This is a genomic window from Arsukibacterium perlucidum DSM 18276, from assembly GCF_000382165.1.
In the GTDB taxonomy this organism is placed as follows: Bacteria; Pseudomonadota; Gammaproteobacteria; order Enterobacterales; family Alteromonadaceae; genus Alishewanella; species Alishewanella perlucidum.
The window spans coordinates 115,343-305,534 of sequence record NZ_KB907701.1; the positions used below are offsets into that span (position 1 = coordinate 115,343).

176 protein-coding genes and 8 tRNA genes (1 of these 184 only partly in view) are annotated in these 190,192 nt (G+C 47.3%); 67 read left to right on the forward strand and 117 right to left on the reverse strand.

All coding sequences use genetic code 11. The features are described from left to right. Together H141_RS0100505 and H141_RS0100510 are read right to left on the reverse strand one after the other, a co-directional pair. On the reverse strand, window positions 1–984 hold the start of the coding sequence (locus H141_RS0100505; protein ID WP_019674283.1) for an efflux RND transporter permease subunit. It extends 2,106 nt beyond the left edge of the window; only the first 984 of its 3,090 coding nucleotides appear in the window; the start codon lies at window positions 982–984; its stop codon lies off the left edge, out of view. After that, a complete protein-coding gene (locus H141_RS0100510) occupies window positions 981–2,030 on the reverse strand; it encodes an efflux RND transporter periplasmic adaptor subunit (protein WP_019674284.1) in 1,050 nt (349 codons plus the stop codon). The genes H141_RS0100505 and H141_RS0100510 overlap by 4 nt, the downstream gene beginning before the upstream one ends. A gap of 353 nt (window positions 2,031–2,383) precedes the next feature. On the opposite strand from H141_RS0100510, the gene H141_RS0100515 reads away from it, so the two are divergent. Further along, a complete protein-coding gene (locus H141_RS0100515) occupies window positions 2,384–3,562 on the forward strand; it encodes a hypothetical protein (RefSeq protein ID WP_205620317.1) in 1,179 nt (392 codons plus the stop codon). 33 nt (window positions 3,563–3,595) lie between these two features. Next, window positions 3,596–4,087: a DUF1543 domain-containing protein gene (locus H141_RS0100520; protein WP_019674286.1), complete on the forward strand. Its 492-nt coding sequence runs from the start codon at window positions 3,596–3,598 to the stop codon at window positions 4,085–4,087. Window positions 4,088–4,123: 36 nt separating this feature from the next. Here the strand turns inward: H141_RS0100520 and H141_RS0100525 are convergent, their stop codons facing one another. From H141_RS0100525 to zwf, 10 genes are all read right to left on the reverse strand, one after another. Then, window positions 4,124–6,007, reverse strand: coding sequence for a DUF885 domain-containing protein (locus tag H141_RS0100525; RefSeq protein ID WP_019674287.1), 1,884 nt, complete (start codon window positions 6,005–6,007; stop codon window positions 4,124–4,126). Between the two features lie 112 nt (window positions 6,008–6,119). After that, window positions 6,120–7,814: an NAD-dependent malic enzyme gene (locus H141_RS0100530; protein ID WP_019674288.1), complete on the reverse strand. Its 1,695-nt coding sequence runs from the start codon at window positions 7,812–7,814 to the stop codon at window positions 6,120–6,122. A gap of 56 nt (window positions 7,815–7,870) precedes the next feature. Further along, window positions 7,871–8,716 carry an HDOD domain-containing protein gene (locus H141_RS0100535; protein ID WP_026349131.1) on the reverse strand — a complete coding sequence of 282 codons (846 nt, stop codon included), beginning with the start codon at window positions 8,714–8,716 and terminating at the stop codon, window positions 7,871–7,873. 203 nt (window positions 8,717–8,919) lie between these two features. Then, on the reverse strand, window positions 8,920–9,387 hold the full coding sequence (locus tag H141_RS0100545; protein ID WP_019674291.1) for a Dps family protein: 468 nt from the start codon (window positions 9,385–9,387) through the stop codon (window positions 8,920–8,922). 202 nt (window positions 9,388–9,589) lie between these two features. Beyond that, window positions 9,590–11,179 (reverse strand): ABC-F family ATPase, encoded by a 1,590-nt coding sequence (locus tag H141_RS0100550; RefSeq protein WP_026349132.1) that lies wholly within the window; start codon window positions 11,177–11,179, stop codon window positions 9,590–9,592. Between the two features lie 131 nt (window positions 11,180–11,310). Further along, complete coding sequence (locus H141_RS0100555) at window positions 11,311–11,964, reverse strand: bifunctional 4-hydroxy-2-oxoglutarate aldolase/2-dehydro-3-deoxy-phosphogluconate aldolase (RefSeq protein WP_019674293.1); 654 nt, start codon at window positions 11,962–11,964, stop codon at window positions 11,311–11,313. 3 nt (window positions 11,965–11,967) lie between these two features. Continuing rightward, window positions 11,968–12,939, reverse strand: coding sequence for a glucokinase (glk, locus tag H141_RS0100560; protein WP_019674294.1), 972 nt, complete (start codon window positions 12,937–12,939; stop codon window positions 11,968–11,970). After that, window positions 12,932–14,764 (reverse strand): phosphogluconate dehydratase, encoded by a 1,833-nt coding sequence (gene edd, locus H141_RS0100565; protein ID WP_019674295.1) that lies wholly within the window; start codon window positions 14,762–14,764, stop codon window positions 12,932–12,934. Before edd ends, glk begins: the two co-directional genes overlap by 8 nt. 10 nt (window positions 14,765–14,774) lie before the next feature. Then, a complete protein-coding gene (gene pgl / locus H141_RS0100570; RefSeq protein WP_019674296.1) occupies window positions 14,775–15,464 on the reverse strand; it encodes a 6-phosphogluconolactonase in 690 nt (229 codons plus the stop codon). A gap of 20 nt (window positions 15,465–15,484) precedes the next feature. Beyond that, window positions 15,485–16,966: a glucose-6-phosphate dehydrogenase gene (zwf, locus tag H141_RS0100575; RefSeq protein ID WP_019674297.1), complete on the reverse strand. Its 1,482-nt coding sequence runs from the start codon at window positions 16,964–16,966 to the stop codon at window positions 15,485–15,487. A 264-nt stretch (window positions 16,967–17,230) separates the two neighbouring features. Here zwf and H141_RS0100585 point away from each other — a divergent pair, with 264 nt between their 5' ends. Together H141_RS0100585 and pyk are read left to right on the forward strand one after the other, a co-directional pair. Next, complete coding sequence (locus tag H141_RS0100585) at window positions 17,231–18,088, forward strand: MurR/RpiR family transcriptional regulator (RefSeq protein WP_019674299.1); 858 nt, start codon at window positions 17,231–17,233, stop codon at window positions 18,086–18,088. Between the two features lie 137 nt (window positions 18,089–18,225). Next, window positions 18,226–19,662: a pyruvate kinase gene (gene pyk, locus H141_RS0100590; protein WP_019674300.1), complete on the forward strand. Its 1,437-nt coding sequence runs from the start codon at window positions 18,226–18,228 to the stop codon at window positions 19,660–19,662. A 91-nt stretch (window positions 19,663–19,753) separates the two neighbouring features. On the opposite strand, the gene H141_RS0100595 is transcribed toward pyk, so the two are convergent. Then, window positions 19,754–20,725 (reverse strand): DMT family transporter, encoded by a 972-nt coding sequence (locus tag H141_RS0100595; RefSeq protein ID WP_019674301.1) that lies wholly within the window; start codon window positions 20,723–20,725, stop codon window positions 19,754–19,756. A 200-nt stretch (window positions 20,726–20,925) separates the two neighbouring features. Here H141_RS0100595 and H141_RS0100600 point away from each other — a divergent pair, with 200 nt between their 5' ends. Then, complete coding sequence (locus tag H141_RS0100600) at window positions 20,926–21,921, forward strand: 6-phosphofructokinase (RefSeq protein ID WP_019674302.1); 996 nt, start codon at window positions 20,926–20,928, stop codon at window positions 21,919–21,921. A gap of 32 nt (window positions 21,922–21,953) precedes the next feature. On the opposite strand, the gene H141_RS0100605 is transcribed toward H141_RS0100600, so the two are convergent. From H141_RS0100605 to H141_RS0100615, 3 genes are all read right to left on the reverse strand, one after another. Beyond that, window positions 21,954–22,772, reverse strand: coding sequence for a LytR/AlgR family response regulator transcription factor (locus H141_RS0100605; RefSeq protein ID WP_019674303.1), 819 nt, complete (start codon window positions 22,770–22,772; stop codon window positions 21,954–21,956). Continuing rightward, a complete protein-coding gene (locus H141_RS0100610; RefSeq protein ID WP_240473077.1) occupies window positions 22,747–23,838 on the reverse strand; it encodes a sensor histidine kinase in 1,092 nt (363 codons plus the stop codon). The genes H141_RS0100605 and H141_RS0100610 overlap by 26 nt, the downstream gene beginning before the upstream one ends. 130 nt (window positions 23,839–23,968) lie before the next feature. Then, window positions 23,969–24,403, reverse strand: a complete 435-nt coding sequence (locus tag H141_RS0100615) for an acyl-CoA thioesterase (RefSeq protein ID WP_019674305.1) — start codon at window positions 24,401–24,403, stop codon at window positions 23,969–23,971. Window positions 24,404–24,606: 203 nt separating this feature from the next. Here H141_RS0100615 and H141_RS0100620 point away from each other — a divergent pair, with 203 nt between their 5' ends. Continuing rightward, window positions 24,607–26,439 carry a M61 family metallopeptidase gene (locus H141_RS0100620; RefSeq protein WP_019674306.1) on the forward strand — a complete coding sequence of 611 codons (1,833 nt, stop codon included), beginning with the start codon at window positions 24,607–24,609 and terminating at the stop codon, window positions 26,437–26,439. Here H141_RS0100620 and H141_RS0100625 read toward each other — a convergent pair. From H141_RS0100625 to H141_RS0100635, 3 genes are all read right to left on the reverse strand, one after another. Next, window positions 26,390–27,247: a M23 family metallopeptidase gene (locus tag H141_RS0100625; RefSeq protein ID WP_019674307.1), complete on the reverse strand. Its 858-nt coding sequence runs from the start codon at window positions 27,245–27,247 to the stop codon at window positions 26,390–26,392. The two genes, H141_RS0100620 and H141_RS0100625, sit on opposite strands and share 50 nt — an antisense overlap. Beyond that, a complete protein-coding gene (locus tag H141_RS0100630; RefSeq protein WP_019674308.1) occupies window positions 27,210–28,067 on the reverse strand; it encodes a 6-pyruvoyl trahydropterin synthase family protein in 858 nt (285 codons plus the stop codon). The genes H141_RS0100625 and H141_RS0100630 overlap by 38 nt, the downstream gene beginning before the upstream one ends. An 83-nt stretch (window positions 28,068–28,150) precedes the next feature. Continuing rightward, a complete protein-coding gene (locus H141_RS0100635) occupies window positions 28,151–28,408 on the reverse strand; it encodes a hypothetical protein (protein ID WP_026349133.1) in 258 nt (85 codons plus the stop codon). Between the two features lie 153 nt (window positions 28,409–28,561). On the opposite strand from H141_RS0100635, the gene fabA reads away from it, so the two are divergent. After that, window positions 28,562–29,074, forward strand: a complete 513-nt coding sequence (gene fabA, locus H141_RS0100640; protein ID WP_019674310.1) for a bifunctional 3-hydroxydecanoyl-ACP dehydratase/trans-2-decenoyl-ACP isomerase — start codon at window positions 28,562–28,564, stop codon at window positions 29,072–29,074. A 103-nt stretch (window positions 29,075–29,177) separates the two neighbouring features. Here fabA and rmf read toward each other — a convergent pair whose 3' ends face one another. From rmf to rlmKL, 5 genes are all read right to left on the reverse strand, one after another. Further along, a complete protein-coding gene (gene rmf, locus H141_RS0100645) occupies window positions 29,178–29,360 on the reverse strand; it encodes a ribosome modulation factor (RefSeq protein WP_019674311.1) in 183 nt (60 codons plus the stop codon). Window positions 29,361–29,688: 328 nt separating this feature from the next. Next, a complete protein-coding gene (locus H141_RS0100650) occupies window positions 29,689–31,533 on the reverse strand; it encodes a DUF3466 family protein (protein WP_019674312.1) in 1,845 nt (614 codons plus the stop codon). Between the two features lie 49 nt (window positions 31,534–31,582). After that, window positions 31,583–33,514, reverse strand: a complete 1,932-nt coding sequence (uup, locus tag H141_RS0100655; RefSeq protein ID WP_019674313.1) for an ATP-binding cassette ATPase Uup — start codon at window positions 33,512–33,514, stop codon at window positions 31,583–31,585. 29 nt (window positions 33,515–33,543) lie between these two features. Then, complete coding sequence (locus H141_RS0100660) at window positions 33,544–33,774, reverse strand: glutaredoxin family protein (protein ID WP_019674314.1); 231 nt, start codon at window positions 33,772–33,774, stop codon at window positions 33,544–33,546. Next, window positions 33,774–35,903, reverse strand: coding sequence for a bifunctional 23S rRNA (guanine(2069)-N(7))-methyltransferase RlmK/23S rRNA (guanine(2445)-N(2))-methyltransferase RlmL (gene rlmKL, locus H141_RS0100665; protein ID WP_019674315.1), 2,130 nt, complete (start codon window positions 35,901–35,903; stop codon window positions 33,774–33,776). The genes H141_RS0100660 and rlmKL overlap by 1 nt, the downstream gene beginning before the upstream one ends. 206 nt (window positions 35,904–36,109) lie before the next feature. On the opposite strand from rlmKL, the gene H141_RS0100675 reads away from it, so the two are divergent. Continuing rightward, window positions 36,110–36,186, forward strand: a tRNA-Met gene (locus H141_RS0100675). Between the two features lie 163 nt (window positions 36,187–36,349). Further along, window positions 36,350–36,426: transfer RNA gene (locus H141_RS0100680), tRNA-Met, on the forward strand. Window positions 36,427–36,911: 485 nt separating this feature from the next. Here the strand turns inward: H141_RS0100680 and H141_RS0100690 are convergent. Then, window positions 36,912–37,223, reverse strand: coding sequence for a helix-turn-helix domain-containing protein (locus H141_RS0100690; protein WP_019674318.1), 312 nt, complete (start codon window positions 37,221–37,223; stop codon window positions 36,912–36,914). Window positions 37,224–37,488: 265 nt separating this feature from the next. Between H141_RS0100690 and H141_RS0100700 the strand changes: the two genes are divergently transcribed. The 3 genes from H141_RS0100700 (at window position 37,489) to H141_RS0100710 (ending at window position 40,252) form a co-directional block, all read left to right on the forward strand. After that, the gene (locus H141_RS0100700) at window positions 37,489–37,983 is read left to right on the forward strand and encodes a helix-hairpin-helix domain-containing protein (protein WP_019674319.1); all 495 of its coding nucleotides are present in this window, start codon (window positions 37,489–37,491) and stop codon (window positions 37,981–37,983) included. Between the two features lie 137 nt (window positions 37,984–38,120). Then, the gene (locus H141_RS0100705; protein ID WP_019674320.1) at window positions 38,121–38,717 is read left to right on the forward strand and encodes a class I SAM-dependent methyltransferase; all 597 of its coding nucleotides are present in this window, start codon (window positions 38,121–38,123) and stop codon (window positions 38,715–38,717) included. 2 nt (window positions 38,718–38,719) lie between these two features. After that, a complete protein-coding gene (locus H141_RS0100710) occupies window positions 38,720–40,252 on the forward strand; it encodes a S24 family peptidase (RefSeq protein WP_157610651.1) in 1,533 nt (510 codons plus the stop codon). Window positions 40,253–40,512: 260 nt separating this feature from the next. On the opposite strand, the gene H141_RS0100715 is transcribed toward H141_RS0100710, so the two are convergent. The 3 genes from H141_RS0100715 to H141_RS0100730 all read right to left on the reverse strand — a co-directional run bounded on the left by H141_RS0100715 (window position 40,513) and on the right by H141_RS0100730 (window position 42,668). Beyond that, a complete protein-coding gene (locus H141_RS0100715) occupies window positions 40,513–41,223 on the reverse strand; it encodes a hypothetical protein (RefSeq protein ID WP_019674322.1) in 711 nt (236 codons plus the stop codon). A gap of 113 nt (window positions 41,224–41,336) precedes the next feature. Beyond that, a complete protein-coding gene (locus H141_RS0100720) occupies window positions 41,337–42,164 on the reverse strand; it encodes a restriction endonuclease (RefSeq protein ID WP_019674323.1) in 828 nt (275 codons plus the stop codon). 189 nt (window positions 42,165–42,353) lie between these two features. Continuing rightward, on the reverse strand, window positions 42,354–42,668 hold the full coding sequence (locus H141_RS0100730; RefSeq protein WP_019674325.1) for a hypothetical protein: 315 nt from the start codon (window positions 42,666–42,668) through the stop codon (window positions 42,354–42,356). Between the two features lie 319 nt (window positions 42,669–42,987). Here H141_RS0100730 and H141_RS0100735 point away from each other — a divergent pair, with 319 nt between their 5' ends. Together H141_RS0100735 and H141_RS0100740 are read left to right on the forward strand one after the other, a co-directional pair. Next, the gene (locus H141_RS0100735; protein ID WP_019674326.1) at window positions 42,988–43,878 is read left to right on the forward strand and encodes a helix-turn-helix transcriptional regulator; all 891 of its coding nucleotides are present in this window, start codon (window positions 42,988–42,990) and stop codon (window positions 43,876–43,878) included. Window positions 43,879–44,035: 157 nt separating this feature from the next. Continuing rightward, window positions 44,036–44,314 (forward strand): hypothetical protein, encoded by a 279-nt coding sequence (locus tag H141_RS0100740; RefSeq protein WP_019674327.1) that lies wholly within the window; start codon window positions 44,036–44,038, stop codon window positions 44,312–44,314. 89 nt (window positions 44,315–44,403) lie between these two features. Here the strand turns inward: H141_RS0100740 and H141_RS0100745 are convergent, their stop codons facing one another. From H141_RS0100745 to H141_RS0100770, 6 genes are all read right to left on the reverse strand, one after another. Continuing rightward, window positions 44,404–45,510, reverse strand: coding sequence for a hypothetical protein (locus H141_RS0100745; RefSeq protein ID WP_019674328.1), 1,107 nt, complete (start codon window positions 45,508–45,510; stop codon window positions 44,404–44,406). A 10-nt stretch (window positions 45,511–45,520) separates the two neighbouring features. Further along, window positions 45,521–46,084 carry a YqiA/YcfP family alpha/beta fold hydrolase gene (locus tag H141_RS0100750; protein WP_019674329.1) on the reverse strand — a complete coding sequence of 188 codons (564 nt, stop codon included), beginning with the start codon at window positions 46,082–46,084 and terminating at the stop codon, window positions 45,521–45,523. A 42-nt stretch (window positions 46,085–46,126) separates the two neighbouring features. Continuing rightward, window positions 46,127–46,435 carry a hypothetical protein gene (locus tag H141_RS0100755; protein WP_019674330.1) on the reverse strand — a complete coding sequence of 103 codons (309 nt, stop codon included), beginning with the start codon at window positions 46,433–46,435 and terminating at the stop codon, window positions 46,127–46,129. Beyond that, entirely contained in the window at window positions 46,432–46,884 is a 453-nt protein-coding gene (locus H141_RS0100760) for a hypothetical protein (RefSeq protein ID WP_019674331.1), read from the reverse strand. Before H141_RS0100760 ends, H141_RS0100755 begins: the two co-directional genes overlap by 4 nt. A 101-nt stretch (window positions 46,885–46,985) precedes the next feature. Next, a complete protein-coding gene (locus H141_RS0100765) occupies window positions 46,986–47,978 on the reverse strand; it encodes a helix-turn-helix transcriptional regulator (protein ID WP_019674332.1) in 993 nt (330 codons plus the stop codon). A 61-nt stretch (window positions 47,979–48,039) separates the two neighbouring features. Then, window positions 48,040–50,091, reverse strand: coding sequence for an AAA family ATPase (locus H141_RS0100770; protein WP_019674333.1), 2,052 nt, complete (start codon window positions 50,089–50,091; stop codon window positions 48,040–48,042). Between the two features lie 192 nt (window positions 50,092–50,283). On the opposite strand from H141_RS0100770, the gene H141_RS0100775 reads away from it, so the two are divergent. The 4 genes from H141_RS0100775 to H141_RS0100795 all read left to right on the forward strand — a co-directional run bounded on the left by H141_RS0100775 (window position 50,284) and on the right by H141_RS0100795 (window position 54,338). Further along, the gene (locus tag H141_RS0100775; protein WP_169337156.1) at window positions 50,284–51,051 is read left to right on the forward strand and encodes a substrate-binding periplasmic protein; all 768 of its coding nucleotides are present in this window, start codon (window positions 50,284–50,286) and stop codon (window positions 51,049–51,051) included. 75 nt (window positions 51,052–51,126) lie between these two features. Beyond that, the gene (locus H141_RS0100780) at window positions 51,127–52,611 is read left to right on the forward strand and encodes a protein adenylyltransferase SelO (protein ID WP_019674335.1); all 1,485 of its coding nucleotides are present in this window, start codon (window positions 51,127–51,129) and stop codon (window positions 52,609–52,611) included. Window positions 52,612–52,747: 136 nt separating this feature from the next. After that, complete coding sequence (locus tag H141_RS0100790; protein WP_019674336.1) at window positions 52,748–53,284, forward strand: phosphatase PAP2 family protein; 537 nt, start codon at window positions 52,748–52,750, stop codon at window positions 53,282–53,284. 16 nt (window positions 53,285–53,300) lie between these two features. Then, on the forward strand, window positions 53,301–54,338 hold the full coding sequence (locus tag H141_RS0100795) for a glycosyltransferase family protein (protein WP_019674337.1): 1,038 nt from the start codon (window positions 53,301–53,303) through the stop codon (window positions 54,336–54,338). A gap of 24 nt (window positions 54,339–54,362) precedes the next feature. Here the strand turns inward: H141_RS0100795 and H141_RS0100800 are convergent, their stop codons facing one another. From H141_RS0100800 to H141_RS0100810, 3 genes are all read right to left on the reverse strand, one after another. After that, window positions 54,363–55,709: a DNA recombination protein RmuC gene (locus H141_RS0100800; protein ID WP_019674338.1), complete on the reverse strand. Its 1,347-nt coding sequence runs from the start codon at window positions 55,707–55,709 to the stop codon at window positions 54,363–54,365. A gap of 60 nt (window positions 55,710–55,769) precedes the next feature. Then, window positions 55,770–56,825: a GGDEF domain-containing protein gene (locus H141_RS20835; RefSeq protein ID WP_019674339.1), complete on the reverse strand. Its 1,056-nt coding sequence runs from the start codon at window positions 56,823–56,825 to the stop codon at window positions 55,770–55,772. Window positions 56,826–56,924: 99 nt separating this feature from the next. Next, the gene (locus H141_RS0100810) at window positions 56,925–58,169 is read right to left on the reverse strand and encodes an Nramp family divalent metal transporter (protein ID WP_019674340.1); all 1,245 of its coding nucleotides are present in this window, start codon (window positions 58,167–58,169) and stop codon (window positions 56,925–56,927) included. Between the two features lie 273 nt (window positions 58,170–58,442). On the opposite strand from H141_RS0100810, the gene H141_RS0100815 reads away from it, so the two are divergent. Further along, window positions 58,443–59,216 (forward strand): substrate-binding periplasmic protein, encoded by a 774-nt coding sequence (locus tag H141_RS0100815; RefSeq protein WP_157610653.1) that lies wholly within the window; start codon window positions 58,443–58,445, stop codon window positions 59,214–59,216. 44 nt (window positions 59,217–59,260) lie between these two features. Next, on the forward strand, window positions 59,261–60,544 hold the full coding sequence (locus tag H141_RS0100820; protein ID WP_240473070.1) for an alkaline phosphatase family protein: 1,284 nt from the start codon (window positions 59,261–59,263) through the stop codon (window positions 60,542–60,544). Window positions 60,545–60,567: 23 nt separating this feature from the next. Here H141_RS0100820 and H141_RS0100825 read toward each other — a convergent pair whose 3' ends face one another. From H141_RS0100825 to seqA, 26 genes are all read right to left on the reverse strand, one after another. Beyond that, the gene (locus tag H141_RS0100825; protein ID WP_019674343.1) at window positions 60,568–61,761 is read right to left on the reverse strand and encodes a class I SAM-dependent methyltransferase; all 1,194 of its coding nucleotides are present in this window, start codon (window positions 61,759–61,761) and stop codon (window positions 60,568–60,570) included. 22 nt (window positions 61,762–61,783) lie between these two features. Continuing rightward, window positions 61,784–63,289 (reverse strand): cardiolipin synthase, encoded by a 1,506-nt coding sequence (gene cls, locus H141_RS0100830; RefSeq protein WP_019674344.1) that lies wholly within the window; start codon window positions 63,287–63,289, stop codon window positions 61,784–61,786. Window positions 63,290–63,363: 74 nt separating this feature from the next. Beyond that, window positions 63,364–63,885, reverse strand: a complete 522-nt coding sequence (locus H141_RS0100835) for a cell division protein ZapC domain-containing protein (protein WP_019674345.1) — start codon at window positions 63,883–63,885, stop codon at window positions 63,364–63,366. Window positions 63,886–64,002: 117 nt separating this feature from the next. Further along, complete coding sequence (gene pyrD, locus H141_RS0100840; RefSeq protein WP_019674346.1) at window positions 64,003–65,013, reverse strand: quinone-dependent dihydroorotate dehydrogenase; 1,011 nt, start codon at window positions 65,011–65,013, stop codon at window positions 64,003–64,005. A 75-nt stretch (window positions 65,014–65,088) separates the two neighbouring features. Then, complete coding sequence (locus H141_RS0100845) at window positions 65,089–69,915, reverse strand: NAD-glutamate dehydrogenase (protein WP_019674347.1); 4,827 nt, start codon at window positions 69,913–69,915, stop codon at window positions 65,089–65,091. Between the two features lie 234 nt (window positions 69,916–70,149). After that, the gene (locus H141_RS0100855) at window positions 70,150–72,468 is read right to left on the reverse strand and encodes an efflux RND transporter permease subunit (RefSeq protein ID WP_019674349.1); all 2,319 of its coding nucleotides are present in this window, start codon (window positions 72,466–72,468) and stop codon (window positions 70,150–70,152) included. Window position 72,469: 1 nt separating this feature from the next. After that, window positions 72,470–73,477, reverse strand: a complete 1,008-nt coding sequence (locus H141_RS0100860; RefSeq protein WP_240473071.1) for a WD40/YVTN/BNR-like repeat-containing protein — start codon at window positions 73,475–73,477, stop codon at window positions 72,470–72,472. Window positions 73,478–73,640: 163 nt separating this feature from the next. Continuing rightward, complete coding sequence (locus H141_RS0100870; protein ID WP_019674352.1) at window positions 73,641–75,002, reverse strand: DUF1329 domain-containing protein; 1,362 nt, start codon at window positions 75,000–75,002, stop codon at window positions 73,641–73,643. 16 nt (window positions 75,003–75,018) lie between these two features. Beyond that, window positions 75,019–77,100 (reverse strand): DUF1302 domain-containing protein, encoded by a 2,082-nt coding sequence (locus H141_RS0100875; RefSeq protein ID WP_019674353.1) that lies wholly within the window; start codon window positions 77,098–77,100, stop codon window positions 75,019–75,021. 319 nt (window positions 77,101–77,419) lie between these two features. Continuing rightward, a complete protein-coding gene (locus tag H141_RS0100880) occupies window positions 77,420–77,644 on the reverse strand; it encodes a DUF2835 family protein (protein WP_019674354.1) in 225 nt (74 codons plus the stop codon). Next, a complete protein-coding gene (pepN, locus tag H141_RS0100885) occupies window positions 77,641–80,223 on the reverse strand; it encodes an aminopeptidase N (protein WP_019674355.1) in 2,583 nt (860 codons plus the stop codon). Before pepN ends, H141_RS0100880 begins: the two co-directional genes overlap by 4 nt. Before the next feature lie 77 nt (window positions 80,224–80,300). After that, entirely contained in the window at window positions 80,301–81,770 is a 1,470-nt protein-coding gene (gene nhaC, locus H141_RS0100890) for a Na+/H+ antiporter NhaC (RefSeq protein ID WP_019674356.1), read from the reverse strand. 78 nt (window positions 81,771–81,848) lie between these two features. Beyond that, window positions 81,849–83,180: a sodium-dependent transporter gene (locus tag H141_RS0100895; protein WP_019674357.1), complete on the reverse strand. Its 1,332-nt coding sequence runs from the start codon at window positions 83,178–83,180 to the stop codon at window positions 81,849–81,851. A gap of 91 nt (window positions 83,181–83,271) precedes the next feature. Next, entirely contained in the window at window positions 83,272–85,296 is a 2,025-nt protein-coding gene (gene prc / locus H141_RS0100900; RefSeq protein ID WP_026349140.1) for a carboxy terminal-processing peptidase, read from the reverse strand. Between the two features lie 17 nt (window positions 85,297–85,313). Continuing rightward, window positions 85,314–86,066 carry an RNA chaperone ProQ gene (proQ, locus tag H141_RS0100905; protein WP_033425313.1) on the reverse strand — a complete coding sequence of 251 codons (753 nt, stop codon included), beginning with the start codon at window positions 86,064–86,066 and terminating at the stop codon, window positions 85,314–85,316. A gap of 7 nt (window positions 86,067–86,073) precedes the next feature. Continuing rightward, window positions 86,074–86,412 carry a hypothetical protein gene (locus H141_RS0100910; RefSeq protein ID WP_019674360.1) on the reverse strand — a complete coding sequence of 113 codons (339 nt, stop codon included), beginning with the start codon at window positions 86,410–86,412 and terminating at the stop codon, window positions 86,074–86,076. Then, a complete protein-coding gene (locus tag H141_RS0100915; protein WP_019674361.1) occupies window positions 86,409–86,882 on the reverse strand; it encodes a GAF domain-containing protein in 474 nt (157 codons plus the stop codon). Before H141_RS0100915 ends, H141_RS0100910 begins: the two co-directional genes overlap by 4 nt. Before the next feature lie 153 nt (window positions 86,883–87,035). After that, window positions 87,036–88,874, reverse strand: a complete 1,839-nt coding sequence (locus tag H141_RS0100920) for a protein kinase domain-containing protein (RefSeq protein WP_019674362.1) — start codon at window positions 88,872–88,874, stop codon at window positions 87,036–87,038. A gap of 36 nt (window positions 88,875–88,910) precedes the next feature. After that, a complete protein-coding gene (locus H141_RS0100925; RefSeq protein WP_019674363.1) occupies window positions 88,911–90,371 on the reverse strand; it encodes an AAA family ATPase in 1,461 nt (486 codons plus the stop codon). Between the two features lie 91 nt (window positions 90,372–90,462). Further along, window positions 90,463–92,049 (reverse strand): dihydrolipoyllysine-residue acetyltransferase, encoded by a 1,587-nt coding sequence (locus H141_RS0100930; protein WP_019674364.1) that lies wholly within the window; start codon window positions 92,047–92,049, stop codon window positions 90,463–90,465. Between the two features lie 9 nt (window positions 92,050–92,058). Next, window positions 92,059–93,036, reverse strand: a complete 978-nt coding sequence (locus tag H141_RS0100935; RefSeq protein ID WP_019674365.1) for an alpha-ketoacid dehydrogenase subunit beta — start codon at window positions 93,034–93,036, stop codon at window positions 92,059–92,061. Then, entirely contained in the window at window positions 93,036–94,220 is a 1,185-nt protein-coding gene (locus H141_RS0100940) for a thiamine pyrophosphate-dependent dehydrogenase E1 component subunit alpha (protein WP_026349142.1), read from the reverse strand. The genes H141_RS0100935 and H141_RS0100940 overlap by 1 nt, the downstream gene beginning before the upstream one ends. Before the next feature lie 173 nt (window positions 94,221–94,393). After that, window positions 94,394–95,440: a succinylglutamate desuccinylase gene (gene astE / locus H141_RS0100950; RefSeq protein ID WP_019674368.1), complete on the reverse strand. Its 1,047-nt coding sequence runs from the start codon at window positions 95,438–95,440 to the stop codon at window positions 94,394–94,396. A gap of 273 nt (window positions 95,441–95,713) precedes the next feature. Continuing rightward, window positions 95,714–98,194, reverse strand: a complete 2,481-nt coding sequence (locus tag H141_RS0100960; protein WP_019674370.1) for a glycogen/starch/alpha-glucan phosphorylase — start codon at window positions 98,192–98,194, stop codon at window positions 95,714–95,716. Between the two features lie 176 nt (window positions 98,195–98,370). Further along, window positions 98,371–100,020 carry a phosphoglucomutase (alpha-D-glucose-1,6-bisphosphate-dependent) gene (gene pgm, locus H141_RS0100965; RefSeq protein ID WP_019674371.1) on the reverse strand — a complete coding sequence of 550 codons (1,650 nt, stop codon included), beginning with the start codon at window positions 100,018–100,020 and terminating at the stop codon, window positions 98,371–98,373. A 9-nt stretch (window positions 100,021–100,029) separates the two neighbouring features. Then, window positions 100,030–100,569: a replication initiation negative regulator SeqA gene (gene seqA / locus H141_RS0100970; protein ID WP_019674372.1), complete on the reverse strand. Its 540-nt coding sequence runs from the start codon at window positions 100,567–100,569 to the stop codon at window positions 100,030–100,032. Window positions 100,570–100,676: 107 nt separating this feature from the next. Between seqA and H141_RS0100975 the strand changes: the two genes are divergently transcribed. The 4 genes from H141_RS0100975 to fldA are packed head-to-tail and all read left to right on the forward strand — an operon-like array spanning window position 100,677 to window position 102,532. Continuing rightward, on the forward strand, window positions 100,677–101,453 hold the full coding sequence (locus H141_RS0100975) for an alpha/beta fold hydrolase (protein WP_026349143.1): 777 nt from the start codon (window positions 100,677–100,679) through the stop codon (window positions 101,451–101,453). 49 nt (window positions 101,454–101,502) lie between these two features. Then, window positions 101,503–101,700, forward strand: coding sequence for a DUF2788 domain-containing protein (locus H141_RS0100980; protein WP_019674374.1), 198 nt, complete (start codon window positions 101,503–101,505; stop codon window positions 101,698–101,700). Between the two features lie 14 nt (window positions 101,701–101,714). Further along, complete coding sequence (gene ybfE, locus H141_RS0100985; RefSeq protein ID WP_019674375.1) at window positions 101,715–101,987, forward strand: LexA regulated protein; 273 nt, start codon at window positions 101,715–101,717, stop codon at window positions 101,985–101,987. Window positions 101,988–102,001: 14 nt separating this feature from the next. Next, window positions 102,002–102,532 carry a flavodoxin FldA gene (gene fldA, locus H141_RS0100990; RefSeq protein ID WP_019674376.1) on the forward strand — a complete coding sequence of 177 codons (531 nt, stop codon included), beginning with the start codon at window positions 102,002–102,004 and terminating at the stop codon, window positions 102,530–102,532. Window positions 102,533–102,638: 106 nt separating this feature from the next. Here fldA and H141_RS0100995 read toward each other — a convergent pair whose 3' ends face one another. Beyond that, a complete protein-coding gene (locus tag H141_RS0100995; RefSeq protein WP_019674377.1) occupies window positions 102,639–103,103 on the reverse strand; it encodes a DUF4442 domain-containing protein in 465 nt (154 codons plus the stop codon). 154 nt (window positions 103,104–103,257) lie between these two features. Here H141_RS0100995 and fur point away from each other — a divergent pair, with 154 nt between their 5' ends. Next, the gene (gene fur, locus H141_RS0101000; protein WP_019674378.1) at window positions 103,258–103,698 is read left to right on the forward strand and encodes a ferric iron uptake transcriptional regulator; all 441 of its coding nucleotides are present in this window, start codon (window positions 103,258–103,260) and stop codon (window positions 103,696–103,698) included. Window positions 103,699–103,778: 80 nt separating this feature from the next. Here fur and H141_RS0101005 read toward each other — a convergent pair whose 3' ends face one another. From H141_RS0101005 to H141_RS0101015, 3 genes are all read right to left on the reverse strand, one after another. After that, entirely contained in the window at window positions 103,779–104,276 is a 498-nt protein-coding gene (locus H141_RS0101005) for a GNAT family N-acetyltransferase (protein ID WP_019674379.1), read from the reverse strand. Window positions 104,277–104,393: 117 nt separating this feature from the next. Further along, complete coding sequence (locus H141_RS0101010; RefSeq protein WP_019674380.1) at window positions 104,394–105,320, reverse strand: electron transfer flavoprotein subunit alpha/FixB family protein; 927 nt, start codon at window positions 105,318–105,320, stop codon at window positions 104,394–104,396. Beyond that, entirely contained in the window at window positions 105,320–106,069 is a 750-nt protein-coding gene (locus H141_RS0101015; protein ID WP_019674381.1) for an electron transfer flavoprotein subunit beta/FixA family protein, read from the reverse strand. The genes H141_RS0101010 and H141_RS0101015 overlap by 1 nt, the downstream gene beginning before the upstream one ends. Window positions 106,070–106,266: 197 nt before the next feature. Between H141_RS0101015 and H141_RS0101020 the strand changes: the two genes are divergently transcribed. The 4 genes from H141_RS0101020 to H141_RS0101040 all read left to right on the forward strand — a co-directional run bounded on the left by H141_RS0101020 (window position 106,267) and on the right by H141_RS0101040 (window position 112,501). Continuing rightward, the gene (locus H141_RS0101020) at window positions 106,267–107,901 is read left to right on the forward strand and encodes an electron transfer flavoprotein-ubiquinone oxidoreductase (protein ID WP_019674382.1); all 1,635 of its coding nucleotides are present in this window, start codon (window positions 106,267–106,269) and stop codon (window positions 107,899–107,901) included. A gap of 153 nt (window positions 107,902–108,054) precedes the next feature. Further along, window positions 108,055–110,232 carry a hypothetical protein gene (locus H141_RS0101030; protein WP_019674384.1) on the forward strand — a complete coding sequence of 726 codons (2,178 nt, stop codon included), beginning with the start codon at window positions 108,055–108,057 and terminating at the stop codon, window positions 110,230–110,232. Between the two features lie 68 nt (window positions 110,233–110,300). After that, complete coding sequence (locus H141_RS0101035) at window positions 110,301–111,062, forward strand: pseudouridine synthase (RefSeq protein WP_019674385.1); 762 nt, start codon at window positions 110,301–110,303, stop codon at window positions 111,060–111,062. Window positions 111,063–111,070: 8 nt separating this feature from the next. Then, the gene (locus H141_RS0101040) at window positions 111,071–112,501 is read left to right on the forward strand and encodes an SLC13 family permease (RefSeq protein ID WP_019674386.1); all 1,431 of its coding nucleotides are present in this window, start codon (window positions 111,071–111,073) and stop codon (window positions 112,499–112,501) included. Between the two features lie 84 nt (window positions 112,502–112,585). Here the strand turns inward: H141_RS0101040 and H141_RS0101045 are convergent. The 9 genes from H141_RS0101045 to H141_RS0101085 form a co-directional block, all read right to left on the reverse strand. Continuing rightward, window positions 112,586–112,661, reverse strand: a tRNA-Gly gene (locus H141_RS0101045). Window positions 112,662–112,699: 38 nt separating this feature from the next. Next, window positions 112,700–112,786: transfer RNA gene (locus H141_RS0101050), tRNA-Leu, on the reverse strand. Between the two features lie 54 nt (window positions 112,787–112,840). Continuing rightward, a tRNA-Cys gene (locus H141_RS0101055) sits at window positions 112,841–112,914 on the reverse strand. A 31-nt stretch (window positions 112,915–112,945) separates the two neighbouring features. Continuing rightward, a tRNA-Gly gene (locus tag H141_RS0101060) sits at window positions 112,946–113,021 on the reverse strand. Between the two features lie 132 nt (window positions 113,022–113,153). Continuing rightward, a complete protein-coding gene (pgsA, locus tag H141_RS0101065) occupies window positions 113,154–113,711 on the reverse strand; it encodes a CDP-diacylglycerol--glycerol-3-phosphate 3-phosphatidyltransferase (protein WP_019674387.1) in 558 nt (185 codons plus the stop codon). Between the two features lie 32 nt (window positions 113,712–113,743). Continuing rightward, the gene (gene uvrC / locus H141_RS0101070) at window positions 113,744–115,561 is read right to left on the reverse strand and encodes an excinuclease ABC subunit UvrC (RefSeq protein ID WP_019674388.1); all 1,818 of its coding nucleotides are present in this window, start codon (window positions 115,559–115,561) and stop codon (window positions 113,744–113,746) included. 4 nt (window positions 115,562–115,565) lie between these two features. Next, window positions 115,566–116,207 (reverse strand): UvrY/SirA/GacA family response regulator transcription factor, encoded by a 642-nt coding sequence (gene uvrY, locus H141_RS0101075; RefSeq protein WP_276202881.1) that lies wholly within the window; start codon window positions 116,205–116,207, stop codon window positions 115,566–115,568. A gap of 237 nt (window positions 116,208–116,444) precedes the next feature. Beyond that, a tRNA-Ser gene (locus H141_RS0101080) sits at window positions 116,445–116,535 on the reverse strand. Window positions 116,536–116,737: 202 nt separating this feature from the next. Continuing rightward, a tRNA-Ser gene (locus H141_RS0101085) sits at window positions 116,738–116,828 on the reverse strand. Window positions 116,829–116,990: 162 nt separating this feature from the next. On the opposite strand from H141_RS0101085, the gene H141_RS0101090 reads away from it, so the two are divergent. From H141_RS0101090 to H141_RS0101110, 5 genes are all read left to right on the forward strand, one after another. Continuing rightward, entirely contained in the window at window positions 116,991–117,656 is a 666-nt protein-coding gene (locus tag H141_RS0101090) for a Bax inhibitor-1/YccA family protein (protein WP_019674390.1), read from the forward strand. Between the two features lie 87 nt (window positions 117,657–117,743). Beyond that, a complete protein-coding gene (locus H141_RS0101095) occupies window positions 117,744–118,091 on the forward strand; it encodes a DsrE/DsrF/TusD sulfur relay family protein (RefSeq protein ID WP_019674391.1) in 348 nt (115 codons plus the stop codon). Further along, window positions 118,091–118,447, forward strand: coding sequence for a sulfurtransferase complex subunit TusC (gene tusC / locus H141_RS0101100; protein WP_019674392.1), 357 nt, complete (start codon window positions 118,091–118,093; stop codon window positions 118,445–118,447). Before H141_RS0101095 ends, tusC begins: the two co-directional genes overlap by 1 nt. Continuing rightward, window positions 118,448–118,714, forward strand: a complete 267-nt coding sequence (locus H141_RS0101105) for a DsrH/TusB family sulfur metabolism protein (protein WP_019674393.1) — start codon at window positions 118,448–118,450, stop codon at window positions 118,712–118,714. After that, window positions 118,705–119,046: a TusE/DsrC/DsvC family sulfur relay protein gene (locus H141_RS0101110; RefSeq protein WP_019674394.1), complete on the forward strand. Its 342-nt coding sequence runs from the start codon at window positions 118,705–118,707 to the stop codon at window positions 119,044–119,046. The genes H141_RS0101105 and H141_RS0101110 overlap by 10 nt, the downstream gene beginning before the upstream one ends. Window positions 119,047–119,103: 57 nt before the next feature. On the opposite strand, the gene serS is transcribed toward H141_RS0101110, so the two are convergent. The 5 genes from serS to lrp all read right to left on the reverse strand — a co-directional run bounded on the left by serS (window position 119,104) and on the right by lrp (window position 125,677). Then, on the reverse strand, window positions 119,104–120,393 hold the full coding sequence (serS, locus tag H141_RS0101115; RefSeq protein WP_026349145.1) for a serine--tRNA ligase: 1,290 nt from the start codon (window positions 120,391–120,393) through the stop codon (window positions 119,104–119,106). Between the two features lie 112 nt (window positions 120,394–120,505). Then, a complete protein-coding gene (locus H141_RS0101120; RefSeq protein ID WP_019674396.1) occupies window positions 120,506–121,858 on the reverse strand; it encodes a replication-associated recombination protein A in 1,353 nt (450 codons plus the stop codon). A gap of 5 nt (window positions 121,859–121,863) precedes the next feature. After that, window positions 121,864–122,535: an outer membrane lipoprotein periplasmic chaperone LolA gene (lolA, locus tag H141_RS0101125; protein WP_019674397.1), complete on the reverse strand. Its 672-nt coding sequence runs from the start codon at window positions 122,533–122,535 to the stop codon at window positions 121,864–121,866. Further along, on the reverse strand, window positions 122,536–125,022 hold the full coding sequence (locus H141_RS0101130) for a DNA translocase FtsK (protein WP_019674398.1): 2,487 nt from the start codon (window positions 125,020–125,022) through the stop codon (window positions 122,536–122,538). It lies immediately after the preceding gene. Between the two features lie 166 nt (window positions 125,023–125,188). After that, entirely contained in the window at window positions 125,189–125,677 is a 489-nt protein-coding gene (gene lrp / locus H141_RS0101135; RefSeq protein WP_019674399.1) for a leucine-responsive transcriptional regulator Lrp, read from the reverse strand. Window positions 125,678–125,812: 135 nt separating this feature from the next. Here lrp and ald point away from each other — a divergent pair, with 135 nt between their 5' ends. The 3 genes from ald to cspE (H141_RS0101150) all read left to right on the forward strand — a co-directional run bounded on the left by ald (window position 125,813) and on the right by cspE (H141_RS0101150) (window position 127,947). After that, entirely contained in the window at window positions 125,813–126,934 is a 1,122-nt protein-coding gene (ald, locus tag H141_RS0101140; RefSeq protein ID WP_019674400.1) for an alanine dehydrogenase, read from the forward strand. Between the two features lie 304 nt (window positions 126,935–127,238). Continuing rightward, window positions 127,239–127,448: a transcription antiterminator/RNA stability regulator CspE gene (cspE, locus tag H141_RS0101145; RefSeq protein WP_019674401.1), complete on the forward strand. Its 210-nt coding sequence runs from the start codon at window positions 127,239–127,241 to the stop codon at window positions 127,446–127,448. 289 nt (window positions 127,449–127,737) lie between these two features. Further along, a complete protein-coding gene (cspE, locus tag H141_RS0101150) occupies window positions 127,738–127,947 on the forward strand; it encodes a transcription antiterminator/RNA stability regulator CspE (protein WP_019674402.1) in 210 nt (69 codons plus the stop codon). Between the two features lie 142 nt (window positions 127,948–128,089). On the opposite strand, the gene H141_RS0101155 is transcribed toward cspE (H141_RS0101150), so the two are convergent. Next, entirely contained in the window at window positions 128,090–129,544 is a 1,455-nt protein-coding gene (locus H141_RS0101155) for a glyceraldehyde-3-phosphate dehydrogenase (protein WP_019674403.1), read from the reverse strand. A 131-nt stretch (window positions 129,545–129,675) separates the two neighbouring features. Then, entirely contained in the window at window positions 129,676–130,065 is a 390-nt protein-coding gene (gene msrB, locus H141_RS0101160) for a peptide-methionine (R)-S-oxide reductase MsrB (RefSeq protein WP_019674404.1), read from the reverse strand. Window positions 130,066–130,247: 182 nt separating this feature from the next. Here msrB and H141_RS0101165 point away from each other — a divergent pair, with 182 nt between their 5' ends. The 5 genes from H141_RS0101165 (at window position 130,248) to H141_RS0101190 (ending at window position 134,398) form a co-directional block, all read left to right on the forward strand. Further along, complete coding sequence (locus tag H141_RS0101165) at window positions 130,248–130,913, forward strand: hypothetical protein (protein ID WP_019674405.1); 666 nt, start codon at window positions 130,248–130,250, stop codon at window positions 130,911–130,913. 8 nt (window positions 130,914–130,921) lie between these two features. Then, window positions 130,922–131,947: a serine hydrolase domain-containing protein gene (locus tag H141_RS0101170; RefSeq protein WP_019674406.1), complete on the forward strand. Its 1,026-nt coding sequence runs from the start codon at window positions 130,922–130,924 to the stop codon at window positions 131,945–131,947. Window positions 131,948–131,949: 2 nt separating this feature from the next. Further along, the gene (locus H141_RS0101175; RefSeq protein WP_019674407.1) at window positions 131,950–133,011 is read left to right on the forward strand and encodes a sensor histidine kinase; all 1,062 of its coding nucleotides are present in this window, start codon (window positions 131,950–131,952) and stop codon (window positions 133,009–133,011) included. Between the two features lies 1 nt (window position 133,012). Continuing rightward, on the forward strand, window positions 133,013–133,711 hold the full coding sequence (locus H141_RS0101180) for a LytR/AlgR family response regulator transcription factor (RefSeq protein WP_019674408.1): 699 nt from the start codon (window positions 133,013–133,015) through the stop codon (window positions 133,709–133,711). A 213-nt stretch (window positions 133,712–133,924) separates the two neighbouring features. Next, complete coding sequence (locus H141_RS0101190; RefSeq protein ID WP_026349147.1) at window positions 133,925–134,398, forward strand: YaeQ family protein; 474 nt, start codon at window positions 133,925–133,927, stop codon at window positions 134,396–134,398. A 68-nt stretch (window positions 134,399–134,466) separates the two neighbouring features. Here the strand turns inward: H141_RS0101190 and H141_RS0101195 are convergent, their stop codons facing one another. Next, complete coding sequence (locus H141_RS0101195) at window positions 134,467–134,991, reverse strand: hypothetical protein (RefSeq protein ID WP_019674410.1); 525 nt, start codon at window positions 134,989–134,991, stop codon at window positions 134,467–134,469. 438 nt (window positions 134,992–135,429) lie between these two features. Between H141_RS0101195 and H141_RS0101200 the strand changes: the two genes are divergently transcribed. From H141_RS0101200 to H141_RS0101210, 3 genes are all read left to right on the forward strand, one after another. After that, the gene (locus tag H141_RS0101200) at window positions 135,430–135,849 is read left to right on the forward strand and encodes a hypothetical protein (protein WP_019674411.1); all 420 of its coding nucleotides are present in this window, start codon (window positions 135,430–135,432) and stop codon (window positions 135,847–135,849) included. A 24-nt stretch (window positions 135,850–135,873) separates the two neighbouring features. Next, complete coding sequence (locus tag H141_RS0101205) at window positions 135,874–137,151, forward strand: acetyl-CoA hydrolase/transferase family protein (RefSeq protein ID WP_019674412.1); 1,278 nt, start codon at window positions 135,874–135,876, stop codon at window positions 137,149–137,151. Between the two features lie 100 nt (window positions 137,152–137,251). After that, window positions 137,252–139,360 carry a TonB-dependent receptor family protein gene (locus H141_RS0101210; RefSeq protein ID WP_019674413.1) on the forward strand — a complete coding sequence of 703 codons (2,109 nt, stop codon included), beginning with the start codon at window positions 137,252–137,254 and terminating at the stop codon, window positions 139,358–139,360. A gap of 267 nt (window positions 139,361–139,627) precedes the next feature. Here the strand turns inward: H141_RS0101210 and H141_RS0101215 are convergent, their stop codons facing one another. The 6 genes from H141_RS0101215 to H141_RS0101240 all read right to left on the reverse strand — a co-directional run bounded on the left by H141_RS0101215 (window position 139,628) and on the right by H141_RS0101240 (window position 143,563). Continuing rightward, the gene (locus tag H141_RS0101215) at window positions 139,628–140,296 is read right to left on the reverse strand and encodes a LiaF domain-containing protein (protein ID WP_019674414.1); all 669 of its coding nucleotides are present in this window, start codon (window positions 140,294–140,296) and stop codon (window positions 139,628–139,630) included. Between the two features lie 196 nt (window positions 140,297–140,492). Next, window positions 140,493–140,900, reverse strand: a complete 408-nt coding sequence (locus tag H141_RS0101220) for a GFA family protein (protein ID WP_019674415.1) — start codon at window positions 140,898–140,900, stop codon at window positions 140,493–140,495. 2 nt (window positions 140,901–140,902) lie between these two features. Beyond that, window positions 140,903–141,976 carry a serine hydrolase domain-containing protein gene (locus tag H141_RS0101225; protein ID WP_240473073.1) on the reverse strand — a complete coding sequence of 358 codons (1,074 nt, stop codon included), beginning with the start codon at window positions 141,974–141,976 and terminating at the stop codon, window positions 140,903–140,905. A gap of 95 nt (window positions 141,977–142,071) precedes the next feature. Beyond that, window positions 142,072–142,890 carry an alpha/beta fold hydrolase gene (locus H141_RS0101230; RefSeq protein WP_019674417.1) on the reverse strand — a complete coding sequence of 273 codons (819 nt, stop codon included), beginning with the start codon at window positions 142,888–142,890 and terminating at the stop codon, window positions 142,072–142,074. Between the two features lie 65 nt (window positions 142,891–142,955). Then, complete coding sequence (locus tag H141_RS0101235) at window positions 142,956–143,267, reverse strand: hypothetical protein (RefSeq protein WP_019674418.1); 312 nt, start codon at window positions 143,265–143,267, stop codon at window positions 142,956–142,958. 32 nt (window positions 143,268–143,299) lie between these two features. After that, window positions 143,300–143,563, reverse strand: a complete 264-nt coding sequence (locus tag H141_RS0101240; RefSeq protein ID WP_019674419.1) for a hypothetical protein — start codon at window positions 143,561–143,563, stop codon at window positions 143,300–143,302. Between the two features lie 136 nt (window positions 143,564–143,699). Between H141_RS0101240 and H141_RS19660 the strand changes: the two genes are divergently transcribed. Beyond that, entirely contained in the window at window positions 143,700–144,491 is a 792-nt protein-coding gene (locus tag H141_RS19660) for a glycerophosphodiester phosphodiesterase (RefSeq protein WP_019674420.1), read from the forward strand. Between the two features lies 1 nt (window position 144,492). Here H141_RS19660 and H141_RS0101250 read toward each other — a convergent pair whose 3' ends face one another. The 6 genes from H141_RS0101250 to malQ form a co-directional block, all read right to left on the reverse strand. After that, window positions 144,493–145,827: an MFS transporter gene (locus H141_RS0101250; protein ID WP_019674421.1), complete on the reverse strand. Its 1,335-nt coding sequence runs from the start codon at window positions 145,825–145,827 to the stop codon at window positions 144,493–144,495. 131 nt (window positions 145,828–145,958) lie between these two features. Further along, complete coding sequence (gene purT / locus H141_RS0101255) at window positions 145,959–147,161, reverse strand: formate-dependent phosphoribosylglycinamide formyltransferase (protein WP_019674422.1); 1,203 nt, start codon at window positions 147,159–147,161, stop codon at window positions 145,959–145,961. Further along, complete coding sequence (gene gndA, locus H141_RS0101260; protein ID WP_019674423.1) at window positions 147,158–148,687, reverse strand: NADP-dependent phosphogluconate dehydrogenase; 1,530 nt, start codon at window positions 148,685–148,687, stop codon at window positions 147,158–147,160. The genes purT and gndA overlap by 4 nt, the downstream gene beginning before the upstream one ends. Window positions 148,688–148,816: 129 nt before the next feature. Then, window positions 148,817–150,910 carry a glycogen debranching protein GlgX gene (gene glgX / locus H141_RS0101265; RefSeq protein WP_019674424.1) on the reverse strand — a complete coding sequence of 698 codons (2,094 nt, stop codon included), beginning with the start codon at window positions 150,908–150,910 and terminating at the stop codon, window positions 148,817–148,819. Further along, a complete protein-coding gene (gene glgB, locus H141_RS0101270) occupies window positions 150,910–153,102 on the reverse strand; it encodes a 1,4-alpha-glucan branching protein GlgB (protein ID WP_019674425.1) in 2,193 nt (730 codons plus the stop codon). Before glgB ends, glgX begins: the two co-directional genes overlap by 1 nt. 42 nt (window positions 153,103–153,144) lie before the next feature. Beyond that, window positions 153,145–155,334, reverse strand: coding sequence for a 4-alpha-glucanotransferase (gene malQ / locus H141_RS0101275; protein ID WP_019674426.1), 2,190 nt, complete (start codon window positions 155,332–155,334; stop codon window positions 153,145–153,147). Window positions 155,335–155,559: 225 nt separating this feature from the next. Here malQ and gap point away from each other — a divergent pair, with 225 nt between their 5' ends. Both gap and H141_RS0101285 read left to right on the forward strand, forming a co-directional pair. Next, complete coding sequence (gene gap, locus H141_RS0101280) at window positions 155,560–156,564, forward strand: type I glyceraldehyde-3-phosphate dehydrogenase (RefSeq protein WP_019674427.1); 1,005 nt, start codon at window positions 155,560–155,562, stop codon at window positions 156,562–156,564. A 47-nt stretch (window positions 156,565–156,611) separates the two neighbouring features. Then, window positions 156,612–157,481, forward strand: coding sequence for a D-hexose-6-phosphate mutarotase (locus tag H141_RS0101285; RefSeq protein ID WP_019674428.1), 870 nt, complete (start codon window positions 156,612–156,614; stop codon window positions 157,479–157,481). A gap of 27 nt (window positions 157,482–157,508) precedes the next feature. On the opposite strand, the gene H141_RS0101290 is transcribed toward H141_RS0101285, so the two are convergent. Together H141_RS0101290 and H141_RS0101295 are read right to left on the reverse strand one after the other, a co-directional pair. Beyond that, window positions 157,509–157,700 (reverse strand): hypothetical protein, encoded by a 192-nt coding sequence (locus tag H141_RS0101290; RefSeq protein WP_026349151.1) that lies wholly within the window; start codon window positions 157,698–157,700, stop codon window positions 157,509–157,511. A gap of 101 nt (window positions 157,701–157,801) precedes the next feature. Continuing rightward, complete coding sequence (locus H141_RS0101295) at window positions 157,802–158,188, reverse strand: hypothetical protein (RefSeq protein ID WP_051090352.1); 387 nt, start codon at window positions 158,186–158,188, stop codon at window positions 157,802–157,804. A 296-nt stretch (window positions 158,189–158,484) separates the two neighbouring features. On the opposite strand from H141_RS0101295, the gene ccoN reads away from it, so the two are divergent. The 11 genes from ccoN (at window position 158,485) to ttcA (ending at window position 168,446) form a co-directional block, all read left to right on the forward strand. Beyond that, a complete protein-coding gene (gene ccoN, locus H141_RS0101300) occupies window positions 158,485–159,912 on the forward strand; it encodes a cytochrome-c oxidase, cbb3-type subunit I (RefSeq protein WP_019674431.1) in 1,428 nt (475 codons plus the stop codon). A gap of 10 nt (window positions 159,913–159,922) precedes the next feature. Next, window positions 159,923–160,531, forward strand: coding sequence for a cytochrome-c oxidase, cbb3-type subunit II (gene ccoO / locus H141_RS0101305; RefSeq protein WP_019674432.1), 609 nt, complete (start codon window positions 159,923–159,925; stop codon window positions 160,529–160,531). Between the two features lie 5 nt (window positions 160,532–160,536). Next, window positions 160,537–160,719 carry a cbb3-type cytochrome oxidase subunit 3 gene (locus H141_RS0101310; protein WP_019674433.1) on the forward strand — a complete coding sequence of 61 codons (183 nt, stop codon included), beginning with the start codon at window positions 160,537–160,539 and terminating at the stop codon, window positions 160,717–160,719. Further along, window positions 160,712–161,686, forward strand: coding sequence for a cytochrome-c oxidase, cbb3-type subunit III (gene ccoP, locus H141_RS0101315; protein ID WP_019674434.1), 975 nt, complete (start codon window positions 160,712–160,714; stop codon window positions 161,684–161,686). Before H141_RS0101310 ends, ccoP begins: the two co-directional genes overlap by 8 nt. A gap of 93 nt (window positions 161,687–161,779) precedes the next feature. Beyond that, window positions 161,780–162,265, forward strand: a complete 486-nt coding sequence (locus H141_RS0101320) for a FixH family protein (protein WP_019674435.1) — start codon at window positions 161,780–161,782, stop codon at window positions 162,263–162,265. Window positions 162,266–162,287: 22 nt separating this feature from the next. Next, on the forward strand, window positions 162,288–164,696 hold the full coding sequence (locus H141_RS0101325) for a heavy metal translocating P-type ATPase (protein WP_019674436.1): 2,409 nt from the start codon (window positions 162,288–162,290) through the stop codon (window positions 164,694–164,696). A 27-nt stretch (window positions 164,697–164,723) separates the two neighbouring features. Beyond that, a complete protein-coding gene (gene ccoS, locus H141_RS19665) occupies window positions 164,724–164,951 on the forward strand; it encodes a cbb3-type cytochrome oxidase assembly protein CcoS (RefSeq protein WP_019674437.1) in 228 nt (75 codons plus the stop codon). After that, window positions 164,948–165,622 (forward strand): sulfite exporter TauE/SafE family protein, encoded by a 675-nt coding sequence (locus tag H141_RS0101335; RefSeq protein ID WP_019674438.1) that lies wholly within the window; start codon window positions 164,948–164,950, stop codon window positions 165,620–165,622. The genes ccoS and H141_RS0101335 overlap by 4 nt, the downstream gene beginning before the upstream one ends. A gap of 40 nt (window positions 165,623–165,662) precedes the next feature. Continuing rightward, entirely contained in the window at window positions 165,663–166,367 is a 705-nt protein-coding gene (gene fnr / locus H141_RS0101340; protein ID WP_019674439.1) for a fumarate/nitrate reduction transcriptional regulator Fnr, read from the forward strand. Between the two features lie 116 nt (window positions 166,368–166,483). Continuing rightward, window positions 166,484–167,416, forward strand: coding sequence for a universal stress protein UspE (gene uspE, locus H141_RS0101345; RefSeq protein WP_019674440.1), 933 nt, complete (start codon window positions 166,484–166,486; stop codon window positions 167,414–167,416). A gap of 70 nt (window positions 167,417–167,486) precedes the next feature. Continuing rightward, complete coding sequence (ttcA, locus tag H141_RS19670; protein WP_019674441.1) at window positions 167,487–168,446, forward strand: tRNA 2-thiocytidine(32) synthetase TtcA; 960 nt, start codon at window positions 167,487–167,489, stop codon at window positions 168,444–168,446. Between the two features lie 52 nt (window positions 168,447–168,498). Here the strand turns inward: ttcA and H141_RS0101355 are convergent, their stop codons facing one another. Next, entirely contained in the window at window positions 168,499–169,359 is an 861-nt protein-coding gene (locus H141_RS0101355; protein WP_019674442.1) for a glucosaminidase domain-containing protein, read from the reverse strand. A gap of 257 nt (window positions 169,360–169,616) precedes the next feature. On the opposite strand from H141_RS0101355, the gene H141_RS0101360 reads away from it, so the two are divergent. After that, window positions 169,617–170,831, forward strand: a complete 1,215-nt coding sequence (locus H141_RS0101360; protein ID WP_026349153.1) for a pyridoxal phosphate-dependent aminotransferase — start codon at window positions 169,617–169,619, stop codon at window positions 170,829–170,831. A gap of 179 nt (window positions 170,832–171,010) precedes the next feature. Beyond that, entirely contained in the window at window positions 171,011–172,402 is a 1,392-nt protein-coding gene (locus H141_RS0101365) for an alanine/glycine:cation symporter family protein (protein ID WP_019674445.1), read from the forward strand. 24 nt (window positions 172,403–172,426) lie between these two features. Here H141_RS0101365 and H141_RS0101370 read toward each other — a convergent pair whose 3' ends face one another. Then, entirely contained in the window at window positions 172,427–172,753 is a 327-nt protein-coding gene (locus H141_RS0101370) for a YebG family protein (RefSeq protein ID WP_019674446.1), read from the reverse strand. A 135-nt stretch (window positions 172,754–172,888) separates the two neighbouring features. Here H141_RS0101370 and H141_RS0101375 point away from each other — a divergent pair, with 135 nt between their 5' ends. Next, window positions 172,889–174,139, forward strand: coding sequence for an anti-phage deoxyguanosine triphosphatase (locus H141_RS0101375; RefSeq protein WP_019674447.1), 1,251 nt, complete (start codon window positions 172,889–172,891; stop codon window positions 174,137–174,139). Window positions 174,140–174,187: 48 nt separating this feature from the next. After that, window positions 174,188–175,225, forward strand: coding sequence for a patatin-like phospholipase family protein (locus H141_RS0101380; protein WP_240473074.1), 1,038 nt, complete (start codon window positions 174,188–174,190; stop codon window positions 175,223–175,225). Window positions 175,226–175,234: 9 nt separating this feature from the next. Here H141_RS0101380 and H141_RS0101385 read toward each other — a convergent pair whose 3' ends face one another. Next, window positions 175,235–176,584: a cyanophycinase gene (locus H141_RS0101385; RefSeq protein WP_019674449.1), complete on the reverse strand. Its 1,350-nt coding sequence runs from the start codon at window positions 176,582–176,584 to the stop codon at window positions 175,235–175,237. Window positions 176,585–176,776: 192 nt separating this feature from the next. Between H141_RS0101385 and H141_RS0101395 the strand changes: the two genes are divergently transcribed. Continuing rightward, complete coding sequence (locus H141_RS0101395) at window positions 176,777–177,175, forward strand: MAPEG family protein (protein ID WP_019674451.1); 399 nt, start codon at window positions 176,777–176,779, stop codon at window positions 177,173–177,175. A 14-nt stretch (window positions 177,176–177,189) separates the two neighbouring features. Beyond that, entirely contained in the window at window positions 177,190–177,363 is a 174-nt protein-coding gene (locus H141_RS21375) for a hypothetical protein (protein WP_019674452.1), read from the forward strand. Window positions 177,364–177,371: 8 nt separating this feature from the next. On the opposite strand, the gene H141_RS0101405 is transcribed toward H141_RS21375, so the two are convergent. From H141_RS0101405 to H141_RS0101430, 6 genes are all read right to left on the reverse strand, one after another. After that, window positions 177,372–178,241 (reverse strand): cobalamin-binding protein, encoded by an 870-nt coding sequence (locus tag H141_RS0101405; protein ID WP_019674453.1) that lies wholly within the window; start codon window positions 178,239–178,241, stop codon window positions 177,372–177,374. Next, a complete protein-coding gene (gene cobO, locus H141_RS0101410; protein ID WP_019674454.1) occupies window positions 178,238–178,873 on the reverse strand; it encodes a cob(I)yrinic acid a,c-diamide adenosyltransferase in 636 nt (211 codons plus the stop codon). The genes H141_RS0101405 and cobO overlap by 4 nt, the downstream gene beginning before the upstream one ends. 2 nt (window positions 178,874–178,875) lie before the next feature. Next, entirely contained in the window at window positions 178,876–179,862 is a 987-nt protein-coding gene (locus tag H141_RS0101415) for a FecCD family ABC transporter permease (RefSeq protein ID WP_019674455.1), read from the reverse strand. Then, a complete protein-coding gene (locus H141_RS0101420; RefSeq protein ID WP_019674456.1) occupies window positions 179,859–180,644 on the reverse strand; it encodes an ABC transporter ATP-binding protein in 786 nt (261 codons plus the stop codon). The genes H141_RS0101415 and H141_RS0101420 overlap by 4 nt, the downstream gene beginning before the upstream one ends. Before the next feature lie 105 nt (window positions 180,645–180,749). Beyond that, the gene (locus H141_RS0101425; RefSeq protein WP_019674457.1) at window positions 180,750–181,127 is read right to left on the reverse strand and encodes a hypothetical protein; all 378 of its coding nucleotides are present in this window, start codon (window positions 181,125–181,127) and stop codon (window positions 180,750–180,752) included. Window positions 181,128–181,241: 114 nt separating this feature from the next. Continuing rightward, complete coding sequence (locus H141_RS0101430; RefSeq protein WP_083923012.1) at window positions 181,242–181,550, reverse strand: YkgJ family cysteine cluster protein; 309 nt, start codon at window positions 181,548–181,550, stop codon at window positions 181,242–181,244. Between the two features lie 117 nt (window positions 181,551–181,667). Here H141_RS0101430 and H141_RS0101440 point away from each other — a divergent pair, with 117 nt between their 5' ends. Beyond that, window positions 181,668–182,411, forward strand: coding sequence for a MauE/DoxX family redox-associated membrane protein (locus H141_RS0101440; RefSeq protein ID WP_019674460.1), 744 nt, complete (start codon window positions 181,668–181,670; stop codon window positions 182,409–182,411). Window positions 182,412–182,440: 29 nt separating this feature from the next. Here H141_RS0101440 and H141_RS0101445 read toward each other — a convergent pair whose 3' ends face one another. From H141_RS0101445 to H141_RS0101490, 9 genes are all read right to left on the reverse strand, one after another. Next, window positions 182,441–182,845, reverse strand: coding sequence for a thiol-disulfide oxidoreductase DCC family protein (locus H141_RS0101445; protein ID WP_019674461.1), 405 nt, complete (start codon window positions 182,843–182,845; stop codon window positions 182,441–182,443). Window positions 182,846–183,040: 195 nt separating this feature from the next. Further along, a complete protein-coding gene (locus H141_RS0101455) occupies window positions 183,041–184,360 on the reverse strand; it encodes a ferredoxin reductase family protein (RefSeq protein WP_019674463.1) in 1,320 nt (439 codons plus the stop codon). Between the two features lie 270 nt (window positions 184,361–184,630). Beyond that, window positions 184,631–184,948, reverse strand: a complete 318-nt coding sequence (locus H141_RS0101460; RefSeq protein ID WP_019674464.1) for a hypothetical protein — start codon at window positions 184,946–184,948, stop codon at window positions 184,631–184,633. Window positions 184,949–185,138: 190 nt separating this feature from the next. Beyond that, a complete protein-coding gene (locus tag H141_RS0101465; protein WP_019674465.1) occupies window positions 185,139–186,518 on the reverse strand; it encodes a flavin monoamine oxidase family protein in 1,380 nt (459 codons plus the stop codon). A gap of 41 nt (window positions 186,519–186,559) precedes the next feature. Further along, window positions 186,560–187,465 (reverse strand): hypothetical protein, encoded by a 906-nt coding sequence (locus H141_RS0101470; protein ID WP_019674466.1) that lies wholly within the window; start codon window positions 187,463–187,465, stop codon window positions 186,560–186,562. Window positions 187,466–187,581: 116 nt separating this feature from the next. After that, window positions 187,582–187,839 carry a GNAT family N-acetyltransferase gene (locus H141_RS21830; RefSeq protein WP_019674467.1) on the reverse strand — a complete coding sequence of 86 codons (258 nt, stop codon included), beginning with the start codon at window positions 187,837–187,839 and terminating at the stop codon, window positions 187,582–187,584. Window positions 187,840–188,034: 195 nt separating this feature from the next. Further along, window positions 188,035–188,529, reverse strand: coding sequence for a GNAT family N-acetyltransferase (locus H141_RS0101480; protein ID WP_019674468.1), 495 nt, complete (start codon window positions 188,527–188,529; stop codon window positions 188,035–188,037). A gap of 16 nt (window positions 188,530–188,545) precedes the next feature. Beyond that, window positions 188,546–188,953, reverse strand: coding sequence for a hypothetical protein (locus H141_RS0101485; protein WP_157610655.1), 408 nt, complete (start codon window positions 188,951–188,953; stop codon window positions 188,546–188,548). 104 nt (window positions 188,954–189,057) lie between these two features. Continuing rightward, a complete protein-coding gene (locus H141_RS0101490) occupies window positions 189,058–189,513 on the reverse strand; it encodes a DUF6194 family protein (protein ID WP_019674470.1) in 456 nt (151 codons plus the stop codon). Window positions 189,514–189,630: 117 nt separating this feature from the next. Between H141_RS0101490 and H141_RS0101495 the strand changes: the two genes are divergently transcribed. Continuing rightward, a complete protein-coding gene (locus tag H141_RS0101495; RefSeq protein ID WP_019674471.1) occupies window positions 189,631–189,873 on the forward strand; it encodes a type II toxin-antitoxin system ParD family antitoxin in 243 nt (80 codons plus the stop codon). A 54-nt stretch (window positions 189,874–189,927) separates the two neighbouring features. Here H141_RS0101495 and H141_RS0101500 read toward each other — a convergent pair. Next, window positions 189,928–190,192 (reverse strand): transposase (locus tag H141_RS0101500; RefSeq protein WP_019674472.1); only part of this gene is annotated, 265 nt, incomplete at its 5' end.

Genomic DNA, 190,192 nt, shown 5'->3' on the forward strand with positions numbered 1-190,192 from the left:
GATAAATTCAGCATCATCAGAGGTTACCTGCAGTTGCAGTTCAGGAAAACGGTTTTCGACTTGCTTCACCAACGCCAAAACTTCATCAGAAATTTCGATAGTATTAGAACGTGCCTGCCGAATAATACCCAGGCCAATAACCGGCCTGCCATCCAGTCTTACCATGCTGTTAGCATCTGCCGGACCAAAATATACGGTGGCAACATCACCAATCCGGGTATCACCACTAATAATAATGTCTGCAACCTGTTCGGCACTGACTGAGGTAGCATCAGCTCTGACAATAAGTTGTTGATCGGTTGAGCGTAAACTCCCCGCTGGCACATCAAAGGGGGCCTGTCGAAGCGCGGCTGCTACATCGGTAACCGCCAGGTTAAAACTGGTCAGGCGCAGCGGATCAAGAATAACCCGCAATACCCGCTGCCTGTCGCCATTTAATCTGACATCAGCAACACCTGGGATGGTTAAAAAAAGTGGCGCTAAGTCTGTTTCTATTCTTTCAGTCAGTGTTTCCAAATCAAGGGTAGAACTTGATACCGCGATACTAACTACCGACTCTGCATCGTTATCGGCTTTTATAATGGCCAGTCTTTCGACCCCGTTTGGCAACTCTCGTTGTACCCTGCTGACGGCCTCACGGGTTTCATTGGCGGCATCATCTAAGTTAACGCCCGGCCGAAACTCAACCCTAATCCGCGAACTGCCCTCTTCACTTGAGGCATTAATAGACTTTACGCCTGACACCCGGGCTACTGCTCCCTCAAGCTTACTGGTTACTTCGGTATCGACAGTTTCAGGGGAGCCACCGGGAAAACTGGCGGTAACAGAGACAATTGGCCGGTCAACATCGGGCAGTTCCCGCACTTCCAGGCCATTTATTGCGGCAAAGCCGGCAATAATGATCAAAAGATTGAGCACAACAATCAGTACGGGCCGGCGAATAGACAGCGATGGCAGATCGTTATGAATTGGTTCAGAATTCATAGGCCCGCCCTTTGCTCATTTGCAGCCTGCACCGTTTGTCCGGCCCGCAGGCTTTGCACGCCCTCAGTGATTAACATATCACCTTCATTTAATTCGGCCGACACCAGCAGCCTGCCGCTCAGACGCTGCTTTATCTGTACGTCGATTCTTTTCGCCTTGTTATCCTGCTCAATCCAGACATAAGCGCCGGTCGCGCCCCATAATAGCGCTGCTTCCGGTACCACTGCATATGACTGACCAAGCACTTCAAGTTTCACTCTGAAACTCATGCCAGGCCGGTATAAATCTGCAGCGTTATCCAGTAAGGCCCGCACCCGGATTGTCCGGTTAGTATTGTCGATTCTGGAATCTAGCTGGCTTATTTCAGCATTGAGGCTAATGTTGTCACCCTGCCAGGGTTGCAGGGTAAGCCGGGGTTGTTGCTGCAGCATGGCCAGGGCGGTTTCCGGCGCACTGAAGTTAATCAATAGCTGGTTCCGGTTGTCCAGGGTTGTTATTGCTGTTTGCTGGCTAATTCTGTCACCAATTTCCACGTCAGTTAAGCCAACAACACCAGCAAAGGGCGCCCGTACGGTGCGATCTGCCAATTCAGTTTCTGCTTCGGTCAGCGACACTTTTAGCAAATCACGGGCAGTCATAGCATCATCTAACTCGCTTTGCGCAATCGCTCCCTGCCGCCTGCTGGCAATTAGCCGCTCCAGAGTACGTTCCGCATCAGCTAACTGAATACGGGCCCGGTCTACAGCCACTGTCTGCCGTCTGGCGTCTAACTCCAGCAAAACTTCACCACGCTGAACTTTCTGGCCCGGCACAAAATGAATCGCTGTGACTTTATCCGCTACTGCCGGATATATTATTACAGATTGCACTGCCTCCGCCGAACCAACTGCCTCAATCCGGCTGCTTTGCTGTTCAAACTCTACGGGGATAGTAATAACCTGCGCTGTCCGGCCCGCGCCGCGGCTTTGCGCCCACGAGCTGAAGCTGGTGCTGCTGAATAAAATAAATACGGCCAGCCATATCGCTTTTTGCCATGCTGTTATCATTAACTTTCCTTTTACCGATCTTGTGTCGCCATTGTTTCGGTTAACGCCTGCGCTGAACTGGCAACTGCAGACGCCATACCAGAATTACTTATCCGGATGTTGTAGTTCGCAATATACGACTTTTATTCGCAGATGATCACTAAACTCGGTTAATTGGCGACAGGCTGCGGTAATTTGAGTTAAGCGACTTATGCTCATCGACAGTATAGCAACTGGCTGCTAGCATCATTTTAATGTTCTTTACCAGCGGCAGAGGCTAAGCAATGTCAGAAGTAACGCTTAAAAGTAAGCATCGCGACTATTCCGGCCGAGATTATTCCAATCGAGACTATTCAAGTAAAGTGCGCTGGTTTATGTTTAGTCTTATTGTGCTAAGTGTGGTGCTGTCGTGGAGTGGCATTATTGATCACTATACAACAGCATACATTGACCAGGCGTTGGTCCAGGCCAGCTCTGCTTTTTTAGTCGCCAGAGGGATGAATGCCCTTATTTCTTTCTTACAATCCGTTACCTTTGAATTTAGCTTTGGTATAGGCGGTTCGGTCGGCGCCGGTCAGGTACTTGACCCGCTGAATGATCTGGTAGAGCAGTACTCGTCGGCGATGAAATTAGCTATCGGTTCATTGGCTATTCAAAAAGTACTATTGGAAATTGTCAGCGATACCTTTTTTAAGGCTGTCCTGACGCTTTCTGCAGTGTCTGTCGTGCTCAGTTCATTGTTGTCAGGGCAGTCTGCTGCAGCCTATTTCAGGCTGCTGTTGCTGCGGGTGTTTTTAGCTTTATTATTTTTACGTTTTGCGCTGGTATTAGTCGTGGCCGCGAATGGCCTGGTAGATAAGGCCTTTTTGCATGACCGGACCCAGGATCAAATGCAAATCCTCGAAACTATTGAAGGCGTTGCAGAGCAAAGCGGGCAACTTAGTAACCCGGCACTAAGCCGGGAGCTTACTGCTAACATTGCCGGGTTACAGCGGCAGGCGTCCGGCATCAGCCAGAACCTCGATGCCTTGCAGCAACGCCAGCAACAAGGGCAGCAGGAACTCGCCACGCTACAACAGCAGTTAGAAAATCTGGTGCGGGAACTGGGAGCCTTGCAACGGTTAAATTACCTTAATCCCGATCCGCGTGTGCAGCAATTAAATGAAAAGATTAAACAACGTCGTGATGCCTTACAAAGCTGGCAAACCGAGCAACAGCTTCTGCTACGGCAACAGGCTGACATTCGCAATCAAATCCAGCTTGCTGAACTGGCTTTAGAAGGCAAAACGCCTGGCTTCTTTGCGGCAATAGGTAATAGCTTTAATTCGCTGGGCGATGGTATTGCGGCAATTAAAGACGCTGTTAACCCACGTCAGGTTTACCAACTTAAGCAACGACTGGATAATGCAGTAAACAACATTCTTAATTTAATGGCGTTATTCTTCCTGAAAACCCTGTTATTGCCATTGCTGTTTTTGTATCTGTTAAACAAAGGCTTCAGGCTGATCTGGCGCAGTAACCCCGGCATAGTAATGCCACCAGTAACCGGCTAATATCATTGTTTTAAAAACAATGGAATTTAGCTAATGCTGTACATGGTGATGCTTGGTGGTAGCCACCCCAAAGCCAATATTGAAATTCACGACGTCGTGTTTGTAGCAGGTGAGACTCTTGAGCAAACCTATCCGCAGTTACAAGCGTTATGGTTTGCCGAACCCAAAGGGCTGCATATTGATGCCTGGATGGCGATATCAGGTGTCGGTCCTTACGCCGTCAGCATGGTCGATAGCCCGGGCGATGAAGGTCCAAAATTATTTTTCATCAATCTAGGGGGCTATATTGGCAGTGTGTTCGGCGAAGATCACCGCTATCTGGTGCTGGCCGCTGATAATAAAGCCCAAGCGAAACAAATGGCCAAACAGCAACTAAGCCTGAAGTGGGATAAACCTCACACCGATAACGTGTTTGAAGTAGAGCAATGCGTCGCTATTGAAAAAGTGGCCGGGCGCTACATTAAGCTGCACCCGGCTCCACACGATGGTTGTTATTTTGAAAATGACTATATTGTTATCGACTGAATATTAATGCCAATAACGATACGCGTAACCGGAAAATCAGGCAGCTGAGCTGGTTTTCAGCTGGCTTACCCAGTTTTTCACCCGCCGTTCTAACACGCTAAGTGGTAAAGCACCACCGGTTAGAATGGTGTCGTGAAATTCCCGGATATCAAAGGCTTCTCCTAGTTCCTGTTCGGCATATTGCCGCAATTCCAGAATCTTAATCATACCGATTTTATAAGCCGTTGCCTGTCCCGGTATTACCAGATAACGCCGCACTTCCGACAGCACTGCACCTTCGGCGATCGGGGTTTTCTGCAGGAAGTAGTCAATTGCCTGCTGCTCAGTCCAGCCTTTACTATGCAAGCCGGTGTCGACAACCAGTCTTACTGCCCGCCACATTTCAGTAATTAACCGGCCAAAATCAGAATAAGGGTTTTGGTAAGCGCCCATTTCTTTCGCCAGCAATTCCGCATATAAAGCCCAGCCCTCTGAATAGACGGTGAACCGGGCCTGGGTGCGGAAGGTTGGTACCGATGTCAACTCCTGAGCAATTGAAATTTGCATATGATGGCCAGGGCTGCCCTCATGATAGGCAATGGCTTCCATCTCATTTTTTGGCATTGAGCGCATATCAGACAAGTGGGCATAATAAACACCTGGCCTGCTGCCGTCTGGCGTGCCCGGGAAGTAGTGCTGCGCAGCACCCGGTTGCTCACGGAATGGCTCTACCCGTTTTACCACTAAACCGGCCTTGGGTAAGGTTCCGAAAAACTCCGGTAACCTGCTGTTAATAAAGTCCAGGTACTGCTGGGAGTCATCGATATACCCCTGCCGTCCGGCATCAGTATCCGGATAATAAAACTGATCGTCTTTTTTAATAAATTCAAAAAAGGCCTGCAGATCACCGGGGAACCCGACCTGGTTTTTAATGGCAGTCATCTCTGCAGTTAACCGCTCAACTTCTGCCAGACCAATCTGATGAATTTGCTCAGCTGTCAGATCAGTGGTGGTGGACACTTTTAACTGATGGTTGTAATAGGCAATACCATCAGGCTGCTTACCTACTCCGGTTGCAACAGCGTCAGTGTTATCGATATCGTCCTGCAGCCAGTGCTTTAAACCCATATAAGCCGGTTGAAAGTGCTGTTGCAGGGCTATTTTAGCTTTATTTGTCAGCTCATTCGCTTGTTCGTCACTTAATTTATCAGCTTCAATCAGGCTGTTAATTTTGGCTTTGGTGTCGGCCCACAGCGGAATATCCTGCTCAGCATCGGATAACGGTGCGCCGGTTAGCAGGCTGTCTAATTGAGTTAACACCCCTTCATAGGCAAATCGGGGCGGCCGTACGCCCTGCTCCGCGTTTTGTTGCGCCCGCTGTAATAAGTCAGTAATCGCCTTGCTTATCCCTTCAATCCGGCTGACATAGGCCTGCATATCTTCAGCATTATCTACTTTATGAAAATTAATCAGAATTTGCGGTAATAAGGCATGGATCCCCTGCATTTGGGTAAATACATAGCGATTACTTCTGAAACGAGCGCCCTCTTTTGCCATTTCGTACTGGTAGAGCCAAACGTCATACGATGTCTGCGCTTCTAAATCCAGTTCTTCATACACAAAGTTGGCTTTTAGTTCGGCAACGCTTGCTTCCAGCAATTCAAGTTGTTGTTGTTCAGCTGCCAGAGTGACATCATCGATTTGATCGTACTTATCTTTACGCCCCATAAAAGTCATCTGAACAGGGCTTTGTTGCAGTTGCTGCTCATACTTTTGCTCAAACCATTGATTTAACCGCTCAGTGGCAGAGTTTGCAGACTGCTGACTGGTTATTTGTGCAACCGCAGCATTTTGGTTAGCGTTATTAGCGGTATTTTCCGGAGCTGGACTACAACCAGCCAGAATACTGGCAACAGCAATACATAACAGTGATTTGCGCATTACGGATCCTTATTAACGGACAGAGATTACTCGTAGCGTACCGTTAATAAGGTTCTGAGTCTAAAACAAAATGTAACAAGTTTTAAGTAACTAACTCATTGTTCGGGCTGGTTTAACCGCTAACCCGCTTATAATGACGGTATTGCGGTTTCCAGAAATTATCTTCTATTCGTTGCTGCAGCGTATTGTCGTCAATTTCCAGTGCTAAACCCTGTTTCTGGGCTACTTTAGCCACAGCAAAAGCAATTTTCTTACTCAGTTCAGCCAGTGCAGTAAACGGCGGTAACAAGCCGCCTTTACCGGTATTAGCCAAAGGTGATGTGGCTGCCAGGGTTTTACTGGCAGCGCGCAGCATTTCATCACTGATTAAGCGGGCTTTGACCGCTATTACGCCAAGACCAATACCCGGAAATATATAACTATTGTTACACTGGGCAATCAGATGCTGTTTGCCCTGATATTCTACCGGGGCAAAAGGGCTGCCGGTAGCAACAATCACCTGACCATCAGTCCATTCTATTACTTGCTGTGGCGTAGCTTCTACTTGCCGTGATGGGTTACTAAGTGGAAATATAATGGGTTTGTCACAGCCTTTCTTCATCGCCCGCACTACCTGCTCAGTAAACAGCCCGGCCTGGCCTGAAACCCCAATTAATATATCCGGAGTGGCGCAATTCATCACATCCAGCAAACTTGGGTAATCACCACTGTAATGCCAGCCAGCAATAGCCGTTGAACTTTGGGTTAACGCTTGCTGAAAATCACGTAAATCGGGCATCGCATCAGTAAGCAGGCCGAAACGGTCAATCATAAATATTTGCTGGCGGGCTTGCTGCTCAGTTATACCTTCCGCCACCATTTGACTAATCACTTGCTCGGCAATGCCGCAGCCTGCTGATCCTGCGCCAACAAACACCACTTTCTGGCTACTGAGCTTAACCCCTTTGCTCAAGCATGCTGCCAGCAAAGTACCAACAGTAACAGCAGCGGTGCCCTGAATATCATCATTAAAACAACAGATCTGATCCCGATAGCGCTGCAACAATGGCATGGCATTAGGCTGGGCAAAATCTTCAAACTGAACAATTGCCTCTGGCCAGCGGCGTTTAACCGCTTTTAAAAACAGATCAACGAACTCATTATAATCGTCCTGTGCTACCCGTTTCTGTCGCAGCCCCATATACATGGGGTCGTTCAATAATTTTTCATTATTGGTACCTACATCCAGCATTACCGGCAAGGTATAAGCCGGACTTATACCACCACAGGCGGTATACAGCGACAGTTTACCAATTGAAATACCCATACCACCGATACCCTGGTCGCCCAGGCCCAGTACCCGTTCACCATCGGTTACCACTATCACTTTTACTTTAGCTTTGGTCGCATTACGCAGTATATCATCCAGATTGTAGCGATCTTCAAAGCTGATAAATAAACCACGGGCACTTCGATAAATATCCGAGAACTGTTCGCAGGCATCGCCTACCGTTGGCGTATAGATAATTGGGATCATTTCATCTAAATGTTGCTGCACCAGCCGATAAAACAATGTTTCGTTGTTATCCTGAATTGCCCGCAGATAAATATGCTTGTTAATCGCTGTATCAAAACTTTTATATTGCAGATAGGCCCGGCTTACCTGCTCTTCAATTGTTTCAAACCGGGGTGGCAGTATTCCGGTAAGGTTAAATGCCGCCCGCTCTTCCCGGCTAAACGCACTGCCTTTGTTAAGCAGTGGCGTTTCCAATAACGCTGAGCCGGAATAGGCGGTATATAACGGGGATTTTACTTTTGCTTCAGGCATAACAATATTCCAAATAATGGCGCCGGCACTGCAAGCAGTGCCGGTAAAAGACTGGCTTAATAAATAGTGCTGATACGTGGGTTCAGAACAGACAGGATAAACAGACCCTCAGTGTTACAAAAATCAATTGCTTTAATTAAATCAGCTTGTTCCAGATGCAATAGCTCCAGTACAAAAGGATCAACCAGGGTTTTAACACTGTACAGGTCAGGGTGCTGGTTTGCTAAGGCAAGCCGCACCGCAAGATAACTTATTAACACATCTGGCTCTGACGCATTAAACTGGGTACTGTGCTGCCGGGCCATAGGTTCGACAATACTATCGGGCAACTGCCACAGGTTTAACAATTCGGCGCCGCAGGCTGCATAAGTAAAGCCCAAGGTAGTTTGCTGCAGCTGCCATGGTTTAATGTCACTGGTATAGTTCTGACAATGCGCTGCATTATCAGGTGCTTGCTGCATCACTACCAACTCGCCAATATTGTGCAGTAAGCCGGCAACGTATAAACGATCAGGCTGGCGCAAACCACAAAAGTTAGCCAGGTATTTGCCAATCAGGGCCGCATTAATACTTTGCTCCCAGAACCGTTCTAAGTCGATAGAAGATGAGCTAAGTTTGCTGCAGGCTGAACTAACGGCGATACTGACAACCAGATTATAAAGTTGGGCTTTACCAAGAACCAACAGCGCTTTGCTTACCGACTCTACCTGGTAAGGCAAGCGATACACAGCACTGTTAGCCAGTTTCAGTAATTTAGAGGTAAGTACCGGGTCCAGTAAGATAACTTCAGCAATGTCGTCCAAACTGGCAGTATCCGATTCCATCAGCTCTTTCACCCGGATATAACTATCAGGAAAGGCAAATAAATCGACAGCATTTTGCGCATATTGCATGGCGTTCATCGGGGACATCTCCGGTTGGGTCTATCAGCACCAAAAGCATCTGATGCTTTTAAGTGTTGCTGCTGGCGCTGATTTTACAAGTTTTTGCCGGAAAAACTTAGTACTTTTTTATGACATTGCTATGAAACACTGTTTTTGACTGATTACGCATAAAAAAGCAGCGATTTAACGCTGCTTTTTGAAAATAAAGTCCGAACCTATCCTTATGCTACCAGGCTTCGCAACATCCAGGCGGTTTTTTCATGCACGGTCATCCGTTGCGTTAACAGATCAAGACTAACTTCGTCTGAAGCTTTATCTGCTACCGGCACGATAGAGCGCGCCGTTTTAGCAATAGCCTCCTGCCCTTTAACCAAATCTTTAATCATCTCTTCAGCAGTCGGTATACCGTCAGCCTCTTTAATACTGGTTAATTTAGCGAATTCTTTGTAAGAGCCAGGGGCAAATTCTCCCAGCGCCCGGATCCGCTCAGCAATCTCATCCACCGCCAAAGCCAGTTCATTGTATTGGGTTTCAAACAAAGTATGCAGGGTTTGAAACATCGGGCCGGTAACATTCCAATGATAATTATGCGTTTTCAGATATAAGGTATAGGTGTCGGCAAGCAGCACTGCCAGCCCTTCACAAATAGCTTTGCGTTCGTTCTCTTCAATACCGATGTTCACTTTCATATTATCGTTTCCTTGTCTGGTTAAGCGATTGACAAAAATATAGCACGCCATAAAAGATGGCATGCAGGTTTGAATTTTGGGTCAGAACTTGATTGTTAAAGCTAATGCTATAAAAAGAGGTGGGGGCGATATGAAAAAAAACAAGCCGGTAACCCAGACAGTTACCGGCGACTAACATCTGAAAATAGCAGAACAGCGTTAATCAGCTGGCCTGAGCAATTAAGTACTCTTCGTAAGTACCGGCAAAGTTACGGACATCCTGGCCGGTAATTTCAATAATCCGGCTGGCCAGTGACGATACAAATTCACGGTCGTGACTGACAAAAATCAAGGTGCCTTTGTAATGTTCCAGCGCCAGATTCAATGATTCAATCGACTCCATATCAAGGTGATTCGTCGGCTCATCCATCACCAGAATATTTGGCCGTTGCAACATCAGTTTACCAAATAACATCCTGCCCTTTTCACCACCAGAGAGTACTTTAACCGACTTTTTAATTTCGTCCTGCGAAAATAATAAGCGGCCTAATATGCCACGAATAGCTTGTTCATCGTCAGACGGCTGCTTCCATTGGCTCATCCAGTCAAACAATGTCATCGGCTCTGCAAATTCATGGGCATGATCCTGCGCATAGTAACCAATTTTAACGTTCTCAGACCACTTAATCTTGCCGGATTCCGGGGTTAAATCGCCCATCAGACATTTTAACAAGGTCGTTTTACCGATACCGTTAGCGCCCAGAATCGCCACTTTCTCACCAACCTCAATAGTCATATTCAGGTTTTTCAATAGCTGCAGCTCGGCAAAGCTTTTGTTCAGGCCTTCAACTTCCAACGCTAAACGATAAAGCTGCTTTTGCTGTTCAAAGCGGATAAACGGATTCACCCGGCTGGAGGCTTTAACTTCTTCCAGTTGAATTTTATCAATTTGTTTAGCACGTGAAGTGGCCTGCTTGGCTTTAGAGGCATTAGCAGAGAAACGACTGACGAAGGTTTGCAATTCAGCAATCTGGGCCTTTTTCTTGGCGTTATCAGATAGCAGACGCTCCCTTGCCTGGGTAGCAGCAAACATATACTCATCGTAGTTGCCTGGGTATAACCGCAGTTCACCGTAGTCTAAATCGGCCATATGAGTACAGACGCTGTTTAAAAAATGGCGATCGTGCGAAATAATAACCATAGTGCTGTTGCGCTCGGCCAGCACGTTTTCTAACCAGCGAATGGTATTAATATCCAGGTTGTTGGTCGGTTCATCCAACAGCATAATTTCCGGATCAGCAAATAGTACCTGGGCCAGTAACACCCGCAGTTTAAAACCCGGTGCGATGGCAGACATCGGGCCAAAATGTTGTTCCACCGGGATGCCAACTCCAATTAATAATTCACCGGCACGGGATTCCGCGGTGTACCCATCCATTTCACCAAACGCGACTTCTAAATCGGCTACTTTCATGCCGTCTTCTTCGCTCATCTCGCTACTGGCATAAATACGATCACGCTCTTCTTTCACTGCCCACAAATCGGCGTGCCCCATTATCACGGTATCAATAACTGAATACTGCTCAAAAGCAAATTGATCCTGATGCAATTTGGCTACCCGGTGGTTTGGTTCAACCGATACATTGCCGGCAGTCGGCTCAAGTTCGCGGCTGAGGATTTTCATAAAAGTCGATTTACCACAACCATTGGCCCCGATCAGACCATACCGGTTACCTTCACCGAATTTGATGGAAATGTTTTCAAACAACGGCTTGGCGCCGAATTGCATTGTAATATTGGCAGTTGAGATCACTAAAAGGTCCGCTACAGATTGTACTGGATGAAAAAGGTGCGCCACTATACGCGCTTTGCGTGATAAATTCAAAAAAACCGGCATTTCAGCCGGCTTAATTATAGTGTTTGCTAAGGTAAAGCCGGCAGTTGTCAGCCTGCCTGAGCAGCCACTGCCACAGCGGTACGGGTTAGCTCGGTAATTTTTGGCCAGTCTTTGTCGCTGACCGCCTGATCGGGCACTATCCAGGAGCCGCCGACACAACTGACATTAGGCAACGCCAGATATTCCAGATAATTTTTTTCGTTTATGCCACCGGTTGGGCAAAAACGGATATCAGAAAACGGGCCATGGATCGATTTAAGCGTTTTCACGCCACCGGCGGCTTCAGCAGGGAAAAATTTAAAATGGGTATAACCGAGGCCCGTGCCTTCCATCAGCTCTGAAATGCTGGCAATACCCGGAATAAGCGGAATAGTTGCGTCTTTACCTGCCTGCAGCAGTTCCCGGGTTAAACCAGGGCTAATGGCAAACTTAGCGCCGGCAGCAATAACCTGCTCTAATTGTGCCGCAGTAGTAACGGTTCCCGCGCCGACAATCGCTTCGGGTACTTGTTCTGCCAGCAATTTAATAGCGTCCAGCGCCACAGGCGTGCGCAAGGTGACTTCCAGCACCCGGATGCCGCCAGCCAGCAGTGCTTTTGCCATAGGCACGGCGTCAGCCAGATCTTTAATTACAATAACCGGAACTACTGCACCTTGTGCAAATAATTCAGCAGGTTGCAGCTGCCAATTTTCAAATGCCATAAGTTAACTCGCCAAAGATTGTTTTAAGTAAACTGCTGCGCCAAGTAAGCCTGGCTGTGGGGCAGTCACGATATAGGTGGCGATCTGGCGATTAAACGCGCTAAACCGGCCTTTTGCTTCAAAACGGGTTCTGAATTCACTTGCTGCCATTAGCGGCAGTAATTTCGGCGCTATGCCGCCAGCGACATAAACACCACCAAAGGTACTGAGTGTCAGTGCCAAATCACCGGCAACACTGCCTAAACTCGCAAAAAACTGAGCGACAGTGGCGGTAGCAAGCTCAGAATTACCAGCCAGTGCCAGGCTGCCAATTTCACCGGCCGACAACGGCGCCACATCTAAACGCCGGTACAGTGCCAACGCCCGGTAAATAGCTTCAAGCCCGGGGCCTGATAACAAACGCTCAGGTGAGACATGGCCATACTCTTTGCTAAGCACCTGCTGAATAAACCATTCCTGTTCGGTTTGCGCTGCCCAGTCGACATGGCCACCTTCGCCCGGTAATGGGATAAATTTGTCATCCACATTGATTAAATGCGCAACGCCCAGGCCGGTGCCGGCGCCAAGCACTGCCATTGGTTGCCCGGGCTTCGCCAGCCCCTGGCCAATCTGAACTTTGTCATTGCTGTTTAGTGCCGGTAAACTCATTGCTACTGCGGTAAAATCATTCATCACCAGTAACCGGCTTAAGCCTGACTGGCGCTGCATAGCGTTGACAGAAAAGCGCCAGTGAAAATTAGTCATACTGACTTCGTCACCGGTAACCGGGCAGGCAATAGCAATAGCCACGTGTTTTAGCGCTGTCAGTTGCTGTTCAAGCTGATAATGCTGTAAGGCATCAGCCAGGCTGGCAAAGGTCGCACAGGGATACACGGCTACTTTATCCAGCGCCAGGCTGGCTAAATTGACCCGGCTGAACCGGGCATTAGTGCCTCCAATATCGGCAACAATGGCATAATCAACCGGGTTAGCCATGCAAATGTTCCTCAGTCACGAATAAGCTGCAGGCCCCCTGCTCTGCGCCACTTAACTGCGCACGCATTGCACCAAACATTTCCCGGCCCATACCATAAAAGTTGTGACTCAAATCACTTTTCGCCTGCTCTCTGGCATTAAATTCAGCGTCATCAACCAGCACTTCCAGTTTACCGGTGTTGCCATCAACCAACAGCATATCGCCGGTTTTAATCCGGCCAATAGCGCCGCCATCAATTGCTTCCGGCGTAACATGAATAGCTGCAGGTACCTTACCTGAGGCACCAGACATCCGGCCGTCAGTTACCAGTGCCACTTTAAAGCCTTTATCCTGCAACACGCCAAGCGGTGGTGTCAGTTTATGCAGCTCTGGCATACCACAAGCTTTCGGGCCCTGAAATCTGACAACCACGATGCAATCTTTATTAAGATCGCCGGCTTTAAAGGCTGCATCTAATTCATGCTGGCTGTGGAATACGACGGCAGGCGCTTTAATAACTTCAGTACCGTCACGCAGCGCTGAGGTTTTTAAAATGGCCCGGCCAATATTGCCCGACAGTACTTCTAAACCACCATGGCTCTTAAAAGGTTTTGCCACTGTCGCTAATACATCCAGGTCCAGTGATTGTGCAGGGGCATCTACCCAATGCAATTTGCCGTCTTTTAACAACGGCTGTTGGGTATAGCGACGCAGGCCCGGCCCGGCAATAGTCTGGACATCTTCGTGCAGTAAGCCGGCATCCAGCAACTCACGGATCAACAGCGCCATGCCACCGGCATGTTGAAAATGATTGATGTCAGCCTGACCATTAGGATAAATCCGGGTTAATAGCGGTGTAGCAGCAGACAATTCGGCAAAATCATCCCAGTTAACAATGTAACCAGCAGCACGTGCCACTGCTACCAGATGCATAGTATGGTTGGTTGAACCACCGGTTGCCAGCAGGCCAACAATACCGTTAACAATAGCTTTGGCATCAACCAGTTTGCCTATTGGTAAATAATCATTACCCAGCTGAGTTAACCGGGTTACCTGACGTGCGGCCGCTTTGGTTAATTCATCACGTAGCGCGCTACCGGGATTAACAAATGAAGAGCCGGGTAAATGCAAGCCCATCATCTCAACGACTAACTGATTGGAGTTTGCTGTGCCATAAAAAGTACAGGTGCCGGCCGAATGATAAGACGCAGACTCTGCTTCCAGTAATTCTTCTTTACCTACTTTACCCTCCGCAAACAGCTGGCGCACCCGGGCTTTTTCTTTATTAGGAATGCCTGAAGGCATAGGCCCCGCTGGCACAAATACAAAGGGCAAGTGACCAAAACTCAATGCCGACAGCAGTAAGCCAGGCACGATTTTGTCACAAATACCCAGCATCAAACCGCCATCGAACATATTATGGGAAAGCGCAACAGCAGCTGACATGGCAATAACGTCACGACTTAATAAGCTTAACTCCATTCCCGGCTGGCCCTGAGTTACACCGTCACACATAGCGGGAACACCACCTGCGAATTGCGCAACACTACCTACTTCATTTACCGCCTGCTTAATGATTGCAGGATAAGTCTCATAGGGCTGATGTGCAGAGAGCATATCATTGTATGAAGAGACAATAGCAATATTGGCTTTGGTCATACTACGCAGGTCTGCTTTATCTTGTTTGTTACAAGCTGCAAAACCATGGGCCAGGTTACCGCAACTTAACACACCACGATGCGGGCCGTTTTGGCCAGCTTCTTCTATCCGGGCCAGATAAATAGCCCGGCTTTTTGTGCTGCGGGCAATAATACGGTCGGTAACCCGTTGAATAACTGGATTCATAACAATTCCTCTAATTAGCGGCGTACATAACGGCCACATCAGTATCTGGCTGTTGTAAAATGGCGCGGATTGGCATACTGGTTACATCGGTACCGGCTTGTGCCTGGTTAAGTACATCAAGCTTGTTCTGGCCAACCAGATGAATAAAAATCTGCCCGGCATTGAGCAGTCTTGGTAAACTAAGTGATATGCGCTGATAAGGTGCTGTTGTTGGATTAACTGCCAGCACTGCGGGTGCATCAACCGCCAAACCTGTGTTAAGTTCTGCACTGCAAGGAAACAACGATGCAGTGTGGCCATCTTCACCCATACCAAGAATAACGGCGTCAAAAGCCGGCAAGTCAGCTATTCGCGGCAATATGGTTGCAACAGCGTCTTCGGCTGTCGCGGCATCAGCATACAAACTAATAAATTCAGCCACAGCAGCATTTGCTTGCAACAAGTTGGCCTTAACCAGGCGCTCGTTGCTATCGGCAGCATCAACCGGCACAAATCGCTCATCAGCCAGTAAAACAGTAACCTTTTGCCAAGCCAGTTCTGCTTGTGATAAGGCATTAAAAAGTGCGGTTGGGGTGCGGCCGCCAGATACCACCAGATATGCCCGCCCCCGGCTACTGATAGCCTCATTTAGCAACGTGACCAGTCTGCTGGCAAAATCCTTGTTTAACGCGTTAGCGTCGGTGTACTGATGAAGATGCATTGTTACTCCGCTTAATCCGTTTATTCGTCCCAGTTTCGCTCATCGCGTGCCAGCATTGAAATAGAAGCAACCGGCCCCCAGGTACCAGCCTGATATGTTTTGGCTGGCTCGTTGTTGTTTTTCCAGGCATTCAGAATGCCATCAACCCACTGCCAGGCCTGTTCAACTTCATCGCGGCGCACAAACAAATACTGATTACCCAGCATAGCTTCAAGTAATAGACGCTCATAAGCATCGGCAATGCGCTGCGACTTAAAGGTTTCATCGAAACTTAAATCAAGTTTGCTCTGCTGCAAACGCATATGCTCGCCAAGGCCCGGTATTTTATTCATTACCTGTACTTCCACCCCTTCATCGGGTTGTAAGCGGATAATTAACTTGTTAGCAGGCAGTTCATTATAGGTTTCATGAAAAATGTTATGCGGTTGTGGTTTAAAACAGATAACCACTTCACTGTGCTTTTTCGGCATCCGTTTACCGGTACGCAGATAAAAAGGCACACCAGCCCAGCGCCAGTTATCAATATCTACTTTAATCGCAACAAAGGTTTCGGTGCGACTACCTGAACGAGCGCCTTCCTCTTCCAGGTAACCCGGCACTTGTTTACCGCCAACAAAACCGCCGGCATACTGGCCGCGCACGGTTTTTTCCTGCACGTTACTGCTGTCTATCCGTCGCAGTGCTTTTAGTACTTTAAGTTTCTCATCGCGTATGCTGTCAGCGTCCAATCTGGCCGGAGGCTCCATCGCAATCAAAGATAACACCTGCAATAAGTGATTCTGCACCATATCCCGCATCTGACCGGCGTCATCGTAATAACTCCAGCGCCCTTCTACCCCGACTTCTTCAGCCACGGTAATTTGCACATGATCAATAGCATTATGATCCCAGTTTGAGGCGAAAATAGCATTGGCGAAACGCAACGCCAGCAAATTAAGCACAGTCTCTTTACCCAGATAGTGATCTATCCGGTAAATTTGACACTCTTTAAAGTGCTCAGCGACCTGATCATTGATAACAATTGAAGAGGCTAAATCGTGGCCGATCGGTTTTTCAAGTACCACTCTGGAAGGTTCAGCAGCTAAGCCGGCTGCTGCCAGGCCTTTGCACAGATCACCGAATAATGATGGCGGCGTGGCAAAATAACTAACCGGTGTCCGTTTCGAAGCATCCACCAGCTCACCCAGCTTTTTATAATCACTGGTTTGAGTTAAATCGAGTTGTACATATAACAACTTTGCTGCCAGCTGTTGCCACACAGTCTCATCTAACGTTTCTTTCTTTAAAAACCTTGTCAGGTTAGTTTTTACCATATCCAGGTAGCCGTTGTTATCCATGGCATCGCGGGCTACGCCAATAATCCGTGAATCAGCATCCAGCAAGCCTGCTTTTTCCAGCTGATAAAACGCAGGAAGCAGTTTACGCCGCGCTAAGTCACCTTTAGTGCCGAATAAAATTAAATCGCAGGCGTTATTCTGGGCTTTGTGTGCTGTTATTGTCATATCTGACCCTTGCAATAATACGTAATTTTACAACACTTAAGACATACTAACGCGCAATAAAGCCGCTGTAAACCTGATATGTTGTAATTTAATTACATATGAACTTATATTTTGACTAATCTTACATATTAAGGCAGCCTTAGCAATGTAATTGCAGTTTTGTGGTAAATTTAATACTGTTTTGTTGGCCTGGCTGGTGTATAACCAAGCAGGCAACAACAGCAACTGCCACCATAACAACTTATAGAGATCAGGAATTAGCGGATGAACGTACTGGAAAAAATCGTAAGTAGTGTTACCAGCTTCAGCAAATCTGAGCGCAAGGTCGCCGATGTTATTCTGGCTAATCCACAAATTACTATTCACAGTAGTATAGCAGCATTGGCCAAAATGGCTGATGTCAGCGAGCCTACCGTTAACCGCTTTTGCCGCCGCCTTGATACCAAAGGTTTTCCTGATTTTAAGCTGCATTTGGCGCAAAGCCTGGCCAACGGCACACCCTATGTGAACCGGCATGTTGAAGAGGAAGATGGCCCTGAGGCCTACACGGCTAAAATATTCGAATCAACCATGGCCGCCCTGGATACCGCAAGACAGCGGGTTGATATTAATACTATTAATCGCGCTGTTGATGTATTAACTCAGGCTAAGAAAATTTCGTTTTTTGGTTTGGGCGCCTCAGCCTCCGTGGCGCACGATGCCCAAAATAAGTTTTTCCGCTTCAATGTGCCAGTGGTCTGTTTTGATGACATTGTCATGCAACGAATGTCAGCGATTAACAGCTCTGATGGTGATGTGGTGGTATGTATCAGCCATACCGGCCGCACAAAAAACCTCTGTGATATTGCAGCCATTGCCCGCGAAAATGATGCCACTGTGATCGGTATTACCGCTTATGACAGCCCCTTAGCCCGTGAATGCACCCTGGTGCTGTCACTGGATGTGCCGGAAGACACTGATATGTATATGCCGATGGCCTCAAGGGTAGCCCAGCTGGTGCTGATTGATATTCTGGCTACTGGTTTTACGTTGCGCCGCGGTAGTAAATTCCGCGAAAATCTGAAAAAAGTAAAAGACAGCCTGCGCGGTTCGCGCTTTGAAAAGAAAGATTTCGCCAACTAAATTGCCGTATTGCCCCCTATCAGGTTGGTTAACTGCACCAACCTGTCGCTTTTAATTCTTTTGCCGCTGTATTCTGTAATAAAATTACATTACACTGAATGCATTGTAAGATCCGCGTTTAACAGCAGGAGCATCTGATGCCAAGAAGAACCAAAATAGTCGCTACTCTCGGCCCCGCTACCAATACTCAGCAATCAATCGAAAAACTTATCAGCGCCGGTGCGTCAGTATTCAGGCTGAATTTCTCTCATGGCACTGCTGATGATCACCGGGAACGGGCAAGTATGGTCAGGGCTGCCGCTAAAAAGCTCGACGCTCATGTCGCTATTCTGGGCGATCTGCAGGGCCCGAAAATCCGGGTATCTACCTTTAAAGAAGGTGCTGTGCTGTTAGCCGAAGGCCTGCAGTTTGTATTAGATGCCAGCCTGGCAAAAGGTGAAGGTGATCATCATCAGGTCGGTATTGATTATAAAGCCCTGCCACAGGATGTCAGCGACGGTGATTTACTGTTACTGGACGATGGCAGGATCCAACTGCAAGTTGAGCGGGTTGATGGTGACCGGGTTTATACCAAAGTGACTGTCGGTGGCAAGCTTAGTAATAACAAAGGCATTAACCGCCAGGGCGGCGGCTTAACAGCCCCTGCTCTGACCGATAAAGATAAAGCTGATATTATTACCGCGGCAGAAATTGATGTGGATTTTCTGGCCGTATCGTTCCCCCGCAGCGGCGATGATATGCGGCTGGCCCGTGAGCTGGCGCAGGCCGCTGGTTCTGAAGCACGCTTAATGGCAAAAATTGAACGGGCTGAAGCAGTCGCCGACAATGAGACACTGGATGACATTATCCGGGCATCTGATGCGGTGATGGTTGCCCGCGGCGACCTAGGCGTTGAAATTGGTGATGCTGAGCTGGTTGGCCAGCAAAAACGAATTATTGCCCGCTCTCGTCAGCTTAACCGGGTTGTTATCACCGCTACCCAAATGATGGAGAGCATGATCGAAAGCCCAATGCCAACCCGCGCTGAAGTAATGGACGTCGCCAATGCCGTGTTAGATGGTACCGATGCCGTTATGTTGTCAGCTGAAACCGCGGCAGGTAAGTACCCTACTGAAACCGTAAAAGCCATGGCCCGGGTCTGTGATGGTGCCGAAAAACACCCCAGCGTCCAAATTTCCAAACACCGGATGGACGTCGCCTTTACCGAAGTGAGTGAAACCATCGCCTTGTCAGCCATGTATGCCGCTAATCATTTAGCCGGCATTAAAGCGATTATTGCTCTGACAGAGTCGGGATACACCGCTAAGCTGATGTCGCGGATCACCTCACCGCAACCCATTTATGCCTTATCCCGCCACGATAAAACATTAAATAAAATGGCACTGTATCGCGGCGTTTATCCAGCGTTTTTTGACAGTACAACCCTGGTTGAGCAGTCGCTGGCCGATGCTGCTATTGACGCTATTCGTAAACAGGCTGGCCTGAAAACCGGTGATTTGGTAATTATGACCCATGGTGATGTGATGGAAACCATTGGCGCTTCAAATAATTGTAAAATCGTTCAGGTAAAATAAGCGCTGCAGCACTAGCGGTAATTAGTAACAACCGGTATTTGCCGAAAAAAGGGCCCAGGGCCCTTTTTTTATTGGCTTATCATCTGCTTAATTAAAACACATCTCGCTGTAACTTGCGCACCCGCTTAGCCGCACGGTACTCAACAAATTGGGGGGCCAGAGCAGTAACCGCGGAACCGGTAACCACCATCAAGGCACCTAACCAGGACCAGAGGTTTAAATGTTGCGCCTGTAAGAAGTCCGGGAACAACCAACCGGTAATGTTAGCAAATAAAATAGTAAATAACGGCGTAACTGCTAATACCGCACTGACTTTAGATGCCTCCCAGTGATGAAGCGCTTCAGCAAAAGCGCCATAGGCTACTACTGTGTTTAAACAGCAAAACACCAGCAGCGCCCAGTGCAAATAACTCATTGTCAGTAAAGGTGTGAAATCAGAAACCGGTATAAAGCAGATAGTACCGGCCACATACAACAAATACATAATTTGTTTTGAGCTGTAGTTCACCAGCAATTGTTTTTGGGCCAGGGCATAGGCCGCCCAGGTAATGCCGGCAGCAATCAGCAGCAGCACTCCCAGGGTTTCTGAACTGGCCCGTAGCATCAACTCAACCAAGCGTTCATTAAAAAACAGCAACAAGCCACCAAGCAAGGTAACAGCGCCAACTTTTTGCCATAACAACAACCTTTCTTTAAAAATAACAATGCCACCAAGCATCATCAGAAAAGGGGCGAGCTGGATCACTACCTGGCCGGTTTCGGCAGTAAGGTAGTTTAAACCACTTAAAAACATAATATAATTTGATAATAAGCCAACCACAGCAATCAGCATTAACCAGGCCACTTTGCGGTTGTATAACAAGTTTACTGCCGGTAACTTGCGCCGGGCAGCCAGCCAGAGCCCAACGATAACAGCGGCTGCCAGAAAACGGATAGCAGTGATGGTGTTTGCAGATAGTACGTCCAGCACAATTTTCAGCGCTATTGGTAAAATGCCCCATAAAACGGCGGTAGTCAGCGCCAACATTAAGCCGACCAGGCTTTTCCCGGTGATCTGGTGCATACAGCAACGTTTCCTTAAAACAGCAGAAAGCTGAACATTCAGCCGGCGTCATTGTCGCTTATTTTCAGCTTAGATGTCTTGCGATTTGTGAAAGTTTGCGACAAATCAAGTGCGATAACAGCTAAGGCACTATACTGAGCAGAAAATCTGCTGCTATTGGCTTAAAAACGGCAGTATTAACTTGCATAACAGGACAGACAATGAGCAATATCAAACGATTAGCAGTGCTGACTTCCGGTGGTGATGCTCCGGGGATGAATGCCTGTATCCGTGCTATTTTGCTAACCGCCAGTGCCTGTAACATTGACGTTATTGGCTTTAAACATGGCTTTAATGGCTTACTGGAACAAGAATACCAGACACTTCACCCGCAGCATGTTGATAATATTATCCAGCGTGGCGGTACCATTTTAAAAAGTGCCCGTTGTCCGGCACTGGAGCAGCCAGACGGCCCTGCCCGGGCTGCTGCAACATTACAGCAGCTTAATATTGATGCCCTGATTGTTATCGGCGGAGATGGCAGTTTTCGCGGTACTATGGCAATCAGCAAGCATTACGATGGTCAGCTTATAGGCGTGCCTGGCACCATCGACAATGATGTTGATGGTACTGACAATACTATTGGCTTTGCCACGGCAATTGATACCGCGTTGGATGCTATTGATAAAATTCGAGACACAGCGGATGCGTTTGAACGAATATTCTTAGTCGAGTTAATGGGACGCCATAGTGGTTATATCAGCCTTGCGGCCGGCATTGCCGGCGGTGCGGAACAAATTATCTGCCCCGAGTTTGGTCAACTGAGCCCTGATAATTTAAGAGCGATAATTAAGCCTATCCAACATGCCCAGCTGCTAAAAGGCAAATCCAGTTATTTAATAGTGGTTGCTGAACATAGCTATCCGGGGGGCGCAACAGCATTGGCTGACGCGTTAACTAAGGCAATAGGTATCGAGTGTAGGGCCTGTATCCTGGGACATATCCAGCGTGGTGGCAGCCCGGTGGGCGCCGATCGGATCCTGGCAACAAAATTAGGGGCTTATGCCGTTGAGCAATTATTGCAGGGGGCTAACCTGATGATGGCTGGCGAAGTAAATGGTCAAGCCTGTTTATATCCACTGGCAAAAACCGGGGCCAGAGAAAAAGCAATAGATCCCTTTTTAGTGCGCTGGCAACAACAAATAGGCAGCTACTAAGCTGCCGCTATCATTAACTACGGCCAGCGTTTCTAGTGACTAAATACCTGCTTTACTCTGTCTTTATAACTGCGGCTGACTTTAACTGCCTGGCCGTTAGTCAGCATCAGTTGATGTTCGCCGTTCGTTAACATTTGCAGTTTAGCAATAGTATGGACATTGACTATCGCTGAGCGGTGCACCCGGACAAACAGCCTTGGGTCCAGTTCCTGTTCCAGCTCTTTCATCGTGCGGCGCAGAATATGGGTTTGGCCATCTTTAGTATGAATACACATATAATCACCCGCCGCATCAACCCAGTCTATTTCAGCAACCGGAACCCGGGTAATTTCACCACTGTCTTTAATACTGATCGCTTCCGGAAAACGGTCATTTACCACCGGTTCAGACTTATCCAGCCGCTGTAAAATATTGCCTGCTTCGTCACCGGTAAGTTTAGCAACTGCTGCCGCCAGCTGGCCTTTATGTTTCTGGCTGTCTGCTGAAGCGTGAAATTTCAGTACCTTGTTAACTGCGGCTTTCAGCCGTTCAGGCTCAACCGGCTTTAATACATAATCAAGGGCGTTCACTTCAAAAGCGTTGAAGGCGTAATGATCATAAGCGGTAACAAACACAATGTAAGGCAATTTAATTTGCTGTTGCTGCAAGCTTTTCAGCACAGCAAAACCATCCATGCCGGGCATTTCGACATCCAGAAAAACCACATCCGGTTTTAACTCCATAATGCGGCTAACGGCTTCATCACCGTTACTACACTGGGCAACCACATCTAACTCAGGAAAAGCTGCCAGTCTGACCAGCATGCCTTTACGTGCTAAGGGTTCATCATCTACTACTATTACCTTCAACATGGTTTGTTTCCAATTCATCTAACTGTAAAGGGATCCGGATATTGACTTTCAGGCCTTTGGGCTCGTTGTGGGTCAGCACCAGAGCAAAATCGTTATCATAAAGTGCCGCCAGCCGCTCTTTGGTATTCACCAAACCTACCCCGCTGGCACTGCTCTTGGGTATACCATCACTAATTGGCATACCAGGTCCATTGTCAGACACTTCCAGTAATAAATCGTGTCCAAACTTTTTCGCCGTTATGCTGATGGCACCACCATTAACCTGGCTGGCCACTGCATACTTAATCGCATTCTCTATTAACGGTTGCAGGATTAAACTTGGTACCAGCGCCCGCTCAGTGCCCTGCTCAATGTTAAAATCAATAGTCAAACGTTCTGAAAAACGAACTTTCTCAATTTCCAGATACAATTTAGCCGCATACAACTCCTGTTCCAGCGGTACCCGGTTTATCGGGTCTTTATAAAGTGAATAGCGCAGAAAATCACTTAATCTGGTCACCATTTTATTGGCGGTATCAGTTTCATTTATCAATACCAGGGTTGAAATAGCATTCAAGGTATTAAACAAAAAATGAGGATTAAGCTGGTAACGCAACATCTTCAACTGCGCTTCATGGGCCTTATTAGTCGCCGTTAACGACTTTTGCTTCTCAAGCTGCAGGGTTTGGTAATATTTAATACCAAAATACAGGCCACTCCAGCTAAGCATCACATAAAATGCTACCGGGGTATCTTTTATGAATTGCAGCCAGTCGTCAGGCCGGTAACCATGCCGGTATATTTCCCAATAATTGAAGTTTCTTACGGTGGTCCAGATGGCAGCGATCAGTAGCGCTAACACCAGCACCAATAAAATCATGCGCCAGGGCGGCCAGAACCAGATCCGCTGGTATATGTAACGCAGAGGGATAGTAATCAGCCAGCCGACATAAGCATCCAGCGCGACCACGATTAAATAGGCATCGCGGGTTTCCTGTACCAGAGAGCCCAGGTAATTGACAATGGCAAAGCCAAGCCAGCCCAGGCTATGCAGGATCCAAAACTGGCGGTTTCGATCTTCAAACACTTTGTACAAGATAATTTTCCGGGTTATTACTCTGCGCAGAGTATAACTAACATCGTCGTTAAATCCTTGCCACTTGAACTGATTTCAGCAGACATTAATCGCAATTTATGCTGGTGGCGAGCCGCTGTAGCTAGATATTATCACCGGTCTGGAAGTCGGCCAGTACCGGTGTCGGTTTCCGATCCGGCCCTAACGCCACAAAGGTAAAGTTACCTGAAATGGCTTTATGCTGATTATCGTTATACATATTCTCCACAAATATATCGACATGCACCTTAATACTGGTGCGCCCCACCTGCTCAACCCGGGCCACCAGTTCAATGATTGAACCCGCTGGGATAGATTCTTTAAAATCGACCCGATCGGAACAGACTGTAACCAGAGGCTTGCGGCAAAAGCGGGTTGCCGCAATAAAAGCTGCCTCATCCATCCAGGCTAATGCCTCCCCCCCGAATAACGTATTGTGATGGTTAGTGCGCCCCGGAAATACTGTTTTAGTTACCCGGGTAACAGCATGCGCGGTGCGTTTTGCAATAAGGGCTTCACTAGGCTGGATGATTGACATAAGCTACTCGCTATAAAATGAAATACAAATAATGGTACTGATGCAAAGGTACTGATGCAAAGGTACTGATGCAGAGGTACTGATGCAGACACCATCATGATGCTGGTTATTATAACAGGCCTTTGCAGGCCATCGTTATTAAACGACGCCGGAATAAGCAGCCAACGGCTATCCATCGCTAAAATTATCACAACGAGGGCTTAATGAACTTAGTTAGTTACCAGTTAAATGTACTGGATGTTTCCTCTCACCGGATTGAAGTCACGTTAAACTTTATGCCTTGCCAGAATGCTCACCAGCTGAGCATGCCCGCCTGGATCCCGGGTAGCTATATGATCCGTGATTTTGCCAAGCACCTGCTGACAATTGCAGCGTTTGATGCAACCGGCCCGCTGGAGCTGCAACAGCAGGATAAACAAAGCTGGCAGTTATTGTGCCGGCAACAACCGGTTACCGTCATTTATCAGATGTACGCCTTTGACTTGTCAGTACGGGCAGCTTATGTCGATGATGAACTGGCAGTGTTAAACCCGGCAGCACTCTGTCTGGCCGTCAGCGAGCTGGAATCACTGACACAGCAGGTTGTGCTGCCGAAACCAGAGCTGGTTGAGGCTGCAAACTGGCGGGTTGCTACCGCATTAACACCGGTAAACGGTACCCTGGAGTTGGGTTTTGGCACTTATCAGGCTGCTGATTATGCCAGTTTGCTGGACAGTCCGATATTGGCGGGCATTTTTAATCTGCAACAATTTATGCTTAATGACGTTGCCCATTATCTGGTCGTTACCGGCGATAATCTGGCTGATTTGCCACGATTTGCCACAGATTTACAGCAAATCTGTCAACAGCAACTTGAGGTATTTGGCAGTCTGCCGGCAGATTTAAACCAGTACTGGTTTTTATTATGGGTAACCGAACAAGGCTACGGTGGGCTGGAACATAAATTCTCTACCTTGCTGCTGTGTAACCGTTTTGATTTACCCGCTACAGATAGCCAGCAGCCAGATGACAATTATCAGCAACTATTGGCGCTATGCAGCCATGAGTATTTTCATACCTGGTGGGTAAAACGGCTAATGCCTGCTGAATTTAAGCCTTATCAGCTGGCAGCGGAGCAATACAGCAGCCAATTGTGGTTGTATGAAGGTTTCACGTCTTATTTTGATGATTTAGCGCTGGTCCAGTGTGGTTTAATCAGCCCTCAGTGTTACCTGACAACCCTGGAGAAAATGATTAGCCGGGTTAACCGTAGTCCATCTGACAATCTGCAAAGCCTGGCAGACAGCAGCTATAACGCCTGGACCAAGTTTTACAAACAGGACGAAAATGCGGTTAATGCTGTCGTCAGCTATTATGCAAAAGGGGCGTTACTGGCCTTTTGTCTGGAGGGCGCTCTGCGCCAACAGGGCAGTTCACTGCAGCAGCTTTGCCAGTACATGTATCAGCACTATCTGGCCAGTGGCACGGATCAGCAAAGCCTGTTTGCCAGCCTGTCGGCGTTGGGATTTGCTGAACTGGCTGACTCTGCCCGCAACTGGGTCAGTCAAAGCAAGCCTTTACCGATCCAAGCCGCCGCCTCGCAACTTGGGCTGCAGCTGAATTTCCGGCCCGCAATTGATCACAACGATTTAAGCGGCCCTGACAAGCTGAGCGATAGTCAGCTTTGCCCCGCCAGCCTGGCCGCTGGTATCAAACTACAACAAGGCTTGGTAACCATTACCCAGGTAATAAATGGCGGTGCTGCCCAGCAGGCCGGTTTGATGGTGGGTGATCAGTTGCTGGCGCTGGCAGGCTGGAAAATTACTGAGCAAAGCCTGCCGCAGTTAATGCGCCGGCTCCCCCCCGGCACCGCCCAGCCACTTACTGTTTATCGCAAAGATCGTTTACTAACCTTGCAATTACCGCTGCGGGTGGCTGCAGCAAAAATAGCCTGTCTGCAATTTGCAGACAACGACAAGGCCAGTAGCTGGTTACAACGTGAGCTCCCTACTCTGCCAACAATAACTGCGGATCCAACCGCTCCTGTAACCAGTTAATCCGCCAATCCAGATGGGGCCCGGTAACCCGACCGGTCGCCCCCACTTCAGCAACTTTATCGCCCTGTTGGATCTGCTGGCCCACTTTTACATCAATTGCGTGCAGATGCATCAGGGTAGACGTCACCCCCATGCCATGGTCAATAATCAAAGTCAGGCCCGAGAAATATAAATCTTCTGCCAGCAATACCTCGCCGTCCCAGGGCGCTAACACCGGGGCGCCAACGGGTGCGGCAATATCAAGCCCATAATGGGGGTTGCGGGGCTCACCATTAAACACCCGCTGACTGCCGTAAACACCGGAAATCCGCCCCTCAGCCGGCCTGATTGGCTCAGCAAAAATGGCGGTATTGGCAGTAAGTGTGGTACGTACGGCCCGAACTTTGCGATTGTCACTCTGAATGCGCTCAGTTACCTCGGCCGGTGGCGTCACGTACTTTTGGGCTACGCCGCTAATACGCTGAATGTCATAGTCACGGCCAGTGAAATTCAGCGCAATATCGTTGCGGCTGCCATCCGGCTTTAAAATCGATAACTGATGGCTCAGCTTGGCATCACGGCCAATGCCAAAAACAAACTTACCCTCTGGTGTCACACTAATTGGCTGTTCATTAAATAATACCCGGGCACCGGCTGGTGCCTGGCCGCGAATTAAACTGCCCTGGGTCAGTTTGCCACTGAGTGTAGTCTGTTCAGGTATCGTCTGCTCAGGTATCGTCTGCTCAGGTACTGTCTGCTCAACAGCCAGTAGCTTAACGGCAGCAAATAAACTACAACTGAGCAATAGCGCCTTTTGCCACACCTTCATAAGCTACAACCTTATACGTTTTACTGTTATCACTATTTTTCAGCTCGCCGGCAATAAATTCAGCCAGGCATTCTACTGTGGTATCGCAGGGTACAATTTCGCAGTGCTGCTTTGGAATAACTAATTCAAACCAGCCCTGACTGGCCTGATACCGGAAACAATATGATTCAGCCTGGCCAGATAAAACCTGCAGCGCTGTAGTGTTACATAAATCAGTTTCGGTGCCCAGATAACTGTCCTGCCAGCGCTCACACCACATTTTATTTAAACGGGGGGATAGCATGCCATCAACATAAATCTGGATAGTTGAACGATGGCCATGGGCTATCCGCTGACAGTTGCCGTCATGTTTCTTTAAACCATGGCTGTAATGATAATAAAAGCCGGTACTGGCTTCAGTACGCAAGGTTAATTTTAAGCGCTCAACATTAGCAGGTAATAACGGCTTGATCTGTTGCTCCAGATACTGAGCAACACTTTGCTCGTTAATCTGGCTGGTCGGTATACAAGCAAAAGCCTGAGCCGGTGACGCCAGACTAATTGTGCCGCGGCCACTTCGGTAATGCACCACGGTGGTGTCAGCATGTTCAGCTACTGTTAGTGCCTGACACTCTGCAGGTAACGCCAGTTTGTGATCAACCAGCTGATCGATGGCGTGTTTAATCACTTTTTTCACTTTGGCAAAGTCAAATACCATAGCGGTATCATCTAAGCTGCCATGCAGTTCAGCATCAACGATATAGCTCTCTCCAACCATGCCGCGTTGCAGCTCAAGGAAGGAAAAGTCAATTACAGTTAACGAGTTTACAAATAAGATCATCTGATAGTCCGGGTTCAGGCAGTTGCGGCAAAAGCGTAGTATACCTGTTCAACTCTTTGGCAGTAAGAGCCGGGCCGGTGCTTTTAACGCTTATGTTCAGTTAACCAGCTGTTCAGAATACCAATCTGACCACATTTATGAGCCGCATACATTAGGCGGATGGCATTACTAAGCAAGGTGCTGTCGTTCCATTGGGTTTTTTCCTGGATCTCCTGATAACAACTTAACGCTTCGGGCGTCAGATATCCGCGCAACTCTTTTTTGCCAGACGCTTGCTGGCGTTGCCGGTAGCGTTGTTGTTTTTCGGCATTACTCAGTGCCCGTTTATTGTCACTGCTCATAACTGTACTCATTACTTAATTATTTGTCAGGAAGACCCTACACACCTACTATTAGCATACTTGTCGAAAATATCGGCTAACCGACAAATCGGACTTGTCTGGCGTACAAGTGTTCGCTAAAGTGGCGCAGCAATTATAATGGGTTAAACATACATGACTAAGAATAGCTTTACAAAAGAAGATTTAATCGCATGTGCGAACGGTGAATTATTCGGCGAAGGCAACAGCCAGTTGCCATCTGACAATATGCTGATGATGGACCGGATCATTCATATTTCAGAAGAAGGCGGCCTGTATGGTAAAGGCCAGATCATCGCCGAGTTGGACATTACCCCGGAACTTTGGTTTTTTGCCTGTCACTTTAAAGGCGATCCGGTAATGCCTGGTTGTCTGGGACTGGATGCGATGTGGCAACTGGTCGGTTTCTTTCTGGGCTGGTGTGGTGGCCCGGGTAAAGGCAGAGCGCTGGGTGTGGGTGAAGTGAAATTTACCGGCCAGATCCTGCCTACAGCTAAAAAAGTGACTTATACCATTAATATGAAAAGAGTCATTAAACGTAAACTGTTTATGGGTATTGGTGATGGTGTGGTCAGTGTTGATGGCCGCGATATTTATGCCGCAACCGATTTAAAAGTTGGCTTATTTCAGGATACCTCAAGCTTCTGATTGTAGTGGTAACGGCCAACCTAAAGCAGACGCTCAAAACAAACCCCGCAGCTCAGGCGGGGTTTGTTTTTCTAATCAATGAAATTGTAGAGCAAGTTTCCAGTTAGAGGCCTTTATTAAATAAACCGACATTCCGGTCTTCCATTGCTTCCCGCCAACCTCCGAGCCATTGCGAGCGGGCATCTAAATTTTGATAGGGACAAATTTCTTTGGAGCGTCCGGTAACACCGGCACGATAACCTTGAGCATGAGCACGTTCCAGACGATCACGTTTTTGTCTTTTCATACGGCAGTCTTCCTCAACATTTTATATTAGTTAACAGCACAATCGTTATTGGCATAAAGCCGGTAATAGCCAGAGCACTGACAATAACGATGTACGTATTAATTGATAGCTGACAGCATCAGAAGGTTCAAACGAAATTAACCAATATACTGCTTGACAAAAGCTAACAACTTGAACTTGTTTGCCTTTTAAAGACATTTTTATTTATATTTTATTACGCTTAAAAAAAAATTTTTGATAACCATTTTCGCGCAAATTTAGCGCAAAAGTTGCGGCCACAAAAAAAGCTGCCGCAGCAGCTTTTTATAATCAGACGGTTAGCGCTAACCTAGGCTGATTTACGGCGAAATACTAAACCAAAACCCGCCAGTAACAACAAGCCGAAACTGCCAACGCCACCGGCATTACGCTCATAAGTATCTTGTTCAGTATCACAGTTTTCCACTTCACCATTAGCAATAGGCAATAATTTTACTGCTTTTGCCTGTGAACTCATTACCGGGTTGCCATTGTCATCCAGCAGTGGCTCGCCTTTCGCATCAAGCTCCTGCATGGTTTGTAATACAGTAGCCAGGATCTCACCATTGTTATTAATCGCACTGGCATCAACTACGGTAAAATCAGCGTTACAGCCAACCAGGGTATTTAAATCACGAAAGGTGTCGCTGCCAATGTCGTACACAAAACCATGCTGGCGGCGATCGGTGGTACCACCGATGATAATTTCAGCCCGGCCGACGATCTGGCCATTGTCATTAATCGCCTCTGGAATTGATGACGAGCTGGCAAAGAAGTCGTTAGGAAATACGGTGGTATTGGCCGCCACGTCGTAAATAAAAAACTTACTCCGTCTGAAACCATTAACAGTTTTCATGGCATAACCAGTGACAATATTGCTATTACTGATAGCAACTGCGGTACTGGCCAACCATTCTGCCGGATCGACAATTGCGCTTACTTCGCCATCGCGAAAAAGAGTGGCGTGCGGCGCAGCAAATATCCGGCGATATTCCTGAAACTGGTCACGGAACCGGATTACTCTCTCTTTATCGGTATATAAAGAATGACCCACCGCTATGCCATTATCATTCACAGCGGTCGCGCTGCTGTAATAATAGACATCGGGATGATCATTTTCAGCTACATAGCTTTCTCCGGTACCTTTCTCACCTAAAAAGCCATAAGTCTGGCTAATTGCCGCAGTGCCATCAGCCTGCAGTTGCCATAACATTGCCCGTTCCTGATAACCATTGCGGTAAGAAAAAACGGTCTGAAAACTTCTGACTTCACTCATCAAACCGGCCAGGGTATAGACCCCTGCCTGTTGCTGGGTATTTAAACACGTTACTACAGGTAAATCGGTGCCATCGCAACTTTCTTCAATACTGGTAAAGCGGTCCTGATCCAAACCAATTGAACCTGAACCTGCTATCAGACCGTGATTATTAACCGAAAACGCCCGGCTAAAACCACCGCCCAATTCAGTATAAGGCGGTAATAAAGTAACCGGCCCGCTATTGGTAGCGGCTACGCCGTACTGAAAACCAGGCTCTGGTTGCCATACCGTTATTGTTTCAGGGGCTTCAGCATCTTCATCATCCGGATCCGGCGCCGGGGTAAACTCCTGCTTGCTGGAAGGGGCGGTAGCGATGCCCACTGCGACGCCCTGCTCATTTAAGTCGTATACGTATTCACTGTTAGAGCGCAGCTGCTGTAAATCACGCATTGGTAGCACAACCGGTAAGCCATTTTCCGGCTGCAAAATGGCAACAGCCTGGCCCACTGGTTGATTTCTGATTTGTGGATTAGCGCCAAGCAGCACCGTCAGAATATTTAATACACTGGCATCATAGATACCCAACTTGGCATCTTCGATTTGCTCAGCAGTTAAAACTGCAGCAATAGTTTCATTTTCAAAATTGATGGTACTGACATCCAGCGGGAAATTAATAAAATTAACAGCGGTACGCCGGGTGCCCTGCTGATCCCGCAACTGCCATTGGGTAAAACCCTGGCCGGTAACAACGGCATCACCCTGATCATTTAACGCCGCAGCAAAGGTTGCCTTGGAGATAGTATTGGGTTCGAGCTCTGCTACCTGATAAACGGCAGCAGTAGTGGAAAATACAGTTAGCAGTGGCAATACCGCCAAACTGATTCGAGATAATTTCATTCAAGGCCCCTAATGTACTTCTGATGTACTTATACTGTACTTAATAATTCTACGAATTTAATGCTTCTAATTGTTCCCAGCGCGCATATGCCAGCGCCAACTTCGACTCGGTTTGCTGCAATAGGTTCAACGTCTGTTGACTGTCGGCGGCATTTCTTTTGAAGAACTCAGGATCATTTACCTGCAACTGTAAAGCAGATAACTCAGCGTCAAGTTGTTCAATCTGCTGGGGTAATAATTCAAGTTCACGTTTTTCTTTATATGATAACTTCTTCGCATTCTTATCTAAAGCGTTAACTACCGTGGCGGCTTCAGGCTCAGGCGGCTTTTCAGCAGTTGTTGCCTGACGTGTTGCCGTTGTTTTGGCCGGGCTGGCTTTAGATGCCTGTCGGGCCTGGTAAGCCGTAACATCGTCATAACCACCGGCAATTTCAATAATCCGGCCATTGCCGGCAAACAGCAGTGAGCTGGTAACAGTGTTATTGACAAACTCCCGGTCATGGCTAACCAGTAATACCGTGCCCTGATACTGCTGTAAAATGTCTTCTAATAACTCCAGGGTTTCCACATCCAAATCGTTGGTTGGCTCATCGAGGATCAGTAAGTTGCTGGGTCTGGCAAATAACTTTGCCAGTAACAAGCGGTTCTTCTCACCGCCTGACAGCGCCTTGACCGGGGTGCGGGCACGGGCTGGTGGAAACAGAAAGTCCTGCAGGTAACTAAGCACATGCCGGCTCTGACCATTCTGTTGCACTTCCTGCTTACCGTCGGCCACGTTATCCTGGACGGTTGCTTCTAAATCCAGAGCTATCCGGTGCTGGTCAAAATAGGCCACTTCCAGATTGGTACCCCGTTTTACTTCACCGCTATCTACCTGATAATCATTTAACAATACTTTAATTAAACTGGACTTACCGACCCCGTTCGGCCCAACCAGCGCAATGCGATCACCGCGCATCACCAGTAAATCTAACTGCTCCATTACCGGCTTGCCGTTAAACGCCAGGCACATGCCTTTGCCTTCAAATACCAGTTTGCCAGAGCGGTTGGCCTGTTCAATATTGAAATCAACCTTACCTTGTTGCTCCAGCCGGGCTGCCCGCTCCTGGCGCAGGGCTTTTAGCGCCCTGACCCGCCCTTCATTCCGGGTACGCCGGGCTTTAATGCCCTGGCGGATCCACACTTCTTCCTCTGCCAGCCGTTTATCGAACAAGGCATTATGCTTTTGCTCGTCTTCCAGCATTTTTTGTTTGCGATCCAGGTATTCCTGATAATTGCCCGGATGCGAGGTCAGCTCGCCGCGGTCTAAATCAATAATCCGGGTTGCCAGCGCCCGGATAAAAGCCCGGTCGTGCGAAATAAAAATAATAGCGCCATTAAAATTCAGTAAAAACTGTTCCAGCCACTGAATAGCCGCTAAGTCTAAGTGGTTAGTCGGCTCATCCAGTAATAAAATATCCGGTTTGGCAATCAGCGCCCGGCCCAATGCCGCCTTGCGCAGCCAGCCACCCGATAAGGTTGCTAAACTGGCATCCGGGTCCATCTCAAACTGCTGACAAATATCACTGACCCGCGCTTCTAATGACCAGCCATCACGGGTATCCATTTCATTTTGCAGTTGCTCAAATAAACGGTATTCAGCGTCACCGGCACCTTCCAGGTTTTCTGATAAGGTATAAAACTGTTGCAGCTTTTCGGCTAAATCACCGGCTCCCTCGCGGATAAAGTCGGCAATTTTAGTATCCATTTTTGCCGGTGGGTCTTGCTCTAAGCGGCTGAGTACCACCCCGGTATTGACCACTATCTGGCCGTCATCCAGATTTTGCTGACCGGTCAGCAATTTTAAAAATGACGATTTACCGGCACCGTTGCGACCAACCAGACAAACGCGCTCGCCACTGAACAGGCTAAAATCCACATGATCCAAAATCGGATTGGTGCCAAAGGCTAAACAAGCCTGCTGAAAACGTAATAATTCCACTAATTTGTATCCTTTAACACTTAATACTTTTAACCAACATTGCCCTGTAGCCAGCTTGTCACAGTGGCCTTATCAAACGGCCAGTACAGCAGTTTGTCTCCGCCAGCCAGCACCGGTATATGCAGCCGGAACTGCTGTAACAACTGCTCGTCATCTATAATATCAACCACCTGAAACGCTAAGCCTGCTTCTGTCAGCAATGCTTCAGCTTGCTCACATAAATGGCAGCCCCAGGTGCTGTATAAGATGTACTGCGTCATTAGCGGCTTAACTCAAAACAAACATGGATATTCGGGTTACGCTTAAAGTCTTCCGGCAAGGTAGCGGCAGAAATATCTTTCACCTGCCAGCCCGCATCTTCCAGCGCTGTTTTATCAATTTTAAAACGACGTTTGTTATTGGAAAAAATCACTTTGCCGCCCGGGTTTAAGCGGCCAATCAACATATTAAGTAAGCTGACATGATCCCGCTGCACATCCCAGTTATCTTCCATCCGTTTTGAATTAGAAAAGGTTGGCGGGTCAACAAAAATTAAATCAAACTGCTCACGACAACGGGCCAGCCACTGCAGACAATCGGCTTGTTCAAACTGGTATTGCTTCGCCTTGGGGCCACTTATCAGCAAACCATTTAAGGTAAAGTTACGTTTGGCCCAATCTAAATAGGTATTAGACATATCAACGGTGGTAACCGCTTTGGCGCCACCAATGGCAGCATGTACCGAAGCCGTGCCGGTGTAGGCGAACAAGTTAAGCACGGTTTTGTCTTTGGCCTGCTGCTGAATTAAGCGCCGGGTTAAGCGGTGGTCTAAGAACAAGCCGGTATCCAGGTAATCGCGCAAATTCACCAGAAACTTAGCCCCGTACTCCACTACTTCTTTATACTGACCGGCTTTGGCCATCGCCTGATACTGATTAGCGCCTTTTTGTTTCTCCCGTACTTTTAAGATCATCTTATCAGAGCTGATCCCCAGCACCTGTGGCACCTGATTAACCACATCAAATAAACGTTTCTGGGCGATCTGCTCGTCTACCGTAGCGGGCGCAGCATACTCATGCACTACCACTTCGCCATCGTACCAGTCTACCGCCACGTTATATTCCGGAATATCGGCATCATATAAGCGATAACAGCTAATGCCTTCCCGCTTGGCCCACTTTTGCAATTGCTTCAGGTTTTTTGCCAGGCGGTTACCAAAAGAGCTGCTTTCATTAAAAAACAACGACGGCGCATCAGAGCTGACAGCAACCTGCTTCTCGGTCAGTTCAAACAGGGTAAATTCACAGTCCAGCGGGCCATTAGTAAATTTATAGGTTTTACTTTTCGATAACCGTAGTGAGCGCAGTAAATCGGCATTAGAGGTAATAATCGCTAAGCGCCAGCCCTGATAATGCTGCTTTAACGCCAGCGAGAATTTACTGTACAACGGAATTAAACTGGGTAAATCACCGAGCCGCTCACCATAAGGCGGGTTGGTCACAATCACCCCTGGCGTTAACGCAACGCTGGCGGTTAATTCGGTGGCATCGGCGTAATCAACTTTTACATAGTCTGCGACCCCGGCCCGGGCAATATTCTGCCGTGCTTTGGCCAGAGCGCGCTCATCAGTATCGCTGCCATAACATATAATTTGTGGCGCTAAGCTACGCTCTTCGGCTTTAGCAGCCTCTTTTAGTTGCTGCCAGACACTGGCCCTGTGGCCTGGCCAGCCTTGAAAAGCAAAGCGTTCGCGGTTTAAACCCGGGGCTTTATTTAAGGCAATCAGCGCTGCCTCAATCACTATGGTGCCGCTGCCGCAGAACGGGTCAAATAATGGTTTATCCGGCGTCCAGCCGGAACGTGTTAATAACGCCGCGGCTAAGTGTTCTTTTAACGGTGCTTCGCCCTGGCCTGCCCGGTAGCCGCGCTGATGTAATGACGGGCCAGAGAAATCCTGCAAAAAGTGAAAGTAGTTTTTTTCCAGCCGCACCTGAAAGCGCATATCCGGGTTTAAGCGGTCAACATCCGGCCGCTGGCCGGTTTCTTCCCGGAACTGGTCAACAATGGCATCTTTTAAGCGCATGCCACCAAACTGGCTGTTATCAATAGTGGCATGTTTGCCCACGCAATCGACTGCCAGCGTCTGGCGAATAGTCATCAGTTGCGGCCAGTCAATTTTGCGGGCTATCTGGTATAAATCTGAGTCTGCTGTTACCGGCTCCGACTGAATAAGGCGCATGATCCGGGTAGCCAGGCGCGACCATAAACAAAGCTGATAAGCACTGCTTAGCTCGGCTTTAAACCGCACCACACCCATAGATACTTTGATAACTTCGCCCTGATGATGTCGTATTTCATCGGCTAACAGCTCTTCGACGCCTTTTGACGTTAAAGCCCAGAATTCCAGCATAACACCCAACCTTCAAATAAAATGGCCGACAGTATAACAGAATGTACTTTAAACACGGTTGAAGAATTGTAATAGCCGCTATTATTGCTGCTTAATCCTGCAGAGCGCTGCTTTAAGCAGCAGTCAGGCTGATTAAGCAAAAATAAAGCAATTAACATCTTGCATAGCCCTGTTAAAAACACTAAGATGCGCCCCGCAATGACGGACGCGGGATGGAGCAGCCTGGTAGCTCGTCGGGCTCATAACCCGAAGGTCGTCGGTTCAAATCCGGCTCCCGCAACCAAATTGATTGTGAAAAAGTGATTATAGAAAAGCGCCCTCGGGCTCCTCTTTATAACCACGGGGCGAAGGTCTGGCTTTCTAAGAAGATCATGGCTCCCGCAACCAACACAACAAGACATTGCAAAACAGCTTATTATCTCTACTGCTCAGGGATAATACACGGACGCGGGATGGAGCAGCCTGGTAGCTCGTCGGGCTCATAACCCGAAGGTCGTCGGTTCAAATCCGGCTCCCGCAACCAACATCTTAACCAGCATTAGCTGGTTTTTTTGTATCTGAATTTCGCATCTCTTAACAAGAGCATCCGAAGGTCGTCGGTTCACTTTTCACCAAGATCAGGGCTCCCGCAACCAATTAAGATATAGATTCAAGTTATACTGACAAGCCCTCGGGCTCCTCTTTATAACCGCGGGGCGAAGGTCGACAAATCCGGCTCCCGCAACCAACATCTTAACCAGCAAAGTGCTGGTTTTTTTGTGCCTGTTATTCGCCCTCGGGCTCCTCTTTATAACCAAAAGGCGAAGGTCGACAAATCCGGCTCCCGCAACCAACATCTTAACCAGCCAAGAGCTGTTTTTTTTGTATCTGTTATTCGCCCTCGGGCTCCTCTCTGTAAGCCATTTATAGGTTTTAATGAAATATTATTCTTAGGTTTTAATGTTGAATTGTTCGGTGATGGTTGCGATTGGCTTGCCATAAAGCAGGACATTGAGCGTGGAGACACTGCTACTCATCGGTTTCTCCATCTAAGCTGTAGGCTGGTGATACCTGCTCACTGCCATTTTTATGCTCACTGGCACTTTGAATGATCGACTTAATCGCTGGCACCGATTTTTTTGGCGCAACCAGCAACTCCAGCCCGAGTACTCGCGCAAGCGCAATCAAACTGGACAGCCTGAGATCAACATTCCCTGATTCAATTTTAGAAATATGACTTTGCGGCACCCCCGAGCGGGCACTCAGCTCTCTCTGACTATACCCTTTACGTTCACGTGCTTCGCGCAGGGATGCCAGGATATGTTCTGTTACATAACTCATGCTTGATTATCTTTTATATATCAAATTTAGAATAATATATATTAAAGCGCATCAAGCAGCTAATGCAAACTCAGAATAGAACTTACTTTCTGCAAAAATAGCTTAGGTGCTAACTTTAGAACGCCGGCAAACTTAGCTTTAGTTACCGCAGCTATGGTTAATAACGTCTGCTGTACTAGAGTTAATAATACTGTTACCAGCTGAATAAAACTTTATCTGTTAAGTTATTTGTCTGGATGGGTAATTTTTCTATCAAGGATAATGTATGTCTGTAAAACCTGTAATTATCGATGTTCGTGGCGTAGGTGAAGTCAGAGCTAAGCAACTCAAAGACTTGGGTATCAACTCCGTTGAAGATCTGGCCGCGGCTAAGGAAGCTACATTAATCAGCATTCGTGGCGTTTCACCGCGAATTGCGGCAGAGTTAACTGCCGCCGCAGCAGCACTTTTGCATACCCCACTTCCCAAACAATTGCCGGTGACCAAGCCGAAAGTGAAGAAAGATAAGAATGCCGGGGCAGCTAAATCAACTAAAAAAGATCGGCAGAGCGACAAGAAAACCACTAACAAGGCTGCAAAAGCGGTGGCTGAGAAGCTGAGCAAAAAGGCTGAAAAAAAATCCAAAAAAGAAGCCAAGCAAGAAGCCAAGAATAAAGCCAAGAAAAAAGCCAAGAAAAAAGCCAAGAAAAAAGCCAAGAAAAACAAGGCTGACGGCAAACCAGCCAATAAAGGAAAAAAAGTGAAAAAAAGTAAGAAATAAGAACTTAGAAGTAAGCACTTATACGATAAGACCTGCCTGCCAGTCTTTTATGCTGGTTTTCATTCGGTTTATTGCTGTTCAATTCAAAAAAACGCGGGTAGTATCAAACAGTGTCTGGTGTAACAGTGGCAAGATAAATGTCTGTTGAAACAATTGACTATTACAACAACAATGCCGAAAGCTTTGTAACCTCAACCGAACAACTGGATATGTCGGCACTTTATGCCGAGTTTTTACCCCGTGTTATTGCCGGTGGGCATATTCTGGATGCAGGTTGCGGCAGTGGCCGCGATGCCTGGCACTTTAAACAACAAGGCTTTACCGTCAGCGCTTTTGACGCCAGCAATGAAATGGCCAATATTGCCAGCCAGCGTTTGGGCCAGCCTGTGCAGACACTCACTTTTGAGCAACTGAACGAACAAAACAAATACGATGGGATCTGGTGCTGCGCCAGCCTGCTGCATGTTGCCAGACAACAATTACCAGCAGTATTTACCCGCTTGCAACAAGCAATGAAACCCGGCGCTGTGCTGTACCTGTCGTTTAAATACGGCGACGGCGAAAGGGAAGTAAATGGCAGGCGTTTTACCGACATGAATGAAGTACAACTGGCTGCAGTGCTTAGCGATGTTGCAGGGTTAATTCTCAACAAAGTCTGGCTAACAAAGGATCAACGTAAAGAACGTAGCGATGAAACTTGGTTAAATGCCCTTATGTCAAAGGATACCGAATAACCATGTCCGGGATGCAGCAACAGCTGGATTTTATTGCTTATATTCAGCGCATGCTGAATGAAGGTGACTTTAGCGCTACCTATAAGTTTGCCCTATTGCATGCTATTGCCGACGTCTGCGTCGAACGGCCACTGCAGCAACCAGATAGCGAACTGGTGATCATGTTAGATGATTTAGTGGATAAATTTATCCTGCTGTACTGGCACCACGCCATGCCTTTTGCCGCAGGCTCCAACGGCAATGCAGCGCTGCTTAAGCAAAACACTGGTAAGCAATCTAAAGTGATTAGCGTATTGTACGAGTGTCAGCAAAATGATATTCGCAATATCCGCCAGTTAAAACAAAGCCAATACTGGCCTGCCATTTACCGCGCTACGCTGGCAACACTTAAAGATGGCCCGCTATGGCGCTTGCAGATTTTGTCAAAACAAGCAGAGTGTTTTTTATACCCACATACCAATAGCAGCAAATTTATTAAGTTGAACTCAGGTATCGCTTATTCGTTCCGCCGTTTTTATGATTTGGTGGTATATCTGGCAAAAAATGCCTGGCTGCAGAAAATTCAAAGCATTAAAGACAACCAACAACTAATAGGCCCGCAAAGCCAGTTACAACAGTTCTTATTTGGCGTTGATCGCAATGCACTGAATAAAGCGCGGCCAGTGCTAATTGAAATTCAGCGTGGTCAATGCTTTTACTGCAATAAACCGCTAAACAATAACACTGCCGATGTTGATCACTTTATTCCTTTCGCCCGCTACTCCACCGACCTTGGCCACAATTTTGTCGCGGCACACAGCGTTTGTAACAATAGTAAGCGGGATTATCTGGCGGCACAGCGACACCGAGACAACTGGCAGCAGCAAAACCTGATAGCGCACTCTGCTGTACTGAACTCAGAGCTTGCACCTTACTTTTACTGTGATGCAGAAAAATCACGTGCAGTCAGTGACTGGGCATACAGTGTTGCTCAGGTAAATGGTGCTAAATTATGGCTAAGTAAAGATGAGTTTGTGTACGCTGATGAATCAACAACTAGCGTAGCAGTAAAACCGTTAATACTGCCGGTTAGTGCCGTTGCCGCCAACGACCAAACCACAACCGAACAGGCCGACGACAACCTGCTGTTAGCGTACTTTCCTGATATTAAGATTGCCTGCGGCCATTTTAGAACCGGTGATGCCAGCAGTGCAGAACAAGTTGCAGCCCCGAGTGGCTTTGGCACCCTCAATCCGAAAAAGCACTTCTTAGCCCACGCCAGCGGCAACTCGATGAACGGTGGAAAAACCCCGATATTAGACGGCCAACTGCTGTTGCTTGAGTTGATTAGCCCAACCAGCGCCGGTTCACTACAAAATTGTACTGTCGCAATAGAACGCCAGGATGAAAGCGGTGACAATCAATATCTACTGCGTGATGTGAAAAAAATCGCTGATGGGCAATATCTGTTGATCGCCAAAAACCCAGATTATCCGCCTCTGACAGCCGATGAAACCATGCGAACTTTCGCCAGATTAAAAAGTGTAGTTGGATAATAGAGGATTTATAGCAAGCATGATTATTTGAATGAGCAGAAAAGGGCTTTGGATAAATTATCAAACCACAATCGAATGATCGACATCGTTAAATGAAGACCCGCTTTTAGGCGGGCTAAACATTTATGCAACCAGTGAAGGAAATATTTTAGCCGGTGATTATTAATCCAAGTAGATAGCCAGAATGCTTCCCAAATTTCATCGACCTGATTCTTAATTTTACCTGCTAGCATCTACTGATTTGCCCTAATAAATAATGGTTATTTTTTCTCTATTGCAGTGCGTTCAAACATCTTATTAATGATGATGGAAATATTTACAAAGCTGAGCGATACCTGATTGTGTAGCATTGTACTGCCATGTGAGTGAATATTTCTGATTTTTGGCAGTGTTTCGCATAAAACCTTTACGTAATCCAGTTCAATATCAAAGGCGCTTTCGTCTATTTCACTCTCATCCCACAGGTATTCGCCAAGTCCATGCTCATCAATTTCTTCTGACGTTTTAAAAAGATAAGCTTCCACTGCAGCTATTCTGTTGCGTTGTTGCCAGGTGGGGAAGTCTTCATTTTTAATCAGCTGGTGTTGGGCTAAATACTCCAGATACAGCCTTAAGCCTTTGGTGAAATGTACGCCACTTGCTTTAAGTTCTTTTTGAAAAGCAGCCAGCGTTTTATCGCCTATGCATTCCCGAAGCGCCAGCTCTAATGTAGTGAGCACCTGGCTTTCAGCCACTACGTAAAAGCGATACACGTAGAATGAATGTATAAACAGATTTCTAGCGGTGTCAAATTGAACTCTAATATCTTCCGGCACAAAGTTGTTAAGGCTGCACTGCGAAATCCGGGCATAAAGCACTTCTAGCGACGTTACACCAAAATGGAAATTACGCTGGTCCGGCGCCAGCACATTCACTGGAGTGCGTAGTTCATCTGCCGGGTAAATAGGAGCATTACTGTTTAACTTATCCATGTTCATACTTTAATTCTGTTCACTGACATCTCCAGAATATACTCAGTAATCCTGAGAACAGCGGGTTTGAGCTTATCAATTTGCTACCATTTATTTATATCAATCTCTTAAAACTACGCTGCTTTAGTGCCACGACAAGCAGGATACCTTGAGCAACCAAAAAACTGGTTTCCAGCATTAGGACCTTTTTTAGCGGTACGTAGTACCATGTCGCTACTACACACAGGGCATTGTATTGTAGGAGCAACTGAGCTAATTACCGGCATGTCTTGCGCTGCGTAGCGCCCTTTTATTGAACTAATTAATAGCCTGCCATCGATCAGCTGAATATTTTTACCATTAGCAAAAGCCTGAGCATCATCAGTAAATTGGCCTGAGGTAACCACAAAGGCGCCCGCCGCATGCTTGGCCATCATGACACCATACAGCTCTCGAACCACATTAACCGGCACTTTGCTGGCTTTCCAATGTTTGCATTGCACCAGATAGGTTTTAGAATCATCTGCGGTAAGATGTAAATCGACACCGCCGTCGGCACCCTCTGCCGTTTCGTTAACTTTATAGCCCTTTTCACGAAAAAACTGCCCTACCAACATTTCAAACTCACGCCAGCTTATCGCCGCAAGCGAATCTTGCTGTGGTGCAGAGTCGTATCGGACATTATTAAACAGCGATACCCGTTTAGCTTTTGCCTTGAGTGATGTCACAGCGCCAAAGACAAAAATTACTGGCAGTACATACCGCCCCCAGTAAGTAAAGTAATAGACCAAAGAACCGGTGACATGTGCCATTGGCTTTTGAGGATCAATTACTGGCATTACCGCCAGGCTATCCAGATAAAAATAAAACCCAATTGCCATGGAAATACTAAGCCACCACGGCAGGAAACTGGCGATGTCATAAAGATCATCTATCAAGCTGGATTTACGACGGCTGGCCATTATTTATTACCAAAAATTAGGATTTGAAACTTTAAAGGTAAGACTAAAGCAACATAAGCTAATACAGCAATTTTTTCCTTATCTTTCAAATGAGTTATCCTTAACCAACTACTACATTTTGTCCCGACTTTAGAACAGCTTGCGATAGTTTGCAATATCTATTCATTCGCTATGATTTTGATTGCTGCTTTATTCCCGAAACCGATTAAACGCCGGCTCATCAAAGTAATCATAATCACCCAATTTCAACGCCTGTTGGCGGCGGGCCTGTTCGCTGGGTTTGCGTTCGGCTATGCTGACCCCAAACACTTCCAGGTGAACCTGTTCCATTAGTTGCTGCACTTCCTGCCGGCCGCATATTTCAAGTAGCTCGCCAGCGTGGATAAAACCCTGAGCGCGTAGCCTCTGTTCAGAATTGTCTTTGCCGGCCTTACTGACTAAAAAAATATCTGCAAACTGCTGGCGTAAATTGATTAAAAACAGCTCGTGTTGTGCGTAGTTCATTGCTATCCCTCCGGCCTTTGAGTAATTGGCATCCCTGCCAGCTTGTCCTTGTTACATCCTGTTGGCCGCATCCTGCAGCCTTGTCCATTTACTATGTCACTGATAGCGACATGTCATCCCTTGCTGCCCATCTTAGGCAGTTTCCAAATTCACGCCATACTGTTTACTTGCCCAGTGTACGTTTATCAGGCAGGTTAGTGTTCAGGCTTGGCTATCGTTGTTTCACTAGTCAGCGCTTTGCGTTAGATTTGTGGTTAGCTACTTAAAAATTGAAGCGGCAGATACGAACGCTTTGCATACAGATATCAGGATCCGGCTTATGAAGAACATGGACAATAGTGGCGCAGCAGTAACTGCAGGCTGGCCAATTCGCTGGGAGCTGTTAATGCGCTACCGGCTGATTGAAATAGTAGCATTGTGGGAAGGTCGTTTAACCACCAACCATTTATGCAACAGCTTTGGTATTGCCCGCCAGCAGGCGTCCAAAGACATTAATGCTTATTTGCGCGATGTGGCACCGGGTAATCTGGAGTATGACGGTAAGCTTAAAGGCTATAAGCCCGCAACTGATTTTACTCCCAGGCTAACCAGTGGCCTGGCCGATGAATACTTACATGCCTTAGCCAGCATTAAAGATTTTGGCCACACCTTCAGCCAGCTTGATTTAGGCTTTGCCCATACTGAAATGCTGACACCACCGCTTAGGCAGGTTAATCCGGACATTTTACGCGCCCTGGTGCAAGCAGCGCGCGATGGCAAAAAGATCGATATGGGTTATGTGTCGCTTACCTCACCCGATGAAGAAAGCCGGATTATTGCCCCGCACACCCTGGTATGTACCCCACTGCGCTGGCATGTGCGCGCTTACTGCGAAAAGAACCGCGAGTATCGCGATTTTGTGTTAAGCCGCTTTCGTGGCATTAATGGCCTTGAGGGCGATGCCGATATGACAAAAGCGCAGGATGAGCGCTGGCACAGCAAAGTGGATATCGTACTGGTACCCGACTCCCGCTTATCAGACTACCAAAAGGCGATTATTGCCGAAGATTACAATATGACTGCCGGCAAAAGGGTTATTTCAGTGCGCTCTGCGCTGGTGCCCTATGCGGTGCAGGCACTTAACCTGGACTTAGCCAAAATAGAAGCGCGGCCGGAGGCGCAGCAAATTATGGTGGCCAACCTGGATGAAGTTAAACGGCATGCGTTTTAACGTTGTTGGCTGTAAAAACGTTGCTAGCTGTAAAAACGTTGCTAGCTGTAAAGATATGCACATTTAAGATACAGGTTAAATTTTGCGCCGGCGATTAAGGCTTTTAAATAACTGGCCGACAACCTAAGCTCAGGCAATACAACAAGGAGCCGGCGCCATGAACCAGACAAGCACCACTAATGTGACTGAACATCAAACCAATGAACTGCGCTATTTGCACAAAGTAATGCAAGCCATTCAGATCTTAGGTGAGCAGCCCAACTTGTATGTCGTGGCCTATGGCAAAATATGGCGCTACGCCGACTTACTGCATATCGCCGTGCGCTACGCCGAGCTGGCCGAGTTACACGGCTTTGACACCAGCCCATTTAAAAATTGGTTCAGCCGCGACCAGGCCGTGTTTCAGCAGCATGGCATAGTGCTGAAGGTCAGCTGAAAGTTAGCTAAGGGTTAGCTGAGGGGTAGTTGAAGATTAGCTGAAAGTTAGCTGACCCTGGCCTGCTGCCAAAATTTTTAGCATTTAATTTAATAACCTTCCATGAACAGCATGGCTTCCAGCTCTCGAAGTGTTATTTGCTGAGTCAAACCATAACGCAGTGGATCTTGGTTTATGTACCTTACAATATCAAGACACAGCAGATTTGCTGATATTTGTGCTGACCATTTTTGGTACCCATTTTTCCACACATTATGTAACAGCCTTGGCCTACTTCCACCACGGCCCGTTACGAAACCCAATTCTTTATATTTGAACCAGTCAGGCAAACTGACAATCGTTTGATACTCAGTATCGATTATGCTGGTAAGTGCAGCCGCTACCCGGGAGTCATAAATGACAAAGCTATCCGGACGGGCAATAGCATATAGCTTAGTATACGCACTATTAATTTTTAAGTACTTAGCAGGGACACCTCCCGCATCTAAAGTATCTAAAGTGGTAAATACCTGCTGCTTGAGATCAGGTGCAGATATCTCGGGTAGTTTAACGCCTCCCCATTTACAAATTTCGCTAAAAAGTGCTAACAACTTATCTGCAGTTTCATGACTCTCTTTGCTAAGCTCTATCGACTGAAAGGCTGCAATAAATTTCTGGATCTCTTGCTGCGTTTTCTCCCAACCCATTGCTAAGTCGGGCCAAAAGTATGCCTGTAGCCTTGCTGGCATTCCTGAAGCTGGTTTAGCCGGATGTCTGATTTTTTGCTTTTTAAAAAAAAGTTGATACGGAGTTTTGTGCAGATAATCTGCGATGAATTCAGGGATACTCTGAAAACCAGAAGCCGCTTCGGCATTAAAGTGACATAGGTCAACCTCATCCAGGCTTTCTAACTCAATCTCTTCCTGAACAGCAGGCGCTTCCAGAATTGACTTATCGCAGATCAGCCTGTACTTACCTCTTCCAAGTCTGATGTACTGTGGGCTTGCACCATATTGCACATGCTTGCCACTCCGGCTGCCATCGGCATCAACAGATAAATTTGCAGGTGTAGTATTGAGTGTACTTAAACCATATGCTTCACGGCCTACCAAAAATTTTCCATTGTCTAGCGGTGTTTTTTTTAAATCGCCAATCGTAAATATCTCAGGCATTTTTCCATCCTGAATTTCCTGCAAAATGTTTTTATGTAACGCCATGTTAAGTCCCTTACTTTTCATCGCTTTGAAAACTAACTACCTGAGATAAAATCTGCTCAAACCCTTCAAACCCATGGTTACCACCCCGCTCGATCACGTGCTGTGCGTCAGGTAGCTTTTCTACTGCCAGTTTGTAGTCCAGTACATCATCACCTGTTTGTACCAATAATAAGCAACGCTGTCCACTGAAAGAACATTGATATTTTTCAAGGCTTTGTACATGCTTTTCTGTCCATTCATAACCGGAAAAGTCATGAAAGTTAATGCCCTCACCAATTTTCTTACCAAGCGTAAAGACCGGCGCTATCGAGGGGTTTATCAGCACCACTGGCAGATTATATTTGTCTGCCAGGTACATGGCATAAAAGCCCCCCAGAGATGAGCCAATCAGCTTTACGTCATCAACACGTTGCCACTGCTGAATTAACTCCTCTAAGGTGGATATCGCCAGGTCTGGTATGGTTGATAATGACGGCGCGATAAAAGCTATATTGTGTTGGGCGCAATATTGCCGCAGCAATGTGGCTTTACTGCCAAAGCCATCAGAGCCGAAACCGTGAATAAAAATAATCATATGTTACCTGCCTTATAAATTGAGACACCTTAACCGCTGATGTCAGTCGCTGACTTCGTTCTCGCAATCGACGATAAACTGGTTAAATTGTTTGATAAAAAACAGTCGGGTAATAACGTGGGCAGCGCCAAAGCACCAGACAATTAGCACCGCAAGATCACTTTCAAAGCCGAGCCCCATAAAGATGGAAAACAACAACCAACCAAAACCGATACAGGCGGTTTCAAACAGGCTGTAAAGTGCTGCCGGCATTGACATGTCCCGCAACCTTTTGGGCTCTGCCGCCTCATTGGTGAGGTCAGCCAGTAAATGGATAAGCGCGGTCGAAACATCACGGTTATCAAACTTCATGCTAAGCCTCCTGCTTGCTGAGTTGGCGGGCAAGGCGTAATCACCACGATATCGTGTTGGCGAATAAGCTGACGTTTTAGCAGGTAGCCCTGATAAACCTGATGATATTCAGGATTAATTGGCACCGGCAAATCCGGAGCGCAAGCTTGGTTAACCCGCAGCAACTCACCTTTGTCTTCGCTGGTGAACACAATCTCGCTTGTAACACTATCAAAATACACGCCATACCAGCAGCAGCCTTGTTGGATATAGCTGGCGGTGTCATCGAAGTCTTCTTCTACCATTAAATCTGCGGCTAACGAGGCGCTAAGCAGCAGTTTCGCTTCTTCAGATAACGGCATATATTGGGTGAGCTCGCGCACTATCGGCAACAAAGGGCGTTCAGAGTGAAACCCCAGCTGCTTAAGCGGCATCACGAGCTTTTTAAAGACAGCGTTAATATCGTTCATACAGGCCTCTTGGATAGTTAAGCGGGTGAGTACCCGGTTCAGAGGCCAGATTAGCAAGGAGTGGCTTCAAAAAATGAAGTCAATTCTAATTTCTATAAGTTCTATAACTTTTCATATCTTTTGATGGCGGCATGCAGCTCATTGCGCATATGTTGTCGAAGCTCTGTCGGCGCTATCACTTCGGCCTGCTCACCAAAACCATGCAGATATTTTCTGAGCTCTACCGAATTGTAAACCGTCGCTGTAACTTCCCGACAATCGTCACTGAGTTCCTGTACCTGCATATCATCACTTAACGGGGTTTCTTTTATGTTACGCCCGGCATTACCATAAAACCTGACTACCAGGCTAATTTGTGCTGCGCCTGCAGCAAAAGAACCAATTTGATGGCGCTCACAGTAAGTGCGTAAATCGGTGTCGGCTGGTAAACCTTCGAGAATAGTTTTAGGCCCGGCCAGTTCTGCATTGCGGATACTGATAAGAGCATAAGTTACTGGGGCTGATTTTTTACTACCACGCTCAATAGCCAGCACATACACTTTTTCAGCTTTAGTCATCAAACCCCAGGGCACCAGGGTTACCCGACGGGTTTTCCCCTTTATGGTGGTGTAATCACAACTAAAGGCCCTGTTCTCTTCAATAGCCTGATACACCACAGAGGTTACAGCAGGGTCCAGCTTTGGCGGTTGCCAGACACTGGACGGCGCAACATAGATTTTTCGTAACCAATGGTCTTTTTTTGCTGTCATCTGCATAACATCATCCAGCTGTTGCTGTAAGCTGGCAGGCAAGCGTTGTTTTATCACGTCTTGCAACAGGCTTAATTGCCTCAACAGGTTGGCAAGCTGCGTTTCAGGTTCACAACGCTTCCAGTAGCGGTTTTCTTTATCGTAAGGCTCAACAAAGATTTTTCCTGCTTTATCGACCTCTAACTTATCCAGTTGCCGTTGTACTTTCTGATATTTAGTTTTGCTGGTGGCGCAGGTAAGCAAGGCGTCATGATTTTCCAGCCTGTCACGAAGCGCAGTAACACTTAATGCCTGCCCGGCTTTAGTCGGTAATAAACGATAAATCGCATCAATCAACTGTTCCATAGTAGACCCTGCAAAAGATAAATTAATGTTGTTATACAACAACTTTTTTGTTGTTCATAGCTCAATGCACAAAGCCAATTACATTTGCTGTTGGTTGTCGCAATTCAGCTTCTGTTCGCAGCGCCGCAATAATCATATTGCTATTTATTGCTTCGCCCGGTTGCAAACGCATTTGCCTTTTAATAATGGCGAAGTCTGCCGGCGTGAGTTTAAGTGCTGTCAGCTGCTGAGGGATAGTTAACGGCAGCGGCATGCCCAGCGCCTGTTGCAGCTCACAGAACAGTTGCCCGGCCTGCGTGGCCGTTAGGTAATCCAGCTGAATTTTTAAATCAAAACGACGCACCGCCGCCGGATCTAACATTTCAATAAAGTTAGTAGTACACACCAGGGCGCCCTGGTATTGATCAAGTTGCGCCAGCAGCTCATTGGTCATGGTTTTCTGCCAGTGCCGCTCGGCCTGCTGTCGCTTGCCAAGAAAGCTGTCTACCTCGTCCAGCAGCAAAATCGCACCGCCCTGCTCAGCTTCTGCAAATGCCTCTGCAATGGCTTTTTCGGTTTCACCAACGTAGCTGCCGAGTAATTCGCTGGCATTCTTTTGTACTAAAGGCATTTGGGCCTGCTGCGCCAAGAAAGCCGCATAGCTGGTTTTACCGGTGCCTGGCGGTCCATAAAGGCATAACCGTATATCGGGTGTCAGTTTAAATTGTTGGGCTAACTCAGCCATGCACACTGTTGTATTGTAATACGCCGGGTTAATCTCAGCCTGACCAGCGTTTTTACGGCGCCGGCCTAAACGGGCCTGCAACAAAGGGTTGAGGATTAAATCAAAATCGCGTTCTTTCTGTGATAACGAGGTGTCGGTCAGTGCCGCATGACCTTTGGCAAGGCGGGCTAACAGCGCAGGGGTGATTTGCTCATCAGAAGCAAGCGCTGAAATATAGCCTTTGCTGACACCGGTATCAGCCAGATAGCGCTCCGCTATATTTTGCCGCACAGGTTGCGGCGGCGTTCTAACGTGAATGATCTGACTAAAACGTCGCAGCTGTGCCGCGTCAAAATGACGAATGCTGTTACAAATCCAGATACAAGGTGTGGCGTTAGTTTCAAGCAACTGGTTAATGGCCATTTTTAGCGCATCAGTATTACCTACAGCAATGCCGACCTGGCTGGGCAGTACATCATCAGCCTCATCAAATATCAGCACCCTGTCACCACTTGCCGCATATAAGCGCTGACACATCAGTAAAGCGTTAAGCCGGGATTTTGCGCCGTGTACATCGACACCGGAAAAGGCACTTACTCCCATCACATGGCCGCTAACCTGGTAGCCCAGCCACTTCGCCAGTTCAGTTTTACCGGTACCGGGCGGGCCATAGAGCAAAAAATTCACTCCGGTTTGACGCTGGCTAAGCGCATATGACAACAAACGCTGCATTAATTGTATGGCATCAGCAAGGTGAGGAAAGTCTGTGGCGTTGAGCTGTGGCGCTTCAGCGGTATGACTAAACTTTTGCAACAAGTCATTGGGGTTGCAGTCATTAGCAAATAGCTTATCGAACACTCTGAGCGATCTGAAATAATCTGCCAGATCACTGCCGCGCTCCATGGTGACCAGGTTGCACAACGCTAAAGTAGATGCTGGCATCAATGCCATTTCCACATCGTCTGCATTGGCGTTAATACAATGGGCAACCAGCTCAAACACATCATTGCTGGTAGCGTAATACCTGGATGCCCGCACATCACTGAACACCAGGCGCCAACTACGGGCGATTAAAACAAACCGAAAAATACTCACTTCCAGAGCCGTTAAACCAATTAACCGGCCAAACTGCTGAATATTGGTATCGAGCGCCAGCGAAGGCTGTGCGGCAATGTATTCATCAAGCGTGCTAATCAATTGGTCATAGCCTATGGCTGACTCGTCCGTGATCAGCTGAGTTGCAAATTCGTCTCTAAGGCCAAGCGAATCCAGTGCTTTGGTGCAACGATAACGGTAATAGCGCTGTTGTATTTGCAACACCCACCGCACGGCAATGGCTAAATCTGCCGATACAGTGGGGTTTATCCGGAAGTTAGATTCGGCAAGTGGTTTTAGAAATACTTGTTCCATAGGCTGACCTCTTATTAGTTAGATCAGCACTGTAGCAACCCTTAGCTTCAGTTTTTGAAGCTCATGTTTGAGCGAAATCCCAAAGTCTTTATGCCCATATTATTCCCGGTAAATATTGATACAGCCGCAGCACTGGGTTTGTTAATCAAGCACAGCTATACTAATGTCATCCTTATCTATTGTATTTGGCTAATGCGTAAAGTCTTAGTTGTGCTGTTAGCTTTTTTATCACTCCAGCCGGTTTATGCTGAGCAGCGGCCGGTATTGGAATGGTGTCTGGACGATCACCCTAACTGGCATAACTATCCTGATGATGGCGAACCTTATGGCCTGACCGTCGATTTGATGCAGCTGATTGCTGAACGGGCAAATATTGAAATTCGTTTTAGTCCTAAAATTCCTTTTGTCCGCTGCCTGTTAATGATGAAAAATGGTCAGACAGATTTAATGACCAGCCTGAATTATACTGATGAACGCTCAGCCTATATGCATTTGCTGCCTTACGATACCGCCAAGCCTGAAGTGCTGTTTTTACGTGCTGAGCAGCATGATATTCAGTACCGTGAACAACTATTTGGTAAGACGGTAATTCTGGTCAGAGGTTATGCTTACAACGCAGAATTAGCTGAGATTATTGGCCGCAAACATATCACTATAGTGGAAGCTACCTCGCTTGATATGGCATTTGCCATGCTATTGCTGGGCCGTGCTGATGCGCTGATAGGTCCGGCGCAAAGTTCTATTAATGTGCTAAGCAGCAACCCGCGCTATGATCAGCAGTTTAAACAAGCCAGCTTTGCCCTGCCCTTTAAAACATTAAGACAGGTAAATCTTGGGCTCTCCAGAAACAGCCCGCATAGCCATTTACATAAGCAGCTGCAAACTGTGATTGATAGCTTGATTGCAGAAGGGCTGATTACCCGGTTCAGGTATGATAAAGAGGCAGCAAAAAACGAGTGACGTTAGCCCCCATGCTTTGCAAGCATCGCAATGACAGGTAGAGTAGCCAGCTAACACCGCTAACCAGGGGCTGCTATGCCTGCCACACCATCTGATTTTAACGTTGAACACAGCTATCAGCGCCTGCCTGCTGATTTGTTTGCCAGTTGTCGGCCTACTCCGGTTGCCGCCCCCCAGTGGCTGGCCTTTAATCAGCCGCTGGCAATTGAACTGGGCTTACCTGAACAGTTTTGGGCCACTGAAACAGGCTTACAATTATTTTCAGGCAACGCCTTACCAGCCTGGTGTCAGCCAATGGCCCAGGCCTATGCTGGCCATCAGTTTGCCAATTATGTACCACGGTTAGGTGATGGCCGCGCCTTGTTGCTGGCCGAAATAATCAACAGTACTGGCCAGCGCTTTGACTTGCAATTAAAAGGGGCCGGGCCTACGCCATTCTCCAGAGGCGGCGATGGCCGCTCGCCATTGGGGCCGGTGATCCGTGAATATCTGCTAAGTGAAGCTATGCATGCGCTTGGCGTGCCTACCACCCGGGCGCTGGCCGCAGTCAGTAGCGGCGAAACCGTATATCGGGATGACCCCCTACCCGGCGCAATCTTATGCCGGGTGGCCAAAAGTCATATCCGGATTGGTACTTTTCAGTATGTGGCATCGCTTGGTGATCAGCATCAGTTAGCTGAGTTTGCCGACTATGTTATTGCCCGCCACTATCCGCACTGCGCTGCGCAGCCGCAACCTTACCTGGCGTTACTCGACGCCATTATTGCTGCGCAGGCGGCAACCGTTGCCCACTGGATGAGCCTTGGCTTTATTCATGGCGTAATGAATACCGATAATATGACGATTAGTGGCGAAACTATCGATTACGGCCCCTGCGCTTTTATGGAAGCCTATGATGAGAAAACGGTATTCAGCGCTATTGACCGGCGTGGCCGCTATGCTTATGGCAATCAGCCGGCGATAGCCCTGTGGAACTTAACCCGGCTGGCGGAAACCTTGCTGTCGTTGCTGCATGCTACCCAACCTGAAGCAATACAACTGGCCACCACTGCCCTTGAAAACTTCGGCCTGCTTTATCGCGATGCATACCTGCAACGAATGGCGGCAAAACTGGGCATAACCGCACCGGAACCAGACGATCAGCAATTAATCGACGATGTGCTGCAATTAATGCAGCAGGATCAAACCGACTTCAGCCAGTTTTTCAGATTGTTAAGTCAGCAGGACCCTGCAGCTGCTGGCGAGCTGTTCGGGGATAAAGCCAACTGGCAAAGCTGGTTTGCCCGTTGGCAGGCGCGTGTAGACCAGCAGGCGTTAACTAGCAGCCAAACCAGCGGCCAGCGGCAACTTGCCATGCAACAGCTGAACCCGGCACTGATCCCGCGTAATCATCTGGTCCAGCAAGCCATTGCTCAGGCCACTGAGCATGGCGATCTGAGCTTATTCAACGAGCTTAAGCACGCCTGGCAGCAACCTTTTGTCAGTAAGCCGGAGTATCAGGCTTTCAGCCAGCCGGCAACTGCTGCCGAACGGGTTAACCGGACGTTTTGTGGCACTTAATCTTGCCAGTGCTGATTATAATGGCGGCTGCTAAGCCAGCTAAGCTGGCGGCAGTCATAAATGTTTAATTTTATTTTCATGGAGATGTCATCTTTAAAGCCTGTAATGGCTGCAGGTTTCGCCAGAGATATAACTGATGAATACACTGCAAAAACTGACTTTACTCGACACCAGGTTGTTTTTTCAGGTTAATCTTATTGGCCAGTTGCCCTCAGTAAAAAAGCTGAGTCTGGGCTTGTCCCGCTGTGGCGACGGGCCTTTGTATCTTATTATTGCCTTGTTATTGTGGCAATTTGAGCAAAATCAGGGTAGCCGCTTTATCCAGGTTGGGTTACTGGCTTTTGCTATAGAGCTGCCACTCTATCTTTTACTTAAAAATGCCATTCAGCGCGAAAGGCCCAAAGGGCCACTGCAGCATGGCTGGGAGCCGGGGATCAGGCCCTCTGATCGTTTCAGCTTCCCCTCAGGCCATACCGCGGCCGCTTTTATGTTCGCCTGGTTGCTGGCAGCCTATTATCCCGAATTTACCGCTTATTATCTGCTGATGGCGTCAGGCATCGGCTTATCAAGAGTGTTACTGGGCGTGCATTACCCTACCGACATTCTGGCGGGTGCCGCTCTTGGCAGTGTGATTGCGTTAATTGTACTTAACAGTGGTTTTGCCAGCCTATGATTGCAGCTAATCGTTAATGAAAATACTGTATGGCGTACAGGCCACTGGTAACGGCCATATTACCCGGGCCAGAGCATTACTGCCGGCACTGCAGCAGCAGGGTATTGACGTTGATTTCCTGTTTAGCGGCCGGGCGCAGTCGCAGCTGTTTGATATGGAAATGTTTGGCGATTATCGCTGGGCACATGGTTTTACCTTCGCTACCGCTAATGGCAAAGTGCAAAAACTGGCCACAGTTGGCAACTTGCGACCGTTGCAGTTTTACCGGGACGTTCGCCAGCTGGATTTGACCGCCTATGATCTGGTATTAACTGACTTTGAACCGGTAACCGCCTGGGCGGCGAAGCGTCAGGGCAAACTATCGGTAGGCCTGGCCAGACAATATTCGCTAAGGTATCCACTGGCTGGTAAGCAGTCGGCTAGTTGGCTGAAAACGGCAATTTCCTGTTTTGCCCCGGCAACACATCTGCTTGGCGTGCACTGGCAGCCGGCGTTTCCTGACTTACTGCCACCACTACTTAGTTCTGTTGTACCAGCACCGCAAACAGCAACGAGTTACAGCCAGCCACCCTTTATTCTGGTGTACTTGCCCTTTGAGCAAACCCGCCGGGTGATTAACTGGTTAAAACAATGCCCCAGCTGGCAGTTTAAACTTTACGCCGCTGGCACTGAGTTGTGCACTGAGGATAATGTGACAATATTGCCATTAAGTCGCAGCGCCTTCCCCATCGATTTACAACAGTGTAGTGGTGTTATTTGTAATAGTGGTTTTGGCCTGTGTAGCGAAGCAATGATCGCCGGTAAAAAGTTGCTGGTAAAACCGCTGCAAGGCCAGATAGAACAAGCTTATAACAGCTATACCCTGGTTCAGATGGGCAAAGCAGAGCAATTTAAGCAATTCAGCCCTGAGCTCCTGCTAAACTGGTTGTATCAACCTGCTGCTGAACCTTACCCGTTGCCCGATCCGGCTCAGGCCATTGCCCGCTGGCTTAAACAGGGATGTGCGACCCCGATTCCTGAATTAGCTGCTTCAATCTGGCAGCAACAAGCTTAATTACAAACTTAATTACCAAGTTAACTAATCCTTGTCAGCGCTATTGATAGTGGTATCCAGTTCCAGCCTGGCCCGTTCAACCAGCTCCTGATCTAACTCGGTTTTCACGGCCACACCTAAATCTTTAAATTCAGCGGCCTGTTTGATCAGGTTGCCTTTGCCTGTTACCAGCTGACCGAGGGCTTTATCATAACTCTCCCGCGCCTTGTCCAATTGCTTGCCAACCCCCTGCATGCTATCGAGAAAGGTCTTCAGTTTCTGGTAAAACTTTTCCGCTCTGTTGGCCAGTTCAGCCGTGTGCTTATTCTGATCTTCAAAACGCCACAGCTGACGCACAATATTTAAGCTGGTTAATAAGGTGGTTGGGGTAGTCACCAGGATATTGCGATCAAGCGCCTGCTGAAACAACTGGCTGTCATGCTGTAAAGCCGCGACATAGGCTGACTCTATTGGAATAAACATAAAAACCACTTCCGGAGAATTTAAACCGGCGATCTGGTAATAATTTTTATCCGACAATTCAGTTATCCGATCTTTTACCGCACTGATATGGGCTTTTAACGCAATAAGCCGCGATGGCTCATCTTCAGCATTAACGTAACGGGTATAGGCCGACAGCGATGTTTTGGCATCGATAATTAAATGCTTACCTTGCGGCAGATAGATAACCACATCCGGCCGTTGCCTGCCGTTATCAGTATTAAAGCTGGCTTCCCGCTGATAATCTGTGCCAGGGCGCAGGCCGCTGTTATCCAGCACATTTTCCAGCATTAATTCCCCCCAGTTACCCTGTACTTTGCGCTCACCCTGCAACGCTTTGCTCAGTTGGCTGGCTTCAGTGGTAATTTGCTGGTTAAGTGCCTGTAACTGTTTTAATTCTGTTTTTAATTCAGAGCGCTGTTTGGTCTCTTCTGTATGCAACAACTCAACTTTTTGCCGAAAGCCCTGCATATCCTGCTGCAATGGCGTTAGCAGCTGGCGCATACTTTCCTGGTTCTGGTTTTTAAACACCTCGCCTTTACGTTCTAAAATATCATTTGCCAGCAATTCAAACTCTTGCTTTAGCAACGCTTTGTTCTGCTGCAGCAACTGTAGCTGCTGTTCAAAATGGCGTTGTTTTTCCTGTAAGGTACTGCCCAGGCTGGCATGTTCAACTGCCAGTTGGTGATGTTGCTGTTGCAGCTGCTGATGCTGTTGCTGTAATTGCTGATATTGTTGCTGCCACAACTGGCTTTGGTTGTCAGCTTTAGCAAGGCTTAACTGCTGTTCGCGCTGGCGTCGTTGCAGGTTGGCGATAACAATCAATAGTGCCAGCGACACCAACGCCAGCAGCAATACTGTGATAGTTAGCGGCGTAAACTGAAAATCCATAAAGAGGCAGCCCTGAAAAATAATTGGTTACGCGTATTAAGCCGGCTTGCCGGAAAAGTGTTACATTTCAACCCGGTTCCGACCTTTCGCTTTAGCCCGATACAGCGCATCATCAGCCCGTTTCAACATAGTACTTGCATCATCATCGCGGATAAAACTGGCAACACCCAGACTGACAGTCAGCTGTTTACCGTGCACAAAATCGTAGTCGGCTACCGCTGCCCGTATCCGCTCGGCTAACAACTTAGCGCCGGTAATGTCGGTATGCGGACAAATAATTAAAAACTCTTCCCCTCCCCAGCGTCCCGCCACGTCAAGCTCCCGACAGTATTGCAACATAATACTGGCAAATGACATTAAAACCTGATCACCTGTCATATGGCCAAAGTTGTCATTTACCGATTTGAAAAAATCTAAATCAGCCAGAATGACACTAAACGGGCTTTGATGTCTGATTGAGCGGGCAATCTCCTGGCAGAGAATATCATCCAGCTTACTGCGGTTATACAAACCGGTCAGTGTATCAGTAACTGACAAACGCTGTAGTTGCCGGTGCTGGGTTGCCAGCGCCCGCAATACGTCGTTACGGCTTACTTCATAGTAGTGTACCAATAACACCAGGCATATCGAGGCCAACGTAACATTTAGCAGCGATTCAACGGTGAAAGTACCGGCCGGCCAGGACGCAGAGCGCCAGCCCAGTAGCAAAGTAAGTAACCCCAGAAACAGCGCAGTGGCAATAACGCCCCGCTGCCGGCCCAACAGAAAAAAAGCCAGCGGTGGGAAAATACACAGCCAGTACAGCGAGTAAAAGGCTGGAGCCGCTAAATACAGATAGCCAAGCAGAAAACCGCCAAGCAGCATTACGGTATGATTAGCACTTTGCCGTACATTACTGGATAGCTGAAACCGGCGCAGTAAAATAGCGGCCAGGCCGGCCGCTATAAAATCGAGCAACGCCACGCTGTATAAAGCAAAAAAAGCCAGGTTTGCAAAGAAGAAAAAAGTAAAGATAACAACCATGCCAAGCAGCATGCCGTTAATAAGATAAACTTGCCGATATTCTGGATCAGCGGGTTTAAACCGGTGATTATTGGTTATAAAGTGTTTTAGCACCTAAGCCCCTGCTAACTGATATCCACAGCATGTTAATCGATACGCTGGCATCTAACAATCCACCATTTTGAATTAGCAAACCCTGTTTATTTAACCCTGTCAGGCTATTATCGCTAAATATAAACTGCGACCACTTAATAACAGTGTCAGTAACCATACTGCGGTAGCAACAACATTCTGCCGCAAGGTATTCCGGTACTCTGCCATTATTGCTGAATTTACCGCTAACAATAACGTTAAACTAATTACCGGTAATAAAATACCATTGGCAACCTGAGCAAACCAGATCACCGCCAGAGGCTTGATACCTACTGAAGATAACACGACACCTATTACAATTATTATTAACCAACAGGCCCGGAACTGTGCCTTTGACAACGGAATTAAGCCATTAAGGGCGTATGCCGCGGCCAGCGGCGCGGTTATGGCGGAGCTAACGCCCGCCGCCAGCAAGCCGGCCGCCATTAGCCAAACAGCAGCCGCACCGGCTAATGGCTGCAATGACTGCGCTAAGTCAACAGCATTGCTGATAGTTTGTTCACGGCCAAAGAAAGCGGCGGCGGCAGTCGATAAAATGGCAATTGAGATTAAGCCACCGAGCGGAATTGCAGTGCGGATATCGGCATCAGACAGGGCCAGCTGTTGTTGTTTAGGTATGTTTGAGCCGCGCCACTTGTGGGCACTGGCTGCGGTATGCAAGAAAAGTGAGTATGGCACAACAGTAGTACCAACTAATGCAATTACCGATAACAAGGCCCCCGCCGGTAACGTCGGAATAAATAAGCCAGTTAATAATGCCTTATAGTCTGGCTTACTTAAAAATAAGGTAAGCAGAAAAGCCAGGCTCATCATCAGTACCAGGCCGATCAGGCAACGCTCAATTAAGCTGTAACTGCGCTGCCACAATATGGCAACAGCAATCAGACCAATTAATATTGCCCAGGGATTTGCTAATCCTTGTTGGCGCAGGGCGGTAACCGGCCAGCTATGTTGCCATAACGCATCAGCGCCCATGCTGGCACCGCTGATGTTGCCGGCCTGGTAAGCACTATTACCCACTACCACTGCAGCAATAATCAATATAATTAATGGATACTTCAACCAGGGTTGTTTAAATAACCCCCTGATGTTTTCACCCAGCCCCTGGCCGGTAACGATGCCAAGCCGGGCGGCCATTTCCTGCAGTATCATGGTGGCGAACACTGAAAACAATACCGCCCACAGCAACGCGTAACCATAATTGGCACCGGCCAAAGATGCACTGATAACGGTTCCCGGGCCAATAAAGGCCGCTGTTACCAGAGTCGCTGGGCCGAGGGTAAACAGTGGTGTTTTAATGGTCATAGCAACACTTAAGCAATTTCACATTGTTATTTTGATAGTAGTAATTCTATTGCAGTGTAGCGGCATTAATTAAACGATGTCTATCGGCACCTTATCGCAAACCGAAAGCAGCTGGTTGCAGTTTGATATACAGAGTATATTCAGAGCCGCTATACTGCTAAAAGAATACCGTTGTGTCGCAATTTTGCAGAGGTTGTTATTTTAAACAAAAACAAGCAAAACAGCGTTGCCACTGGCTTGCGTTGTGCGGTCTTTAGCACAGCATTACTTGCAGTGCAGATTACAGTGCAGTTTGCAGCGCATGCTCAAGCCCCCGAGCAAAATTCTGTTGAGCAGGTAACCCTGCGCTTTTGCTATGAGGATAAGCAGTTGTTACCTTATTTTGCCGGCAATAGCGAGCAAGTGCCGGCAACACCCGGAGCAACAATTGAGCATTTACAACAGGCAACGGCAGCTGTTGGTATCTCATTATCTTTAACCAGGATGCCCTGGCTGCGCTGTCTGCAACAACTGGCAGCCAACAACGTTGACGCCCTGATTGCGGATTATACCCCTGAGCGCGAAAACTTTACCTTTTATCCGCGGGATCAAGCCGGGCAACCGGATCCCAGCAGAGCTATTAATACTAATGCCTTATGTCTGGCGCATCGTTTTGATAATAATCTGCCATTGAAGATGTCTGATAGCAGTGCAAAATTAACTATCGCCAGGCCCTATGGTTACCGGCCATTACCCTTGCCGGAACACGCGGTGCTGGTGGGTGCGCATTCGCCTGAACAGGCGCTGGAGCTGGTCGTTTCAGGCCGGGTTGACGCTACTACCATAACCTGTCAAATAAACGGCTTAGCCGGTAACCGGCGGGAAATTGATAATCTGCCGTTAAAAATACTGCAGCCGCCGGTTTATTTTTCAGTAGGCTACCTGATGCTAAGTGAGCAGTTTTATCAGCAACATCCGGCTATTGCTGAACGTTTGTGGCAGGCGTTGCCACAAACCCTGGACCGCAGCCGCTATATTGAATATCTGGCTTACCCACTGGGTTTTTGATTATCACTAATTTACGAATAAATTTATTAAAAGAGCATACTCTGATGGCCACTGTTTTTAATACGCTGAAATGTTTGTTTGCCGGGCTGCTGTTGCTGACAGTAACCGGCTGCAGCATGAACCAAAACTATGAACAGCAACCAGCAACAGAGCCGGTTATTATTCTTATTTCGCTGGATGGCTTCAGTCAGCAGTATCTGGGCAAATACCCGGCGCCACATATTGAGCAGCTTATTGCAGAGGGCGTTATTGCTGAGTCGATGCAACCGGCATTTCCAACCAAGACCTTTCCAAATCATTACAGCATCGTTACCGGTTTATATCCGGGTAATCATGGCATTGTTGAAAATAATATTTATGATGCCGATTTTGATGCCATTTTCAGGATGAGCAAACCAGCAGAGGTTACCCATAGCCGTTGGTGGCTGGGCGAACCGGTTTGGGTAACAGCCGAGCTGCAGGGCATAAAAACCGGCACCTATTTTTATCCGGGGTCAGAGGCGGATATCAAAGGCGTCAGGCCCAGTTACTGGCAGGCCTATGATGGCAAAATCAGTAACAGTGAGCGGGTACGCTCAGTGCTGCAGTGGTTGGCACTGCCGAAAACTGAACGGCCGGGTTTTGTTACCCTTTATTTCAGCACAATTGACGATGCCGGCCACCGTTACGGGCCAGAGTCAGCACAGGTAAAAGCTGCGGTAGCTGAGGTGGATCAGGCTATTGGCCAGCTGATTGCCGGTTTAAAAGCACAAAATTTATATGGTCAGGTTAATTTATTACTGGTGTCAGACCATGGTATGGCAGCAGTGCCGCCGGAACAGGTTATTGTAGTGGATAGCTTATTTGACAGCAGTAAAGCTGCCCTCAGCTTATGGACCCCGGAGATTGTTTCTATTTTTCCTAAAGCGGGCGAATTAGAGAGTATTTACCAGCAACTCAGCGCCGGTTTACCGGCCAGTGCCAGGGTGTACAGGAAGACCGATTTGCCGGACCGCTGGCACTACCAGCAAAGCAAACGGGTGGCACCGCTATTAATCATTCCCGAGCCCGGCTGGCGTTTAATGCAGCAAAGCCAATACCAGCGCTGGCAAGCCCGGCCGAACCTGCAGGCCGTGACCGGCAGCCATGGCTACGACAACATCGCCCCGGAAATGCAGGCCATCTTTATTGGCCACGGCCCTGCTTTTGCAGAAGGTGTTACCATACCGAGCTTTGCCAATATTCAGTTATATAATTTAATGTGTGCAATTTTAGGTATTACCCCGGCAGCAAATGATGGCGATCCGGATTGGGCTCAGCAATTACTTGAGTTAAAGCAGCAACCCTGAACTTACCGTTACCAGCCCTATCGCTATGCCTGCAGCAGCTGCTCCAGGCATTGCTGTTTAATGCCGTAAAACTGTTTAATTGCGGCTATTTGCTGCAATACCGCACTGTTGTCTTTGGTTTTTTTGCGTTTGGTAGCCAGAATCATTTTATTTTTACTGGTATGCTCCAGCGAAATAAATTCAAACACTTTGGTTTGATAGCCATAAGCCTCCAGCAGCAGGGCCCGCAAACTGTCGGTTACCATTTCAGCCTCCTGCCCCAGGTGCACACCATGAATCAGCATTGGCGCCATCACCTCAGGCAGCCGGATTTGCGGCCGGATCTCTTTATGGCAGCAAGGCGAGCACATAATGATCTCGGCACCGGTACGGATCCCCATATTAATGGCATAGTCGGTGGCAACATCACAGGCGTGCAGCGCCACCATCACATTAATACCACGAGCTTGAAAATGTTTTACGTCGCCCTGTTCAAATTGTAAGCCGGCAAGTTGCAGATCGGCTGCCGTGTTATTGCATAAATCAACCAGACTCTGGCGTAACTCCACCCCGGTGATTTGCGCAGTTAAGCCCAGGGTATGACAAAAGTAGTCGTGCATGGCAAATGTCAGATAGGCCTTACCTGAACCAAAGTCTGCTACATGTAACTGCTTAGCCTGCAACAAGCCAGTTTCTTTAACCGCGCCTTGCAATACTTCGATGAATTTGTTGATCTGCTTCCATTTATTAGACATGGCAGGGATTACCTGCCCCTGCTGATCTGTGACACCAAGTGCGGTCAGAAATGGCCGGTTTTGTTCGACAAACCGGTGTTTCTGCCGATTGTGCTCAGCAGCCGGCCGGGCCACGACAGCACTGGCAACACGCTGACAATTGAACAAATACTTGCCTTTTTTACTTATCGACAGCTGGCATTCTTGCTCAGCAGTAAATAAATGCCCCTGCTTAAAGCTACCATCTAACATCTCGCTTAATAAGCTGATGCCCTCGGCTACCGGCCTGATTTTAGTAATATGGTTAGTTTTATACTCAGACACAAAACGCAGCTGTAGCTCGCCTTTGATCTGCAGTGGCGTAACGTCAAGCCGAATTAGTGGCTCCGTGCCCTGGTACTTACTCAGTAGCATCCGGACAAAACTACCATCACTGATGCTTTGCGCCGCAATCTGCTCAAATTGCTGGCGATGTTGTAAATTCAGATCTTGCGCTGTAGCCACTGCTGCTCCTGATTAACTCGACTTATAGTACTGGTGATAATAAATTTGCAGCCTGGGACGCCGCCCTTTTATACCAGGGTCTGTTATGCACCTCGGCCAGGCTCATCTTTCGGGACTGTGCAAAATCAGCCAGAAATTGCAGACTTAATTGCTGATTTAATCCGGTATCGGCCACTAATGCGGTGATTTCGAAATTTAAACGAAAGGAACGATTATCCAAATTAACGGTACCGACCGCAATAATTTGATCATCCAAAATAAAGCTTTTAGCATGTAAAAAGCCCTGCTGATAACGATAGATGTTTACACCAGCATCTAGCAAAGGCCCGACGAATGCGTAAGCGGCTAAGCTGACTAAAAGGTTATCAGTTCGCTCTGGTATCAGGATCCTGACGTCCACGCCACGAAAAGCCGCCAGCTTTAATGCCGCAACAGTACCCTCATCTGGCACAAAGTACGGGCTGGCAATCCAGATCCGCTGCGTGGCACTGTTCAGCGCATGCTGGATCATCAAACTTGCCGTTTCAAAACGGTCTGCCGGCCCTGAAGGAACGATTAATACCGGCATGTTACTTTCAACCGAAGCGGTGGCATGCCAGTTTAATTCAGGCAGCTGCTCACTGCTCCAATACCAGTCTTCAACAAATGACAGCTGCAGGCTCAGCACTGCAGGCCCGGTAAGCTTAATATGAGTATCCCGCCACTGCCCGAAACGCGGGTTCTTGCCAAGATATTCATCTCCGACATTGAGTCCGCCAAGCCATCCATACTGGCCATCAGTAATAACAATTTTGCGATGATTACGAAAATTTAGTTGAAACCGGTTGCCAGGTCCTTTGGTGGAATGAAATGGTCGTACCGATACACCTGCTTCTGCTAATTGCCGGATATAACCTTTGGGCAAGCGATAACTGCCAATTTCGTCAAACAGGAAATAGACCTCAACTCCTTCCCGGGCTTTTTCTATCAGCAATTGTTGTAACTCGCGACCAAGTTTATCGTCCCGTACAATATAAAATTGCACCAGTACATAATGCTGAGCCTGGCGGATCCCGTCGAATATACTGGAGAAGGTCTGTTCGCCGTCAATTAATAACTGGGCATGGTTGCCTGTTAAAAAAGGCATTTTTGCCAATTGTTCTATCGCTTCAATATCGCCTCTGATCCTGTCAGAAGCCATTAAATAAGGTTGTACCCCGGCTGTTTTCAACTGATGCTTGCTAAACAGCTCATGATCAGTTTCTTTTCGTGAAATGACATATCCCTGAAAGCGGCTACTGCCAAATATCCAGTAAGCCGGCACGGCGCCATAGGGAAAAGTATTCAGAGAGACAATCCAGGCAATACTGCCCTGAGAAGTACGGGATGACATTAAGGCATCCAATGATGACAACGCACCCAAAACATGACAAAACGCCATAAACAACAGTAATAAACGGCGACGTTTACCTGGCTTGCTGCCAGCGTCGCTTTTGGTTATTTTTTTTGTAGCAAAAGCCTGAGTTAACAGGGAGCGGATTTTAAACATTATTTAGAAACTCAGCTGAATCAGTTTGCCATGTTAGCACGAAAACAATATTGTGCTGGCAGCTGGGTATCTGGCTAAGCAGTTTGTGCTAAATAATGCATATTACTGACAGGACATAGTCTGTTTAACAACACTCTTAGGATGCTACAACGCTGTAATTGTTTGCCACTGAGGCTCAGTCCATCGTTTAATAGCAAACATGTCGCGCTGCCACCCTCTACTTGCAGTACCAGTGCTGTAATGGGTAGCTCAGCGCCGCTTAACTGAACCAATTGAAACTCTTCGATGTTACAAGCTGTCTGCTCAGAAAAATACCAGCTTTTGTGGCCGGTATGCTGCGCATAATAACGTGCAGCTAAGGCATGCAAGCATAACTCAAGTATTTGGGCATCACTCAGATTGAGCGATTCCAAACCATCCCGTAAGCACCAAAATGTCTCAGCCTCTGCCATTGAAAACGCCTTCGCTACCGGCTTTTCTGTTAATTGCCGGCCTGCCAACTGCGAACAAAACTGCAATTGCTCATTAATGTCCAGCAATAAACGGTCGCGTTCTTGGCAGTAAGTCCAGCTCCAGCGCTCCGACGGCGTTAACATGGTCAAATCCTTTGCAAACAAGTTGTTGAATTATCTTATGGTTTTAATCAATATAGCATGCTGATCAGTTTGTTAAAGATTATTTATTTATAATAAAGCCGGATCGCTAACTGATCTTTATAAGCCGTTAATGATCGTTTTTACCAGTGCAGGTCCCCGATAAATAAAGCCGGTATAAATTTGCAGCAAATTTGCGCCAGCCGCTAATTTTGCCTGAGCAGACGCACTATCGTTAATGCCCCCTACCCCAATAATCGGTAACTCTGAACCAACAGCCTGACGCAACTGAGTGATAATATCCGTGCTTTTTTGCTGAACCGGTAAGCCACTGAGGCCACCTGCCTCCCCGGCATGTTGCATCCCCTGAACCAGCGATCTGTCTAAGGTAGTATTGGTGGCAATAGCGCCATCCATTTTGCTTTTTAATAGCGTTTCCGCTACCTGAGTTACTGCCAGATTATCCATGTCAGGTGCTATTTTAACGAAAACCGGAACGTATTTATCGTACTGTGCCTGCAAATCAAGCTGCTCATTTTTAACCGTTTGCAACAGGTCAAGCAAAGCATCGCCAAACTGCAGATCCCGCAAACCGGGGGTATTTGGTGAAGAAATATTAACCGTGATATAGCTGGCGTGTGGATAAACCTTGCGCATACAGCTGACATAGTCATCCTTACCGCGTTCATTACTGGTGTCTTTATTCTTACCAATGTTGATCCCAAGCACCCCCTTATAACTGGCATTTTTAACGTTATGTACCAGATAATCGACGCCTTTATTATTAAAACCCATCCGGTTAATAATGGCTTCAGCTTCTGGCAGCCGGAAAATCCGGGGTTTGTCATTGCCGGCCTGGGGGCGTGGTGTCACCGTGCCCACTTCAATAAAACCAAAACCCATCTGACCAAAGGCATCGATACATTCTGCGTTTTTATCCAGCCCGGCAGCCAGGCCTAAAGGGTTTTCGAACCGGATCCCTGCAACAGTGACCGGTTTGGCTGCAACCTGTTGACGCCATAACAGTGAAGCTGGCGTATGAGCCAATTTTTTCAGGCTGGCCAGCGCCAGATTATGGGCTCTTTCAGCATCACAGGTAAACATCACTTTCTTAGCTATAGAATAAAACATAGGCGCCTTCGATAATAAAAAAATACCCCGGTATTAACCGGGGTATTGTAACCATTGTCTGAGCTTATTTCAGCATTAAACTGATTGGCTTAGTAGCATCAGTTCACGCATTGCCACCGAGAACTTGGCAAATTCATGGCTCTTGGTCGTTTTAAATTCGGCCAGCATTAAGCGCCAGCGCTCGACCAGAATTTGATGCTGAGCAAGCCAGGTTTCGATCACCTCATCAGCAGCGCAGGAAGTACCACAGGTACGCACCACCACCGAGGCAAGTGAGCGTTGTTGCCAGTCGAGCTCTTCCCGGTAAGATGCCCGTGCCAGTGCCTGCCAATGATTGGCAACCGGCTGCTGGGTAATTTGCTCCAGGAACCAGTGCAGATCAAGCCTGTCACCAAGTTTGAAGTAAATCTCGGCAACCATTGCCAGCGAAGTTCCCTGGTTATCACTCACCTGAGCAATATCCATTACTGAGAATACCGTACTTAATTGAGTTAAGTAGCGGGCAACGTCAGCCGGGATCCCATTTTCAACTAAGTCCTGCTCATTGTCCCGTAACTGAGCTAACTCGGCCTCAGCAAGGTAACTGGCTAAATCACGGGAAATAGCCTGATAAGCTGGTTTAAAGAAATCAACGGTTTGCTGAATATCCATTGTTTTGTTGCGATGACGAATAAACCAGCGGGTTGCCCGGCGCATTGTCCGTCTTAACTGGAACAACAAGCGGTTTTGTAACGATGCCGGAATTTTATTATCCAGTTGTTCCAATTGCTTCCAGATTGAAGACAAGTCAAATAAATCACGGGCAATAGCGTAGCACATGGCAACCTCACCAATGTGAGCGCCGGTTTCTTCTAACATCCGCTGCGCAAAATTCGGTCCCATTTCGTTAACCAGCATATTGGCTAACTTAGTGGCGATAATTTCGGCTTTAAGAGGATGCGTTTCCATCTGTTTCGCGTATTGGGTTTGCAGCAACTCTGGAAAGGCGGTAAATAACTGCCGTTTAAAGTAGGCATTGTCGTAAATTTCGGGCAATACCAGCCGCTCTTTTAACACCATTTTGCCGTACGCGGTTAAAATTGCCAACTCAGGCCGGGTCAGACCGATGCCTTTAACCATCCGCTCTGCCAGCTCATCATCTGTTGGTAAAAACTCCAGCTCGCGATTAAGCTTGCCATCTTTCTCCAGCGCGTGAATAAAGCGGGTGTATTCTTTAATTTGCTCAGCACCCAGTAACGACGACAGGGTGATACTCTGCGTTTGCCGGTAGCACTCTTTCAATACCAGCTCTGCGACATCGTCTGTCATGTCGTTCAGTAATTTATTACGCTGTTTCAGGGTTAAATCGCCATTTTGCACCAACGCGTTTAACAGAATTTTGATATTAACTTCATTGTCTGAACAGGTAACGCCGCCAACGTTATCAACAAAGTCAGTATTGATCCGGCCACCATTAGCGGCAAATTCAATCCGACCACGCTGGGTTGCGCCTAAGTTGCCACCTTCGCCAAATATTTTGGCTTTTAAATCTTTACCGTTAATCCGCAATGGCTCTGAGCCACGATCCCCTACTTCAGCATGACTTTCAGTAGTGGCTTTAATGTAAGTACCGATACCGCCGTTCCATATCAGGTCAACCGGCATCATCAGGCATTCGCGGATCAGCTCATTCGGGGTCAGGCTGGTTTTAGTGGTACCCAGCATCTCCTTCATTTGCGCAGACAACTTAATTGCTTTGGCACTGCGGGCAAAAATGCCGCCGCCTTCAGAAATTAATGACTTGTCATAATCTTCCCAGGTAGATGTCGGCAAATTAAACAGCCGCTCCCGCTCAACATAACTGGTCGCTGCATCTGGCGTTGGGTCGATAAAGATATGCATATGGTTAAATGCTACCTGTAAGCGGATATGTTTCGATAACAACATACCATTACCAAACACGTCACCGGCCATATCACCTATACCGACACAGGTAAAATCAGTGGTTTGACAATCAATACCGGTTTCCCGGAAGTGCCGTTTTACCGCTTCCCAGCCACCACGGGCTGTGATACCCATTTTCTTGTGGTCATAACCGTTCGAGCCACCTGATGCAAAGGCATCACCAAGCCAGAAGTTATACTCTTCAGAAATACCATTGGAGATATCCGAAAAGGTTGCAGTACCTTTGTCTGCTGCTACAACCAGGTAAGGGTCGTCTTCATCTAACCGGGTTACATTTTTAGGCGGCACTATGCTGCCCTGAATAATGTTGTCGGTAATATCCAGCAAACCACGAATAAAGGTGCGGTAACACTCTTTGCCTTCGGCAATAAATGCGTCCCGACCACCGGTTTCCGGCAGTTTCTTACAAACAAAACCACCTTTGGCACCTGATGGCACAATAACGGTATTTTTTACCTGCTGGGCTTTTACCAGGCCTAATACCTCGGTCCGGAAATCTTCACGTCTGTCAGACCAGCGTAAACCACCGCGAGCCACTTTACCAAAACGCAAATGTACGCCTTCAACCCGCGGTGAATACACGAAAATCTCAAACATCGGCAGAGGCAGTGGGATATCAGGTATTAAATCAGGTTTAATTTTAAATGAAATATAGGGTTTGTCAGTGCCATCAGCCGCTGGCTGATAGTAGTTAGTACGGAGTGTCGCATTAATCATATCGACGAAACGGCGGATAATCCGGTCATCATCTAAGTTAGCAACATTTTCCAGCTGAGCATTAATTTGCTCTTCCAGCTTTTCGATAGCCTTGGCAGTAGCTTTGGACGCTGGCGCAAATTTTTTATCAAAAAGCTGCACCAGTAACGCCGCCAGATCCGGATAGCGGGTAAAGGTACTTTCAACATAACTCTGGCTGAAGGTACCGCCAATTTGTCGCTTGTACTTGGCATAAGCCCGGATAATAGATGCCTGACGACCGCTTAAACCGGCCCCCAAAATTAACCGGTTAAAACCATCATCTTCAAGCTGACCGCCCCACACTTTGGCAAAGGATAACTGAAAGCTTTGCTGCGCTTCAGCAAAGTCCAGCGGTACGTCGCCGTTCAACTCCATAGAAAAGTTTAAGATCCAGCTAACAGACCCTTCCGGACATTTTACTGCGTATGGCGTTTCACCAATAACCCGTAAGCCGAAATTTTCCAGCATCGGCAGTACGTCTGACAAATGTATCGGGTGGTCTTTATGGAACAGGTTTAAACGCACCGCTTTACTGTCTTTACTCTCTTCCTGCGGCCGGTAAAACAGCATTTCTAACTTGTTGTCGTCGTTTAATGCTTCCAGCTTACCAATGTCTACCAGCGCATCGCTTGGCAGCATTTCTTCTTTATAAGCTCTTGGGAAACTATTTACGTATTTACGGCCCAATTCGCGACCACGGGCTTCACCATAAACACCCGTTAATGCCGTTTCTAATTTGTCTTCCCAGGTGCGGGCTGCTTCAACCAGATTACGTTCAATATCTTTCACTTTATACTCGACATGGCTATCCGTGATCCGCACCAGATAATGGGTACGGGCCAACACAGATTCAGAAAAATAGGTAGTAAATTCTACCGGCTCATCGGTGCCCAGTGCCCGTTGTAAAATGGCCTGAGTTTGCTTGCGAAGCTGAGTGTTATAGCGCTCCCGTGGTACATATACCATCGCGGTAACAAAACGACCAAAGGCGTCTTTGCGCATAAACAAACGGGTCATGTCCCGTTCCTGCATTTGCAGTACACCCATTGCTACGTACAGCAGTTCATCTGCGCTGGCCTGAATAAGCTCATCACGTGGGTAAGTTTCCAGAATATTCAACAGCGCTTTATAGGCGTGGGTACCAGTGGCGAACTCTGACATCGCCATGACTCTGGCAAGCTTGCTTTTCAGTAAAGGAATATCTGCAGCACTATTGTTGTAAAGCGATGATGAGTACAAGCCGATAAAGCGATGCTCGCCAACAACCTTACCGTCCTTATCAAACTGTTTAACGCCTACGTAATCAATATACGCCGGACGGTGCACCCTTGATTTATTATTGGTCTTGGTTAGCACCAGCACAGTCGGGCTCAATGCCTGCTTACGACCCGTGTCAGGTAATTCAGACAACAATAAATCACGTGACTCAGAGCGGCGCATTAAGCCTAACGAACTGGCATCAATGCCGGCGATTTTATAGTCACCTTTAACCGGTGTAATTTTGTATTCACGATAGCCAAGTAAGGTGAAATTATCTTTAACCAGCCAGTTTAAAAAATCGGTCGTTTCTTGAATTTCATCAGCTGCTGCTTTGCCACTTTGTTTGGCAAAGGTTTTTGTAACATCCAGCAGTTTTTGGCGGGTTGGTTGCCAGTCCTGCACAGCCAGTGACACGTCTTCCATCACCGAAAGCAGTTCAGTTTTTATTGCCTGAATAGTGGTTTCGTCACTAATCCGGTCAATTTCAATATGAAAAACAGTTTGCTGGGTGCTAGAGCTGGTTTTACTACCCAGCTTAAAAAAGTCAGTTATCCGGCCAGATTTGTCACGTTGGGTTTGCAACGGATAATGCAATAATAAATGAGCCGCAATACTATGACGACTTAGTGCCATCCGCACTGAGTCAACCAGAAACGGCATATCCTGCACCACTATTTCGACAATAGTGTGCTTGGATTCCCAACCATGACGGGAAATTTCAGGATTGTAAACCCGGATCCGCGCCTGTGGTTCAGCATGTTGATTGAACGTTTGCCATAAACTTAACGCAGCGCCGTACAGATCACTGTCATTACGACCAACTAAATCTTCATTCGACATATTGCCATAGAGGGTGTAAGCGAATTTTTCGACCAGCTCAGGCTGATCTTTTACTTTTTGAGTTATCAGTTTGCTTACATTATGTAGTAGTACAGAGGGATGACCGTCTATCAGTGCCATTATTGTATCCTTTTTCAGAGCACAGCTTTAACAGCTGGATCTACCTAACATACAAGGTCTTGTCTGCTGCGCAGTGTAGTGACTATTGTAGCGCTTTTGAAGCACTATTTCTGGCTTTTATGCTGGTTAAACCAGTGGTTTTTAAGGCTTTTGACAACTTATTCAGTTCGCTTAAATAGAAAATGGCCTTTCGGCCATTTTCGTGTTTAAACATGCAAAAATAAATTTCTACGATTAACGATTATTCCGCCAGAAAACAGCAGCTAGTGCTGGCAATACCACTATTGCACCTAACATATTCACAATAAACATAAAGGTTAACAGGATACCCATATCGACCTGGAACTTTAATGCTGAGAAGACCCAGGTACTAACCCCTATCGCCAGCGTGATCCCAGTGAACAGTACTGCACTGCCCCGTTCTTTCAGGGCTTCAAAATAAGCCTGACGCAGTGGCATGCCATCCCGTAACAACTGGCTCATACTCGACAGGATATAAATACCGTAATCGACACCAATACCAACACCCAACGCAATAACCGGTAAAGTGGATACGGTTAAACCAATTTGTAGTTTGGTCATTAGCGCCATTGCCAGCACTGAAACCACATACAAGGGTACCACAACCGCTATGGTTGCCCTGAGTGAACGGAAACTCAGTAAGCACAGAATGATTACCGCGCCATAAACATACCACATCATAGGTTGCTGAGCTGCAGCGACCGCTTCATTGGTAGCAGCCATCACGCCAGCCGGGCCTGATGCCAGCATAAAGCGGGTTTGATCATCACCAAGCTCGCTGCCATATTTTTTCGCTGCGTTAACTACCCGTTCAATGGTTTCTGCTTTGTGATCTTCCAGGAACACCATCACCGGCATTACCGAACAATCGGCATTCAGCAAACCAGTACTGGTTTCAACGCGTGAGGTTGCTTGGACCAGTGACTGGGTGTTTCTTGGCAGCACCCGCCATTTCTGGTTCCCCTCGTTGTAAGCGGCATTGATATTTTTCGATACCGAAGCCAGTGACACGGCAGACTGCACTCCGGGCACGTTCTCCATCAGCCACTGGAACTGATCAATCCGGTCCATAATGTCATGCTCAGTACAGGCACTGGGCACGGTCTCAACCATGATATTGATGTAATCAACTGATATTGCAAAGCTTTCGGTAATTAACTTGGTATCCAGATTGTAACGGGAGTCTTCATGTAATGATGGCGCGCCCTCATGTAAATCACCAATTTTAAGCTGCTGACTTTGCCAGTAACCTGCGGCAAACAAGATGGCAGTAATGAGCAGAATACCATAGGCAAAAGGCCTGGTAGCAAAGGCCGACATTGCATACCAGAATTTATCAGCTTTAACAGATGGCGCCGCCACCCGGGCTTTATAAGCCGCACTGAATTTAACATAGGACATCAGCACCGGCAGTAAAATCAGGTTTGTTAAAATGATGACTGCAACACCTAAGCTGGCCGTAATAGCAAGCTCACGAATTACCCCGATTTCAATTATCAGTAAGGTTAAAAAGCCTACGGTATCTGACAGTAACGCTACACCACCAGGCACCAATAGTTTACGGAAACTTGATTCAGCAGCGGTCTTAGCATCCATTCCAGCGGCAACCCGCTTGCCGGTTGAGTTAATCATTTGCACACCGTGACTGACCCCAATGGCAAAGACTAAAAACGGGACCAGAATAGACATAGGGTCAATCCCGAAACCCAATATTGTTAATAAGCCCATTTGCCATACAACAGCTATCAGCGAACACGCTATTGGCAACATGGTCAGCATTAGTGATTTTGAAAAGAAAAAAACCATTAATGCGGTAACGCCGATCGCTATCAGGAAAAACAAGACCACGCCTTTGGCGCCGTCTGCTACATCACCGACCATCTTGGCAAAACCAATAATATGCACCGTTATTTGCTCAGTCTGATGCTTGGCCCGGATGTTCTGCTCCAGAGATGCAGCAAAATCGAGGGTATCGACGGCCTCACCGGTATCCGGGTCAATATCGAGCAACTGGGCAGTAATCATGGCACAGCTATAATCGTCAGCTACCATCCGGCCAACAATGCCGGCTTTTTCGACGTTAGCTTTTACCCGCTCCAGGCCACTTCTGCTGGCAACAAAATCGGCCGGAATAACCGGACCACCGGCAAAACCGTCTTCCACAACTTCAATAAAACGGGTGCTTGGGCTGAAAAGTGACTTTACCAATACCCGGTTAACGCCAGAGGTGTAAAGCACATCGTCATGAGCCTGACGAAATGTTTCAAAAAAGGTCGGATTAAAAATATCGCCACTACTGTCACAAACTGCTACCAGAATATTATTGGCCCCGCCAAAATCTTCAGCATGCTCCAGGTAAGTTTGCATATATTCATGTTGTAACGGGATATTTTTGGTAAAGGATGCATCAAGTTTTATATCTGTCGCCTTTACCAACAAGCCAATGGTAACGACTAAGAAAACAAGCAACACCAGTATCCGGTGTCGGAACAACGCGTATTCAATTTTATTAACCAGCGAATTTACACTCATATTATTCAGACTTATCCAGGTTTAATACTTTTATGCCGACCTCGGTAACCAATAACATTTGGTTTTGTAACACCAGGCCGTTTAAGATGGCTTTGCCATCAGATTCAGAACGATCAGTAAAGGTCAGCCCATCATCACTGCTTTGTAACAAGGCTCCGGCATTGCCGGCCAGAAAAACATTGCCAGCCTGATCACTGAATACACTGTTTAAGGTTGCCGATTCGCTTAGTTCAACCTGCTGCCAGCTTTGCCCGTTATCACTGCTCCGGAAAACATGACCGCGTAAACCAACGGCCAGTAAGCCCATTTCAGGCGTACGATGTAGATCAAACAACGAGCCATTATAAAACTCTTCCATTCGCTGCCAGCTGTCACCAAAGTCGTTACTCTTGGCGATAAAACCCGCCTCGCCAACCATATACAAGGTGTTACCATCGGCAAAAATACGGTTAAAATGGGGCAGTATCGAACTTAATTCAGCACGATACATTTCCGGGTCTGTTTCCTGCAGATCCAGTAAATATTCTTTATCTTCCTCAGCGGCCAACTCAGCAAAAAAAGACTGTTGCCAGGTATTGCCGCCATCGGAAGTAACATAAAATAAACCATAAGCGCCGACAGCGATGCCATGCTGGCGATTCCGGAAATATACGTCTAATAACGGTTTATCACTTTCAGGAAGAAATTGCTGAACCTGCCAGCTATTACCACCATCAACTGTTGCCAGAATAGCGGCATCATGACCTACTGCCCAGCCATGTTGATCATCAGCAAAATGAACAGCATTTAAATTACTCTGTAAAGGAACTGCAGCTTGTTGCCAGTTAATACCATCCAGGCTTTGCAGGATATGGCCACGCTCGCCAACCGCTACATAAAAGCTACTATTAACCCGATAAATATCTGTCAACAATGACTTTTCAGCCAATGGCATAATATAAGCCGCCCTGGCTTCTTCTGCAGAACTGGTATCAGCAAAAACATTAAGTGCCGTGCTAGCTAACAACACATAACTGCAAGCCAAAAAAAGTTTATTTAACATAGGCAGCGTAACTACTCTTAAAATTGGGTGACAATAAATTGCTGCGCTTACAAATTATATATAACAACAGCAACCGTATTTTGAAAAAAAAACGGCCGGCTAATGCCAGCCGTTCGGTCTACTACGTTAACTAACGAGTACCCTCACGACGCAGCGCCGCAGGTGTGAAATCGTTATCAGAGAGGTTAACTGAAAAGTCATACATTCTATCCTCGTTATCCAGGCCGATAGCAATATAACGGCGTGAATTTAGATCATGATAAACTTCCAGCGTACTCCAGTGAGTTGGCACTTCATAATAGTTCAAGCCATGAGCAACTGCTACCCGGTACATATCACCGCGGTTATCATACAGGTCCGCAATATGGATCTGCCAGCTGTCTTCATCAATATAAAATACCCGCTTGCCATAAACGTGACGGGTGCCCTCTTTCAGGGTGGCTTCCACTACCCATACCCGGTGCTTTTCCCAACGAACATAATCAGGGTTAATATGACCAGCCATCAGAATATCTGCATATTTGGCGTCTTTGCTATGCAGTTTGTAATCGTTGTAAGCGATATACATTTCTTGTTTGCCCTTCAACTCCCAGTTATAGCGATCTGGTGAACCGTTGAACATGTCAAAGTCGTCTGTAGTACGCAGACCATCTGAAGCGGTACCTGGCGCATCATAAGCTACGTTTGGTGCCCGACGAACACGCCGTTGCCCGGTATTGTAAGTCCACGCCTGACGTGGTGTTGCCACCTGATCCATGGTTTCATGTACCAATAACGCCGTACCGGCCAGACGCGCAGGAGAGGTTACGCTCTGCTTAAACCTGAACAGAATATTTTCTGCTTCCAGGGCGTCAGCAGTTGCATCCGGATGTGAGTATTTAAACATAATCTGTTCGTCAAAACCGATTACAGTAAAAGCCCCGTTAGACGTTGGAGCTGCCTGGCCACCATTGCGGCTGGCTGCAACACCACGATACCGTACGATGTGATTCCAAATTGCTTCCAGGCCGGTCGCAGGAATAGGAAATGGAATACCAATAGCAGCATTAATTAAACCATTACCACCCTGAACTAATTCAGCTTCAGTAGCTATTTTTTTAGTCGCATCATAAAAATACTGTGGGTAAGAAGCACTGCGTCGGGTTGGATAAACATTCATCTTGAACGTATCAGGATAAATATCAAACAACTGCATCATTCCCGGGCTTAAAAAGCTCCGATGGTCTGCCACGTTTGACTTATCGATTGTTAAAATAACTTCGTCTGACGCAAACGGATTAACATGGTGATCACCAGCAGTATAACCGGCCGGCGCACTGGTAATACCACCAGTCCACTCAGGTATAGAACCATCAGCATTGCCTGCTTTCTCAGCACCAACCGGTGTTAAATCGTTTCCTAACCTGGCGGCTTGTTCTGGTGTAATCTTTGCCAGGACGTTGCAACTGAATACCAGAGCAATCGCCGAAGATAATAGGGTGAGTTTTTTCATAATTGGCTCTCGTCCCTTAAATAGAGTATTTAATATTGAAAGATACAAAATCACGGTCAGCAACGTTGTTGGTCGTGCCTACACCGCCCCAGAACCAATTGTATGATAGTTCAGCTGACCATTTGCTTAAGTAATCAAAACTTACCGCATAAGCCGCTGATTTTCTGTCTTCAACAAACATAAACAATGGATCAGGCGTGATACCGTTAACATCGTGTGAGAATACCAGGCGCTGCGACATATTAACCCCGGCAAAAACGTTGTTGTAGTCAGCTTTTGCCAAAATACGGTATCCCCAGGCAGATGCGGTTGGGAAAGGGTTGGTTTCAGGGCCATCAGATAACCCGGTATGCAAACCTTGTGAAGGACCGTTTATCCCAATCAGCGGGCCACCGCTGCGATCGGTACCCGGGCCATTTAGCCGCAGCACGTCCGGTGAAGGCATATCGCTGATCCGGATACCCCCAACTTCAGCCAACATGGTGAAGTTATCGGCCGCCAGCCAGGCTGTTGGACCAAACAAATGGGTAAAAGTAACCTGAGCCTGCAGATTATCGCTCAGAATATAACCCTGGGCCGGGTCACCCGGTTGTACCTTAACGCCTATTTCCCGGCCAATCTGAGAAATCCCCGCCAAATCAGGTCTGAGACCTGCATTTGCCAGTTGCTCCGGCATACCTGCATACAAAATTTCAACATCGTCTATTTGTAACGGATCATCCTGACGATAGGAAATTTCACCGGCAACTGAAGTGGTTCCCACCGTAGTGTTAAAGCTGAAACCATAAAGTTTAATATCTTCCGGATACTCCAGCTTACCTTTGGAAAAAGCGAGCAAGTTGCCAACGTTTTCGGCAGTTAAATTCCCGGCCTGAGCGACTAAGTAACCAATATCCTGCTGAATAGCAGCACCTCTGAAATCAGAGGCAACACCAGATATTACCGGCACCCTGCTATGATAATTCATATAGTACAGCGCAAATTCAGTGTCATTTAAGTCTGGTGAAAAATATTCAATTTTTAAACCATACTGGCCACCATCTTCCGGCTTAATTTCACCATTTTCCCCCGCCGGGCGCAGCGCCACTTTTGTCGGGTATGCCAGGTAAAGCTGAGCCGCAGTAGCAGGATCCAATTGTCCGGCAGCAACGGCTGAACCGATACCATTTAAGTTTTGTAGCAGATAAGCCAGATCAATATCAGGGTTACCAGCAAAACCTAACTGGATATTCTGGGCATAACCGCCCCGCCCCGCAAAGTCGTTAGTAGAAAAATAGGTGCCTGGTGGTGGCAGATAACTTTCCTGCCAGGAATACTGATAGAACATCTCTGTCGACAGGTTATCAGTCCAGCCTACAGATAGCGTTACCATGCCAGTTGGAATAAACGCTTCTTTTAAATCTGCACCTGGCGCACGCAGGATCCCTACATCAACAGGACTGATATTAATGCCGTGTGGAATAAAAGTACTTTCACCCCAACTCAGCACCTGATTACCAACCCGTACCGTAACCGGATTCATGCCATCATTAAATGAGAAATTGCCGTACAAATAAGCATCTAACACTCTGAAGTCTTTACATGCCAACTCTCTCGAACCTTTGTCGGCGCATGGGTCAACCCGTCCTCCGCTTAACGGGTTGCTGTATGCGAAATCACCATCATTCATGGCAAAATCGTAAAAATACATAAAGCGGCCAAAAAAGCCGATATTGTCATTAGTAATGGATAATTCGTGTAAGCCCTTAAACAGGCTGGAGAACATGTCGCCACGGTCGAAATTAAGATTACCACCATCACCATTGCTGGAATAGGCCCCTGGCTGCGCCCAGATGTCTGAAGGGGTATATATGACATTAGTTGCCGCGTTATAACCGGCCCAGTCAAAACGTGGATGGTTTACTTTAGCTATCGTATCCCAATTTCGTTCCTCAGTACGAAAACTTCCGCCGTAAGAAAAGGTTGAGTCGAATACAACCTGGAAATTGCCAACATCAAAGGTTGCAGCCTGCGCAGGCACAACTGACAATGCCAGCAATGCCGAAGCAACCCCCAAGGCTAACGGACTTTTATAAAAAGTATTAGGCCTTCTATTCATCTTGTGATCTCCCCCCTGTCCCTGCAGGTATGTGTTATGTCTTTTTAATTATTATGCTGAACCAACTGCTCGGAGGTCAGCTTGCATCAGAGAAATAATTACATCATTTTAGGGTGTTAGCAAGGCTTCTCCATGCGTAAATCTGTTGATTTTAATTCAATTTTTATTTATTGCCGCTTTCGCCAGAACAGATAACCGATGTTTCAGTTTAATCGATGTCTGAACCTTGCAGCAGGTACTTCATAAGCTAATGAAATTAAAGGTCAAACCAGATGAAACTGCAAGGCTTTGTTTTAATCTACCGTTTAAAGTAAAAGCTCTAATTAATTTTTTCCAGACTTTCAAAAGCGCCTTTTTCAGTTAATATCAGCCTGAACCGGCCACGTAGGCCTAAAGCAGAAAAATACTTCTGGAAATGCTTCAGACCCAGCTGGATCCGCTCGCCAGAGTCTGCGGTAACCACTACATAGCGAATAGTGCCCTGATAGTACAGTAAGCATTTCTCTCTGGCCAGAAAGGCGCTAAACAAGTATTGGCGTTTCATAACAGGCTTTTAGTAATTTTCTCGTATAAATCATTACTGAGATTCGCTTTAGTTGCCAATAGTTTTAATTCTGCCAGCATATGGTCGCGACGCTGATCATTAAAACGTTGCCAGGCTAACAAAGGCGTAATTAAGCGGGCGGCAACCTGCGGGTTTATCGTATCCATTTTGGCCACTACTTCTGCCAGACAGCGATAGCCCCTGCCATCGGCGCGATGGAACTGCTTCGGGTTACGCATGCTGAATGCCCCAAATAAGGCCCGAACCCGGTTGGGGTTTTTCCAGCTGAATAACGGGTGGGTGCTGAGTTTAGTAAGACTGGTAAACACTTCACTTTCTGGATTGCTGGCCAGCAACGAAAAATATTTATCCATCACCAGCACGTTGTCTTGCCATTTATTAGCGAAGTCGGCGGCAAAGGTATCAATAAGCGGCAGACCTGCATCCTGCGCGGCTGCCATCGCTGCCAGCGTATCGGTCATATTATCCGATTGATGATAATGCTGTTCAAGCTGCTCAGTACTATCAGGCTTGAGTGCCAGATAGCTCAGGCACCGATTGCGCAGCGCCCGCCTACCTACTGCCTCTTCACTATACTGATAAGGCGTTGTACCAGTTAACTGATAACAATTAACTAAGTCTTGTTCCAGCCTGGCCACCAGCTGTTGTTTTATCTTTGTTAAACCGCTGAGAATCGCATCCACCGGAATATGCAGGTATTGCTCAGCCAGGGTGTCAAAATCCGGCAACGTTAACAACTCAGCAGTAAGCGCTTTGTCAGGCAACGGCTGTTGCAACCAATGGCGCATCACATTTATCAGTGCGTCAGGTAATTCAAGTGGTGCCTCTGGTTGTAAAGTGTGCTCTCGGATCAGATTTGACCAAAATACCTGCATTGCATCCCATCTGGCAAAACCATTGCTGGCCTTTTCTGCAATCAGCAATAGTTGCGATAACTGATAATCCTGTTGTAGTTTTACCGGCGCTGAAAAATTCTCCCAGACAACGACAGGATCGCTCTGTACGTCAGTGAAAGTAAATTGCTCCGTTGGTTTACTGAGCGTAATCAGATGTTGCTGGTCTACCCTGCCATCGCTGCTGAGTAGCTGCAGCTGCAGTGGGATAAGCAGTGCTTGTTTCTCTGGTTGGCCGGCTGTTGCAACATGCTGCTGGCTTACTTCAAGCTGCAGAGTTGTATGTTCAGCGTCATAATGCTGCCTCAGCGTTACAGCGGGTGTGCCGGCCTGACTATACCACAACCGAAATTGGCTTAAGTCAGTGTCATTAGCGTCTTCCATAGCACTGACAAAATCGTCACAGGTAACGGCCTGGCCATCATGACGTTGCAGATAACACGCTAAGCCGCGCTGAAAACCGGGTTTACCCAGCAGGGTTTGCAGCATCCGGATAACTTCAGCGCCTTTGTCATATACCGTTACGGTATAAAAGTTATTCATCTCCAGCACCTGCTCGGGCCGGATTGGATGGGCCATCGGTCCGGCGTCTTCGGCAAACTGGGCAGTACGAATGAGTTTTACCGCATCTATCCGGTTCAGGGTAGCTGAAGCCATATCTGCACTGAACTCCTGATCCCGGAAAACTGTTAAGCCTTCTTTCAGGCTGAGCTGAAACCAGTCCCGGCAGGTCACCCGGTTGCCGGTCCAGTTATGAAAATATTCGTGGCCAATAATAGACTCTATATTAAAGTAATCTTTATCAGTGGCACTGCTATCATCTGCCAGCACATACTTACTGTTGAAAACGTTCAGGCCTTTGTTCTCCATCGCCCCCATGTTAAAGAAATCAACCGCTACCACCATGTACACATCCAGATCATACTCCAGCTTGTAGCGGGTTTCGTCCCAGCGCATTGCCCGTTTAAGCGCCGCCATGGCAAAATGACCTTTGTCCCGCTGACCAGGATCTACAAAGAGTTGTAAGCTGACATCGCGGCCACTTTGAGTACGGAAACTATCGCTGATACAATCAAAATTACCGGCAACCAGCGCAAACAAATAACAGGGTTTGGCAAACGGATCATGCCAGCTAACCCGGGTTCTGCCATCGGCTAGTTTCTCAGTTGCGATCTGATTACCGTTAGATAACAGATATGGATGCTGACTTTGATCAGCAATTATATGAGTGGTATAAACCGTTAAAACATCGGGGCGGTCAGGATAGAACATGATACGGCGAAACCCTTCAGCCTCGCATTGGGTACAAAACACGTTGTTAGCCAGGTATAACCCTTCTAATGCGGTATTTGCTGCCGGGTTAATTTCAGTAGTTATCTGCAGGGTGAACGTGGCAGGTACCTTGGCAATAATAAGCTGATCATCGGTAAGTTGATAGTCTTCCGGATTTAGCTCAGCGCCATTAATAGCGATAGATTGCAAATTTAACTGCTGGCCATCTAACACCAGTGGTACGCCCTCAGTTTGTTGTCTCAGCTGCATCAGTGCGGTTACCCGGGTAGCCTCAGCAGCCAGCTCGAACGTCAGATCCATTTCCGGAATTAAAAAGTCTGGTTGCCGGTAATCGGCCAGACGCCGGCTGCTACGTGCTGAATTACTGCTCATATTCGCTCCTTGGTACCGCTATAAAACATCGATGTGAAGTATAAAAAGCCTGAATAAATTCAGGCTTTTTATACTTTTTAATTTTTAACCGCCTGGCTTGGCTGCATACTGGCGGGTGGCGACAGCCGCAGAATTTTTATCCCCAGGTAGGCATAAATAATAGACAACACTGGATTAATTAAGTTGAAAAAAGCATAGAAAGCATAGTCAAGCGGACTTACGCCCAGTACGCCGTGCATATAGGCACCGCAAGTGTTCCATGGAATTAACGGACTGGTAATAGTGCCGCCATCTTCCAGCGAGCGTGACAAATTAACCGGGGCCAGTCCGCGACGCTCATACTCTTCTTTGAACATCCGACCTGGCATTACAATCGACATATACTGGTCTGCTGTCAGTAAATTAGTGACAAAGCAGGTAGCTATGGTGCTGGTAATTAGTGAGCCGGTACTGCGGGCAAAAAATAAAATAGACTCAACAAACTTACGCAACAGGCCGATCTTTTCTATAGTGGCCCCAAACATCATCGCACAAAATACCAACCAGATAGTGTTAAGCATACTCGCCATGCCACCACCGCTTAATAAATCATTCAGATTACTATCACCTGTTTCCAGCGCAAAACCCGCATAAAATGTATGCCAGATTAATTTGAACACTCCCACAGCGGCCGGCAGGCTCTCGTCTATCAGTTTCGCCAGCAATTCCTGTTGAAAAAATACCGCCCAGATTGCTCCGAGCAAAGCACCTATGAAAACAGTGGGAAATGCCGGCACTTTTTTAATTGCCATGACCAGTAGAACCAACAACGGTACCAACGACACCAGATTAATAGCGAAATGCTGCTGTAACACAGTGCTAATTTGTTCAATCCGGGCAAAGTCGGATGCAATATCGCTGTTAAAGCCAATAATAATGAATAATATTAACGCCAGAATAAAGCTTGGTACTGTAGTCCACAGCATATGCCGGATATGTTCAAATAGTTCAGCGCCCGCTACCGCAGGCGCCAGATTAGTCGTTTCACTTAACGGCGACAGCTTATCGCCAAAATACGCTCCCGATACAATAGCCCCGGCCGTGATCGCAGGAGACAACCCCAGTCCCGAAGCCACACCAATCAGCGCAACACCTATTGTGGCAGCCGTGGTCCATGAGCTGCCGATGCTCATCGCGACAATGCCACATAACAGACAACTGGCTGCATAAAACCAGCTTGGGCTTAATAACTGTAAACCATAATAGATTAAGGTCGGAACGGTACCTGATAACATCCAGGTACCGATTAAGGCCCCAACTGACAATAATATCAGTACCGCGCCAAGCGACAGTGAAATACCGTTTACCATGGCTTGTTCCATCGCATGCCAGTTGTAACCGTTTTTCAGGCCAATAATAACTGCTACTGCCGTCGCCACAAATAAAGCAATCTGGTTTGGACCATATGAGGAGTCACTACCAAACAAATAAACCGATGCTGACAGTAAAACGATCAGCACGATAAGCGGTATAGCAGCATCCAGAAAACTGGGATGTTTTTCAGTCATTAGTTTTGCTCCAATAGGCGAAGGCGCCTGCAGCGCCTTTCGTTGTTATTATTAATGGATAGTTTGTATTACTGCCAATTATAAGGACCGATAGAACATCAACAGGATAATCACCGGACAGACGAATTTGACATACCAGGGCCATATCCGCCAAAACCAGCTATGTTCGGCGTCAGCATCACCTTTTTTCAGCTCTGCCAGAATGCCGTTTCTGTGCCATACCCAGCCAGCAAAAATACATAGCATTAAACCGAGCAATGGCTGACTATAGCGAGTTGTCAGCGCAATAACAAAGCCGAACAACGTTGCGAAGTTCAGCAAAATAATCACACTAATCGAAAAAATAATAGCAGCGATAAGCCATACCGCTTTATTGCGGGCAACTTTACGATTCTCAACAACATAAGATACCGGCACTTCAAGCATTGAAATTGACGAGGTCAGAGCAGCAATTGACATCAACAGGAAAAAGGCGAAAGCAACCACCAATCCGATTGACCCCATAGTAGCAAATAATGACGGTAGTACCGTGAAGATCAAGGTATCTTCAGCCAATAGCTGGCCATTCTCAGCAAAAATCTGCACCCCATTATGTAAAGCAACATACATGGCGGGGATGATCAGTAAGCCTGCCAGTACGGCAACACCAATATCAACTAACGCTACCGACGCGCCTAACTTCGGTAAGTTCTCTTTATGGCTGACATAGGAGCCATAAATCAACATAGTCCCAACGCCAAGCGACATAGAGAAGAATGCCTGACCCATGGCACTGATCAGTAAATCGGGGTTAAGTACTTCGGTAAAATCAGGTAGCAGATAAACTTTTAAACCTTCAATTGCGCCTTCCTGGGTCATTACATAACCAAACAGCAACAACATCAGTACAAATAATGTGGGCATCAATCTTACAGACCAACGCTCTATACCATTAACAACACCACCACCTACAATACCCACCGTTAATAGCATGAACATGGCACAAAACAAAATATTACGGGTCAGGGATGAGCCAGCCAACCATTGTGCTAATTGTGCTAAACCTGCCAGACTTGCCACTGCCTCCATGGTATAGGCCAGCATCCAGCCACCGACAATGCCGTAAAAAGCTAAAATAAGCGATACGGTAGCAATACCCCAGATCCCGACAGCTCTGCCAGAGCGTCCTCCGGATATTTTGCCAAGCGCATCAACAACATTAGATTCCGTTGCCCGACCAATAAGTAATTCTGCCATCAGTACCGGATACGCCAGGACGAAAGCCAGAATTAGATACATTAGGACAAAAGCAGCACCGCCATTACTGGCAACCTGAGAAGGAAAGCCCCAGACGTTACCTAAACCAACTGCCGAACCAGAAGCGGCCAGAATAAAACCCAGCCTTGATGAAAATACACCCCGTGAAGTCATAGTTAACCTTTATAGTTATTATTTATTTGGCTGAGCCTAACAAAAAGCGGTAATCAATACCGCTTATTTGTTATTTATTATTAACCTGTGATTATTTTTTCGCCAGACGGCTAACCATTAGTAAGTCGGTAGTAATACTGGCGGCTTCTTCCAGGAATGGATCCAGTTCACTTATCAGTTCTGGCGCATCATCAACGGATTCAACCTTTTCAAGTTCAAACCTTGCTAACCGCTCATTAATCCTGGCCAGTTGATCTGCCTTCTCTTTATCCCGCTCACTGAGCCTGACCGCTTCATTCAGAGAAACCGTTTTCTCATTTTGCCGTTGTTGATAATCAGCTATGTCAGACAACAGATAAGTAAACTCTTGCTCTTTACTGATCCGCCGTTGATGCTTTTCAAGCAGAACCGGCACCATCGCCTGAACATCATTAACACTGGCATAATTTGCCGGCGGTATTGAATCCCAGGGCAGAGCATGTTGTTCTTTACTTTCACCCCACTCTGCCGGGTCAATAGCCGTTGGGAAATGGATATCCGGTATCACTCCCTGGTGTTGGGTACTACCACCATTAATCCGGTAAAACTTGGCAATAGTGTACTGAACACTTCCCAACGGTTCTTCAAACATATCATAGATACGCCCCAGGCCGCGGTGCTGCTGTACTGTGCCTTTGCCAAAGGTTTGTTCACCAACAATCAGCGCCCGGCCATAGTCCTGCATTGCTGCAGCAAAAATCTCAGATGCTGAAGCACTGTAGCGATCGACCAGCACGGTCAATGGACCCTCGTAGTAACTCACACCATCAGTATCTGGTGATTCAGTTACTTTACCGTCACCCTGCCTGATCTGCACGACAGGACCGCGGTCAATGAATAAACCGGTAAGTAAGGTCGCTTCCTGTAACGAGCCCCCGCCATTGCCGCGCAAATCAATAACAATGCCGTCTACTTTTTGCTCTTTTAATTCGACCAAAAGTTTCTTAACATCTTCGGCCAGGTTATTGTAAAAACCAGGAATGCTGATAACGCCGATATTTTGTTCAAGTTCGTTAAGTTTAGGCTCCAACAGTTCTGCTTTAGCAGCGCGGTCTTCCAGTCGGATTTTATCCCGTACTATTGTTACCACATCAGCTTTATTAGCAGCGATATCACTACCACCTAACACCTGCAGCCGCACAGTACTTCCTTTCGGGCCTTTAATTAAGTCAACAACATCGTCCAGGCGCCAGCCAATTACATCAACGAAATCTTTTGCATCCTGTGCCACACCAATAATCTTATCTTTAGGCTTTAGTTTCTGCGTCTGATCCGCAGGGCCGCCAGGCACCAGGCTCTGGATTACGGTATAGTCTTCATCAGCCCGCAAAACGGCACCTATGCCTTCCAGCGATAAGTTCATTTCCTGTTGAAAGCGGTCAGCATTGCGGGGAGACAGATAAGACGTATGAGCTTCAATCGCCCGGCCAAAAGAATTCATAACTAACTGAAAAACATCTTCACTGTTAGTCTGGCTCAACCGCTTTTGACCGTTACGATAGCGCTTAGTCAGGATATCTCTGATTTCATCATCGGTTTTACCGGTAAGTTTTAAATTCAACGCATCAAACTTTACCCGTTGCCGCCAAAGCTCATCCATCTCTGCCTGGTCTGCCGGCCACTGCGCGTCTTCACGATCATACCGATAGCTGTCATCCTTGCTGAAATCAAACTCCTGTGCCAGTAAACTGATGGCAAAATCAAATCTCTCAGCACGACGCTCCAGGGTTTGATTAAACATATCGAACGCAAAATTTAAATTACCTTTGTTCAGACCGTCGTCAAATTCATCCCGAAAACGTGAAAATGCTTCAACATCAGACTTTAACAATACATTACGGTAATAATCTAAATTTTTGAGATACATATCAAAAATACGGCCAGACAATTCATCATTAAGTTGTACTGGTACATAATGGCCGCGGGTAAACAGCGCGGTTATCCTTTTACTGGCTGTCGCATGATGAGACGCCTGAGCCATAACAGGCAATACCAGTGTCTCTTCTGTTTTTTCGGGCTCAGCCTGAACAGCCAGAGCCATCATTAAACTTGCCGCTAAAATGGATAATTTCTTCATAAGCTACTCTGTATTTATCAGGACTGGTACAAACTGTCCCGACGGGTTTTTACCACCATTCCAGACGTCAGCTGCACAGTTACATCATCTTTGTGCACTTCAAGTACTGTCGCCGTCATTGGTGACTGGCCTAATTTAACCAGCACACCGGCGCCTACTTTAAGCTGCTCGTTTGCTATAGCTTGTAACGCAGGGGCTGTTACCGTTGGGCTGACAGGCTTTGGCTCTGCTTTACTGCTTAGCTTAGTGCTGTTAGAGCTGATATTTGCCGTTTTGTTCGGCTTTTTTTTGTAAGCAGGTTTGTCGGCTTTGTCGGCGGCGGGTTTAGCTTTGGCTTTTTGCTCGGCTATCCGCGCTTTGCGCAGCTCTGCTGCTTTATTTTTACTTTCGGTAAGGGTACTAAGTGCATGATCAGCTTGCTGCTGATCAATTTGCTCACCTGCTTCACCTTCTAAATCTACGCGGGCAATACCTGGCTGGATTGCTTCCAGATATCGCCAGCTTGAAGTGTAAACCCGCAGCGCTTGCCTTAGCTGGGTTTTACTGACCAGGCTATCCTGCTCCAGCCTGGTAGCAAGATCCTGGAAAATACCTATTTTAAGGGGCTTAGCTTCACCTTTAACACTAAAGCATAAAGGAAATTGTTGTTCCAGATATGCCAATACTTCTTTTACATTCGCCAGTTTACTGGTTTCACTCTGGTTGGCCGTCGTTTCTTGCTCTGACGCAGTTGTTTCGGCTGTATTTATAGCTTCAGTGGAGGTTGTCATTAAAATTTCACTCTTCTTCATCGTCTGCATTAACATCGGCATCTACTGCATTTGCAGCTTCAGCATCATCAATGCCCAGTTCAATTTGTTGTCGCATATAGACCAAAGCCCAACCGGTCAATTCATGCTCATCAACATCAAGCAGAACGGTATCACTACCTAGTTGCTGCCATAGTTGCGGCATTATCCGCTCTATCTGCTCAGTTGCCAGGTCATCGGGCAAGGCATCCCAAACCGCGTGAATAATGCTGTTAATTTTATCCGTTACCAGCTCTTCTTCGCCATCCCAGTCGCCGACTTCAGACTCGTTTAATAAATAATCCTGAACCGTCAGTGCGTCTTTCATAATGCTTTGGCTAACCGCTTCTCAAGCAGCTTAACTAATGTGACCAGATGCTGCTGATCAATCTCATCAAAACGTGCCAGTTGTGGACTATCGATATCAAGAACCGCGATTATTTCGTCGTTGCATCGCACCGGAACGACAATTTCTGAATTGCTGGCTGCATCACAGGCAATATGTCCGGCAAACTGATGTACATCTGTCACCAGCTGTACCTCGCCGCTGGCAACCGCGGTGCCACAGACCCCCTTACCAATCGGGATCCTGACACAGGCAACCTGCCCCTGAAAAGGCCCCAGTACTAATTCACCCTCGCGTATAATGTAAAAGCCGGCCCAGTTTAGATCTGGCAGACTGTTATATAACAGAGCACTTAGGTTGGCCATATTGGCAATGACATCGGGTTCATCGGCGATCAGCGCCTGCGCTTGCTGCAGCAGCAAGTGGTATTGATTATGTTTTTCGCTAGACATCGGTTTGCGGTTTCAGTTTACCTAGTATCAAAGGCACTACATTACTTGGTTTAATGGCTAATTTAAACCTTTTTAGTGTGAAAGACTGCCTCGACCAGCATGAATTCTGCGCAGAATTAACTAAACTGGTTATAAATCATCCAAACAAAGCTTTCAGGGGCTAAATTGCATTGGATTTGGCGGATAATAACAGGCGCTGGTTTGGCGCTGATGCTCAAAAAAGCGGGTGTCTTTATAAGGTAACTTCATAAAGCCACCAACCCCCTCACCACTGATCAGAGGAACTTTTGCCAGAATACTTTGTAACAGCGCAGCAAATTCCGGTTCGGCTGTGTTATCCAGCAAACGATAATAACTATGTACCTTCATATACAGCGGTGTTACCTCGAAAATAATACACCCGGTATGTCGGATCAGGTTTAACTGAGCTATATCGTCCATAATGGCTTCTGGCAATACCAGCTGTTCGTCTGGATCTTTACCATCTTCAAAGTAAGAGTGTTGTTTACTGGCTTCTTCCTGACTCAGAACAGGCGCTGCCTGATACAATATTTTGGCATCAGCAGGAACGACAAAGGGTTGCTCGATCGTTTCCCGGCTAATATGAATGGTGTTACGCGCATCAAACAAACATGCTTTAAATACCCCTAATTTACCAATCGCCCTGCCAAGGTTAACAACATTATTGACCGCATGATTAAAGGCGACTCTCAGGCTGGCATTGTAAAGATTTAAGCTGGAGTCAATGTATACGCCGCTGGCCTGCCAGTGGATAGCAAGACCGCCTACCACCGGATAGCGCGCCAGACGCCCTACGGCGGCGATAAAAGCTTTTTCCGTTTCCCCCATGCCTTCCAGATAGTTTTTATAATAGCGCTCCAGCTGAACATCATCGACATAATGCAAATCAGCGTCTTCCTGATGCTCCCGCAGAAATGACTTGCGGGAAGAGTAGACAACGGTGTCGAGCTCCAGGGTTTGTTCGCTGCACCATACCGGCAACATAGCACTATCTGGCAGCAAACTCAGCGGCGGCAATACCAGTTGTTTAAGCTGCGGCATCCTGCTGATAAAGTAGTCACCAGCCTGTTGCCGTAGTTCCTGATCATCGGCCAGCAAGCTGTCCAGCATAGTGGCAAATTCAACCGGCAACCCCAGACTTCGCGCCGGTATTGCTTTGCGGCCAAACCGACAAGACTGCGCCGACGCTAAGGCGTATAAGGTACTGGCCACGCCCTGTTCATCAAAACGCGGGCTGGATAGCTCGCCGCTTCGCTGCTCAGGGCCGATAAAATACACATCCCCCATTCTGGCATTAGAATTCTGTAAATCAGCTGACATCAGCTGCATAACATTATTAGCCAGATACTGGCCCTGACTATCCAGCTGAGCATGTACTGACGATCCCCAGTCAATTAAACTTATCCGGCCGGTTTGTTGATCAAACACCAGATTTGACGGTTTAATATCGCCATGGACTATCGGCGCAGTGTTGCCATCAATCTGTTGTTGGCGCAAAAACAACAGAAGTTCGGCCAGCTGCGCCGCAATGTCGATGATTAACCTTACCGGCAAACGCCCCACTTGCAGACTGTATTGTTCCAAATCCAGGCCTTTAGCCCGGGCCATCATCAATATGCCCTGCTTTTTTATGACCTGGTAGGTTATATATGCCGGTACCGCCGGGTGTTTCACCAATGACAACATGTAAGCTTCGTCAGCAAGCCGTTCCTGAATATGTTGGGCTAAGTTGATCCGGGAAAACTTAAACACATAAGACACACCGTCCAGGCCCAACCCTGCAAAAGCAAAGCCGTATGCGCCTTTACCGATAAGTTCTATCTGGCGGTAACCTAATTTTTCCAGCTCCTCAATACAGAGTGCCACCCAGTCTTTTAGCTTTTTGGCGTCATTGGCATTAAGTAAATATACCGATTGCTCTTCTGGTATATAGAAATTACGCAATGGGGTTTTATCGGACTTATCCGGCATAAGCTTCCTGTTAAATACGGGAAATGAGGCTACCCGCTACGCCATCACACAACGTTGTTTTGCCCACTGCCGCAAGCCGGCAACCCGCTCAGCCATCACCACTGAAAGTGGCTGGGTTTCAGCCAGTTCAGCCATTAAATGATTTAAACTAAAACCGCTGCCATCTCCGTGCATCCGGTAGCTGGCACTAACCACGGCCTGCTCCAGTTCCGCGCCGGAAAAACCCTGTGCCAAAGCCACACATTGGCTCAGCTCAGCATCGCTCAGGCTTAGTTGACGTCGTGTTAAATGCAGCGCCAACAGCGCTTTAATTTGTGCATCATCTGGCAAATCGACAAAAAATATTTCATCGAAGCGGCCCTTCCGTAACAGTTCTGGTGCCAGTTCCTCAATGTTATTGGCGGTTGCCACCAAAAATACCGGTTTACTGCGCTCAGACATCCAGGTTAGCAAGGTACCGAGGATCCGCCGGGTAACCCCATTATCGTTATCACCACCGGCCAGGCCTTTTTCAATTTCATCTATCCACAATACACAAGGCGCCATCGCATCAGCCTGAGACAGTGCCTGGCTGAGGTTCTTTTCTGTTTCACCAATATATTTATTATACAGTGCTGCCATATCCAGCCGCAGCAAAGGAATGGCCCAGGCACCCGCGATGGCTTTAGCCGCCAGACTTTTACCGGTTCCCTGCACCCCTGTTAGCAAAATGCCCTTCGGCGTATCCCGGCCATTTTGCAAAAATGCCGCTTGCCGCTTTGTCAGCCAACTTTTTAAGTTTGCCAGGCCAACCACGTCATCCAGGCTTTTAGTATCAAAAACCTGGTTCAGCGTGCCGCTACTTTGCAGTAAGTTAAATTTGGCGCGGTTAATTCTGGGAATGTCGGCACCGGTAATAGCGCCATCATCTGCTATTGCTTTGTATGCCAGGCGCTTGGCTTCGTCATAAGTCAGGCCATGTAAATTCTGAACCAGAGCGCTGATATCTGCTGGCGCCATTTCCACCAGCTGGCCATGTTCACGGCTGTATTTATTTGCAGCTTCACTGATCATTTGTCTTATTTGCTGCTCACCCGGTAGCGACAGCTGAAAACGATAACTTAACCGCGCCAGCTCAGGCGGCGTCTGCAGGGCGTAACTCAGCAAAATAAGAGTATGCCCGAGACTGTCATGAGCCTGGGCAATTTCTTTGATAAAGCGGATATGGCGTGGCTCATTTAAAAACGGATGAAAGTCACACAACACATAAATGCCGGGTATGCGGGTACCTTTAATCTGAGCCAGCAGCTGCGCGGGTTCAGTATTAAAAGCCTGCGGGCTGCTTTCCCTGTCAGTGCGCTGCAGGCCGTCGGTAATAGTCCACTGAAAAACCGGCCGCATTAAATTCACTGCCAGGCGCTTTATTAACGCCAGCGCCCGCAGCTCTTCGTAGGTTTCAATGACAATCAGCGGGCTTTTTGCCTGCACCAACACTCTTAAATCTTCAAATTCGTACATCTTTATTCCCTGTGCCGGCAGCCGTGACGACCATAAAAAAACCCACTATTAGCGTGGGTTTTTATCAGAAACGGCTTAGCTTGCCAACTGCTTAAATCATATTGACCAACATTGATGATGGCTGCTCAAGGTACTGTTTCCACAAATTAGTAAAGCGGGCAATAGTGCCACCATCGATGATCCTATGATCGCCCGACCAGCTTATCTGCATTAATTGCCGGGCTTCCACTTCACCTTTGGCATTAAAGCGTGGCAGGTTTTGCACCTTGCCCAGCGCGACAATTGCCACTTCCGGCTTATTGATAATGGGCGTTGCAACAGTACCACCAATAGCGCCAATGTTAGAGATGGTAATAGTACCGCCTTTTAAATCTGCCGGACTAACCCGGCCTTCCCGGGCAGATTCTGTTAAGCGGCTCAGCTCACGGGCAATATCAACAATTGACTTGCTTTGGCAACCCTTAACATTTGGTACCAGCAACCCGACTTTAGAGTCGACTGCTACGCCAATATTATGCTCGCTGAAATAACGCAATTCCGTGCAGTCATTGTTAGGTTGACTATTTAGTACCGGAAAGTCTTTAATCGCCAGCGATAATGCTTTCATAAAAAACGGCATCATGGTCAGCTTAACGCCTTGTTTGGCGTAGCTGTCTTTCAGACTTAAACGCAAGGCAATCAGCTCAGTTAAGTCAATTTCTTCGCAATAGGTAAAGTGCGGAATAGTGGCAACAGAATCTGCCATTTGCCGCGCCATCGCCGCTTTAATGCCTTTAATCGGTTCAACTCTGTCAGCACTGCTGGCGGCAACACCTGCAGCTGGAGCCTGGCTGAGTTTCGGCTGGTTACTGCTAGTTGTCTTGGCAGTGCCTTCGGCAAAGGCCTTTACATCTTCTTTGTAAACCCGGCCTTTGTCACCTGAGCCCTGAACTTTTGCCAGATCGATGCTTAGCTCTCGAGCCAGCCGACGCACCGCCGGGCTGGCTAGGGCTTTGCCGCTGGTCGCTGCAGTCGTTGACGCAGACGAGTTACCAGCGAACTGTGGTTTTGGTTGCTGATCTGCTAATGCCGGCGCAGGGGCAGACGCTGCATGCCCTGTTATCTGCATCGCAAATAACGGCGAATGTACCTTGGCAATCTCGCCCTTGGCATAATAAAGTTTACTGACCACGCCGGAATATTTAGCCGGAATTTGCACCAGGGCTTTGTCGGTCATCACATCACAAACCGGCTGGTCTTCGGCAATGGTATCGCCCTCAGCTACCAACCAGTCGACAATTTCACATTCAACAATACCTTCGCCAATATCAGGCAGAATAAAGTCTTCAGTGCTGCTACCAGACGCTGGAGCAATATTGGTGTTGACTGGTGCTGGTGACGCTTGCGCATGGTCAGCAACCGGTTTGGTTTCTGTAGCAGATGCAGCAGACGCACCGTCGGCAGCAATCTCCATTGCAAACAGCGGCGCATGCACTTTAGCAATTTCACCTTTGGCATAATACAACTTGCTTACCACGCCATTATGCACTGCTGGAATTTGCACCAGCGCTTTATCGGTCATCACATCACAAACCGGCTGATCTTCTTTAATGGTGTCACCTTCGCTGACCAACCACTCTACGATTTCGCACTCAACGATACCTTCGCCAATATCCGGTAGTATAAAATCCTGTTTCATGCCATCCCCTTAGAAATTAACCGAGCGCATAATGGCTTCGTAGGTTTTAAGATGATCGGCGACATACTCTTTTTCCAGCGCCAGCGGATAAGGCGTATCGAGCCCACACACCCGCTCAATCGGGCTTTCCAGATGCAGAAAACACATTTTCTGAATAGTGGCAGCAATTTCACCGGCAAAGCCACCGGTTAAAGGCGCTTCATGGTTAATGACCAAGCGGCCGGTTTTCTGAACTGACTCGGCAACGGTATCAGCATCCCAGGGTAAAATACTGCGTAAATCGATAACTTCACAAGATACGCCTTGCTCCTGAGCCATCGATACCGCTTTATCAACGATTTCCATCTGGGCGCCCCAGGCTAACACTGTCACATCTTTGCCTTGTTGCACCACTTCTGCTTTACCCAGTTCAATTTCGTAATATTCCTCGGGCACTTCACCGGTCGAAGCCCGGTACAGTTTTTTCGGTTCAAAAAAGATTACCGGATCCGGGCTGGCAATCGACGCCAGTAACAAGCCTTTTGCCTGATAGGGATCCCGCGGGATAACTACCTTTAAACCCGGGGTATGAGCAAAATACGCTTCAGGCGACTGACTATGATAGTGGCCGCCGGCGATACCGCCGCCATAAGGGCTGCGAAACACCAAACCACCGACGTTGAACTCATTACCTGAGCGATAGCGGAACTTAGCAGTTTCATTGACGATTTGATCGAACGCCGGAAAAATGTAATCAGCAAACTGAATTTCCGCTACCGGCTTCATCCCCTGGGCTGCCATACCATTAGCGAAACCGGCAATGCCTTGCTCAGTTAATGGCGTATTAAAACAGCGGGCTTTGCCATATTTTTCCTGCAGTTTACTGGTAGCCCGAAATACCCCGCCAAAATGGCCGACGTCTTCCCCAAAACACACCACGGTGTCATCTTTAGCCATGGCTAAATCAAGCGCGTTATTAATCGCTTGCAGCATATTCATTTTTGCCATTAGTCCATTCTCCCCGACGTCACCGGATACGCATCCGGGTATTTTCTGATATGTTGTTTTAATTCATCTAATTGTTGTTCTAATGCCGGGATCGGCTGTTGATACACATCAGAAATTAAATGTTCTATGCCTGGCTTAGCCACTTTCTCAGCCACTTTCAGGGCATCGAGGATCTCGGTACGCAGCTTTTCAATTTTCGCTTTGTCAGCGTCTTCGTCGAGCCAGCCTTGTTTAACCAGCCATAACCGAAAGCGGGATACCGGGTCGGTTTTACGCCACAATTCCTCTTCTTCTTTTGAACGATAACCACTTGGGTCATCTGAGGATGAGTGGGCGCCTAACCGGTAGGCCATTGCCTCAATTAATACCGGCTCGTTATGCTTAAGCGCATACTCGCGGGCCATTTTTGTCGCCTGATAAACGGCAAGAATATCTGCGCCGTCTACCCGCAACGCTTTCATGCCGTAACCCACTGCCCGACAAGCAATACCATCACCAACAAATTGCTCGTTGGCCGGCGTTGAAATGGCGTAGCCATTGTTGCGACAGAAAAACAGCACTGGCGCTTTGTGCACCGCCGCCATATTCAGACCGGCATGAAAATCACCCTCTGACGCTGCGCCCTCACCGAAGTAACAAATAGTTGTGTTATTTAAACCGCGCAGTTTCTGGGCATAGGCATAACCACTGGCCTGAGGAATTTGGGTGCCAAGTGGTGATGAAATCGTCATATAGTAAATATCTTTGCTGCCATAATGCACTGGCATCTGCCGGCCTTTACCCAGGTCTTTTTCATTAGAAAACAGCTGATTCATAAACTGTTCCAGGCTAAAACCGCGGTAACGCAATGCGCCCTGCTCACGATACTGTGCCATTATCATGTCTTGCTCATCCAGCGCAGCAGCACTGCCAACAGTGGTCGCCTCTTCACCAAGACATTGCATATAGAAACTGATCCGGCCCTGGCGTTGTGCCGCCAGCATCCGCTCATCCAACACCCGGGTGAACACCATGGTGTCGTACATTTTCAGCGCTGTTTCTTTATCAACTGTTGGTTTATCGGCACCATCATACAGGTTGCCATCGTCTTGCAAAATTCGCAGAGTAGGAATTTTTAACGCATCACCGGCAGTAAAAGCTGCAGTATGCACCGTGGTGATGGTGGCGTTATTAGGGTTTGTCATAGCAATCTCTTGGGTTGTGGACACGCTGTCGATTATCATTATTTGCGGCGAACTTTACCTTTACGTAAACTGCATTGCAACCGTGCCCAGGTACAAAAAAACCTGACCACCGGCTGAGCTGTCAGGTTATATTTACTGTCTGTCAGCCCGGCGCACGCGGGCAACACTGTCATTTATATCAGATTATCAGCAACTGAGGCCGGTACTACCATTAACATGGCTCGCTGACCAATAGCGACTTTGGCATTTGGAAAAATAAGCGCCTCACCTTCCTGCTCAACCCGGTATTCAATATCGCCATCTGTCGCCAGTAAGGTTCCGGGCGGGTAACTGGTGAAGTTTTCAATATCATCGGCAAAGTGTAGTTTGAAATCCTGAGTTTGTTTAATTATCGACCGGTAAACCTGATACATATTAAATTGCTTATCGTCGTAAGCGCCGGCTTTTACCGCTTCGTTACAAATTAACGCCCTTAAACTGCTGGCAGCTTTAGCAAAGCGCGACATATCATTCTGACCAAAGGGTTTAACCTTACCCAGCTCAATGGTAAACGAATTAGCCTGATGGGTATGTGATGCGTAGTAGCTGAAAGTAGTAGCTGGCGTTTGCATCAGTAGCACAGTATGAACATCACAGGCAGCTAAAAATGCAAACTCCGCGCGGCGCCACGGCTTACCATGTAAATATGGACAAACCGCGAATTTTTCAAAACGTGAGCCACGGATAGCGGTATGCAAGTCATACAAACTTCGGTTACGCGTAGCTGAATCGGTTACGCGTGACTGCTGATAAAACTTGCTGACATAATGCTCCAGCGCTTTGGCCCGGTGTCTTTCTGCGTTGATAAGGCCCGGCCCCTTGCTATGATATCCGGAAAAGAGTCGGTTCAGGTTTTCGCTGATCTCCCGCGCTCCGGCATTAATCGCTGGCGGGTTACCGAATAGCACCAGCAATCTGACTTGCGGCGTTAACTGCTCTGTCAGAATGTCTTGCACTATGGCAGCACATATTTCAATCGGTGCGGTTTCATTACCATGCACACCACATGACAGCACAACATCGTCGGTAGTTGCTTGCGAGGGTTCAAAGCAAATAACACCGCTGTCCCAAACCTGCCCAGTAATACCATTGCTCAGGCTAAATTTGAATGGCGCTATGCCATCCGGGTTTTCCAGAGTAAGTTTAAGAAAATCTGCAGCAGGTATCAGTTGCTCTACCATAAATTACGACTCCATATACTTGGCAAATCAAAGCGCTTTAAGTGGTGGCACTATCGTTCTGATTGCTGATATTCAATGTATTGATTGCGAGCTTTGGCTTTATCGGGTTCAGCGCCAGTCATTATAATACCAAACTCTTCGCCGTCGATCCGGCCGAAAATAGCATTACAACAGATAAACTGCTAACCAAAGCGCTTGGCTTACCGGATCAGCAGGATAAGGCTAATAAAAAACCCATCCGAAGATGGGTTTGAATCAGAATAACAGGCCGAGTTAGTCTGCCACCTTACAGGGCTTTAAGCGCCAGACTCTGCTGACATAATCCTCAATTGAGCGGTCAGAAGTAAATTTACCCACCAGCGCCGTATTAAGAATAGCTTTTTTGGCCCAGCCTGCTTTATCGCGGTACCAGCCATCAATCAGCTGTTGCGCTTTGGCATAGGATTCAAAGTCGGCCAGCACCAGATAAGGATCGCCTCCTTGCAGTAAGCTGTGCTTAATAGAGGCAAGCTCGCCCGGTTTGCCCGGTGTGAAGTAGTCGGTCTCTAACCAGTCCAGAATAGCTTTTATTTCCGGATTATTATGGTAGTAGTCGATACTGTGATAACCCTTGGCATACAATGCTTTTACTTCATCAACGGTTAAACCAAAGATCGCAATATTATCACTGCCCACTTCTTCGGCGATCTCAATATTGGCGCCATCAAGGGTACCGACTGTTACAGCACCGTTTAACGCCAATTTCATATTACCGGTTCCGGAAGCCTCTTTACCGGCGGTTGAAATTTGCTCAGACACATCTGCTGCCGGGATCATTTTTTCAGCCAGAGTAACCCGGTAGTTTGGCATAAACACCACTTTTATCCGGTTTTTTACCCGCTTATCATTATTTATTTTGTCAGCGATTTTATTAATGGCGTAAATAATTTCTTTTGCCAGTTTATAACCAGGTGCTGCTTTGGCGCCGAAAATAAATACCCGGGGCACCATATCGTAATCAGGGTTTTGCAGAATACGCCGGTATAACGCCAGAATATGTAATAAATTCAGGTGCTGGCGCTTATATTCATGTAAACGCTTTATCTGAATATCAAAAATCGCGGCCGGGTCGATATCAATCCGGGTCAGCTTCTTCACTTCTTTGGCAAAATCAGCCTTGTTCTGCTGCTTAATTGCCATAAAGTTATCTTGTACCTGGGGATCATCGGCAAATTCTGCCAGTTTACTTAGTAATTTCAGATTAACCGGCCAGCCACTCCCCACTTTATCATCTAACAGTTTAGCCAAACGTGGATTACAGGCTTTTAGCCAGCGCCGTGGCGTAACACCGTTAGTGACGTTAGTAAATTTATCCGGCCACAATGCGACCATTTCCGGGAATAAGTCTGATTGCACCAGCTTAGAGTGAATTTCGGCCACGCCATTAACTTTAAACGAGCCAACCACTGACAGATGCCCCATCCGAACCATAGGTTCATCACCCTCTTCAATGATCGATAATTTACGTTTTTTGACGTTGTCGCCCGGCCACAATACATCGACCTGCTCCACCAGAAAACGGCGGTTTATTTCGTAAATAATTTCAATGTGCCGTGGCAAGACCTTTTCAAACAAGCGAACCGGCCATCTTTCCAGTGCCTCTGGCAGCAGGGTATGGTTAGTGTAGGCAAACACCTGCTGACACAGCGCCCAGGCATCGTCCCAGCTCATATCTGCCCGGTCTATCAGAATGCGCATCAATTCCGGAATAGCAACTGCCGGATGGGTATCGTTTAACTGAATGACCACTTGCTGTGGAAATTTACTCCAGTCATCGCCATGCGCTCTCTTGTAGCGGCGGATAATGTCTTTTAATGAACAGGAGCAAAAGAAGTATTGCTGAATAAGACGTAGCTCTTTACCGGCATCGGTTTCATCATTCGGGTATAACACCTTAGATATGGTTTCAGCTTCGATATTTTGCCTTGCAGCGTCAATATAGCCACCGGAATTAAACACATCCCAGTTAAAGAAATCACTGGCGCGGCTTTCCCACAAGCGCAGAACATTTACCGAACTGCCATTGTAACCTACCACCGGAATATCCCATGGTACGCCTTTGATGATCCGGCCAGGGTGCCAGACTTTCTTCATGGTCCCCTGCAAGTCATATACTGTTTCGACGTAACCGTATACCGAAATTTCCTGCACGGATTCTGGCCGGCAAATTTCCCAGGGGTTGCCGTATTCCCGCCAGCTGTCTGGCCGCTCTATCTGGCGACCATCCTGGAAACTTTGCTTAAACAGGCCATGCTCATAATGAATACCATAACCAATAGCCGGATAATTTAATGTCGCCAGAGAATCGATAAAGCAAGCTGCCAGCCGGCCAAGGCCGCCGTTGCCAAGCGCCATATCTTCTTCCTGATCTTCCAGGTCGGCGATATTCATACCCAGCTCTGACAAGGCTTGTTTAGCCTGTTCATACAAGCCCAGATTGTGGAGGTTGTTACTGAACAAACGTCCCATCAGGTATTCAAGGCTGAAATAATGTAATGCCCGGGTATCCTGCTGATAGTGGGTGCGCTGCGTATTGCGTAAACCATCAAACACCTGCTCGTTAACAGCTGCACAGGTGGCACGCCACCATGCCTGGCTACTGGCTTTATTAACATCGGTACCCAGGCTCGAATGCAAGTGTTTGATAATATTCTGTTTAAGCTGTTCTGTAGCAGCACCGCCGGTAGCGGTTTTAGATGAGGTTGCTTTCTTCATTGCCAATCCTGAAATTTACTGAGCTTATTAATTAAGCAAATCAACATAGCTGAGGTTGCTAATATCATTGTTAAATGTAGAAATATTACGAAAACGATACCTCAATTTGCTTCATTTGGCAAAATAAAGGCCGCCAATGTAATTAAATTACATATTAATTGCGGCCTTTTAAACTGTTAAATAGTGCTGAACACCTTATCAACAAAGGCTTTGGCATCTTGTTCAAGTTGTTGTAAGTGTTGCTGGTCGACAAAACTCTCCAGATAAATTTTATAGGCGTTTTCGGTACCAGACGGCCGCGCTGCAAACCAACCATTGCGGGTTACCACCTTTACCCCGCCGATATCCGCCTGATTACCAGGTGCCTGAGTTAACACTGCCAGTATTGGGTCGCCTGCCAGTTCAGTCTGACTAACACTGGCAACATCCAGTGATTTAAGCGCTGTTTTCTGCTCAGCGGAGGCCGGCGCATCTAACCGGCGATAAAGTGGTGAGCCTAATTCCTTGGTTAACGCCTGATATTGCTTGTATGGGTCTACCCCGGTTTTAGCCAGCATTTCAGCGGCCAGCAACCCTAAAATAATGCCGTCTTTATCGGTTGACCATACTTTGCCGTTTAAGCGTAAAAAGCTGGCGCCGGCGCTCTCTTCACCACCAAAGGCCAGCGTGCCATTAAATAAACCATCGACAAACCATTTAAAGCCGACAGGCACTTCACATAGCTGACGACCGCGCGCTGCCACCACCCGATCAATCAAGGCACTGGATACCAGCGTTTTACCGATTGCCAGGCTGGCAGGCCAGTCAGGCCGGTTAGACAACAGATAATTAATGGCCACCGCCAGATAATGGTTCGGGTTCATCAGGCCGCCGCTGCGGGTAACAATGCCATGGCGGTCAAAGTCAGGGTCGTTGCCGATAGCTATATCAAATTGATCTTTTAACTGAATTAAATTGGCCATAGCACATGCTGACGAGCAATCCATCCGGATTTGACCATCTTTATCCAGCGGCATAAAAGCAAAGGCCGGATCAACTTTTTCATTAACCACAGTAATATCCAGACCATACTTTTCGGCGATGCGTGGCCAGAATGCAATGCCAGAGCCACCAAGCGGATCAACCCCGATCCGGATCCCCGCTTTGGCAATAGCCGCCATATCAATAACATTTTCTAAATCATCAACATAGTGCTGAATATAATCAATATGCTGACAATATCCTGACTGAATTGCCAGACTGTAAGGCATCATTTTCACGCCTTCTAAATCTTTAGCCAGTAACTCGTTAGCCCGTTGCTGGATCCAGTTAGTTACATCGGCATCAGCCGGTCCGCCGTGTGGCGGATTATACTTAATGCCGCCATCTTCCGGCGGATTATGTGATGGCGTAATAACAATGCCATCAGCAAGTTTGCCATCAGCACCGTCATTTTGAGTAAGAATGGCGTGGGAGATTACCGGCGTTGGTGTGTAGCCTAAATCTTTTTGAATACAGACCTGAATTTTATTGGCGATCAGTACTTCCAATGCTGACGCGAAAGCAGCTTCTGATAACGCATGCGTATCTTTGCCCAGAAATAACGGCCCGTTGATACCCTGCGCCTTGCGATAATCAGCGATAGCCTGACATATTGCCAGCACATGTGGTTCATTAAATGAGCAACTCAATGCGCTGCCCCGATGACCAGACGTACCAAAGCTGACTTTATGCTCGGGGTACTGATGAATGTCAGGTTCCAACACATAGTAGGCAGTCATTAACCGACTGATATTCGGAATACGATCGTTTGGTACCTGCTGTCCGGCCAGGGGATGTAAAGACATAGACTTTCCTTATAATAAATCGCGGATCCGCTCAGCGTCCTGTTCACTATAACCTAATTTTATGGCGGTTTCGGTAAGCATCATTTTCTTTCTGGTGGTATTAGAGTTAGTAATAACCCAGAAACTGGTATTAGGGATTTGTTTCGGGTTAGTACTGCTACCTGCTTCTGACAACGCCTCGGCGGAGGTGGCAAAGTACAGGCGGTTGCGGCCTTTAATATCCAGCACCTTATTAAATTGCTTTTTATGTACCCGTGCCAAAACCGACAGCAAGTATAAAAAACGTCCTACTACGCTGGACTCAGCCTGTAAATCCTGGCGGCTGACTAAGTCGAATACTGTGCCAGCATTATTGCGTTCAGTTGCTGCAGCGGTTAATTCTGGCGTGGGCTCAACAGTTTCAGGTTTGCTGCTAACCACTGAAGTTTGGTTGGCCTGCTGCTCACCCAGCAGTAAACGACGTAAAATATCAGAAGCACTTTCTCCAATCTGGCGGGTTTGTGCGGCAATGTATTGATATAAATCGTCATCAATTTCAATGGTTTTCATAGGTTTTTCCGTCAACTGAAAGTTGTCCCATTATATAAAGGCTTTGCCACTGACGCCAGCGGCTTAATTTGTTAAAATATGGCTTCTGCTTTTTCAGTGAGTTAGCGATGATTTTACATACCCACAGCACTGGTTCCGGAGAGCCGCTGATACTAATACATGGTTTGTTTGGTAGCTATGAAAACCTGGCTGGCGTAGGCCGGGCCTTAAGTGATCAATGGCAGGTTATCAGTATAGATTTACCTAACCATGGCCAATCTCCCCACAGCGAGCAAATGAACTACCCCAGTATGGTAGCGGATTTAGCCGAAACTCTCGACAGCCTGAATATTCAAAAGTGTGCTTTGTTAGGGCATTCTCTGGGCGGAAAACTGGCCATGGCATTCGCCCTGACTTACCCACAGCGGGTGAGTCAGCTGATCGTCGCCGATATCGCCCCGGTTCGCTACGAGCGCAGTCACCAGGCGGTATTTGCCGGCTTAAGCGCCGTTACTCTGACCACGATTAATAATCGCAGTGATGCAGACAAACAAATGGCAGCACATATAAAAGAGCCAGGTGTCCGCCAGTTTTTGTTAAAAAGTCTGGAAAAAACCGAGCATGGCTTTCGTTGGAAATTTAATTTAGCGGTTCTGGCACAATGTTATGACGAATTACTTGGCGCCCCCGCTACCAAAAACAACTATGCAGGCCCGGTATTGTTTATTAAGGGCGCTGAGTCAGACTATATTTTGTCAGAACACCGGCCGCAAATTATGGCGTTTTTTCCTGCAGCTGAGGCAAAAATCATTAACGGCACCGGCCACTGGTTACATGCCGAAAAGCCCGCGGCTTTCGCCAGATTGGTACGTGAGTTTTTATTGAGCCAGCACACTAAAATTTAGCAATTTTTATGCTATAGTGCGCCCAATTTTTCCGGTATGGCCAGTATCAATGACCGTTGCACAATTTGAAACCTTGGGTTTATGGCTTGGTTTAGCCGCATTGTACATTTTTATTGTGCTGGCCATTAACGATGTACTGAAAAAAAGTCAGGCTCCACGCCTGGGCCGTTTTTTCGTCTGGCTGGTGCTGTTTTTATCACCATTGGTGTTTGTGATTAAAACAGTGGTCCAGTATTTTCTCGAATAACAGGGTTGAGATTAATGGCCAAAATCGCCACTGATCGCACCACCATTGATTTGTTTGCGGCTGAAAAGCGGCCGGGGCGGCCAAAAACCAACCCATTACCGCGGGAAGAACAGCTAAAGCTGAATAAACGCAATCAAATTAAACGCGATCGTAATAACGGGTTAAAGCGTATTGAAGTTAAGGTATCTGGCCAGTTATATGAAGCATTGAGTCAGGCCGCCGAACGGGCAAATACCACACGCAGTAACTTAATTGAACAACTTTTAGAGCAAGCTTTATCCAGGTAAGAAGGCAATAAACCATGGCAACTGTAGGCATTTTTTTCGGTAGCGATACCGGTAACACTGAGCATATCGCCAAGATGATCCAAAAAGAACTGGGCAAAAATCTGGTAGAGATCCGCGATATAGCCAAAAGCAGTAAAGAAGACATTGCCGGCTTCGACTTACTACTATTAGGTATCCCAACCTGGTACTACGGCGAAGCTCAGTGCGACTGGGATGACTTTTTCCCGGAACTTGAAGCAATCGATTTTAATAATAAATTAGTTGCTATATTCGGTTGTGGTGATCAGGAAGACTATGCCGAATATTTCCTCGATGCGATGGGTACCCTGCGCGATATTATCGAACCGAAAGGCGCGATTATTGTAGGCCACTGGCCTACCTCAGGTTATAACTTCGTAGCATCTAAGGCGTTAGCAGATGACAGCCATTTTATTGGTCTGGGTGTCGACGAAGATCGTCAGCCGGAGTTAACGGAGCAGCGGGTAAAACAATGGTGTAAGCAGGTTTATGAAGAGATGAGCCTGCAAGAATTTGCCAACTTGTAACCACAATCCGTTTTCAGTGACACAATCCGTTTTCAGTGAAAAGAGGCGCAATGCCTCTTTTTTTTGGCCAGCTTTTGCTTCAGATGATCGCTAACCATTTAACTTATTAACGATATTTCGGCTTTTTCCGGATGTAAACCGTCCTGTTCACTTCACATACGATATTGTTATCAGCATCTTTAATATGCACCAAAAACTGTGGAAAATATTTTTCGCCATCTGCAGTATGCTTTTTGATATCTTCTACTGCATCGTCTGTCAGTAAGAACTCTGCCGTCAGTTTAGCCAGGCCAGGTTTAATGTAATCAATGTCAGCTTGCTTATCCCAGACGATATATTCTTTGCCCAGCGCCCCCATTAGCAGCAGCGGATAAATAGGATCCGTCATCGCAAACATTGAGCCACCAAACTGACTGCTGTTAATGTTTTTGGTCCAGGGCCTGTTTTTCAGTTCTACCCGGGCATAACGATAATCGTCGGCCAGTACTGCAACACTGATACCACTGAAAAAAAACGGTGGCCAGAAATTTAATAATTTTCGCATTACCTGTGGTTTAAAAGCCCAACGCATATCTCTACCTGGTACGACCTGTTGAGCGGCCATTTTAGCCTGCTAAAATGAAAGCACAAGAGCATTGGGCACAAATCAACGCTAAACGGCCATTTCAATATTGCGCTAATGTCTTTATAATCGAGGCAAATCCACCAGCAAGACAGAGTTTTTTATGTCAGATCATAATATTGAGCTACGTAAGGCCGGCCTTAAAGTTACCTTGCCACGGGTGAAAATCCTCGAAATCTTACAAGATCCTAATCATCAGCATATCAGTGCTGAAGACGTATATAAAATTCTGCTGGAACTCGGTGAGGATATTGGTTTAGCCACGGTCTACCGGGTACTAAACCAGTTTGACGACGCCGGTATTTTAACCCGGCATCACTTCGAAGGTGGTAAATCAGTATTCGAACTGACCGGCAACAGCCATCACGATCATCTGGTGTGTTTGAAATGCGGCAAAGTCATTGAGTTTGAAGATGAAATTATTGAAGCTAAACAACTGGAAATTGCTGAGAAAAATGGCATTAAGCTTACCCACCACAGTTTATATTTATATGGCGAGTGCAAAGACACTGTGCAATGCCAGAAAAACGCCAACGCGAATTAGCCATGCTTAGCTAACACAATTACCTTAATAAAACGGCACTGCAGACTCCAGCTGCCGTTTTTATTTATTGCTGCGGGCTATCAGACGTTACCGGTGTTAATCCGGGCCATAAACAAGGCACTGACATAATTACCGTACTGAAAAGCAAAGTCTGCCAGCTCCGCTTCCACTTCAAAACCAAAACGCTCGTATAACGCTATAGCTACTTCATTACTGCTGTATACCGTCAGCTCCATCCGGCGGATATTCAGCCAGTTATCAGCCATTTCCAGTGCTGCCCGCAATAAAGCAGAGCCTACACCCTGGCCCTGATGCTCTTCCAACACGCCCATACCCAACTCTGCGACATGACGTCGCCTGGGGTTTTGACAAACCTGCAGACCGAGTTGGCCGACGACAACACCCTCAATTTCAGCAACCAGGTTATAGAAACCTGCACCCGCGGTATAGAGTTTCTGCCAGCTGGCAACCGGCTGATAAGGCAGTTGCAGGGTATTAGAAAAAACAGTGGGCTGATCATATATTGCTTTAATTGCTTCAATATCAACAGGTTCAGCATGGCGGATCAATACAGGCATGACTAAAGCGTCCTTGACAAATAAGAGGTTTATCTTAAGTCGGAATTCGTAGCGGCAACAAGCCCTAAAATGCAAAAAGCCAGCAATTGCTGGCTTTTTGCTGACAGCTGCACGTTATCAGAGTTGCTGCTCAAGTTCTGGCAGTACCGTAAATAAATCAGCAACTAAACCATAGTCTGCAACCTGGAAAATCGGTGCATCTGAATCTTTGTTAATTGCCACTATCACTTTTGAATCTTTCATACCGGCTAGATGCTGGATCGCGCCCGATATGCCAACCGCAATATACAAATCCGGCGCAACAATTTTACCGGTTTGGCCAACCTGCATATCATTTGGTACGAAGCCAGCGTCTACTGCTGCGCGAGACGCGCCAATAGCGGCATTTAGCTTGTCTGCAATGCCATTTAGCATGGCAAAGTTTTCACCATTTTGCATACCGCGACCACCTGAAATAATCACTTTAGCTGCGGTAAGCTCTGGCCGCGCTGATTTTGTCAGCTCTTCACCAATAAAAGTTGAAACCTGCAAATCTTTTACAATATCCAGCGTGGCGATTGGCGCATTATTTCCCTCTGCAGCGGCCGCAAACGCTGAACCACGCACCGTCAATACTTTAATTGCATCGGCAGACTGGACAGTCGCAATAGCATTGCCGGCGTACACCGGCCGCACAAAGGTATCTGCACTTTCAATAGCAATAACATCTGACAGTTGGGCTACATCTAATAAAGCGGCTACCCGGGGTAACATGTTCTTACCGGTAGTGGTCGCTGCTGCCATAATATGGCTATAGTCTTTGCCAATCTCGGCCACCAGGGCGGAAACGTTTTCGGCTAACTGATGGCCATAAGCACTGGCATCAGCGACCAAAACTTTTGTGACACCCGTGATTGTTGCAGCTGCAGTCGCCGCATTACCACAGTTTTGACCCGCTACCAGCAGATGAATATCACCACCTATGCTACTCGCTGCCTGCACTACTTTATGAGTATCTGCTTTTAACTCATCATTACTATGCTCTGCAATTACTAAAATTGTCATCAGATCACCTTCGCTTCATGCTTTAATTTTTCAACCAGTTCCGCTACCGACTCTACAATTACCCCGCCCTGGCGGGTTGCTGGGGCAGTAACTTTCAGCGTAGTAACCTTTGAACTCAGGTTGACACCCAGGCCATCAGCTGCTTGTACATCCAGTGGTTTTTTCTTGGCTTTCATAATATTAGGTAACGAAGCATAGCGTGGCTCATTCAAACGTAAATCAGTAGACACCACTGCCGGCAACGTCAACTCTATCGTTTGCAAACCGCCATCGATTTCCCGGGTAACCTGAACTTTATCGCCATTAACCGCAACTTTAGAGGCAAAGGTGCCCTGCCCCATGCCGGTTAATGCTGCCAGCATCTGGCCGGTTTGGTTGTTATCTGAATCGATAGCCTGCTTACCCAGAATAACCAGTTGTGGCTGTTCTGCTTCAACCAGTTTTGCCAGTAGCTTAGCCACCTGCAACGAATCCAGGTTCAGCTCAGTTTCCAGATGAATAGCCCGGTCGGCTCCTAATGCCAAAGCAGTACGTAACTGCTCCTGCACCGCCTTGGCACCAATAGAAACCGCAACCACTTCAGTAGCGACGCCCGCTTCTTTTAAACGAACTGCTTCTTCTACCGCAATCTCACAAAACGGATTAAGTGCCATCTTTACATTGGCTAAATCGACACCGGTTTGATCTGCTTTAACCCGGACTTTGACGTTGTAATCGATAACCCGTTTTACCGGAACTAATATCTTCATATAATCCTCTTGAATTGCATGCAATCGCTTGCCTGACAGCAGGTTTACGTTAAGGTAAACATAACAATGTATATTGCTGCACAATCTACTTACTGTTGACGTTAACGTCAACCTGCAATACCCTTATCAGCACAATAAACACAGTGAATACTGTAAATATAAGCATCCAAGAGGTAACCATCGTGGAAAGAGAAGCAATGGAGTTCGATGTCGTAATCGTTGGCGCCGGGCCAGCGGGCTTATCGGCCGCGATCCGGTTGATGCAACAAGCACAGCAAGCCAGTAAAGAAATCACGGTCTGCGTGGTAGAAAAAGGCTCTGAAGTAGGCGCTCATATTTTATCTGGTGCCGTGTTTGAACCCAGGGCACTAAATGAATTACTACCGAACTGGCAGGAAACCGGGGCTCCGCTCTCGACGCCAGTCACCCATGATGACATTTATCTGTTCAACGGCGCACAAAGTAGCAGAAAGTTACCTGGTTTTACCGTGCCAAAAACCATGCATAATAGTGGTAATTATATCGTCTCAATGGCCAACTTATGCCGCTGGCTGGCCGAACAAGCCGAGGCACTTGGCGTAGAAATTTTTCCCGGCTTTGCCGCAAGTGAACTATTGCTTGAAGATAACGTGGTTAAAGGCATTTTAATTGGTGACATGGGCCTGGACCGCGAAGGTAAACCCAAAGACAGTTTTACCGCCGGCATGGAACTACGCGCTAAATACACCCTGTTTGCAGAAGGTTGCCGCGGCCATCTGGGTAAGCAACTTATTGCTCATTATCAGCTGGATAAAGACGTCTCACCCCAGCACTATGCCATTGGTTTTAAAGAAATCTGGGATGTGCCGGCTAATAATCATCATCAGGGGCTGGTGGTGCATTCTGCAGGCTGGCCATTGGCGAACGAAGCATCAGGTGGTGGTTACCTTTACCATGCTGAAAGCCAGCAAATAGTGGTGGGATTAATTATCGACTTAAATTACAGCAATCCACACCTGGATCCCTTTGCTGAGTTTCAGCGTTACAAGCAGCATCCGGTAATTAAGCAATACCTGACCGACGGCAAGCGCGTCAGTTATGGTGCGCGGGCCATTGCTAAAGGCGGCTTGAACAGCTTACCTAAAATGAGTTTTGCCGGTGGTTTATTGTTGGGCTGTGATGCCGGTACCTTAAATTTTGCCAAGATTAAAGGTAATCATACGGCAATGAAATCCGGCATGCTTGCAGCAGAAACGGTGTTCACAGCATTAACGAAAGACGACGCCGGCGGTAAAGATTTAGCTGAATATGCTGAGGCAGTAAAACAGAGTTGGTTATTTGAAGAACTGCACAGTTCGCGTAATTTTGGCCCGGCAATGCACAAATTTGGTACTTTCTGGGGTGGTGTGTTCAATACAATCGATCAAAACTGGTTTGGTGGCAAACTGCCCTTTACCATTAAGGATGACAACCGGGATTATGCACAATTAAAGCTGGCAGCTGATTCCAGGAAAATTGTATATCCAAAACCAGACAACATTCTTAGCTTTGACCGGCTGACTTCGGTTTATTTATCAAATACTAATCATGAAGAAGAACAGCCATGTCATCTGAAGCTAACCGACTCAAGCATACCAATTCAGGTAAACCTGGCTAAATATGATGAACCTGCCCAGCGTTATTGCCCGGCCGGTGTCTATGAAGTGATTAATGAAGATGGTCAGCAACCGCGGTTTCAAATTAACGCCCAAAATTGTATTCACTGCAAAACCTGCGACATTAAAGACCCAAGCCAGAACATTACCTGGGTAACTCCAGAGGGCGGAGGTGGTCCAAACTATCCCAATATGTAAAATTCGTTCATATAACACCTGAAAATAAACAAGCAGTGACCATGTCGCTGCTTTTTTATTGGATGAATTGTAATCAGCACAAATCCCGACTACGTTTAAATCTGCGTGTTTTTATTGCGCTCTGGCTTTTACGCATTAACCGGGATAAGCGTTATGACCAATAAAATAATAAACAAACAGCAAACCACCATTGCTACGGTCTCTTCCAAGTCAAAACCTGAAGATACTCAACAAGATACAACTATCGCTTTCGCCAGTGAAGGCTATCTGTACTTCACTGAACGTGATTTAAACCGCATTCTGGCTAATCTCGACGCGCTTCGCAGCAGTGTGTTTCCACAAGTACAAACGGACAACGAACTGGAAAACCGCAAACAACAACACTTCCCTTCGGTATGTTTGATTGGGCTTGGCCGCTGTGGTTCAAATATTGCTCTGGACGTTGCCTCTCTGGTTTATAGCGCAAGAAACTTTTATTTAAATGAATTTAATAATGAAGAAAAACAAAGTCGTGAACAAGAATACCGGCCGATGCGCTGGATTAAACGTAGCTTAAACCTGACACCAAATAATAGCTTAAAACCGGTTTTCTTAATTGAGCCCTTAGTTATGTTGGGTGATCTGGATAAAGATATTGAAGGCCGGATCCGTTTTTCGCATAAAGGTGAAAAAAGCGGCTTTCTGCACGATTATACCAAAATGAAAATAATGGACTTATCTGAGGTACATGCTGGTGGGGCTGGTAACGCGCCTATCCTGGGCCAATATTTAGCAAAGATTATTTTAAATAAAGACACCCAGCGCTTCTCTAATGCTGAGTGGAAGTTTATCCACTCTTACCTGATCGATTCGTGTGGTATTAAAGCAAACCAATCCAGACTGTATTTTTATATTTTCAGTGCCGGAGGCGGCACCGGTTCGGGTATGGCTTCGGAGTTTGGTTTGGCCCAGCAGTACGCCTATATGAGTAAAACGTTTGACACCCGACCGATCACTGAAAATGAAGAGAACCGCGGCCACTCTTTTGTGTTTGAACCGATATTTACCAGTGGCATTTGTATCCTGCCTAATATTTCAGACCACGGCGTCGAGATGTCAGAGGCATTGCATATTAATGCCGGCCGTTTATTGTGCAAATATCTGGCAGAAGAGTGGGATTTCTCCTACAACTTCGACAATGATGACAGCAGCGAATCAAGCGTGATGCATCGAATCCGGCCGTGGAACGCTATGATGCTGATTTCTAATGATATTATGCGCTACGCTGAAGAAACGGACGATGGTGATATTCAGCATATTGATGTTAATGCCATGGAGAAATATGCCAATCAATATATCTCACAACAAATATTTAATATCCTGACCGCACAGGCGGTCACCACCGATTATGATGAAAATTATTTCCGACGGGCGGGTATTGATATTGGCGAAACCATCCGGCTTGACGCCAATGACTTATTTATGAGCCTGGCGGGTCCGGTTGCTGTGGCTTATGCTGAATCGGTTATTCCGGCCAATCAAAGGGAAACCGCAGAAAAAAGCAAAGCTTCCGAGAAAAACGGGCTGAATATTGATGACTTATTTTTCCGTTCAATCGATTTACCACACTTTAATAAAGTAACTCAGGCAATTGAAGGGATCAGCTTACTGCCGATAGAATCTGGCCGATACCGGCAAACGCTCGCCAGCTATGTTAAAAATGGCTATAACGCAGCCGAATTAAACGATCTGCATTTTTTCAAAAACTGCTCGTCAGTGGTTTCGATTGTCTCACTACCTAAAGACTATAAACTGTCTTATATGGATCTGAATCGCTTGAAATCGCATCTAAATAACTTGTTCCCAAATACTACCCTTAAACGCTACGCATTAGTTATCGGCGCCTCTGCTAATATTTCACTCACCACACTAATTGTAAAAAGCCCTTGTTTAAGCGATGATTTTTTAACTCTTATCGTTGCCTTTATTAAGCGCTGCTTTGCCAAAGACAGTTATCGCTTTGATGAGAAGCTTGATCAGGCAATGCTGGACTTTATTCGTAGCGATGAGTTTGATGAGCAGAAAGTCGATGCCATGCTGAATGAATTTGAAAATCCGGCAAAAATTCTCGATACCAATTGGTATGCTATTAAACCAATGTACGAGAAAAAATACCGTGAACTAATTCATAATAAAGATAAATTTATTTCTATTAATGATATTCGGTTAAGTCGGGACAGTGTTAAAAAAGCCATAAAATATCTGCGGGAAATTTACCGGCATAAAATCAGTAAAACCAAGGTTATTTCTCTTAATACTCCTGCCGGTAAAAAATCAGCCACAGCTGAATAAGGCAAAGACTTGCTGAGTGCCCTGCAAGCCCCTAAACTAGGGGCTGTTTTTTTTGACTCAAGAATCCGATGACCGCAGCTACCCAGTATCGTTTAAATAAATTCATCAGTGACACCGGTTTTTGCTCCCGGCGCCAGGCAGACAAATATATTGAGCAAGGTTTAGTGACCGTTAATGGCCAGATCGCGCCGGTAGGTTTGAAAGTTTCTGCCAGCGATCAAGTGCTGGTAGAAGGCAAGCCTCTCAAAGATAAGCCTGCCCGGATTTATCTTGCTTATCATAAACCGGTAGGCATTACCTGTACCACCGAGCGACATATTAAAGGAAATATTATTGACGCTATCGGTTACCCTGAACGCATTTTTCCTATTGGCCGGCTTGATAAACCTTCAGAGGGACTGATATTCCTTACCAATGACGGCGATATCGTTAACAAGGTGCTGCGGGCAGGTAATGCCCATGAAAAAGAGTACACCGTCACCGTTAGTAAACCGATTACAGCCAATTTTATCACTAAGATGGCCAGCGGCGTGCCTATTCTCGATACTGTTACCCTGCCCTGCATTGTCAGTCAGGTGTCAAAAAACACTTTTAAAATTATTCTTACCCAGGGTCTGAACAGGCAAATTCGACGGATGGCAGAGTATTTAGGCTATGAAGTAACAAAGCTAAAACGCACCCGGATTATGCATGTTCGTCTGGCTGAACTGCGCGCCGGGCAGTGGCGGTTATTAGACAAATACGAATTGGCGCAAATGGATCAACTGCTGCAACACTCCAGTAAAACCGCCAACGACTGTAACGACATAGTGCAGGACGACGAGGAGTAATAATCGCTATGGAGCGGCTTAATTCAGGGTATTTGCCAGCACTGCTTGCGGGCCCGCTGGTGTTTCTGCTGGTACTACTGAATGAACCTTTGTTTAGCGGCATGTCAGACGCCGCCTGGCTACTTAGTGGCCTTACAGCCTGGATGGCTATCTGGTGGATAAGTGAGAGTGTGCCTATCCCGGCCACCTCACTGCTACCGATTATTGTAGTGCCTTTATTAAGCCTGGACTCGGTAGCTAATGTTACCGCCTCCTATGCTGATCCACTTATTTTTCTGTTTCTGGGTGGTTTTATGCTGTCTATCGCCATGGAGCGTTGGAACCTGCATAAACGGATAGCTTTGTTAACAATGCTGATGGTCGGTAGTAAACCCAGTCAGCAAATTGCCGGTATTATGCTGGTTACCGCCTTTCTGTCGATGTGGATGTCCAATACCGCTACCGCAGTAATGATGCTGCCGATAGCGCTGTCGATTATTGGCATGCAGGACAACGTCAGCGATAAGTTCGCCAAAGCAATGTTGTTATCAATTGCCTACGCGGCAAGTATTGGTGGTGTTGCTACCTTAATAGGCACTCCTCCCAATGCCTTACTGGCAGGTTATTTACGTAATCAATATCAGCTGGAAATTGGCTTTGCAGAATGGATGCTACTGGGCGTACCCGTAGCAGTCACTATGCTCACAGGTGCCTGGTTTTGGCTAACGCAGTGTCATTTTCGCTTTGCCCGTGACGAAGTTAATGTAAGCCGTCAATTGTACGTTGATAAGCTTGCCAGCCTGGGTCCGATGCAACTGGCCGAAAAAATAGTACTGGCGGTATTCCTGCTGGCAGCTTGTTTATGGGTGTTGCGAACCTGGCTTACTGGCATTACCGGCCTACCATTAAATGATACCTTAACTGCCATTTTCTGCGCCAGTTTGCTGTTTATAATTCCGGTTAACTTGAAAACCGGACAAAGAGTATTGGTGTGGGAAGACTGTGGCAAACTGCCGTGGGGTATACTTATATTGTTCGGTGGCGGTTTAAGCCTCGCCGCGCAAATCCAGCAATCCGGATTAGCTGACTTTATCGCCAGCCAGGTCGGTGCATTGGGTGCCATCAACTTACTGCTGCTGATAGTATTGGTGACCACTATTATCATTTTTCTGACAGAAGTAACCAGTAACACTGCTACTGCAGCAGCCTTTCTGCCGCTACTAGGGCCCGTTGCGGTATCATTAGACACCAGCGCTTCAATGTTGGTTATCCCGGCTGCTATCGCTGCCAGCTGCGCCTTTATGATGCCGGTGGCTACGCCACCTAACGCTATTATATTTAGCTCAGGTAAGCTGAAAATTGCTGATATGGTTAAAGCAGGCTTTGTATTGAACCTGCTGGCCATAGTGGTAATCACCGCTGCGGTGTGGTTTATCAGCCCCTATTTATTTGATTTTTAATAAAGACTGTCCAGGCCTAACCATTCCTTAGACTACTCTTCTGGAAAAAACAAAAAAGCAGCCAGAAGGCTGCTTTTTCTAATTTGGAGCGAGTAACGAGGTTCGAACTCGTGACCTCGACCTTGGCAAGGTCGCGCTCTACCAGCTGAGCTATACTCGCGAAAATCTGGTTTCACTCTGGCTTAAACCAGCAGTAAATGGTGCCCGGGGCCGGACTTGAACCGGCACGCCCTTTCGAGCGAGGGATTTTAAATCCCTTGTGTCTACCGATTTCACCACCCGGGCAGACAACTTTTGTATCTATTTGCACTGTATGAATTAAAACCAACAGCGCTATGATGGAGGCGGGTCCCGGAGTCGAACCGAGATGGACGGATTTGCAATCCGCTGCATGGCCATTCTGCCAACCCGCCAATCAAACAATGCAACACTCTTAATAAGAGTTGGAGCGAGTAACGAGGTTCGAACTCGTGACCTCGACCTTGGCAAGGTCGCGCTCTACCAGCTGAGCTATACTCGCGATGCTTATGGCCATGTGCCTTAACACGTGACGCATTCTACTGTTTTAATTAGACCAGTCAATAACAAATTAGTAGTTTTACAACTGACTGCTTATTTTTTAACTGACTTGTGCTAATAAAGTGCAACCAGCTTAATGTTGCGCTAAATCTTGCCATGCAGCGCTGACATACTGATACATCGACCATAAGGTCAAAATAGTGGCCAGATACAACATGGCATACCCAACAGGAGTAAACCAGGCCAGTAAGGTAAATTGCGGTTGCCAGATCAAACCGATTAATGCCAGCATCTGAGCAATAGTTTTATATTTACCCAGGTTGGATACCGCCACATTCGCCCGTTTGCCAATTTCTGCCATCCATTCCCGCAGCGCAGAAATAGCAATCTCGCGGCTGATAATAATGATAGCAGGAATACTGAACCACAAAGATTGTTCATGAATAGCAAGCACCACCAGTGCCACTGCTACCATCACTTTGTCAGCAACGGGATCCAGAAACGCCCCGAAAGGAGTAGATTGTTCCAGCTTGCGCGCCAGATAACCATCCAAAGCATCTGTTATTGCTGCCAAACAAAATACCAGCGCTGCCCAGAATCGATAATGTTCCCAGCCAGAGTAAAAGCAGAAAATAAAAACAGGAATGAGTAGCAGCCTGAACATCGTTAACAGATTGGGAATATTCCACATATAACAGTTCTCACAAAAACAATGCCACTATGCTACTTGTTATGACAGGCTTGGTAAATCTTTTCTGCTTGCGAGCGGGAAATACCTGGTACTGAGCTTAGCTCTGTTACCGAAGCCTTCATAACGCCCTGTAAACCGCCCAGGTATTGCAATAAAGCCTGACGGCGCTTCTCACCAATGCCGCTAATATTTTCTAACGGGCTTTTTGTCATAGTTTTGCCACGCTTGCTGCGATGACCGGTAATTGCAAAACGGTGCGCTTCATCACGAATTTGCTGAATTAAATGTAAGGCCGGACTATCCCCGGGCAGATGCAACTGCCTGCCGCTATTCCCAAGTATCAATGTCTCCAGCCCGGGCTTACGACTAACCCCCTTGGCAATACCAATTAGTAACGGCATCTTATTATGTGACCAGGCAGTGAATTGAGTCAGAGCAATATTCAGCTGGCCCTGGCCACCATCGATAAAAATAATATCAGGGATTTTTGTTTCATCAGTTAAGCGGCTATAACGTTTATCAAGCGCAAACTGCATCGCTGCGTAATCATCACCACCGGTAATACCCGTTACATTGTAGCGACGATACTCTTGCTTATAAGGCCCCTCCCCATCAAATACCACACAAGAAGCTATGGTCGCCTGGCCCATGGTATGGCTGATATCAAAGCACTCCATACGGTTAATGCTGTTAGCCATTCCCAGCAACAATTGCAGTGCAGAGTATCGCAACTGCATTTTCTGACCAGCCGACTGCCTGCTGTCACATGCGAGTTCGGCATTTTTCTGGGCGAGGCTAAGATACTGTGACTTTTCGCCACGTTTTGCGGCAATAATCTTCACCTTGCGCCCGGCAGCTTCACTGACCGCTTGAGCTAATGACTCAGCATCGTCCAGGCCCAGTGGTACAATTATTTCAGGTGGGATTTGCTGACCGCCACCACCACTGAGATAAAATTGCAGTAAAAAGGCGCTGAGTACCTCTTCTGCGTCAGTATTTGCCGGCACCTTAGGATAATACGATTTCGACCCAAGAATTTTTTGTTGCCGCACAAATAATACATGGACAACTGCTATCTGGCCTGACCTGGCAAAACCAATAATATCCAGTTCAGCATGCTCACCACTGACATACTGCTGTTCCTGCACTTTACGAAGCGCCGTTATCTGATCCCGAAAGCTGGCGGCTTGTTCAAAGGCAAGGTCCTCACTGGCCAGATTCATTTTTTGCACCAGCTGTTCAACTACCTGTTGATTTTTACCACTGAGAAATAAACTGGCCAACTGCACCTGCCCGGCATAATCATCATCAGAAATTTTGCCAACACAGGGGGCCGAACACAGTTTTAATTGATATTGCAGACATGGCCGGGTGCGAGCCCGGTAGAAGCCATCCTCACATTGGCGGATAGGAAAAATTTTCTGCAAGGTTTTCAGGCTTTGCCAGACGGCACCGGCATTTGGATAGGGACCAAAATACTGGCCACTATGTTTACGTGGACCACGATGCGAGCTAATTCGGGGGTGCTTATGATCAGAGATAAATATGTAAGGATAAGATTTGTCGTCCCGCAGCAGCACATTATATTTAGGCATGAACTGCTTGATCAGGTTATTTTCCAGGATCAGCGCTTCAGTTTCACTATGAGTCGCGGTAATTTCGATATTGGCAATTTGTGCGACCAGTGCCCGGGTTTTGACACCGTCTACCTGCTGACGAAAATAACTACTAAGGCGTTTTTTTAAATCTTTGGCTTTACCAACATAAATAACCTGCTCAGTCTGGTTATACATCCGATAAACACCAGGCTGGGCAGGGACTGAAGCTAAAAACGTTTTAGGGTCAAACATCAAATCAGGGGGATACCTTGGCAATATCTATCATGCCATGCCGCAGGGCTAAATGAGTCAATTCAACATCACCGCTAATGGCTAATTTTTCAAACATCCGGTACCGATAAGAATTAACTGTTTTGGCGCTGACACTCAGCTGTTCAGCAATATCATTTACTTTTTGACCACGGGTGATCATTAGCATTATTTGCAGTTCTCGATCAGATAAACCTTCAAATGGATTTTCAGTTTGTTTATTAACTTTAGCTAACGCCATTTTTTGTGCCACTTCATCTGAAATGTGTCGCACGCCGCTATATACCTTGCGAATAGCGGATACCATCTCTCTGGGTGCTGAGTTCTTTGAAATAAAACCAGCCGCACCCAATTGCATTACTTTTGTCGGCACAGGTTCTTCACATGATACTGACAGTGCCAGCACCTTAATTTCAGGGAAATAATGTAAAATTCGCTTGGTGGCAGTCATACCGCCCATGCCAGGCATGTTCATGTCCATCAGCACAACATCGGGTTCATGCTGACGACAAAATTGCAGAGCTTCTTCACCGGATTCAGCTTCGCCTATCACCTTGATACCGCGCTCATCCATTAGTATGCGACTGATCCCAGTTCGTACAAGCTCATGGTCATCAACTAACAGCACGTTAATCAACTTGGCTTCTCCGTCTCACTGGTTTTTAGTATTTTTATGCAGCTAGCATAGTAGAACCTGAGCTTTTCTGCTAACTGGTTCGACACCAATAATATTGATCTTGGCTTTTTCAGAGGTTAGTGTGCCAGAACGGTAAAAAATAGGAAACAATATTTCAGAACTATTTACCTGCTGATTAAACTATTGATGTTTGTATGATGTATACAGAATGAAGGGAGTTAAACAAAGTGGCGGAGGGAGAGAGATTCGAACTCTCGGTGGGCTATTAACCCACGCCGGTTTTCAAGACCGGTGCATTAAACCGCTCTGCCATCCCTCCGCGCTATGGGGCGAATATTAAGAACTCCCCTCTGCTTTGTAAAGCGCTTTTTATCAGCTTTTGGCTGTTTGGCTATAAATCAGTCAGCAAAGCTGTATTATTCAACATTATTTAAACCTAATACGGCTTTGCAGACAGCCTAAAACGCAAAAACCACCTTGCGGTGGTTTGCGTATAACAACACTGTAACGACTAAGTTAAGTGGCGGAGGGAGAGAGATTCGAACTCTCGGTGGGCTATTAACCCACGCCGGTTTTCAAGACCGGTGCATTAAACCGCTCTGCCATCCCTCCAGCGCTGCGTATACTAATCAGTTTGGCTAAGAAAAGAAAGCCAAAAGTTAAAAAAATTCAGTGATTACTGATTTTTATCAGATAACTACTGGAGTCACGGGAACTTAGTCAGTATGATAATGGCCAAACAGGCATAATATTTAGCTAATCAGGAGATTGCATATGTCATACAGAGAAACCAGTAGTATCAACACCGTAAGTAGCGGTATTGAGATTAACAAAGTACTACGTAACACCTACTTTTTACTTGGCCTTACCCTGGCATTCAGCGCACTTACTGCGGTAATTGCCATGGCAATGAACCTATCACCAATGGCCTCTATTGTCTGCTTTGTTGCTGGCTTTATTATGCTGTTTGTGGTTAACAAGAAAGCCGACTCTGCCAGTGGTATTTTCTGGGTATTCGGTTTCGTCGGAGCTATGGGCGCATCCTTAGGTCCATTGCTGAATGCTTATGCAGGCATGGCCAATGGCCCTAGCCTGATTATGCAGGCTCTGGGTGGCACTGCAGTTATTTTCTTTTCTTTATCGGCCTATGTGTTAACTACCCGCAAAGATTTCTCTTTTATGGGCGGTTTTTTAATGGTCGGTATGATAGTCGCGCTGGTTGCGATTATAGCTAACATCTTTCTGGCAATACCGGCCCTTAGCCTGGCTATCAGTGCAGCGGTCATTATGATCATGTCTGGTTTCATTCTGTTTGATACCAGCCGGATCATACACGGTGGCGAAACCAATTATATCCGGGCAACAGTTGGCTTATACCTGAACATCTTTAATATTTTTGTTCATCTGTTAAGCCTGTTAGGCATTATGGGCGACGAGTAGCCCTTTGCCGCTTCGCTAAGTTCCGTTAGAATACCCCGTCCTGTACGGGGTATTTTTTTATGAGACCGCATTTTTTATGAGATTGCAGTGACTGCTTTCAGCCTGTTATTAACCACCAGCCCGCTGGCCAGTCAGAACTTCGCCAGTGCCTTGCAATTTGCCAGCGCTGCGCTGGCAAGTGGTTATCAGATTGCACAAGTTTTTCTGTATCAGGATGCGGTGCTGGCGGCAGCTGCAAACATCGATTTACCTGCAGATGAACCCAATTTAAGCCAGCAGCTGGCCGATTTTTGCCAGGCTAATCAAATCCCGCTGTTATATTGTGTGACCGCTGCAGAAAAACGCGGTGTTGTTCCTGATGCCAAAGGTTTTATTGGCGCCGGACTCGCCGAGTTTGCCATGCGTTTACCTAATAGCAAACTGGTACAGTTCTGATGCAAGCTATCGCTATCATTCAACGACAAAGCCCATTTAACAGTAGCGCCGGGCGCGAAGCACTTGATTTAACTCTGGCGCTGGCTGCCATTGAGCACCAGTTAACCCTGATTTTCAGTGGCGATGGTGTTTATCAGTTAGCGACGTTAAACCAAAATTGCGATTTCCCCCTGAAGCGCTATCAACAGGGTTTTAAGCTATTTGGCCTGTACGATATTGAGCACATTTATGTTTGCCAGCAATCACTGCAACAGCGCCAGCTGCATAGCAGCGATTTAACCATCCCGGCTAAGCAGGCTAACCCAGAGCAGTTGCAGCAACTGCTGGCCCGCCAGCAACAAATAGTGTGTATTTAAATGAAACTGATTACCCTGATTAACGCTGATGTTAATTTTGCCGAGCTGGCCCTGCTATGCGACAAAGCAGACACATTGCTGCTGCGCCAGGATGCGGTGTATCTTGCCAGGCGCAGCGACATAGCATGGCCATGTCAGAATATTGTCGCGCTCAGCTCTGATCTTAACGTGCGTCAGTTAACTCCGATGGCTGATATTAGCGCTATTAGTGACTCTGAATGGGTTGAATTAACGGCAACAAAGGCGCAGGTGATGTTATGGCGTTAGACACTATAACCGTCGCGGGTAAGCAACTGCCATTGGATAAACATGGCTATCTCGCTGATTTAAGCCAATGGCAACCTGCAGTCGCAGAGCATTTTGCAGGACTTGAGAACATTAGCTTAACAGCTGCCCATTGGGAAGTGATTCAGTTTGTTCGCGATTTTTATCAGGAATTTGGCACTTCGCCTGCTATCAGGGTTTTGGTAAAGGCCATGGCTCAGCAATTAGGCCCGGATAAAGGCAATAGCAAATACCTGTTTATGTTGTTTCCACAAGGGCCTGCCAAACAAGCAACCCGGCTGGCAGGCTTACCCAAACCCGCCCGCTGCCTGTAACAGCAACGGAGCGGCAGCTGCAACATTAGCAGAGCAGCACAGAGCTTACTTCAAATGTTACTTCAAATGAGTCTGACCAGCCATATAAGGCCTGAGTACTTCTGGTATTTCCACAGTGCCATCAGCTTGCTGATAGTTCTCCAGAATAGCCACCAGAGTGCGGCCAACCGCCAGGGCCGAGCCATTTAAACTGTGCAACAGCTCAGGCTTTTTCATCTCAGTGCTGCGATACCTGGCTTGCATCCGCCGGGTTTGAAAATCAGCCATATTACTGCAAGACGAAATTTCCCGATAAGTATTCTGCGCCGGCAACCACACTTCCAAATCATAGGTTTTGCTGGCACCAAAACCCATATCGCCGGTACATAACAACATAACCCGGTACGGCAGGCCTAATAACTGCAGCACTTTTTCTGCATGACTGGTTAATTGCTCCAGCGCCTGCATTGATTGATCTGGCTGCACCAACTGCACCAATTCAACCTTGTCAAACTGATGTTGACGAATAAGACCACGGGTATCACGGCCATATGAGCCGGCTTCACTGCGAAAACAGGGGGTGTGGGCGGTAAATTTTAATGGCAGCTCGTTAGCATCAACAATACTATCGCGTACCAGGTTAGTCACCGGTACCTCAGCGGTAGGAATTAATGCCAGACCCTGGCCCTCTTCTGTTGCCGGCTGAGTGTGAAACAGATCCGCACCAAACTTGGGTAACTGGCCGGTACCGTATAAGCTGGTATGATTTACCAGATAAGGTACATATAATTCAGTGTAGCCATGCTCGCCACTGTGTAAATCGAGCATAAATTGCGCCAGTGCCCGGTGCAAACGTGCCATCTGGCCTTTCATGACAATAAAGCGGGTGCCGGAAAGTTTAACGCCGGCAGCAAAATCCAGACCCTCGGCATAAGCTTCACCAAGCTCAACATGGTCTTTTACCGGAAAATCGAACTGACGAGGTTCGCCCACCTGACGCACCAACTGATTTTCTGTCTCATCCAAGCCCACCGGCACTGACTCATCCGGTAAATTAGGAATGGTTAACGCCAGTTGCTCAACTTCGGCTAAGACCTCATCTAACCTAGCTTTGGCGGCATCCAGTTCAGCACCCAGGCCGTCTACTTCTTTTAATAAGGGCGTGATATCTTCACCGCGGGCTTTGGCCTGGCCTATCCCTTTAGATTTGCTATTACGTTGGTTTTGTAACTCCTGGGTTTGCACCTGCAATACCCGGCGTTGCTCTTCAAGCTCAGCAAATTTTTCAATATCAAGGGTAAAACCGCGGCCGGCCAAACGATCCGCAGTTGCAGCTAATTCTGTACGTAAAAATTTTGGATCTAGCATAGTAATAAGTTCTTCTGTCGGCTGAAGCCAAAACTGGCAGACAAGGTTGAAATAACAGCCCCGAATATTAACCAGCTCGGGCTGAAATTGAAATGCTTTGCTTAAATAAAGGTTATTCTTTACGGCGCTGCTGCTGACTTGCTGCATCTAACTGGCGTAAATAACGCAGTTTTTCGGCCAGCTGTTTCTCCATGCCGCGCTCAGACGGCTGATACAACTGTTTGTCAGCTAACTCTGGCGGCAGGTAGCATTCGCCGGCAGCATAGGCTCCTGGTTCATTATGGGCATAGCGATAGCCTTCGCCATGGCCAAGCTGCTTTTGCAGTTTGCTGGGCGCATTACGCAGATGCAGTGGTACCGGATAATCAGGCAGCTCTTCAGCCAGCTTCCGCATCTGATTAAATGCGGTATATACCGCGTTGCTTTTCGGTGCCAGCGCCAGGTAAACCGTGGCCTGCGCAATTGCCCGTTCGCCCTCTGCCGGCCCTACCCGGTTAAAGGTATCCCAGGCGTTTAATGCCAGAGTTAGCGCTCTGGGATCTGCATTGCCTATATCTTCACTGGCGATAGCCAGTAAGCGCCTGGCAACATATAGTGGATCGCCACCACCGGCTAAAATACGGCAATACCAATATAAAGCGGCATCTGGATCTGAGCCGCGCACCGATTTATGAAAAGCGGATATCAGGTCATAGAACATATCACCCTGATTATCAAAACCGGGTAATTGTCTTGGCACAATCTGCTTAATCAGCGAAGCAGTAATGTTGGCTCCGGATGCACTGGCCGGGTCTGCCGAACAGAGTTCAGCCGCCTGCTCCAGAATATTCAATAGTTTACGAGCATCGCCATTTGCCAGTTGCAGCAATAACTGCTCAGCGTCAGGTTCAATGCTCAGTTGCATCAGGCCAAGACCAAGTTTCTGATCGGTTAACGCGCGCTGCAATACCTGATGTAAGTCATCATCGGTCAGGGCTTTTAGCACACAAACCCGGGCCCGGGATAAAATTGCATTATTCAGGGCAAAGGCCGGGTTTTCAGTAGTGGCACCGATAAAAATAATGGTGCCGTCTTCAATGTACGGTAAAAAGGCATCTTGCTGCGCTTTATTAAAGCGATGCACTTCATCAACGAATAGCAGGGTCCGCTGCTGATATTGCTGTTGACGCTGCTGGGCGTCAGTGATTGCCTGACGAATATCCTTAACACCACTGGTAACCGCTGACAGCTGCTGCAATTTAGCATCAGCATGGCTGGCAATCAGTTCAGCCAGGGTTGTTTTGCCGGTACCCGGAGGGCCCCATAAAATAAGCGAGAACACCTTGCCGGCAATTATCGCCTGATACAACGGTGTGCCAGGGCCAATTAAATGCTGCTGGCCGACATAATCACTTATCGTGACAGGCCGCAAGCGGGCGGCCAATGGCCTGATGTCATCACTAAAATCTAACGATAAACTAGTCATGGTTGTTATTGTTGGCGCTGATCATCAATATCAACGCCATCCGGCACAGTAAACTTAAATTGGTTGTCGTCTATGGCCTGGTTTAAACGGGCATCGGTAAAACGAAATACACTTTGCTGCTGGTTGATGTCAATAACGGTCATTTCACTGATGCCGTTCTCATCAAACGCCAACATAAGTTGTTGTACCGGGTTATTGGTGTCCAGCGGATGAATAATAAATACTTCTTGCTGTGCGATAACCTGATACTGCTGCCAAAGCGTCGGGTCGGTAGTGGTGAGCAACGCAAATGCAGTCTGCCCCACTTGAGCCTTGGCATCATAAATACTTACCTGCTCCAGCAGTTCATTATAAAACCACAGGTTTTCACCATCACTAACCAGTAGAACCGGCTCCGGCTCTTCCCCTTCAAACCTGAACTGCGCAACTTTTTTCAGCAGTAATCTGCCATGTCCCTGTTGCAATAATTGCTGCTGGTCATCAAAAACCTGTTGCTGATAACGAGCTGAAAAACTGTCAATTTTAGTCAACTCTGCCAGCAATTCTGCACTACCATCAGCCGAACTTAACCGTTGTTGCTGCGCCGGTTTTAAATGCGGGGCAAAATCGACAGGGACAGCTTGTTGCGCCAGACAAAGATTACTGAACAATAATGCCACTAACGCCAGTTTTTTCATTTAATACCCTTTAGGTTGTGCCGGCACCATGACCTCACGGTTACCATTATGGCCAGGACCACTGACCACCCCACTCATTTCCATTTGTTCAACCAATCGGGCCGCCCGGTTGTAACCAATCCGGAATTTCCGTTGCACACCAGAAACAGACGCCCTCCGGCTTTCTATTACATGCGCTACCGCCTGATCATACAGAGGGTCTGATTCACCATCTTCACCTTCCATTGTTTCACCCGGTAACAGGCTCTCCTCACTGGTTTCGTCGCTTAAAATCTCAGAGAGATAATTTGGCTTGCCCCGCTTTTTCCAGTCAGCCACCACCGCATGTACTTCGTGGTCATCAACAAAGGCACCATGCACCCGGTTTGGTACCCCGGAACCCGGTGGCAGGTAGAGCATATCGCCCTGCCCCAGTAAGCTCTCAGCACCCTGCTGATCTAATATGGTTCTGGAGTCGATTTTAGACGACACCTGAAACGCTATCCGGGTTGGAATATTGGCTTTAATCAAGCCGGTAATCACATCTACTGATGGCCGCTGCGTCGCCAGGATCAGATGAATACCTGCCGCCCGGGCTTTTTGGGCGATACGGGCGATCAGCTCTTCCACTTTTTTACCGACAATCATCATCATGTCAGCAAATTCATCAATCACTACAACAATTGCCGGCAGTTTTTCCAGCAAAGGTACTTCGGTTCGCATATCATCTGACGGCTTCCATAATGGATCTTTTAAGGGCTCGCCGGCCGCAATCGCTTCTTTTACCTTCAGGTTATACCCCTTGAGATTACGGACTCCAAGGGCGGACATCAGCTTGTAGCGCCGTTCCATTTCGCCAACACACCAGCGCAGGCCGTTGGCAGCGTCTTTCATATCAGTCACTACTTCCGTTAATAAATGCGGTATACCTTCATAGATTGACAGCTCAAGCATTTTTGGGTCAATCATCAAAAACCGCACATCATCCGGTGTCGACTTATAAAGTAAACTACAGATCATTACATTAACGCCAACTGACTTACCTGAACCGGTAGTACCGGCAACCAGTAAATGCGGCATTTTGGCCAGGTCAGCCACCACTGATTTACCGGCTATATCTTTACCCAGCACCATGGTCAATGCAGATTTAGATTCAGTAAAAATTTCATCGCCAATCACTTCTGACAACCGGACAATTTCCCGGTGTTGATTGGGCAGCTCCAGGCCAATAAAAGACTTACCCGGGATCACTTCTACCACCCGCACACTGATTGCTGACAACGAACGGGCTAAATCTTTCGCCAGACCGGTAATTTTGCTTACCTTTACTCCGGGGGCTAAATCCAGTTCAAAGCGGGTGACTACCGGGCCCGGGTGCACGCCGACGACCTGGGCTTCGACATTAAAATCAAGCAACTTGGCTTCAACCAATCTTGACACCCGTTCTAAGTCGGCAGGGTCAATCGGATTCTGGGCTTTATCAGGACGGTCCAGCAACGCCAGTGATGGCAACTCCTCCATGGCATGCTGAACTTCTTCACTATCGTCAGTATCTTCTTCGTCATCCGGGAACTGCATTAATGGATCAAGCTGTTCCTGAGGTTCAAGCTGAGCCAGAGTTTTAGACACGTGCTCCCGGTTCAATGGCTCATCAACTGCACTAAACGACAGTTGTTCATCAGCAAGCTGATCCATACTGTAATAAGATTTTGCTTCGGTTTGTGGGTTAAGCGGCTTAACGGGCAATGGTGCGGTCGTTTTAGACTCAGCAAAAAATGCCGGCTCAGCGCGCTTACTGACAATTCGTTGCTGCGATTCGTCTGCAGGATGATTAAGCTGTAACTGCGCTGGCTCAGTGCTGTCAATGCCCTCATGCTCTGGTGGGGCACTGCCAAAGCGTTCGCCCAGCCATCCAGGTAAGGCTAACAACCACTGACCGGCTTTAAAACAAGCAATGCCAAGGTAATCGGCTACCGTTAACCATGAAATACCGGTCATCAGGGTAAGACCGGTTGCAAAGCCGGCCAGCAACAGCAAACTAGTACCTATAAAATTGAAATAGGGTAACAATACACTGGTGGTTACATCGCCTACTGCCCCACCTGATGAAAAATAATAAATATCGTTAAAATTCATACTGCTGATAGCAGTAGCACACACCAGAGTTAACACCAGGCCTATCAGCCGCAGGCCGAGGATAAGATAATCCAGCGCAAATACGTCGTGGTATCGTTTAAATAATAAGTAGCCAAACACGGCAATCAGAAATGGCACTAAATAAGAAATCCAGCCAAAACTAAATAGCAGCATATCTGCCACCCTGGCACCAATAGTACCGGCATAATTATTAACACTGGTTTGATAACCGGTTTGTGACCAGCTCGGGTCGGCCGGGTCAAACGAAAATAATGCCAGCAGTAAAAACAACGCCAGTGCCCAGAACAGGATTAATCCCACTTCGAGCAAGCGCTGCACGCCATTTAACGGAAATAATTGTTTGCTTTGCAAATGAAGGGCCTCATTATTTTTATTCTGTCTGCGCAGACCTTACTACCATACCAGAGCCAGCAAAAAAGTGCATCAACGCCTTTGCGGAGCGCGCTTGCAGCAAGGCTATGCTCTAACCGGCATTAGCTTAATACAGCGAAGATTAACCGTGGCTTTACCTTATTGGTTACTGGCTCATCGCCACAAAACTGCTTTGTTTTACTTCTTCCATCACCACATAAGTGCGGCTCTCGCGCACACTGGGCAATCTGAGCAACGTTTCACCTAAAAGTTCACGATAGGCCGCCATATTGGCTACCCGGGTTTTCAGCAGAAAATCGAAGCTACCAGACACCAGATGACACTCCTGAATTTCCTCCAGCTTTTGGACGGCCTTGCTAAATTCATCAAAATCTTCCGGTGAGGTTTTACTCAAGGTAATTTCAACGAAAACCAGCAGTGCCGCACCAACCTTATGTGGGTCAACCTGAGCGGTATAGCCTATAATATAGCCTTCGGCTTCAAGCTTGCGCACCCGCTCCAGGCAGGGTGTCGGGCTTAAACCTACCCGCCTGGCTAATTCAACATTCGCCAGGCGGCCATCGTGTTGCAGTTCAGTCAGTATTTTACGATCAATTCGGTCTAACTTCTTGATACTCTTACTTAAAGAATACATAGCAGTGAAAACCACCTATTTTAAAATTTAAACAGGATTTTGCACTAAGCGAGCGCATTAAAACAAGCATTAATTCTGTATTTTAAGCTGTATACTGCGCACAAATTTTACCTCTTACCTACAGGGCGGAATATTATGATCATCGGCATCCCAAAAGAAATAAAAAATCACGAGTACCGTGTTGGCATGACACCAGCCAGTGTGCGGGAGCTAATTGGCCATGGCCATAGTGTTTATGTTGAACACAATGCCGGCATTGGCATTGGCTTTACGGATGAAGACTACACCAATACCGGCGCAGTAGTATTAGCTACTGCAGCAGAAGTTTTCGCCAAAGCAGAAATGATTGTTAAGGTAAAAGAGCCGCAAGCCGTTGAGCGCGCAATGCTGCGTGAAGGCCAGATCCTGTTTACTTACCTGCACCTGGCACCTGACTTACCACAAACTGAAGATTTAATTAAATCTAAAGCAGTATGTATTGCTTATGAAACCGTAACAGACAGCAAAGGTGGCTTGCCGCTGCTTGCGCCGATGTCAGAAGTGGCCGGCCGGATGTCAATTCAGGCCGGTGCCCGGGCACTGGAAAAGTCCTGCGGCGGCCGCGGTGTTTTGTTAGGCGGCGTACCAGGTGTAGCACCAGCAAAAGTAGTAGTAATCGGCGGTGGTATGGTAGGTACTAATGCGGCACAAATGGCAGTAGGTATGGGTGCCGATGTGTCAGTGTTAGATCGTAACGTCGATGTCCTGCGTCGGATTAATGCTCAGTTTAACGGTGCCGTAAAAGCAATATATTCAACTGCTGCAGCGTTAGAGCAGGAAGTATTGGCAGCCGATTTGGTTATTGGCGGCGTACTGGTGCCAGGTGCTGCGGCGCCAAAATTAATCACTGCGGAGCATATTAAACGGATGAAACCGGGCTCAGCTATTGTAGATGTGGCGATTGACCAGGGCGGCTGTGTCGAAACCTCACGGGCAACAACTCATGCCGATCCTACTTATATCGTGGATGAAGTTGTGCACTACTGTGTAGCAAACATGCCAGGTGCAGTACCCCGGACGTCTACTTTCGCCCTAAACAACGCAACGCTGCCCTTTATTATCCGCCTCGCTAATAAAGGCTACAAACAGGCATTAACTGAAGATAAGCACTTGTTGGCTGGCCTGAACGTTTATCACGGGAAAGTGACTAACCAGAGCGTGGCAGAGGCTCTTGGTTTTGCTTACGTCGCACCAGAGCAGGCAATTGGCAATAAATAGTCATACTGAAACAAGCTAAATCCAGTAAAAACCGGCTAAAAGCCGGTTTTTTTTATTTTTCTATCAATTATTTTCGTTAATTCAATAATAAAGCTATACATTGAGCTCAGAACTGTTAAAGTGCTTCCCGGCCTGTAAAGCAGACCTATGTAACAACATGTTTTTGAAAACTTCGCTACACAGCTTCATAGTAAGTCATGTCCCTGAAGATTCACGCACGTTTGCCCGCATAAGTAAATTTAACAGTCAGGCTAACAGCGCATTAAGCGTAATTTAGTTTCATTAAAATTTTTAGGAGTCATTCATGGCTAAAGTAACTGGTGTAGTAAAGTGGTTCAACGCTGATAAAGGTTTCGGTTTCATTACTCAGGATAACGGCGGCGCTGACGCGTTCGTTCATTTCCGTGCAATCATGACTGAAGGTTACAAAACCTTAGACGAAGGTCAACGCGTAACGTTCGAAATCGAACAAGGCCAGAAAGGCCCTCAAGCTGCTAACGTTACTGTTCTTTAATAGCACAGTTCGTTTCAGTTTAAAAAAACCGGCTTTTAGCCGGTTTTTTTTATTTCATTAATCTTATTGTTTATAGAATAAAAACTATACTTTCATTTCAGAACTGATATTATGTCTTCCGGCCTGTATAACAGACCTATGTAACAACATGTTTTTGAACACTTCGCTACAAGCTTCATAGTAAGTCATGTCCCTGAAGATTCACGCACGTTTGGCCACATAAGTAACAGTCAGGCTATCAACGCATTAAGCGTAAATTATGTTTTATTAAAATTTTTAGGAGTCATTCATGGCTAAAGTAACTGGTGTAGTAAAGTGGTTCAACGCTGATAAAGGTTTCGGTTTCATTACTCAGGATAACGGCGGCGCTGACGCGTTCGTTCATTTCCGCGCAATCATGACTGAAGGTTACAAAACCTTAAACGAAGGCCAGCGCGTTGCTTTCGAAATTGAACAAGGCCAGAAAGGCCCACAAGCTGCTAACGTAACTCTGCTGTAATAGCTAAGCACGTTCAGTTTAAAAAAGCGGCCGTTTTAACGGCCGTTTTTTATTGGCTGAAATTCGGTATCGCCATTACATTTCTTCATACAGAAACGCCGCAAAATTGCGGCGTTTTTTACTAATTTACATGCGGCATTAGTTACTCTTTGGCAACAGGTAAGGTTGGGTACTTAATCCCGGCCATATCATTCATCACCCGGATAACCTGAGTACTGTAACCAAACTCGTTATCATACCAGACATACAGCACACAACGATCACCGTCAACTATAGTAGCTTGCGAGTCAACTACGCCGGCATAACGTGAACCGACTAAGTCCGAGGATACAATTTCAGTAGAACTGGTGTAATCAATCTGATCCTGCAGTTCAGAAAACAGTGAGGTCCGTTGTAAAAAGGCGTTAAGTTCGTCACGGCTGGTTTCTTTATTCAGATTTAACGACAAAATTGCCATAGAAACATTCGGCGTAGGCACCCGAATAGCGTTGCCGGTAAGTTTGCCCTTTAACTCAGGTAATGCCTTTGCCACCGCACTGGCTGCGCCGGTAGAGGTAATAACCATATTAAGAGGTGCAGCCCTGCCCCGACGTTCAGCTTTGTGGAAGTTATCAATCAGATTTTGATCGTTGGTGTAAGAGTGTACGGTTTCAACATGGCCGTTACGGATACCAAACTCATCATTCAATGCTTTTAATACCGGTGTAATAGCGTTGGTAGTACAACTGGCAGCAGACACAAATTTATGTTCAGGCATAATCATGTGTTGGTTTACACCGTAAACAATATTTGGCACATCGCCTTTTGCCGGTGCTGTTAACAGTACCCGGGCCGTACCTTTACTCTGGAAGTGGATAGCCAGTTCTTGATCATCTTTCCAGATGCCGGTGTTGTCGACCACCAGGGCGTTATCAATACCATACTCTGTGTAATCAACCATTTCAGGTGAGCTGGCGTAAATAACCTTTATAAAAGTACCGTTAGCTTTAATGCCCTGGTTTTCTTCATCGACCGTGATGCTGCCATTGAAAGGTCCGTGAATTGAATCACGGCGCAGCAGGCTGGCCCGCTTTTCCAAATCGCCCTTTTTGCCACCACGCACCACTATCGCTTTTAACCGTAATTTGCTGCTTGGACCAGAACGCTCCAGCATCAGCCTGGCCAGTAAACGTCCGATCCGGCCAAAGCCATATAACACAACGTCAGTGGGCTTAACTTTGTCTTCATGATCAAGAATATCAGCCAACTCACGCGCTAAATATTGCTCGAGGTTCAAACCCGCCCCTGAGTTCTTAAATAAGAAACCGTAAGCAAGTTTGCCAATATCAACCCGTCCCGGCGCCAGATTCATTTTGCTGATGGCTTCCAGAACCGGAAAACTCTCGCGCAGCCGCAATTTTTCACCTTCAAATCGCTCTACCGTTTTATGTGCTTTGATAATGTCGATAGTGGTGGCGTTAACCAGCGGGCGGCCATATACGACGACTTCAATTCCTTTGTTTCGGTATAGACGGCCAATAATTGGCTGCATATTTTCGGCATATTCCTGGCGTTCCTGCCAGCTTTTCTGGTATTGCTCTGCGTGTGATAGGGTCATGTGTCGGCCTTTTACTTCAAAAAGATGAATTAATCGGAGCCTCGTGCTGCTTTGTAGGGTACAGCTTGTTTACGAAAGGCGGCACATTGTAATAGATATTGAAACCTTACCACAACCACAACAAGTCAATTTCAGGCTTTTGTCGCATGTTGAAACCTTAAACTTACAGAGTTTACGCAATATCGCTGACCAGTAGGTGCCGGGCCATCGTCAAATACATGACCCAGGTGAGCATCACAGTTACTGCAGAGAATTTCTGTCCGCTGCATGCCATGAGTGGTATCGGTATCGTATTTTACCCTGCCCTCTAACGCCTGGTAAAAACTAGGCCAACCGCAACCTGCATCAAACTTAGCGTCGGAGGCAAACAATACTGCACCACAACAAATACAATGGTAGGTGCCATCTGCAGTATGATGCAGCAACTCTCCCGTGAAAGGATACTCAGTACCTTTTAACCGGGTTACCCGATATTGCTCATCGGTTAAGCGTTGTTGCCATTGTTGCTCTGTTAACTTCATAATTCCTTCCAGTTTACGATGATGCTTATGCGATAATTCAGTTCAGAGTTATTAACAGTTTAGCTTTATTGTGGCGTTTTACCTTTAATATACGAAAAACGCCGCTCGTCATAAAACGCACTAAACAATATTTTCAGACATTAAACTTACCTGGCAGCATTCACCCACTTAAGGAGTTACTTATGCAAAAACCACTATTTTGGTTCACTCTGCTTCTGTCAATGTTACTTTCTGCGCCGCTATTTGCAGAGGAGCTCACCGGCAAATGGCGCGGCAACCTGCAGATGGCGCCACAGGCAGAATTGACCCTTGGCATCAATATTTACAATGGTCCGCAAGGATACACCCTGACAATCGACAGCCCTAATCAAGGTATATTCGATTATAGTCCCAGTCATTTTAAAATCGATGGTAGCAATGTGCAGTTTCAGGATGACAAGCTAAATGCCAGTTTTACCGGCGCCTTACAGCAAGGTCTGTTGCGTGGCGAATTCAGCCAGGGTAAAAAACTTACGCTTAACTTAACCAAACTGGACGAGGCACAGCTACAATTGCTAGAAAATGAAGGCAGCTGGTTTGGTGATCTTATTATCAATAACAGTGCCCGTTTACCGCTTGTTTTAAATATAGCGGTGGCTGATAAAGGCTATCATGTCACGCTTGACAGCCCTAAACAGCAAAGCTTTGGCATTCCGGTAGAGACATTCAGCTTAACTGCCGACAAAATGGAGTTTAAGTCAGCTTTAATCAACGCAAACTACAGCGCCATTTGGCAGGATAACAGCTGGCAAGGTACTTTTGTACAAGGAGCAGCAATGCCGTTGGTCCTAAAAAAAAAGCAGAACTGAATAATCAGTTGAGCCCTACCGTTGCCACTATAAACCACTGGTTGCCCGCTGAATTTGGCGATACAGGTGTGGCAGTAGCGATTATTAGTGGTGGCCAAACCCGCTTTTATCTGCACGGCTTCGCCGACCACAGCAAACAACAAGCTGTCGGCAAGCAAACGTTATTTGAAATTGGCTCAGTAACCAAACCTTTGGTTGGTTTGGTTACTGCCCTGTTAGTAACGGACCAACAACTGAGCCTCGACACTACTGTCGCAGCCTTGTTGCAACATGCAGATTATCAGCAGCATCAATATACTCTGGCGCAGCTGCTGAGCCATTACAGTGGTTTGCCTCGCTTACCTGCCAACTTACCCCTGACAGACTTAACCGATCCCTATGCAAACTACAGCCAAGCTGATTTAATGGCTGCTTTGCAGCAAGTACAACCCGGCGAGCAGCAATTTGAATACTCAAATTTTGGCTATGGCTTGCTGGCAGAGCTGATTAGCCGGCAACAAAACGTTGGCTTCTCAGCGATGATGCAACAGCAATTATTTAATCCACTGAACATGACAGCCAGTACAGTTGCTATTACGGGCGGCAGCTATACTAATCGAGCACAGGGGTATCAGCCAGATGGGACTGATTCTGCAAACTGGCATTTTCAGGCACTTGCTGGCGCTGGCGCAGTGTTGTCGTCAATTGCTGATATGGCCAAGCTGGTAGAACATTACCTGAGTGCTACGGCTACAGACAACTTGTCAACAAGAGCCAGCAGCAATACGCCGTCACTAGCTAAAGCAATGCGTTTATCGGTAACGCCCGCAGCAGCAGATCCAACGATCGGTTTTGGCTGGATGCTACAGCCGGAAGGGCTTATATGGCATAACGGCCAGACCGGAGGATTTAACGCTTTCGTCGGTTTTGCCCCTGCTGAACAGGTAGGTATTATTATTCTGAGCAATGCTACTATTCCGGTAACGCCAGGTGGCATGACCCTGTTACAACAACTGCAACAACAGGCAAACACCAAAAGTAATGAGCAGCCATAACAATGAGTGATGAATTAGCCATAGCCCAACCACGGCGCCACCTCTATCTTATCTGTCAACTTAGCGGTTGGTTGCTGTTATATGCTTTGATTAGTATCGCAGCATGGATGCGGCCGATTTTTACCGAAGTAGAATTACTATATGCGTTGGTATTAGTTGGCAGCAGCGCTATTGGTTCGCATTTAATCCGGCTCGGCTATAAAAAGCGCTTTCGTCGGAGAAACATCTGGCAACAAGCACTGTATCTGGCAATTAGCAGCCTGCTGGTTGCCGCTATCGCTGCCGTGCTTTTGGTCGTCACGGCGTTTGCTCTGGCCCATTTTGGCGTTACCAATCCAATACCGCAGGCACAGCGTGGCTTTGTAGCCAGAGTGGTTTTTAGCGGCAATTTTTTCAATATGCTGATGGCGCTTTTATTCTGGTCAGCACTTTATTTCAGTATTACTAAAGTACGACAATTACGTCAAACAAGTGAACTGTTAAAATCAAGTCAGCTTGATGCGCTAAAAAACCAACTTAACCCCCACTTTTTGTTTAACGCCATCAATAATATCAGGGCATTAATTCTGGAAGATCCGGCCCGCGCCAGAGAAATGCTGGCCCGACTGTCAGACATGCTACGCTACAGTCTGAGTAAAGATGACCAAGCCAAAGTAACACTTAGTGCTGAGCTTGCTATTGTTAACGAATATATTGCACTTTGCTCTATTCAGTTCGAAGAACGACTGTATTTTTCTTTGAATGCCGAACAGCGTTGCCAACAAGCATTGGTGCCCAAGTTATTGCTGCAATTGTGCGTCGAGAATGCTATCAAGCATGGTATCAGTAAAGATATCGACGGCGGCAGTATCAACGTGACAGTGCATCAAATCAATAATATGCTGAATATCAGCATTATAAACGACGGTAGCCTTGATACAGATGCAAATCATCAAGGCGTTGGCTTACAAAACATCCGGCAACGACTGGCATTACTATACCCTGACGAGCGGCAAGCCGGATTAACCATATCCAGCGAACACCATAAGGTAAAAACTCAGATTCGCTTGCCACTGGAGTTTTAATATGAAGGTATTGGTTGTAGACGACAGCCGGCTGGCTCGCCTGGAGTTAGCACAGCAATTAAATCATATAAGCGGCACCAGTCTGATTGGCGAGGCCGCCAATATTCGCCAGGCTAAACAGCAAATTGAAACACTGAAACCCGACGTGGTATTGCTGGATATTAATATGCCCGGCGGCGATGGATTTAAATTACTGGAACAACTCGACTATCTGCCTCAGGTCATTTTCATTACGGCTTATGATCATTATGCGCTCAAATCATTCGAATATAATGCTCTGGATTATTTACTAAAGCCAGTGACCTTAAGCCGGCTGCAAGCTGCTTTTGATAAGTTACAACCTGTTAGTCAAAACGGACAAAAATTGGCACTACATCAACAGTTTTTCATTAAAGATGGTGAGAATTGCTTTTTTGTAAAATTAGCTGACGTGATTTGTTTTGAAGCAATGGGCAACTACACCCGGGTTCACCTGGCACAGGCCACGCCGGCAACCTATCGCAGTATCAGTGCTGTTGCTCAGCGATTACCGGCGGAATTTTTTTTTCGCGCCAATCGTAGCTGGATAATAAATACGCAGTATATCAAAGAGATAACACCATCTATTGCCGGCGGTTTCGATGTGTTACTGCAAAATAATAAGCAGGTGGAAATATCACGCCGCCAGGCCAGCGCTTTTCGCCAGCAATGGAGTCTGTAACGGTCGATGACTGAAACCTACTTCCCCTAAAGCAAATAACAACTAACGGCACAAAATTTGCTGGTTTTTACGGGAGTGTAATTAAGCAGTGCACGGTAATGACTCTTAAATTAAGTGGTAGCCTGGCAAATTTGTGTCAGGTAGCAACCCTGGATGGCAAAAATGTTGATGAGTACCAAGATAGTCAGGCTGGATTTGAGCTATAACTGCGAAATGCATAATTTGTTTCAGCAGCAGCGTCATTATATTGCCCCTTATCAGGCCGAGTCAGCAGAGCACTTCGCCAGACGGCTGTTGGCGTATCTTACGCTATATGAGCTAAGCCCTACCTTAAATCAACATCCAAATGCCGGGAAACTGCCCGACTTATACTTACAAGACGCTCAGCAACATTTTACACTGTGGGGTGCAGTAGATCCCCTAAGCGACAAAAGTATGCGACGGGCAATGCATCAAGCAGATCAGGTGATTTTATTTCTGTCTGAGCATCAGGCCATCAAAAACAGTGACTGGCAAAATAATGCTGCTACAGATTGTTATAAATTCAGTGATGCCGACCTCAGCCACCTGATATTGATGCTTAAACCTCATATGCAAATTAGTGTCTGGCGCGAGGACGATAAACTCAGTCTGACCGATGGTACTCAATTGCTCGATATTCAGCTGCAACACTGTTCCCATCATTAGTCAGCATGATATTGGTGCAGCGAACTGATAAAATGCATCGAGCTCATAACATTACTGGCGTGTTTAGCTTAATTTCTGAAAAGCTGCTCAATACTTCGCCGATATCGCGTTGACGATGCATCCGGTTTTTGTAAATCAGCAACCAGCTGTTTGATCTGAGTTTCATTATCAGCCAACAGATAACTATAACCACCACTGGCAGAAGTTAAAATACCCATGTTGAGTTGGACTGAACCGTCGTCAGACCGGATAAACACCAGATTATTACGAATTTTAAATCTCTCAGCGCTGTATTGAAAAAACTGTATGGAATATTCAAGCTGTTGAAATGAGGTTGGGTAACCGGCACGTTTTGCCGGGTATTCGCTTAAAGAATGACTTAACAATGCCTGTTCAGCATATACGGCATCTGGTTTGCTGCCAGCAAATTGAAAGTGCAGCCGGCAAAACCCTGGCTTTTTTTGTTCGATAATTTGCCAACAAGCAGCATTGCGCTCTGCGTCAAATTGTACGGTAACTGCCGCAACTGTCTTAAAAGACAGAAACAATACCCCGATAACCAACAACAAATATGGCTTTTGAATTAGATTCACAACGCGTCCTCCATTACACAACTGTACTGCTCGTACAAGTTAAAAAAAATTGTACGCATTTTAAGTTATAGTTGGATTAGTTAAGCTATGCAATTAATTAATTTTTTTATCTAAATTAGATTACCGCTATAACTTGCTTAAGAACTGGCGTAAGCCGTAGGTTGTTCGTTCAGAGTTTACCGGATCTCCTAAGGTTTAAACATATTCTATCGACCGGCCAGATTCATACATCAGCGCAGGACTTAGATTTCTCAAACTATCAATTCTAGCGATCAAAAACAGTTGTCAACATAAAATATTAACTACAAAATATTTCTCTTTTATTCAGTTGGCTTGATAGCCTCACCGCCACTATTTTCTTGTTGATTTAGAAAGAAAGGTCATTTAGATTAGCAATTAAATAATTGATATTATTAACAATCCTTGAAGGAACCTCCAATGAAATTGATTAGACTTACCCTGATTTTACTTTGCATGACTTATGGCACAGCGCCTTACGCAGAAGATTTTGCCCGCCTGACTGACGGTGGCATTAGCGTTAGCGATAAAAACTTTCCCTGGCAGCTGGTAGTCGACAGAGGCAAGATTTTAGGTTGTGTCTACGACAATAAATTTTACTCGCTGGGTGCCATTTTAATTTTAGAGTCACTGCCACGGAAATGTGAACTGGCATCGGACAGAAATGGTTTATGGGAGCAGCTCTCTGAAACAGAATTGCTTCTGTTCCAGGAAAGTATTGAAAAGCAACAAGCCGCCCAGCCAGAGGCTACCTATATTGGCAACGAGCCAATAAACGATGACGAAGCACGACTAATTCGCTATCTGCGCAGTGCCAAAAAGCAGGCAGAAAGCCAGTAAATTAACTTTATCAGGAGCACAGATATGCAAGTCAGCAGTCCGGAGCAGGCCCTTAATCTCATCCAGGATAATGACAATATCTGGTGCCATTCAATGGCGGCAACCCCCTACTACCTGTTGCAAGCCTTGGCAAAGGTAGCACTGCAGCGGCAAAACCTGACGCTGTTGCAACTGCATACCGAACATAGCGAGATGCTATGTGCCCCTGAGTTGCAAGGCCATTTGCGCCAGCGTTGTTTTTTCGTGGGTAGCAGTACGCGAGCGGCCGTGAACTGCGGAAATGCCGACTACGTACCAATGTTTTTATCAGAAATTCCCAAATTATTCCGAAGTGGCGAGCAAAAACTGGATGTCGCGTTAATTCAGGTATCCAAACCCGATAATCATGGGTTTTGCAGTTTAGGCGTGTCGGTAGAAGCCACGCGCGCAGCCTTGCAAATGGCAAAAAAAGTAATAGCCTGGGTAAATCCGTTATTGCCGCGCACCCATGGCGACTCTTTTATCCACTTAAGCCAGATAGACCGCTATGTTGAACATGCCGCGCCCCTGCCCCTGCACAAAGCGGCGCAACAGGATGCGGTGTCAATGCAAATTGGCCGTAATGTCGCCAGTTTAATTCGTGATGGTGACTGCCTGCAAATGGGTATTGGCGCTATACCAGATGCAACTCTTGGCTATCTTGGCGACAGACAGCATCTTGGAATTCATACCGAAATGTTCTCCGATGGCGTCCTGCCCCTAATTGAGCAAGGCGTGATTACCAACCTGAATAAACGCAAACACCGCGGTAAAATAGTCACGACTTTTGCGATGGGTAGCCAGAAGCTATATGACTTTATTGATGACAACCCGCAAGTGGTATTTCTGGATGTTGAATACACTAACGATACCTCAGTTATCCGGCAAAACCCTCAAGTTGTGTCGATCAACAGTGCCCTGCAGGTTGATTTAAGCGGCCAGGTTTGTGCCGATTCGCTGGGTACCAAAATTTATTCAGGGGTTGGCGGTCAAATGGATTTTGTCCGCGGCGCAGCGCTGTCAGATGGAGGCCGCGCTATTATTGCCCTGCCAGCCACTGCAGCAGCCGGCAGCATATCGCGCATCAGCTCGCTGTTAAGCCCGGGCGCCGGGGTGGTAACTACCCGCGCCCATGTGCATTACATTGTTACCGAGTATGGCATCGCTAATTTACGCGCCAAAAGCTTACAGGAGCGGGCCCGCGCCTTGATAGAAATAGCCGCACCGCAGTTTCGCGCCAGCCTTGCCGAGCAAGCCTGGCAAGATTGGGGGCTTAAGGTTTGATGACGAATAAAAATCGTTAAAGCAATTAAAAAAATATTCCAATTCTTAATGCAAATGATAATATATCTCATTGCCATATATATTTAATTGGAGTATCAACATGCAAAAAACAAAAATTGCCCAAACTGTCGCTATAGCATTAGGCTTGCTCGCGATTGAAGCGAAAGCTCAGCAGGCAGAAGAACCTCAGGTTGAAGTATTAGAAATACGTGGTGAGGCGCTAACAGATAGTGCCGACGTGATGCCTGAGTTAATTCAGGGGCGTATATTTGCCGGCAAAAAAACATCAGTTGTCGATTTAACTGAGCAGCCTGCGTTGGTTGAACCGAACTTACGCACAATGTTTGCTACCTTGCCGGGCTTGTTTGTATCAGAACAAAAAATTCCCAGTATTTACAATGTCAATTACCGTGGATTAGGCAATCCACATGAATCTGAGTTTGTTGCCTTTTATCAAGACAATGTGCCGCTGGGGGCGAACATGTTTGGCTATCCCACCATGTACTATATGCCAGGTGGGCAGCGAATTGAGCGGGTAGAATTTATCCGTGGTGGCTCTGGCTTATTATATGGACCACAAATTGGCCCCGTTGTGAACTTTGTAACGCGTAGCCCTTCAGCTCAGGCTGAAACAAGCATTATGACCGAGCAGGCCGTGGGTAGCGACTCTTTATACAGCACATACAACGAAGCACGTTGGGCACAAGGTAACACCGGTTTTCTGGCGTCGTTTGAGCATCGCAGTGCCGATGGTCCCCGCAATAATGAAGACTTTGATGTTAGTTCAGGCTATCTGGGGCTGAGCTATGAAGGCTTTAAAGATATTAAAATTGGCGCCAACCTGGATGTTTATAGCTCTGATTCAGGTGAAGCGGGCCGTTTAACCTCCGCAGAATTTGCGGCAAATCGCGATCTCGTCAAAACACCATTTAACCGGGTGAAAATTGATCAAACCCTGGCCAGTGTAACTTATGAGCAACAACTGGATGCGTCTTCCAGCCTTAATGGCAAAATCTGGTATCTGGGGATGGATCGCTTTAGCCGCCGTTCCGCCGCCTTTATAGCACCTGCGTCAGAGCCTGTTTCAACCAGCATTGACGAGCAGCAATTCCGTAATCTGGGTTATGATCTTCGTTACAGCCTGGCCTGGGCTGACAATCATATCTTAACCGCGGGCAGCTCAGGCTATCGTGGTGACAGTCCCCGGACACAACATCGTAGCAGTGACATTCGCTCTGATAACCAAAATACGGCTGATTTACGTTTTGAACAAGATCGTGTCATAACCTATACAGCGCTGTTTATCGAAAATTTATTCCATTTCGGTAACGTCACTCTGGCTCCGGCCATGCGCTATGAGCGTATTAATTACGACATGGTTGAACTGACAAAAAGCCCTGGACTGAACCGCGATGCTATTGATTTTGAACGCACTTATAATGAAGTATTGTTCGGCTTAGGTGCTGGCTATAAGCTGTCTGGTACAGCAGAAATCTATGCCAATATTTCTGAGTCTTACCGGCCGCAGCGGTTTGACGATGTGATTAATCCGACCTCTGAGTTGGCGGGCAGCAATGACCCTTCAGTATCAAAAGCGATGAACTATGAACTAGGCTACCGCAGCCAGGTTACCGAGCAATTTGCGGTTGATGTCAGCCTGTTCCGTATTGACTTTAATGATAAAATTGAACAAATTCAGGTTAATATCGCAGACATTGAGCGTGTTAACAGTGGTGATTCACGGCATCAGGGACTGGAACTAAGCCTGCAATATGATTTTGAGCTGGCAGCAGGTCATAATTTAAGCGCTTTTGCTAACGGCTCCTGGTTAGATGCTGAAATTATGCGCAGCGTTAACAGCAGCCTGGTCGGTAACACCGTATCTTTTGCCCCGGATTATCTGCTACGTAGTGGTTTAATGTATGCAGGCAATGGCTTAACCGCATCATTAAGTCTGACCATGGTTAGCGATCAATACTGGCAAGACTCTAATTTACCACGTGGTTCCGATTCAGCAACCATTGATGCCAAGATCCCTTCTTATGAAGTGCTGGATTTTAGTGCTGAGTATGCTTTATCGGTGCAGTGGTCATTATATGCCGGCATCAACAATCTGTTGGATGAAAATTATTATAGCCGGGTTAGAACAGATGGTATTGAACCCGCACCTGAGCGCACCGCCTATATCGGTTTTAGGTTCAGTCTGTAATATAACATTGAATCAGCCGGCTTTTGACTGGCTTATAAAGTTAGTAACCCCGGTTTAATATCGGGGTTACTTTTTTGCACAGATGTAGTCTGAAAAGTCGTGCTATGAAATAAAAATGAACTCTGTTACCAACTAAAACAGAACGTTAGACCAGATAGCATCAAAAAATAGCTGTTGTTCTAAAAAGCTCTTAGCCGCAAAGTTTCCAATGCCGGAAATAACAACTCATTCATCCTTTAAACAGAGCACTATACTCAAACTGGTTACTTATGGCTTATTAAAACCAAAAACTGCCCGGCACTGATCAGCAAAGGCACTGAATTTTTCTTTCATAGTTTTTTTCAGTTTCACATCCAGCGAGCCAAGAATTGAATAACCTTCAATCACAATTTGCGGGGCCTGGCGGTCACCCATACAGGGTGCCCTGTTATCGGTGCTACCAATAATATTGAACATATTTGATACCACATTAACCTGCTCCGGCACCAGAATGGTCAGGCTGCCAATCCAGTTATTTACCCGGATAACAATGTGCTGGTGTTGAAAAATAGCTTCCGAAAAATCCAGCTCTACCGAGCCTAGCACGCTAACAATTCGTATTTCAGCTGGCACTAACCACTGGCCACTATGCTGGTTTGATGACAGGACACAAATAATTTTTTCGTTGCGGGTATCGTTACCTGCCTGATAGCGTGGCGAGAAGCTACGCTCGCGCTGTTGTTGATACTGGCTATCTGGCTGCAAAGTTAAATCTGCCACTACATCAATCAGTTCCTGAACGTTTTTCGCATCAGACGCCACATCCAACCGTCGCTCGAAAGCCTCTGCCGATATAATGCCGTGGCTGTAATTCATAATCAGCTGATCTATGGCTTCCTGGCGTACCTGATCAAACGGCCGGTCTTCAATTTTTACACCACTGGTATCAATAGCCATAACGAACTCCTGTTTAGCATAGTTTATTGCTAAAACGTTAGCATAATTCGATTAAGCTAATTTGGTTTTTTGGTATCAAAATGTAAATAGCAAATGATATTTAGCAACTGGATTCACTCACATTACCTAACCGGCTGCTGTCGACGCCTGATATAAAACAGCGATATTTCGGTAAAAAATACATTGTGTTTATCTACTAATTACGCCCCGGCTCAAAACTATCGTAACGCGGCAAGTTAGCGTCTAAATCTTCCCAGTTAGCTTTAGAACTGTAAAAGTTATGCGATAGCGGCCGTTCACTGATATCCGAATTAACAATACCTAGTCTTATTCTGATCCGCGCAGGATCGTCTGCATTACTGCTATACACCGGAGAGCCACAGTTGCTGCAAAAATGGCGAACACAGCCTGGTTTAAAAGCAAATTGACTTAACCGGGCCGCCCCTTTTAAAATTTTAAAATCAGCTGTTTGCACAAAGCCATTGGTAGCAAAAGCGGTACCGCTGGACTTGCGGCACAGCGAACAATGGCAATGAATTATGCTATCGATAGCCCCGTTAATTTCAATAGCGACTTCACCACATAAACACCCACCCTGGTACATTGTTACTCCTCATTAGTGACGAAAGAGAGCGCAGCCTCAACTAGAGTATCCCGATAAGTTGGAATAAACTTACTGTCGTTGTTAGTCATAAAAATAATCAGTAATTGCATATTGGCGTAATAGCGAAAATCGGTGGTAAAAATGCCATTACTGCCTCCATGACGTATTACTTTACCAGCGGAATTGGCAGGTTCTACAATCCAGCCATAACTGTAAAAAACACCTTCGCGAGACGTCGCAACATGAGGCGTAAATAACAATGAAATTGACGCCTCGCTTAATACTACTGCGTTTTGTAGCGCCTGCTGCCAGCGCTTAAGATCGGCCAAGGTTGATAAAAAGCCGCCATTGGCATGTAAATTCCACCATGGGCCATCTTTGTCCCAGGATTTCTCCAGTGGCGTGCCCCAGCGCTTGCTACTGCCGTCAGCTTGGCCACCAAAAATACTATCCCGTTTTAGCTCATACCCAGTCGCCAAAGGTAAACCAGACCAGTCAGGAATACGGTAACCGGTATGCTGTAATCCAGCCGGCTTCAATAAATGCTGCTGCAGATACTGCTCATAGCTCTGGCCGGATACCCGCTCAATAACTAATCCCAACACCGCATAACCTGCATTAGAGTACGAAAAAGCAGTGCCGGGCGACGAATCAAGTTGTGAACGAAACAATCGCTTGGTAAAAGTCGTGCGGCTGACTTTGCTGTAATCGCCACCGGATAAGTTATTGACCAGACCTGAGGTGTGAGTAAGCAGCTGATGTAACGTAATAGCCTTTTGATCTTTGGCAGCTTCCGGGAAGAACTGGCCCAGAGTATCGCTTAACTTCAGTTTGCCTTGTTCCTGGAGTTTTAATATGGCAGCAGCGGTAAACTGTTTAGTCAACGAACCAATATCAAATACTGTATCAGTAGTAAAAGCGCGACCGGCCTCATAGTCTGCCGTACCAAAGGCTTGCAGCAGCAATATTTCATCCGCCATCATAACCAATACCTGACCATCAAAACCGTCGGCCACTGCTTGCTGTTGCCACTGCTGAAGGGCAGCTGGTGCTGCATTTAGCGTCGGCAATAACACCAAACTGCTACAACAAATTAGTGTATAACGCAGATAGTTTCTAATATTCCCAAAGTGCATTTCCCCTCCGAGGCCTGTAAAAATTTTGCTTTAATTTAATGTGTATCTTGCTGGTCCAGCTGCGTCATCAGTCTTTTTAGTTCTTGCAGAACCAATTGTGGCTCATCAAACTGGATAAAGTGGCCGCTTTTATCCGTTAACACTGCACGTCCTTGCGGAAAGGCTGTGGCCCAGTTTTGCCAAAGCTCTCCCCAAAGCTCGCGGCCCTGGTCGGTAAAAAATAAATTGGTTGGGTTGTCTACTTTTTTGACCGAAACTATCACTGTAACCGGCATCGCTTTAATCTGCGGATAATCAGGTAAGGGCCGCTTACTCCAAAAGTCCAGATACTGGTTGGACATGCCCGCTTTCATGTCATCCATTTTAATCTGAGCTATCTCACGGTTGCCCTGCTCAAGGTCAATGGCGCGCAATATATCAACATCATGCTCAGATGACGGGTCCAGCAACAACAAGGCTTTTATTTTATCCGGGTAAGCAGCGGCGAAATCACGCGCCACACTGCCACCATAAGAATGTGCCACCAGAATAACCGGCTCTGTTATTTGTAGCTTTTTCAGCAACTCATTAGTGTAGTCTGCATAATCGAGCGAGGTAAAATGACGCTTAACCTGGGTTGAATTACCATTGCCGACACGGGAGTAACGGATAACCTTTGCCTGCTCGGCGATCGGTGCAAATACCGGCTCCCAATCAGTCATCGCTGAACTACCGCCGGCTTCAAATAACACAGTGTGCTTACCACTGCCGGTAATTTCATACTCCAGCTCAAATTCATTTACATCAATAAACTGACTTTGCGCAGCGCCGAGACTGAAAGATAGTGTCACCAAAATAAATGTTAATAGTTTCAAAATAAAACCTAAAGTTCAAACCATACCAAGCCTGAGTAAGGCTACCTCTGTAAAACTGATTACAGCTAACTTGCCAGGAGCTTTACTAAGCGCTGCTTTATTAAATGCTGCTCAACCTTGTTTGACAGAAAAATCAAGATGGCGGCGTTCAGTAAAATTACAGCAAAACGTTCATTTGCATCAAAACTGCTATAACGTCCAAGCAGATAACCAATGGCGTAGCCCAACAAGGCCGCCAATATTACAGCGAGTAAGCTGCTTATCAACCGCACTTTTTTAGTATCGTCTTTCGCTTGTTTTATGTAATTTTGAACTTTAACGTCATGTTCGTTTGCTAAGTGCGGATACTTAGTTATTAACCATCTGAAGTACTTCATTACTTCTTCCTTGCGAACTTATATTTTGTTTTTCAACCGGGCATTTTTAACAATTGAGCCTTCTCACGCAGCAGCGTAAACAATTTATAACCGCCCCACGCCATCATGCCCCCACCCAATACCAGACAACCGGTAACCACTGTTGGGTTATTTAACACAGGTAAAAACGCCTCACCTTCAGGCGTAAAGGTAGCGTACACCCCCGCAGCAAACAGCAAGGTGCCCGGAACATCAAGAATACCGGCAACCACTAACTCTTTTTCAATCGCTTTAAGACGTTGATGTTTATTATTCATGTTGTTACATCCTGTTATGTTCGGCTGATTAAACCGCGCTTGATGCTAGTGGATCTCTGGCATAAAGTGAACAATTTGTTTCATAACCGCAGTACAAACTGCTACTATTTTGCGAGACAGCAACAGGACAAAAGCCGTGCCCGACTGGACTCACTATCTGAACAATCTGGCTAACCAGTTATGGCGGCTTAGCCCGGCTTGCCGGACACCGGCCAACCCTGCCCATTTAAAACTGGTGGCGCATCGCGGTGCTTATATCGCAGGCCGCAACAGCCCGGCTCCGGAGAATACCCTGGCTGCCTTCGATCGTTGTCTGAAACACAACATCTGGGGTATAGAGCTGGATGTCAGGCTGACCCGGGACGGCGAGCCGGTGGTGCATCATGATCCGTCCTGCGGCCGGCTATTTAAGCGGCCCGATCTCGACATTGCTAACATCCCCTTTGCCACACTGCGCCGCGAGTTACCGCAAATTCCGCACTTACAGGAAGTCATTGCCCGTTATGGTAAGCAATTACATCTGATGATAGAACTAAAAGAATCGTGGCGGCAACGGCGGCAGCTGCAACCAAAGCTCACCACATTATTAGCAGGGCTGGAGCCTGGTGCAGATTATCACCTGCTGAGTCTTGAGCCTGAGCATCTGGAAGGGTTTCGGCATTTGCCGGCTGCAGCGCTGATGGATGTAGCGTTAACCAATACCAAAGAGATTATCCGCCAGAATCATGCCCTGGGGCATGGCGCTGTGGCCGGCTCTTTTGCCCTGCTTGGTAACTCAACTATTCACCAATTAAAACAAGCTGGAAAATTGCTGGGTACCGGCCAGGTTAATCATCCCGACATTATGAATCGTGAAGCTGCCCGCGGCGTTGACTGGCTATTTAGCGATCAACCACTGCGCCTGCTCGGTGTTCAAGACAGAGCTTAGATTAGTCGGCCTCACGCCAGCTATCTGCTACCGCGCTCCCCCTTGCTTCCTGCACTGGCAGCACCGCGACAATTGCCAGCGTAAATAACACTAAACAGAAAATAATGGCATCGGCCAGACCAAAGGCCCATTGCAACAAACCTAAACCCAGCATGCCAAATACTGCAGCCAGTTTAGTGGCCATACCCCAGAAACCAAAAAACTCAGCCGATTTCCCCAGTGGGGTTAGCACCCCAACCAAAGCACGCGCCGCCGACTGCGATGAGCCTAAACTGGCACCGGCCAGCACCCCGGCCACTAAAAATACATACTGCGCCTGCCAGTTCACCCCAAACCACTGGCGGCATAATTCGGCGATGAATGGCGTTTGCCAGATAGCCAGAATGGCCAACAACCATAGGCTTAAGGTCATAATATAGGTAACCTTGGCACCAATCCGGCTTTGTAAAAAGCCAAAACCAATAGCACCTATTGCCGCGGTAATTTGCACTGTGACAAACATCAACACCCGTACCTGCTCATCCCAGCCAATAACCTGTGCGCCATAAATAAACGAGAAAGCAATAATGATATAAATACCGGCCATCGCAAAAAATATCGAGATTAACAACGTCCGTAAATCCCGAAACTGATGCATCGCCCGCCAGGTGGTGTTTAACCGTATAAACGCCATATTGAGCATGCTCTGACCGGCAGGCAACAGACGCTTTACCCCGCGCTCGCGCAGCCAGACAAAGGTAGGAATGGCTGCCAGCAAAAAGAAGCCTGCGGCAAAAGGCCCGACCCAGCGAATGGTTTGATAATTATCCTTTGATACCTCGCCTAAAAATAACAAGGCAAAGGCAGTGGCAACCAGCCCGCCAATATAGCCCAGACTCCAGCCCAGGCCGGAAATCCAGCCCAGTGCTTTGCGTGGCCCAAGGTCTGTTAGAAAACTGGCAATAAAGCCCTCGCCGATGGCATAGGCAAAGTTTGAAATAATGATCAGCAACATCGCCGGCCAAAGCCAGCCGGGCTCAACAAAGTACAGCATAGCGGTGGCAAAAACGGTGAGTAAATAGCTAAAGAATAAGAAGCGCTTGCGGCTGGCAGAGTAATCCATAACCGCACCACAAACCGGGTTAGCCACCACCACCATTAAATAGCTGATGGCCAGCGAAATACTCCACAGCAAATTACCCAAGCGGTAATCAGGTGCATCGCCTACAATTACCCGGGTAAATAAATCACCATAAATCACAGTAATAATCAGTAAGGTATAGGCCTGATTAGCAAAGTCGAACATCGACCAGCCAAAAATCTCCCGCTTCGGTGCCAAAGGTGTAGTGCTACTCATAAATGCCTGTTTTTAGTCGTTATGCTGCAATTTAACTGCATTCACTTTAGCAGATAAAGCTGGCTGTGGCAGGCCAAATAAAAAACCACCCGCAGGTGGTTTTTCAACGTTCGATGATTCAGCGCTCAGCCTTATTTAAGCGTTACCTTCAACTGGCTGATTACCTTTAGAGCTTTATCGGTAGCGGCTTCTACCGTGTCGCTTAGTGCCAGCGCTACGCCCATCCGCCGCTCGCCCTGTACTTCCGGCTTGCCAAAAATACGCAGTTCGGTATCCGGCTCGCTAAGTGCCTGAGCCAGGCCCTGGTATTGAATATCAGCGCTGTGGCCGGGTACTAACAACACCGCCGAGGCAGCCGGACCATATTGCTTAATATAAGGAATGGGCAAGCCTAAAATTGCCCGGGCGTGTAGTGCAAATTCACTTAACTGCTGGGAAATAAGGGTTACCATGCCAGTATCATGTGGCCTGGGCGATACTTCGGAGAAATACACTTTGTCGCCTTTAATAAACAGCTCAACTCCGAATAATCCGCGGCCACCTAACGCCTCTACCACAGCTTTGGCGTAGCGTTTAGCTTCTGTCAGTGCACTGTCACTCATTGCCTGGGGCTGCCAGCTTTCGCGGTAATCGCCCTTTTCCTGGCGATGGCCGATAGGTGCACAATATTGAATACCGGTCAGCGAATTTACCGTTAACAAGGTTATTTCATAGTCAAAGTCGATAAAACCTTCCACTATTACCCGCCCCTTGCCGGCACGACCACCTTCCTGGGCATATAGCCAGGCAGCGTCGAGATCAGCCGCACTGCTCAGCACACTCTGGCCCTTGCCGCTGGAAGACATAATGGGCTTAACCACACAGGGGTAGCCAATGACGTTTACCGCGGCAATAAAACTGTCTTTATCATTGGCAAACTGAAAAGGTGAGGTTGCCAGGCCAAGCTCTTCAGCTGCCACGCGGCGAATACCTTCCCGGTTCATAGTCAGGTTAACGGCTTTAGCACTCGGTACCACATTAAAGCCACAGTCTTCCAGCTCAATAAGTACAGAAGTAGCAATGGCTTCCAGCTCAGGTACAATGAGTGCTGGCTTCTCGCTTATTACCAGCTGACGCAGCGCGGCGTTATCCAGCATTGACATCACCACCGCTTTATCGGCCACCTGCATTGCCGGCGCATTCGGGTAACGGTCTACCGCTATTACTTCACAGCCGTAACGTTTTAGCTCAATACACAGCTCTTTACCCAGCTCACCGGCGCCTAATAACAACACCTTGGTGCTGCTGGCCGTGCCCGGGGTACCTATTTTTTCAATATTATGTGCTGTGGTCATTTTATTTTCACCATTGGCCGGGCTGGGTTACTCCAATCCACATGAAACATTTTACCTTTGGCTTTATCGGTGCGCTCAAAGGTGTGAGCACCAAAATAATCGCGCTGGCCCTGCAGTAAATTAGCGGGTAATACCGCGGTACGGTAAGAGTCATAATAACTCAGTGCTGAGCTTAACGCCGCTACCGGAATACCTGATAAAGTGGCATTGGCCACCGCCTTGCGCCAGTTTTGCTGATAAACAGAGATTTGTTTGGCAAAGAATGGGTCTAGCAGCAGGTTTTCCAGCTCATCATTGCGCTCAAAAGCATCGGTTATTGATTGCAAAAACACTGCGCGGATAATACAACCGGCCCGCCAGATTTTGGCTATTTCGGCAAAGTTAAGCTGCCAGCCATGTTCATCGGCAGCCGTTTTCATCAAGTGGAAACCCTGAGCGTACACGCAAATTTTAGCGCAATACAACGCATCATGCAGCGCCTGAATAATTTCATCTTTTTGCTCAGCTGAAATTAAATTCTGGGCCGGGCCGGCTAATACCGTTGCGGCTTTAACCCGCTCATGCTTCAGGGCCGATAGCGACCGGGCGTAAACCGCTTCAGCAATAGTTGGCGACGGGCTACCCAGTTGCAGGCTGCTGACGGCAGTCCACAAGCCAGTGCCTTTCTGGCCGGCTTTATCCATAATAACGTCAACCAGCGGCAGGCCGGTTTCCGAGTCTTTGGTGGCCAGCACCTCAGCGCTGATACCAATTAAATAACTGTTAAGCGGGCCTTCGTTCCACTGCTTAAAAACCTCAGCAATAGCAGCAGATGTCATACCAAGAATATCCCGCATTACCTGATACACTTCGCAAATCAGCTGCATATCGGCATATTCAATACCGTTGTGCACCATTTTTACATAATGGCCCGAGCCACTGGGGCCAATATAAGTGGCACAAGGCTCGCCTTCGGTAACCGGGTTACCGGGCTCAAACCGCTCTATCGGTTTTCCGGTAACAGGATCTACTTTAGCAGCAATGGCCTGCCACAGCGGCTTAATCCGGGTCCAGGCGTAGGGGTCGCCACTTGGCATTAACGACGGGCCAAAACGGGCGCCCACTTCCCCGCCGGATACGGCAGTAGAGAAGAAAATAAACTTACCTTCGTACTGTTTTTCCCGCGCCACAGTATCGGTCCATAAACTATTACCGGTATCGACAATAATATCGTCAGCCTGAATGCCGGCGTCGATTAGCTTATGACAGATATCATCTACTGGCTTACCGGCTGGTACCGACAATACAATTAAGTGTGGCGCGGATAAGCGCGATAACAGTTCAGTGTATGAGCTACAGCCAATAACCCGCGCTGGCTTGTCACCCCGTTCGGCTTTATCCTGCGCTAACACAGCTTCCAGTTTCTGATGGTCTAAATCGAAGGCAGCTACCCGGTAGCCATTGTCGGCGAGGTTCAAAATGAGGTTTTTGCCCATTACCCCGGCTCCAACGAAACCGATGTCACAAATTGGCGCTGTATCTGTCATCTGACGATCCTTTACTTAGTGTTACTAAGCCAACAACAGGCTCGGAAAATGGCGGGCATTCTACTGCAAAAACACGGTAAAAGCAGCAATAAACCTGCAACCAGGCTTACACTGTAAATATCATGTAGTTCACTGCCAAACCGAGACACTGTGCGCCGCCTGCAAATAGTCCTGATGAATACTGGTTTTTTCGCTGGCCAGACCATCGTTATGGGCCGTATCAAACAACCGTTGCCAGCCTGCTCCCTCCCGCCTCGCCGGCAAGGTTAACGCCACCGACTGCCCGGCAGCATTAAACACAAACAATAATGCCTTGCCGCTGTGACGGTTAGTGATCCTGAAAATACAGAGCGCCCGGTCCGGGTCATGCCAGTCTTGTTGCTGCTTTTCGGTGCCATCGGCTAAAAACCAGCATACCTGATGTTTATCGCCATGCAGCTGATAATGGTCGTCCAGCAGAGATATTTGCTGCAAGCAGCTTAGTTGTTTCCGCAGTTCCAGCAGCTGGCGCACAAACTGCACAAACTTTTGCTGCTGCCCATCAAGCTGCCAGTTAAGCCAGCTTATCGGGTTATCCTGGCAATAAGCATTGTTATTGCCGCCCTGGGTATGGCTTAGTTCATCTCCACCCAGCCAGTGGATCATACCCTGGCTTAACAGCAAGGTGGCAGCCAGATTACGTTTATGCTGATAACGACGGGCCAGAATAACCGGGTCGCTGCTTGGCCCCTCCACCCCATGATTGCAGCTCAAATTATGGCCATGACCATCGCGGTTTTGCTCACCATTTTGCCAGTTATGTTTATCGCTATAGCTGACTAAATCTTCCAGGGTAAAGCCATCGTGATAAGTCAGAAAGTTAACACTGCAACTGGCTGGTTTATGATGCTTTTGAAAAATATCGCGTGAGCCCAGTAAGCGGGTGGCAAAATCGGCCAGCACGCCTTTATCGCCGCGCCAGAAAGCCCGGAAGGTATCACGGCACTTGTCATTAAGTTCAGACCAATTAGCCGGAAATTGCCCTAAATGATAGCCAAAAGGACCAACATCCCAGGGTTCAGCAATCAATTTGGCCTGTGACAACACTGGATCCTGGGCAATGATCTGAAAAAAACTGGCATAAGGGTTAAAGCGTTTGTGTTCGCGCCCCAGAGTAACCGCCAAATCAAAACGGAAACCATCAACCTGCATCTCAGTAACCCAGTAGCGTAGCGCATCCATTACCAGTTGCTGGGTAGCCGGGTTGGCAATATTTAAGGTATTACCACAACCGGTGAAATTGCAATAATTCTGGTAGTCGATCATATCGGCGTGACTGTGAAATAAATAATAATGGCGGTCGGCCAGGCCGCGAAAGCTTAGCACCGGGCCATCATCGCCCGCTTCTGCACTATGGTTAAACACTACGTCCAGGATCACCTCGATGCCATGCTGGTGCAAGGTACGAACCATTTGCTTAAATTCGGCAACGGCATCGTCCAGCTGATAACGCGGGTCAGGTGCAAAAAAATTGACCGGGTTATAACCCCAGTAATTAGTCAGGCCAAGACCGGTTAACCTGGGCTCAGCCATAAATGCAGCCACAGGTAACAGTTGTACTGTGGTGATCCCAAGCTGCTTTAAGTGGCTGATAATACTGGCATGACACAGGCCTAAATAGGTACCACGCAACGCTTCGGGCACGTCGGGATGCAGCATGGTAAGGCCCTTAACATGGGCCTCATAAATCACCGTTCTTTCACGAGCAATTTTTGGTTTAGTACTCTTTTGCCAGTCAAAGGCTGCTGGTTGCCAGTTATAAGCAGCTGGATCCAGCACACCTTTGGCTAGCGCCAGATGGCTTTTTTGCTGATACGGCTCACTTTGCCATACCTGAGCCCGGTTTAGTTTGCGACTGTATGGGTCGATTAGCACCCGCTCTTTATCAAAGCGGAACCCTGCACTACCAGCACTCAGGCCATCAGCTTTCAACGCATATAACGTGCCGTCGCTAATATCGCTGACTTGTAAATGCCAGACACTGCCGGTGCGGGCAGTAAAAGCCAGCTCAGCCAGTTCCTCTTCGGTATCGGGTTGATATAAACATAACACCAGGCCGGTAGCGTCGGGCGCGAACACCGCAAAATTCCAGCAGTTTTCGGCTACTTTGCTCGGCCCCAACGGATGACTTTCGCCATGGCTCGTTTTCAGTAAAGGCACAGTATTAACGCTGCTGTTGCTCATTACGCATTGTCCTTTTTCCTCAGGTATAAACAAGCCAGCGGTGGCAGATTTAAGCGGATAGCCTGGGCCTTACCATGACAGCCAGGCTGCTCAGAGCATAAATTGCTGCCCACGGCATAATTACCACCCCAATAATATTCACTGTCGGTATTAACAATAACCTCATATTGACCGGCTTGCTCTACTCCCAGCATAAAATTATCACGCGGTACCGGGGTAAAATTGGCCACAACATAAATGGCGTTGCCCGCACTATCACGGCGGATAAAACTAAGGGTGCTGTGCTCTGAATCGTTATGATCCAGCCAACTGAAGCCCTGCGGCTGGTAATCCAGCTCATGCAAAGGCTTGCAACGTTGATAGCTGTGGTTCAGATCGCGATAAAGCTGCTGAATCCCCTGATGCTTTGGAAAAGCCAGTAAATGCCAGTCCAGGCTCTGGGTGTGGCTCCACTCCCGACTCTGGCCCAGCTCATTACCCATAAAATTCAGCTTTTTGCCGGGGTGGCCAAACATAAAAGCGATATAGGCGCGTAAATTGGCAGCCTGCTGCCATTCGTCGCCGGGCATTTTATTAATTAAACTGCCTTTACCATGCACCACTTCGTCATGTGATAACGGCAAAATAAAGTTTTCGTTGTAGGCGTACACCATTGAAAAGGTTAAGTCACTGTGGTGATATTTACGATAAGACGGATCTTTACTGATATAGCGCAGACTGTCGTTCATCCAGCCCATATTCCACTTAAAGCCAAAACCCAGGCCGCCACTGTCAACCGGCCGCGATACCTGTGGGAATGAAGTCGACTCTTCGGCAATGGTCATCGCCTGAGGAAACTTGCCATACACTTCGCTGTTCAACCACTTAAACAGGCTAATCGCTTCGTAGTTATGGTTGCCGCCATCGATATTCGGCACCCACTCGCCTTCGTTGCGGGAATAATCCCAATACAACATCGAGGCTACCGCATCGACCCGGATGCCATCGATATGAAAATGCTCCAGCCAATACAGGGCGCTGGCCACCAAAAACTGCCTGACATAGTCTTTGCCATAATCATAAATGCAGGAGTTCCAGTCAGGATGCCAGCCACGGCGTGGGTCGGCATATTCGTATAAATGGCTGCCGTCAAAGCGGGCTAAACCATGGCCATCTTCCGGAAAATGAGCCGGCACCCAATCCAGGATCACCCCAATACCGGCCTGATGACAGGCATCAACAAAGGCTTTAAACTGATCGGGTGTACCAAAGCGTGAAGTTGGGGCAAATAACCCCAGTGGCTGATAACCCCAGGAGCCATCAAACGGGTGCTCCATTAGCGGCAGCAACTCAATATGGCTATAACCCATGTCTTGCATGTAGGGAATAAGCTGCTCAGCCAATTCAGCATAATTAAGTGGCTGGTTGTCGTCTTTACGCCGCCAGCTGCCAATATGCAGCTCGTAAATACTCATCGCACTCTGGTAAGGGTTTACCGCAGGTCGTTCACGCCAGTTTTTGTCCTGCCACTGATAGCTGTTGTGGTCATATACCAGAGAAGCATGAGACGGATACTGTTCGGCATAAAACGCCATCGGATCGGCCTTGTGTGGCAATAAATGGCCATCTTTATCTTTAATCTCAAACTTATAACGCACCCCGCTGCTTACTTCTGGCATTACTAATACCCAATGGCCGCAATCAGTGCGCTCCATCGGATGACAACGGCCATCCCAGCCGTTCATATCACCCACCAGGCTAACGCTGCTGGCGTTTGGTGCATAGACCGCAAAGCGGGTGGCAGTTAACGACGTACCATCCGGTGCAAGGCTGATAACCTGAGCTCCCAGCTGGCGGTACAGGTTTTCAGGCTGACTATGCACATGATGCACCGCATAAAAAGCCTGCTCGCGAAACTGATAAGGGTCAATACAACGATAACTACTGTGGGCATCGCTCACTTGTAAATAATAAGCACTGGCCTTACGTTTGCGGGTGAGGACCAGCTCAAATACGCCACTAAACTCAGGGTGTGCTGTTAACTTACCAAGGCTTTTGTCGCTTGTTAATTCAAAGGCTTCAACGGTCAGCGCATGCGGCAAATAGGTTCGCAGCAGCATACCGGTGCCTTTGGCACTGTAGCTGTTCGCCTGCCAGCCCAGTAAAGCAAAAGGATGGGCACAACTTGCCTGATTTAACTGCGCTAATGTCATCGTATCTGTCCTTATAATATTAATTTATCACCGTACAGCGGATTAGCTGGCCCGTGCTTTCGTTAACTCTGCCAGCAACTGTTGAATATGTGGTTCGATGGTCCACTGCTCCATTTCCTGGCTTAATTTGCGCCGCCAGTTTGGATATTCATCACTGGTACCTGGTACATTAACCGGCTGGGTCATTTCCAGCCAGTCTTCCAATTGCAGGCATAATAACTGACTGTTACCGGCGGCCAGATGACGCTGCATCGCATAATTCAGGGGGCGATCCATCGCCAGGCTATCAACAGTCCGTGGATAATCCATTGGTAACATGCCATGGCCGTGCAGAGAATCAAGGATCTGCTGCTTGTTAGCATGTCGTTGTTGATACAAGCCCTGCAGTTGTTGCTGGTCTATATATAAACCCAGATGCTGACCCAGTTTTAAATCTTCGCAGTGCCAAAAACCGGTTAAGGTGGGTAGGTCGTGAGTACTTAAGGTTGCCATCGCCTGCACCGGATAGTGCGCCGGCGAAATATAACCACCATCGGCAGCCGTTTCAAAAAAGAATACCCGATACGAATAAATGCCGTAATCAGCTAACAACTCACGAATACCATCCGGCACTGTGCCAAGGTCTTCACCAATAATCACTGCCTGCTGACGCTGACTTTCCAGGGCCAGAATGCCCAGCAAATCCATGATCGGATAATATACATAAGCGCCACCACCAGCATTGGCTGCGGTTTTTGGCACCCACCACAAACGCAGCAAGGCCATCACATGATCGATGCGCAGTGCGCCGGCGTACTGCATATTACTGCGAAATAACTCAATTATTGGCTGGTAAGCCTGGCTAAACAACTGATACGGCTGCATTGGCGGCAGGCCCCAGTTCTGGCCAGCCGGACCTAACGGGTCAGGCGGTGCGCCAACACTGGCATCACGGCAATATAAATCGCCATTACCCCAGATTTCAGTTGAGGCTTCACTGACCCCCACCGCTAAATCCCGGTACAGACCTAACAACATCCCTGCTGTTTTTGCTTGCTGCTGTACGGCTTTAAGTTGCTGCTGGGCAATAAATTGCAGGTAGCAATAAAAATCCAGTTGTTGCTGATGCTCCTTCGCAAATTGTTGCACTGCGTCACTTTGCGGGTCGCGATATTGCTCCGGCCAGTTTGGCCAGCCCCAATGATTACTATCCTGCTTAATTAAAAAGGCGTGTAATGCATCGTACAATGCCAGTTGCTGTAAGCTGTCACCCCCCTGTTGTTTAAACTCAGCAAACTCAGCCGCTAAATGCGCTTCTTTACCGCAGTGCTGCACAAACCACTGATACAGACTGTGCATCACCGGCAGTTTTAATTGCAATACCCCGCTGTAATCAACCCAGTCGCGCGAGCGTTGCGCAGCAATAGCGGTGTTAAATGCGGGCGTACTTATCAGGCTGTTAGTCTTACTACACTCGTTGTATCCGGGCATAGCACTAACATCAATATAGATAATATTAAGCCAGCGGCGTGAAGAAGGGCTGTAAGGGCTGGCACCTTCCGGCATCGCCGGATACAACGCATGAATAGGGTTTAAGCCAACAAAATCGGCGCCCTGCTTAGCCAGATAAGCGACCAGGGTGCTTAAATCGCTGAAATCACCGATACCCCAGTTACGCGCTGAGCGCAAACCGTAAAGTTGAACCGATACCCCCCACTGTTTTTGTTGTGCAAATTCGTCTGGCTGATAACACTTACCGGGACTGACGATTAAGCGCTGTTCAAAACTGAAACCGGTATCATTGCAGGTTAACGTCAGGGTGTGATAGCCGGCTTCAAGCGGATAATCCAGACTATGCTGATACTGCTGATACTCATCATCGCCAATTACAGCAACCTGCACCAGCTCGCCCGCAACCGGCTCAGTACTAAACTGATGGTTGATACCTCGCTCGGTTTTTAAGGTAAAATCAAAACTGTTGTTAGCCAGCGCTAACGGTACCTGCAATTCAAAAGTATGGGGCTCACCCAGCAACTGGACTGACACCGGCGCGAGAATTTGCTGCCAGAAATCCAGTTGCCGCTCAGTCAGTTCAGCCCTTGCTGCCCCATCATCTGCTATATTAAAGCCCTGAGCTGCCAGCAAAGCCAACTGATCAGACGTAGCAACCTGAGTGGGGTTACCCCAGGCATCATTAAAGTCGGTTTCAATCCCGGAAAAAGCAACCAGTTCGGCCAGTAGGGCGGCATCCATTATTTATTCCTCAATATAAACAGTAAGTTGGTATATTTTTACTGCTAAACACGATAATAACACCAAACTAATTTACGTTATTAAATTACAAAAAACCAATTTAATGCAGTTTAAAACTTGAAAAAAGCCAGCATTAATGTAATTTTACTACATATTATTGGCTGAATACGAATAAATGAATACGTTTTCAGCTTTAACTCTCTTAACTTTAACTCTGGAGTCACTATGTCTATTCGGGTTGCAATTAATGGCTTTGGCCGCATTGGCCGCAATGTGTTACGCGCTTTATATGAAAGCACTAAAAACTACGATATTAAAATTGTTGCCATTAATGATTTAGGTGACGCTGCGATTAATGCTCACCTGCTGAAGTATGACACAGCACATGGCATTTTCGCTGCCAGTGTTTCGCACGATGAACAAGCCATTTACGTTAATGACGACCAGATTAAAACGTTAAGTATCCGCAATCCGGCTGACTTACCATGGAACGAACTAAAAGTAGATGTCGTATTAGAGTGTACCGGCTTATTTACCGATCGCAAAACCGCGGGCGCCCATTTAAGCGCCGGCGCTAAAAAAGTCATTATTTCAGCCCCCGGTAAAGATGTCGATGCTACTGTAGTATATGGTGTTAATCATCAGGTTATTACCCCAGAGATGACTATTATCTCAAACGCTTCATGCACTACTAACTGTCTGGCACCTATCGCAAAACCGTTGTCTGATGCGCTGGGTATTGAGTCAGGTTTAATGACCACCATTCATGCTTATACTAATGATCAGCGCTTAAGCGATGTTTATCATACTGATGTACGCCGCGCCCGGGCGGCAGCGATGTCGATGATCCCCACTAAAACCGGCGCTGCCGCAGCGGTTGGCCTGGTAGTACCCGAGCTGAAAGGTAAGTTTGATGGTTTAGCAGTGCGGGTCCCTACCCTTAATGTGTCGTTGGTTGATTTAACCTTTATTGCCGGCCGTGATACCACTATTGAAGAAGTTAACGATATAATTCGCGCTGCCGCAGCACAAAGCCCGATGAATCAGGTACTGGCGGTTAATGATTTGCCACTGGTGTCGGTTGATTTTAATCATAACCCAATGTCGTCTATATTTGATGCGACTGAAACCCGGGTTAATGGCAGGCTGGTAAAAGTGATGTCGTGGTATGACAATGAATGGGGTTTTAGCAACCGGATGCTGGATAACGTGGTTGAGTTGATGAAGTAGAACACCTACTCCGCTTTCAGCAAGTTTATAGGCATTTAAGGGCGTTTATGCCACAAGAAAATATCAGCACGCTAACGGGTTTTGCCCAGCTTAGCGACTTACCCTGCCTTAAGCTGCAATATGGTAAAGCCAGTGCCGTCGTATCTCTATATGGCGGTCAGGTATTGTCTTATCAGCCAACGCCCGGCCACGAGTTACTGTGGTTGTCCGCAAACGCTCAGTGGCATAACGGTGCGGCTATTCGTGGTGGCGTGCCGGTTTGCTGGCCCTGGTTTGGCCCGGCCTCCGCCAAGATTAACCCGGAGCAGCAACCTCTGCCTAACCATGGTCTGGTGCGCAACCGGCTATGGCAGATCCGACACAGCCAAAGCAGCCTTGCAGCAACCAGCGTTACCCTGACGATTGCTGTTAACGATATACCTGCGACCTTATGGCCGGCTAACGCACAGGCACAGCCGGTTAATCTTGCACTGACGCTGCTATTAAGTGCCAACCAGCTAATCATGCAGTTAAGCTGTGATACCCCGCTTTATCAGCAAGCAGCACTGCACAGTTATTTCCGGGTACAAAACCTGGAGCAAACCACGGTAACCGGGTTAAGCGCACACTATTTCGATAAAATCAGCAATGCTGAGCAAGCTAGTCAGGATGACAAAGCACACTTTAGTGCTGAAACCGATCGTATTTACTATAAAACCGGCAGCCAGTTGCAGTTGTTTGATGATCAGCGCCAATTGGCTATTGAGCAGCGAGGGCATGATGCCAGCGTTATCTGGAATCCGTGGCAACAAAAAAGCCGTGACTTGCCTGATATGGCAGATGACGGCTTTACTGAATTTGTTTGTGTTGAAAGTGCCAGGCTTGAGTTAACCCATCCGCAAGATTTGTGTCTTATCCAAACCTTATTACCGCGTTAAAACTAAGCCCGCTGCTACAATGGCCGCTTAAAGCTGGCCGTGTAAAAACTGCTTCAGATCCTGTTGCGGATATCCTAATTGGCAAAGCAGTTCCGGCACCTCATCCTGAGGCATAAACACACTTTCAAAGTGCTCCAAAATACCATACAAATCAGCACCTTGCTCCTGAAGTCGCTGGGCAGTTGCTAAATGTATATTGCGGACAAAATCACTGGTCATTACTGTTAACCTCAAAGTGGTATTAGCGTTAGCCTCTGTCTGTATCGCCAGCTTATACTGAACAAATTTTAGCCAGCTGACAAGCTTTAAAATAACGTTTTTTACCAACTGGAATTAAACTGCTCATTTATCAAAAGTTTTCTGCCATCAGCATACTGTACCGTCAAGTTGAGTTGCCATAACATCGCCGGATCGCTGCAGGCACCCAACAGAAACTCAGCTTGCCATTGCTCTGCACCACTTGCCGATAGCGTACCAAGTTTGTCAAAACGAACAGGGATTAGCCCCATATACATGCTAATACCTGTTAGCTCAGCGCTGATAGTAGCGATGGGCTGTTCACTGACCAGGATAATACTGAGCGGCGTCTCTACCGGCGCGGATGCCGGGCTTAAACTCAGCAACAAATCAGATTGCTGATGTAATACCCTGACACTGACATCTGGCTGTTTTGGCTGACACGCCAAAAGCAGCAGGCAGAAACTCACGGAGATAACCTTTTGCATAAGCAGCTTTTCATTAATTTAAATCCGGCAGTTTATCGCCTTTTCGGCAAAAGCGCTAAATAGTGGCTACAATTGGCTATTTATTGGACAGGGACTTTGTTCTACGTCATAAAATGGGCGAGTTTACCTATCTTTTAAAAGACAAAACTCGTATCATTTCGCCCAAAATTCAGTGGCTGCGACAGCAAAGTTAACTTGGTGTTAGTTGACCACTTTATAAAAAAAGGGCCACCTAAAGGTGGATTTTAGTAACCAGCATAACTGCAGCGGAACTCAACATGAGCCAGACCAAACCGTTAAATGTTGAATACAACTATAGCGTTGTCCGCCTCTTTGCCATTACTACCGTTTTATGGGGTATTGTTGGCATGGTGGTGGGCGTATTACTCGCAGCCCAGCTTTACTGGCCGGCATTAAACTTTGATATTCCCTGGCTGACCTACAGCCGGTTAAGGCCACTCCACACCAACGCAGTTATTTTTGCGTTTGGTACCAGTGCCTTGTTTGCCACATGTTACTACGTGGTACAGCGAACCTGTCAAACCCGGCTATTTGCTGAAAAACTGGCAATGTTTACCTTCTGGGGCTGGCAAACAATTATCGTTGCTGCAGCGATTACCCTGCCGCTGGGTATGAGTCAGAGTAAAGAGTACGCTGAACTTGAATGGCCGATAGATATCTTGATTACTATTGTCTGGGTATCCTTTGCTATTGTGTTCTTCGGCACCTTAGTTAAACGCAAAACCAGCCACATTTATGTTGCAAACTGGTTTTATGGTGGTTTTATAATCACCGTGGCCGCGCTGCACATAGTCAACAGCATGGTAGTACCACTTAATCTGTTTAAATCTTATTCGATTTACGCCGGTGCAGTAGATGCCATGGTGCAGTGGTGGTACGGCCATAACGCGGTTGGTTTTCTGTTAACTGCGGGCTTCCTGGGCATGATGTATTACTTTGTGCCGAAACAGGCCGGCCGGCCGGTGTATTCATACCGCCTGTCGATTGTGCACTTCTGGGCACTGATTGCGCTTTATATCTGGGCAGGCCCACACCACTTGCACTACACCGCTTTGCCTGACTGGACTCAGTCATTAGGAATGGTTATGTCTATCGTGCTGTTTGTGCCAAGCTGGGGCGGCATGATCAACGGTATTATGACGCTATCAGGTGCCTGGCATAAGCTGAAAACCGATCCTATTCTGCGCTTCTTAATTGTATCGTTGTCGTTTTATGGTATGTCGACCTTTGAAGGGCCGATGATGGCAATAAAATCGGTCAACGCATTGTCACACTATACCGACTGGACCGTTGGCCACGTGCACTCTGGAGCTCTTGGCTGGGTAGCGATGATTTCAATTGGTGCAATGTATCATCTTATTCCGGTGGTTTATAACAAAGTTGGTATGTACAGCACCAAGCTGATTAATACCCACTTCTGGCTACACACCATAGGCGTAGTCTTATACATCGTTGCGATGTGGATCTCCGGTATTATGCAGGGCATGATGTGGCGCGCGGTTAACACCGACGGCACCCTGACTTACAGCTTTGTGCAAAGTCTGGAAGCCTCTATGCCGTTTTATCTGATGCGCTTTATTGGTGGGGTCTTTGTAGTCGCGGGTATGCTGATTATGGCGTACAACGTTTACAAAACCGTCCGTAGTAAAGATGAAGTGGCACAAGCTGTGCCAGTAACGGCATAAGGGGCAGGTCATGTCGAAAAATCATCATGAAAAAATAGAGAAAAGTGTTGGCTTGCTGGGCATTTTTACCGTCATTGCTATCAGCTTTGGTACTCTGGTACAGATTACCCCGCTGATGTTTATGGAAGAAACCAATCAACCCATTGACGGTTTAAAACCTTATACGGCGTTACAAATGGAAGGCCGGGATATTTTTATCCGCGAAGGCTGTACTAACTGCCATAGTCAGATGATTCGCCCATTCCGGGCGGAAGTTGAACGCTACGGTCACTACTCAGTAGCCGGCGAAAGTGTATGGGAACATCCATTCTTATGGGGTTCTAAGCGCACCGGGCCAGATCTGGCACGGGTGGGTGAACGTTACAGCGACGACTGGCACTACGCCCACTTAATGGATCCGCGCTCAGTGGTACCGCAGTCTAATATGCCAGGGTATCCCTGGTTAGACAGCAACATTCTGGATGGTAAACATACCGCCCGCAAACTTGAAATCTTCCGTGGTTTTGGCGTGCCTTATACCGATGAAGACATTGCCGGCGCTGTTGATGCAGTAAAAGGAAAGACTGAAATGGAAGCCCTGATTGCATACCTGCAATCGCTGGGCACAGCGTTGAAGTAATCATTATGGAATTTGCAACAGTTCATAGCGTGTTAACCGTGATTCTGTTCGTTGGCTTTGTTGCTTTCGTTATCTGGGCTTACAGTAAAAAACGTAAGAAAGATTTTGACGAAGCTGCCAACCTGGTATTTGACGACGAACCAGAATCTAAAGAACAAAAAATCAAACGGGAGTCAGATCATGAGTAGCTTCTGGAGTGCTTGGATCATTGTTTTAACTTTACCTGTGCTAATTGGCTGCTTTATTTTACTGCGCTGGAATCTAACTAACTACGTTGGTGTGCCGGAAGATGAAACTACCGGCCATGAAGTAGACGGTCTGGAAGAAGTAAATAATCCACTGCCAAAATGGTGGACATATATGTTCTATGGCACCCTGATTTGGTCGGTGTTTTACCTCGCCGCCTATCCGGGTTTAGGTAACTGGCCGGGGTTTCTAAACTGGACCAGCTCTAATCAGGGTATTAAAAACCTGGAAGAGTCACGTGCAGCTGTATTACAGGCAAAAGCTGAAGGGAAAACTGTCCAGCTGGATATTGAGAATGAAGTAGCAGCAGCGACTTATGGCCCGGTATTTCAGCAGTTTGCCAACCGTGATGTGCTGGACCTTGCCTATGACGCCGATGCACTGAAAATTGGTCAGCGCTTGTTTTTACAAAACTGCGCCTTGTGCCATGGTTCTGATGCCCGTGGCCAGCGGGGTTACCCCAACCTAACCGACAACGATTGGTTATATGGTGGTAGCCCGGATAAGATCAAGGAAACGCTGTTATATGGCCGCAGAGCTGCAATGCCAGGCTGGGGAGCTGCGCTGGGTGAGCAAGGCATTAAAGAGATGACTGCCTACGTTCTGAGTTTATCTGGCCGGACAGTAAACGACCAGCTAGCCAGTGCCGGTAAAGCGAAGTTCGGTATGTGTGCAGCTTGCCATGGTGCAGATGGCAAAGGCAGTGTGGCTCATAATCTGCCGTTTGGTGCCCCTAACCTGACCAATAACATTTGGTTATATGGTGGTACGGCAGCCGCAATTGAAGAAACCTTAATCCAGGGGCGCTATGGCGTGATGCCAGCCTTTAAAGATACCCTGGGTGAAGACAAAGTGCATATTTTAACAGCTTATGTTTACCGGTTATCTAATCCGGAAGACCTGCGTTAAGCAAGGCATTGCTGGCTGCAGGTTAAAAAAATATCAGGCTAATACCAACTAAGCCCCGTAAAGGGGCTTAGTATTATCAAGCAAGAGGTAACAATGCAGCAGGATACTAAACCCTGGTATAAGCAAATATGGCCCTGGATCCTAATCGCCATTCCGGTTGTCACTGCCCTGAGAGCTATTTATGCTGTGGTACTGATGAACCAGCAACAGCCTGATCTGGTAATTGATGATTATTACAAGGCAGGAAGAAGTATCAATTTGCAGTTAGCCAAGTACCGCGAAGCAGCCTTGCGCAACTTAAACGCGACGGTATTAATTGCAGGCAACAGGGCTGTAGTGCGATTTACTGAAAATGCGGTGCTGGAGGACAGTATTCATCTGGACTTTTATCATCCGACCCTGGCAGCGCAAGATTTTGCAGTAGATGCTCAGCGTAGTGGTGAGCTGTTATATGTTGCTACCCTGCCGCTGACCCCCACTGGAAAATGGCGCCTGAACGTAAGCGATAACAGTTACGAGTGGAAATTAAGAGCGACCTTTGAGCTACCTGCCAGCCAGGAAATCAAGCTCGGTTATTAGTAAAGCACAAGCAGAGGCTGGGGTGGCATCAATAAGCTGTTTTCATTGTCTGCAGCCGGTTGTTAGCGGCGAGCGTTTTCAGTTAGCCATTAATGGCAAACCAGAGCTGTTTTGCTGTGCTGGCTGCCAGGCTGTGGCGCAGACCATTATCGACAGCGGTCTGGATGACTACTATAAATTCCGGACCGAGGCAGCTGCAAAGGCCGAGCTTGTCCCTGCCGAACTGCGTGCCAGCCTGGAGCAATACGACAGCGCTGAGGTGTTGGCAGACATTAGCCAGCAACAACGCGGTGGCACTGAGCTTGAGTTAGCTATCAGCGGTATGAGCTGCGCAGCCTGCGCCTGGTTGATTGAAAAACACCTTAGCAAGCAGCCAGCTATTAACAAAATCAGTATTAACTCCTCTACCCAGCGGGCATTACTTAACTGGCAGCCTGCACAATTGGCTCTCAGTGAAATATTGCTGCTGATTAATCAGCTGGGCTACCAGGCCAGCCCTTTTGTTGCCGATCAGCAGGAAAACCAGTTTAAAACCGAACTTAACCGCTTCTTAAAAAGGCTGGCGGTATCGGGCATTATGACTATGCAGGTAATGATGCTGGCCTTTGCCCTGTATTTTGGTGAGTACAGCGGTATTGATCAGTCGCATCACGGCTATCTGCGCTGGATTAGCATGTTACTGACATTGCCGGTTGTGCTTTACGCCGCACTGCCTTTTGTCAGTAGTGCCTGGCGCAGCGTTAAAGCCCGCCAGTTAAATATGGATGTGCCGGTTAGTTTAGCCATTTATTACACTTTTTTTGCCTCTGCTTATGCCACTGTCATGCAAACCGGTGAGGTGTATTTTGAATCGGTATGTATGTTTACCTTTTTACTGCAACTGGGTAAGTTTTTTGAATACCGGGCGCGGGCTCAGGCGCGGGATGCGACCAGTAACTTACTTAAAATAATGCCGGTTTCAGCAACCTTGCTTAAAGACGACCAGCAGCAGACTGTATCTGCCCGCCGTCTTGTTGCCGGCGATACTATTCTGGTTAAGCCCGGAGAGACCTTACCGGCAGACGGCGTAGTGCTCACAGGCAGCAGTACCGTTGATGAGTCGATGCTAACCGGCGAATACACCGCAATCAGCCGTCAGCAAGGTGATAGCGTGCTAGCCGGCAGTATCAATCATGATGGGCTGCTAACGATTAATGTCAGCAGTGCGCTGGCGCACTCCCGCCTTGGCCAGATAATTCAACTACAGCAACAAACCCTGCACAGCAAACCGCGGCTTGTAGAAAAAACCGATCAACTGGCTCGGTATTTTGTCGAGCGGTTACTACTGATAGCCGCAGCCACCTTTGCCGTGTGGTATTTCTGGCTGGATGCCGATCGGGCATTCTGGGTAACCTTGTCGGTGTTGGTAGCAACCTGCCCCTGCGCGTTAAGCCTGGCTACGCCAACCGCAATAACCTGTGCCTTGTCGCGGCTGAACCGGCTGGGTATTCTGGTAAAAAACGCCCAGGCACTGGAGATACTGCCAGAGCTAACTCATATTATTTTCGATAAAACCGGCACCCTGACCGAAGGTCGCTTCAGTATCGCTGCTTTGCAACGGCTACCATCGCCCGCAGGCAATGCGATAAATGATAGTGAGCTACTGAATGTCGTGGCTAATCTGGAACAACATTCTGAGCATCCCATTGCCCGCGCCTTTAAAGGCTACCTGCTGCAAAACCTGCAACTTAAACAGGTCACAATTAGCGTTGGCCAGGGTATCAGGGGCAGCTGGCAAGGCCAGCAGCTGAAAGTGGGTAGCGCTGCCTTTTGCCAGATCAGCGACGAACACCTAAGCGTGACCGGCAATGCCAATGTGTTTGTAACATTAGACCAGCATTTACTGGCTGCAATTACCCTGGCCGATAGCCTGCGTCCCGGCGCGGCAGAACTGGTCAGCAACCTGCAGCAACAAGGATATCAGGTGGGGATGCTAACTGGCGATAGTTCCGGTCAGGCTGCGCAACTGGCAGCTGAACTTAAACTGGATTTTATGCAGCAAGATTGCAGTCCGGCTGATAAAGTGACAGCAATCAAAACGCTGGTCGACAAAGGCCATAAAGTTTTAATGGTCGGTGACGGTATTAATGACAGCCCAGGCTTTAACGCAGCACATATTTCAGTAGCGGTTGACTCAGGCACTGATTTATCAAAAAATCAGGCCGATGTGGTATTGTTACAACCGGACATCAGTTTGCTGATGACTTTACTGATAGCCGGCAAGCAGGCCGGCCGGGTTATCCGGCAAAACCTGGCCTGGGCTGTTGGCTACAATCTGGTTATCATCCCGCTGGCAGTGGCAGGTTTGGTTTCACCTTATATCGCCGTATTGGGTATGTCCTTCAGCTCATTGCTGGTGGTAACTAACTCGCTCAGGCTACTGAAAAAGTAAGCCCCCGGACATAAGAATATCTGAACAATGAGTATTATTTACGTACTAATTCCAATCGCCGTATTATTTGTGATGCTGGGTCTGGCGATCTTTTTCTGGGCTGTTCGCAGCAAACAGTTTGAAGATCTGGATAAAGAAGGCTTTAGTATTCTGTTTGATGAACAACATGCTGAGGCCAAAACACCGGCTAACACTCAACAGCAGGCATCAGCGTCCGATCCTGCACAGCATAAAAAGGATAATTCCGGGCAATGACTCCCGACTTGCTGGCGGCGCTTCTGATTGGTTTTCTTGGCAGCAGCCATTGCCTGGTAATGTGCGGCGGTATTGTCGCGGCTTTACAACTGGCGTTACCTCAGCGAAGTTTTAGCTGGAAGCTGACTATGCAGCTATTGCTAAGCCTGGGCCGTTTAACCACTTACGCACTGCTGGGCGGACTGGTGGGTTATTTTGGCATGCAGGCGATGGCATTGGCCGGCGTGTCGCTTATCTGGTTACGCTTAGTAGCCGGCTTGTTGTTATTACTGATGGCATTGTATATCGCCAGATTGTGGTTCGGGCTTACCTTGCTGGAACGCGGCGGCCAGCACTTATGGGCGCTGATAAGGCCGTTGAGTCAGAAAGTGATGCCGCTGGATAGTTTACCAAAAGCTTATCTGTATGGCCTGTGCTGGGGCTGGTTGCCCTGTGGTCTGGTGTACTCCACCCTTGGTTGGAGTCTGGCCAGCGGCAGTGCCGGCCAGGGGGCTTTAATTATGCTGTTTTTTGGCTTGGGTACCCTACCTGCTCTGCTGACATTCGGTAGCCTGGCCAGCAATCTGAGTAAATTTAAAAATAAGCCGTTGGTGCGTTATAGCGCCGCCTGCATATTAGCTATTTATGGTATTTATACGATATACCTTGCTTTAAAAAGACTAGTTTTTTAAGCTGTAGCGGTTATTTCAGGGACATTCAGGAAGCCAGATTATGCAACGTTCAGCAATTAACTGTCAGGATTGTGGTTTCAGCCAGTTATGCTTACCCTTTTCCTTAAGTGAACAAGAACTTAGTCGTTTAGATGATATTATTCAACGAAAAAGACCGCTGCATAAAGGCGACATGCTTTTTGAAAGTAATAAGCCACTCAAAGCTCTGTTTGCCATTCGCTCAGGCTCATTCAAAACCTTTACCTTAACCGAGCAAGGTGAACAGCAGATTACCGGCTTTCATTTGCCGGGTGATGTTATTGGTTTTGACGCCATTAACACCGAATCGCATAACAGCTATGCCGAAGCTTTGGAAACCGGCATGGTATGTGAGATACCCTACCCTAATCTTGAGACACTGCTTGATCAACTGCCAAAGCTGCGCCAGCAACTGATGCGGCTGATGAGTCAGGATATTCAGGCTGATCAGCAAATGTTGTTACTGTTAAACCGGAAAACGGCGGAACAAAAGTTAGCAACTTTTTTGAATCATCTGGCGCAACGCTTTGGTAGCCGGGGGTTTTCCGCTAAAGCATTTCGATTATCGATGACCCGCAGCGATATCGGCAATTATCTGGGGTTAACGGTAGAAACCATCAGCCGTTTACTGAGTAAATTACACAAAGAAGAATTAATCAGCGTTGACAGCAAACTGATTACTATCAATGACCCTGCTGCAATGCAACAATTAGCAGGTAATTGTTAGTTTATTTGATTTAGCACAACCTGAATTCCCCCCCGCTGCGGTTTTATTGACTACACTTTTCACTAACTACTGATAGTAGTGACTGCCAGACCGATAATTCAAGCATGGAGAGTGTAATGACCGTTTTCAGCAATGTGCTAGTTGTACTGGACCCAACCGATAACCAGCAAAAAGCCCTAAACCGCGGTTTGGAATTAGCCCGCAAACAACCTTGTAAACTGACTGCATTTTTGTCGGTATATGACTTCTCATATGAAATGACCACTATGCTGTCGGGTGATGAACGTGAATCAATGCGTCAGGCAGTCATTCACGACCGCGAATTATGGGTTGGTGAACTTATTAATAATGCGAGAAATCAAGGTATTGATATTGACTTGAAAGTGGTTTGGCATAACCGGCCTTTTGAAGCGATAGTTCATGAAGTACTGGAGCAGAACTTCGACCTGGTGATTAAAGGTACTCATAATCACGACATCTTAAAATCGATGATTTTCACCCCGACTGACTGGCATATTCTGCGTAAATGCCCTTGCGCTGTGTTGCTGGTAAAAGAACATGAGTGGCCGGAAAACGGCAATATTATTGCAGCGGTTAATGCCGGTAGTGAACAGGATCATCATCAGTCGCTTAATCAGCGGGTGATCAGCAATGCTAAAGCCATGGCGCAGGTGCTGCATGGTAAGGTGCAACTCGTTAATGCTTTTCCCGGAACCCCGGTGAATATCGCCATAGAAATCCCCGAATTCAATCCACAGCAATATAATAGTGCGATGCGCCAACATCATGAAAATGCCGTAGCCGAGCTCGCCAGGCAATTCGACATGGCAGAGCAGGACACCCATGTATTGGAAGGTATGCCTGAAGATATTATTCCGGCGCTGGCAACAGAGCTGGATGCTGAGATGGTGGTCATTGGTACCATCGGCAGGACCGGCTTATCTGCCGCTATTATTGGCAATACAGCTGAGCACTTAATAGATCAGCTGGATTGTGATGTATTAGCGTTAAAACCGGCAAACTTTGTCAGCCCACTCGCAAAACACTAAAATCCGCCCTATGGTAATGGCCCACACTTGGTTATAATGTGCGCCATTTTTCTGTAGGGTTATCGTAGTTATGTCTCACGCAGCGCAAGCAAAAGCACAATACAATTTAAATAAACTGCATAAGCGGCTGCGCCGTGGTGTTGGTCAGGCTATCAGCGACTTTGGCATGATAAGTGATGGCGACAAAATTATGGTGTGTTTATCTGGTGGTAAAGATTCTTACACCATGCTGGATATTTTGTTAAACCTGCAACAATCTGCTCCTATCAGTTTCAGCATAGTTGCGGTTAATCTGGACCAGAAACAACCAGGCTTTCCGGCTGAAGTATTACCCAACTACCTTGAATCTATTGGTGTCGATTATCAGATAGTGACTGAAGATACCTATTCGATTGTGAAAGAAAAAATCCCGGAAGGTAAAACCACTTGCTCGCTCTGCTCGCGCCTGCGCCGGGGTATTTTATACCGCACAGCCAAAGAGCTGGGTGCCACCAAAATTGCCCTGGGTCATCATCGTGATGACATGCTGGAAACCCTGTTTTTAAATATGTTTTATGGCGGCAAGATGAAATCAATGCCACCTAAGTTAATCAGTGACAACGGTGAACACATCGTGATCCGGCCGCTGGCCTATTGCAAAGAAAAAGACATTGAGAAGTATGCTCTGGCCCGTGAGTTTCCGATAATTCCGTGTAACTTATGTGGCTCACAGGACGGTTTGCAACGTCAGGTAATTAAAGAAATGCTGCAAGACTGGGATAAACGCTTTCCGGGCCGGATTGAAACCATGTTTCAGGCCATGCAAAATGTGGTGCCTTCTCATCTGGCGGACAACAGCTTATTTGATTTTGCTGCTATCTCGAAAGAGAGCAATACCGCGGTAGAGGGCGATACTGCCTTTGACCATATTGCGGTTCCGGCAATTCCCGTTGGCCTGTCCAGTGAAGACGATGCTGATGCTGATGCTGATGCTGATAACAGTGTGCCGGCCAGCGGACAGACCGAACTAAAAATCGTGCAGTTGAATTAACGACACTATTATTATGCGTTGTCTAAACCGCGGTTTTCACCGCGGTTAAAGCCTAATCCTCCAGCAAGCGTCGGTTAAAACGAATCATATTACTTATCTCAGCAATATATTCGTCACCGCGCTCCGAGTAGCGGCCTAAACCGGCCGCCAGGGCCTCGCCGCGAACAGGCTTACGCTCTGCCCTTAACGTCGCCCGGATTTCTCTGAGTTGCTCATAGGTGTGAAAGGTATTCAGGTTATAAAAGTAACTACGGATACTTTTAGCTGGCGTATCGAATTTCGCCACCTCATGGCTTTGATCCTCTCCCCGACTGAGCGGCACCAGACCACACCCTTCCCGAAAACACCACTGACCAAAAAAGTTATAACCTTCAACAGCAAAGCGACTGGTGCCCCAGGCAGATTCGTTCGCTGCCTGCATCAATACCAGACTAACCGGCAAAATATCAACCCGCTTCAGTAATTCAGCAAGCATTTGCGGATCAGACTCGGCAACATCCATCCGGAACTCGTCGTATAAACTGTATAAAAAAGCGTATTCATTGATATTCAGTCGCTGGTTTTTTTGCTTTTTTTCTGCTAATTCCAGCAATTGCCGGCGTAAATTGCGAAGCCGGTTGTTTTCACGCTGCACATGAGGCCGTAAATAGTTAAAAAAAGCCCGTTTCTTGGTATTGGTGTCGCTGATTGCATTGAAATCAGGCAAGGGTTCAAACGGAATTGCCGGTTCAGTATAGGCCAGTCGTTCCAGCACCTTTTTCTGATCAGCCTGACTCAGCGCTGCAATTCGGCCAGGTCGTTGCCACTCATCCAGTGAATCTTGCTGGGGCACCGGCTCTAATCCAATAAAAGGGCTTAATGCGGCAAAGCCGACAACCAGCCAACCAACAACTATCACACTTTTTTTAATCAAAAAATCACCACTTTTTCTGCAGTATTACGACCAGCTTCACGTTGCCAAATCGATTACCGTCTTGAGAAATCAGTAACCAGTTTAGCCGTTGCAAGGCGCAGAATGAACTAAAAATTATTTCAGCAGCTTTTTTTACGAAATTCAGGCAACAATTATGATCACTGCATTGCAAATTAGCCGCGGTTATGTGACAACTATACACTTATGTTTTAGCTATCTGGATGGATATTATTTTAGGGGGCAAACCGGTTCAGGCTATGAAACCAATTGAACGATCAACCAAGCTCGATGGAGTATGTTATGACATTCGCGGCCCTGTGGCACAGGAAGCCCGAAGAATGGAAGAAGAAGGTCACCGTATTCTTAAACTGAATATCGGTAATCCGGCGCCCTTTGGCTTTGAAGCACCAGACGAAATACTAAAGCACGTTATTCATAATCTGCCAACGGCTCAGGGCTATTCAGACTCGCAAGGTATTTACCCGGCAAGAGTAGCAGTAGCGCAGTATTATCAGCAACGGGGTATCAGAGGTGCAGATGCTGATGATGTCTATATTGGCAATGGTGTCTCAGAACTGATTCTAATGTCACTGCAGGCTTTGCTTAACAATGGCGATGAGGTGTTGATCCCTTCGCCGGATTATCCGTTATGGACCGCTGCCGTTAACCTGGCGGGGGGTAAAGCGGTACATTATCGCTGTGATGAGCAGCAGGACTGGTACCCGGATCTTGACGATATTAAACAGAAAATCAGTAAAAAAACCAAAGCTATAGTCCTGATTAACCCGAACAACCCGACCGGTGCGGTATACAATCAGGCATTTTTGCTGGAACTGCTGAAAATAGCCCGCGAGCACCGACTGGTAGTATTAAGCGATGAAATATACGACAAAGTGCTGTACGACGGTACCGAGCATATTAGTACGGCCTCACTGGCTGACGATCTTATTATGCTGACCTTTGGCGGTTTATCGAAAAATTATCGCATAGCCGGTTTTCGGGTTGGCTGGTTATTTATTTCCGGTGCAAAAAACCTGGCCCGCCATTACATCGAAGGCTTAAATGTCCTGGCCTCAATGCGGTTATGCGCCAATGTGCCCTGCCAGCATGCTGTGCAAACGGCACTGGGCGGCTATCAGAGTATTAACGAACTGGTGGTACCGGGTGGCCGCTTGTACGAACAAATGGACCTGGCACATAAACTGGTCAGTGAAATTGATGGCTTAAGCTGCATGCGCCCGAAAGGGGCTATGTATTTATTTCCAAAAATTGACCGCAAAAAAATCCGGATTAAAGACGATGAGTTATTTGTGCTGGATTTTTTACGTCAGCATAAAGTATTGCTGGTACATGGCCGGGCTTTTAACTGGCCAGAACCCGACCATTTCCGGATTGTGTTTCTGCCTCATAAAGAACAACTTGCGGCAGCCATCGGCAAACTTGGCCAGTTTTTACCGGGCTATAGTCAATAAAGTACAGCTAACCAGAAAAGCGACCAGTTGAGCTGCAGCGCTCGCTTATTCCCTCTGGCCACCAGACGCCTTGCTCTGGTGGCCAATCACCGCAACTCTGTATTTAATTTCTTGTTTCTGCTTTGATTTAACAGTAGGCTTGCACTAATAAATAGCCGTCCATACTGCTGAACATACTAATGATTGCTGACTTTTCTTTTCAACAGGCGTTTGAAAGCCTGACTTCAAAACTGGCCGCTGTGGTGTTTTACGCCTTTGATATTAACGGCGTTGCTATTCCGCTGGTGCTAATCTGGCTGATTAGTGGTGCCCTGGTATTCACCTGTTATCTTGGTTTTATTAATGTGCGGGGCTTTGGTCATGCGGTTGGCCTGTTAAAAAATAATAAGCGCACCAGCGACAGCGGTGAAATCTCACCATTTCAGGCTCTGACAACGGCCCTATCAGGTACCGTAGGTACCGGTAATATCGCCGGCGTTGCTATTGCTATCAGCCTGGGAGGACCAGGCGCAACCTTCTGGATGATTGTGGCTGGTTTACTTGGTATGTCGACCAAATTTGTTGAATGTACTCTGGCAGTAAAATACCGCCAGATCAACGCAGATGGCAGCGTATCGGGCGGCCCGATGTACTATATAAAAGCTGCATTGGATAAGTTTAATTTGCCAGTTACCGGCACTGTACTTGCTATGGCGTTTTCAGTGTTCGTTATTTTTGGCTCGGCGGGCTTTGTCCATGTTAATCAGGGTTTTGTCCAGGTAAAAACGGTAACAGGCTTTGAAAATGCCTGGCTGTTCGGCGCTGTTTACGGCCTGCTGGTTGGCGCTGTTATTATTGGTGGTTTAAAAAGTATCGCCCGGGTAACCAGTAAACTGGTGCCATTGATGTGCGGCATCTATCTGACAGCATCATTACTGGTTATGTTCACCCATTTCAGTGCTATTCCCGCAGCGTTGTGGCTTATTGTCCAAGGTGCCTTTACCCCTGAAGCGGGTTACGGTGGCTTTATTGGCGTGCTTATTCAGGGATTTCGACGGGCCGCCTATTCAAACGAAGCCGGTATTGGTTCCTCACCAATTGCCCATGCTGCCGCCCAGACGAAAGATCCGGTTAGCCAGGGTTTTGTGGGTTTACTGGAGCCGTTTATCGATACCGTGGTAATTTGTACCATTACTGCACTGGTGATTATTTTAACCGGTGCCTATCAAACGCCCGGGCTGGATGGCGTGCAAATTACCTCCGGGGCTTTTGCTTCGGTAGTAAGCTGGTTCCCGTGGGTACTGATGGTAGCGTTATTGCTGTTTGGTTTTTCGACAGTGATCAGCTGGTCATACTATGGCTTAACCGGCTGGCGTTATCTGGTTGGGCATGACAAACGGTTAACCCAACTTTATAAAGTATTCTTCTGCCTGATTGTGTCGATTGGCGCAGTACCAAACGTGATGGCAGTATTCGACTTTATCGATTCAATGATATTTCTGATGGCCGTGCCGAATATTCTGGCGCTTTATCTGTTGCTGCCGGAAGTAAAAGCCGATTTAAAGGCCTACTGGCAAAAACTTCCTCGCTAGCGCCAGCAGGCTTGTCTGGCAGGATCAGGCGGCCTGCTCTGTCGCCGCTTTCTTTTCAGCTTTTGGCTGCGCTTTAACCGTATCACTTGCAGCAGCTGCTGGTTTGACGGCTGCTTTTACTGGCTTTTTCGCCCCTAACGCCACCAGTAATTCATCTTTATGCTGAGCCAGATATAAGGCCAGGGTTTCAGTTTGCGCTTCATCTGTTAATAAAGTACTGGCGTTTAGAAAACTGGCTAGCTCATCAGCGGTATCCAGCATTTTATCATAGGCATCAGCCTCCGCTTTTGAGGTAAATGTCATTTTCTCTACTCCATTGCGCTCTACAATATATTTAATTAAAACTGCCATTTTGCTGCCCCTGATTAATTTTAACTGTTATTTTATACAGCATAATTCAACCGCTGTCGAGTGCTCGAATTAAAATCAATTGTCGCGTACTATAAGCGTTCTTGCTAAGCCGTTTTATCATGATTAAGGAAGGTTATGTTAGCAATTTGGTCAGAGCGACATTCAGAAGGCAGTCATGACAGACCTAATGATCAGCGCTCACCGTGGCAACGCGACCGGGCCCGTATATTGCACTCTGCTGCATTTCGGCGTTTACAATCTAAAACCCAGATTCTGGGGATTGGTCAGAACGATTTTTATCGTACCCGGCTGACTCATTCGTTAGAAGCCGCACAAATTGGCACAGGTTTAGTCAGCCAGCTGGCGAAAAAGTCTGCTGATAATATTAAGCTGGTACTACCGGATCCAAGCCTGATGGAGGCACTTTGTCTGGCGCATGATATCGGCCACCCTCCTTTTGGGCATGGTGGTGAAACGGCCCTCAATTACAAAATGCTGGCCGATGGCGGTTTTGAAGGTAATGGCCAGACGTTGCGGATTGTTGCCAAACTGGAACCCTACACCGAGCAGCATGGCATGGATTTAGCCAGGCGTACCTTGCTGGGGTTATTAAAATATCCGGTATTACAGCCACTATTGCCGGCAGTCGACAACGCAGACAATCCTCTCAATTTAAACAGCTGGAAACCCGCTAAAGCTATTTTTCAGGCTGACGCTGACATCCTGAACTGGGTACTGCAACCTTTAACTACTGCTGATCGCGAAGCGTTTCAACAGGTAGACACCTTACAGCAGTCACCTTTTATCAAGTCGCGTTATAAATCGCTGGATGCATCCATTATGGAACTTGCCGACGATATTGCCTACGGTGTACATGATTTGGAAGATGCTATTGTGCTGGGCAACGTTAGCTACAGCCAATGGCAACACTATACCGGTGATGACATGCAGCAACTGGGGGCCAAATTATTCAGTAGCGAACATCACATCCGAAAAGACGCCATTGGTGCGCTGGTAAACCGGCTGATTACCTCGGTAGAAGTGTATCAGGCATTGCCCGATGCGACAGAACCATTAATCCGGTTTAACGCCCGGCTACCGGGCGCCGAAACGGCCTTGTTGCACAGCCTGAAGCAACTGGTATTTAATTGTGTAATTCGTCAGCCATTAATTCAGCAGTCTCGTTTTCGCTGCCAGAATATGTTGCTGCAGTTATTTGATGCGTTTGCCTCTGATCCAAGCCGCTTACTACCGCTTAATACTCAGCAGCGTTGGCACAGCGCCAATGAGCAAGGCCAGGGCATGCGGGTAATTTGTGACTACATATCCGGCATGACTGACGACTACGCCGAGCGGATGCATAAAACCCTGTTCGGGCCCTTTTAAACGAAGGCCGCGAAACTTGTTTACCTGTAACTGGAGAACTCCGCAGTTTTGAATAAACTACGTGTGCTGGCCGGCCCCGGTGCGATGGCTCATATTAAACAACATGGTCTGCAGGCCGACGATATCAGCGTAATGGTAGGTGCCAGTGGTGGCCCCAAGTGGTTCAGCTTGTATGGACTGGATCAATATCTGCTGGCAGAATTTTTTGCCGGCCGCACTAAGCCCCTGCATTTACTAGGCAGTTCGGCAGGGGCATGGCGCTTTGCCTGTTATGCTCAGGCCGATCCGGTTGCCGCCTCACAACGTTTTGCTAAAGCCTATTCCACGATTTGCTATCCAGAAGGCTCAGATATTGCCGAAGTTACCAATATTTCAGCGGCGATTGTCGACCAAGTTTTCCAAAATGAACAGCAGGTAAGCGAAGTGCTGGATAATCCGGTAATGAAACTAAACCTGATTGTTGCCAAAGCCAAAGGTATTAGCCGTAGCCAGCGTAAATTGTGGCAGGCTGCAGGGTTAACCCTGGCAGCCGGCGCAAATTTACTGAACCGGCGCAATCTGCAGCACTTTTATCAGCGGGTGCATTTTTACCCGGAGCATTGCCCGGCACCTTTTCATCGTTATACCGGTTTACCCACTCAGCATGTAGCATTAAGCCAGCAGAATTTGCGGCAGGCAGTAATGGCCAGTGGCTCTATTCCGTTGGTTTTATCACCGGTAAAAGACATTGCCGGTGCCGGCCCGGGTTTATATTACGATGGCGGTATTACCGACTATCATTTCGACCTGCCGTTCAGTAGTCAGGGGCTGGTGTTGTATCCTCACTTTTACCCTTATCTTACCCCAGGCTGGTTCGATAAAGCCCTGAAGTGGCGCCGGGCAAGGGCCGCACATTTACACAATGTAGTACTGCTCTGTCCCAGTTCCAGCTGGACGGCAAGTTTACCCAATGGCAAGATCCCTGACAGAAAAGACTTTAAACTAAGTGATAAACAGCGCCTGGCTAACTGGCAAACTGTACTGGAGCGCTCGCATGAACTGGCCGCGGCATTTGCCAGCGGCCAGTATCAATTGGAAGCGTTGTAAAAGCCGGAGTTAATTATTTTCAGTCTGTTCCATTTCTGCCGCAGCAGCGACCGCAGTTAAAGGCTTAATACTAAACTCAGCAGGCACAATATCCAGTCTGACACCAAAAGCACTGCCGCTATCCAGTAAACCATCCAGATACTGCCAATAGCCGGTAGTGTATTCGTCCTGGCTGAAGCGCAGGGTAAAGCCTACCCCCTCGCCCTGATGCAGGTAACTGATGACTTCTTTGCTACCTTTGTTGTCTACCAGGTCAAAGGTCAGCATATCTTTTAGCCTGCTATTACGGCTGAACACGCCAGACACCACTGGTTTTGCCAGGTTCAGATACTCATGCCCCACCGTCGCAGACTTAAGTGGATTGGCGACAAACTGCTCGGTATCAAAATGATAACGATCGCCGCCCTGCATCACGCTGATCCGCACGTTTTCAATATGATAGCCATGTGGGTTTTTGATCCGGCCAGCATTGCTGACATCAATAGCGGTAACCGCGCCGGCACCAATAACCTGAGCACTATTGTTATGTGCGGTATAAACCAGCGCGGTGTTCTCATCTATACCAAAACCCAGCGGGTATGTTGCTTTGTTAAGCTCTGCCGCCACTATTAAGCGGCCAAAACGGGCTTTGCGGTCAAAATGCTGATCAATAATGGCGTGCGGGAAAAAACCCAGCCCCTGAGCCAGCATTAACGGGCCATTTTCCTGGTCTTGCATACCACTGTAGGTATCCGTGGTGCCTGCAGTTAGCGCCCCCCAGGAATCACCTGCCGCAATCATCACATCGCTCATCATTGCCGCGCCGGCGCTGGTACCACCGACTACCCCGCCACGCTGATAAAGATGCCATACTGCTTCCAGCAATACTGATCTTTCGCCGTCAGGCGCCATGGTGGCGGTGATATTCAGCTGATCGCCGCCCAAAAACCACACTGCAGTAAACTGGCTCAGTTGTTCCGCCAGCTTGATATCCGTCGCGCCGCTGCGCCACTGACTCTCATCAACGTCTTTAGTGCTTTTATCGTCTTTTACCGCTACCGGAAATAATGTCATCTGGTCTTCATCCAGGCCGTAGCGCACCATATCAGCCTTAAATTGTTTAAAATATTTTACAGGCTGGCCACTTGCGGCTGGAATAACGGCAATACGGGCCTGCAACTCTCCGCCGGCAAGCTCAATAAACCGTTGATAAACCTCGGCATTAGAACCCGCCAGGGCGCCCCCCACCAGTACCAGCGAGCCTTTATTAAGCTCTGGCTCAGGCTCAGGAATAGCCACCTCGCTGCAGCCCGCTAACAGGCTTAAACTTAAAACTGAAACCGGAATTAAACTATATTTGTATTTAACTGTGTGCTTCACAAGATTTGCTCCATCTTAATGCTTTTAATATTTTTGCTTTTTAGTATTTTCAGCGGGCAATTATTTTTATTGTGGCCCACCGCACAGAGTACCAGATTTAAACTGGTAAGGTCACTCACTTAGCAGTAAGCTGGGGCTATATCACATTTTTAACTCAGCAATCAGATCAACGCTACACCGGAGGCTTTTGCCATGCTTAGCTCGCTTTTACTCACCGTGTTTATCGCCATGTTATTACCGTTTTTAGCCAAGGCCCCGTTGGCTTTTGCCATGCAAAAAGCCGGCGGCTATGACAACAATAACCCCAGAGCGCAACAGGCTGCTTTAAAAGGCTTTGGGCAGCGCGCCAACGCCGCTCACTACAACAGCTTCGAAGCACTGATAATTTACGGCTGTGCGGTACTAATTGCCATCGCTGCAGGTTCCGGTACTGTAGATAACACCACAGTAATATTAGGTTGGGTTTTTATCGCCAGCCGCATCCTGTATTTACTGTGCTATTGGTTAGATTACGCCACTCTCCGCTCTACCGTATGGCTGGTAGGCATAATAGCGGCATTTAGCATGGCAGGCCGGGCCCTGTTGGCATAGCAGCTTGTTGAATAGTGCAGGCACAGCGGGCATTACCGGTTGATTTTAATTTGCTGGTAGGGTTAAAACGGCAGCTGGCAGACAAGTATCTGACTTTATCGGGCGAACTGTTAAAAACCAATCAGCTAAGAAATGCCGAACGGTTAATGCGCCGGGCCAATACCCTGATAAGCAGTATTAACAGTTAAATGAACAGCTAACGAAAGCGATCCAACTCCTGGCACAATTGCTGGATCCCCTGCAAGGTGCGGGGGCTGGTACGGTACAATAAATCAGCATCAACAGTAACATACTGGCCAAGGGCTACTGCCGGAATTAACGGATATGTCTGCCAGAAACTGATATCAGCCGGCTTAGCGCCGGCAGTTGCCTGAATAATTACCTGTGGCTGTGCCTGTAACACCTGCTCTATGCCCGGTTGCGGATAATCGCTCAGCGTATCATCCATAATGTTCTCAGCTGCACACAAGCGAATAGCCTGCGCTGGCCAGGCCTGGTTGGCTACCGAGGTGAGCGGCTCGGTGCCCATACTGAAAAACACCGGCAGCCGGATTTTATTTTTATACTCTGCACTAATTTCCGTCAGACGTTGTTCAAAGTCGGCAGCAACAGCTTCAGCCTGTTGCTGATGACCACTAAGCTGCCCCAGGTAACGCAGCTCCGCGGCAATATCACCGATTTGCAGCGGATCAGAGAACGCGACATTTATGCCAAACTGCTGCAAGCGGCTAATATCGGCAGCAACATTACCGGTTTTCCAGGCAATAACCAGATCGGGTTGCAAGGCCAGAATGGCCTCAAGGTTGATACCGGCATAATTGGCTACTTGCGGTAATTCCAGGGCAGCTGCCGGGTAGTCACTAAAAGCACTGACTGCCACCAGCTGCTCACCGGCACCAATGGCATACAGTAATTCAGTAATATGTGGTGCTAACGCAATAATCCGTTTGGCAACAGCTGGCTGTGGCTGCTTATTTTCTGCTGCAGGTTCAGCCGCCGTTGCTGTGTTCGGCGAAACGGCCACCAGCACAAAAAGAACCAATGTTAAAAATAACGGCTTAATCACCAGTCAATGCCCCGCTGCGCCTTTATGCCGTTATCAAAAGCATGCTTCACAACCTGTACTTCACTGACCGTATCAGCCATGTCTATCAGGGTGCGATGACAAGCCCGGCCGGTAATAACCACGTGCTGCGCCGGCGGCCGGTTTTGCAGGGCCCGGACAATCCGTTCCAGTTCAATATAGTGATAGCTGACCATATAGGTCAGTTCATCCAGCAATACCAGATCAATAGCCGGATCGGCCAGCATTTGCTCCGCCCGCGCCCACACCTTTTCTGCTGCCGCAATATCAGCGGCTTTATCCTGGGTATCCCAGGTAAAACCGGTAGCCATAACGGCAAACTCTACCTGGTGTTGCTCTAATAAATTACGTTCCCCACATTCCCAGCTGCCTTTAATAAACTGCACCACCGCTGCTGTTAAACCATGGCCAACGGCACGGGCAACAGTACCAAACCCTGAGGTCGATTTACCTTTACCATTGCCGGTAATCACCAGTAACAGGCCTTTTTCAGCCGTGGCTTTAGCAATGCCCTGTTGCACCTGCTGTTGTAACTTTTGTTGCCGCTGCTTATGACGCTGCTGACGGATTTCGTCGTTATTGGTATTCTCGTTTGTCACGTTATTGTCAGTCATTGCTATGCTGCACTCCTGCGTTGGCGCATAATTACCAGAAAAAACACACTGCCAAGTACCGAGGTTATGATCCCCAGTGGGATCTCCTGGTTTAGCAAAGCACTACGGGCCAGATTATCGATCCAGACCAGAAATAAGGCGCCAAAAACTGTACAACCAAGCAATAAGGGTACAGCGGTAACGCCGACAAAATAGCGCACCAGATGCGGGATCATTAAACCCACAAAGGCAATGCCGCCGCACTGCGCCACTATACAGGCGGTGACCAGGGCCGTGAGCAGCAGCAGTATAAAGCGCAGCCGGGTTGGATTAACCCCGAGGGTCTGGGCACTTTCATCGCTGAGCAATAAAGCATCAAGCTGGCGACGCAACATTAACGCAACCAGTAACAGCACACTAACAGCCGGCGCTATTAAGCCGACACTGCCCCAGTCGGTGCGGCTTAAACTGCCCATTAGCCAAAAAATCACCTTATTGGCAGCAAAAGGCTCAGCAAAATAAAGAATAAAACTGCTGATTGCACTTAGCATAAAAGACACTGCTACCCCGGCCAGCAGGGTCATTTCAATTTTTCGCCATTGCCGGCCCATACACACCAGAAACACCAGCGCTACGGCGAATAGTGCCCCCAGAAAGGCTGCCAGCGCCAGACTTAACATATGGGGTGGCAACAAAATGCTGGCAATGCTGGCACCTAAACCAGCACCCGCCATTAAGCCAAATAAATAGGGATCGGCCAACGGATTGCGACTGGCATTCTGCAACACGGCACCGGCAATCGCCAGCCCGGCACCGACCAGCATTGCACACAGCAACCGGGGCAGCCGCACCTGCCAGACTATGGTACTGGCCAGCGGGTTTTGCTGGCTGCCCAGCAGGGCCTGCCAGACATCAGTCACCGTTAAACTGGCACTGCCAATGGTCAGACTGAGCAGGCCACTTAGCATTAATAGCAGCACCAATAACGCCAGGATAAAGGGTTGTTTCATAGGCTGGCCCCGCTGGCAAAAAAAGTAATTTGCAACTTACCATGCCCCGGGTGCAGGCTAACTTCGCATGGCAGCTGAAACACCCGGCTTAGCTGTTCTGCAGTTAATACCTGCTCAGGACTGCCAAAAGCCAGTAATTGCCCCTGATGCAGTAAGGCAATTTTATCGCAGTAACGGGCGGCCAGATTAAGGTCATGCAGGCAGGCCAATACGGTTTTACCCAGGCCGCGGCTCAGTTGTAAAATCTGGTGTTGATACAAGACGTCAAGATGGTTGGTCGGCTCATCCAGTAACAGTAACTCGGCCTGCTGCACTAATGCCCGGGCCAGATACAACCGTTGCAATTCGCCACCAGACAGGGTTTCTACCAGGGCCCGGGCTTTATGCTGCAAGCCAAGTTGACGCAGTGCCAGCTTTATCTGTTGTTCATCTTCGCTGGTATTACCGTCAAACCAGCCTTTATGCGGTAATAAACCCATTGCCGCCACCTGGTATACCGTTAACGCAAATACCGGAGGGCTCACCTGGCTGACACTGGCTATTTTACAGGCGCGCTGGCGGCTGCTTAATTTGCAGAGAGATCGTTGCTGTAACAGAATATCGCCGGAACTTAATGGCTGGGTGCCATTTATTAGTTTTAACAGGCTACTCTTACCGGCACCATTAGGGCCGATAATGCCAATAAAATCACCTTTATGAACGCTGAAGCTAAGTGGCGCTACTATCGATTGACCATCAATCATCAGTGCAGCCTGATTAAGTCGTAACAACGCCGGGGGCAAACGAAGCTCCTGAAATATCCTGTTTAAACAACACTGCCGGCAAAAAGCCGGCAGTGTCCAGGTTTGAAATTGCTAAGTCGGCGATAGTAGCCGCTTATACCGGCATTAGTCCAGATTTGCCAGCAAGGTTTTGTCCAAACCATCTTCATTTAATATTTTAACAATGGCCTGGCAATGGTCCAGGGTAAAGTCACCCTCGCCTATCTGGGTATTCAGCATAGCCCGGCGCTTTAAGACAATTTCAGCAACTTGCTTGCCATCACCCAGTTTCGCATGCAGCTTATCCAGCCATGGATACAGCTTTTGTTCGGCATCATAAGCTGCCTGGCGCACTTGCGGGTGAAAATCCTGGCAGGCATTGATATTCAACAGATAAAAATTCAGATAACCAGCGACGGTTATCAGTTTGTAATCCTGGGTGTCAGCCTGCACTGGTGCAGTTACTATCAACGCGGCCACTGCGGCACCTAACCATTTTTTCATTGTTATTCCCTGCCATCTGTTGCTAATTATGCTAACCAATCTAAACAGAAAATGACTGTTTTGCAATCTCGCTGCCAAAAAAAGCCACTCAATATCGTGTAATCAGCTGTGCTGTTAAATTACCCCCTGCCCGGCGCGCTCACTCAGACAATCATCTGACGACATGGCAAATTCCCGGCATACCCAGGGGCGCTGCTCATAAATGGTACAACGGTAGCTGTCTCGATCTAAGGCAGAGCACCAGCCATCGGCCAGCCGTAACATGGTTTCGCCCCCCCAGTTATCTACCGCGATATGATGATCAGGCACCCCGGTATCAGAAATTATCATCACTTCTAAGCGACAACAACAGGCCTGGCAGTTGGCGCAACTTACCGTTACCGGCGCCTGTTTGGCTGTAATTGTGGTTATTGGAATAATCATAGTTAAGTTTATCCCGCCAGCCGCTGCAGAAGCAACTGCTGTCTGTCATTACATCTGAAACCTTGCAATGGCACAGTAAGCAACTAAGGTTAACACTTAACCGGAAAAGGAGAGCTTATGTCAAAAACAGCGAAACTTTATCGGATGGTAACCGACGAGCATATTTGTCCCTTTGGCTTAAAATCAAAAGCACTGCTCGAGCAGCAGGGCTATCAGGTAACTGATCACCAGCTGAGTAACAAACAACAAACCGCGAAGTTCAAGCAACAGCATCAGGTCGACACCACACCGCAAACCTTTATCAACGAGCAACGGATTGGCGGCTATGACCAGTTGCTGGACTATTTTAACAAAACCCAACCGGCTGATAAGTTTGCCGCCGCCTACCGGCCGGTTATTGCAATATTTGCCATAGCGCTGCTTCTGGCACTGGCAATAAACTGGGCTGCCGGCATTGCGCTGCTATCGATAGCAACTGTAGAAAAATTCGTCGCCTGCAGTATGGTGTTACTTGCCCTGCAGAAACTGCAGGATGTAGAGGCGTTCAGTAATCAGTTTTTAGGCTACGATTTGTTAGCTCAGCGCTGGGTACGCTATGCCTATTTTTATCCGTTTGCCGAGGCCTTTGCCGGTATTGGCATGCTCGCAGGGCTAGCTGCTTATTTTGTGGCTCCCGTGGCATTATTTATCGGGATGGTTGGCGCCATTTCAGTAATGAAAGCCGTTTATATCGATAAACGCGAACTGAAATGTGCCTGTGTCGGCGGCAACAGCGAGGTCCCCTTAGGCTTTGTCTCGTTAACCGAGAACCTCTTTATGATCGCCGCCGGCTGCTGGATGCTGTTTAACGCCCTGATGTAATGCCTTGCTTTAATATTGCCTGGTTAAAATCAAACGCCGACAAACCGGTCTTTTTCAGCCTCTGTCGGCACTCTGCATTTATTGGCTTTGCCAAACATTTTGTAACGGTTGCGAGCAAACAAACGATAACACCAATCCCTGACAGGGCGTGGCACCACTTTTAGCACGTTAAATAAATACCAGAAGCCGCTTAGATCTTTCGTTACTTCAAGCGCCGCATCTGACCAGACATAAGCTCTGCCATGTTTAACCAGTAAAAAGGTATCTGGCCCGCTGTCACTGATGCCATGTGCTTGCATGACTTGTTTGGCAAGTTCGCTTTGCATCGGTGTAAACACAAAGTTTGCCTCAGGGTCGCGTTTAATAATAAAATTAACTGCGCCACTGCAAAAATTACATACCCCGTCAAATACCACTAAATGTTTGTCAGCCATGTCACTCCTTAATATCAGGCGATAAGTTACACCACCAGTAAAAACATATAACCGTGATCTGATTAACTCTATCAGCAATGACTATGCATAAAGTATCCAGGCAATTGTCACTGTAGCGACCAGCAGTAATACTGCCATAACCGTGCCGGCGCGTTTTGCTATCAGGTGCATCATCAGGCGTCTCCGTTATCCCGGTTATACCAGGTTAAACCGTTCAGAATAGATATGCTTAAGCGGCACTTGCCTCGCCCGCAGCTCTGTTTCTGCTACATTCATCAACGGTGTTGGGCCGCAAACATAGTAATCGGTGCTACTGCTGACGTTGTCCAGATAACGCTCCAGCAACGCTTCATCAATCAGCCCCTGCTCGCCTTGCCAGTCCTCTGGTGGCTCTTTTAAAACATGCACAACCTTAAGGTTCAGCTGTGCCGACAGCGCTGCCAGTTCATCGGCAAACAGCACTGAGGCCTGGTCGATATTGGCATATAGCAGTAACAGGTTTCTGGCACTCTGCGCTGCGGCACAGCTGCGCAGCATACTAATTATGGGTGTTACGCCCACACCACCTGCCACCATAACTGTATCGCGGTTGTTGTCAGGGTTAAGGGTAAAAACCCCATACGGACCTTCAACCCAGGCCCGGCTGCCGGCTTTCACATCGCTTAGGGAGCGGGTAAAGTCGCCAGCATGTTTAACCGTAAACTCCAGGCGCATTGGATTATTGTCTTTGGAATTAATCGAGAACGGGTGCTGCCGAACAGAGAATGGTGAGTCGCCCAGCGTAAGCCAGGCGTATTGGCCGGGCTTAAACGGCATGCCCGGGTGGTTATCGGCCTGCAATACCAGCCGGCTGGCATCGCCGTCGATTTTCTCCGCCCGAATCACTGTCCAGGGCTTGCCTTTTAGGCGCCAGGGCCGCAATAAGCGTGAATCAACCAGTAACAGCAGCGCCGCTCCCATCACCACCAGCAAGCCAATCTTCACCGGCCAGCCGGCAGTATAATTGCTTACCAGTAAGGCATGGCTTACGCCTGCACTTACCACAAATAATGCAAAGAGCCCATGCAATGCACGCCACCATTCGTACTGCAGCTTACAGCCTACCCGCCAGAGCGAGGTAATAATCAACAAAGTGCTGGCAACCAGCAGCGCACTTAAAGTAACAGCGCGCAGTGGCTGATCCGCAGGATGCAGATAATCCAGAAACTGCGGTTCAGCAATAAGTAATGTAAGCGGATGAGCCAGGATCAGCAGCCAGCCAAAAATGCCCATTTGCCGGTGAAATTGCAGCAGGTTGTCTTGCCCCCCCCCTTTAGCAAACCAAGGATGGCGCCCGGAAATAACCAGCTGCATGGCCAGCACTCCCAAGCCAAGCAAACCAAATAAAACCCCTAACTCAACAAAAAATGTCCGGGCTGGCGGCCGTTCAAAAACCAGCGCCAGCCCCATTGGCAGCAGGCACAACAAAAAATACAATGCTAACCAGGCGACAAGGGTACCAAATCGAATTTGCATAAGAGCTTAAGCTCTCCTTCGCTACGGTAATGGCTTCAAAAAATAATGACTGCACCACATCCGGTAGCGCATCAAAAATTTGTGATGTTTAAGTCAGTAAGTTCTGCAGTTGAATTTCAATATATTCAGCATTAGGAAAAAGAGCATGACAACGTTTTGTAACCGACGTGATTAAGTTTTCTGAAACTCATAAGTAACAGCAACGCCTCGACCTAACTTGCAAACGGCTTGAGCTTGTTTTGCTATAAAAGACACAAACAATTTTTATATTTAACCATCAGGGTTGTCCCTTGACTTTGCCGGGCCGCTACCGGTAAAGGCTTTTTTAGGCTTTTGCTTGTCTTTGGTTGTATTCGATTTTTCTATCTTCGTTTTATCACTCTCAGAAATTCTATGAGCAGTATCAATCCTATTTCGATCGGCTTGTTTAATATTTGAGACTTCCGCTGTTTTTTTAATAACCGTCAGAGGCGCAGCAGAAACCGTCTCCTTAGTCTGGGTGGGTGCACTCGTTTGTGCCTGAACCATTGAAGTTAATAAAACGAGACAAACCGGTGAAATAGAAAATATTTTTGAGGAAAGTTTCATTTGTGAAATATCCTTAAATAATGCAGAGAAAAATATAGCGCATTAACGCAAAGTACCCGGGCAGTGAGCCGCGCTGCGGGTTGACGACCCAGCGACCAACCGGAGCGAGTAATGCCCTTGTTATTGAGCATAGCCCAATGGCGCCAAAATGAACAATATATAAATGCGAGCATTGTTGGGCGGCAACAGGTCATGTTGAGAGAACATCTATTGACACCCGAAGCCCAGACAAATAAGCACCGTGCGCAGTTCCGAAATAAGTTCTATTGGTGGCTTCACCAGCAAAAAACAAGCGCCCGCTCAGAGAGCTTGCCAGTTCGTCTCGGATTATGGGAGTTGAACCTATTGCATTGTAAGAATACGAGCCTCTGGCAAAAGGGTCAGAGGCCCAGCGCGTGATCTGCCAATCAATAGGCTGAGGTATATCGGGACCAAAGATTGCATTCAGGGTTTCCATGGCACTTGCCACAAGCTGCTCATCTGACCATGCTTCTATTTCGCTTCCGCGGTCAGCGGCATTGAATCCTAGCAAAACTGGTTTATTCACCGTTCGCTGAAAACTAACCCATTCAGTCCATTGGCCATGATTTGCCGAGACATATTCAAGCCAATCTATGCCTTCTGGCCAGAAGGCTTGCTCAAAGCGAAGATAGCATTTATTCAACACCCCCATGCTAAGGTTGCTTATCGCATTGCGCTTTTTCTCGGGTAACTCTGGAACGAAACGCACATCACCGCGCTGCAAAACACCGAGTGGCAACGTGATAACAACCCGATCAGCTAAAAACTCATCGTGCGCGGTGCGCACTCTCACTTCTGATTCTTGCCATGCAATTTCTTGGACCACCTGAGACAACCGAACGTCAGTACCCTGCGCCAAGTATTCAGTGAGCACCTCAAACCCCTGCTCAAACAACACATCATCACCATCGAACTCTTTCGCGTTGTCATACCAGTGTGATGAAAGACGATTGGCGCTACCTGCATATTCTTGTTCAATACTTCCAGACACGCAGAAGTTCAGAAAACGCAGTGCTTCTGAATCATCCGCATACGAACTCTCGAGCGAGGCGAGAGCTTGTCTGAGCGAAGTGTCGGGATCTGAGTTCTGCGCTTTGCGAATCGCTGCAGAAATTTGCTGCCGGACACTTTCAAGCTTAGCCTCTTTAGCGCCCCAAATTTCTTCGCCATTCGTGTTATAGACAACGCTGCGCTCGTAGCTGGTGCTCACTCTTTTTGTGCGCAGCAGGTCCGCCAGGTCTGTAAGCGGATTGCTCGTGGTGCCGTGTATCCAACTAGCCCCCAGGTCAAGAGGCAAATCAGGCCACTGATGGCTGGTCCAAATGCGCCCGCCTATTCGGTCTCGTGCTTCCAACACAATAACCTGATGACCTGAGAGTGTTAGCTCTCGTGCAGCAGCCAAACCTGCTAATCCGGCGCCGATCACCAATACTCGTTGATTCCCTTTAATATCTCTGTCATCTCCACCATAGCTTTCGTTTCTGCATCCAGTGGCTCCACTACCCAGCAATATCAGTGACATCAGTTTCAAAAATTCACGCTTGTTCATCGATCTCACCTTAATTCAGCCATTGCCGCCTATCGCCGCTTTCAGCGGCTTGTCCGCTGCAATGCTTTGTTAGCGGGCTCTTCCATTAGGTCGGCCAAACAAGGGCCAACCGATAAAATCGAAAAGTCGCCAATATTACCTGAGTAGGCTGTCGTAGAAAGCGCCCAGCCGCTATCAACGACACTGACGTCACTCCAAGCAGAAACTTGACGCTCAGCTTTCTTTGTATTGAGCTTTACCTGCCCAAGCAACTCCATTTTCATGCGTTTAAAGTGGTTCCGTTTTGGCACGACCTTGGCAGCGCCCTCTGTTTGCAGGTCAAATGTCAGCAGCCTGGCTTTCAACGCATCTTCAAGAGAAGGATAACGCTCATGGGGTACCGTTAAAGCGGCAACCGCGACCCATGGTATCCAGTCAAAAGCCCTTCCCTTCTGGAGTACCACCAGTGCTCCCCAACCATCCGGCTGAAAGCCTGCCTCTTCCCAACTTGAGGACCAAGCATTCACAGCTTTCCCTTCCATCGTTGGATAGGCGTAAATATCACCTACTTCTACAACAAATTCAGCAGGATTTTTAGCTGCCGGCTTGGGACGCTCTGGTCTGGGAGCGCGCAGGCGGTCGGCTAGCTCAAGTAGCATGTGTTGTCGCTTCTCAATGTGTTTTTGTTCAAGCCCCTCCATACGTCTGATATCATGGCCATCGTCAATAACTGCAAGCGCCTTGGCAATGGCTTCAGAGCAAGCAATGCCGCGACGTTCAAATTGATCTGCCACAACAAGCCAGAATGTGCACTCGTCATCACCATCTAGCCCTGTATCACACTGCATTTTCCAAAGCACTGCCAAAAGTCGTGTTCCTTCCATTGGTAATTTGCAAACCAGTGAGATTGTATTCTTCAAATCCGATGCATAATCATCTTGATAGAGTCCAACTCCCCAAGCTCCCATTCACTCCTCCTGAATTGACACTGTGGCGAAACCAAATAGCTAACGCCCGCCACACACGCGAGCAACTTGTTGCGAGTCGAGTGCCGCAGGCGCGTTGTGCTGGCGATTGTTAGAGCTCACAGTTTGATGACTGCCAACATATCTTCACCATCTTCAACCAACCCCTCTTCCTGAAAGCCAAAACTTGAGTAAAAATCTTTGGCTACCGGGTTTTCAGGGTCATAGCAAATTTCTATTTCTTTTACTTTGTCATTGGCTTTGATCTCATTGAGTGCCAAATTTAGCGCCGCTCTACCAATACCAGTTTTTTGAAAACGCTGATCCACCATAAAACGCCAGATAGACACTTTTTCAGGCGCTTCAGCAACCCACATAAAAAAGCCGACCGGGGTATCGTTTTGTAGTTCGCTCTGCAGGTATGGCCTTGGCAGTAATGTGACTCAAGCAAAGACCACATATTGCTAGCAACATAGTCCTGCTGCTCATCGGTGACATCTAAGTCACATACTTCTTCATAATTTAAACTTGTCACTTCTTCCAGTGTAATATTCATCGCGTCCTGCATATTTTTATTTATTTGTGATCACAAACTCATAAAAGCCTTCGGTCTCAGCGGGTTCAATTTTCAATACATTCTCAATAGGTAATTTCGCAAAAAGCCTATCCCAAAACGTCAATGCTTCAAGGTCTTTTTCATAAACGGCTACATGCCAATTTAATGAATTATTTAACATTAACTGGCAAACAGCATGCAAAGCGATACCTTTTGAACGGTACTTAGGTAAGATAAAAATATCTGATAGCTCAGGCATTTCACGCTGTAAGATTTCTGTGGGTTCCACAGTAACGAAGCCTGCGATATTTCCTTCAACAATAATTAAGTAAGCGTCACAGTCTTCGTCACCCGCAACAACATCGCTGAGGTATTCTTCTTCAATATCAAATCTGCCAGAACTATCGATATCTTCGTCATCAAAAGCACTTTGATGGTATTGGTAGAATTGCCAAAGCATTGAAAATGCGGGTAAATCTGTTTCAGTTAATTTTCGTATCACTATGTTCATTTTAATCTCTAACGCTTTAAGAAGCGGCGCAGCTTGCTGCGTCCTGCTGGCTTAACTTGTTAAATTCATTGCTGATTGGAGGTAGGAACATAGCTAAAATAACTGCTCCATTTGCCATTATTAGCATGTCCCAAAAAGCATTCTCCCAGCCATAAGATATAGTTGGGCCTGTAAATACCGATACAGGAACTATTAACACCGCAACAGACAAATAAAGCCATCGCCCCCAGTTACGGAACAATAAAGCCCCAACCACCGAGGCCATAATTAGTATTATTAGTAGAAGCCCTATAAAACCCACAAGTACAGGACTAAGGTCAAAATACGTTTGCCAATCAACTGTTTCTGGTAGCAAACTCCTAGCTGGCGCTAAAGCTCCATCATCAACAAAGTACAGGACCGCCAAGATAGCTATCTCAAACATCAATAGTCCAATTATTACTAACCTGAATATTACTCGATTACTCATTACTTCCCTTTGAATTTAACGCCTAGCTCACCGCGCGAGCTTTAGCGAGTCCGGTGCAGCTATTTGTTAACAGCTTTTTTATTGAATTTGACCACTGCATTTGCATGCGCCTCGACGATAAGTGGAAGTATGCACTCAAAAGTTGATTTACTCGGGTTTAAAACCTGTACCCAAGACATCCAACCATATATAGGGTGAGGCATGAGTTCATTCAGGGCTGTAAAATCATGACCAGTATCAATGATTCCTCCTTTGGGCGGTCGTTTTGGTCTGTTACCAAATAAATGCTCGTATGTTGCTTTCGACACTCCAATACTGAGCCTAAATGTGCCTTCGCGGTTTAAATCAGACGCCTTGTCATTTTCACCGTTTTGTTCTTTCAGCGTGCAAAAATAAACACCATTTGGTAACAGCTTACCAGGGTTATAAAACATAGAAGTTTCACCCCAGCTTGATTTAGGCACTACGCCTTCAAAATCACCTACAATTCTCTCAATGATATCGGCTACTTGCATCTAGCACTCCCTGAAAAGCTAGCGCTTCAAGCAGCGGCGCAGAATGCGTCCGCTGCCTTGACTTGTTATGGGCTCTATACCAAAATATGGTAACCATTGGTAATAGTGAGGTGTGACATGGCCAAAAATACAAGTATTAGCTTGGGTGAACATTTTGATGGCTTTATAAGCCACCAAATAAAGAGTGGTAGATACGGCTCTGCAAGCGAGGTAGTTAGAGCTGGACTGAGAATCCTTGAAAGCGAGGAACAAAAGCTTGAAACATTGCGCGTATTGATAAGAGAAGGCATAGCGAGTGGTACCACTGACTATACCTACGATAGCCTGATGCAAGAACTTGACGATGAGCTTGGTAAATGAATTCATTTTCTGTTTCCAGGAGACTATAAAATCTTCTGTGTAAGTGGCTGTTTATCATAACGATACTCGGTCACCGTACATGATCATAAACTGCGTCATGGCAGGCTTCCAATCTCGCAGTGGCATTGTCCACTTTTTAGCAATCTGGTGTAAAGCCAGATACAACAACTTCAGCACTGCATCATCATTCGGGAATGACCTTCTGGTCTTGGTGACCTGACGCAGGCTGGCATTGAGAGATTCGATGGCGTTGGTGGTATAAATGACCTTGCGTATCTCCGGTGGGTAGTCGAAGAACACGCTCAGTCGTGTCCAGTTG

Bases quoted from the DNA above. Each gene is read 5' to 3' on its own strand.
- H141_RS0100510 (WP_019674284.1), bottom strand. From the start codon at position 2,030: ATGATAACAGCATGGCAAAAAGCGATATGGCTGGCCGTATTTATTTTA.
- H141_RS0100515 (WP_205620317.1), top strand. From the start codon at position 2,384: ATGTTTAGTCTTATTGTGCTAAGTGTGGTGCTGTCGTGGAGTGGCATT.
- H141_RS0100520 (WP_019674286.1), top strand. From the start codon at position 3,596: ATGCTGTACATGGTGATGCTTGGTGGTAGCCACCCCAAAGCCAATATT.
- H141_RS0100525 (WP_019674287.1), bottom strand. From the start codon at position 6,007: ATGCGCAAATCACTGTTATGTATTGCTGTTGCCAGTATTCTGGCTGGT.
- H141_RS0100530 (WP_019674288.1), bottom strand. From the start codon at position 7,814: ATGCCTGAAGCAAAAGTAAAATCCCCGTTATATACCGCCTATTCCGGC.
- H141_RS0100535 (WP_026349131.1), bottom strand. From the start codon at position 8,716: ATGAACGCCATGCAATATGCGCAAAATGCTGTCGATTTATTTGCCTTT.
- H141_RS0100545 (WP_019674291.1), bottom strand. From the start codon at position 9,387: ATGAAAGTGAACATCGGTATTGAAGAGAACGAACGCAAAGCTATTTGT.
- H141_RS0100555 (WP_019674293.1), bottom strand. From the start codon at position 11,964: ATGGCATTTGAAAATTGGCAGCTGCAACCTGCTGAATTATTTGCACAA.
- glk (WP_019674294.1), bottom strand. From the start codon at position 12,939: ATGGCTAACCCGGTTGATTATGCCATTGTTGCCGATATTGGAGGCACT.
- edd (WP_019674295.1), bottom strand. From the start codon at position 14,764: ATGAATCCAGTTATTCAACGGGTTACCGACCGTATTATTGCCCGCAGC.
- pgl (WP_019674296.1), bottom strand. From the start codon at position 15,464: ATGCATCTTCATCAGTACACCGACGCTAACGCGTTAAACAAGGATTTT.
- zwf (WP_019674297.1), bottom strand. From the start codon at position 16,966: ATGACAATAACAGCACACAAAGCCCAGAATAACGCCTGCGATTTAATT.
- H141_RS0100585 (WP_019674299.1), top strand. From the start codon at position 17,231: ATGAACGTACTGGAAAAAATCGTAAGTAGTGTTACCAGCTTCAGCAAA.
- pyk (WP_019674300.1), top strand. From the start codon at position 18,226: ATGCCAAGAAGAACCAAAATAGTCGCTACTCTCGGCCCCGCTACCAAT.
- H141_RS0100595 (WP_019674301.1), bottom strand. From the start codon at position 20,725: ATGCACCAGATCACCGGGAAAAGCCTGGTCGGCTTAATGTTGGCGCTG.
- H141_RS0100600 (WP_019674302.1), top strand. From the start codon at position 20,926: ATGAGCAATATCAAACGATTAGCAGTGCTGACTTCCGGTGGTGATGCT.
- H141_RS0100605 (WP_019674303.1), bottom strand. From the start codon at position 22,772: ATGTTGAAGGTAATAGTAGTAGATGATGAACCCTTAGCACGTAAAGGC.
- H141_RS0100615 (WP_019674305.1), bottom strand. From the start codon at position 24,403: ATGTCAATCATCCAGCCTAGTGAAGCCCTTATTGCAAAACGCACCGCG.
- H141_RS0100620 (WP_019674306.1), top strand. From the start codon at position 24,607: ATGAACTTAGTTAGTTACCAGTTAAATGTACTGGATGTTTCCTCTCAC.
- H141_RS0100625 (WP_019674307.1), bottom strand. From the start codon at position 27,247: ATGAAGGTGTGGCAAAAGGCGCTATTGCTCAGTTGTAGTTTATTTGCT.
- H141_RS0100630 (WP_019674308.1), bottom strand. From the start codon at position 28,067: ATGATCTTATTTGTAAACTCGTTAACTGTAATTGACTTTTCCTTCCTT.
- H141_RS0100635 (WP_026349133.1), bottom strand. From the start codon at position 28,408: ATGAGCAGTGACAATAAACGGGCACTGAGTAATGCCGAAAAACAACAA.
- fabA (WP_019674310.1), top strand. From the start codon at position 28,562: ATGACTAAGAATAGCTTTACAAAAGAAGATTTAATCGCATGTGCGAAC.
- rmf (WP_019674311.1), bottom strand. From the start codon at position 29,360: ATGAAAAGACAAAAACGTGATCGTCTGGAACGTGCTCATGCTCAAGGT.
- H141_RS0100650 (WP_019674312.1), bottom strand. From the start codon at position 31,533: ATGAAATTATCTCGAATCAGTTTGGCGGTATTGCCACTGCTAACTGTA.
- H141_RS0100660 (WP_019674314.1), bottom strand. From the start codon at position 33,774: ATGACGCAGTACATCTTATACAGCACCTGGGGCTGCCATTTATGTGAG.
- rlmKL (WP_019674315.1), bottom strand. From the start codon at position 35,903: ATGCTGGAATTCTGGGCTTTAACGTCAAAAGGCGTCGAAGAGCTGTTA.
- H141_RS0100690 (WP_019674318.1), bottom strand. From the start codon at position 37,223: ATGAGTTATGTAACAGAACATATCCTGGCATCCCTGCGCGAAGCACGT.
- H141_RS0100700 (WP_019674319.1), top strand. From the start codon at position 37,489: ATGTCTGTAAAACCTGTAATTATCGATGTTCGTGGCGTAGGTGAAGTC.
- H141_RS0100705 (WP_019674320.1), top strand. From the start codon at position 38,121: ATGTCTGTTGAAACAATTGACTATTACAACAACAATGCCGAAAGCTTT.
- H141_RS0100710 (WP_157610651.1), top strand. From the start codon at position 38,720: ATGTCCGGGATGCAGCAACAGCTGGATTTTATTGCTTATATTCAGCGC.
- H141_RS0100715 (WP_019674322.1), bottom strand. From the start codon at position 41,223: ATGGATAAGTTAAACAGTAATGCTCCTATTTACCCGGCAGATGAACTA.
- H141_RS0100720 (WP_019674323.1), bottom strand. From the start codon at position 42,164: ATGGCCAGCCGTCGTAAATCCAGCTTGATAGATGATCTTTATGACATC.
- H141_RS0100730 (WP_019674325.1), bottom strand. From the start codon at position 42,668: ATGAACTACGCACAACACGAGCTGTTTTTAATCAATTTACGCCAGCAG.
- H141_RS0100735 (WP_019674326.1), top strand. From the start codon at position 42,988: ATGAAGAACATGGACAATAGTGGCGCAGCAGTAACTGCAGGCTGGCCA.
- H141_RS0100740 (WP_019674327.1), top strand. From the start codon at position 44,036: ATGAACCAGACAAGCACCACTAATGTGACTGAACATCAAACCAATGAA.
- H141_RS0100745 (WP_019674328.1), bottom strand. From the start codon at position 45,510: ATGGCGTTACATAAAAACATTTTGCAGGAAATTCAGGATGGAAAAATG.
- H141_RS0100750 (WP_019674329.1), bottom strand. From the start codon at position 46,084: ATGATTATTTTTATTCACGGTTTCGGCTCTGATGGCTTTGGCAGTAAA.
- H141_RS0100755 (WP_019674330.1), bottom strand. From the start codon at position 46,435: ATGAAGTTTGATAACCGTGATGTTTCGACCGCGCTTATCCATTTACTG.
- H141_RS0100760 (WP_019674331.1), bottom strand. From the start codon at position 46,884: ATGAACGATATTAACGCTGTCTTTAAAAAGCTCGTGATGCCGCTTAAG.
- H141_RS0100765 (WP_019674332.1), bottom strand. From the start codon at position 47,978: ATGGAACAGTTGATTGATGCGATTTATCGTTTATTACCGACTAAAGCC.
- H141_RS0100770 (WP_019674333.1), bottom strand. From the start codon at position 50,091: ATGGAACAAGTATTTCTAAAACCACTTGCCGAATCTAACTTCCGGATA.
- H141_RS0100775 (WP_169337156.1), top strand. From the start codon at position 50,284: ATGCGTAAAGTCTTAGTTGTGCTGTTAGCTTTTTTATCACTCCAGCCG.
- H141_RS0100780 (WP_019674335.1), top strand. From the start codon at position 51,127: ATGCCTGCCACACCATCTGATTTTAACGTTGAACACAGCTATCAGCGC.
- H141_RS0100790 (WP_019674336.1), top strand. From the start codon at position 52,748: ATGAATACACTGCAAAAACTGACTTTACTCGACACCAGGTTGTTTTTT.
- H141_RS0100795 (WP_019674337.1), top strand. From the start codon at position 53,301: ATGAAAATACTGTATGGCGTACAGGCCACTGGTAACGGCCATATTACC.
- H141_RS0100800 (WP_019674338.1), bottom strand. From the start codon at position 55,709: ATGGATTTTCAGTTTACGCCGCTAACTATCACAGTATTGCTGCTGGCG.
- H141_RS0100810 (WP_019674340.1), bottom strand. From the start codon at position 58,169: ATGACCATTAAAACACCACTGTTTACCCTCGGCCCAGCGACTCTGGTA.
- H141_RS0100820 (WP_240473070.1), top strand. From the start codon at position 59,261: ATGGCCACTGTTTTTAATACGCTGAAATGTTTGTTTGCCGGGCTGCTG.
- cls (WP_019674344.1), bottom strand. From the start codon at position 63,289: ATGTTTAAAATCCGCTCCCTGTTAACTCAGGCTTTTGCTACAAAAAAA.
- H141_RS0100835 (WP_019674345.1), bottom strand. From the start codon at position 63,885: ATGTTAACGCCGTCGGAGCGCTGGAGCTGGACTTACTGCCAAGAACGC.
- pyrD (WP_019674346.1), bottom strand. From the start codon at position 65,013: ATGTTTTATTCTATAGCTAAGAAAGTGATGTTTACCTGTGATGCTGAA.
- H141_RS0100845 (WP_019674347.1), bottom strand. From the start codon at position 69,915: ATGGCACTGATAGACGGTCATCCCTCTGTACTACTACATAATGTAAGC.
- H141_RS0100855 (WP_019674349.1), bottom strand. From the start codon at position 72,468: ATGAGTGTAAATTCGCTGGTTAATAAAATTGAATACGCGTTGTTCCGA.
- H141_RS0100870 (WP_019674352.1), bottom strand. From the start codon at position 75,002: ATGAAAAAACTCACCCTATTATCTTCGGCGATTGCTCTGGTATTCAGT.
- H141_RS0100875 (WP_019674353.1), bottom strand. From the start codon at position 77,100: ATGAATAGAAGGCCTAATACTTTTTATAAAAGTCCGTTAGCCTTGGGG.
- H141_RS0100880 (WP_019674354.1), bottom strand. From the start codon at position 77,644: ATGAAACGCCAATACTTGTTTAGCGCCTTTCTGGCCAGAGAGAAATGC.
- pepN (WP_019674355.1), bottom strand. From the start codon at position 80,223: ATGAGCAGTAATTCAGCACGTAGCAGCCGGCGTCTGGCCGATTACCGG.
- nhaC (WP_019674356.1), bottom strand. From the start codon at position 81,770: ATGACTGAAAAACATCCCAGTTTTCTGGATGCTGCTATACCGCTTATC.
- H141_RS0100895 (WP_019674357.1), bottom strand. From the start codon at position 83,180: ATGACTTCACGGGGTGTATTTTCATCAAGGCTGGGTTTTATTCTGGCC.
- prc (WP_026349140.1), bottom strand. From the start codon at position 85,296: ATGAAGAAATTATCCATTTTAGCGGCAAGTTTAATGATGGCTCTGGCT.
- proQ (WP_033425313.1), bottom strand. From the start codon at position 86,066: ATGACAACCTCCACTGAAGCTATAAATACAGCCGAAACAACTGCGTCA.
- H141_RS0100910 (WP_019674360.1), bottom strand. From the start codon at position 86,412: ATGAAAGACGCACTGACGGTTCAGGATTATTTATTAAACGAGTCTGAA.
- H141_RS0100915 (WP_019674361.1), bottom strand. From the start codon at position 86,882: ATGTCTAGCGAAAAACATAATCAATACCACTTGCTGCTGCAGCAAGCG.
- H141_RS0100920 (WP_019674362.1), bottom strand. From the start codon at position 88,874: ATGCCGGATAAGTCCGATAAAACCCCATTGCGTAATTTCTATATACCA.
- H141_RS0100925 (WP_019674363.1), bottom strand. From the start codon at position 90,371: ATGTACGAATTTGAAGATTTAAGAGTGTTGGTGCAGGCAAAAAGCCCG.
- H141_RS0100930 (WP_019674364.1), bottom strand. From the start codon at position 92,049: ATGAAACAGGATTTTATACTACCGGATATTGGCGAAGGTATCGTTGAG.
- H141_RS0100935 (WP_019674365.1), bottom strand. From the start codon at position 93,036: ATGGCAAAAATGAATATGCTGCAAGCGATTAATAACGCGCTTGATTTA.
- H141_RS0100940 (WP_026349142.1), bottom strand. From the start codon at position 94,220: ATGACAAACCCTAATAACGCCACCATCACCACGGTGCATACTGCAGCT.
- astE (WP_019674368.1), bottom strand. From the start codon at position 95,440: ATGGTAGAGCAACTGATACCTGCTGCAGATTTTCTTAAACTTACTCTG.
- H141_RS0100960 (WP_019674370.1), bottom strand. From the start codon at position 98,194: ATGAAGAAAGCAACCTCATCTAAAACCGCTACCGGCGGTGCTGCTACA.
- pgm (WP_019674371.1), bottom strand. From the start codon at position 100,020: ATGTCTTTACATCCCCTGGCCGGACAGCAGGTACCAAACGATCGTATT.
- seqA (WP_019674372.1), bottom strand. From the start codon at position 100,569: ATGAAAACCATTGAAATTGATGACGATTTATATCAATACATTGCCGCA.
- H141_RS0100975 (WP_026349143.1), top strand. From the start codon at position 100,677: ATGATTTTACATACCCACAGCACTGGTTCCGGAGAGCCGCTGATACTA.
- H141_RS0100980 (WP_019674374.1), top strand. From the start codon at position 101,503: ATGACCGTTGCACAATTTGAAACCTTGGGTTTATGGCTTGGTTTAGCC.
- ybfE (WP_019674375.1), top strand. From the start codon at position 101,715: ATGGCCAAAATCGCCACTGATCGCACCACCATTGATTTGTTTGCGGCT.
- fldA (WP_019674376.1), top strand. From the start codon at position 102,002: ATGGCAACTGTAGGCATTTTTTTCGGTAGCGATACCGGTAACACTGAG.
- H141_RS0100995 (WP_019674377.1), bottom strand. From the start codon at position 103,103: ATGCGTTGGGCTTTTAAACCACAGGTAATGCGAAAATTATTAAATTTC.
- fur (WP_019674378.1), top strand. From the start codon at position 103,258: ATGTCAGATCATAATATTGAGCTACGTAAGGCCGGCCTTAAAGTTACC.
- H141_RS0101005 (WP_019674379.1), bottom strand. From the start codon at position 104,276: ATGCCTGTATTGATCCGCCATGCTGAACCTGTTGATATTGAAGCAATT.
- H141_RS0101010 (WP_019674380.1), bottom strand. From the start codon at position 105,320: ATGACAATTTTAGTAATTGCAGAGCATAGTAATGATGAGTTAAAAGCA.
- H141_RS0101015 (WP_019674381.1), bottom strand. From the start codon at position 106,069: ATGAAGATATTAGTTCCGGTAAAACGGGTTATCGATTACAACGTCAAA.
- H141_RS0101020 (WP_019674382.1), top strand. From the start codon at position 106,267: ATGGAGTTCGATGTCGTAATCGTTGGCGCCGGGCCAGCGGGCTTATCG.
- H141_RS0101030 (WP_019674384.1), top strand. From the start codon at position 108,055: ATGACCAATAAAATAATAAACAAACAGCAAACCACCATTGCTACGGTC.
- H141_RS0101035 (WP_019674385.1), top strand. From the start codon at position 110,301: ATGACCGCAGCTACCCAGTATCGTTTAAATAAATTCATCAGTGACACC.
- H141_RS0101040 (WP_019674386.1), top strand. From the start codon at position 111,071: ATGGAGCGGCTTAATTCAGGGTATTTGCCAGCACTGCTTGCGGGCCCG.
- pgsA (WP_019674387.1), bottom strand. From the start codon at position 113,711: ATGTGGAATATTCCCAATCTGTTAACGATGTTCAGGCTGCTACTCATT.
- uvrC (WP_019674388.1), bottom strand. From the start codon at position 115,561: ATGTTTGACCCTAAAACGTTTTTAGCTTCAGTCCCTGCCCAGCCTGGT.
- H141_RS0101090 (WP_019674390.1), top strand. From the start codon at position 116,991: ATGTCATACAGAGAAACCAGTAGTATCAACACCGTAAGTAGCGGTATT.
- tusC (WP_019674392.1), top strand. From the start codon at position 118,091: ATGCAAGCTATCGCTATCATTCAACGACAAAGCCCATTTAACAGTAGC.
- H141_RS0101105 (WP_019674393.1), top strand. From the start codon at position 118,448: ATGAAACTGATTACCCTGATTAACGCTGATGTTAATTTTGCCGAGCTG.
- H141_RS0101110 (WP_019674394.1), top strand. From the start codon at position 118,705: ATGGCGTTAGACACTATAACCGTCGCGGGTAAGCAACTGCCATTGGAT.
- serS (WP_026349145.1), bottom strand. From the start codon at position 120,393: ATGCTAGATCCAAAATTTTTACGTACAGAATTAGCTGCAACTGCGGAT.
- H141_RS0101120 (WP_019674396.1), bottom strand. From the start codon at position 121,858: ATGACTAGTTTATCGTTAGATTTTAGTGATGACATCAGGCCATTGGCC.
- lolA (WP_019674397.1), bottom strand. From the start codon at position 122,535: ATGAAAAAACTGGCGTTAGTGGCATTATTGTTCAGTAATCTTTGTCTG.
- lrp (WP_019674399.1), bottom strand. From the start codon at position 125,677: ATGTATTCTTTAAGTAAGAGTATCAAGAAGTTAGACCGAATTGATCGT.
- ald (WP_019674400.1), top strand. From the start codon at position 125,813: ATGATCATCGGCATCCCAAAAGAAATAAAAAATCACGAGTACCGTGTT.
- cspE (WP_019674401.1), top strand. From the start codon at position 127,239: ATGGCTAAAGTAACTGGTGTAGTAAAGTGGTTCAACGCTGATAAAGGT.
- cspE (WP_019674402.1), top strand. From the start codon at position 127,738: ATGGCTAAAGTAACTGGTGTAGTAAAGTGGTTCAACGCTGATAAAGGT.
- H141_RS0101155 (WP_019674403.1), bottom strand. From the start codon at position 129,544: ATGACCCTATCACACGCAGAGCAATACCAGAAAAGCTGGCAGGAACGC.
- msrB (WP_019674404.1), bottom strand. From the start codon at position 130,065: ATGAAGTTAACAGAGCAACAATGGCAACAACGCTTAACCGATGAGCAA.
- H141_RS0101165 (WP_019674405.1), top strand. From the start codon at position 130,248: ATGCAAAAACCACTATTTTGGTTCACTCTGCTTCTGTCAATGTTACTT.
- H141_RS0101175 (WP_019674407.1), top strand. From the start codon at position 131,950: ATGAGTGATGAATTAGCCATAGCCCAACCACGGCGCCACCTCTATCTT.
- H141_RS0101180 (WP_019674408.1), top strand. From the start codon at position 133,013: ATGAAGGTATTGGTTGTAGACGACAGCCGGCTGGCTCGCCTGGAGTTA.
- H141_RS0101190 (WP_026349147.1), top strand. From the start codon at position 133,925: ATGCATAATTTGTTTCAGCAGCAGCGTCATTATATTGCCCCTTATCAG.
- H141_RS0101200 (WP_019674411.1), top strand. From the start codon at position 135,430: ATGAAATTGATTAGACTTACCCTGATTTTACTTTGCATGACTTATGGC.
- H141_RS0101205 (WP_019674412.1), top strand. From the start codon at position 135,874: ATGCAAGTCAGCAGTCCGGAGCAGGCCCTTAATCTCATCCAGGATAAT.
- H141_RS0101210 (WP_019674413.1), top strand. From the start codon at position 137,252: ATGCAAAAAACAAAAATTGCCCAAACTGTCGCTATAGCATTAGGCTTG.
- H141_RS0101215 (WP_019674414.1), bottom strand. From the start codon at position 140,296: ATGGCTATTGATACCAGTGGTGTAAAAATTGAAGACCGGCCGTTTGAT.
- H141_RS0101220 (WP_019674415.1), bottom strand. From the start codon at position 140,900: ATGTACCAGGGTGGGTGTTTATGTGGTGAAGTCGCTATTGAAATTAAC.
- H141_RS0101235 (WP_019674418.1), bottom strand. From the start codon at position 143,267: ATGAAGTACTTCAGATGGTTAATAACTAAGTATCCGCACTTAGCAAAC.
- H141_RS0101240 (WP_019674419.1), bottom strand. From the start codon at position 143,563: ATGAATAATAAACATCAACGTCTTAAAGCGATTGAAAAAGAGTTAGTG.
- H141_RS0101250 (WP_019674421.1), bottom strand. From the start codon at position 145,827: ATGAGTAGCACTACACCTTTGGCACCGAAGCGGGAGATTTTTGGCTGG.
- purT (WP_019674422.1), bottom strand. From the start codon at position 147,161: ATGACCACAGCACATAATATTGAAAAAATAGGTACCCCGGGCACGGCC.
- gndA (WP_019674423.1), bottom strand. From the start codon at position 148,687: ATGACAGATACAGCGCCAATTTGTGACATCGGTTTCGTTGGAGCCGGG.
- glgX (WP_019674424.1), bottom strand. From the start codon at position 150,910: ATGAGCAACAGCAGCGTTAATACTGTGCCTTTACTGAAAACGAGCCAT.
- glgB (WP_019674425.1), bottom strand. From the start codon at position 153,102: ATGACATTAGCGCAGTTAAATCAGGCAAGTTGTGCCCATCCTTTTGCT.
- malQ (WP_019674426.1), bottom strand. From the start codon at position 155,334: ATGGATGCCGCCCTACTGGCCGAACTGGTTGCTTTTTCCGGGATTGAA.
- gap (WP_019674427.1), top strand. From the start codon at position 155,560: ATGTCTATTCGGGTTGCAATTAATGGCTTTGGCCGCATTGGCCGCAAT.
- H141_RS0101285 (WP_019674428.1), top strand. From the start codon at position 156,612: ATGCCACAAGAAAATATCAGCACGCTAACGGGTTTTGCCCAGCTTAGC.
- H141_RS0101290 (WP_026349151.1), bottom strand. From the start codon at position 157,700: ATGACCAGTGATTTTGTCCGCAATATACATTTAGCAACTGCCCAGCGA.
- ccoN (WP_019674431.1), top strand. From the start codon at position 158,485: ATGAGCCAGACCAAACCGTTAAATGTTGAATACAACTATAGCGTTGTC.
- ccoO (WP_019674432.1), top strand. From the start codon at position 159,923: ATGTCGAAAAATCATCATGAAAAAATAGAGAAAAGTGTTGGCTTGCTG.
- H141_RS0101310 (WP_019674433.1), top strand. From the start codon at position 160,537: ATGGAATTTGCAACAGTTCATAGCGTGTTAACCGTGATTCTGTTCGTT.
- ccoP (WP_019674434.1), top strand. From the start codon at position 160,712: ATGAGTAGCTTCTGGAGTGCTTGGATCATTGTTTTAACTTTACCTGTG.
- H141_RS0101320 (WP_019674435.1), top strand. From the start codon at position 161,780: ATGCAGCAGGATACTAAACCCTGGTATAAGCAAATATGGCCCTGGATC.
- ccoS (WP_019674437.1), top strand. From the start codon at position 164,724: ATGAGTATTATTTACGTACTAATTCCAATCGCCGTATTATTTGTGATG.
- H141_RS0101335 (WP_019674438.1), top strand. From the start codon at position 164,948: ATGACTCCCGACTTGCTGGCGGCGCTTCTGATTGGTTTTCTTGGCAGC.
- fnr (WP_019674439.1), top strand. From the start codon at position 165,663: ATGCAACGTTCAGCAATTAACTGTCAGGATTGTGGTTTCAGCCAGTTA.
- uspE (WP_019674440.1), top strand. From the start codon at position 166,484: ATGACCGTTTTCAGCAATGTGCTAGTTGTACTGGACCCAACCGATAAC.
- ttcA (WP_019674441.1), top strand. From the start codon at position 167,487: ATGTCTCACGCAGCGCAAGCAAAAGCACAATACAATTTAAATAAACTG.
- H141_RS0101360 (WP_026349153.1), top strand. From the start codon at position 169,617: ATGAAACCAATTGAACGATCAACCAAGCTCGATGGAGTATGTTATGAC.
- H141_RS0101365 (WP_019674445.1), top strand. From the start codon at position 171,011: ATGATTGCTGACTTTTCTTTTCAACAGGCGTTTGAAAGCCTGACTTCA.
- H141_RS0101370 (WP_019674446.1), bottom strand. From the start codon at position 172,753: ATGGCAGTTTTAATTAAATATATTGTAGAGCGCAATGGAGTAGAGAAA.
- H141_RS0101375 (WP_019674447.1), top strand. From the start codon at position 172,889: ATGTTAGCAATTTGGTCAGAGCGACATTCAGAAGGCAGTCATGACAGA.
- H141_RS0101395 (WP_019674451.1), top strand. From the start codon at position 176,777: ATGCTTAGCTCGCTTTTACTCACCGTGTTTATCGCCATGTTATTACCG.
- cobO (WP_019674454.1), bottom strand. From the start codon at position 178,873: ATGACTGACAATAACGTGACAAACGAGAATACCAATAACGACGAAATC.
- H141_RS0101415 (WP_019674455.1), bottom strand. From the start codon at position 179,862: ATGAAACAACCCTTTATCCTGGCGTTATTGGTGCTGCTATTAATGCTA.
- H141_RS0101425 (WP_019674457.1), bottom strand. From the start codon at position 181,127: ATGAAAAAATGGTTAGGTGCCGCAGTGGCCGCGTTGATAGTAACTGCA.
- H141_RS0101430 (WP_083923012.1), bottom strand. From the start codon at position 181,550: ATGATTATTCCAATAACCACAATTACAGCCAAACAGGCGCCGGTAACG.
- H141_RS0101440 (WP_019674460.1), top strand. From the start codon at position 181,668: ATGTCAAAAACAGCGAAACTTTATCGGATGGTAACCGACGAGCATATT.
- H141_RS0101445 (WP_019674461.1), bottom strand. From the start codon at position 182,845: ATGGCTGACAAACATTTAGTGGTATTTGACGGGGTATGTAATTTTTGC.
- H141_RS0101455 (WP_019674463.1), bottom strand. From the start codon at position 184,360: ATGCAAATTCGATTTGGTACCCTTGTCGCCTGGTTAGCATTGTATTTT.
- H141_RS0101460 (WP_019674464.1), bottom strand. From the start codon at position 184,948: ATGAAACTTTCCTCAAAAATATTTTCTATTTCACCGGTTTGTCTCGTT.
- H141_RS0101465 (WP_019674465.1), bottom strand. From the start codon at position 186,518: ATGAACAAGCGTGAATTTTTGAAACTGATGTCACTGATATTGCTGGGT.
- H141_RS0101470 (WP_019674466.1), bottom strand. From the start codon at position 187,465: ATGGGAGCTTGGGGAGTTGGACTCTATCAAGATGATTATGCATCGGAT.
- H141_RS21830 (WP_019674467.1), bottom strand. From the start codon at position 187,839: ATGTGGGTTGCTGAAGCGCCTGAAAAAGTGTCTATCTGGCGTTTTATG.
- H141_RS0101480 (WP_019674468.1), bottom strand. From the start codon at position 188,529: ATGAACATAGTGATACGAAAATTAACTGAAACAGATTTACCCGCATTT.
- H141_RS0101485 (WP_157610655.1), bottom strand. From the start codon at position 188,953: ATGTTTGAGATAGCTATCTTGGCGGTCCTGTACTTTGTTGATGATGGA.
- H141_RS0101490 (WP_019674470.1), bottom strand. From the start codon at position 189,513: ATGCAAGTAGCCGATATCATTGAGAGAATTGTAGGTGATTTTGAAGGC.
- H141_RS0101495 (WP_019674471.1), top strand. From the start codon at position 189,631: ATGGCCAAAAATACAAGTATTAGCTTGGGTGAACATTTTGATGGCTTT.